The sequence below is a fragment of the uncultured Roseivirga sp. genome, from assembly GCF_963973945.1.
Lineage (GTDB): Bacteria > Bacteroidota > Bacteroidia > Cytophagales > Cyclobacteriaceae > Roseivirga.
This window is the reverse complement of record NZ_CAXBBV010000004.1, coordinates 1-230,686: the sequence shown is the minus strand read 5'-3', so window position 1 is coordinate 230,686 and position 230,686 is coordinate 1. Positions and strand designations below refer to the sequence as shown.

204 protein-coding genes and 2 tRNA genes (1 of these 206 cut by a window edge) are annotated in these 230,686 nt (G+C 38.8%); 84 read left to right on the top strand and 122 right to left on the bottom strand.

Annotation, left to right across the window (positions count from 1 at the left end; all coding sequences use genetic code 11):
* The 4 genes from AAC026_RS09355 to AAC026_RS09340 all read right to left on the bottom strand — a co-directional run.
* A protein-coding gene (locus tag AAC026_RS09355) for a hypothetical protein (RefSeq protein ID WP_339697268.1) crosses the window boundary here: on the bottom strand, positions 1 to 494 show its 5' portion. The gene continues 430 nt to the left of window position 1, outside the view; 494 of the gene's 924 nt are visible here — the first part of the coding sequence; it begins with the start codon at positions 492 to 494; its stop codon lies off the left edge, out of view.
* Between the two features lie 97 nt (positions 495 to 591).
* Positions 592 to 3,459, bottom strand: coding sequence for a CHAT domain-containing protein (locus tag AAC026_RS09350; protein WP_339697266.1), 2,868 nt, complete (start codon positions 3,457 to 3,459; stop codon positions 592 to 594).
* A gap of 38 nt (positions 3,460 to 3,497) precedes the next feature.
* Complete coding sequence (locus AAC026_RS09345; protein WP_339697264.1) at positions 3,498 to 4,226, bottom strand: hypothetical protein; 729 nt, start codon at positions 4,224 to 4,226, stop codon at positions 3,498 to 3,500.
* 1,225 nt (positions 4,227 to 5,451) lie between these two features.
* Positions 5,452 to 8,313: a gliding motility-associated C-terminal domain-containing protein gene (locus AAC026_RS09340; RefSeq protein ID WP_339697262.1), complete on the bottom strand. Its 2,862-nt coding sequence runs from the start codon at positions 8,311 to 8,313 to the stop codon at positions 5,452 to 5,454.
* 472 nt (positions 8,314 to 8,785) lie between these two features.
* Here AAC026_RS09340 and AAC026_RS09335 point away from each other — a divergent pair, with 472 nt between their 5' ends.
* On the top strand, positions 8,786 to 10,261 hold the full coding sequence (locus tag AAC026_RS09335) for a tyrosine-type recombinase/integrase (protein ID WP_339697260.1): 1,476 nt from the start codon (positions 8,786 to 8,788) through the stop codon (positions 10,259 to 10,261).
* A 23-nt stretch (positions 10,262 to 10,284) separates the two neighbouring features.
* On the opposite strand, the gene AAC026_RS09330 is transcribed toward AAC026_RS09335, so the two are convergent.
* Together AAC026_RS09330 and AAC026_RS09325 are read right to left on the bottom strand one after the other, a co-directional pair.
* Positions 10,285 to 10,521 carry a hypothetical protein gene (locus AAC026_RS09330; RefSeq protein ID WP_339697258.1) on the bottom strand — a complete coding sequence of 79 codons (237 nt, stop codon included), beginning with the start codon at positions 10,519 to 10,521 and terminating at the stop codon, positions 10,285 to 10,287.
* Positions 10,499 to 11,788: a hypothetical protein gene (locus AAC026_RS09325; RefSeq protein WP_339697256.1), complete on the bottom strand. Its 1,290-nt coding sequence runs from the start codon at positions 11,786 to 11,788 to the stop codon at positions 10,499 to 10,501. The genes AAC026_RS09330 and AAC026_RS09325 overlap by 23 nt, the downstream gene beginning before the upstream one ends.
* Before the next feature lie 106 nt (positions 11,789 to 11,894).
* Between AAC026_RS09325 and AAC026_RS09320 the strand changes: the two genes are divergently transcribed.
* The gene (locus AAC026_RS09320) at positions 11,895 to 12,164 is read left to right on the top strand and encodes a helix-turn-helix domain-containing protein (protein WP_339697254.1); all 270 of its coding nucleotides are present in this window, start codon (positions 11,895 to 11,897) and stop codon (positions 12,162 to 12,164) included.
* A gap of 12 nt (positions 12,165 to 12,176) precedes the next feature.
* Positions 12,177 to 12,440 carry a hypothetical protein gene (locus AAC026_RS09315; protein ID WP_339697252.1) on the top strand — a complete coding sequence of 88 codons (264 nt, stop codon included), beginning with the start codon at positions 12,177 to 12,179 and terminating at the stop codon, positions 12,438 to 12,440.
* Positions 12,441 to 12,592: 152 nt separating this feature from the next.
* Here AAC026_RS09315 and AAC026_RS09310 read toward each other — a convergent pair whose 3' ends face one another.
* Positions 12,593 to 12,901, bottom strand: a complete 309-nt coding sequence (locus tag AAC026_RS09310; RefSeq protein ID WP_339697251.1) for a hypothetical protein — start codon at positions 12,899 to 12,901, stop codon at positions 12,593 to 12,595.
* Positions 12,902 to 12,919: 18 nt separating this feature from the next.
* Between AAC026_RS09310 and AAC026_RS09305 the strand changes: the two genes are divergently transcribed.
* Positions 12,920 to 13,369, top strand: a complete 450-nt coding sequence (locus tag AAC026_RS09305; protein ID WP_339697249.1) for a hypothetical protein — start codon at positions 12,920 to 12,922, stop codon at positions 13,367 to 13,369.
* Positions 13,370 to 13,372: 3 nt separating this feature from the next.
* On the opposite strand, the gene AAC026_RS09300 is transcribed toward AAC026_RS09305, so the two are convergent.
* The 4 genes from AAC026_RS09300 to AAC026_RS09285 all read right to left on the bottom strand — a co-directional run bounded on the left by AAC026_RS09300 (position 13,373) and on the right by AAC026_RS09285 (position 16,951).
* Positions 13,373 to 14,191, bottom strand: a complete 819-nt coding sequence (locus AAC026_RS09300) for a hypothetical protein (protein WP_339697247.1) — start codon at positions 14,189 to 14,191, stop codon at positions 13,373 to 13,375.
* Between the two features lie 12 nt (positions 14,192 to 14,203).
* Positions 14,204 to 15,625, bottom strand: a complete 1,422-nt coding sequence (locus AAC026_RS09295; protein ID WP_339697245.1) for a TraM recognition domain-containing protein — start codon at positions 15,623 to 15,625, stop codon at positions 14,204 to 14,206.
* A gap of 271 nt (positions 15,626 to 15,896) precedes the next feature.
* Entirely contained in the window at positions 15,897 to 16,505 is a 609-nt protein-coding gene (locus AAC026_RS09290; protein ID WP_339697243.1) for a mobile mystery protein B, read from the bottom strand.
* Positions 16,490 to 16,951: a mobile mystery protein A gene (locus AAC026_RS09285; protein ID WP_339697241.1), complete on the bottom strand. Its 462-nt coding sequence runs from the start codon at positions 16,949 to 16,951 to the stop codon at positions 16,490 to 16,492. Before AAC026_RS09285 ends, AAC026_RS09290 begins: the two co-directional genes overlap by 16 nt.
* Before the next feature lie 140 nt (positions 16,952 to 17,091).
* Here AAC026_RS09285 and AAC026_RS09280 point away from each other — a divergent pair, with 140 nt between their 5' ends.
* Positions 17,092 to 17,361 carry a helix-turn-helix domain-containing protein gene (locus AAC026_RS09280; RefSeq protein ID WP_339697239.1) on the top strand — a complete coding sequence of 90 codons (270 nt, stop codon included), beginning with the start codon at positions 17,092 to 17,094 and terminating at the stop codon, positions 17,359 to 17,361.
* On the opposite strand, the gene AAC026_RS09275 is transcribed toward AAC026_RS09280, so the two are convergent.
* Entirely contained in the window at positions 17,358 to 17,633 is a 276-nt protein-coding gene (locus tag AAC026_RS09275; RefSeq protein WP_339697237.1) for a helix-turn-helix transcriptional regulator, read from the bottom strand. The genes AAC026_RS09280 and AAC026_RS09275 overlap by 4 nt on opposite strands.
* Positions 17,634 to 17,749: 116 nt before the next feature.
* On the opposite strand from AAC026_RS09275, the gene AAC026_RS09270 reads away from it, so the two are divergent.
* The 4 genes from AAC026_RS09270 to AAC026_RS09255 all read left to right on the top strand — a co-directional run bounded on the left by AAC026_RS09270 (position 17,750) and on the right by AAC026_RS09255 (position 22,285).
* Positions 17,750 to 18,256: a hypothetical protein gene (locus tag AAC026_RS09270; protein WP_339697236.1), complete on the top strand. Its 507-nt coding sequence runs from the start codon at positions 17,750 to 17,752 to the stop codon at positions 18,254 to 18,256.
* A 19-nt stretch (positions 18,257 to 18,275) separates the two neighbouring features.
* Positions 18,276 to 19,010, top strand: a complete 735-nt coding sequence (locus tag AAC026_RS09265) for a hypothetical protein (RefSeq protein ID WP_339697234.1) — start codon at positions 18,276 to 18,278, stop codon at positions 19,008 to 19,010.
* A 196-nt stretch (positions 19,011 to 19,206) separates the two neighbouring features.
* Entirely contained in the window at positions 19,207 to 21,894 is a 2,688-nt protein-coding gene (mobF, locus tag AAC026_RS09260; RefSeq protein ID WP_339697232.1) for a MobF family relaxase, read from the top strand.
* Positions 21,872 to 22,285 (top strand): hypothetical protein, encoded by a 414-nt coding sequence (locus AAC026_RS09255; protein ID WP_339697230.1) that lies wholly within the window; start codon positions 21,872 to 21,874, stop codon positions 22,283 to 22,285. Before mobF ends, AAC026_RS09255 begins: the two co-directional genes overlap by 23 nt.
* Positions 22,286 to 22,304: 19 nt before the next feature.
* Here the strand turns inward: AAC026_RS09255 and AAC026_RS09250 are convergent, their stop codons facing one another.
* From AAC026_RS09250 to AAC026_RS09195, 12 genes are all read right to left on the bottom strand, one after another.
* Positions 22,305 to 22,595, bottom strand: coding sequence for a hypothetical protein (locus tag AAC026_RS09250; protein WP_339697228.1), 291 nt, complete (start codon positions 22,593 to 22,595; stop codon positions 22,305 to 22,307).
* A gap of 141 nt (positions 22,596 to 22,736) precedes the next feature.
* On the bottom strand, positions 22,737 to 23,231 hold the full coding sequence (locus AAC026_RS09245) for a hypothetical protein (protein WP_339697226.1): 495 nt from the start codon (positions 23,229 to 23,231) through the stop codon (positions 22,737 to 22,739).
* Positions 23,207 to 23,785 carry a DUF6879 family protein gene (locus AAC026_RS09240; protein ID WP_339697224.1) on the bottom strand — a complete coding sequence of 193 codons (579 nt, stop codon included), beginning with the start codon at positions 23,783 to 23,785 and terminating at the stop codon, positions 23,207 to 23,209. Before AAC026_RS09240 ends, AAC026_RS09245 begins: the two co-directional genes overlap by 25 nt.
* Positions 23,782 to 24,003 carry a hypothetical protein gene (locus AAC026_RS09235; RefSeq protein ID WP_339697223.1) on the bottom strand — a complete coding sequence of 74 codons (222 nt, stop codon included), beginning with the start codon at positions 24,001 to 24,003 and terminating at the stop codon, positions 23,782 to 23,784. Before AAC026_RS09235 ends, AAC026_RS09240 begins: the two co-directional genes overlap by 4 nt.
* Positions 24,004 to 24,234: 231 nt before the next feature.
* Complete coding sequence (locus tag AAC026_RS09230) at positions 24,235 to 24,576, bottom strand: hypothetical protein (RefSeq protein ID WP_339697221.1); 342 nt, start codon at positions 24,574 to 24,576, stop codon at positions 24,235 to 24,237.
* On the bottom strand, positions 24,576 to 24,926 hold the full coding sequence (locus tag AAC026_RS09225) for a hypothetical protein (RefSeq protein ID WP_339697219.1): 351 nt from the start codon (positions 24,924 to 24,926) through the stop codon (positions 24,576 to 24,578). The genes AAC026_RS09230 and AAC026_RS09225 overlap by 1 nt, the downstream gene beginning before the upstream one ends.
* Before the next feature lie 24 nt (positions 24,927 to 24,950).
* Positions 24,951 to 25,121, bottom strand: a complete 171-nt coding sequence (locus AAC026_RS09220) for a hypothetical protein (protein ID WP_339697217.1) — start codon at positions 25,119 to 25,121, stop codon at positions 24,951 to 24,953.
* Between the two features lie 12 nt (positions 25,122 to 25,133).
* Positions 25,134 to 25,598 carry a JAB domain-containing protein gene (locus AAC026_RS09215; RefSeq protein WP_339697215.1) on the bottom strand — a complete coding sequence of 155 codons (465 nt, stop codon included), beginning with the start codon at positions 25,596 to 25,598 and terminating at the stop codon, positions 25,134 to 25,136.
* Between the two features lie 77 nt (positions 25,599 to 25,675).
* Positions 25,676 to 26,035 carry a DUF3768 domain-containing protein gene (locus AAC026_RS09210; protein ID WP_339697213.1) on the bottom strand — a complete coding sequence of 120 codons (360 nt, stop codon included), beginning with the start codon at positions 26,033 to 26,035 and terminating at the stop codon, positions 25,676 to 25,678.
* Between the two features lie 42 nt (positions 26,036 to 26,077).
* Entirely contained in the window at positions 26,078 to 26,281 is a 204-nt protein-coding gene (locus AAC026_RS09205) for a hypothetical protein (protein ID WP_339697212.1), read from the bottom strand.
* Positions 26,282 to 26,525: 244 nt separating this feature from the next.
* On the bottom strand, positions 26,526 to 26,957 hold the full coding sequence (locus AAC026_RS09200; protein ID WP_339697210.1) for a hypothetical protein: 432 nt from the start codon (positions 26,955 to 26,957) through the stop codon (positions 26,526 to 26,528).
* Between the two features lie 68 nt (positions 26,958 to 27,025).
* Positions 27,026 to 27,829 (bottom strand): hypothetical protein, encoded by an 804-nt coding sequence (locus tag AAC026_RS09195; RefSeq protein ID WP_339697208.1) that lies wholly within the window; start codon positions 27,827 to 27,829, stop codon positions 27,026 to 27,028.
* Positions 27,830 to 28,316: 487 nt separating this feature from the next.
* Here AAC026_RS09195 and AAC026_RS09190 point away from each other — a divergent pair, with 487 nt between their 5' ends.
* Positions 28,317 to 29,696: a tyrosine-type recombinase/integrase gene (locus AAC026_RS09190; RefSeq protein ID WP_339697206.1), complete on the top strand. Its 1,380-nt coding sequence runs from the start codon at positions 28,317 to 28,319 to the stop codon at positions 29,694 to 29,696.
* Between the two features lie 16 nt (positions 29,697 to 29,712).
* Here the strand turns inward: AAC026_RS09190 and AAC026_RS09185 are convergent, their stop codons facing one another.
* Complete coding sequence (locus tag AAC026_RS09185) at positions 29,713 to 29,979, bottom strand: hypothetical protein (protein WP_339697204.1); 267 nt, start codon at positions 29,977 to 29,979, stop codon at positions 29,713 to 29,715.
* Positions 29,980 to 30,239: 260 nt separating this feature from the next.
* On the opposite strand from AAC026_RS09185, the gene AAC026_RS09180 reads away from it, so the two are divergent.
* The gene (locus AAC026_RS09180; RefSeq protein ID WP_339697202.1) at positions 30,240 to 30,563 is read left to right on the top strand and encodes a helix-turn-helix transcriptional regulator; all 324 of its coding nucleotides are present in this window, start codon (positions 30,240 to 30,242) and stop codon (positions 30,561 to 30,563) included.
* A gap of 37 nt (positions 30,564 to 30,600) precedes the next feature.
* Here the strand turns inward: AAC026_RS09180 and AAC026_RS09175 are convergent, their stop codons facing one another.
* The 10 genes from AAC026_RS09175 to AAC026_RS09130 all read right to left on the bottom strand — a co-directional run bounded on the left by AAC026_RS09175 (position 30,601) and on the right by AAC026_RS09130 (position 44,237).
* The gene (locus AAC026_RS09175) at positions 30,601 to 31,839 is read right to left on the bottom strand and encodes a GIY-YIG nuclease family protein (RefSeq protein WP_339697200.1); all 1,239 of its coding nucleotides are present in this window, start codon (positions 31,837 to 31,839) and stop codon (positions 30,601 to 30,603) included.
* On the bottom strand, positions 31,832 to 33,766 hold the full coding sequence (locus AAC026_RS09170) for a DEAD/DEAH box helicase (RefSeq protein ID WP_339697198.1): 1,935 nt from the start codon (positions 33,764 to 33,766) through the stop codon (positions 31,832 to 31,834). Before AAC026_RS09170 ends, AAC026_RS09175 begins: the two co-directional genes overlap by 8 nt.
* A gap of 3 nt (positions 33,767 to 33,769) precedes the next feature.
* The gene (locus tag AAC026_RS09165; protein WP_339697196.1) at positions 33,770 to 36,445 is read right to left on the bottom strand and encodes a DNA methyltransferase; all 2,676 of its coding nucleotides are present in this window, start codon (positions 36,443 to 36,445) and stop codon (positions 33,770 to 33,772) included.
* 74 nt (positions 36,446 to 36,519) lie between these two features.
* Positions 36,520 to 37,404 (bottom strand): DNA adenine methylase, encoded by an 885-nt coding sequence (locus tag AAC026_RS09160; protein ID WP_339697194.1) that lies wholly within the window; start codon positions 37,402 to 37,404, stop codon positions 36,520 to 36,522.
* The gene (locus tag AAC026_RS09155; RefSeq protein WP_339697192.1) at positions 37,397 to 38,851 is read right to left on the bottom strand and encodes a hypothetical protein; all 1,455 of its coding nucleotides are present in this window, start codon (positions 38,849 to 38,851) and stop codon (positions 37,397 to 37,399) included. Before AAC026_RS09155 ends, AAC026_RS09160 begins: the two co-directional genes overlap by 8 nt.
* A 30-nt stretch (positions 38,852 to 38,881) precedes the next feature.
* On the bottom strand, positions 38,882 to 40,324 hold the full coding sequence (locus AAC026_RS09150; RefSeq protein WP_339697190.1) for a hypothetical protein: 1,443 nt from the start codon (positions 40,322 to 40,324) through the stop codon (positions 38,882 to 38,884).
* A 297-nt stretch (positions 40,325 to 40,621) separates the two neighbouring features.
* Positions 40,622 to 41,083: a tyrosine-type recombinase/integrase gene (locus AAC026_RS09145; RefSeq protein WP_339697189.1), complete on the bottom strand. Its 462-nt coding sequence runs from the start codon at positions 41,081 to 41,083 to the stop codon at positions 40,622 to 40,624.
* A 221-nt stretch (positions 41,084 to 41,304) separates the two neighbouring features.
* Positions 41,305 to 41,377 (bottom strand) — tRNA-Thr (locus AAC026_RS09140).
* Between the two features lie 157 nt (positions 41,378 to 41,534).
* Entirely contained in the window at positions 41,535 to 43,595 is a 2,061-nt protein-coding gene (locus AAC026_RS09135) for a DUF349 domain-containing protein (protein ID WP_339697187.1), read from the bottom strand.
* Positions 43,596 to 43,649: 54 nt separating this feature from the next.
* Entirely contained in the window at positions 43,650 to 44,237 is a 588-nt protein-coding gene (locus tag AAC026_RS09130) for a YqgE/AlgH family protein (RefSeq protein WP_339697185.1), read from the bottom strand.
* Positions 44,238 to 44,340: 103 nt separating this feature from the next.
* On the opposite strand from AAC026_RS09130, the gene pdxH reads away from it, so the two are divergent.
* Entirely contained in the window at positions 44,341 to 44,982 is a 642-nt protein-coding gene (gene pdxH, locus AAC026_RS09125) for a pyridoxamine 5'-phosphate oxidase (RefSeq protein WP_339697183.1), read from the top strand.
* Positions 44,983 to 45,116: 134 nt separating this feature from the next.
* Positions 45,117 to 45,587: a hypothetical protein gene (locus AAC026_RS09120; protein WP_339697181.1), complete on the top strand. Its 471-nt coding sequence runs from the start codon at positions 45,117 to 45,119 to the stop codon at positions 45,585 to 45,587.
* Between the two features lie 38 nt (positions 45,588 to 45,625).
* On the opposite strand, the gene bshB1 is transcribed toward AAC026_RS09120, so the two are convergent.
* The 7 genes from bshB1 to AAC026_RS09085 form a co-directional block, all read right to left on the bottom strand.
* Positions 45,626 to 46,342 (bottom strand): bacillithiol biosynthesis deacetylase BshB1, encoded by a 717-nt coding sequence (gene bshB1, locus AAC026_RS09115; protein WP_339697179.1) that lies wholly within the window; start codon positions 46,340 to 46,342, stop codon positions 45,626 to 45,628.
* Positions 46,343 to 46,400: 58 nt separating this feature from the next.
* The gene (gene trxB, locus AAC026_RS09110) at positions 46,401 to 47,363 is read right to left on the bottom strand and encodes a thioredoxin-disulfide reductase (RefSeq protein ID WP_062591748.1); all 963 of its coding nucleotides are present in this window, start codon (positions 47,361 to 47,363) and stop codon (positions 46,401 to 46,403) included.
* Positions 47,364 to 47,482: 119 nt separating this feature from the next.
* Positions 47,483 to 48,346 (bottom strand): RNA polymerase sigma factor RpoD/SigA, encoded by an 864-nt coding sequence (locus AAC026_RS09105; RefSeq protein WP_053224442.1) that lies wholly within the window; start codon positions 48,344 to 48,346, stop codon positions 47,483 to 47,485.
* Positions 48,347 to 48,444: 98 nt separating this feature from the next.
* Positions 48,445 to 50,571 (bottom strand): polyribonucleotide nucleotidyltransferase, encoded by a 2,127-nt coding sequence (pnp, locus tag AAC026_RS09100; RefSeq protein ID WP_339606246.1) that lies wholly within the window; start codon positions 50,569 to 50,571, stop codon positions 48,445 to 48,447.
* Between the two features lie 110 nt (positions 50,572 to 50,681).
* On the bottom strand, positions 50,682 to 50,957 hold the full coding sequence (rpsO, locus tag AAC026_RS09095) for a 30S ribosomal protein S15 (protein WP_339606245.1): 276 nt from the start codon (positions 50,955 to 50,957) through the stop codon (positions 50,682 to 50,684).
* Positions 50,958 to 51,029: 72 nt separating this feature from the next.
* Positions 51,030 to 52,697: an LptF/LptG family permease gene (locus tag AAC026_RS09090; protein ID WP_339697177.1), complete on the bottom strand. Its 1,668-nt coding sequence runs from the start codon at positions 52,695 to 52,697 to the stop codon at positions 51,030 to 51,032.
* A 78-nt stretch (positions 52,698 to 52,775) separates the two neighbouring features.
* Entirely contained in the window at positions 52,776 to 53,171 is a 396-nt protein-coding gene (locus tag AAC026_RS09085) for an START-like domain-containing protein (protein WP_339606243.1), read from the bottom strand.
* A gap of 225 nt (positions 53,172 to 53,396) precedes the next feature.
* Here AAC026_RS09085 and AAC026_RS09080 point away from each other — a divergent pair.
* Positions 53,397 to 53,470 (top strand) — tRNA-Met (locus AAC026_RS09080).
* Between the two features lie 135 nt (positions 53,471 to 53,605).
* Here AAC026_RS09080 and rplT read toward each other — a convergent pair.
* From rplT to AAC026_RS09030, 10 genes are all read right to left on the bottom strand, one after another.
* Positions 53,606 to 53,950 carry a 50S ribosomal protein L20 gene (gene rplT, locus AAC026_RS09075; protein ID WP_339606242.1) on the bottom strand — a complete coding sequence of 115 codons (345 nt, stop codon included), beginning with the start codon at positions 53,948 to 53,950 and terminating at the stop codon, positions 53,606 to 53,608.
* Between the two features lie 86 nt (positions 53,951 to 54,036).
* Positions 54,037 to 54,231 (bottom strand): 50S ribosomal protein L35, encoded by a 195-nt coding sequence (gene rpmI, locus AAC026_RS09070; RefSeq protein WP_339606241.1) that lies wholly within the window; start codon positions 54,229 to 54,231, stop codon positions 54,037 to 54,039.
* A gap of 27 nt (positions 54,232 to 54,258) precedes the next feature.
* On the bottom strand, positions 54,259 to 54,804 hold the full coding sequence (gene infC / locus AAC026_RS09065) for a translation initiation factor IF-3 (protein ID WP_339606240.1): 546 nt from the start codon (positions 54,802 to 54,804) through the stop codon (positions 54,259 to 54,261).
* 94 nt (positions 54,805 to 54,898) lie between these two features.
* Entirely contained in the window at positions 54,899 to 56,854 is a 1,956-nt protein-coding gene (thrS, locus tag AAC026_RS09060) for a threonine--tRNA ligase (RefSeq protein WP_339697176.1), read from the bottom strand.
* Between the two features lie 146 nt (positions 56,855 to 57,000).
* Positions 57,001 to 59,490: a DUF5686 family protein gene (locus AAC026_RS09055; protein ID WP_339697175.1), complete on the bottom strand. Its 2,490-nt coding sequence runs from the start codon at positions 59,488 to 59,490 to the stop codon at positions 57,001 to 57,003.
* Positions 59,491 to 59,566: 76 nt separating this feature from the next.
* A complete protein-coding gene (locus tag AAC026_RS09050) occupies positions 59,567 to 60,250 on the bottom strand; it encodes an RNA methyltransferase (RefSeq protein WP_339606237.1) in 684 nt (227 codons plus the stop codon).
* Between the two features lie 156 nt (positions 60,251 to 60,406).
* Positions 60,407 to 63,103, bottom strand: a complete 2,697-nt coding sequence (locus tag AAC026_RS09045) for a DNA gyrase/topoisomerase IV subunit A (protein ID WP_339697173.1) — start codon at positions 63,101 to 63,103, stop codon at positions 60,407 to 60,409.
* 63 nt (positions 63,104 to 63,166) lie between these two features.
* Positions 63,167 to 63,550, bottom strand: coding sequence for a GxxExxY protein (locus AAC026_RS09040; protein WP_339697171.1), 384 nt, complete (start codon positions 63,548 to 63,550; stop codon positions 63,167 to 63,169).
* Between the two features lie 43 nt (positions 63,551 to 63,593).
* Positions 63,594 to 65,459, bottom strand: a complete 1,866-nt coding sequence (locus AAC026_RS09035) for a DNA topoisomerase IV subunit B (RefSeq protein ID WP_339606234.1) — start codon at positions 65,457 to 65,459, stop codon at positions 63,594 to 63,596.
* A 175-nt stretch (positions 65,460 to 65,634) separates the two neighbouring features.
* Entirely contained in the window at positions 65,635 to 66,102 is a 468-nt protein-coding gene (locus tag AAC026_RS09030) for a hypothetical protein (protein ID WP_339606233.1), read from the bottom strand.
* Between the two features lie 151 nt (positions 66,103 to 66,253).
* On the opposite strand from AAC026_RS09030, the gene AAC026_RS09025 reads away from it, so the two are divergent.
* Together AAC026_RS09025 and AAC026_RS09020 are read left to right on the top strand one after the other, a co-directional pair.
* Entirely contained in the window at positions 66,254 to 67,267 is a 1,014-nt protein-coding gene (locus AAC026_RS09025) for a pirin family protein (protein ID WP_339697169.1), read from the top strand.
* Between the two features lie 239 nt (positions 67,268 to 67,506).
* Positions 67,507 to 68,433 (top strand): bile acid:sodium symporter family protein, encoded by a 927-nt coding sequence (locus tag AAC026_RS09020; RefSeq protein ID WP_339697167.1) that lies wholly within the window; start codon positions 67,507 to 67,509, stop codon positions 68,431 to 68,433.
* A gap of 33 nt (positions 68,434 to 68,466) precedes the next feature.
* Here the strand turns inward: AAC026_RS09020 and AAC026_RS09015 are convergent, their stop codons facing one another.
* Positions 68,467 to 69,054 (bottom strand): DUF922 domain-containing protein, encoded by a 588-nt coding sequence (locus tag AAC026_RS09015; protein ID WP_339697165.1) that lies wholly within the window; start codon positions 69,052 to 69,054, stop codon positions 68,467 to 68,469.
* 164 nt (positions 69,055 to 69,218) lie between these two features.
* Here AAC026_RS09015 and AAC026_RS09010 point away from each other — a divergent pair, with 164 nt between their 5' ends.
* Positions 69,219 to 70,571 (top strand): DEAD/DEAH box helicase, encoded by a 1,353-nt coding sequence (locus AAC026_RS09010; RefSeq protein ID WP_339697163.1) that lies wholly within the window; start codon positions 69,219 to 69,221, stop codon positions 70,569 to 70,571.
* A gap of 296 nt (positions 70,572 to 70,867) precedes the next feature.
* On the opposite strand, the gene AAC026_RS09005 is transcribed toward AAC026_RS09010, so the two are convergent.
* The 3 genes from AAC026_RS09005 to AAC026_RS08995 form a co-directional block, all read right to left on the bottom strand.
* A complete protein-coding gene (locus AAC026_RS09005) occupies positions 70,868 to 72,607 on the bottom strand; it encodes a M14 family metallopeptidase (protein ID WP_339697161.1) in 1,740 nt (579 codons plus the stop codon).
* An 8-nt stretch (positions 72,608 to 72,615) separates the two neighbouring features.
* Entirely contained in the window at positions 72,616 to 74,235 is a 1,620-nt protein-coding gene (locus AAC026_RS09000) for a M14 family metallopeptidase (RefSeq protein ID WP_339697159.1), read from the bottom strand.
* Between the two features lie 173 nt (positions 74,236 to 74,408).
* Positions 74,409 to 75,413 carry a zinc-binding dehydrogenase gene (locus AAC026_RS08995; RefSeq protein WP_339697157.1) on the bottom strand — a complete coding sequence of 335 codons (1,005 nt, stop codon included), beginning with the start codon at positions 75,411 to 75,413 and terminating at the stop codon, positions 74,409 to 74,411.
* A gap of 375 nt (positions 75,414 to 75,788) precedes the next feature.
* Here AAC026_RS08995 and AAC026_RS08990 point away from each other — a divergent pair, with 375 nt between their 5' ends.
* The gene (locus AAC026_RS08990; RefSeq protein ID WP_339697155.1) at positions 75,789 to 76,889 is read left to right on the top strand and encodes a hypothetical protein; all 1,101 of its coding nucleotides are present in this window, start codon (positions 75,789 to 75,791) and stop codon (positions 76,887 to 76,889) included.
* A gap of 86 nt (positions 76,890 to 76,975) precedes the next feature.
* Positions 76,976 to 77,557, top strand: coding sequence for a DUF3347 domain-containing protein (locus AAC026_RS08985; protein WP_339697153.1), 582 nt, complete (start codon positions 76,976 to 76,978; stop codon positions 77,555 to 77,557).
* Between the two features lie 125 nt (positions 77,558 to 77,682).
* On the opposite strand, the gene AAC026_RS08980 is transcribed toward AAC026_RS08985, so the two are convergent.
* Both AAC026_RS08980 and AAC026_RS08975 read right to left on the bottom strand, forming a co-directional pair.
* The gene (locus AAC026_RS08980) at positions 77,683 to 78,315 is read right to left on the bottom strand and encodes a hypothetical protein (RefSeq protein ID WP_339608838.1); all 633 of its coding nucleotides are present in this window, start codon (positions 78,313 to 78,315) and stop codon (positions 77,683 to 77,685) included.
* A gap of 345 nt (positions 78,316 to 78,660) precedes the next feature.
* On the bottom strand, positions 78,661 to 80,547 hold the full coding sequence (locus AAC026_RS08975; protein ID WP_339697151.1) for a von Willebrand factor type A domain-containing protein: 1,887 nt from the start codon (positions 80,545 to 80,547) through the stop codon (positions 78,661 to 78,663).
* Between the two features lie 95 nt (positions 80,548 to 80,642).
* Here AAC026_RS08975 and AAC026_RS08970 point away from each other — a divergent pair, with 95 nt between their 5' ends.
* Both AAC026_RS08970 and AAC026_RS08965 read left to right on the top strand, forming a co-directional pair.
* Positions 80,643 to 81,230 (top strand): sigma-70 family RNA polymerase sigma factor, encoded by a 588-nt coding sequence (locus tag AAC026_RS08970; protein ID WP_339697149.1) that lies wholly within the window; start codon positions 80,643 to 80,645, stop codon positions 81,228 to 81,230.
* On the top strand, positions 81,214 to 82,536 hold the full coding sequence (locus AAC026_RS08965; protein ID WP_339697147.1) for a TonB family protein: 1,323 nt from the start codon (positions 81,214 to 81,216) through the stop codon (positions 82,534 to 82,536). The genes AAC026_RS08970 and AAC026_RS08965 overlap by 17 nt, the downstream gene beginning before the upstream one ends.
* A gap of 94 nt (positions 82,537 to 82,630) precedes the next feature.
* Here AAC026_RS08965 and AAC026_RS08960 read toward each other — a convergent pair whose 3' ends face one another.
* Positions 82,631 to 83,575, bottom strand: a complete 945-nt coding sequence (locus AAC026_RS08960) for a hypothetical protein (RefSeq protein ID WP_339697145.1) — start codon at positions 83,573 to 83,575, stop codon at positions 82,631 to 82,633.
* A gap of 180 nt (positions 83,576 to 83,755) precedes the next feature.
* Here AAC026_RS08960 and AAC026_RS08955 point away from each other — a divergent pair, with 180 nt between their 5' ends.
* From AAC026_RS08955 to AAC026_RS08940, 4 genes are all read left to right on the top strand, one after another.
* Positions 83,756 to 86,851: a hypothetical protein gene (locus AAC026_RS08955; protein WP_339697143.1), complete on the top strand. Its 3,096-nt coding sequence runs from the start codon at positions 83,756 to 83,758 to the stop codon at positions 86,849 to 86,851.
* Positions 86,852 to 86,862: 11 nt separating this feature from the next.
* Positions 86,863 to 88,335, top strand: coding sequence for a carboxypeptidase (locus AAC026_RS08950; protein WP_339697141.1), 1,473 nt, complete (start codon positions 86,863 to 86,865; stop codon positions 88,333 to 88,335).
* Between the two features lie 221 nt (positions 88,336 to 88,556).
* A complete protein-coding gene (locus AAC026_RS08945) occupies positions 88,557 to 90,509 on the top strand; it encodes an ATP-binding protein (protein WP_339697139.1) in 1,953 nt (650 codons plus the stop codon).
* Entirely contained in the window at positions 90,502 to 90,918 is a 417-nt protein-coding gene (locus AAC026_RS08940) for a response regulator (protein WP_339697137.1), read from the top strand. Before AAC026_RS08945 ends, AAC026_RS08940 begins: the two co-directional genes overlap by 8 nt.
* Before the next feature lie 6 nt (positions 90,919 to 90,924).
* On the opposite strand, the gene AAC026_RS08935 is transcribed toward AAC026_RS08940, so the two are convergent.
* Positions 90,925 to 91,518, bottom strand: coding sequence for a hypothetical protein (locus tag AAC026_RS08935; protein WP_339697135.1), 594 nt, complete (start codon positions 91,516 to 91,518; stop codon positions 90,925 to 90,927).
* Positions 91,519 to 91,669: 151 nt separating this feature from the next.
* On the opposite strand from AAC026_RS08935, the gene AAC026_RS08930 reads away from it, so the two are divergent.
* A complete protein-coding gene (locus tag AAC026_RS08930) occupies positions 91,670 to 92,275 on the top strand; it encodes a type II secretion system protein GspG (RefSeq protein ID WP_339697133.1) in 606 nt (201 codons plus the stop codon).
* A 12-nt stretch (positions 92,276 to 92,287) separates the two neighbouring features.
* Positions 92,288 to 92,761, top strand: a complete 474-nt coding sequence (locus tag AAC026_RS08925) for a GNAT family N-acetyltransferase (protein ID WP_339697131.1) — start codon at positions 92,288 to 92,290, stop codon at positions 92,759 to 92,761.
* An 83-nt stretch (positions 92,762 to 92,844) separates the two neighbouring features.
* On the opposite strand, the gene AAC026_RS08920 is transcribed toward AAC026_RS08925, so the two are convergent.
* The 4 genes from AAC026_RS08920 to AAC026_RS08905 form a co-directional block, all read right to left on the bottom strand.
* Positions 92,845 to 93,918, bottom strand: coding sequence for a phytase (locus AAC026_RS08920; RefSeq protein WP_339697129.1), 1,074 nt, complete (start codon positions 93,916 to 93,918; stop codon positions 92,845 to 92,847).
* 3 nt (positions 93,919 to 93,921) lie between these two features.
* On the bottom strand, positions 93,922 to 96,693 hold the full coding sequence (locus tag AAC026_RS08915) for a TonB-dependent receptor (RefSeq protein WP_339697127.1): 2,772 nt from the start codon (positions 96,691 to 96,693) through the stop codon (positions 93,922 to 93,924).
* 305 nt (positions 96,694 to 96,998) lie between these two features.
* Positions 96,999 to 99,359, bottom strand: a complete 2,361-nt coding sequence (locus AAC026_RS08910; RefSeq protein WP_339697125.1) for an FtsX-like permease family protein — start codon at positions 99,357 to 99,359, stop codon at positions 96,999 to 97,001.
* Positions 99,360 to 99,446: 87 nt separating this feature from the next.
* On the bottom strand, positions 99,447 to 100,826 hold the full coding sequence (locus AAC026_RS08905; RefSeq protein ID WP_339697123.1) for a thioredoxin-like domain-containing protein: 1,380 nt from the start codon (positions 100,824 to 100,826) through the stop codon (positions 99,447 to 99,449).
* Between the two features lie 352 nt (positions 100,827 to 101,178).
* On the opposite strand from AAC026_RS08905, the gene AAC026_RS08900 reads away from it, so the two are divergent.
* Positions 101,179 to 101,754, top strand: a complete 576-nt coding sequence (locus AAC026_RS08900) for a hypothetical protein (RefSeq protein WP_339697121.1) — start codon at positions 101,179 to 101,181, stop codon at positions 101,752 to 101,754.
* A gap of 4 nt (positions 101,755 to 101,758) precedes the next feature.
* Here the strand turns inward: AAC026_RS08900 and AAC026_RS08895 are convergent, their stop codons facing one another.
* The 4 genes from AAC026_RS08895 to AAC026_RS08880 form a co-directional block, all read right to left on the bottom strand.
* On the bottom strand, positions 101,759 to 104,596 hold the full coding sequence (locus tag AAC026_RS08895) for a PD-(D/E)XK nuclease family protein (RefSeq protein WP_339697119.1): 2,838 nt from the start codon (positions 104,594 to 104,596) through the stop codon (positions 101,759 to 101,761).
* 300 nt (positions 104,597 to 104,896) lie between these two features.
* Complete coding sequence (locus AAC026_RS08890; RefSeq protein ID WP_339697117.1) at positions 104,897 to 108,037, bottom strand: UvrD-helicase domain-containing protein; 3,141 nt, start codon at positions 108,035 to 108,037, stop codon at positions 104,897 to 104,899.
* Between the two features lie 60 nt (positions 108,038 to 108,097).
* Positions 108,098 to 111,265, bottom strand: a complete 3,168-nt coding sequence (locus AAC026_RS08885; RefSeq protein WP_339697115.1) for a PKD domain-containing protein — start codon at positions 111,263 to 111,265, stop codon at positions 108,098 to 108,100.
* An 83-nt stretch (positions 111,266 to 111,348) separates the two neighbouring features.
* Positions 111,349 to 114,453, bottom strand: a complete 3,105-nt coding sequence (locus AAC026_RS08880) for a gliding motility-associated C-terminal domain-containing protein (protein WP_339697113.1) — start codon at positions 114,451 to 114,453, stop codon at positions 111,349 to 111,351.
* Positions 114,454 to 114,654: 201 nt separating this feature from the next.
* On the opposite strand from AAC026_RS08880, the gene AAC026_RS08875 reads away from it, so the two are divergent.
* From AAC026_RS08875 to AAC026_RS08855, 5 genes are all read left to right on the top strand, one after another.
* Positions 114,655 to 115,044 (top strand): DUF3127 domain-containing protein, encoded by a 390-nt coding sequence (locus AAC026_RS08875; protein WP_339607777.1) that lies wholly within the window; start codon positions 114,655 to 114,657, stop codon positions 115,042 to 115,044.
* Position 115,045: 1 nt separating this feature from the next.
* Complete coding sequence (lhgO, locus tag AAC026_RS08870) at positions 115,046 to 116,254, top strand: L-2-hydroxyglutarate oxidase (protein ID WP_339697418.1); 1,209 nt, start codon at positions 115,046 to 115,048, stop codon at positions 116,252 to 116,254.
* Between the two features lie 101 nt (positions 116,255 to 116,355).
* The gene (locus AAC026_RS08865; RefSeq protein ID WP_339697112.1) at positions 116,356 to 117,468 is read left to right on the top strand and encodes an acyl-CoA desaturase; all 1,113 of its coding nucleotides are present in this window, start codon (positions 116,356 to 116,358) and stop codon (positions 117,466 to 117,468) included.
* An 84-nt stretch (positions 117,469 to 117,552) separates the two neighbouring features.
* The gene (locus tag AAC026_RS08860) at positions 117,553 to 117,921 is read left to right on the top strand and encodes a DMT family protein (protein ID WP_339697110.1); all 369 of its coding nucleotides are present in this window, start codon (positions 117,553 to 117,555) and stop codon (positions 117,919 to 117,921) included.
* Between the two features lie 11 nt (positions 117,922 to 117,932).
* Positions 117,933 to 118,409 (top strand): SRPBCC family protein, encoded by a 477-nt coding sequence (locus tag AAC026_RS08855; protein ID WP_339697108.1) that lies wholly within the window; start codon positions 117,933 to 117,935, stop codon positions 118,407 to 118,409.
* On the opposite strand, the gene AAC026_RS08850 is transcribed toward AAC026_RS08855, so the two are convergent.
* A complete protein-coding gene (locus AAC026_RS08850) occupies positions 118,406 to 119,371 on the bottom strand; it encodes an alpha/beta fold hydrolase (RefSeq protein ID WP_339607782.1) in 966 nt (321 codons plus the stop codon). The two genes, AAC026_RS08855 and AAC026_RS08850, sit on opposite strands and share 4 nt — an antisense overlap.
* A gap of 290 nt (positions 119,372 to 119,661) precedes the next feature.
* Between AAC026_RS08850 and AAC026_RS08845 the strand changes: the two genes are divergently transcribed.
* On the top strand, positions 119,662 to 120,279 hold the full coding sequence (locus tag AAC026_RS08845) for a deoxynucleoside kinase (protein WP_339607783.1): 618 nt from the start codon (positions 119,662 to 119,664) through the stop codon (positions 120,277 to 120,279).
* A gap of 141 nt (positions 120,280 to 120,420) precedes the next feature.
* Here the strand turns inward: AAC026_RS08845 and AAC026_RS08840 are convergent, their stop codons facing one another.
* The gene (locus tag AAC026_RS08840; protein WP_339697106.1) at positions 120,421 to 121,908 is read right to left on the bottom strand and encodes a YfcC family protein; all 1,488 of its coding nucleotides are present in this window, start codon (positions 121,906 to 121,908) and stop codon (positions 120,421 to 120,423) included.
* Between the two features lie 132 nt (positions 121,909 to 122,040).
* Between AAC026_RS08840 and AAC026_RS08835 the strand changes: the two genes are divergently transcribed.
* The 11 genes from AAC026_RS08835 to AAC026_RS08785 all read left to right on the top strand — a co-directional run bounded on the left by AAC026_RS08835 (position 122,041) and on the right by AAC026_RS08785 (position 128,043).
* Positions 122,041 to 122,235 carry a YwbE family protein gene (locus AAC026_RS08835; protein ID WP_339697104.1) on the top strand — a complete coding sequence of 65 codons (195 nt, stop codon included), beginning with the start codon at positions 122,041 to 122,043 and terminating at the stop codon, positions 122,233 to 122,235.
* A complete protein-coding gene (locus AAC026_RS08830; RefSeq protein WP_339697102.1) occupies positions 122,232 to 122,765 on the top strand; it encodes a GNAT family N-acetyltransferase in 534 nt (177 codons plus the stop codon). The genes AAC026_RS08835 and AAC026_RS08830 overlap by 4 nt, the downstream gene beginning before the upstream one ends.
* Before the next feature lie 43 nt (positions 122,766 to 122,808).
* Positions 122,809 to 123,789, top strand: coding sequence for an NADPH:quinone oxidoreductase family protein (locus tag AAC026_RS08825; RefSeq protein ID WP_339697100.1), 981 nt, complete (start codon positions 122,809 to 122,811; stop codon positions 123,787 to 123,789).
* A 60-nt stretch (positions 123,790 to 123,849) separates the two neighbouring features.
* On the top strand, positions 123,850 to 124,368 hold the full coding sequence (locus AAC026_RS08820) for a GNAT family N-acetyltransferase (protein ID WP_339608318.1): 519 nt from the start codon (positions 123,850 to 123,852) through the stop codon (positions 124,366 to 124,368).
* A complete protein-coding gene (locus tag AAC026_RS08815; protein WP_339697098.1) occupies positions 124,355 to 124,810 on the top strand; it encodes a GNAT family N-acetyltransferase in 456 nt (151 codons plus the stop codon). The genes AAC026_RS08820 and AAC026_RS08815 overlap by 14 nt, the downstream gene beginning before the upstream one ends.
* An 80-nt stretch (positions 124,811 to 124,890) precedes the next feature.
* Positions 124,891 to 125,214: a metalloregulator ArsR/SmtB family transcription factor gene (locus AAC026_RS08810; RefSeq protein WP_062591718.1), complete on the top strand. Its 324-nt coding sequence runs from the start codon at positions 124,891 to 124,893 to the stop codon at positions 125,212 to 125,214.
* A gap of 5 nt (positions 125,215 to 125,219) precedes the next feature.
* Positions 125,220 to 125,684, top strand: a complete 465-nt coding sequence (locus AAC026_RS08805; protein ID WP_339697096.1) for an SRPBCC domain-containing protein — start codon at positions 125,220 to 125,222, stop codon at positions 125,682 to 125,684.
* 6 nt (positions 125,685 to 125,690) lie between these two features.
* Entirely contained in the window at positions 125,691 to 126,065 is a 375-nt protein-coding gene (locus tag AAC026_RS08800; protein WP_339697094.1) for a DoxX family protein, read from the top strand.
* Positions 126,066 to 126,081: 16 nt separating this feature from the next.
* Positions 126,082 to 126,663 carry a YdeI/OmpD-associated family protein gene (locus tag AAC026_RS08795; protein WP_339697092.1) on the top strand — a complete coding sequence of 194 codons (582 nt, stop codon included), beginning with the start codon at positions 126,082 to 126,084 and terminating at the stop codon, positions 126,661 to 126,663.
* A 27-nt stretch (positions 126,664 to 126,690) separates the two neighbouring features.
* Complete coding sequence (locus tag AAC026_RS08790) at positions 126,691 to 127,314, top strand: YdeI/OmpD-associated family protein (protein ID WP_339697416.1); 624 nt, start codon at positions 126,691 to 126,693, stop codon at positions 127,312 to 127,314.
* 66 nt (positions 127,315 to 127,380) lie between these two features.
* On the top strand, positions 127,381 to 128,043 hold the full coding sequence (locus AAC026_RS08785) for a hypothetical protein (protein WP_339697091.1): 663 nt from the start codon (positions 127,381 to 127,383) through the stop codon (positions 128,041 to 128,043).
* A 3-nt stretch (positions 128,044 to 128,046) separates the two neighbouring features.
* Here AAC026_RS08785 and lpxB read toward each other — a convergent pair whose 3' ends face one another.
* The 11 genes from lpxB to AAC026_RS08730 all read right to left on the bottom strand — a co-directional run bounded on the left by lpxB (position 128,047) and on the right by AAC026_RS08730 (position 144,417).
* Complete coding sequence (gene lpxB / locus AAC026_RS08780) at positions 128,047 to 129,192, bottom strand: lipid-A-disaccharide synthase (protein WP_339697089.1); 1,146 nt, start codon at positions 129,190 to 129,192, stop codon at positions 128,047 to 128,049.
* 138 nt (positions 129,193 to 129,330) lie between these two features.
* Positions 129,331 to 131,922 (bottom strand): pitrilysin family protein, encoded by a 2,592-nt coding sequence (locus tag AAC026_RS08775; protein WP_339697087.1) that lies wholly within the window; start codon positions 131,920 to 131,922, stop codon positions 129,331 to 129,333.
* On the bottom strand, positions 131,895 to 132,179 hold the full coding sequence (locus tag AAC026_RS08770; protein ID WP_339697085.1) for a hypothetical protein: 285 nt from the start codon (positions 132,177 to 132,179) through the stop codon (positions 131,895 to 131,897). Before AAC026_RS08770 ends, AAC026_RS08775 begins: the two co-directional genes overlap by 28 nt.
* A 167-nt stretch (positions 132,180 to 132,346) precedes the next feature.
* On the bottom strand, positions 132,347 to 132,682 hold the full coding sequence (locus AAC026_RS08765) for a hypothetical protein (protein WP_339697083.1): 336 nt from the start codon (positions 132,680 to 132,682) through the stop codon (positions 132,347 to 132,349).
* Positions 132,683 to 132,798: 116 nt separating this feature from the next.
* Positions 132,799 to 135,957, bottom strand: a complete 3,159-nt coding sequence (locus tag AAC026_RS08760) for a glycosyl hydrolase (protein WP_339697081.1) — start codon at positions 135,955 to 135,957, stop codon at positions 132,799 to 132,801.
* Between the two features lie 169 nt (positions 135,958 to 136,126).
* A complete protein-coding gene (locus tag AAC026_RS08755) occupies positions 136,127 to 136,465 on the bottom strand; it encodes a hypothetical protein (protein WP_339697079.1) in 339 nt (112 codons plus the stop codon).
* Positions 136,466 to 136,641: 176 nt separating this feature from the next.
* The gene (locus tag AAC026_RS08750) at positions 136,642 to 137,931 is read right to left on the bottom strand and encodes an OmpA family protein (RefSeq protein WP_339697077.1); all 1,290 of its coding nucleotides are present in this window, start codon (positions 137,929 to 137,931) and stop codon (positions 136,642 to 136,644) included.
* A gap of 380 nt (positions 137,932 to 138,311) precedes the next feature.
* Positions 138,312 to 138,743 carry a hypothetical protein gene (locus AAC026_RS08745; RefSeq protein ID WP_339697075.1) on the bottom strand — a complete coding sequence of 144 codons (432 nt, stop codon included), beginning with the start codon at positions 138,741 to 138,743 and terminating at the stop codon, positions 138,312 to 138,314.
* A gap of 238 nt (positions 138,744 to 138,981) precedes the next feature.
* A complete protein-coding gene (locus AAC026_RS08740) occupies positions 138,982 to 140,145 on the bottom strand; it encodes a cystathionine gamma-synthase (RefSeq protein WP_339697073.1) in 1,164 nt (387 codons plus the stop codon).
* Positions 140,129 to 141,748 (bottom strand): mechanosensitive ion channel family protein, encoded by a 1,620-nt coding sequence (locus AAC026_RS08735; RefSeq protein WP_339697071.1) that lies wholly within the window; start codon positions 141,746 to 141,748, stop codon positions 140,129 to 140,131. Before AAC026_RS08735 ends, AAC026_RS08740 begins: the two co-directional genes overlap by 17 nt.
* 11 nt (positions 141,749 to 141,759) lie before the next feature.
* Positions 141,760 to 144,417: a hypothetical protein gene (locus tag AAC026_RS08730; protein ID WP_339697069.1), complete on the bottom strand. Its 2,658-nt coding sequence runs from the start codon at positions 144,415 to 144,417 to the stop codon at positions 141,760 to 141,762.
* Between the two features lie 301 nt (positions 144,418 to 144,718).
* Here AAC026_RS08730 and AAC026_RS08725 point away from each other — a divergent pair, with 301 nt between their 5' ends.
* From AAC026_RS08725 to AAC026_RS08710, 4 genes are all read left to right on the top strand, one after another.
* Positions 144,719 to 145,276, top strand: coding sequence for a hypothetical protein (locus AAC026_RS08725; RefSeq protein ID WP_339697067.1), 558 nt, complete (start codon positions 144,719 to 144,721; stop codon positions 145,274 to 145,276).
* A gap of 228 nt (positions 145,277 to 145,504) precedes the next feature.
* Positions 145,505 to 146,950: a Gfo/Idh/MocA family oxidoreductase gene (locus AAC026_RS08720; RefSeq protein WP_339697065.1), complete on the top strand. Its 1,446-nt coding sequence runs from the start codon at positions 145,505 to 145,507 to the stop codon at positions 146,948 to 146,950.
* Positions 146,951 to 147,053: 103 nt separating this feature from the next.
* Positions 147,054 to 147,755, top strand: coding sequence for an HAD family hydrolase (locus AAC026_RS08715; RefSeq protein WP_339697063.1), 702 nt, complete (start codon positions 147,054 to 147,056; stop codon positions 147,753 to 147,755).
* 91 nt (positions 147,756 to 147,846) lie between these two features.
* Entirely contained in the window at positions 147,847 to 148,749 is a 903-nt protein-coding gene (locus AAC026_RS08710; RefSeq protein WP_339697061.1) for an EamA family transporter, read from the top strand.
* A gap of 16 nt (positions 148,750 to 148,765) precedes the next feature.
* Here the strand turns inward: AAC026_RS08710 and AAC026_RS08705 are convergent, their stop codons facing one another.
* The gene (locus AAC026_RS08705) at positions 148,766 to 149,143 is read right to left on the bottom strand and encodes a RidA family protein (protein WP_339697059.1); all 378 of its coding nucleotides are present in this window, start codon (positions 149,141 to 149,143) and stop codon (positions 148,766 to 148,768) included.
* Between the two features lie 15 nt (positions 149,144 to 149,158).
* The gene (locus tag AAC026_RS08700) at positions 149,159 to 149,770 is read right to left on the bottom strand and encodes a trimeric intracellular cation channel family protein (protein WP_339606599.1); all 612 of its coding nucleotides are present in this window, start codon (positions 149,768 to 149,770) and stop codon (positions 149,159 to 149,161) included.
* A gap of 128 nt (positions 149,771 to 149,898) precedes the next feature.
* Here AAC026_RS08700 and AAC026_RS08695 point away from each other — a divergent pair, with 128 nt between their 5' ends.
* Both AAC026_RS08695 and AAC026_RS08690 read left to right on the top strand, forming a co-directional pair.
* Positions 149,899 to 150,480 (top strand): uracil-DNA glycosylase family protein, encoded by a 582-nt coding sequence (locus AAC026_RS08695; RefSeq protein WP_339697057.1) that lies wholly within the window; start codon positions 149,899 to 149,901, stop codon positions 150,478 to 150,480.
* Between the two features lie 126 nt (positions 150,481 to 150,606).
* Positions 150,607 to 151,551, top strand: a complete 945-nt coding sequence (locus tag AAC026_RS08690; protein WP_339697055.1) for a ketoacyl-ACP synthase III — start codon at positions 150,607 to 150,609, stop codon at positions 151,549 to 151,551.
* Positions 151,552 to 151,595: 44 nt separating this feature from the next.
* Here AAC026_RS08690 and AAC026_RS08685 read toward each other — a convergent pair whose 3' ends face one another.
* Entirely contained in the window at positions 151,596 to 153,125 is a 1,530-nt protein-coding gene (locus AAC026_RS08685; protein WP_339697053.1) for an oligopeptide:H+ symporter, read from the bottom strand.
* 223 nt (positions 153,126 to 153,348) lie between these two features.
* On the opposite strand from AAC026_RS08685, the gene pckA reads away from it, so the two are divergent.
* Positions 153,349 to 154,962, top strand: a complete 1,614-nt coding sequence (gene pckA / locus AAC026_RS08680; RefSeq protein ID WP_339606603.1) for a phosphoenolpyruvate carboxykinase (ATP) — start codon at positions 153,349 to 153,351, stop codon at positions 154,960 to 154,962.
* A 116-nt stretch (positions 154,963 to 155,078) separates the two neighbouring features.
* On the opposite strand, the gene AAC026_RS08675 is transcribed toward pckA, so the two are convergent.
* Positions 155,079 to 155,696: a hypothetical protein gene (locus tag AAC026_RS08675; RefSeq protein WP_339697051.1), complete on the bottom strand. Its 618-nt coding sequence runs from the start codon at positions 155,694 to 155,696 to the stop codon at positions 155,079 to 155,081.
* A 271-nt stretch (positions 155,697 to 155,967) separates the two neighbouring features.
* Between AAC026_RS08675 and AAC026_RS08670 the strand changes: the two genes are divergently transcribed.
* Both AAC026_RS08670 and AAC026_RS08665 read left to right on the top strand, forming a co-directional pair.
* Positions 155,968 to 156,426, top strand: a complete 459-nt coding sequence (locus AAC026_RS08670) for a (2Fe-2S)-binding protein (RefSeq protein WP_339606606.1) — start codon at positions 155,968 to 155,970, stop codon at positions 156,424 to 156,426.
* Between the two features lie 18 nt (positions 156,427 to 156,444).
* Positions 156,445 to 158,565, top strand: a complete 2,121-nt coding sequence (locus AAC026_RS08665) for a molybdopterin cofactor-binding domain-containing protein (protein WP_339697049.1) — start codon at positions 156,445 to 156,447, stop codon at positions 158,563 to 158,565.
* Positions 158,566 to 158,594: 29 nt separating this feature from the next.
* Here the strand turns inward: AAC026_RS08665 and AAC026_RS08660 are convergent, their stop codons facing one another.
* From AAC026_RS08660 to AAC026_RS08640, 5 genes are all read right to left on the bottom strand, one after another.
* Positions 158,595 to 158,903: a hypothetical protein gene (locus tag AAC026_RS08660; protein ID WP_339697047.1), complete on the bottom strand. Its 309-nt coding sequence runs from the start codon at positions 158,901 to 158,903 to the stop codon at positions 158,595 to 158,597.
* A 108-nt stretch (positions 158,904 to 159,011) separates the two neighbouring features.
* A complete protein-coding gene (locus AAC026_RS08655) occupies positions 159,012 to 159,929 on the bottom strand; it encodes a metallophosphoesterase (protein ID WP_339697046.1) in 918 nt (305 codons plus the stop codon).
* 9 nt (positions 159,930 to 159,938) lie between these two features.
* Positions 159,939 to 161,162, bottom strand: a complete 1,224-nt coding sequence (locus AAC026_RS08650) for an alkaline phosphatase family protein (RefSeq protein ID WP_339697044.1) — start codon at positions 161,160 to 161,162, stop codon at positions 159,939 to 159,941.
* A gap of 141 nt (positions 161,163 to 161,303) precedes the next feature.
* The gene (locus tag AAC026_RS08645; RefSeq protein WP_339697042.1) at positions 161,304 to 163,091 is read right to left on the bottom strand and encodes a RagB/SusD family nutrient uptake outer membrane protein; all 1,788 of its coding nucleotides are present in this window, start codon (positions 163,089 to 163,091) and stop codon (positions 161,304 to 161,306) included.
* A 24-nt stretch (positions 163,092 to 163,115) separates the two neighbouring features.
* The gene (locus AAC026_RS08640; RefSeq protein WP_339697040.1) at positions 163,116 to 166,388 is read right to left on the bottom strand and encodes a TonB-dependent receptor; all 3,273 of its coding nucleotides are present in this window, start codon (positions 166,386 to 166,388) and stop codon (positions 163,116 to 163,118) included.
* 147 nt (positions 166,389 to 166,535) lie between these two features.
* Between AAC026_RS08640 and AAC026_RS08635 the strand changes: the two genes are divergently transcribed.
* From AAC026_RS08635 to AAC026_RS08610, 6 genes are all read left to right on the top strand, one after another.
* Entirely contained in the window at positions 166,536 to 167,129 is a 594-nt protein-coding gene (locus AAC026_RS08635) for a TetR family transcriptional regulator (RefSeq protein ID WP_339606613.1), read from the top strand.
* A gap of 76 nt (positions 167,130 to 167,205) precedes the next feature.
* Positions 167,206 to 167,700, top strand: a complete 495-nt coding sequence (locus tag AAC026_RS08630; RefSeq protein ID WP_339697038.1) for an SRPBCC domain-containing protein — start codon at positions 167,206 to 167,208, stop codon at positions 167,698 to 167,700.
* 18 nt (positions 167,701 to 167,718) lie between these two features.
* Positions 167,719 to 168,081 (top strand): DUF4180 domain-containing protein, encoded by a 363-nt coding sequence (locus tag AAC026_RS08625; RefSeq protein WP_339697036.1) that lies wholly within the window; start codon positions 167,719 to 167,721, stop codon positions 168,079 to 168,081.
* A 147-nt stretch (positions 168,082 to 168,228) separates the two neighbouring features.
* Positions 168,229 to 168,834, top strand: coding sequence for a TlpA disulfide reductase family protein (locus AAC026_RS08620; RefSeq protein ID WP_339697034.1), 606 nt, complete (start codon positions 168,229 to 168,231; stop codon positions 168,832 to 168,834).
* Positions 168,835 to 168,930: 96 nt separating this feature from the next.
* On the top strand, positions 168,931 to 169,725 hold the full coding sequence (locus AAC026_RS08615) for a glutaminyl-peptide cyclotransferase (RefSeq protein WP_339697032.1): 795 nt from the start codon (positions 168,931 to 168,933) through the stop codon (positions 169,723 to 169,725).
* Positions 169,726 to 169,743: 18 nt separating this feature from the next.
* On the top strand, positions 169,744 to 170,265 hold the full coding sequence (locus AAC026_RS08610) for a YdeI/OmpD-associated family protein (RefSeq protein WP_339697030.1): 522 nt from the start codon (positions 169,744 to 169,746) through the stop codon (positions 170,263 to 170,265).
* A gap of 95 nt (positions 170,266 to 170,360) precedes the next feature.
* Here AAC026_RS08610 and AAC026_RS08605 read toward each other — a convergent pair whose 3' ends face one another.
* From AAC026_RS08605 to AAC026_RS08570, 8 genes are all read right to left on the bottom strand, one after another.
* A complete protein-coding gene (locus AAC026_RS08605) occupies positions 170,361 to 170,693 on the bottom strand; it encodes a hypothetical protein (protein ID WP_339610025.1) in 333 nt (110 codons plus the stop codon).
* A gap of 389 nt (positions 170,694 to 171,082) precedes the next feature.
* Positions 171,083 to 171,928: a DUF4249 domain-containing protein gene (locus AAC026_RS08600; protein ID WP_339697028.1), complete on the bottom strand. Its 846-nt coding sequence runs from the start codon at positions 171,926 to 171,928 to the stop codon at positions 171,083 to 171,085.
* Positions 171,929 to 171,943: 15 nt separating this feature from the next.
* Positions 171,944 to 174,298 (bottom strand): TonB-dependent receptor, encoded by a 2,355-nt coding sequence (locus tag AAC026_RS08595; protein ID WP_339697026.1) that lies wholly within the window; start codon positions 174,296 to 174,298, stop codon positions 171,944 to 171,946.
* A gap of 264 nt (positions 174,299 to 174,562) precedes the next feature.
* Entirely contained in the window at positions 174,563 to 175,144 is a 582-nt protein-coding gene (locus AAC026_RS08590; RefSeq protein WP_339697024.1) for a superoxide dismutase family protein, read from the bottom strand.
* A 123-nt stretch (positions 175,145 to 175,267) separates the two neighbouring features.
* Complete coding sequence (locus AAC026_RS08585) at positions 175,268 to 177,682, bottom strand: outer membrane beta-barrel protein (RefSeq protein ID WP_339697022.1); 2,415 nt, start codon at positions 177,680 to 177,682, stop codon at positions 175,268 to 175,270.
* Between the two features lie 148 nt (positions 177,683 to 177,830).
* Positions 177,831 to 178,304, bottom strand: a complete 474-nt coding sequence (locus AAC026_RS08580; protein WP_339697020.1) for a PepSY-like domain-containing protein — start codon at positions 178,302 to 178,304, stop codon at positions 177,831 to 177,833.
* A gap of 62 nt (positions 178,305 to 178,366) precedes the next feature.
* Complete coding sequence (locus tag AAC026_RS08575) at positions 178,367 to 179,638, bottom strand: HAMP domain-containing sensor histidine kinase (RefSeq protein WP_339697018.1); 1,272 nt, start codon at positions 179,636 to 179,638, stop codon at positions 178,367 to 178,369.
* Positions 179,635 to 180,312, bottom strand: a complete 678-nt coding sequence (locus AAC026_RS08570; protein ID WP_339697016.1) for a response regulator transcription factor — start codon at positions 180,310 to 180,312, stop codon at positions 179,635 to 179,637. The genes AAC026_RS08575 and AAC026_RS08570 overlap by 4 nt, the downstream gene beginning before the upstream one ends.
* 181 nt (positions 180,313 to 180,493) lie before the next feature.
* Between AAC026_RS08570 and AAC026_RS08565 the strand changes: the two genes are divergently transcribed.
* Positions 180,494 to 181,360, top strand: coding sequence for a hypothetical protein (locus tag AAC026_RS08565; protein WP_339697014.1), 867 nt, complete (start codon positions 180,494 to 180,496; stop codon positions 181,358 to 181,360).
* Positions 181,361 to 181,522: 162 nt separating this feature from the next.
* Positions 181,523 to 183,535, top strand: coding sequence for a M13 family metallopeptidase (locus AAC026_RS08560; protein ID WP_339697012.1), 2,013 nt, complete (start codon positions 181,523 to 181,525; stop codon positions 183,533 to 183,535).
* Between the two features lie 381 nt (positions 183,536 to 183,916).
* On the opposite strand, the gene AAC026_RS08555 is transcribed toward AAC026_RS08560, so the two are convergent.
* The 3 genes from AAC026_RS08555 to AAC026_RS08545 form a co-directional block, all read right to left on the bottom strand.
* Positions 183,917 to 184,450: an AidA/PixA family protein gene (locus AAC026_RS08555; RefSeq protein WP_339608726.1), complete on the bottom strand. Its 534-nt coding sequence runs from the start codon at positions 184,448 to 184,450 to the stop codon at positions 183,917 to 183,919.
* 525 nt (positions 184,451 to 184,975) lie between these two features.
* Positions 184,976 to 185,674: a LytTR family DNA-binding domain-containing protein gene (locus tag AAC026_RS08550; protein WP_339697010.1), complete on the bottom strand. Its 699-nt coding sequence runs from the start codon at positions 185,672 to 185,674 to the stop codon at positions 184,976 to 184,978.
* Positions 185,671 to 186,480: a histidine kinase gene (locus AAC026_RS08545; RefSeq protein ID WP_339697008.1), complete on the bottom strand. Its 810-nt coding sequence runs from the start codon at positions 186,478 to 186,480 to the stop codon at positions 185,671 to 185,673. Before AAC026_RS08545 ends, AAC026_RS08550 begins: the two co-directional genes overlap by 4 nt.
* A 227-nt stretch (positions 186,481 to 186,707) precedes the next feature.
* Between AAC026_RS08545 and AAC026_RS08540 the strand changes: the two genes are divergently transcribed.
* The 3 genes from AAC026_RS08540 to AAC026_RS08530 are packed head-to-tail and all read left to right on the top strand — an operon-like array spanning position 186,708 to position 188,899.
* Entirely contained in the window at positions 186,708 to 187,880 is a 1,173-nt protein-coding gene (locus AAC026_RS08540) for a metallophosphoesterase (protein ID WP_339697006.1), read from the top strand.
* A 36-nt stretch (positions 187,881 to 187,916) separates the two neighbouring features.
* Entirely contained in the window at positions 187,917 to 188,285 is a 369-nt protein-coding gene (locus AAC026_RS08535; RefSeq protein WP_339697004.1) for a DUF1801 domain-containing protein, read from the top strand.
* Positions 188,282 to 188,899: a hypothetical protein gene (locus AAC026_RS08530; RefSeq protein ID WP_339697002.1), complete on the top strand. Its 618-nt coding sequence runs from the start codon at positions 188,282 to 188,284 to the stop codon at positions 188,897 to 188,899. Before AAC026_RS08535 ends, AAC026_RS08530 begins: the two co-directional genes overlap by 4 nt.
* Before the next feature lies 1 nt (position 188,900).
* Here the strand turns inward: AAC026_RS08530 and AAC026_RS08525 are convergent, their stop codons facing one another.
* Complete coding sequence (locus AAC026_RS08525) at positions 188,901 to 189,902, bottom strand: XdhC family protein (protein ID WP_339697000.1); 1,002 nt, start codon at positions 189,900 to 189,902, stop codon at positions 188,901 to 188,903.
* 36 nt (positions 189,903 to 189,938) lie between these two features.
* Between AAC026_RS08525 and moaA the strand changes: the two genes are divergently transcribed.
* From moaA to AAC026_RS08500, 5 genes are read left to right on the top strand one after another with little or no spacing between them, the layout of a single operon-like run.
* Complete coding sequence (moaA, locus tag AAC026_RS08520; RefSeq protein WP_339696998.1) at positions 189,939 to 190,919, top strand: GTP 3',8-cyclase MoaA; 981 nt, start codon at positions 189,939 to 189,941, stop codon at positions 190,917 to 190,919.
* 9 nt (positions 190,920 to 190,928) lie between these two features.
* Positions 190,929 to 192,137: a molybdopterin molybdotransferase MoeA gene (locus AAC026_RS08515; protein ID WP_339696996.1), complete on the top strand. Its 1,209-nt coding sequence runs from the start codon at positions 190,929 to 190,931 to the stop codon at positions 192,135 to 192,137.
* Positions 192,138 to 192,140: 3 nt separating this feature from the next.
* On the top strand, positions 192,141 to 192,617 hold the full coding sequence (gene moaC / locus AAC026_RS08510) for a cyclic pyranopterin monophosphate synthase MoaC (RefSeq protein WP_339696994.1): 477 nt from the start codon (positions 192,141 to 192,143) through the stop codon (positions 192,615 to 192,617).
* 53 nt (positions 192,618 to 192,670) lie between these two features.
* Entirely contained in the window at positions 192,671 to 192,925 is a 255-nt protein-coding gene (locus AAC026_RS08505; protein ID WP_339696992.1) for a hypothetical protein, read from the top strand.
* On the top strand, positions 192,925 to 193,986 hold the full coding sequence (locus AAC026_RS08500) for a glycosyl hydrolase (protein WP_339696990.1): 1,062 nt from the start codon (positions 192,925 to 192,927) through the stop codon (positions 193,984 to 193,986). Before AAC026_RS08505 ends, AAC026_RS08500 begins: the two co-directional genes overlap by 1 nt.
* 8 nt (positions 193,987 to 193,994) lie before the next feature.
* Here AAC026_RS08500 and AAC026_RS08495 read toward each other — a convergent pair whose 3' ends face one another.
* Positions 193,995 to 194,555 carry an acyl-CoA thioesterase gene (locus AAC026_RS08495; protein ID WP_339608565.1) on the bottom strand — a complete coding sequence of 187 codons (561 nt, stop codon included), beginning with the start codon at positions 194,553 to 194,555 and terminating at the stop codon, positions 193,995 to 193,997.
* A 303-nt stretch (positions 194,556 to 194,858) separates the two neighbouring features.
* Between AAC026_RS08495 and AAC026_RS08490 the strand changes: the two genes are divergently transcribed.
* Together AAC026_RS08490 and AAC026_RS08485 are read left to right on the top strand one after the other, a co-directional pair.
* A complete protein-coding gene (locus AAC026_RS08490; protein WP_339696988.1) occupies positions 194,859 to 195,359 on the top strand; it encodes a hypothetical protein in 501 nt (166 codons plus the stop codon).
* 107 nt (positions 195,360 to 195,466) lie between these two features.
* Positions 195,467 to 195,841, top strand: a complete 375-nt coding sequence (locus AAC026_RS08485) for a hypothetical protein (protein WP_339608563.1) — start codon at positions 195,467 to 195,469, stop codon at positions 195,839 to 195,841.
* Positions 195,842 to 195,912: 71 nt separating this feature from the next.
* On the opposite strand, the gene AAC026_RS08480 is transcribed toward AAC026_RS08485, so the two are convergent.
* Genes AAC026_RS08480 through AAC026_RS08470 form a run of 3 tightly spaced genes read right to left on the bottom strand, consistent with a single transcriptional unit; the run spans position 195,913 to position 200,096 of the window.
* The gene (locus AAC026_RS08480) at positions 195,913 to 197,127 is read right to left on the bottom strand and encodes an NAD(P)/FAD-dependent oxidoreductase (protein WP_339696986.1); all 1,215 of its coding nucleotides are present in this window, start codon (positions 197,125 to 197,127) and stop codon (positions 195,913 to 195,915) included.
* Positions 197,128 to 197,157: 30 nt separating this feature from the next.
* The gene (locus AAC026_RS08475; RefSeq protein ID WP_339696984.1) at positions 197,158 to 199,770 is read right to left on the bottom strand and encodes an ABC transporter permease; all 2,613 of its coding nucleotides are present in this window, start codon (positions 199,768 to 199,770) and stop codon (positions 197,158 to 197,160) included.
* Positions 199,767 to 200,096, bottom strand: a complete 330-nt coding sequence (locus AAC026_RS08470) for a PadR family transcriptional regulator (RefSeq protein WP_339608560.1) — start codon at positions 200,094 to 200,096, stop codon at positions 199,767 to 199,769. The genes AAC026_RS08475 and AAC026_RS08470 overlap by 4 nt, the downstream gene beginning before the upstream one ends.
* Positions 200,097 to 200,382: 286 nt before the next feature.
* Here AAC026_RS08470 and AAC026_RS08465 point away from each other — a divergent pair, with 286 nt between their 5' ends.
* Both AAC026_RS08465 and AAC026_RS08460 read left to right on the top strand, forming a co-directional pair.
* A complete protein-coding gene (locus AAC026_RS08465; protein WP_339608559.1) occupies positions 200,383 to 200,574 on the top strand; it encodes a CsbD family protein in 192 nt (63 codons plus the stop codon).
* A gap of 160 nt (positions 200,575 to 200,734) precedes the next feature.
* Positions 200,735 to 201,295, top strand: a complete 561-nt coding sequence (locus AAC026_RS08460) for a type 1 glutamine amidotransferase domain-containing protein (RefSeq protein WP_339696982.1) — start codon at positions 200,735 to 200,737, stop codon at positions 201,293 to 201,295.
* Between the two features lie 112 nt (positions 201,296 to 201,407).
* Here AAC026_RS08460 and AAC026_RS08455 read toward each other — a convergent pair whose 3' ends face one another.
* Positions 201,408 to 201,650, bottom strand: a complete 243-nt coding sequence (locus AAC026_RS08455) for a Rho termination factor N-terminal domain-containing protein (RefSeq protein WP_339696980.1) — start codon at positions 201,648 to 201,650, stop codon at positions 201,408 to 201,410.
* A gap of 215 nt (positions 201,651 to 201,865) precedes the next feature.
* On the opposite strand from AAC026_RS08455, the gene AAC026_RS08450 reads away from it, so the two are divergent.
* Complete coding sequence (locus AAC026_RS08450) at positions 201,866 to 202,576, top strand: flavodoxin family protein (protein WP_339696978.1); 711 nt, start codon at positions 201,866 to 201,868, stop codon at positions 202,574 to 202,576.
* Between the two features lie 9 nt (positions 202,577 to 202,585).
* Here AAC026_RS08450 and AAC026_RS08445 read toward each other — a convergent pair whose 3' ends face one another.
* Positions 202,586 to 202,999, bottom strand: a complete 414-nt coding sequence (locus AAC026_RS08445; protein WP_339608904.1) for an OmpA family protein — start codon at positions 202,997 to 202,999, stop codon at positions 202,586 to 202,588.
* A gap of 103 nt (positions 203,000 to 203,102) precedes the next feature.
* Between AAC026_RS08445 and AAC026_RS08440 the strand changes: the two genes are divergently transcribed.
* Genes AAC026_RS08440 through pgl form a run of 3 tightly spaced genes read left to right on the top strand, consistent with a single transcriptional unit; the run spans position 203,103 to position 205,251 of the window.
* Positions 203,103 to 203,609, top strand: coding sequence for a gluconokinase (locus tag AAC026_RS08440; RefSeq protein ID WP_339696976.1), 507 nt, complete (start codon positions 203,103 to 203,105; stop codon positions 203,607 to 203,609).
* A gap of 40 nt (positions 203,610 to 203,649) precedes the next feature.
* Entirely contained in the window at positions 203,650 to 204,531 is an 882-nt protein-coding gene (locus AAC026_RS08435; RefSeq protein WP_339608902.1) for a mechanosensitive ion channel family protein, read from the top strand.
* A gap of 12 nt (positions 204,532 to 204,543) precedes the next feature.
* Complete coding sequence (pgl, locus tag AAC026_RS08430; protein WP_339696974.1) at positions 204,544 to 205,251, top strand: 6-phosphogluconolactonase; 708 nt, start codon at positions 204,544 to 204,546, stop codon at positions 205,249 to 205,251.
* Between the two features lie 62 nt (positions 205,252 to 205,313).
* On the opposite strand, the gene AAC026_RS08425 is transcribed toward pgl, so the two are convergent.
* Genes AAC026_RS08425 through AAC026_RS08415 form a run of 3 tightly spaced genes read right to left on the bottom strand, consistent with a single transcriptional unit; the run spans position 205,314 to position 208,560 of the window.
* Complete coding sequence (locus AAC026_RS08425; RefSeq protein ID WP_339696972.1) at positions 205,314 to 206,228, bottom strand: TIM barrel protein; 915 nt, start codon at positions 206,226 to 206,228, stop codon at positions 205,314 to 205,316.
* A 9-nt stretch (positions 206,229 to 206,237) separates the two neighbouring features.
* The gene (locus tag AAC026_RS08420) at positions 206,238 to 207,575 is read right to left on the bottom strand and encodes a Gfo/Idh/MocA family oxidoreductase (protein WP_339696970.1); all 1,338 of its coding nucleotides are present in this window, start codon (positions 207,573 to 207,575) and stop codon (positions 206,238 to 206,240) included.
* Positions 207,576 to 207,585: 10 nt separating this feature from the next.
* The gene (locus AAC026_RS08415) at positions 207,586 to 208,560 is read right to left on the bottom strand and encodes an SUMF1/EgtB/PvdO family nonheme iron enzyme (protein ID WP_339696968.1); all 975 of its coding nucleotides are present in this window, start codon (positions 208,558 to 208,560) and stop codon (positions 207,586 to 207,588) included.
* A gap of 269 nt (positions 208,561 to 208,829) precedes the next feature.
* Between AAC026_RS08415 and AAC026_RS08410 the strand changes: the two genes are divergently transcribed.
* The gene (locus tag AAC026_RS08410) at positions 208,830 to 209,321 is read left to right on the top strand and encodes a hypothetical protein (protein WP_339696966.1); all 492 of its coding nucleotides are present in this window, start codon (positions 208,830 to 208,832) and stop codon (positions 209,319 to 209,321) included.
* Positions 209,322 to 209,424: 103 nt separating this feature from the next.
* On the opposite strand, the gene AAC026_RS08405 is transcribed toward AAC026_RS08410, so the two are convergent.
* Positions 209,425 to 212,157: an ABC transporter permease gene (locus AAC026_RS08405; protein WP_339696964.1), complete on the bottom strand. Its 2,733-nt coding sequence runs from the start codon at positions 212,155 to 212,157 to the stop codon at positions 209,425 to 209,427.
* On the bottom strand, positions 212,157 to 212,486 hold the full coding sequence (locus AAC026_RS08400) for a helix-turn-helix transcriptional regulator (RefSeq protein WP_339696962.1): 330 nt from the start codon (positions 212,484 to 212,486) through the stop codon (positions 212,157 to 212,159). The genes AAC026_RS08405 and AAC026_RS08400 overlap by 1 nt, the downstream gene beginning before the upstream one ends.
* A 320-nt stretch (positions 212,487 to 212,806) precedes the next feature.
* On the opposite strand from AAC026_RS08400, the gene AAC026_RS08395 reads away from it, so the two are divergent.
* On the top strand, positions 212,807 to 213,619 hold the full coding sequence (locus AAC026_RS08395) for a hypothetical protein (RefSeq protein WP_339696960.1): 813 nt from the start codon (positions 212,807 to 212,809) through the stop codon (positions 213,617 to 213,619).
* Positions 213,620 to 214,466: 847 nt separating this feature from the next.
* Entirely contained in the window at positions 214,467 to 215,750 is a 1,284-nt protein-coding gene (locus AAC026_RS08390) for an agmatine deiminase family protein (RefSeq protein WP_339696958.1), read from the top strand.
* Between the two features lie 360 nt (positions 215,751 to 216,110).
* Here the strand turns inward: AAC026_RS08390 and AAC026_RS08385 are convergent, their stop codons facing one another.
* The 4 genes from AAC026_RS08385 to AAC026_RS08370 form a co-directional block, all read right to left on the bottom strand.
* Entirely contained in the window at positions 216,111 to 216,668 is a 558-nt protein-coding gene (locus AAC026_RS08385; protein ID WP_339696956.1) for a hypothetical protein, read from the bottom strand.
* A 365-nt stretch (positions 216,669 to 217,033) separates the two neighbouring features.
* The gene (locus AAC026_RS08380) at positions 217,034 to 218,221 is read right to left on the bottom strand and encodes an aminotransferase class I/II-fold pyridoxal phosphate-dependent enzyme (RefSeq protein ID WP_339696954.1); all 1,188 of its coding nucleotides are present in this window, start codon (positions 218,219 to 218,221) and stop codon (positions 217,034 to 217,036) included.
* Entirely contained in the window at positions 218,211 to 219,665 is a 1,455-nt protein-coding gene (gene nhaC, locus AAC026_RS08375) for a Na+/H+ antiporter NhaC (protein WP_339696952.1), read from the bottom strand. Before nhaC ends, AAC026_RS08380 begins: the two co-directional genes overlap by 11 nt.
* Before the next feature lie 70 nt (positions 219,666 to 219,735).
* On the bottom strand, positions 219,736 to 220,410 hold the full coding sequence (locus tag AAC026_RS08370; protein WP_339696950.1) for a copper homeostasis protein CutC: 675 nt from the start codon (positions 220,408 to 220,410) through the stop codon (positions 219,736 to 219,738).
* A 104-nt stretch (positions 220,411 to 220,514) separates the two neighbouring features.
* Here AAC026_RS08370 and AAC026_RS08365 point away from each other — a divergent pair, with 104 nt between their 5' ends.
* A complete protein-coding gene (locus AAC026_RS08365) occupies positions 220,515 to 221,405 on the top strand; it encodes a 3-hydroxybutyryl-CoA dehydrogenase (RefSeq protein ID WP_339696948.1) in 891 nt (296 codons plus the stop codon).
* 213 nt (positions 221,406 to 221,618) lie between these two features.
* Here AAC026_RS08365 and AAC026_RS08360 read toward each other — a convergent pair whose 3' ends face one another.
* From AAC026_RS08360 to AAC026_RS08350, 3 genes are all read right to left on the bottom strand, one after another.
* The gene (locus tag AAC026_RS08360; RefSeq protein WP_339696946.1) at positions 221,619 to 221,921 is read right to left on the bottom strand and encodes a type II toxin-antitoxin system RelE/ParE family toxin; all 303 of its coding nucleotides are present in this window, start codon (positions 221,919 to 221,921) and stop codon (positions 221,619 to 221,621) included.
* On the bottom strand, positions 221,918 to 222,139 hold the full coding sequence (locus tag AAC026_RS08355; protein WP_339696944.1) for a hypothetical protein: 222 nt from the start codon (positions 222,137 to 222,139) through the stop codon (positions 221,918 to 221,920). The genes AAC026_RS08360 and AAC026_RS08355 overlap by 4 nt, the downstream gene beginning before the upstream one ends.
* A 184-nt stretch (positions 222,140 to 222,323) precedes the next feature.
* Positions 222,324 to 223,802 carry a hypothetical protein gene (locus tag AAC026_RS08350; protein ID WP_339696942.1) on the bottom strand — a complete coding sequence of 493 codons (1,479 nt, stop codon included), beginning with the start codon at positions 223,800 to 223,802 and terminating at the stop codon, positions 222,324 to 222,326.
* 60 nt (positions 223,803 to 223,862) lie between these two features.
* On the opposite strand from AAC026_RS08350, the gene AAC026_RS08345 reads away from it, so the two are divergent.
* Positions 223,863 to 224,555: a 16S rRNA (uracil(1498)-N(3))-methyltransferase gene (locus tag AAC026_RS08345; protein WP_339696940.1), complete on the top strand. Its 693-nt coding sequence runs from the start codon at positions 223,863 to 223,865 to the stop codon at positions 224,553 to 224,555.
* Positions 224,556 to 224,625: 70 nt separating this feature from the next.
* On the top strand, positions 224,626 to 225,858 hold the full coding sequence (locus tag AAC026_RS08340) for a nucleoside recognition domain-containing protein (protein WP_339696938.1): 1,233 nt from the start codon (positions 224,626 to 224,628) through the stop codon (positions 225,856 to 225,858).
* Positions 225,859 to 226,041: 183 nt separating this feature from the next.
* Here AAC026_RS08340 and AAC026_RS08335 read toward each other — a convergent pair whose 3' ends face one another.
* Positions 226,042 to 227,493 carry a hypothetical protein gene (locus tag AAC026_RS08335; protein WP_339696936.1) on the bottom strand — a complete coding sequence of 484 codons (1,452 nt, stop codon included), beginning with the start codon at positions 227,491 to 227,493 and terminating at the stop codon, positions 226,042 to 226,044.
* 153 nt (positions 227,494 to 227,646) lie between these two features.
* Entirely contained in the window at positions 227,647 to 230,268 is a 2,622-nt protein-coding gene (locus AAC026_RS08330) for an AAA family ATPase (RefSeq protein ID WP_339696934.1), read from the bottom strand.
* Positions 230,269 to 230,686: the final 418 nt, after the last annotated feature.

Sequence of the window (230,686 nt, the reverse complement as noted above, 5' to 3'; positions counted from 1 at the left end):
AACACCACAAAATGAAACCCTTCTTTATCAAAAGAATAATAACCCTTCGACTTATCAATGCCCGTATTCTCTATATGATTTAGAAACTGGCTTTTTCTAATGCTATCTACATCATGATTACCAACACAATGATATCGAGGGCCGTTAAATTTGGCGTATGCATTCTCTAGCGTTTCTAAATACCGAAGTGTATCGGCTTCTTTTTGATTCAGATCTTCATCTTTAAAATCACCCAAATGAGCTACAAAACCCACTTTTTCACGGTTCATTACCTCCACAAATTCATTCATTTTTTCGATGGAATCGCGGTAATAACGAGTACCAGCATGCTCTCGGTCGGCATAATGTGAATCGGTAGTAATACCAAATCTGATTTTAGAGGTTTTATCAGGTTGACAAGCATAAATTGAAAGTGGCAGAAAAGTAGATAAAGTAACTAAACCACTGTTTTTAAGAAACTTCCGCCTTGAGTTGTTCACTTCTCTACTATTCATCTTCTGTTACTTTAGATTTTATACCTAAAGTAACAAAAGCCTTAAGGAATTAGAAAGTCTTTTAAGTTAGCAATCTATTAACATACCTACTCTCCGATCAGTATCCTGTATAAATAAAAGGCGACCAGAAATATGGATGCGTTTGATCTCCGTATTTACCTGCAATAAAATTGCGTTTTACTTCAACCAAAGCAGCAGTAGTAGCCATTTTTTGATTGAACATTCTACGGTAAAGTTCTACACTTAAATACATGGTGCCCGTGTCACTTACACTCCATAAAGAAGTAAGACTGCTGTTTACACCCGCATTGAATAAGGCCTGATTTAAGCCTTTAATTCCATCCCCTGGCGACTCTACTCCTAGCGCAGTTTGGCAGGCGCTGAGCATTACAAAATCAACAGACAAATTCAGTTTTTCTAATTCACCCACCACGAGCATTCCGTCTTCACCATTTACGGGTGTTGGCTTTACTGTCATGGCAATGGAGCTTAAATCAAAAACATAAGGGTGTACGCTGGCATGACTCGACAAGTGCACAGCCTTGAACTTACCCAGTTCATTCGCTTTACTCATGCGTTTCAGCTCCTGCTCAGTCATCATATCGTCTAATCGGGTTTCACCATTTGGAATAAGGTCGTTAATCACCACTACCTCTTTTCTTCCGCCTTGCAAATAAGACATCGGATCTTTTCCTTGAAAAGTGGCAAAAGCATAATCAAGCGGTTGGTTCTTTTGCAAATCTTCGCGCACACGGTAGCGCAGCTTTTCTAAGTCGCCCAATGAGTTTAAAGGTGCTTTGGCTACGGTATAATTCTCATAAGTTGCACCTCCAAAACCCAATACGCTTTTCTCATAGGTCTTTTTTGGCTGACTTCTCAGAGTAGAAAGTAATGCGGCATTTGGAATGTAGCCGATTTCGAAGCGTTCCGCCAAATAGCGTCCGTTAATATCAATCAGAGCATCAAAAGGAATAGTACCGATTAAGCCTTCTGGGCTGATGGTGAGCTTGGTAATGCCTTGCAGTTTTTCTTCCAAGCCATCGATAAACGTAATGTGGAAGCGTTTTAATAAATCAGGTACTTTCTCTTTCTGGAAGAACACATACTGGCCATCCACCACTTTGGCTTCCATATGCTTGCGTAAATACTGGGTCATTAGTTTAAATTCGCCCGGAGCAAACATATTGGGTTTGCGGGTTTTTTCGCCCGTTAAATAATCTAGGTTCGGACTTCTAAACTCTTGCTGTGCTAGTTCCTTCTCTAAAACAATCAGTTCGGGGTCACCTTCTAGCAAATCCACAAAAGCACCAGCCGATCTGTTATATCGGGTAAATACTTCGTTTTTGGTCACCAAACACATTAAGTAGGTGCCTTCGTAGGTTGTACCTTTAGAAACATCGATAAAAGAAAGGTATGCCTCTTTTCCCCCCAGAATAGTCTGCAATTCCTTTAAGCTCAATTGTTTCTTCCCGCTCCTTTTGTCATTCAAAAGCGAATAAGATCGGTTGGATTCAATCACGTCATAGATTTTATCGAACTGCTTGGTTTCATAATAGGTGGAAGCCAAAAATCCGTTGATACGCTGAAATTTATCGAGATAACCACGCTGCGCCAAAGGATCTAACTTTTCTAAAGCAGCAATTTCTTCTGTTCTGGCCTTTTCAAACTGCACAACTGCTTCGGCATATTGTTTAGCATCCATCAAGCGAACACCATCATTATAAGGATTTCCAGTGAGTTCCACGGCTCCTTCACCTCCAAGAATATTGGCCGTGGTAGAAATTCCGTTTTTCGCAAAGTTGACATAATCGTATTTGTCGACTCCTGGAATTTTAAGGAAGTTTTCGACACGCTGAACTATGGCCTTACCCTTTTCCACTTCCTTATTGAAAGCATAGGCTCTTAAGATTATATAATAAGCCTCGGCCAAATACTCTGGCGATTTTATCTTCGGTAAAATATTCACATAGGCATCGGCCATTCCCGAAGCGTCTGCAAGTTTTCGCTGCTCTGTAAGCGACATAGTAAGGTAAAAGTAAATTTTGGCCAATACAGCGTTTGAAGGAATGTTGCCTTTCAAGTCGGTCAACATCAGGTTGCTGGCAGACTCTACTTTATCCCAACGCTTTAAAGATGCTTGAAGACTGGCTAATTTTACATATGCACGATAGCGCGAAGCAATACTATAATTGGCCTGATCGAAAACGATCTTCTCTAAATGCGGTTCTAACTTTTGCCCGAAAGTAAAGTTCACTTTTTCGGCCATACCGACAATACTCACAAAGGCATCTGCATATAATGACCTGGAAATCAATCCCTCTTTAACTGCGGCTTCAGCAGCTACCCAATCGGCTAAAATCTTATCGGCAGTGGTGTTACTTGCTACACCCTCATAAGTTGCTCCAAGGCTTGAAGCTAAATTTTCGAAAGTAGCTTTGGCCCTTGCCACACTTTCTTGGCTAAAGTTTGTCAGTGCAGCTCTAGCCCTTTGTACCGAATTGGTTAATTGAGGATAATTGGAAAGGGAGTTTACATAAGCACTTAGGTTTTCATAATTCCTTTGCATGGTGGTGGCATCTGCCCCCATGGTTTGCATATTTCTTAAAAACCGTTCTGCCTCTATTGGCCGATTTGCAAAAACCGCGTAAATAAACCCATAATAGCTATTTGGAATATCGTAGCTGTTATAGGCCACCGACCATTGGGCCAAATCGACCGCATTGGTGGGCTTACTATTATCATAAAGGGCTGTAGAAGCCAAAATAAAGGCTTGAGAGTTTTCTGGATAAACCTCTAACAGATCGATTGCAGCATTGAGTTTAGCACTGATATTTTTTGACTGCTTGGCTTGTTGATAGGCCGCGTAACTTGGGTGAGCTTCTATCTGCGCTGGTGGAACACTTACCTGAGCAACAGCCAGTTGGTAAAATAAAATAAGAGCGATGGATGTGAAATATCTTTTCATAGTGAGTGAATTTTAAGCTTTGTGAATGACGCGAGGCCTTAGAATGACTTTAATTGAGCACCGTCCATGTAGGTTGCAGCCTCATGCTTGTTGTCCGAATTTCTTTTTAAGAAATTTCCGTGCTTCCGACCGTTCTTCATCTGAGCTATTTCAGCGGTTTTATCGAAATACCAAGTCATTTGAAGTCCATTTGCAATTCCCTCAGTGTATTCCGCAAAAATGATTTTACTTTCAGACATTAGAAATTGCATGGTCATTCCATCCATTTTCCCGTTCTTCCAGGTGCTATACACTGCGTCATTTCCGTTGATAGAAACTCCTTTTCCGTTGTCGCAATTACCCATAACACAAGGTGCGGTGCCAGTTGTAGGCAAAGGGCTGTTACTCACGTGAACATCGTTTTTATAGTCTTTAAACTCATAGCCCGCCTTAGTTCTGACAACATGCAGACCTTCCTTCTTCCCTTCTATATATTGGCCAAAGGCATACAGGTTGCCATCACTTTCATAACTGAAGAACCCGTGCCTTTTTCCATCTTTAAAAGTGCCCCAAAACTTACCAAAATCACCTGTTTGATTAGCGATACCATTGAGTTTGCCGTTTTCGTAAAAACCTACCTGATAGCCATAATCTTTGCCATCGGATCCTAAAAGCTTGGCAAATGAATAACCATTCTGGCAGTCGCCTTTCACGCACTCAATACTGTTTTGAGCGAAAAGGTTAAAGTGAATGAAAGCAATAATAATTGTGAGCTGCAATCTTTTCATGGTGAGCCTTATGTTGTTTGTTGGATTCAACAAAGCTATTCAGCTACAAAGGCAGGTTCAATAGGGCAATTGACGTAATTCAACAGAAGATTTGGAGAATCAATTAACGGAGAAATAGGCTTGACCTTAATCGGCTATCCCCCTAGTGGGTTGGTTGATCTTAGTGAAGTAATTTAAGAAACACCTGTATTTGGTGGGCTCGAATTAATAAGTCTGTAGTTCAGCAAAAAGCAATTCATGCTCCGACCTTTTTTTAGCTTTACCGAGAGTTTATACATCATGCTTTCATTTTGTACATCCTCAATTTTGAAGTCCGTATCATTTAGAATTGGAAATCTATTTTTGAGCATTACTCTTTGCTCTCTCCAACTTCTTGTTATTTGTATTTGATAGGGTTCTCAGTAAATATTTAAAGCTACTGTTACTGTAAACGTAGGACACTACCTAAGGACTATTAGTTTAGCATCCGCCCTGCTTCATTTACAGTTAAGTCATTAAGAGAAAAATTTTAAGTGAAAACGGAGTTCTACATTTTAATCCACTTTACAGTTATACCTCAATCTCCATATAAAGCTTTACATCAAGTACATGATCAGCCCACGTTGCAAATTACTTGTGAATACAGAATTAGAGAGCCTCCGCCAGAAAAAATCACTTGTAGAGCTGGGTATGGTCGAACTTTTTTGACGAGTTCAGAAGGCAGGACATTGAATTACTCAAAGCCAATTTACTGAGATCTGGTCTGGAGCTTCTAGATGACAAGAGAAACATCTTAGAAGAAAAGATCAAAAGTACTTTCACAGAGATGATTTACCACACAAATGAACTTCCAAAGGCCAATTATTCAGACTACATCAGCCATAAGCTAAATTAAGACTATACTTGCTTTGCTAATAAGTTATCTGAAGTAAAACGCATTACGATTCAGCATTACATTATCATGCACACAATTGAAAGGGTCATAAAATTGATTCTTTACGATGAGTTCTCCCTATCCTATATCGCATATAAAATGTATTACAGCAGTTCGGCACATTTGTCGAACCAATTCAAAAAAGGAACCAGCCTCACTCCCTAATTCTTTAAGCAACTTAAGCGAAAAAGGAATCTGAATTTAGCATATTTGCAACTTAGGTAGTTAACAAAAAATGAAAGTCTATAAATACTGACTAAATTAAACATTTAAGTTGTCAGCTTCATTACTCTCTTGGAAAATCTTAAACGATTATCTAATAAGCGCCACAGTTCCTGTCTGAGTAAATTGTAAAATCTGACCATTTATTTCTCCTGAATAAACCACATTATAGCTGTACGTTCCAGAGGAGACTGGCTTACCACTAACAGTTCCATCCCAAAAGGAATCAAGTGCTTTAGTATGATAAACTTGATTACCCCAACGATTAAAAATACTCAGTTCAAATAATAACACTCTGGATCCCATGATTTCAAAAGTATCATTAACACCGTCACCATTAGGTGAAAAAGCATTGGGAAGAAATATTTTCGGATAGCAGGCTTCGGTTACCTCTATATAAACACGAGGTTTCTCACAAGTCCCATTTGAAACCTCTAACCAATAAATACCTGCACTATCTACAATTAAAGAAGGCAAACTACTCCCATCAGACCACAGGTAATCTATATTATTTGATTCCAACTCGGGCATGATCTCTAACTGCTCAATCCCCTCACAAACCACTGTATCTGAAATCATCTTGAAAGAGAAATTTTCATCAACTTTGATGTTAATAGGGTCTGACATTTGGCTTATGCACCCATTATTTTCAACATACAAGGTATACATACCAGATTCTGTCACCTCTAAAGTAGGATTTGTAGAACCATTACTCCACGAGATATTACCAGTTGCAGTTGTGCTTAAGTTTACCGAGCCCCCTTCGCAAAATTGCGTTGCACCCATAACCTCAATTATTGGTTGTTCAGGAATTGGATTGACTATTACCTCAATTTCTCTAGAAGGAATCCCATCCTCACAAATTTCAGATTTTTGCCAAACCGTATAAATTCCAGATTGACTAACCGAAATAGTCTGAGAGGTTTCACCAGTAGACCAAATAATATTATCGCTAAGGTCGGAAGTCAATTCAACACGACCACCTTCACAGAATTCTATAGGCCCCGTTACCGTAACAGTTGGCTGGATTGGTGGAGGGGCAAAATTAATTGTAACAGTATCTGAATTTATACTTTCACAACCAGATTGATTAACAGATTTCACCCAATATTCACCCGATGTAAAAACTGTTATTTTGGTTGTTGTTTCTCCGGTAGACCACAATATGTTGCTATCCACAGATGACTCCAATTCGTATGACGAACCCGAACAAATATCTATATCTGTCGAGTTTATTCCTAGTATTTGAGGCACTGGAAGGTTATCTAACACTTTTAAATTGACAGTTGCCACATCTATTTTGCCAAACTCGTCCGTAACACTGATAGTTACTTCAGTCTCCCCAAAACTTTCAAACCTAATAATATCCAAAACATATCCTGATGATGACCTTGTAATAGAGGCATTCTCATCAATCAGAACACTCTGGTTTGAAGAGTTAAGTGATATGGCAAGTCCATCATAATTATCATCTGATAAATCAATATCAAAATGAAACTCTTCTAAAGAGCACACCATCAATTCTTCTTGAGTTATGTTTATGCTAGGCGGGGCATTTGAATACCTTGCAATAAAAGCACTCTTTTTACCCATGCCAACAATCACAGGCTGTACTCCTTGGTTCAAATCAGCATCAAAATCGTAACTTCCTCCCACCAAAAGAAATGAAGTATCAGTGTCAAAAATAACATCTTCAATACGAGCAGATCCCGCTCCACTTGGCAACGACTCATATGCTCCAGAGTACATTATTTTACCGTTTGGGCTATACTTAACTACATAGGAATCATAACCCCCATTGTAGTTGTAAATGGTATCTCTTATTGCTTCCGACTCCGTCACTATTAAATCTTGTGTTCTGATTCCAGTTATAAGAATCTCATCATTTGAATTAATTGCCAAGCCCTGAATTTTATCCTCTTGTTTACCTCCTAAATGGCTATACCAAATCAAACTTCCAGACTGGTCAAGCTTCATTAGTACGGCATCACTCCCACCTCGCCCTACTAATTCATCCGTATAACCATCCAAGTATGTCCTTAGGTATACATCATAAAACAATATTAAATTTCCTTCAGAATCGATTTTCAATATACCTGACTCTTCATTACCCGGTTCGGGGTTCTTAAAACCTGTGGCCCTCACAAAATCTCCATTCTGTGTAAATTCAGAAATATACAAAACCGCATAATTAGAAACATTGGTATAATATTCTGCTGAGAAGTTAAAAATCCCAGGACCAAAGTCAAGGTCAGTTCCTTCTTCCTTTCCCGTGATCAAAATATTATTGTTGGGTAAAATAGCTATATCAGAAACCAATGATCTCTCAGGAGATTCGGATGCCTTAGCCCAGATTAAAGTTCCTTCTGAAGAGTACTTGGCCAAAAAAACAGAAGGTCTACTCGTAGGATTAGTTAGAACAAATTTTGAAGATGATGGATCAAAATCTAATTCCAAGCCCATTATCCCCGTAATAACAATATCTCCGTTATTATCAATTTCTGCATCAGAGAAAGAACTGAACCCAGTTTCTCCAATAACTTCTGCCCAAATTAAAATACCTTCTGAGGAATATTTAGCAATAAAAGGAGCTCTGTCCACATCAAAACTCCCCCTTTTATATTCAGCACTTGTTGGATCAAAATCTGTTGGCCCACCAACGTTCCCAAAAACCAGAATATTATCATCTTCATCTACCAATATCTCATTAACTCCGATCTCATCATTTATACTAGAAATGCGAAAAGCCCATAAATAATTACCCAATCGATCGTATTTGGCAAAAAAAGAATCTTGGTAACTCAACGAGGGTGGTATTTCTACTCCAATTTTCGGATCAAAATCAACGCTCCTATTTGCATAGCCACCAACAATGATATTCCCATAACTATCTGTGGTTACAGTTTTTATTACCGACTCTCTTTCTGATTCCAGTGCAAAAACCCATTGCAAGTTTTGACCATATAGATGCTTACCGCAATGAATAAGTATTAATAAATATATTAGCCTTTTAGCCCGTACTTTCATTTATAGTAGCCAGAGTAAGAAGATGAGTTCAATGAAGTTACTCAATATATAGGAAATATTACTCAAGTAAAGGTTCATGCAATGAATAAATTATCCATACAATATCTCCTAATATGGGTTAAGCAAGTTTTCCTTTAAATGGATTATCAGAATGCTAGATAATCAAGGCTGTTAGTGAAAACCCGATTGAAGTATAACACTGGAAGTCTTCCCAATACAATTGTTCTAAAATTTCAACTGTAAAGACCTCTTTCATTACTTTCTTGCCATCTATCGGCTCCGAAGCTTCGAGGGAACCAATGACAATAAAACAAAAAAGGACAAACACAAATGTTTGTCCTTTTTGAGCCTCCTATCGGGATCGAACCAATGACCTACTGATTACAAGTCCGAATCAATGACATTGATAGTTATTAATAGTGCCTCAAATGGGCTTTATTGTGCGTTTTTTCCTATTTTCACTTCCAATAAACTCCTGTCAAAACCAAAAAAGCACGCAAAAAGCACGCAAGTAATAGGAGACACACGCATGGCAACAATCAAGCTTACACTCGACACAAGGGCAAATTGCCGTACAAATGAAGGAAAATATCCTCTTGTTTTACGCATAGGACATAAAAGTAAGACAAGAGATATTGGCTTGGACATACAGGTCTTTGAAGATCAAATTGAAATTAGCCCTTTAAAAATAACAGGCATAACAAATGCTGTTCGGCACACCAAGCGCATTGATCAAAAATACAAGGATATTGATCTATGGCTGGATGAGAACAAAGCCATGATTAAACTCTGGTCTATTGCTCAACTCAAAGATGAGATAGAAAAGAAATTCTTCAACAAACAACCTGATCTAAGCCTCCTCTCCCACTCGGCAAAGCTTCTCTATCGCTTTCATGTTGAAAAGCGATTTTCAACAGCATCTTCCTATGAAGACTCATTGAAGCTGGTTATCAAATACCAGATGAAACAAGCTCGTCAAGATGACAAGGTGATGATCAAAACACTCTTCAATAAGAATATGGATGATTGTTTTACGGTCAAAGAACAATACAAACAGTATGACCTACCCATTAAGAGTATCACCGTGTCTTTTGTCCAAGAGCTAAAGACTTACGTTGATAGTCGTTCCAATTCAAAAAACACTGTGGCTATATTTTTAAGAAGCCTACAGGCTGTCTTGAATGATGCCGAACGCACACATCCTGAACTCAAAGGACACAAGCCATTAGAGGGCATTAAAAAATCAAGTAGTAAGAATGCCACAGTCGTCCTAACCTATGACGAAATTGATCTTTATCGGAATACTGATTACCCAACTGACTCTGGGCAATTTCATGTGCGTAATTACTTCTTGTTCATGTTTAACAACATGGGTATGAATTTTTATGATCTGGCTCTTTTAAAGGTTCATCAATTTGACGGTGAACGGATCAACTACACCCGAAAGAAAAATGAGAATAGTGACGGTGACTTTTTCTCCATCAAGCAAACCGATGAAGCTAGACACATCATTGCTCACTACAGCTATGGTAAAAATCAGGATGATTACCTCTTCCCTATTCTATCTTCAGACACGCCCGAAAGTCGGATATTTCGGGTTAAGAATGATAAGGTGAAATGGTTCAACAAACACATGAAGAAAATGACGAAGGAATTAGGCATTGACAAGAATGTGACCACCTATACTGCTAGGGACACATGGACAAACTTAGGCTTAGAAATGGGTATTGATATTAGAAAGATATCCTCTGGTTTAGGTCATGCCAGTGTAAAAACCACCGAAAAACACTATAGCCAAACGGTTCAGGAACGGATTTTGGATGAGATTAATAGTCAAATCACCTTGAGACCGTTAAAAATTAATTCTCCATAAATAAAACCTAAAGGGGTCTTTGGTTATTTCAAAACACATTTCATGTTTGATCCTGAAGAGTAATGTAGTTTTCTCCGATACTCTTCAAAAATATGGTCATTATTATACTCTGGTAAGGGCAAATCGTTTTGAAGTGCTTTAGTATAAAGCAAATTGTATTCATCTGTATATTCTCTTAGTTTCCTCAGAGTTTCAGATGTTAAACTTTCTCTATTACTTTTATTGACCTTAGTCAAATCAAGCTCCTGTATTGCTTCCATATTTTTTCAATTTAGCAAACTCTTCTTTTAATTCAAGTGTTTTTATTCTACTTAGTTCATAGAGTATATATTCTGTATACGAAACAACGTTACTAAAAAGTTTAAAAAACTTATCTTTAGGAGCACTCTCTCTACCGATTATATCTATTTTCGAGGAATCAACATTTATCACCCCTACTAAATCGCCATCCCAACTCACCTTCTTAGAAAAGAAACTTTTAAAGCCTGTAATTTCATTCAAAATATAGTTATTTAATCTCTTAATCACTTCACCATCAACGCCATCTTTAGCCATAATTTGAGGTAACATATCTACATCATAAATAATCTGATACCCATTAAAACTAAAACATGCAGTTGGAGCACCTGGCAAAGCCCTTTTAACCCCATTCTCACTCATCATTTGTCTAGGAACGGGTAAAACCACATTTTCGTACTCACATTTGATGCTTCCATTGGTGCGATTCATAATCGAGCTATCTGTTTCTAAAAAAAGATATCCCAAAAACATTTCCTCACTCCATTCTTTAAAGAATTCCGTTTTCTTTCTTAGAAATTTCAGATATTCAACCTCACCATCAGCTTCAACAAACAACATTGCATTAATTCCAAAATCTTCCTCTTGAGAGTCTGATGCGTAATTTGTCATTTCTATAATCGACTGAAAGACATCTCTCAAGATTTCATTCAAATGTGCTTTATGCAAATCTCTGTCTGTCTTATTAAGCACATTGACATCAACTTTGTTTAAATTTGAAGCTTGTATTCTCACCACTTCAAGTATACTTGGATACTCCGTAATTAAATATGGATTATTTACTCCATATAATGTCCCTGTAAGGGTTACTAATGTCTTTTCTTGTTCTTCAAAAGATTTTGTTTGGTTCTTGAGCGTTTCTTCTTGACGAACAAGCATTTCACCCAAACTATCAATTCTTTGCTTACTCTCAATGTGCTCATCCCAGACTAATAAGTACATTACAATGGCCCAAATAACCAAAAGTATCCAAAAAACTAATGTCGAAACATCAATATCTGAAAACAGGCAACTTCCGAAAATACTATTAAAAAAACACCTTGTTGAACTCTGAATTTTATCAGAGTCAATTGCTATCCAAATACCAATAATAATTGGGTAAAGTCGTGCCAAAAACTGCACCCAACTTCTATTATTATTAATCCAAACTCTTAGTTTCAGTTTCAAAAATTCAAAGAGCGTATTTATAAATCCTTGAAAGGATACTCTAAACTTCTTAATCTTACCCATATTCTGAATATGAAATAGTATTAGTAGGAAGCACAAAAGAAATCATTGGATTATCATTTATTGTTCTTCTTTAAAAAATAAATGACTAAAATAGTAAAAAACTAGAATGGAAATTATCTGTCTTGAAGAAAAAGCGTTTTATGCTCTTGTTGAAAGAGTCGTGGATCATCTCAAGCAAACGCATTCAGTTGAACGTGATAAATGGATATCGGCTGATGATGCTTTAAAACTCTTAGACGTTAAGTCTAAGACAACACTCCAACGGATGCGTGATGATGGACGCATACGCTTTTCTCAACCACAAAAGAAAATCATTCTTTATGACCGTGACTCCATCATTGAATATTTAGAAGAAAACGCACAAGACCGATTTTAAAAGAAAAGTGATATGAATGAAGATCGCTATATAAAAGGATTTAATGCTGGATACCTTATGCAAGAAAAAGACCCTGAGCTTTTCAAAAGCTTGAGTGATAATCTAACCATCAAAAGTGAATTCCTCGAGGGAATGAAAGATGGTGGTGAGCAATATGTTCATGATCAAGTCGACCAACTTAAAGACCAACACAAAGATGATCTTGATCCTGACAAAATGCTTCTTGATAACATTCCCAGTAAGGAAAAAGACCGTTCAAAAGACCTTGAAAAGTAAACCCCTAAATCCATCTCCTTCCTCTCAACTGTTAGATGCCCTTTAAACGCTCAAACAGGTTCGGTCAAGGGCGGTGGAGGCACGAACACCGTTTATATACCCTTGACGGGTTCTGATTGAGCTTTACCTTCGCATCTCAGATGAAAGGAAGGCTAGTCCTCCTTATCAATATCCTTGTCTTTATCTTTTGATTTGTCTTTGGAATAATCATCCTTGTCCCTAGAAGGTTCATCAGGATCATATCCTTGATGCTTATCAAAGAAGTCTTTCATTTCCTCAGCATGTTTTTCATTCATTTTGCCTATTTCCTGCTGGATTCTATCTGCTGTCTCAGGTGGTAAATTTTCCTTACTTCCGTGCGCTCCTATAACGTCATCATGTTTAGATGCCATTACCCCTCTCTCCTTTAAATGCTTCTCATAAAGGGCAACTTTTTTCTTCTCAAAATCTGAATTACTCATTGTTTTTACTGTTTACATATGGTACAATTTTGTATGGATTGGAATATCATTTATACATATGGCGACATGCGCTGGACGATCTATTTCGACAAGTATATCGGTCCAGGGAAAACAAATGTCTTCACAACTGCATGGTGTGACTTTAAGGATTTGATTGCACACAACACGCCTATGTCGGAACGGATCATTTCCAACTATTACGGCATTCCGATTGATAAACTGAAGAGTGAAATCTACGACTATGAAGATCAGCTTCTTAAGTACGTCAACAACACTTTGGCCAAACATCAACTGGGTCGAATGACAAAAGAAGAAATGGAAGAAAACCTTGAAATTCTTCTGAGTAGTTATGTTGAAATGTATATGCATGAATTCTATTACCTAGCCCAAGAAATGCGTATGGCGAAAACCAAACGCCTCTTTGAAGAAAGACATCAGGCTATTAGCCAAAACAATTCGGCTCAATAGCCTCTACTCCGTCCAAGTATCTTTTGATAAATTCTCTGTATTGGTCTCATCAAACAAAAGTTGTCTAACATTTTCATCGGTTGGCAATGCCACAGGCAATCGGATGCCGTGCACTTCTTCCATCGGCTTTTCTTCCATCAGAATCCCTGCTTTATCTTGTGAAATAATATTTTGATCAATAATATCGAGCACCGCATTCCTTCCTTGCATAGCACGTCCAAACTGCCTGATTACCATGATCACGCCACAGAATAAAAGGATCGCTCCCAGCACCTGAAAGTAAGGAATCAGAAGAAAAACAATCCCAACAATAATCGGCACACTTGGCTCAAAGAGAATCTGAATGGTTTTACTATTGACAGGGATACCATAAAGTTTTTGACCAAACCGATCATTGAAAAATTTGTGATACTCCCCTTGGGACAAACTGAAGCGATCTAACTTGTAGGTTACACCATATTTTGAAATCTCTTGTCTCTGCTTAATCGACTTGAATAAAAACGCACAAGCAAAAAGAAAAAGCACAACATCAAACCCATTATCAAAATTGGGCTGCATGTTAAGAAGCATAAAAATGAACGCAACAATTTTTGGTGCCAAACTTATCAGCAACAATAACAAAAAAATGAAGACCGAAGAAGCCAGTGTAAAATACCGTTCCCCAAACTTCTTTCGATAAAATACCTCAATGATAATACTTGGGTATTTTGCCAAAGCAAAACCCAAACCCACCAAGGCTGTCAGGATAATATTATCTCTACGTTCAAACCCAGACCAAAACAGCTTAATCTCATTTTCTTCACGTCTTGTATATGCTTTCATAAGGAGTGTTGTTTATATGTTTTGTGAAAAATATTTACGGACATAGTTTGTCTTCGAAAATTTAAAAGGTGCACCTTGACGGTGAATAATGGCTTCTGTGATAAAGTTATTCATCTCCCCTCCTGTCTTTAAGGTTGCAAACTCTGAGGGTTGAATCACATATTCAACCGTCTCAGAAATCCCCTGATTATGCGATACCTGCTCCCCATAACTTGACCCTTGATTGGCTTGCCATGTTCTGATTTTACCGACTGTATCAGCCGCATATTGATTGGTCTGAATACAGCTATTGGCATGAAATATTTTAGTCCCCATATTCCCCAACAAAGCTTCAATTCTGTTTCTACCCTGCTGACCAGCCCCAGCATGGATATAATAATTGGGTAGGTTCTGACTGATATAGATAGTGCTTGCCCGAAACGATCTCGCTGTTGATTGATGGTCAACATCATGTTCGTGTAAAAATAGATGGGCTTCATCTGCCCATAGAAAAACGGGTCTTGAAGTTTCATCTATCTTTCGTCTTTGCATGGCTCGTTGCCAGATATATTTGAAAAGGATCTGACCATCTCTTCCTGCCTGTTCATAGATCAGGTAAGGTAAGTCCAATACGATCACCTTGCCTTGTTGAGTGTCCTCTGGTCTAATCGTTGTGCCACTACAAAAAATTCTATTTAAAGGCTCAGATAAAAAGCGATGAGAGAAATTCAAAAATATCTGTTCAACAATTGATCTGGTCTTTGGAGATAGGTTGACCCAAGTGGTTAAAAAGAAATCTTCGACCTTTCTAAGTTTCAAATACATCTGATCCGATACATTAGAAACAATTAAAGAGTTAATGATATCTGATGCCTTTTTCATCATCTTGAAACACAAAGATTGTGACCGCCATTGAATGTCTTTTACTTCGTCCAAACTTGTCGGTGCACTCTTAATAACAGCTGATATATCTTTAAATAAAAGCTCCTTCTTATTCAGGTTACATAAGTCAATGGCATGGATTAAAAGTGATCGCATTGTCCCATCCCAAAAGGACTTATCTTTCTCATCTCCTTCAGGTTCTCCCGCCTTCATAACGGTCATTAAAGTCGAGGCAATATTGTGCGTTATACCTGCTCCTGAATCCTTCCTTTTACTCTCATAATCTAGGAAGTTGAAAGTTTCATTTGAACCTGCACCAATACGGTAAAGGTCTTTTGCTCTTCCTGTTTTTTCACAGTATTCTTGCCACTGGGCATACTCTTCTTCTTTGGCGCACATCACCACACCACCAAAACCAGATCGCAAATAATTAAGAGCTAAATTTTTACCAGACCCAGAAGTTTTACCCGACCCAATACTGCCAAAAATCGCCACTCCTTCAAAGGCATGTCGAGGCGTGAAACTATCCTGCTCTGTTAAATGTAAAATCGGGCGATCAATAAAAGAAGGCATACTCTATTGTGTGTGTGCTTACCGATTAGCTTTCAGTAATAAGTTATTGCGTACCAAAAGATGTCAATTTTCTTTTTTAAAAACAATAAGATTAACACTTATTCACAATAGATAATGACAGATAGATGCCATTTAAAGACGGTTTATCCTCTATTATTCCAGTCCTAAGCTGTGCTTAGGGAAGATGTCTGATACTTTTTTTAGTACGTAATTGGTATCTTCTTAATGATGATAGAACTCACCAAAGGCTGAACGATTAAATAGACAATTTCTATTTAGATGTTGTATGTAGAAAAGCCAATAGATCACTGTAATCGTGATGATCTGCTTTTCTTAATGCACTGATATATCTTGTACGAATATCGCTTTTCTGATTGATATTTTCATTGCCCCATGCAAAGGGTTCTAGTCCAAAAACATCCATCAACAGTCGGTCAGTCGCAAGGCGGGCATGACGACCATTCCCGTTCGGGAAAAGATGTATTTGTACGAGCCGATGATGAAACCGAGCAGCGATTTCTTGAGGTGGATATGTAGTGTGGTCAATCCAGTATTGGGTATCATTTAAAAGCTGGCGAAGGGCGATTGGAATTTGCTCCCAATCAACACCTATATTCTTACCACTTCTTCTAAAAGCCCCTGCCCATTGCCATACCTTTTCAAACATTTTTTGATGAAGTGTGATCAAGAAGTCTTCCGTCAAAACATTCTTTTTCTGGCGTCTTTTTTCACACCAACGATAGGCCTCTGCAATATTTTCTTGCTCCCAGCGATTGAGTTCTTCACGGGTGGTTATATGCTTTATTTTCAGCCCCTCAATATCGTCTGGGTCAAGAGGTGTTGCGCCTTCTGGTTCTTCAAACATCATATGACTTCCCATAGTTGTTTATCCCCCTCGATCAGAATACGATCAACCATGTCCTCAATGGCTTTTTCTTTTTCGGAAGGCGACAAGTTTTGAAGCTCTAATCGCATCGTATGGTCTAATGTTTTCATACGCTGTAAGGCAAGTTTCTTGGCTTGGGTTCTAATAATATCCTCTAGCCCCTCTTGAGAGACAAAGCCATAGACAAACTTCATCCCTAGCCCATCAGCAATTTTTTCCATGGTGGCTAATTTCAGGTTGCCCTCAATTTCAGATTTTTCTATTTGAGTAATGCGTGATTGACGCACGCCAATACGCTTTCCGAATTGAACGGCAGTCATGCCAAGAGCCTCACGTAAGGTTTTAATCCAACCAACGGAGGGTTTTTCAGGCAAAGCTTTCAGTCTTAGAAGCTTTTTATCTACTTGTTCGCGAACGAGTTTTTTATCCCAATAGCTCATATCATCACCTTTAGGTGGTTAATTTAAGTTAAATATATAACATATATATTATATATATAAAATTAAAAAATCACTTATGTATGATATCCAGTGAAGATTAGGTCGCAACAACTCTTGTACTATTATAAACCAGAAAAACGATGAACGTTATTTTAATTGAAGAACAAGCCTATTATCAGCTCTTGGACAAAGTGATCACTTATACCAAAGAGAACATTCAGCACCAAAACAAATGGGTCACACCAACTGAAGCCATGAAGCTGTTAAACATCAAATCTCCTACGACACTTCAGGAATACCGTGATAATGGTGAAGTCCGCTATAGTCAGCCTCGCAAGAGGGTCATTCTTTATGATCGAAAATCAATAGATGAATTTCTAGAACGACACGCCAAAGAACCATTCTATTAATCATCAAATCCTTCCGAAAAGAATTCTTGCAAGGTCATGTCAAAGCCTTTTAGAACTTTCATCAGGCTACTAAATTTTAAATCCTCCCCTCGCTCATAACGTCCGTATTGTGGGCGTGGGATATTATGCTCGTAGGCGAAATTCTCATAATTCGTGTAGCCTTTAGCAATTCGAATTTCTCGCATCCGCTTACCGAGTTGTTCAATTCTCTTTTTTGTGGTCTCGTCTTTTACCCTCGTCATGGGTATAAAAATCCAAAATAGCCTATCCATAAGTTACTACTTTAAAATATGAACTTTAAAGTTCGTAAATTCAGAATCATTTCCTACTTTAGACTCCCTCTTTAATCAGAGGCCTAAATTATTATTCAATTAACCCCCTTATTAAAATGAAAAAACTAACAATGCTTTTATCAATCGTCCTTATGAGTGCCTGTGGTGGTGGGACTGTTAACGACAACTCCACGGCAGAAAAACTTGCCCAAACCGTCCTGTCGGCAATTAAAGAAAATGATCCCGATAGACTGTCGGATAAATACTTTACCAATGCAAGCAACCTTAAAGAGCATTACAAAACTCTCCTTGAATTGGATGCTGATACGGATCGACAATTAGAAAGGATGATCGAAAACCTCATGGATATGCCAGTTCATATTGAAGATGTTCGTAAGAGGTTTTCACAAAAAGGATTGTCGGATTGGTCGGATGTTGAATTCTCAAAAATCAACTTTGAGGACGTATCTAGAAACAATGTCAAAGTCTATTCACGCACAATGGTTGAATTTACCAATGGTGAGTTTGGCGGTGTTATTGGCATTGGTGAAATGACTGAAACAGAAGACGGCTGGAAATTAACGACTGCTCCTCGCTATAGCCAATACGGAAGAAATTTTTAACCCCTCTAAAAACAAGAACATGAATTCTTTAACACGTCTTAGACGATCCATCGTGATTGGATGTCTAAGCATCCTATTCTTTTTCAAAGTATCAGCCCAAGAAAATGTGGAAACATTTTTAAAAATGACCCGTCCACAGGCTGAAAAATTTAACAGAAAAAATGTGATTTCTGCATTTTTACAAAGCTGTGCCAAATTCGATGAAAACACAACCGAAACCCCTTATCCCGATGCATGCAATAAACTAGAATACTTGCATAACTACGCCAAGAGTTTCACGGAAGTGTATTACACTGTTTTAAAGGATGATAAGTCCTTTGATGAAGCAGGCTTTAATGATTTCAAGCGCAATCAGGTACGGGAAAAATTTAAAGCCAGAACAGAAGAAGCGCGAGCTGACATCTTGGGTTTGCCTGATGAATTTACCCAAGTCATTCCATACACCTTTCAAGGTGGTCAATATGACTTTGAGAATGAAATTCTTCCCTTTGGATTGAGTGCTTCTTGGCAGAGGCTTGAAATCAAGTTGACCGATGGAAAAACCAACAGACATGTGAGGGTACAGATCAAAGTTCCCATGGCGAAGGCAGAAAAACTCTTTGCTAATGATAAGGCGCGATTTGATGCTGTTTTAATCATCACCTATGGCGATCTTTTTGAGGATCAAAGCCAACGCCAGCTTACGGGTGTCGTAAAAGACGTCAAAGTTTATCAAAAAGAGACAGGTGAACTTCTTTGGCAAAAGAAATACTAACTTTGTCTATATAAAACTTGTGTATGTGTGGGGCGATTTCCAGTACTGGAGTCGCCTTTCCTTTTTTTATCCCTACCCTTTCTGACTAATCAAAGAATTTATTAGCTTTATCTAGCACACAATATTTTTCGATGTGCGTGGTCTGGTTTTATTCAGAACTTATTTTCTCTGAAAACACCAACAACAGACAACGCTTATGATTCGCATGATCCAGTCAAAAACTGCAACGCAAGCCAAAGATTACTTTGATGCTGCCCTTGCAAAATCTGACTACTACACAGAAGATCAAGAGTTAGAGGGATATTTCCATGGAAAGATCGCGACACGTCTTGGCATGTCTGGGCTTCAAGCGGATCGCAGAATGTTTCATGCGCTTTGCGACAATATTAATCCGCAAACGGGGCGACAGCTTAACCCAAGAAACAAGAGCGATAAAACCGTTGGGTACGACATTAATTTCCATTGCCCAAAGTCTGTTTCCTTGCTTCATGTCCTGAGTGGTGATGATCGCATTCTTGAGGTCTTTCGCAATTCGGTCAATGCCACCATGTTTGAGATTGAAAAGGATATAAAAACCCGTGTGCGTATTTCGAACAAACAAGAAAACAGACACACAGGCGAATTGATCTATGCGGAATTTGTGCATCAAACGGCTCGTCCTGTTGATGGGCAACTCCCCGACCCTCACCTTCACGCACATTGTTTTGTTTTTAACACCACCTATGACCCTGTTGAACAGCGGTTCAAAGCAGGGCAATTCAGGGATGTCAAAAGAGACATGCCCTATTATCAGGCTTTGTTTCAAAAAATGTTAGCCGATAACATTTCACAACTTGGCTATGACATTGAAAAAACACCCAAAGCTTTTGAGGTAAAGCAGATCAACAAAGACGTGGTGAGACTGTTTTCCAAACGCACGAATGAGATTGGTCAATTTGCCAAAGAAAAAGGCATTACCGACCCAAAGGCATTGGATCAGCTTGGCGCACGTACCAGGGCGAAAAAGGTCAAAGGCCATTCCATGATTGAGTTAATTGAGGATTGGAAGCATCAGGTTAAAAACCAAGGGCATGAGGTATTGGAAAATATCAGCCGACAACGTATCGAGCCTCAAAGCATTGATCAGTGTCTTGATCAAGCCATTGAGCATAGTTTTGAAAGGGCTTCTGTGGTGGCTGAAAGAAGGTTACTGGCTAAGGCCTATCATCAGGCCATAGATCGCCCTGCCCTATCGATTGGGGGAATTGATCAAGCTTATCGAGAAGATCAGCGACTATTTAAGGTCAATGATGGGTATCAAACCTTAGTGACAACGCGAAGCGTGCAATGGGAAGAAAAGCGGATGTTAGAGCTTGCCAAAGAGGGTCGGGGAAAACTCACTCCGCTAAAAATATTTGACGACAACGCCATTTATGACGGATTGAACCGTGAGCAATCAAATGCTGTCAAGCACGTCCTGTCTTCCCCTGATCGGGTCACATTTATCAGAGGTGGTGCAGGAACAGGCAAGACAACTTTGACCAAGACAGCGGTGAAAGAGTTTAACAATGTTGGGCGTAATGTCTTTTTGTTTGCTCCAACGGCAGAAGCCTCAAGAGGTGTCCTTCGAGCAGAAGGGTTTGACAATGCCGATACGGTGAAAAAGCTCTTGAGTGATAAACCTCTTCAGCAAGAGATAAAAGGACAAGTACTTTGGATTGACGAAGCGGGACTGTTAGGCACAAAGGATATGGCCGATATTCTGTCCTTGGCCAAAGATCAAAACGCGCGTGTTGTATTGTCTGGTGATAGCCGACAACATACGGCTGTTCAACGGGGTGATGCTTTACGCATTTTGCAGAAAATGGGCGGCATCTCCCCTGCTTCTGTTAATCGGATTTATCGTCAAAAGGGCATTGAGTATCGTAAAGCTGTGGACGATATCAGTCAGGGAAATATTGAAACTGGTTTTGATCGCCTTGATAAGATGGGCGCGATTGAAGAGTTAGAGGGTGATCAAATGACCGATCAATTGGTCAAAGATTATCTGCAATGCTTAAAGGATAGAAAATCGGCTTTGGTGATTTCTCCGACCAATGAACAATCGGGCATTGTCACGGATAAAATCAGACAAGCCTTAAAAGAAAATGGCCTGATTGCAAAAAGAGATAAACAATTTAAGACTTATCGAAACCTGTATTTAACCGAAGCGGAAAAATCAGATCCTCGCAATTTTGAGGAAGGCCATGTCATTCAATTTCATCAGAACACCAAGGGCATTCAACGAGGGGCAAAATGCCATGTGCATTCCGTCAAAGACGATAAGATTTCGATCAAAGATCGTGAGGGCAAAATCCATTCTCTTGATACCACCAAAACAAGTCGCTTTGATGTTTATCGGGAACAAGAAACCTTGGTCAGCAAGGGCGATTTGATCTCCATTACCAAGAACGGTTTTGATGTCAATCGAGGGCGGTTAAATAACGGTGCATTGTTTGAAGTCAAATCCATTGATAAACAAGGCACCATGACCGTGATGAACCCTAGCGGAAAAGGCCGTGAATATATGATTGATCAAGAATTTGGCAATTTCAGACATGCTTATTGTATGACCTCTTATAGCTCACAGGGCAAAACCGTTGATCGTGTGTTTATCTCACAGCCTGCGGGTACGTTCCCTGCCACAAGCCAGAAACAATTTTATGTTTCGGTTTCAAGAGGTCGGGAATCCGTCAAGATTTACACAGATGACAAGAATGAGCTGCTTGATCATGCTCGCTATCATGGAGATCGATTATCGGCCTCTGAATTAGCACAAATTGATCATAGAATGAACAGGATTGCTCCTGAACAAGATAGAACCATAAAACCAGACAAAGACCATGGAATCGAACCGACATTATAAGTTTAGGGTGGACAACTACCCTTTAATGAAACAACCGAATGAGGGACAAGAATTGTATTTTGGTGAAGGACTAAATTATAAGACCGGAAAGGGACTGGCTTTGGATTTATATCTCAAAGATGGTTCTCGACATCTCATTCATTATAGCTATTTGATATATGCCGAGTTTGAAACAAAAAACAATCTGCAACTGGTCAAGATGTTTCAAACCACGCACATGATTATCATCAAGGGCTATCGACTAGAAGTCCTCTATGAAAAGATCAAAGGGCATAATCTTGAATACATTAAAGAGAGTAACCCAACGGAAATTGCCATAGCCGATGATAATGAACCTTTTATTTCCGAAATTGAATTAGATTGGCGGTCTAAAAGTGGCACAGAAAAGTAAGACTACACTATATCAACAATTATTTTATAATTGGAGTTGACGCTGACTGAGCAGAAGATTTGTTTGCAGGTTTAATGTTTCTTCCTAGCAAAGGCCCATATCCAGCTTCTTTAAGCTCTTCTATTTCCTTATATAGCGCATCAATGGCACCCACAGTCCAATTGCAGTCTTTAAACGTCTTAAGTTTTTTTCTATTAAGCTCATCCGCCATGGCTACCCTGTTGAGGCTGAATCGATCCCCTTTTAAATCAATTGCGTTTTCTCTAATATCCTTGAGAACAGCGTACATCTTAATGGCAAATAGCTGCATGGGCTTGAGGCCTTGTCCTGACAATTGATACTCTCCATTTGTAAATTTTATTCTGAAACAGTATCACAAAAAAACATTATGTCTACCATTAAAACGCATGTTCAAATTATCGCTGTAGTTAATGGAATAAATCTGAAACATTCAGCGTAGAATAGTCGCTACAAAATCTCTAAAATCTGCGGGATGAAAATCTCTGACTTCCATCCACCTATTACGAATGAAAGGAAGCCTTAGAAGGTCTGAAAAATCGCTTTCAAAACTATCCATGTATTCTCTATTAGCAACATCATTGTTGTAATCTATAAAAATGCTATGAGCATGATTAATCAGAATTGATGCTAATATTGCCCTTTTTGAATTAGATTGAGAATTGTTACTCTCTTCAGCAAAAATTTTAAGTAATTCTTTGTTTCTAATAATCTCAAAAAAAATCTCTTTATGACGATTTATTATGTAGTGCGTAGAAAGGCTATGATTAGAATTTATCTGGTTTTGAATTTGGGCACTCATGAGTTTAGTCGTCTTCTTAGTACTAACCCATAATAAAATTGTCCCAACCGTATAAACTACTGTAGCAATCGCGATTACTAGTGTAGATATACTATCTAAACTTATTGGAGTAGCTCCGCTTTCCATACTTTAGTTTCTGTAATATCGTGCGCCCTTAGTTTGACTTTTTCTTTTAGTTGAATGTATCGGTCAATATATTTTTTATCGAGTTGCTTTACTCCAAGAAAATTTCCTAAGAGGTCATAATCCATAATTAGACAATATTCTTCATCAAAAAGCCAATAATCCTGAAGAAGAGGAATATCCTTTAAACATGGCTGTAGCTCTTCCTTAGTCATTAAAGATATATTCTCTCCTGCCTGAATATTTTTTGTATATGCCCAGTTAAGCTCAAATAAAAAATAATCAGAATAAGGCTCCGAAACCACCCTAACTCTATTAAACCGCTTTCCATTTCTCAAGGCTTCTTCAATAAATTCACACCATCCTTGATTATAACCTACAGGAGGTTTCTTTTGTCCTTTCCTAAAATCTTCAAAAGCCTGACTTTCCTCATCCACTAGATATTGATCAAGCATTTCAAGCCTAAAAGCCTCTTTTTTGAAAGTTGAAAATGCTTTGAAGAAATCCTCAATGGATATCTGAGTTAGAGATTGATAAACTTCTTGGCTAATTGTCATTTACTAAGGTTCCTAACTATATTTCTGAGTAACTCTTCATTAACTTCAACAAGCGTTTCATCATTGTCAAGATTTACTTGATTAGAAATATCCTTGTTGACAAAATATCCCTGAATATATACTCGACCATTCTCGTCTTGATATAAGGTGGGACAAGGTCCACCTCCACATCCATCATCTGCCAAAACTTTTAAAGTAGAATTTTCTTTTGTCTTCATAACCTTTTGCATTAGTACATCCATAAATTACGATATTTTCAATATATAGTTTTGATTATAATTCATTCTTCCAAACGAAGAGTATAAAAATTTGGTAAAAACCCTTGATAGGTCTATCAAGGGTTTAATTCAAGTTGGTATTTGTAAGAGAATACAAAGGTCGGAATCCATTTTGTTTTCGTGATATCCACAGGGATTTACTGCCGAATTGAAGGTTTGGATCGTAACCCATTAAAATAGACTGAGTTGCAGACTAAACAGTTTAGGATGCAACTTTTTGAGTTCACTATGAAGGTGAGCTGATAATTGACTGGCAAATTTAAAGGGACAATCGACATTAACCAAAGGCGTAAAATAGCTCTTATATCCTGTCTCACTTATCGCCTTGCTAAAAAATTCAAAATGGACTTGGTGATGATTTTCACCAAGCTCGTATAATTTCAAATACTCAGGATTAGAGATTGAACCGAAGGGCGTAAAACGATAAGTCACTTTGACCGCCTGCCCTTCAACATCAAGAATGAATGAATAATTTCCAATGCGTGGGAATAGGTGAAATTCAGATGTAGTCATTACAGTACCTCCAATTCATTTGCTAAGTCGAAAGCTGTTTGTTCAAAGGCAAACCATGCAAGGTGATTTTTGAGGTCATGGCCTAAGCTCATCGGTTGACCAATCTGCTCTTCAAAACGACATCTGAGTTCATTGATTTCATCAAAAAAATCATCAAAGAATTGGTGTGTTTGGTAGTAATAAATCAAAGATGAAACCATCCCAGAAACACAGCCATATTGTGATAGGTCTTGAAAAAAGCTTTGAATGCTCTCTTGCTCTATGGCTTCTTTGGCAACATAGCTTTTTAAGGAATGAGGCTCATTTTCAATGATTTTCTCAAGGGATGATTTCAAAATTTTCTCTGACATGAATTGCTCCTTTGTTGGGGTTTATCAGGATGGTTTTGACAAAGCCGAACGAAAAAGCCTATCTGTCATAGACAACACGGTTTGGTGCGGGCCGTCTATTGACCGATAGGCGAGTTTGGCTAAAACCATCCAATCTTGATAAACCGACAAAGGAGCTAGATCAGAGATTTGAAATCCTGTTGTTGCTAAAAGCATAAAATAGCATGATCAGGACAAGCAGGGTTCGCCATTGTCTGCAAAAGAGTAATAGCTCTCCCCTGTCATAATCAGATGGTCTAAGATTGGTAAATCAAAGATTTTACCAGCCGATGCCAGTTTCTCAGTGAGTTTGATGTCTGCATGACTTGGCTTGAGGTTTCCTGAAGGGTGATTGTGTGCCAGAATGATCCCACATGCCACAGCCTTTAAAGCAAGGCCATAGACAATCTTGGGATCAACGACTGTTCCTGTCACTCCCCCTTTAGAAATTGCTGATATTCCGAGTACACGGTTTGCCCTGTTCAACAGCATGACTTTAAACTCTTCGACAAAGCCGATTTGTGCATCATCCCAATTCTCGCGGAAAAGTCTTTCTGCATCTTTAGATGATGAGACTTTTTCACAGTCATTCAGTTTGATGTTGGGATAATATGAAAGCGTGATTTCTGCAACGCGTGATTGAGGTAATGCCATTAAAACCCTCCTTTATCTGACATGAAAGAAGGGTTTTATAATGAATGATATTTCGAGAACACGCACAAGGCATGACCCTAATATTCAAAGGCCAGCATGACGGTTAATACTCTGCGCGTTTTCTCAGGATCAGATGGATCAGGACTACCATACTCATAGTTGGTATCGTAACAATCGATCTTCCAAAGAATATCGTGAACGCAATCTGAAAACTTGCCAAAGTCGTGTTCACCATAAGGGTCATTGCTTTCATTGAAATCTTTAAAGCTTCGGACTTTGGCAACGATGGTGTCAAGTTCTTCAAACGGTAAACAGCTCAATCCCTGTGATAGCATGTATTTACCAATTATGAGATCATCACCTCTTGGCAGAATGCCGAAGTTCGAACGGAAGCGATCATTTTGTTGAGCGATAAGCTTTGATGTATCATCAGACATGTATTTTCTCCTTGAAAAGAGAGGGGCATAAAGCCCCTCTGATTAATTGGTTTCAGATTGTTCATCGTCTTGCTTGTTGGCAAAGGCAACGAGGTTATCAATGGATACATTGAAGCCATCACCTTTCTTGTGTTTCCAAGCAACGCCAACGCGAACTCTAGTTGTTTTCCCATTGACTGTTTGAGTAGCAAACAATGTATGAGTAGGTCTTTTGTCTTCAGTTGATTGATGAGTTTCTGTGTTCATGGTTAATCTCCTTTCGTTATGTTTTCCATGATGGATTAAGCCAGAACAGGGGCATCAGCAGGAAAAGTCACGACCCACACGGTTTCGGTGCGGGCAGTGTCATTGACTTTTACTGCGACCCTGTTAGGCCTAAATATCCAGCGGAGAACTTTTAACGGAAGGTCGGATTAGAAAAAACGCACAGGAAATAATCAATACCTAGAATATTGAAAGAACAGGAAATTATTAGCTTTTGAAATAGGCCTTAAAAGGAAATAGTTGAACTCTGGGTTGCAGTTGTTTTCAAAACTTGATATTGCCCTGTTTCAAGCATTGTTAAAGTATCTCTGTTGCAAATAAAGTATGTATCAACAATTCCGGTCTTAGAAACTCTTAGCATATTGGACGAACTTAGAATATCAATTTTAATTGACGTGTACTCATCATAAGGAATATTAGCTTTTAATATTGAATCAAGATGATGCTCAAGTTCAATTTCATCCGTTACTAACGAAGCAGGCTTAAATTCAGAAATTGACGCATACGTACTTAGCCATTCACCTAATTGACTTGCCCTAGCTTTAAGACTTAATATTTGCTTTTTATCTTGAGTCCTTTTTACACTATCGGAGTCCTTACACCCAATGACACCACTGGACAACATCATGACAATTAATGCTATAGTTTTCTTTTTCATCATCTTACCCCGCACATCAACTCATAGGATCACTAGCACAAAATATGGCTTATGTCAAGCATTTTAGATCACAAATCCTTGTTATTCAATCCAGTTAGGTCACTTACGTTGCTATCGTCCATAAATTCTTTCCAATCCTTAAGTAGTTGATCGCTTTTAGACCGATCAGTTATTATTCCAGGCTCCTGAATCTTATAAAGAGGTTCTTCAGATATTATGTAAGCAGATATCAGGTATTTGTCATTCCAGCCTTCATGTAGTTGTATTCCATAGTATTTGTTACTGTGATTTTTGACGAAAGGAAAAATCGTGACACTCGTAAGTTCAGAACTAGGAACACTATCTCGGGTATTCATTACTAAAGGGCTATTATTATCTAACCTATACGCTTCCTGATGATATATCATCTGCTTTTTACTTGATGGCTGAATTATCGTGACAGGGCATTCTAAGACACCAGGAGTAATTGAAGTTGAGAAATCTAAAATATGGTATTGCCAAAGTATTCCTGACTTTTTGTCTTGAGACTGATAGTAGCCATGATATTTCTTTTTAAACTGCCTAATTTGTGTGTCAGTTGATTTAAAACCAGATTTCGCATATTTTGAAAGAACAAGTCTTGCCCTGCCTTCAAGCCCTTTCATCATATCTTTAGTTTCAACCATTGCATTACTCGTGGTTTTGACTTCAGCTTGTATCTTCTCAAAGACGTAATCCTGATAATTTCTCATTCTTACAAGTTGAATTATTGACGACACCCCAATGCCCATAAATACACCTCCAATACTAGAGGCGATATTTCCCAAATGCTCAATCTTGGTTGTCTCTTCGAAGAACTTGGCTAAGATTATCAGGAGGAAACCGATAATCATTAACATTATTTGATAAAGGAAGCTCTCTGCTTTGCTTTTATTACCCGACATGTTTTCTGAGGTGTTATTTTCATACTAGTTATCGTTTAAATCTACAAATAGATCCATAAAATGAAAAAGTTGAAGACTATATTAAACACTATTTTTTTAAGTGAATTTCATGATTTTTAAAAAGATTCATATAGAAGAGATGAGTAATTCATCCACTCTATTCCTTAAAATAAACACAAGAATCATTTTAGTTCTTGGCGGTGATTCGTGTCTGTGATAAAGTGTGTCTTAGCCCGATCCTTAGCCCGAGCATTTTAGGGGATATTATGGAATTGGTCGGTGTAGGTTTTACTGGTGCTGACGAGGAGATTTGAACTCCCGACCTCTCCCTTACCAATCCGATCTTTGTGCGTTTTATGCATTCCTATGATCTCCTAATAATGATCTACAGCCCGCAAGGATTGTGGCCTAACAGAGATCAGGAGAATGTATAGTGTTGCAGAAGAATTCAGGAAAAATTGTCGAAATCCTTAGCCAGAATCTTAGCCCGACCAATGGGGATAAAAAGGAAATTAAATTTAATGAAGCGATAATCAAAAAATTATACACCCGAAAAGCAAGAGAAATTTTCTGGTTTCAAGGATTTAAAGGCTTCGGAATCCGTGTTTCAAACACAGGACACAAAACCTTTACTTATGTCTATTCAGCCCTCGGCAGGACAAGATGGATGACCATCGGTAGATACCCAGAAGTCAGCTTAACAAAAGCACTCAAACAATATGCAGAAGCTGTAGAAAAAAGAGACTATGGAGAAGACCCTGCATACGACAGAAAAACGGACAATATTGATTTCAGAGAAACCCCTACCGTCAATCAAGTCATCAAAAACTATATCGACTATTCTATAAAAACAGGCAAGAAAAGCTGGAAAAAAGAGGCCAGATATCTTCAGCGTGATGCAGCACCTTATATTGGACATCATAAAATTGACAAAGTTAAACGCAAAGAAATTGCCCAGATCGTCAACAAAATCATCTATGAGCGTGGTTCAAAACATGCGGCTTGCGAACTCCTTCAATACCTCAAAAGGCTCTACAACGTATCAATTGGCTGGGGTTTGTGTGAACACAATCCTTGCTATCACATTCAAAAGCCTGCAAAAACGACTAGGCGTGATCGAGTCCTCTACCCAGAGGAAATTCACCGCTTTTGGAACAATCTTGAACAAGCCAACATTGTCCCTATTGTTAAGCTCGCGCTGAGATTTACACTTCTTACAATGGCGAGAAAAAGTGAAGTTCGGTTTTGCGAATGGTCACACATAAACATAAGTAATCGAACATGGCTTCTCCCCTCAACCCATAGCAAAAATGGTCGATCTCACATGATACCATTGAATGATATGGCATTAGATATTTTAAAAGAGGCTTATAAATATACTGGTCATAGTCAGTTTGTTTTTGGTTCTACGAGGCTACCGCCTAATTCAAACAAAAAGCCTACAGACTTAAGGGCGTTGAATAAGACCGCTATGAGCCATGCGCTTCGTAAGAACATCCATTTATTCAATGTTGTTGAGAAATTCACAGTACACGATTTAAGACGGACAGGTGCGACACTTGTAACGAGTTTAGGATGCCCCAGATATTGGGCTTCCCTCCTTCTCAACCATACTGACAGCTCAGTAACGAGCATTTATGATCGGTATTCTTATGATTGGGAAAAGAAGTGCGGTATGGATGTTTTGGGGTATTCGGTGAAAAGGATTTCAGAATGCCCCGATCAAGAGCTTGTTCCCTCAATTAGTCAATTGCGTTTTGAGATTGAAGAAAAGGGCATTCTGAAATTTAGGTACAATCGAGACAGTTTAGAATAACATACGCTGATATTAATTACTGTCTGTAAGCTCTAGGGTTTTCCATCCATTGCCTCAAATCCTGAAGACGATAACCTTTTCTTCTTCCTTGACTTGTTAATGGAATTAGCTTTGGAAATCTACCTTTCATTCGTTCTCTATATTGGGTCGTCTTATCTAGGGTTGTAATAATTTCTGCCATATCAATTGATATGAATGGATTAGTATCAATTAAGAGCTTCAGTTTCTCCTTATTATCCAATCTGTCAGACTCACTATTGGTTTCTATCAAACGATTTAACATGCAGACCTCCTTAGTTGATGTTGGTCTTGAAGATTAGCCAATGCTTTAAGTCAAAAACACGCACAGGGATTTGGAAAGCCTAGCCCCCTTAAAGAATATCAAAGTATGTTTTGCATTCCCCCACTTGACAATTAAGAAAAATCGCTTGAGTTGGTTTCCATAATATGAGATTGAAAGCATGCACACTCTGTGCGTACCACTAACCAAAACGGGCAAGTATGCTCAAACCCTGTTCATCAGAAACGAAAGGAGATTGAACAATGAAAAACAATGTTATCTATCCATTTAAAGAGCGTGATGATTTTTTAAGAGATGTTGTCAAAGAACTTGTACGACTTCGGAAACAACGAAAGTACACCCAAGAAGAATTAAACTACAGGCTTGGTGTTGCGGATAGATTGATAAGCAAATGGGAATGTGGTCTTCGCACCCCTACTTCCTTTAATCTATACTGCTGGGCCGATGCCCTAGATGCAAAGCTGAAAGTGGTTGCTAATGACAACAATAGGCCATCAACTTCCATTGAGCAAAAGGTAGTTATCCCAATTAATGACAATCAAAAATTCTGCTCTAGAGTAGCCTAAAATCAAAAAAGACCCGATTTGATCCATCGGGTCTTTTTTATTTAGGAATGATAGTTTCATTTTGAGCATCATATAAGTACTCAACAACCTTACCTGAAATAATCAATGCTATAGCCTGTTCAACTATAGGCAATGGCGCAAGAAACCACTCTCTAGGTCTGTGTATTCTTCCTTTTTCATCGGTGATTTCTATATCGAGACATGATGAGCCAAAGAAGTTGTGTAAGAGTAATTCTAGTTTTTGAGGGTTCATATTGAAACCCTTCCATCCTGCAACATATTCAACCTCATCCATCAAATAGGTGGGTTCTTTGTGCGCGTTCCTTATACGATCTTCTACATCAGTTCTTGAAAATCCGATTTTGTATAAATGCTTATATGATTGGATTTCTGGTCGCTTGCTTTTGGATTTAAGAACATAGATAAAGCCTGCTTCTTCATCTTCTTCGGTGATCACGCCAAAGTTCTCTAAAAAGCCCTCGTTTAATTCTTCAAAGTTGTCCGTGACTACCCGTCCATTAGCATAGAGGATTTTTTCAACTGACCTTTTGAGCATGTTAGACTCAGTACCATTTTCGAAAATGCAACGTGTTCTACCATCTTCTCTTACTCGTGTCCCGTCAGATTTATAGTGTTCTGTCTGCTCAATTTTTATTTCTTCAAGATAAAAGAGAATGCCGTTGTGAATGTAGTAGCTAGACTCTCTGAGGTTACCTCTATTAAAGTCGATAAGCTTTCGCTTACCTTGAGATAAATCTCTTTGAACAGACTTGAATAAAGGCTCATAATCCTCAAAATTCTTGCACGGCTTACGTCTGGCAACAAAATCAGCTTCAGCACGCTCTACCTCTCTTGGTGTGTGCTTGAAGTCGAATAAACCTTCATCATCACCCCCTAAAATATCAAGGCTCTCAGCACTGCTTAAAAGATCATCAATTGAATTAATCTCTTTCTTTTTAACTCGGTATTCACCTTCAGGCTCATTGATTTCATTCGAAGATGGTAAGAGGTTATGAGTGTCAAATTGCTTTAATGAGGATGCTTTCGATTCATCTTCACGAATATTTTTTAGCCTTGAGTAAAGCTGAAATTCGCTGACATTTGAAATATTTGGCTCAGGCTCTTTGCCTTGTTCAGATACGAACTTGTTGATCTCATCAAATGAACTGACCAAACGATCATCTGCGGTTTGTGCATTTGATTTTTTAGCCTTAATTACCAAAAGGCCTAAAGGGTCATTCTCAAAGATGTCATCAAGTATTTTGTCCTTATCCATTTGCAGAAGCTCGTTTACGTTTTTCTTCTTTCAAATAAATAATGCACTCTGCCATACGCACTTCCAAAGGATCATTTGATGCTATGCTCGGCTCTCGGCTATACATTTTCACGAACTCCTGAACCTTAGGCCAAAGAATTTTTGCTTCCTCAAAATCCATTTTAATGCGTGTTGCTTGAATGGTGTCTTGGATCACTCTCAATACTTTGGTTGTTACCGATTTTGACAATATCTCAAACGCCTTTTGAAATGGGTTGACCTTGTCAATCAAATCAATATGAATGTCATCAATATTGATAAAAGTATCAGCCATTCTAATAAAACGCTTGTCACCAGTTTCTTTGATCTCTCCGTTTTTGATCACGGAATCAACAACTACGTGCTGTCTTATTTCCTCAATCTCTTCTTCTGAAAGTTCAGGGTATTTCACTCGAATGATTTTAGGGATCATCACCTTGTTGATCACTTCAGGGTCAACATTTCCTGGGATGGCCTTCATCATTTGGTCATCTTGAAGAATATTGGCCTTTAGGTCATTCAAATCTGTTTCGAGAATATCTTTAACACGCTTAGAGCTTGGCTCTTTCAACCCTCTGATTTTCATTTCGCCAGGCTTAGCAACATCATCATCAGATTTCTTTGTTTTGAATTTCCAATTCGGTGCTAAAACTTGCTCCATTAAAAGCGAAGCTGTTATTGCTTTCAACATATTGTTGACTGAAAGTTTTACCAGATCATCTGCTGCATCGGGTTGGGCAATCAAGTTTGTAAATTGGGCATGGCTCTTATTGCTACTGTCCCTTGTAGCCCTTCCAATAATTTGAATAATTTCTGTCAATGAGCCTCTATAACCTACCGTTAGGGCGTGTTCACAGAAAGGCCAATCAAAGCCTTCTTTTGCCATACCTAGGGCAATAATCAAATCCATATCATCTATGGACTTAGCTTTTCTTAGGTACTCAACAATCTTATCTCGTTCCCTCGGGTTGTCTTCAACCAAATCTGCCACTTTCAATATTTTACCATCTGAGGCTCTTTTGAGAAAAATGACTCCTGTATCAGGGTCTTGTTTTACTACTGAGCCGATGGCATCTAAAATGAAATCTACTTCATTGTGCTTGTCTTTGGTGGACTCACCTGAATTGACATTTGGAATATGCAGGATAGTCTTTTTGTCTGTATCGAGTACCTCTAAAATAGCACTCATATAACGACCTTGGTAAAAGTGATAGCCAATACCTAGCGACTTTAAAAAGGTGTACCCATTGAGTTGCTCATAGTAGTTATAAGTTACTTTAGTGAATTTAGCCTCGTTTTCAGGAGTAAGCACCGGCACACTATCACCTCTGAAATATGAGCCTGTCATGGCAACAATATGAGCAGATGACTTCTGCATGATGTTTCTTAGAATGTCTCCCAATCTGTTTTCTGCATCGGCAGAAACATGGTGAAATTCATCAATGGCTAAAAGCGTATTGTTGAAAACCTTCTCCTCTAATTCTTCACAGGCGAAGCGTAAAGTAGCATGAGTACAAATAAGAATGCGTTCTTCATTTGCCATGAAGTTTTTAAAAGCCTGCACTTTGCTTTTACTCCCATCACTTCCAGGAGTGCAAAGGTTGTATTCGTCATTTGGCTCCCAATCCGCAAAAAAACCATGAGACTTTAAATCTGTTCTGGCAAAAGAGCTTCCGATTGAACGCTCAGGAACAGCAACAATGACTTTTTTAATTCCTTGATTTTTGAGTTTATCTAAGCCCAAAAACATTAAAGCTCGTGACTTACCTGAGGCAGGGGGCGCTTTAAGCAAAAGATATTGGGCATCTCTGGCCTCAAAAGCCTTTGCCTGCATATCTCGCATGCCCATTGGGTTTGTTTGTGTGCTTTGTCCTGTTTGGTGGTATGGAACTTCTACTATATTAGGCATGGTTTATTGCTTTCTGGTCTTCTTCTGTTTCTCAAACAAAGTATTCTTCTCTTTTTCTTCTTCAATCATCTTTTCATAGAGCTTAAACAAATACTCCAATCGCTCTTCGTCACTCTCGAAGGGTCTACTACGGTAACAGCGTTCAATTGCTTCATCATTTAGTCTGTGAGCCTCTCGAAGTCCATCAGGCATCTTATCTGGATCGTACATTTGAGCTAATGATTTCTCAGAGTGCTTTTCTCTCTCCTCGAGAATCCTAAACACGCATTGTGTGATTTCTTCTTTACGTTGATTTGAGACAGAAGGAAATGGAAAAGTGTTATAAACCAAATCTTTCGCATAACGATATCGGGTTTCAAGTTTCCCTCCAACATTTTCAAGCCATAGCATGTGCATCTTGGATGTAAGCGTACCAAACATCCATGCGTCTGCATCATAAATCACGAATGCAGAATTCGTCACAATTGTATCTGGGCCATAAAAGCCAATTGGTACATACCTGCGATTTTCTGATGACACCCCAGGTATTACAATGGAAGTTGTTTTAGTTTGATGACAATCTCTAAAACGATAAGAATGATTGGCCAATTCTTGAGTCGCTTTATCTGGACTTGATAATCGAGATTGTCTTGTAACTTCTAGTCTTTTGAGAATAAATGGATATTTAGAAAATTCTTCTTTGTCTTTTTCTTCTAACCATAAGCAAAACCTTGAAATTCCTTTTATCAACTCTTGAGAGCCAATAAGACTTTTAACAAAAACGCTACATTCTGGGTGATTTTCTATAAACCAATCTCTCTCTTTTTCAGATAGAATTAATCCACCGCCATCAGTTGCTTGATTACCTTTATAAGCCTCTAAATAAAAAGATAATGGTTTACTTCTAGTTTGAATAATAACGGATGCTCCATCACTGAGATAAGCATTTATGGAATTAACAGTCTTACTTATGCCTTGACTAAATATTTTTTTATGATTTTGATTCTTATTCGCAATGCCTATAATCGCAACTACAACAGCTGCATTTGATTTTGCATTATTTTTCCACTGAAACGATGTGTGAGCAAAATTTATTTCTAATCCATAATTGAAAATTGAAGGCCAAAAGAGTGCCACCTGCTGTCCTTGGTTAATTGAATTAGTCGTAACAAAAGCAAGCCGAGCATTATAGTCTCTAATATATTTTGCCCCTTTAAAAAACCAACAAGCTATATAGTCTAAGTCTCGATATTTTTTTAAGTCTGATGAAAAAACATGGTCCATATCATTCTTTTGATCTAGTCCTTGCATCCTTGCTCCCAGATACGGTGGATTACCTAAAATAAAAATCTCATCGTCATCCTTTTTTGGACAAACATTGTCCCAATCTAATCTACAAGCATTACCGTGAACAATTCTACCAGCTTGCTTTAAAGGTAGAGTTGGGTTAGTTCTTCCGAACTCTCTAAAAAATTCAACATTCATTTGGTGTTCTGCCAGCCAAAGCGAAAGCTGAGCTATCTCATGTGCAAAATCATCGAGTTCTATACCGTAAAACTGTGATAGAGAAATGCCCGAAAGAGCCATTAAACCACCCTCTTTGAAGATTTTCATTTCGAGCCTTCTTAGTTCTTTATAGGCAATGATTAGAAAGTTACCACTTCCACAAGCAGGATCGAATATCTTGATTTTAGCAATTCGGTTAAGCAGTTCGCTCAGCTTCTTTTTATTGCCCTTGGCCTTTTCAAAATCTTCATAGAGATCATTCAAAAACAAAGGCTCAATCACCTTCATAATGTTCGGCACTGAGGTATAGTGCATCCCCAAACCACCTCTATGTTCAGGGGTGATCACTGCCTGAATCATTGATCCAAAAATATCAGGGTTGATCTCAGACCATTGCAATTCGCCACTCTCAATGATAGCTTGGCGTGATCTTCTGGTAAAGATTGGACATTGTATTTTCTGTCTGAAAAGCCCCCCATTTACGTAGGGGAATTCCATCAAGTGAGCAGGAATGTCTTTTCGATCTTTCTTGTCAGTGTTCAGAACTTCAAACAGTCGGTCAAGGTATTCGCCTAGGTCACCGCCATCGGCTTGCGTGTGCGAACTGATAGAATTGGTAAAAAGGCTGTCATCAAAAATATCCGTGTCTTCCGCAAAGAAGCAGAAAAGCAGTCTTGAGAGAAATACGTTTAATCCATGAATAAACTCAGGCGAAGTATCAGGGTTATCCTTTTTGATTTCATCAAAAAGCTTCGCCATTTTCTCTGCAGCTTTTACATCAGCAGGATTCTCATTCTTATGTTGAGCTTTTTCCATTCCTGCCCAAGGCAAGAAGAAAGCATAATGCTTATTCAGTTCATCTAATTTAATATCAAGCTTGTCCTGAGTTTTGATATCAATTGCCAAAAGAGCTTTGTAATCTGTTACAATAATAAAGCGTTGATCGTGTTTGGCTTCTTTGGTCAGTTCTGTAATGGCTAGGTGTAAATCTTGATCATAAACCTCTCTGAACAGAAGCTTCTTTTTCCACGAAATCTCACTCTCTCTTTTAGAAAGGTTCAGGTTGCCTTTCTGGAGTCTTGTAATAGAAGACTTGGGTAAATTATAAGCCAATAGGAGATCATAGATGAAAGTCTCCTTATCAATGGCTTCTACTAGCTTTATAAGATTGGTTTCTATTTGAGTGATGTTCATTATGCGATTCTACAAACAATCTGGTTAAGTTAATACTTATACAGGACTGATTGAGTTTATTAAGTCTTAGCGCTTTAAATACACTCTTTTAACAATTCTAGTTCTTCTTTTTTAGAAGTGAAAACTCTATCAGGCCTCTTTGTCCCATCTTTAAAAAACATTACTTCCGAACCCTTATAGTGCGAATCCGCACTATAGTTAATTCCAAATATTTCGTAATCAACGCCTTTATAAAGGTCTAAAATTGGTGCAACATTATCATAAGAAACAACCCAGTCATGATCTACAATTGATCGAATCTGTAGTGAAAGAGATTCATGATCCTGATGCTTAAAATGATTTTGATATAACCCATCCGCCTTTTCATAATATGGTGGATCGAAGTATATAAAACAGTGTTGAGAAAGCTTTGGAACTTCTTCTGTCAAGAACTCATCAATATGAAGGTTGTAAACATTAATCCTAGAAGAATACAGTCCAATTTTTCGAATTCTCTTAATAAGATTATCTTTTTTGAACCTAGCATCTATCTTGTAGTTTCCATCTTGATTTATACCTCCAATGACCCCGGCCTTTAATATCCCTGAACGATTAGTTCGATTCAGGTAAAACGCTCTAAAACCCAGCTCTAATTCAGATAATCCTTCAGGATTAGAATACTCTTCTCTAAACCTAAGCCATGTTTCAATGTTAACCGGTGTCTTCTGTATTAATTCACATAGTTGATCATTGCTACATTTAACAGAGTTCCAAAATGAATAGACACCAATATCCAGATCATTGATGTGTATGTCTCTAACATATTCAGAAAGTAACAATGATAAAGCGACACCTGATCCTCCAGCAAAAGGCTCAATGTAATCTGACCCGATCAGCTCGTTTTGCTCAATTACTTTTTTTAAATACCTAGAGAGTTTATTTTTCCCTCCGGGATATCTTAAAGGTGAAAAATTATCCATTTACACCTCGATTTGGAGAACTAAGGCGGTCGCACATTGCCTTGAAAAAAGGATGAAGCCTGTCCCATGTGGTAATAACCTCTGACGAAGAAGGTAATTCATTGGCTTCATGAATATAGCTATGCAAGGCATCGGTGGTATGAATTCTATCCTTTACGCCATTCCCTAACTCTCTAGCATATTTCAATCCGCTTATGCGGTTATTAGGATCGATATAATTCACTGCCGTCTTCACCTTCTCTTGAAGCTTAACATCAAAATCTTTCCAATCTCTGCTTCTTGATGGGTTAGGACTGGGACATGGGATAGACATCTCTTCAAGAAAAATCATCGTTAATTTTTCCAAAAATACCCTAATCATAACAGAAGAGCAATGCTTATATGTTTCAACAGGTAGTTTGGCCAATTCTACATAAAAGTTATGCATTTGATTATGAGCGATTTTCAGCCCCTTATCTGCTAATTTTTTCCTTTGCCTTTTTCTAGGAGCGGTCGGTTGAGTTGAGGTAGAATTTCCACCATTGTTTCCTTGACTTGAATTATTTGTTTGATCGTTGTTAGATGAGTTCGATGTTTCACCACTTTCATTTGTGCCAGAACTACTGTTTTGTTGTTCATCTTTTTGTGTTTCAGCTTTCGCACCTAAATCTAAAAAAGATTCTAAGAACGCTTTTCTATCAGAATCCAATTCAACGGTTGTGGTATTGAATTGAGAATCAATGATGGCCTCAAATATTGCTACTAATAAAGTAGCACCTACTTCTAAGTCATCATTCTCAAAATTTACAGAGCCATCTCGATTAATATTAACTCCTAGAAGCTCTTTGATATACTTTGAACCGAAAACCCTTTCAGCAACTGAGGACTTATCTTCCAATCCCGACAATATATAACCACAGTCATACCCGTGATTTGATAAGAATGAAACAGCCGCATACCAGCGATCATAAATCCCTTCTTCTGCATCGCTTCTAGACCTGGCAATTGGATCCCATTCTTTGGTGCCAGCCCCTCCCATTCCCCTATAATGCTTTCTCTTAATCCAAATTTGAGCATCCTCTGGAGTTAGTTCTACACACTCAACCTGCTTCAAGGGATTTTGTAAAAACTTCTCACTCAATTTTTTAAACCCATTGGCCTCTGGTAAGCCTTCTGCTAACTGTGGGTTCATTAATGTTTTAAGAGCCGTTATCCTTCTGTTTCCTTCAAAGACTATGTACCGATTACCCTGCCTATTATCTTTGTATATTATCAATTTAGATGAGGGGTCTAGTCTATTGCCTAAGTTGACAATATCCTTGGCTAAATCAAATACTTCGTGTTTGGGATGAAGCATTTCTCTAATAGCTAATAGCTCTCCACTAACTACATTATGACGTTTATTTTTGGGGTCTAAAAATATTGAAGCAATATCATAATACCCAGAGGTAAGACTGTTTAATTCCATGTGGTGTCCTTAATCAAAATTTCAGGTCATTTAAATTTTAGAAAGATCGAGGCCACTTACCAAATCGGTTTCTTCTTGAAGCATAAACTCCAAAAGGTCGATTAAGTTATCACAAATAGCCTTAGCATCCGAGGGTACAGCTCCAACTCTATAGTTATGAATAACCTGATGTTGGCGTTGCAAGTCAAAATTCTCAAACGCCTTCTTGATCCCTGTGTTCACTATTAACTCAGTAAAACACTTTTTTAACTCGTCAAAATCGGTATATGCCCTACGATTACCCTTCTTATCAAAAAAGGCAAGCCTAAAATAATTATGGTTAGATAAAGGTTTACCATTTGTCTGATGAGTGTTTTCAATAATATACTTCAAACAACACTCAAAAGTAACCCTGGTCAAGGCAACTTTGGCATTAGCAAAATTATCTTGGCTCAGATCATAACACTCCTTTATCAACCGTTCGAGTGATGAAGGAATACCTTTTCTAGTGTAACTTGGGCGATGCTTAACACTTTTCCTTTTAGGGGTAGGTGGGGCAGGTGGCTGACTTGGCGGTGAAGGCTGCCCTGAAGCTGGATTTTTGGGGTTATTGTCCTCTCTTGGTTTGCTGTCCCGCTGTTCACCACCATCTTCATCCTCATCTTCATCCCCTTGCGTAGGAGGAAAACCATAAGGAGAAAGTTTATTTAAAAATGCCTCTTGTTGAGTATCAATATCTCGAGAAGTCGTTTCCGGATGATCATTTAGGTAGGCAACCATCGCCTTAATATAGGAGGTAAAAAGGTCTCCATCTTTTATTATTACCTCATTCGTTGATTTACTCTTGAAGCTATAACCACAACGATTTTTATATCTGAACAGTCTTTCAAAGATAATCGTTTTACCGCCAGATTTCCCCTTGCCACTTCGCAGTAGCTTTTTAAAATCTTCTGAGCTTATATTGACCGCCTCATAATAGAAACTTGCAAGCTTGATCAAGTCCCGAGGAGTTGAGTCATACTCAACCATAGACTCCAAAGAGGTGCCAGATGAAAAGAGCCTATGGATTTCTATAGCTTTGGCAATTCTTCCCCATTGACGAAAAAGGTTACTAGTATGTTCCTGCCTTATACGCTCATTTAAATCACTCTCATTGTGATAAACCAGCACAGGAAGCTTCTCTAACTTTATCTTCTTTATATCTCCCAATCCATATTTCGATGGGTACTGCAAAGCTTTAACCGCGGCACATCTCCTGTTTCCGTCCTTGACTATATAGTTCTTGCCTTCTTTTAGAACCCAAAGAGGTCTATCAGGATAAAATTCATTGGCCTTGGATATTGCTTTTGCAATGTCCTCAGCAGATTCATTATAAAGCAAATAGTCAATAACATCTTCTTCTTTCTCGCTACCACTATAAAGCTCGGCAAATCGTGGATTTTCTTTATCAAGAATCAAATTATCAAGATGTATGGTCTTTGGGGTTGATTTCATACTACTACCTCTTGTCTACTTAAAATTTGAATTGTAAAACCGAATACTAGAAGAACCTACCACCCAACAACTACCCACTAAGCTTAGCTAATTTTAAAATAAAATCAATGGCGTGATAACCTTGTGTGCTACAATCAAAAAGTATCTTAAATCAATAAAACTGATTTTAAAACTACAACTTTTTTTCTGAAAATTCATGCCTGACCTAGAGGCTGTTCAGCTTTAGTTTAAGTGATTTTGATAAGAGAAATTTACTCTTTGCTCAATTCCGAATATAATCAAGAGATTTTAATTTGGTCACGATAGTGAAGGTGCTTTGGTAATCTGAGCATTAATCTCATCTAGTATTTTTTCTTGGATCATCTGACTATAATGCTTTTCTGTGATCTCAACACTTGAGTGACCAAGACCTGATGATATTTTCCGAATATCAATCCCCATTTTTAACCCAAGATTTGTCCAAGTATCTCGGGGTGTATAGGTGGATAGGTTTTTCTCTATCCCTAAATCAACAGCAATGCGCTTGATATTATCATTGAACCATGACAGCTTGCCTTTTTTTGTTTTGAAGATAGCTTCTCCTACTCGGTCTTCGGAAATGATTGGAAAGATATAGTTATCAGGTTTTTTATCTTGAGCATAATACTCAATGATTTTCAAATTTTCAGGGCTTTGCTTGATAGAGAAATTATCTTCCCGCTCTGTTTTCTTTCTTGTATAGCTAAAGCGTTTGCCGTCAAACTGATTGACCTTTGCCAATACCACGTCATATATCTAGTATGTCCGCCAACCAAATGACCTTCAATATATTTCAAATAGAAATAATATCAACCAAATCTGTTAAATCAAATATAGCTCATTAAAAAAGTATCTTATTTGATTGATTTATTGGGTTGTGAAAAGCACCTTTTTTTACACGCAAAAAGCACGCAAAAGGTCATAAAAAAAGAGAGCTACTTTCGTAACTCTCTGATTTTCAGAGCCTCCTATCGGGATCGAACCAATGACCTACTGATTACAAGTCAGTTGCTCTACCAGCTGAGCTAAGGAGGCAATACTATTTTCGGTTACTCAATGGCTAGTAAACTAGCGATTTCTAAGGAGGTTCCGAGGTGCTTTTCGTTCAAAGCGAGTGCAAATATAGGCCTCTGTTTTTATAATGCAAAAGCGTTCTAAACTTTTTTGATAAAAAAATCAGATTGCCTTAAAATCACATGCTACGCACCATTTTAAGTTGTTTTTTCAAGTGATCTATTTCTTCTTTTGCCTTCTCTATTTTCTCATCAAACTCAGCTTTCAGCTTATCGGCAGTTTTAGAATTAGCAAAGAATGAAAGATTGTTATTCCAAAGTGAAATGTTGTCTTCAATCTCTTGAATTTGTCTACGCAGCTCCCCTTCTTTCTTGTTTAATTTTCGGTCTGCATTCGGCCCATTTTGTAAGCCGCCAAGCTCCACCTTAATCATCAACTGCTCTTCTTCCTGTCCTTCTACGTCAAGCCCCTTCACATACTTGGCAAGTGCCTCAGAATACTTATGTTCAATAGACTTCATTGCTCCTCTTGGCACAAAGCCTACCGCCTGCCACATGGCCAAGAATTCATCCATTTCCTTTTCAGAACCTGTACCTTTATCGGCAGCATCTAGAATTGATTGAATGATGGCTTCTTTTTTCTTAAGGTTTTCTGCGTATTCAGAGTCTGCCTTGCTCAAGTTTGCTCTTCTGTTATTAAAGAATGCATCGCAAGCGGCTTTAAATTTCTCGTAAATTGAGTTTCTCACCTTCTCAGGCACAGGCCCAATATCTCTCCACTGTTGCTGCAGCGTCTTTAATTTATTTGCAGTCGAATCCCAATCCGTACTTTCTTGCAACTCAATGGCTTTTTGAATCAAGGCTTCTTTCTTTTCTAAGTTCTCTTGGCGCATGCCTTCCAACTTCTTAAAGAAATCATTCTTGTTACTAAAGAATTTCTTGAAATCGCCCCAGAAGATTTTGTTCACTTCTTTGGCATGCTCTCTTGGCAAACCACCAATGGCATCCCATTTTTTCTGTAAGGCCAAAATCTCTTTGGTCTTGGCATTCCATTTATTGATGCGATCTGAATCAAACTCTGTAAAGGCTTTTAGTTCAGCAGCAAGTACTTTTTTCTTTTCAAGGTTTTCGTTCAGCTCACCTTTAAGGCTATCCAAATATTCCTTTCGCTTATGGTAAACCTTATCCGAAGCGGCTTTAAAACGCTGCCAAAGCTCTTCTTGTACTTCTTTTGGCACAGGGCCAATATTTTTATACTCCTCATGGAATTCATTCAACTGAATGATGGCATCCTTGAGGTTATCCATTTGGTCAAGTGCTTCAGCTTTTACACAAAGCTCTGTTTTGGCCTCTTGGTTTTTCTTTCTATCTAGTTCTTTAAGTTCAAAAAGGATGTGGCGGTTATTGTAGAACCTATCGATAAGGGCATTGTAATTGGCCCAAAGTGTTCTGTTATGTTGGTTTGGTACCTGCCCTACCTTTTTCCATTCTTCCTGGATTTCTTTAATTGGGTTTAAGCTAGTGGTTGCTTCTTCATCCACCAACTCTCTCAATTTGTCCAGAAGCTCAGTTTTCTTCTGTAAGTTCTTTTCTTTGTTCGCCTCGCGTTCTTTATAGTAAGTATGCTTTTTGTCCTTGATCAGGCGCAAAGAAGCATCAAAGCGATTGTATAATCTATCGTGACGATACTCAAAGTCGGCCTCTTCACCTCCATCGGCAATGAATTTATCTAAAGCTTCCTGACGAGCTGCATCTTCGGTTTCTTGAAATAACGGCTCAATTTGGGCAAGAATAGCGTCTATTTTTTTAAAGTTATTCTCAGAAGTTAATTCTTCAATTACTTCTGTGAGCTGCTCTCTGGTATGATTTGAATAATCGATAACTTGATGATCTTCCTCATCATCGTGATCATGTTCCTCTTCCGTATCAACATCTTCTGCTTCTTCCGAAGTAACAGCAACATCTGAAGCATGAGCTTCCTCAGTCTCAGCAATTACTGGTTCTTCAGCCTGACCTGGAGCCTCTTCTACTGGTGTAGTTTCCTCAACCGTAGCTTCTTGTGGAACATCAACTTCGGGCTTAACTTCTTCAACGGGCGTTACCACCTCTTCAACAGCTTTATTTTCAACTGTTTCAGATACTGATTCCGTTTGAGGTGTTTCTAAATTTTCGGTATTCTTATCAGCATTCGAATTTTCGATATTCTGATCACCTGACTGCATACTCTTTTCTTCACTCATAAATTCTAATCGACCTAGAGGTCGCTCCGTAACAAACCAAAGTTAACAAAACTATTAATTCAAACGCGGGTCTGCGGGGTAATTTGAGAACACTTTATACTTTCCGCCCATTTCATTCAAGATAGACTTCCACAATTCGTCTTCATTTAGGTCAAAAATCTGGCGGGTAGTGGCTTTGGGCTTTACAAACCACGATTGACTATCCAACTCTTTTCTCAGTTGTCCTTTGGACCAGCCTGAATAACCTAAAAAGAATTTGATTTCATTCTCACCTACCTGACCATTGGTAATCATGGATTTTATTTGCTCATAGTTTCCAGACCAAAACAATCCGTCCCCTATTTCTATTGCTCCTTCTACTGGAGTTTGAATTCTATGGACATAATGAAGTGTATTTTGTTCAACAGGCCCTCCAAGGTTCAAACGGCCATTAAAGCCATTCAAATGAAAACTGTCATTCATTACTTCATCCAAAAGTAAGTCCGTCATTTTATTCACCACTAAGCCAAAAGTGCCCTCTTCTCCATTTTCGCAAACTAAAATTACCGTGCGATCAAAATTGGGGTCATGCAGAAAAGGTTCGGAGATCAGAAGATCTCCGTTTTGTGGGTCGGGAATATTTTTATCGTATTCTAATCGCATTGCTGTGAGTTTTGAATTTATAGAACGAATTTTGGAATGCCTAATTTAGAAAACAAAGATTCGTCCTTAGGCTGTTATATTTGCAAGAACAGAAGTTTTCTCTATGACCAACATTGCCGATTTAAGACAGGAGTATACCAAAGCTAGTTTGGATTTGGATACTATTGCCCCTTCTCCGTTTACTCAATTCAGAAAGTGGTTTGATGAAGCGGTTAAAAGTGAAGTTTTAGAGCCTAACGCTTTTGTATTGAGCACTGTAGCTGAAGGCGGAAAGCCCTTTCAGCGTACGGTTTTAATGAAAGCTTTGGATGATACTGGAGTGGTTTTTTATACCAATTACAAGAGTAGAAAGGCGCAACAGATTGATGCTAACCCTTATGTATCGGTTCTTTTTCCTTGGTATGCGCTAGAAAGACAGGTGGCGATCACGGGAAGAATTGAGAAAGTAACCAAAATGGAGTCTTTGGCTTACTTTACCTCTCGGCCTTTCGGCAGCCAACTGGGTGCTTGGGTTTCGCACCAAAGCCAAGTGATTAAGTCGAGAAGTATTTTGGAAATGAAGCTTCAGGAAATGAAAGCCAAATTTATGGACGGAAAAGTGCCTCTTCCCGATTTCTGGGGTGGCTACCGTATTATTCCAGAAACTTTCGAGTTTTGGCAAGGACGCCAAAGCAGGCTGCACGATAGAATCATGTATCAGAAATTAGACAACGAAAACTGGTCCACTTTTAGAATGGCGCCTTGATTTAAAATAATTTTAGTCGCTCCTATTATTATTCAACAGTTTATACTCACCTTTATTTGAAAGATTAGCACCGCTATTCAATAGCGCATTTGGGAGGTTTCCTGCATCAATCAATTACACTTAACCTAATGATTATGAGCCGAAACATCCTTTGTCTATTCTGTGTTCTTCTTTTTTCTTTTAGCACAGTAGCTCCAGCACAATCAAACAGCTATCCTCAAATCCAAAAGCTCTTAAATCAAACTAAGGGTCAGCGGCTTATAAAGGATATGTTTGAAAATGAGAGTTTAGTAAGTCAGTCCATCACTGTCAACTCTTTTACTATTGTAAAAAAAGACAAAGATTTAGGCCAATTAGAAACCCGATACTATGATGTGCCGTGGGAAGATAAATTTCGCGTTGGATGCGCTGATGTGAAGCACAACAAAAAATTAATCGAATGTGATTTCTATTTTGAAAAGGACTTTAAATATACATTAAAGTGGCTCAATGATAATGATGAAGCCACGGAACATAAGACATCTATCATTAGTGTTTACTTGATAAAAAAAGACAAGAACAGAGATGAGTTCTTTGACCAAATAAGGCCGTTTCGATCAAATTAACAGCATTTCATTGGGTAATGAGGTTGTTTTAGTACTTCCTAAAGTAAGTCAAAAACATCTCCTACTCCTGTCATTCGCTCGACATTAAAACCTTCACCGTATTGCACTCCAATTTCATGACCGTAATGGATGGCTCTGGCTTCTACCATTTTCATAAATTCGGGAGAAGAAATGTAGGTATTAGTTTCGTTGCTATTCGGATCGAAGAACTGTGAAGTAAAGGCCCTGATAGAAGCAATCTTCTTTTCCCAAACTTCAGAAACATCCACCACAAAATTTGGCTGTGACGGAATGCTTTGGATATAATGATATACTACTTTCGGTCGCCAAGCGGCTTGCTCAACACCGTCAATTTCTGTCTTAACATTCTTTAAACCAGCAAGAAAGCAAGCTTCTTTAGACAATTGAGATGCTCTTCCGTGATCTGAATGTCTATCATCAAAAGCATTGGCCAAAACGATTTCTGGTTGATACTTCCTGATCATTTTAATCACTTCTAGCTGGTGTTCTTCATCATTTTTAAAGAAACCATCGCGAAAGCCTAAATTTTCTCTTGCGCTCAAACCTAAAATCTCAGCCGATTTATTTGCCTCTTGTTGCCTTATTTCTGGTGTACCACGTGTTCCCAATTCACCTCTTGTAAAATCTACAATGCCTGCTTTTTTACCGTTAAGAATTGCTTTAAGTAATGTGCCAGAACATGAAAGTTCAACATCATCAGGGTGGGCAGCGAGGGCAAGAATATCTAACTTCATAATCTTTAAAATAATAAGAGGGATTGACCAAACTCAAACCCTCTTTATCAATTCATTTTTATCCTTTTGCCTCTTCTAGCTCTTCTTCTTTCGCAGTCAAGAATCGCTCCGCATCTAAAGCTCCCATACAACCAGTACCAGCAGCGGTTACAGCTTGACGATACACTCTGTCCGCAGCATCGCCAGTAGCAAACACTCCTTCAATATTGGTTTTAGACGTTCCAGGAATCACTTTCAAGTAACCTGTTTCGTCCATATCAAGGAAGCCTTTAAAAATATCGGTGTTTGGCTTATGACCAATGGCCACAAAGAAACCTTTGATATCAATCTCTTTCTTTTCTCCAGTTTGGTTATTTACTACCCTTACACCTGTTACACCAGTATCATCGCCCAAAACTTCTTCTGCTTCGGTATTCCAGTGTACTTCAATGTTTTTAGTATTTAATACACGCTTCTGCATGATTTTAGACGCTCTCATTTCGTCTCTTCTTACAAAAAGGTGCACTTTCGGGCAAATATTGGCCAAGTAAGTAGCTTCTTCGGCAGCAGTATCACCCGCTCCAACAACCGCTACATCCATTCCTTTGTAGAAAAATCCATCGCATACTGCGCAGGCAGACACACCTTTATTTGCATAAGTTTTTTCTGATTCTAAACCTAAGTATTTTGCAGTAGCACCTGTAGCTATAATTACAGCATCAGCAGTTATCAAATGTTTGCCTTCATCGATCCAAACTTTATGAGGGTAGCCAGAAAAATCAACTTTTGTAGCTAAACCATAACGGACATCGGTATTGAATCTTTCTGCCTGTTTTTGAAAATCGATCATCATTTGAGGTCCATTCACTCCTTCTGGGTAACCAGGATAATTCTCCACATCGTTTGTAGTGGTAAGTTGGCCGCCCGGTTCGCCACCCGTGTATAAAACTGGGTTTAAACCTGCTCTAGAAGCATAAATGGCTGCAGTATAACCTGCAGGACCCGAACCAATGATTAATACTTTTACTTTTTCTTCAGTCATTTTTTTGTTGCTTGATTTTCAAAACTAAACGATTAACAGCACTTGGGCAATCCTTGTTCCCTAGTCCAAATAAAAAAGGTCTCCTTCTCAAGAGACCTTTAAAATAATGTATGTTCTACTTAACCCAAATAAGGTTTCAAAGCTTTACTTCGCGATGTATGTCTCAATCTTCTGATTGCCTTCTCTTTGATCTGACGAACTCTTTCTCTAGTCAAATTGAATTTCTCACCAATTTCCTCTAGGGTCATTGAGTGCTCTCCATTCAATCCAAAATAAAGTGAAATCACGTCCGCCTCTCTTTGAGTAAGTGTTGAAAGTGCTCTTTGAACTTCTCTTCTCAATGAATCATTCATCAAACCAGTATCTGGCTTTTCATCCATGTCATTTTCGAGAACGTCCAAAAGACTGTTTTCTTCACCTTGAACAAATGGAGCATCCATTGATACGTGACGACCTGAAATTTTCATGGTGTCAACGATTTCATTGGTAGTTACCTCCAATACTTCTGCAAGTTCATCTGGAGATGGCTCACGTTCGAATTTTTGTTCTAACTCAGAAAAAGTTTTTGAGATTTTATTTAATGAACCTACTCTGTTCAATGGCAACCTTACAATTCTAGATTGTTCGGCAAGTGCCTGAAGAATAGATTGACGAATCCACCAAACGGCATAAGAAATAAACTTAAAACCTCTAGTTTCATCAAACCTTTGTGCTGCTTTAATCAAGCCAAGGTTACCCTCGTTAATTAAATCGCCCAAAGAAAGTCCTTGGTTCTGATATTGTTTAGCTACCGAAACCACAAACCTCAAGTTTGCTTTAGTAAGCTTCTCCAACGCCAACTGATCTCCTTCACGTATTCTCTGAGCAAGCGTTACTTCCTCATCGGGAGTCAAAAGATCTACCTTACCGATTTCCTGTAAGTATTTGTCTAGAGATTGAGACTCTCTATTCGTTATCTGCTTACTAATCTTAAGCTGTCTCATTCAATTAATTGTGATTTAAAACTGTGACAAGAAACTAAACATCATGGAATCTATGAAAAGTTCCTCTATTAATAACACCTTTATACTGCTTTAGTTAATTAATCTTTTGCAGGTTTTGGTAGAAGTGCCTTTCTAGACAATCTAAATTTCCCTGTTTTCTTATCAACTTCAACAAGCTTAACGGTAATCTCTTCTCCTACTTCCATCAAACCGTCCATTTTTTCAACGCGCTCCCATTTGATTTCAGAAATATGAAGTAAACCGTCTTTACCAGGCATAAACTCAACAAATGCACCAAATGGCATAATTGATTTTACTTTACCTTCGTAAGTCTCGCCAACTTCAGGAATAGCCACTATGGCTTTAATTCTAGCTAAAGCAGCGTTCATAACTTCTTTGTTTTCAGCAAAAACTGTAACAACTCCGTTATTAGCTTCTTCTTCAATAATAACAGTTGCTCCTGTTTCTTTCTGGATTTCTTGAACTACTTTTCCACCAGGTCCGATTACCGCACCGATTTGGTCTTTACCAATGATCACCTTCTCACTTCTAGGAACATGAGGCTTGTAATCTTCTCTTGATGTGGCAAGGGTTTTCTTCATTTCGTTAAGAATATGAAGTCTACCTTCTCTTGCTTGGTTCAAAGCTTTTTCAAGTACTTCGTAAGAAAGGCCATCTACTTTAATGTCCATTTGACAAGCAGTGATTCCTTTTTCAGTACCTGTTACTTTAAAGTCCATATCTCCTAAGTGATCTTCATCACCCAAAATATCAGAAAGGATAGCGTATTTTCCACTTTCAGCATCAGAGATCATCCCCATTGCTATACCTGAAACTGGGCCAGAAATCTGAACACCTGTATCCATTAAGGATAATGATCCAGCACAAACTGTTGCCATTGATGACGAACCGTTTGACTCAAGGATGTCAGACACTAAACGAATAGTATATGGGTTTTTGTCAGAAGAAGGCAATACTTTTTTCAATGCACGCATTGCTAAGTTACCATGTCCTACTTCTCTTCTACCTGGACCTCTATTTGGCCTTACTTCACCCGTTGAAAAACCAGGGAAGTTATAGTGTAGAATGAATTTGTTTGTGCCATGTTCTGTAGCACCATCAATCATTTGCTCATCAAGCTTAGTACCTAATGTACAAGAAGTTAATGATTGTGTTTCACCTCTAGTGAATACTGCAGAACCGTGGGCAGAAGGTAAGTAATCAACCTCAGACCAAATTTGTCTGATTTCATTGAATTCTCTACCGTCAAGTCTTTTGCTTGAATCTAAAACGAAGTTTCTAGCAGCGGCTTTGTGTATTTTCTTAAAGTATTGGCTAATCAAGAAAGAATCATATTCGTGATCTTCAGGAAGTGCATCTACCCATTCTGTTTTGATGTCTTTTACATCACTGCTTCGAATTGATTTATCAGCAGTTTGTTTTGCTACTGAGGCATAAAGCTTATCATAAAGATCAGACTTCATTTTTTCATAAAGCAATTCATCATTGTTTTCATGAGAATATTCGCGCTTTTCAGTTTTACCTGCTTCAACAGCTAATTCTATCTGTGCTTGGCACTGGATTTTAATGGCATCATGAGCAATTTTCATTGCTTCAAGCATGTCGGCTTCAGAGACTTCGCTCATTTCACCTTCTACCATCATAATATTATTGATATCGGCAGCTACAATAATCTCAAGTTCAGATGCTTCAGCAACTTCCTTACTTGGGTTTAATTTGAACTGACCTTCGTGTTTTACTACTCTTATTTCTGAAATAGGCCCATTAAAAGGAATGTCAGAAACAGAAAGTGCGGCAGAAGCAGCAAGCGCAGCAAGTGCATCTGGTTGTACGTCTTTATCGTATGAAATCATCGAGATCATTACCTGCGTATCGGCATGGTAATCATCTGGAAAAAGAGGACGAAGGGCTCTGTCTACCAAACGGCAAATCAATACTTCGTGATCAGAAAGCCTACCTTCTCTTTTCAAAAATCCACCAGGGATTTTACCAGCAGCGGCAAATTTTTCTTGATAGTCGACAGAGAGAGGAAGAAAGTCGACATTTTCTTTAGCATCTTGAGCAGATACTACTGTGGCGAGCAACATGGTGTCACCCATTCTTACTACAGCCGAACCATCGGCTTGTTTCGCTAGCTTACCCGTTTCAATCGTTATGATTTGACCATCAGGCATTTTGATGGTTTTAGTTATTACATTCAGCATAAAATATTTTTTGTGTAGTACAGCGCGGGGAGATCAAAAACAACCAGCAGTATGCGAAATAAGTAAAGAAGGGAATCCACAATGAACTCCCTTCTTTTTAATTAGTTGTATTACTTACGTAAGTTCAATTCAGCGATGATTGCTCTATATCTTTCAATGTCAATCTTGATAAGATAATCTAGTAATCTTCTTCTTTTACCTACTAACTTAAGTAATCCAGTTCTTGAAGAGTGATCTTTTCTATTACTCTTTAAGTGCTCTGTAAGGTGGTTGATACGGTAGGTAAAAAGAGCAATTTGAGACTCAGGAGAACCTGTATCTTTTTTTGCCTTTAACCGACCATGATTCTCAAACAACTCAACTTTCTTTTCGCTTGATAAATACATGCTTAGCTAAAATTTGATAATTAAAATTTAAAAACAGCCGCAAAGATAATTTATACCCGACTAGTAAACAAGTTAGGCCGTTTTTAATTGCTTCTTCTTTGTGAAGTACTTTTTTATTTTCTCCAACCAAACGGCATAAAAATCAGCTTCAAACAAACGAGCGTCTTTACTGGCCTGACGCAAAAAGAAAAGACCGAATGGCAACAGTATGAGATTGGCCATCCACATAGCAAATAGAGGGTCTACCACTCCTTGCTTCCCCCATTTATCGCCCATGGTATTTAAGGTATAATAGATTAAAAAGAAGATTACCGATATGATAACTGGCAGCCCAAGCCCTCCTTTTTTAATAATGGCTCCAATGGGAGCGCCAATTAAAAACATTACTAGGCATGCAAAAGATCTTGAAATTTGTTGCGCTCTGGTAACCTTAAATTTATTTTTATCTCTTTGAACAGTAGCTAGAGTACTAATGTTCGCTTTAATGGTGGCGTTACTTGATCGGGCACTATTTAGAGCCGTAGCATAAATATTCATTTTCTTTGCTCTAGTGTTGTAAAATGCTTCTATTTCATCAACGAGTTCATCATCTGTCATTACAACACCTTTCACCTTAGTTTCGGTTGTTACGCTAGGAGCAACTGGCGTTTGCATAAAAGCAACCTCTGGAAGTTCATCTACAGGAAGGTCTCTTGACTCTAAAGTTATCTCTTCCACTCCGTGATTGACTAAACTCTCAAGCTCAGCAGCTTTCGGCTTTTTCCTTGTTGTTCTAAGTGAATCATAAAAGCTGAGCTCTTTTTCTACTTGTTCAGGAATATCCACTTCTCTCAACATATGGTAGCTAAACTTCCCTCCTATCTGTCTGAAAAGTGTTTTCTTACTTCTCAAAATATCCAAACTCATAGAGTCTACCCCAACTTTTAAATCTCCTCTGGTTTGCACTAACCTACTTCTACTAAAGGCATTTTGATCTGTTTCGCCCATATCAAATGAAGAAAGATCAAATCTTATTATGCTTTTACTAAAGCGGTTTCTTACAAACTGTCCTCCATCAATTTTTTGATCATACTTCTCGTTACTCCCTTCGTCATACTTAATTCCACTATAAAGCTCTAAAGCCAAATACCTCTGGTTCATAAAGGTGTACATACGACCAGAGTCTGCCAGAATCACTTCTTTATTACCTCTTTTACTTCGATTAGTATGGTCATATATGATGATGTCGAGAAGTCGTTCATCGTCAATTTTTTTATTCACCTTAATGCTGTAGCCCGGAATTCCATTGTAAAAAACCCCCTCTCTTATATCTAAAGCAGGCTTTTTAGATCGCATATCCCAAAGAAGGCTATAAGTTTTGAGGTTGGTCTTAGGTACCAATTCAGTGTTGAAATAGTATGTAAACCCTGTAAGAAAAAGGACAAAGACAAAAATGGGAGCTAAAGATCGCACCAAGGATATGCCAGAACTCTTAACCGCAGTAAGTTCTGAGTGCTCTCCTAAATTACCAAAGGTCATAATTGCACTAAGAAGAACTGCTAAAGGAAAAGCATCAGGGGAAGCAGATATTGAAAAATAGGTGATCAGTTCAGCAAACACCGAAAACTCTAGCCCCTTGCCCATAATTTGATCAAAGTACTTTAGTAAAGTGACCAAAAGCAGTATGAAATCTACAACGATTAGGGTAAGTAAAAATGGCCCAATGAAAGAGCCAAACACCAATTTATCAATCTTCTTCATTCCTCGCAATCTCAGGCCTTGTTCACAAAGATCATGCCTTGCAGGACTAAAACCAAATATAGAACCAATACTAAGGGATTAACCTCCAATAATCTCCTTCAGGTTATGGACAGTATTCTCCCAAAGGTCTTGTTGTTCTTCTGGATCGTCTATATCAGAGTAGTCTGTGATTTGAATAAATACTGATTGTGTTAGTTCTCCTATCATTAACCTTAGCTCGATGTAAGAAGGATCTTCTTCGTCTTCTTCCGTTTCTGGAACAAATTCGAATTTCACAAAATGATTGGTTTTTTGAGAAGCCTTTGTTGCCTTATGCTCCTCTCCATCCCACAGAAAACTGTAAACTTTATCTTCATTAATATTCACATCTTCAGCAAACCATTGCGCCAGCCCACTTGCGGTACTCAAATACGGGAAAAGTATTTTTTGAGACGCATTCACTTCAAACTCTGTTACAAACTTATTCTTTGGCATATTGAAAAACTTATTTCGATAATATAGAACTAATATGGGAATACCACAAACTAAAAAGTTGACAAAGGAAATTAAGCTGGTTCAGCATTAATTAGCTTCACTTCTGGGTGGTAAAAATACCCGTTTTTAGGTTATCGAAAATCATTGATAAAAGTTGTGCAAAATTCTTCAATTCCTATTGCATTTTCTTTGCTCTAATTCGTATGTTTGCACTCCAATTTTGAAGGCGAGGTAGCTCAGTTGGTTAGAGCGCAGGATTCATAACCCTGAGGTCACGGGTTCAACTCCCGTCCTCGCTACAAAAAAGCCCAGTTCATTTATGAGCTGGGCTTTATTTTTTTCATGTCCGCAATGGCAATTCTTAATAAAAATTGGGCAATAAAAAACCCCAGCCTTAGCTGAGGTCTCTCACTCTATATATTTTACGGAGTTTACTATTTTACTTTTTCCACAATCGCTTTGAAAGCTTCTGGGTGATTCATAGCCAAATCGGCTAAAACTTTACGGTTAAGCTCAATGCCTGACTTACCAATAGCTCCCATTAATTGAGAGTATGACATTCCGTGCAATCTTGCACCTGCATTGATTCTTTGAATCCAAAGTTTTCTAAACTCTCTTTTCTTTGCTTTTCTGTCTCTGTATGCATACTGAAGACCTTTCTCAATTTGGTTCTTCGCTACTGTCCATACATTCTTTTTTCTACCAAAATAACCCTTGGCTAATTTTAGTATTCTTTTTCTTTTTGCTCTTGACGCTACCGCGTTTACTGATCTTGGCATAATTTTGATTTTTTTGATCCTTGGCGCCTCATTTAACTGAGTACTTAAAACCAAACATCTGGTGAAACAATAACCTTAATGGTTTCTTAAATGTTGAGCATCGCTTTAACGTTTTTCTCATCAGACTTGTGCACTAGTGCCATGTCAGTAAGATTACGTTTTTGCTTCGTTTCTTTCTTGGTTAGGATGTGGCTTTTGAAAGCATGCTTTCTTTTGATCTTACCAGTCCCAGTCAATTTGAAACGCTTTTTAGCTCCTGATTTAGTTTTTGCTTTAGGCATTTTAAATTTATTTAATAAATATTGGTTCTACTTTTTTATTGCTTTAGGAGTAAGGTAAAGAAACATTCTTTTTCCTTCCAACTTAGGCAGTTGCTCAACCTTTGCATATTCTTCTAAGGCCTGGGCAAACTTTAATAATAAAATCTCTCCTCTTTCCTTATATACAATAGTTCTTCCTCTAAAGTGAACATAGGCTTTTACCTTTGACCCATCTTTTAGAAAACCTATAGCATGGTTAAGCTTAAAGTTAAAATCATGATCATCCGTATTAGGGCCGAATCTGATTTCTTTGATCACAGTTTTTGAAGCTTTGGCTTTTATTTCCTTTTGCTTCTTCTTCTGATCATACTTAAACTTTGAGTAGTCAACAATCTTGCAAACAGGCGGATCTGCCTTGGGAGAAATCTCTACCAGATCAAGTCCTTGATCTCTAGCCATTTGAAGCGCTTTATCTATATCATAGACGTCTACTTCAACGTTCTCGCCAACGACTCGCACCTTAGATGCTAGAATCTTAAGATTGACTTTGTATGGCTCTTCTACCCTACCTCTCGGGGGGTACTTTCTCCTCATTTTTGCGATGTTAACCTCCTTCTTTTGTTAAAAATGACTGCAAATATCGGCATAATTTTCTAATTACCAATACTCCGATATTACGCAGATTAAATTATTGAATATTCAGCGATTTAGCTTTCTCTTTAGCAAAGTAATCAACAAATGATTCTATGCTCATGGTACCTACATCGCCTTGACCGTGTCGTCTTACGGCCACTTCATTATTGTCTCTTTCCTTTTCGCCAACAATAAGCATCAAAGGTATCTTTTTCACTTCAGCATCACGGATTTTTCTTCCAATCTTTTCATCACGATGGTCAACAAAACCTGTAATATCTTCTGACTGAAGCATTTTGTATAAATCTTGTGCGTAATCGGCATATTTTTCTGAAATCGGTAGAATAGCCACTTGGTCTGGTGTTAGCCAAAGTGGAAACTCTCCAGCACAGTGCTCGATCAATACTGCAACGAATCTTTCTAATGAACCAAAAGGTGCCCTGTGAATCATCACTGGTCTATGTTTTTGGTTGTCAGAACCTGTATATTCTAATTCGAAACGCTCAGGAAGGTTATAATCTACTTGGATTGTTCCCAATTGCCATTTTCTACCTAAAGCGTCTTTCACCATGAAATCTAGCTTAGGACCATAAAAAGCGGCTTCTCCTAATTCTGTTACCGTATTCAGATTCTTTTCTGCTGCTGCCTCAATAATAGCCGACTCTGCTTTATGCCAAGCTTCATCACTGCCAATATACTTCTGCTTATTTTCAGGATCTCTTAAAGAAATTTGAGCCGTGAAATTCTCGAATCCAAGTGATTCAAAGACATAAAGCACTAAGTCTATTACCTTAACAAACTCTTCTTTTACCTGATCTTCAGTACAGAAAATATGGGCATCGTCTTGTGTAAAGCCTCTTACACGAGTCAAACCATGCAACTCGCCACTTTGTTCATAGCGATACACCGTTCCAAATTCGGCCAAGCGTACAGGCAATTCTTTGTATGAACGTGGTTTTGATTTGTATATCTCACAATGATGAGGGCAATTCATTGGCTTTAGCAAGAATTCCTCCCCTTCATTTGGTGTTTTTATCGGCTGAAATGAATCGGCTCCATATTTTTCATAATGACCAGAGGTTACATATAAGTTTTTATGGCCTATATGCGGAGTAACTACAGGGTCATAACCAGCTTTTACTTGTGCTTTACGCATAAAGGTTTCGAGTCTTTCGCGAAGCTTAGCTCCTTTTGGCAACCAAAGCGGAAGCCCCATTCCTACCTTTTGAGAAAAAGTAAATAGCTCTAATTCCTGACCCAGTTTTCTGTGATCACGTTTTTTTGCTTCCTCCAACATATGAAGGTACTCTGTTAATTCTTTTTGCTTCGGAAAAGTAATTCCGTAAAGGCGGGTAAGCTGCTTGTTCTTTTCATCGCCTCTCCAATAGGCTCCAGCAATACTCAATACTTTTGCAGCTTTAATAAAGCCTGTATTTGGTATATGCGGCCCACGACATAAGTCGGTGAAATTTCCTTGCTGGTAAAATGTAATTGAACCGTCTTCTAAACCTTCTAAAAGGTCTAGTTTATATTCATCATTTTTCTCCTTAAAATAAGCAATGGCATCGGCCTTGCTTACTTCTGATCTTTTGTATTCGTTCTTTTCACGAGCCAATTCTAACATTTTGGCTTCGATTTTCTCTAAGTGAGAATGGTCAAAATTCTGATGCTCACCAAAGTCTACATCATAATAGAAGCCATGCTCAATAGATGGCCCAATTCCGAATTTAGTACCTGGATAAAGTGCTTCAAGCGCTTCTGCCATTAAGTGTGCGGATGAGTGCCAAAATGTGGCTTTTCCTTCATCATTATTCCAGGTAAGAAGTTTCACCTCTGAATCTTCATTAATAGGCCGGTTGGCATCTCTTACTTCTCCATTTACCTCAGCGGCCAATACATTTCTGGCTAACCCCTCACTAATACTCAAGGCTACGTCCATTGCTGAACTTCCTTTGGCAAATTCTTTTACAGTTCCGTCTGGAAGGGTGATTTTTATACTTTCTGCACTCATAATTTATTTCACCAAATGCTACAAACCATTTGGATTTGCTTCATAGTTCTTTCGAATCGCAAATATGCAATATTATTTAGGTTAATCCTTTGTGAAAAGTGGCAAATCTTAATCTATTCTAAGTAAACTCTTCTTGTAAGCTTAGATTAAAGCGAAAGGTTAAAACTCACCTTAATTTGTCTTTTCTTTATGTCTGGGTTATCGAGGTAAGTAAGTCGTTGAAAAAAATCGACTCTAAAGAACTTAAATACATTCTCTACACCAACCCCTACCTCTGAATATGGTTTGTTCGGGTCTAAACTCAAAAAGTCAACAGTAGGTTGGGCAGCTAAAGCTTTATCACTGATATCGCCATAAAGCACATTACCACTGGCTACGAGTCTCCATTTCAGCTTTTTGAGTAGCGGAATTCTATTCAGAATAAAGCCTTCAAAGAAATGTTGGTAGCGTAACGACACATATTGTTCACTTACAAACTCATAGAAATTCATAGTATTGAATGCAAAGCTCGCATAAACAGGTTGTTCATTACCAATGTGGGCGGTTAACAAAGGGTAAGGTACCTCATCGAAAACGCGACTGGCAGTGATTTGATAATGAGAAATACCCCAGAAACCCATTTTCAATCGCTGAGATATTCCAAAATCAAGTTTATTATAGTCAAAATCACCGCCTAATGAGCCTTTAAAACCACGGGTATAGCCTAAGATAAAGGTTGGCCAACGGATGGTACCTAAACTGATTCGGCTATTATCATTTATGATAAAGGTTTCATCTTTGGCATATTTTAATTTTAATGTGGCTTCGGTTGTGGTAAAGTTTGTGCCCGTTGGTGAATTAATGTCACTGGGGTCGGTATAGTAACTAAAGCCATCATACAATGGAGTGAAATCTTGATTTTTTAATCTCAGACTAAAAGAAAAGGGTTTAGATACCTGACTGGTTAAATCCACCTGAATACTTTCATAGGCAAAAGGTCGAATGAGGTTCCCCAACTGACTGAGGGCCACAAAGGCATTTGCATTGTCAAAATCTGTAATTCCATCGGGCTGTAAGCCTAATTGATCAATATCGTTTCTATAATTGGCCGAGATTGTAGTCCACTTTTTCCTTGATATGAAGTGAGTTGCTCCTAATCCGTATTTAAAATTTCTGTCTTTAAAACCATAGGCCAAATAGCCATTGAATTGCCATTTTAAACTAAAGTGCTCATTCGTTCTACCTCCAATTCTAGTTCGGAACCCTTCCACATCGTTTGAAGAAACCAACACTGGCCAAGGCCCTAAGTCTAACTGCCCTACTTCTACATAACCTCTAGCGAATGTTTTGAGCAACTCCGTCCATGTTTTTACAATAGGAATTTGCTTTAAGGAGTCGATCATTGCTATTACACTGATTTCGGTTGTGGTAAGCGAATCGTGTCTGTTTTCTATCCAAAATTGTTCATCAGAAATGCGTGCATCTTCTTCTAACTCTATTGTTCGTTCAAAGAATTTATTAGGCTTAGGCTGGGTCAATTCAATGTTTTTATTGGAGGTGTAGAATTTCGCTAAAAAGCCAGCAGACTTTTTGGTGATTTCTGATACATCGATCAAAATTCTTGACTTTACCGGAAGCCATGCTCCTCCTTCCATTCGCTGGAGTTCTTGTTGAATTTTTATTTTTTCAATGAAATTCAAATTGGCGGTTGGCTGCATGGTTGCATCCATACGTTTAATGCCAAAGTCTTCTTTTGCTATCCACATGGTGCCTATAAAGGCCAATTCTTGATCGTTTTTTGGTTTGAAGTCTAATACATAACAAAACTCTCCGTCTATACTTACACTATCGGTAAGCTCATAATTGTAAATCAAACGCCAGCCATCTCCTATTGGCGATGCAAACTCCTTTTCTACAATGTTCATGCGATTTTGGTAGAAATTGTATTCTTGAAAAGAAGAACCAATTACTTGAGAAATAAGAGATCCATCTTCGATTCCTATTCCTGTGATTTTCGTTTTTATGATTTGCTCTTTCTGTAGTCTAGGGTTAGATCTAAAATAGAATTTGGAAAGTGATTCAGAAATAAAAAGCGGCAAAATGGGCTTTCCATCTTCCCCAGCAATGATATCAATACTGTCCAATACCGAAGTTACCTTTTGCATGTACTTCTTCTTTCTAAATTCTTCAGAGATGTTATCTACATCAATTTCTATCTTGTTGTAAGAGTCGTACTCATAGGCATCAAGTCTTCTTTTGTCATTCTTATTCTTGTTGTCAATCACGCTTCGCATAACAGCAAAGGCTGGATTTTCGGCCCTGTCGGACAACACTACAAAGTCGCCTAGATTTGTTGCCTTTGGTTGCAACTGTACATTGATTACTTGGGTAATTCCTTTTTGGTAGAATTTTTTTCGTGTTTCATAACCTACGTAGGAAAACAAAACGGTATCTGATTCTGCTTGTCCTTTTAGTTCATAATTGCCATCAAAATCGGTGGCAATACCCACCTGACTACCTTGAATTACCACAGTAGCGAAAGGAACTGGATCGCCCGATTCTGCATCAGTAACCTTACCTCTTATGATTGTTTCTTGCGCAAACACCAAGCTTGTGGCGAATAGAAGCAGCAATGTAAAAATATGTTTTGATTTCAAACTCTTGGGTTTCTGAAGTTATTAATGCTAAACGCTAATGGTTCTAAAAAGTATGCCTGCCAATCACATTCTGTTGTCAACCTTTATGACCCACAGATTGTTCCTTTATATAGTTTTTTATATGAAGGTCTGATCTCTTCACAATTCGCTGATACCACTCAAATTTCAAGTCTTCTTTTTCTTGCTCTGTCAATTGCCATTGTACATCGCTTTGCCGAAGCCTTCTTACTAAATCTTGCAATACCATGGCTGCACTTACCGAAATATTAAATGATTCTGTGAAGCCATACATTGGAATATGAACTAGTTCGTCTACTTCGTTTTTAGTATTGTCAGAAATCCCTTCTAATTCAGTTCCAAAAATGATGGCTGTTTTTTCAGTAATGTCCAACTCATGTATAGATGTAGAATTCTGGTCTGGGGTTGTACCGACTAGTCGGTATTTTTTTTTGCGTAAGTGGCTTAAGCAATTTGAACTACTCTGATCTCCCCTTTCATATTTATGAAGTGTGACCCAATTGGAAGCGCCTCTTACAATATTGGGGTTAATATGATAATCGTGCAGTTTTTGGCTGATATGTAAATCTTGTACGCCAAAACAATCACAAGTTCTTAATACGGCACTTGCATTATGAGAATGATAGACATCTTCCAATACTACAGTTAAATGTCTTGTTCGTTCCGAAAGCACTTTATTGATAAGCTGCACTTTGTTTTCGGTAACAAACTCTTCTAAAATATTAACCAGTTCAGATTGCAATGCTCTTTGATTTTGGAAGCAAAAGTAATGAAAAACAAAAGCTACCAGCGTTTTGCTGATAGCTTTTAATTTGAACAAACAACTTCATTCAACCTTTGGCCTATTTATGTGTGGCCTCAGTTAAAAAACAGTTGATGAATGTTTTACCCCTAGTATTTAGAATAGGTCTATGGTTTCTCCTACATTAAAACCACCACCTTCTTTACCTTTTGGCTTTTCATCGGTTGGTTTTTCAGGAGCAGGCTTAGGTGCTTCTGGCTTAGTTTCAACTGGGTTCTGGCCTTTAGGAGTAGTTTCTTCATCTACGCTCTCTTCCGCAACATTAACCTCTTTTTTACTCGGTTTAGATTTGGCCTCATTATTCAATAAGGTTACTTTCTTTACGGAATGTTGTGAAATTTTATTCCCCATTGCCTTCCAGCCTTTTACATCGATTACCATGTCTAGGTCTACAGAAACTGTTTGGCGATCGCGCGATCCTTTTACTGTATACGCTACCTCTACTTGCGGTTGGGCAACGGTAGTGGCTAGTAAAAGCTTGGCTCCTTTTTCTTCGCTAATAAAGCCGAACTTCTTATCCATTGTGCTGGTTTCGACCTGAAATCTTTTTACTAGATAGTATTGAGAGTCTGGATCGTAATGAATGGCAGAGATAATTCCTTTTGGATCAAACTTCTCGATTAATACGATTTTAGCTGCTTCATATCGGTTGGTGAGTTCAAAAGAGGTTAGCTCGTATTCTCCAGAGTCATATATTACCAAAATTTTATCTTCGCTTTGGAAGTTGCCCAAATGCTCTCCGCGTTCATCTCGATTAATCCTTCCGATTGAATCATCGTACCAGATATCAACGCCTCCCAAAGTGGACTTGCCTTCCATCTTGAGTTGAATTTTGCGTACAGGGTATCTCGTAGCAATGTTACCGCCTGCTCCTCTTCCTTTGATCTCAATTTCTGAAAAATCAAAATCAAAAACCTTCACTCTAGCTTTACAGCCTGATGTCAAATAAATGGTGACCAGCTCTGCCTCTCCATTTGGATTGGCGGTGAAGTACAGCACTCTTGATCCACGCTCGCCTTTGGTAAGGTCATATTCTTTGTCGCGGGTAACACCCAAAACCTGAAAACGCTTAACCATACTTCGGCCAGTTTTTCCGTCAAGGTAAATCATGTTATACACCATACGCTCGTCATTCTTATTGAACACAGCCACATGGATGATATCTTTACCAACAAATATTTTATCGGAAATTCTAACTACTTGGAATTTCCCATCCTTACGGAAAACAATAACATCATCAATATCGGAGCAGTCGCAGACAAACTCGTCCTTCTTCATTCCGTAACCGATAAATCCTTCAGCACGGTTTACATAGAGTTTGGCATTATTTGCTGCTACAACTGTGGCTGCAATGCTTTCAAAAGACTTAATTTCTGTTTTACGCTCTCTCCCTTTTCCGAATTTCTCTAATAATTTTTCATGGTAGGCTATAGCGTATTCTACCAAATTGGCTAGGTTATGTTCTACTTCGGCCAATTCATCCTGCAAACGTCTCATTAGTTCATCTGCCTTAAAGGCATCGAACCTAGAAATTCTCTTTATCTTAATTTCCGTAAGCCTTACAATATCTTCTTCGGTAATTTCGCGATAGAAATCTGGCTTGAAAGGGTCTAACCCTTTATCTATTGTTGCAATTACGGCTTCCCATGTTTCGCATTCTTCTATATTTCTATAGATTCTGTTCTCAATAAAAATCTTCTCTAAAGACGAGAATAGCAGTTTTTCAAGCAACTCTCCTTTTCTGATCTCAAGCTCTCGTTTGAGTAAGTCTACTGTTTGGTTAGTACAAATCTGTAGAACTTCTGAAACCCCAATAAAATGAGGTTTGTCTTCAATAATCACACAGCAGTTTGGTGAAATGCTCACTTCACAATCGGTGAAGGCATAAAGTGCATCAATAGTGATGTTAGGCGATTGGCCTGGAGCCAATTCAATGTAAATCTCTACATCTTCGGCAGTGTTATCTACTACCTTTTTAATCTTAATTTTCCCTTTGTCATTGGCCTTGATAATGGAGTCAATCACACTGGTAGTTGTAGTTCCAAAAGGGATGTCTTTAATAATTAAGCTCTTTTTATCTTCTTCATGAATCTTAGCACGGACCTTGATTTTACCTCCTCGTAAGCCGTCATTGTATTCAGAGAAATCGGCCATTCCTCCAGTAGGAAAATCAGGGTAAACCTTGGCTTTCTTTCCTTGCAGCACCTTAATGGTGGCTTGTATTAACTCAATAAAGTTATGTGGAAGAATTTTGGTAGAAAGACCAACGGCAATACCCTCTACTCCTTGGGCCAAAAGCATCGGAAACTTAACTGGCAACGTTACTGGCTCCTTTTTACGGCCGTCATAAGAAAGCTGCCAGTTTGTAGTTTGGGGATTAAAAACAACTTCTAAAGCAAACTTAGAGAGTCTTGCTTCTATATAACGAGCAGCAGCGGCACTATCGCCTGTACGGATATCGCCCCAGTTTCCTTGGGTTTCAATCAATAAATCTTTCTGACCAATGTTTACAATTGCATCACCTATTGAAGCATCACCATGTGGGTGATACTGCATGGTCTGTCCAATAACATTGGCTACTTTGTTGAAACGACCATCGTCCATTTCCTTCATGGCATGGAGAATCCTGCGTTGCACAGGCTTATATCCATCCTCAATGGCCGGAACAGCTCTTTCTAAAATTACATAAGAAGCGTAATCGAGAAACCAGTTTTCGTACATGCCAGAAACTGGTCTTACTTCCTGTAGCCCTCTGTCTTCTCCGTTGTTCAAGTCTTCAGTATTCTCAGTCATATTCATCTTTGATCAGAATTATACAGAATCTGAGAATTCTCAAGATTCATTGCCACCCAGTCGCTATTTCTGATCTTGGTATTTTGGGTTAAATAATAATTTGTATTCAAGACTCTTTCCACCAAAGTTTATCAGCAGTCCTTTTGGAAAATCATAGGCTACAGTATAGTTTTTGGCTTGTGCCAAATGAGCATCTTCCAATCTCACCAAAGCTTTCAATTCAACCACCACTTTATCTTCAACAATAAAATCAGCCCTACGAAGACCTACTTCTATTCCATCATAAAACACCGCTTGCTCTTGCTCTCTTTGATAACCAATGCTTGCTCGTTCAAATTCAATAGCTAAACATCGCTGATAAATGACTTCTTGAAAACCAGGCCCTAAAGTGTTATGAACTTTCATAGCGCAACCTATAACTGCATATGTAAGCTCATCTTTCTCCATTCGGCAATTTTATAATTCTACTAATTCTGATCCAGACAATTACTTAAACAGTTTCCGTCACCAAGTCTTTTTCTACTTTTAGCCGGTCGATGATAAAGTTTTGACGATCTGGGGTGTTTTTGCCCATATAGAACTTCAGTAATTCTTCAATACTAGTATCTTTTCTTAAAATGATTGGTTCTAAACGCATTTCAGCATTAATAAAGCCCTTAAATTCTTCCGGAGAAATTTCTCCCAAGCCTTTGAATCGCGTAATCTCAGGCTTGTTACCAAGCTTTGCTACAGCCGCTTGCTTTTCTTCTTCGCTGTAGCAATAAATTGTTTCTTTTTTATTCCGAACTCTAAATAATGGGGTTTCTAGAATGTAGACGTGTCCTCTACGTACTAAATCAGGGAAAAACTGAAGGAAATATGTCAAGAGTAGCAAACGGATATGCATTCCGTCTACATCGGCATCGGTAGCAATAACGATTTTATCATACCGTAAACCCTCTAGTCCATCTTCAATATTCAAAGCATGTTGTAGCAGGTTAAACTCTTCATTTTCATATACTACCTTTTTGGAATAACCGTAGCAATTCAACGGTTTTCCTCTTAAACTAAAAACCGCCTGAGTTTGAACATTTCTAGACTTTGTAATTGAACCACTTGCAGAATCACCTTCGGTAATAAACAGTGTAGTGGCATTTCTCAAGTCGTCATCCCCTTTCTTATCATCGAGATGAATGCGACAATCCCTTAGTTTTTTATTATGAAGATTGGCCTTTTTGGCTCTTTCGTTCGCTAGCTTTTTAATTCCAGCAATCTCCTTTCTTTCTCGCTCCGACTGAAGAATTCTTTTTAAAAGCAGGTTGGCGGTATCAGGGTTCTTATGTAAAAAATCATCTAGCGCCTTCTTTACAAAGTCGTTTACGAAAGTCCTCATGGTTGGTCCATCAGGCGCCACGTTTTGAGAACCCAGCTTAGTTTTGGTTTGCGACTCGAAAACGGGTTCTTGTACTCTAACTGCAATCGCACCGACAATAGAAGCACGAACATCAGTAGCTTCAAAGTTTTTGTTATAGAATTCTCTAACCGTTTTCACAACGGCTTCTCTAAAGGCAGCCTGGTGCGTTCCACCTTGGGTGGTGTATTGTCCGTTTACGAATGAATAGTAATCCTCTCCATATTGATTACTGTGCGACATAGCTATTTCAATGTCTTCACCCTTTAGGTGAATGACTGGATATCTTAAACTGTCGGCATTGGTTTTTCTTAATAACAGATCGTAAAGACCTTTTTCGGAATGATATTTTGTACCGTTAAAGTTTATTGTCAGACCAGCATTTAAGAAGCTATAGTTCCAAATAAGGTCGTCAAGGTATTCTGGAATGAAATGGTAATTTTTGAAAATGGTATCATCAGGCCTGAAAACGATAAGTGTTCCGTTACGACCGCTGCTTGTAGTTTCGGCTTCATCATTTCTGATTTCACCCCTTTCAAACTCGGCTACTTTTGTGCGACCATCACGATAAGATTGTACTTTAAAAAAGCTAGAAAGAGCATTGACGGCTTTTGTACCTACTCCGTTCAACCCCACTGACTTTTGGAAAGCACCACTATCGTATTTACCTCCAGTATTGATTTTAGACACGCAATCGACCACTTTACCTAAAGGAATACCACGACCATAGTCGCGTACTTCTACCTTAAGTTCAGATACTTTCACATCGATGGTCTTACCAAACCCCATCATGTGTTCGTCAATACTATTATCGATTACTTCTTTTACAAGTACATAGATGCCATCGTCATGAGCGGTTCCATCACCCAATTTACCGATGTACATTCCTGGTCTAAGTCTAATATGTTCTTTCCAATCGAGGGACCGAATACTGTCTTCGGTATAATTTGCTACTTCATTCGCCATTCAAAAACTCCAATAAGATTCAAGTAGAAATAATGTGCTGTCCCGCACAAATCAAGGCGGAAGTTAGAATATAAAAACTAAAAAGTCACTATTGACTTTACCCAATAAAAACCTTAAAAAGACTCGATTATTTGTAAATCGAGCAGAAATGAAAGCAACCTGATTAATTTTTAGCTTATGATCTGCGTACAGAAAGGATTTTGACCAAATAGAAAAACCAGAAGATCAATAGTACGGGGCCTATGTAAATATAAATACTGAGTGCGTCTAACTTAAGTTCGTTCATATTCATAAAACCTAAAAAGAACACAATTGTAGTGAACATAATATTTAGGATTCCTGCAAAACCTTTGATCCAAGTGATTACATCAAGCTTTAAAGCTCTGTTTCGAATACCAACGCCATCTTCTGACGACTTAATTTTTTTAAGCACTTTAATGAATGATACACAGATTACATTGGCGACTAGAAAGATTATTACGCTTGCAAAAAAGAAAGTATTCTTATCTACGATTTCCACAGCAGTACCATCTCCATCAAATTTATAAGAAACTTGACCTGCTAAAGACGCATAAGCCCAAATAAGGGCGGCCAAAAAGATGAGATAACTTGACGTTCTTATAAACCCAACTAACTTGTCCATTCGATTTTAATTTGGCGCGAAGATAACAATTGTAATCATTTAAGGCATGGATATCATTGTATATTGACTCCATTTACCACTAATTTAATTGAAGGGAGCAAAAGGAAACCTTCTGAAATATTTATATGTTGGTACATCTAAAAATGACATTATGACCAATTCTATATTATCTATACAGCCCCTTTCATTCCCTTGGCAAACAAGTGATCCGTTCCTATTCTGTGCTTTTCACCACGACAATTACCCAAAGGGAAATGGCCAAATGGGGCCAAAAGCAAATCTTTCAGGTCGAAACTTAGGTTCGGACTTTGCAGGAAAAGACGGCTGGAGCATGTATCACGGGCAAACTGTACCCGGTTTTCCTGCCCATCCACATCGAGGTTTTGAAACGGTAACCATTGCGGAAAAAGGACTTGTAGATCATTCTGACTCTTTAGGTGCTGCTGGCAGATTTGGTAATGGTGATGTACAATGGATGACGGCTGGCAAGGGCGTTCAGCATTCAGAAATGTTCCCCTTGCTGAATGAAACTGACGAAAACCCATTGGTCCTTTTTCAAATATGGCTAAATCTGCCAAAGGCGAGTAAAATGGTAGAACCACATTTTGCCATGCTTTGGAGTGAAGATATTCCTGTATATACTCATACTGATGAGCACGGAAACACTACTAGCGTGAATATAATCAATGGTGAAATTGAGAATTATAAATCGCCCTCTCCTGCCCCTGACTCTTGGGCTGCCAAGCCAGAAAATGAAGTTGCTATATGGACAGTGATTTTATCGCCCAATGCGGAATGGAAATTACCTACTGCTTCAGCAGGAATAAATAGAAGTTTGTACTTCTACGCAGGCGAGGACATGGAAATAGATGGGAGCCCCGTGAAAAAAGGAAACATGATTAAGGTGGATGCTACAAAAGCAACAATACTTAAAAATGGCAACGGAGAGTCTAAACTCTTAATGCTACAGGGAAAGCCGATTGGAGAGCCAGTAGCGCAATATGGCCCCTTTGTAATGAATAGTAATGCTGAAATTCAGCAAGCAATGAGCGAATACCAAAACACTCAATTTGGTGGCTGGCCTTGGCCCAAGCATGACTATACCCATGAGAACGGCAGAGGCCGCTTTGCCTTACACGCTGATGGAAGGGAGGAAATAAAGTAGAAAAGAGGTTTTAATTAAACCTCCCAATCTTTTTTATGATTACTAACTTTCTTGTTAGGAAGAATAGATGGAGAAATGATGGCAAATACGAACAAGGCCAATACAAAACCGATAATCATCATAGCTTTTAAATTTGATGCGAAATTGGCGAATTCTTCTTTATCAAGAAAGTAGAAATAAAGATTATTGACCTCAAAAGTCAAATTTGTTATGATCGGGTTCTTCTTTAGATTTGACGAATGTCTACACTAGAAGAAGTCAGGATCAATTTTACCAATGATAGCGTTGGCCTGCTAAATTTTTGTTTGGGGTTTATTATGTTCGGGGTTGCCCTTAACCTTAAAAAAAGCAACTTCAGTAACCTACTTAACAATAAGAAGGCCGTTTTAACAGGCCTTACCAGTCAGTTTATTTTGCTTCCAGCGTTTACCTTTTTGGTGGTTTTGATTATAAAGCCTCATCCAGGTTTGGCGCTAGGAATGATCTTGGTAGCAGCTTGCCCTGGCGGAAACGTGTCCAACTTCTATTCTATGGTAGGAAAAGGCAATGTTGCTCTTTCCGTTACGCTCACAGCCATTGCTACTGTTGTTGCTGCTTTTACTACTCCATTCAACTTTAGTTTTTGGGGTGGTTTATTACCAGAAACTTCTGAACTAATTCAGAGTATTGGCTTAAGCTTTACCCACATGTTCAAAACGGTATCTCTAATTTTAGTACTCCCACTATTCTTGGGCTTAATGGTAAGCAGCAAAATTCCTAGAATAGCAAGTCTAATAGAAAGGCCAGTCAAGGTGATTTCCTTTCTTATTCTAATGGCTTTTGTTGTCGTAGCCACAATTGATAACCTTGATGTTTTTAAAAACTACATCCATTATGTTGTTGCTCTCGTGTTGCTCCACAACCTAATGGCTTTGGGAATTGGTTACTTCACAGGCAAACTTTTCAGAAACAGCGAGCAAGATTGCCGAACCATTTCAATTGAAACTGGAATTCAGAATGGTGGGCTCGCTTTAGTATTGGTATTCAATTTTTTTGATGGAAACGGGCCAATGGCACTATTGGCTGCTTGGTGGGGTGTTTGGGATATTTTCTCTGGCTACATTATCGCCTCAGTTTTTGCCTATCGGTCAAAAAAATCAACGACCAAGTTGGAGATGATTAATTAATATTTAAATATAAACATAATAACATATGTTAATTTATTTTACCTTCTCTAAACTAGAGGCTACTTGCTCCTTCCATTTTGCCTGCTCAAGCTTATTCTTTCCATGATTACTCTCTCTATCATATCTTCTTGAATAAACATTAAATTCATCCAGAATACGTTTAATCTCAGCTTTATAAACACCAGCCTTTTTCTCCTTTTTCTGCTGAAGTTTGATAATTTCTGCTTCAATTTTCCTTCTATAAAGTTCGGCTATATCAAAATGGAGCTGTTCATGACCTAACAATTCTAAGTTGGTGGTGTCCGATGTCCATGAATTAGGCTTTCTAAAAAGTACCTTAATTTCAAATTCTGGTAGTCCGTTCCTTAAGTATCCTTTAACGGAATGCTTCACCATCGTTAATGCCATGCTGCCTTTGAGCCTGATGCGCCTGTAAGTGTAATCCTTCCATTCTAACGGACGCGATTCACTCCACTCAATCATTGCATCGGCCTCGATTGTTTCTTCTAACTGCCCAAAAGCTGGCATTGCAAAAACAATCAGGAAAACTACCCAGTACAACTTTGACAAACTGCCATTCATGTCGAAAACTACTTTAACGATTTCAAATCTCCAATTCATTAACGCACTGCCAGCAGTATTTAGACTTCCTTAAACTCTTTTTTGCACACCGAAATCTAGAATTGGGCTATCTATTGTTTGATATGAGGCTCGTGTTTAGAAGATTTCCTGACCTTACTAATTGCTAATTAAGATATCCCTATTTTTGCAAAAATATTTTCTTCATGGATAACTTTGAATCGCTCAACCTTTCTACTCCGCTTCGGAACGCCATTGATGATTTGAATTTTGAAAAGCCTACCCCTATTCAATCAGAAGCCTTTCCTGTAGTATTATCTGGAAAAGACCTGGTGGGAATTGCGCAAACAGGCACGGGAAAAACTTTTGCTTACATGCTTCCCTCCCTGCGCGACCTGAAGTTTTCTAAGCAAACTACTCCGCGTATTTTAGTGGTTGTTCCTACTCGCGAATTGGTATTACAGGTGGTGGAGCAAACCAAGCTATTGGCCAAATACATGAATGTTCGTGTTTTGGGAGTTTATGGTGGAGTGAATATCAAAACTCACATGGCTGAAGCCCTTGAGGGCTGCGACATTCTAGTAGCCACACCTGGCCGATTGTATGATTTGGTGCTTAGCAAAGCGCTTTCCTTAAAAAGCATTAACAAGTTAATTATAGATGAAGTGGATGTAATGCTCGATTTGGGCTTTAGATTTCAGCTTCAGAATATTTTCGACTTACTTCCAGAAAGAAGGCAGAACATTATGTTTTCGGCCACTATGACGGACGAAGTGGATGCGCTGATTAACGATTACTTTATTACTCCCGCTAAAATCTCTATTGCTGTAAGTGGAACTCCACTCGACAATATTGCGCAACAATGTTACCCCGTACTTAACTTTTATACCAAAGCCAATCTTCTTACCTACCTTTTAGAAAACAAAGATGAGTTTAAGAAGGTATTGGTTTTTGTGGCGAATAAGAAAGCAGCGGATAGACTGTATGAGCTATTAGAAGAAACCTTTATGTCGAAAGTTGGGGTAATTCACTCTAACAAATCGCAAAATTATAGAATCAGATCTATTGAAGACTTCGACCAAGGCAGCACCCGAATCTTAGTGGCTACCGATGTGATTGCTCGTGGATTGGATTTAGAGCAAATCACTCATGTAATCAACTTTGATACGCCTAATTTCCCTGAAAACTATATGCACCGAATTGGGCGAACTGGCCGTGCTGAGCATGAGGGCAAAAGCATTCTATTCTATACTGAAAAGGAAGAAGCGGATAAAGAGGCCATTGAGCTTTTAATGGGTTATGAAATCCCTACCCTTCCTTTTCCAGAAGAGGTAACAATCACTAGAAAACTAACTCCTGAGGAGCAGCCAGTGGTAATTGAAGTCCATAAAAACCACAAGCAATCGAAGCATATGCCTGGCCCAGCTTTTCATGAAAAGAAGGAGAAGAATCAAAAGGAAAATCAAGGTGGTTCATACAAAAGAACCATTGAGGCCAAGTATAAAAAACCTAGAACAAGGGGAGATAAAAATCAAGCGAAAAAGAACAAGAGAAGGTAGATTCTCCCTGTTATGCTTTGGCGTGTTATGAATTACTGAATTTAAAAATAGTACATTGAACAAATTTAGAAATCATGGCCAAATCTCAAGACGCAAAAAAGTCGACAAAAAAGGAGGCATTAAAAACCCCTAAAGAAAAGAAAGAAGCAAAAAGAGAAAAGAAGGGTAAAAAGAGCTACGATTAGATTGGTCTTAACCCCTCTATAAAAGCAGCACTTTCATTTGCTCTTATAAAACATAAAAAAACCGGAGTCTCCTCCGGTTTTTTTATTCATTCAATCTCTAGTTAAAATAGCTTAGTTGGTTACAACACCACCTTTTGCACTATCTATTGTAATTTTTGGAGTTCCTTTTCCTGATACAATCCAACGCAAAGTTATAGTACCGTTACCTGGAATATTCTCCAAAACCATTTTAGCTGGATCTACTTTTTGCTCTGTGCTAAGACCTAAGTCTAAATCCTGAACAACCATACCGGCTTGAACATCAACACCTGAAATGGTTACATAATCAGGTCTTTCGATTTTATATTTTAAATCTTGAGAAGCGTGAGTAGGCATCAACCTATCGTTTTTAATTACTACAGTAATTTCTCTAAGTCCTCCACCTAAATCTTTTTCCGTCACCTTATCCACACTAATTAAAGGCATGTGGTGTGCATGATAGAGTGCAAAGGCCATATTTCTGTGAAGCTCTTCTTCTAACAAGAATCCAGGGGTTGCTCTTCCAAAGTTTTTCTTAAAGCCACCAATCTCTACCTCACCATAAGTTGGGTGATTATAAGTAGCCCAAGGAGTAAAAGCATCACCTGCTAATAATTCTCTATCAAAGTCATAACTCTCATCTCTTCCACCTCGCTCATTTTTATAATATGCAAAGCTGGTGAAAATCTCATTGGTGAAAGTGTAAATACCTCTACTTCCGTAGAACCAATCTAACTCTCCACCAAATACAGAGTACAAATCTTTGTACACGGTTAAGTAGCGGTAACCTGGCAGCATTTTCTGTCCTTTCTGTCCAATAGCATCATAAATTCTAAGGTCAGCACGGTTGTAGGTAGCAAGATCTTCTTCAGCTCCAGGGCCTCTTAAAATCATACCTCCAGAATTATGGAAACTTTGTGCACCTGCAATATTTGGATGTGCCATAACGAAATCGGCTACAGCGCGATTTTCTGGTGCACTGAAAGGGTACATTAAAGCACCACGCTGAATATAATCAGGTTGCCATTTCCATGCCCAGTCTCTGTTTGGATCATATACCCCTGGTCGGTCTTCATTCACCCTTCCGTCACCGTCATTATCGATTCCTTCGGAACCTAACATTTCATAACGCTGTGCAGTAGTAATGTCATCTGGCCCAATTTGGATCATTTTTCGTGGATCAAGCGGATCTACAATGAAATCGCCATACTCACTTTTTCTACGCATACTGGTTACAGAACCGTCACCGTCTAGATCATCAAGTCCATCTTCGTCTACCAAACCGTCACGGTCATCATCCAAAGGCATCATGCCCGAACGAGGTGAACTCCCTGTATTCGCTTGTTGCATGTAATGATTCCTTGCATCAGGATTGATGGTTGGAACAATGTAAAAAATGCGATTATCAAGCATATCAGTAATGTAGTCTACATCACCAAAGTTTTCAGTTAAGTACCAAGCGGTATAAATAGAAATTTCTGCACCTTGAATTTCATTTGAGTGGATATTTCCATCGATATAAAAACCAGGCTTTCTATCTGCTGTTCCTTTTTTGAAATTAGTTACTTGAAGCATCCAAATATCACGTCCTTCATAAGATTTACCTATTGAAATACGCTTTACCAAATCAGGGTGTGCTGCGGCTATTTTCTTAGATATCTCAGCCAATCCTTCTGAAGTATAATAGCGATTAAAAGCTATGTTTACTTTAGGGTTGTGAGGAGAACCTGCTGCCCTAAAAACTTCATCGGCATTCTGTGCAAAACTGGTTACTGGTAGTGTTAAACCTACCATGATTAAACCAGCGAATAAGTTTGATATATATCTTTTCATCGGTTTTCTTATTTAAGGTTTACAGTAACATTGTCAACACCTGCATGTGGAGCACCAGCTTCGATTTGAACTGATCCTTTTCCTTTCACAAGCCAAGTAAATTGTTGCGATCCATCACCATCAAGGTTGTTAATAGTCATGATTTTTCTTCCAGAAATGGCTTCTTGATCCTTACCAAGCTTCAATTCAACTATTATAGGTCTTAACCAACGGGAACGAGTTCCCATTTGGGTATGAGTTGGTAAAGTACCGGCATTGTAAACGTCTACTGTTATTCTTGTCATTCCTTTTCCAACAGCTTCAGATTTAAGGTTCACCAATTTAACATCGGCTTGCATGCCTACTAGTTCAACAATAAAATCGTTGTTCTTTTTAGAAGCTTCTTCTACCATTGACATTGGAGGATTATTCATTTTAAATGGCGCAATACCACCTACTTCTACCTTTTGATTTGGGAAATCAGGGTGACTGATTTCTTTCCAATCGACAAAGTAATTGCTTAGGTTTTCTTGTGCTGCCCATCTTAAGAAGTTTACTTCTTGGTTTTTGTCTTTGTTGGCTACTGCTCCTTCTTCATCTTTTACTGTAGGTGTCCACCATCCTGGTGTTCCTAAGCTCAATCTTCCGAAGTGGAAATAAGCCCACTGTAAGAAGTCACCACCTTGTTCGCCAGAAGCTGGTGCGTTTTTCATACCTGTAGTTTTATTATAAGCATCTGAAATGAATTTATTCAAATCAGCATCTTCGCTTAAAATACTAGTCACTACTCTTTTAGATGCTCCAGCACGATTAAATTTCCAAGGGCTAGAAAGGTTATTACCTGGGCCAAATGTGAAAACCCCATACAGGTTCCACTTGGTGTAAAGTAAATCTAATAGGGCTCTGTTTTCTTTTTCAGAAACAGAGTGTTCGCCAGAACCGGCTACAAAGTACGGGTACTCATAGGTTAAATTTTTTCTAAAATGAACTCCACCTTCGCCATCTTCATTGAAGCTACCGTCTTTGTCATTATCCATTCCTTCGGTGAATATTTTATACTTACCTTTTTCACCTTCAGTTTTATTAGCTTTAATCATTACGCGGCTATCAGCAGGGTGCGTAATCCAGTCACCAGTAGCATCTTCAACACGCATCCAAGTAATAATACCGTCACCGTTTAAATCTTCAAATGGATCTTCGTTCAGCTTTCCATCACGGTCATCATCCGTTTGCTTTGCATTGCCACTTCTTTCGTACTTCAACTTTGCGAAATACTGCTCAGTAGCATCTGGGCTCATGTTTGGGAATACATAAAAAGTAGTATTCTCTAAAACACTCGCATTATCCTTCACAATACCTTCGGCAAAACGAACTGCCATTTCTACTCCAAGAACATGAGCACCTTCTACCCCACCGACAACGGCCATAGCTGGTTTGCTATCTACATCGCCTTTGCCAAGTGTCAGCATCCAAATATCCTTGCCTCCATCGGTTTTTGTGATTGATTCTAATTTTACATCGGGTGAAGACCCGGCCAACTGCTTCAGTCTTTGTGCAAGCTGATTAGCGTTGTTGTAGTCTTGGGCTTGTAGTGAAACACTAAATAAAAATAGCGCCCCTAATACCCATTTTTTGACTTTCTGGTTCATAGGCTAATTAAAAGTTTGTTCAATTAAACCATGAGTTTACGGAAAAAATAGGGTTCAAAAAATCGAGGATTAATAAATGCAATCAATTCCTCTGTTGAATGGTAGTTGATCGGGTTAGATGGAAGGAGCAACAACAAGCAAATTCAGAGAAAATAGGCTCGCAGTTTTTCAAGTCAGTCTTTCATGTTCACCACCAACTTCCCAAAAGTTCCACCATTTTTTATAGCATCAAATGCAGAAATGATTTCTGAAAATGGGCGGACTGAATCTAAAATAGGCTTGATTTTATGTTCATTGATGAAGGCAACCATCTGCTCAAATTCTTGATCGTTGCCCATGGTGGAACCTTGCAGGGTAATCTGATTCCAGAACATGCGGAACATGTCTAGTTTTTGTGGAGTGCCATTGGTAGCACCATAAAAAACAATTCTTCCAGAAGGTTTCATCATTTTAATAAAGTCGTTGAGCTGATCTCCGCCTGCGCTGTCGATGACTACATCGAAACCACCAGAAGATTGGAGCGCTTCTTTCTGCCAGCCTTCGGCTTTGTAATTAAACCCAGCCTTTGTGCCTAAATCTATACAAGTTCTGATCTTATCTGCACTTCCTGAAGTAACATACACATTGGCTTGAGCCGCCAAAGCGTACAACATAGCAAACTGCGCTACGCCTCCTCCAGCTCCCGAAATCAACACATTTTGACCTGCCGACACCTGACCTTGAGTAAACACAGCCCTAAAAGCTGTAAGTCCGCCCAAAGGAATAGAAGCCGCTTCTTCCCAGCTTAAATACGTTGGTTTTTTATAAATTTTTGAAGCCTCAACTTCTACATATTCAGCAAAGGTGCCATTAGTCGGCATTCCTAATATGTGGTATGCTTTCGACTGTACCTTTGGGTTTTCTCCCCAATCTATATTTGGATTGATGATGACTTCATTCCCAATTAAATCAGATGAAACACCAGCACTAACTTCTTCTACAATTCCAGCGCCATCAGAACCTAAAATCGTGTTCATCTGAATATTTGGGTATTTTCCTTCCCTTATCCATTGATCACGTCTGTTTAAGGCAGCTGCCTTTAGCTTAATCAAAACCTTTCCTTCGGTAGGGACAGGTTTTTCCACTTCTAACAATTGAATTTTGTTTTCTGGATGATCTACTAATACAAGTGCCTTCATTTTAACTTCTCTGTATATTTAGATTATGCTTTCAAAGCTATGCTTGTTTTTGCAAGTCGCAAAACATGAAGCTATAGAAATCAGGAACTGTAAGTAATTTTCAGTTCTATTCATACAAGCCTGTCAACATTCCATTACAGCGTTTTTTAACATTTTAAATATCTCCAAGTAGAGAATACTTTACAAGTATATTGTTTTAACAAAAATTGGCATACGAGTTGTAGACGAGAAATCAGTTGGACGTTTGGCGGCATGCTCACTTTTATTTAATACAATCACAACCCTCTCAGGGAAGTAATTTTTAAAGAAGCATGCAAGCAAACAGAAGGCACAAAAACTCAAATTATCTCAATGTATAAAACTCTAAAATTGAGCATGGCTGTCATAGTGATGGCTGGATTGCTCGCCTGTGAAGAAGACGGAACTAACCCTAACAATGATTCTAATTCTACACCACCACCTTCTTCTTTGATTAAGGCTAATTTTGAAAATAGTATTGTCAACCTAAAGGAAAATGATGGTTCCTTGACCGTGCGAATTCAATTATCAGCCGAAGCTGAAGAAGATTATACCTTGGTATTAAATTTAAATGATGCCATTGGTCAAGGCAGCTTCTCTACAGAGCCAGCCTTGAAACAAAGTCAAATTGATTTAGAAATCCTCGCTGGCCAAACTGTGGCAGAATTTAAAGTGATTCCTCAAGACAACGATTTATTATCTGGTCATAGCACCCTTAAGTTTAGAATAGTTGATGGGATTTCTGCGGTTGGCGGTGATTCAGATAACATCGAGATCAATATTCTGGATGATGAACTTTTTGGCAAAGCGCAATCTTTTGAATCAGCGGCTAGCGGCTGGAAAACCAAAAGAACATTCGTGTATGATCAACAAGGTCGTGTGAGCAAAGTGAATTGGACATCTGAGACTCCTGGAGCTAGTGCAGGCACAGACACCTATTATTATGATGCGAATGGTATGATTGAAAGGATCAACTACTACCCTAGCCAAGACGAGTATTTTATTAAGCAGAATGGAAGAATAATTCGGTCTGAGAAAATTGAATACGGTGTCAAAAAATCTTATATAGAATATGATTATGATTTTATGGGTAATGTAGCTGGTAGAGCAGACTATTACCTTCAATCTAATGGTTCATATGAACTTAGCTTAATGTTTGTTTACCTATATTTTCAAGACGGTAACTTGTACAAGCAGCTCGCTTATTACCCAGCTCAGAACGGTGATTTGAAATTGACCTCTACTCGTACTTACGATCACTACTTAGACAAGGTAAACCCATTTCCTGTGAATGAAGTAATTCCTACTATTAAAACACAAACAAAGTTACCTGCTTCTTATCGAGTGGAAGAAAACGATGTAGATCTATTGTATCAATTCGATTACGAGTTTAACACGAATAGTGAAGTGACCAAAAGAACTACCAAAGGTGAATCAACACTATACTTTTACTATTAATTAACCATCAACGGAAAAGTATCAAGAGTAATTCAACCCATCATAAATTTGAAAAGTTCTTGGTACAAACTGTTTCTTATTAAACTATGGTAAATGTAAAAACTCAAAGGCCGGGCATATTATATGCTTTGGCCTTTTTACTCTTTGCTTGCCAGCCAGAAAAGAGTAATCAACTCCAAGAAAACAAACCCTCTGCGGTATATCCTTACTTTAAAGAGCCTAAAGTCAGCTTTATTTACGAGCGCTATTTAGATATTAAAGGAGCATTGGTGGCAGGAAATGCTGAAATGGCACAAAAAAGTGCTAATGTATTTCAGCTTTCAATTGGGTCATCTTCAAACCTATCAGACTTAGCAAAAAGCATAAAAAGGGAATCTGAGATAGATAAACAACGTAAACTGTTTACAACGTTAAGTATTGAAGTCTTAAAACTATTAGAAAAACACCCACTGGTAAATGGGAAGGTCTTTGCCTTTCGATCTATGAGTAACAGCAGCGAAGTTTGGCTAGCCAATGAAGCCCGTGTGAATAGCCCTTACGATGGAAGCATTTCTAACGGAAAGTTGTTCAAGGTTTTGGGTAAGGAAGAGCACGCTGCTCCTGTTAAAAACAGTCTAAGCGGCCTAGTTCAGAGAGGCTATAGTCTCTTTCCTACTAAGAAATTATAGCCATACCGCCCTTTCAGGGCTGAATTAACTTTTATACTGATATGGAATGGGCTGCGCCCATTCCTTTGTTATTTCGCCCCGATGGGGCTATAAAAAGCAAGTCTTATAACGGAAAAAGTTTTAAGTCAAAATCCAAGCTGTCTTTTCAATGGTAAGCCCTCAGGTAGAATAAAAAAAGCATCTTCCAATTCCATTCTTTCAATCCTACTTGCAATACTTATGACATTGTATTCGGCATTCTCAACAATCGTTTTTAAAGGTAAAGATTTAGTTTTTTCAACATAAAAACTCCAACCTCCAAACTTGTGATCTTTAAACAATTCAGCGTTTATTGAATACTTTGAGTTAAAATAATAAGTCGTTTTACCAGTTTCGGTAACCACCTCAAGCACATCACATTCAATACCTAATACTTCCTCCTTATTATCTAGAAATTTAAAACTTACCAATGGAGCTTCTTCAAAACCACCATCCACCCAGTATAATGTATCTGAAACAGTCATTTTACTATACAATCTATTTTGGTCTACATCGTATAATTGCCATTCAAAATACTGACCATTACTGACTGATTTATAATGATTGCTTTTAATAAAATAGTCCTGAGTTGAGCCCATTAGCATCCCTATCTGTTCATTACTGACATTTGGTATCTTACTCTCATAAGTCACTTTATAAGTTATCTTACCTTCAAAATCTTGAGCACACACAGTACTAAAAGAGACAGCAAGAAGCACCATAATTAATCTAAACTTCATCTTTATTCATTTAAAAGTTCAGTAAACATCCAGTGATCAAAAATACTAAGTCTATTCATAACTCAATACTCAATTATTTAAAAAGCGGCCAATTGGAAGCGTCATTCCGTAGGAATCTTTTCACGCTCCACAAGCAAGCTTTTCTATGTTTCTGAAAAGACCTCCGAAGCTTCGAAGCAGGATGACTTAGAGTAAACCATAGGTTCTCCCGTTTTAGACCTTTCTTGGTCAAGGGAAGAAAAAATAAGATATACTATTAGGTAAAGCACATTAAAGCCAGAACACCTGTCAGGTTTTGAAAACCTGACAGGTGTTTACTCAGTGAAACCTTTGGCGATGGACTATTTAAAACAACAGCTCTGTCATTTCAACTAGTCTGATGAATTCGGCTCTGTAACCTTCTTGGTCTAGGCCTTTTGCTCCTTTGGCCAAACGAATGACCGCATTAAAGGTCAGGTTGTTTTTGTATTCTGAATCGCGAAGCATCATTCCAAAACCAGCTACTGCAGCCGACCATCGGAAGTTTTTAGAGCTGTCGCTCAGTTTCACTGATTCATTCTTAATTACTTGTTGAAGCAAAATACTCGTTTCTCCATCAGGCTTTTTGTATCGAAGTTTCACCGTCATTAAATCGGTGGTGTTCCCTGTAGTTTTCTTCACTTCTGTATTTTGGTATTTCAAATCGTCCAAAGGTTTGAACTGGCTGTTTACCCCTACTGGAATGATTTCATATAAAGCGGTTACCGTATGACCAGCACCTAATTCACCCGCATCCTTTTTATCGTTGTTGAAGTCTTCATCATTCAGCTTTCTGTTTTCATAACCAATCAAACGATAAGCTTGTACGGTAGCAGGGTTAAACTCTACTTGAATTTTAACATCCTTGGCAATGGTAAAAAGCGTTCCCCCAAACTCGTTCACCAATACTTTTTTGGCTTCCAGAATATTGTCAATATAGGCATGGTTACCATTTCCTTTGTCGGCCAAAAGCTCCATTTTAGAGTCTTTGTAATTGCCCATTCCGTAGCCCAAAACGGTTAAGAAAACACCTTCATTACGCTTTTCTTCAATCAAGTCTTCCATGGCTTTATTGCTGGACGCACCTACGTTGAAGTCGCCATCGGTAGCCAAGATCAAGCGGTTGTTTCCTTCTTTTAAAAAATTCTGCTTCGCTATTTTGTAAGCCAACTCAATACCAGCACCGCCAGCCGTTGAACCTCCAGCGTTCAGCTTATCCAAGGCTTCAATAATCTTGTTTTTCTCTTTACCCGAAGTTGGAGGTAGCACCTCTCCTGCTGCGCCCGCATAGACCACAATGGCCACATGGTCTTCATCGCGCATTTGATTCACCAAAAGCTTCAATGATTTTTTGAGCAAAGGCAATTTATTATCCGCTCCCATAGAACCCGACACATCAACCAAGAAAACAAGGTTAGCAGGTGGTAATTTATCTACTTCAATCTTCTCGCCCTGAATTCCAATATGAACGAGTTTATGTTGGGTATTCCATGGTGCATCGGATACTTCATGCTGTACTGCAAACGGATGTTTGCCTTTAGGCCCCTCATAGTCATAATTGAAGTAATTGATCATTTCTTCAATTTTTACCGCATCCTTAGGAGGCATTTTACCATCATTAATAAACCTGCGCACATTGCTGTATGAAGCCGCATCTACATCAATAGAGAAAGTAGAAAAAGGGTTCTTCCATGGCGTATTGAAGCCATTTTCTTTTATTTCAGCATAATCTTCCTGACTCAATTCTTGAGGGTACTGGTAAGCAGTAGAAAAGTTATTCTCGGGTTGCATGTACATTTGGGATAAAATCTCAATCTTCATTTCTTCTTGGTCTGCTATACCCCTAATCATTATTTTGTTTTTCTGTTCTGCTTGCATTTGCCCTGTCACAATCATTTCCGACATGAGTTGCACATCCTGATCTAGGCTAACATTGATTACAGATTGCTTTCCTACTTTCACTTCTTGGGTGATGTAACCTAGGTATCTAAAAATCAATACCGTTTCGTTATTCGGTACGGTAATGCTGTACTTGCCATTAGCATCCGTAGAAACACCTTGGGTAGTCCCCTTAATCAATACAGACACTTGATATAGCGGAAGGTTATTATCAGCACTTTTCACAATGCCCGTAACTTCCTTTTGAAAATCTTTGGCTTGGCTGTTATGGAATATGCCAGTGAACAGCATCATTACTATTATTAAATTCTTCATCGCTAAAAGGTTTATGTAAAAATTTCTTTAACCTTGAGATGCACGGTTTTTGAAGATTCCATAAAAGCAGAGAAAAATAATTCATTTATAATCCGTTGTTCTCGAAAAAACGAACTGATATCGCCCAAAAAACTGACCTAGAGCTGATTTTCGCTTATCAAGAAAATCAGGACAATAGGTGGCTTGGTGAGCTGTATAAAAGATACATGAGCTTGGTATATGGGGTTTGTTTGAAATATTTGAAAGACCGCGATGCTGCCCAAGACATGGTGATGCAGGTTTTTGAAAAATTACTCTCGCAGTTGCAAAACCAAAAAGTAGAAAATTTCAAAAGTTGGCTCTATGTACTTACCAAAAATGAGTGCTTAATGCTCCTCAGAAAACAGAAGTCGCATGGGCATTCTGTAGAAAATCGAGAAGCCGTTATGGAAATTGCCTTGGCTGTGCATCATGATACCGAAGCGAATGCTTTGGAAAGTGATTTAACAAAATTAGAAGACTGCATTGGCAAACTGAATGAGGAACAAAAAGTCTGCGTACAGTTCTTCTATATTGAAAAGAAGAGTTACCTAGAGGTGGTAGAACTAACAGGTTTTGATTTGAAGAAAGTAAAAAGCTACATTCAGAACGGACGTAGAAATTTAAAAATATGTGTAGAAAACCTTCGTGAACAAGAAGCATAATCATATTGAACAATTGACTCCAGCAGTATTGGAAGCCTATAAAAAAGGGCTTTTGAATGCTGAGCAACAACATCAGGTTGAAAAACTGATGCTGGAGGACCCGTTCTATGCCGATGCATTAGTAGGCTGGGAAGAAATTGACGACTCGGAGCTAAGTGCGGACTTAGCCAAGCTTGAAAGCCGACTAGACGAACGACTAGAAGGAAATAATAAAATTGGCTTTTGGACAATTACCAGAAGATTGGCCGCTACTTTATTGATTTTAGTTACTGCTTCCTTTTTGTTTTTCTGGTTGCAGAATAAAGATGAAGCACCTGAAAAATTCACTGCGAAAAAAGAAGTTGAAACTGAGGCCAGACCAACTACAGACAGCCTTGAATTGATTAATCCAGACCAACTACAAAAGCCAAAGTTAACCGCTTCAAATAAGGAAGAAAAGCCAAAAAGCATGACCCTCAGTACCACTCCTAATGAAGGGGCATTGACCGAAGTGGCAATACAAACTGAAGAAGAAACAGAAATTGAAAATATTGATTTAAAAGCCCTTTCAGAAGCTACAGAAACCAATATAGCTCAAGCAAAAATGGAAGAGGCTGTTAGAATGGAAACGGCTAAAACGCTGATCGAAGAAAAAAATGAAGCTCAAATGGCCAGAACCATGGATGTTCAAAGCATGCTACAAAGCCGAGTGGCCGCGGTTAGGATTGATGAACCAAAAACCTCATTAACAGTTGTTGATGCTAGTGACCTCTCGCCCCTGCCTCAAGTCTCTATTTTTATCAAAAACACGACACAAGGAACAGCCACAAATATTGAAGGCAAAGCAGAAATTTCAGTCGATACTTCTGCAGCTTACTTGGTTCGCTATTTGGGTTATGTTAGTCAGGAATTTAGGATAAGTGACCTTTCCAAGATGAATGACACCATTAGAATGGAGGCTGATGAAACTTCTCTTGGTGAGATAGTGGTCAGTGGATTGGCCAAAGAAAATCAAAATAGACTGATAGTGCGTGCTAACCAAAAAGCAGCGCCTGTAATGGGAATGCCTGATTACAAGGATTACTTAGAGGAGAATTTCATTTACCCTGAAAATGAGTCAAAAACCAGAGGTACGGTTCGAGTGGAGTTCATCATTAATGCAGACGGCACATTGAGCAATTTCGAAATTAAGAAAAGCTTAGGTACGGCTTTCGATACAGAGGCTATTCGATTGATCAAAGAAGGACCCGTTTGGCAAGCAGCTACGGATGAAAATGGGGTTTCAAAAACATCGACTGAAATAATTCGAGTGGTTTTTAAACAATAAGCATTAGACCACTACAGAGATAACTCTGCTAAACTCAATAGCCTCTGATGAGATAAGTGTATCAACTTTTGGAGGGTTAAGTACGAGCTAAGCCTTAAAGCGAATCCCAAAGTTTTCTGGGTGGCACCATAAAAATTGAAAAGCGCAAATAGCTTGAGTCTTTAATATCATACTCACTTATCGCCTTCTTAATTCTATCACCAGGGTTCACAGTAAAATAAGTAAGATTATGTACATAGCCTACATCTACCCCCATCCAAAGCCAATCGTGAATTTCTTGCTCTAGCTTGAGTTTAAAGTAAATATCAGCCCGCTGTAGGGTAATTAAATGTGCTTCGTTTTCAAGGGCATCAGTAAGGTTGAATCTCCAATTGACCAACTCGGTTTGATATATAAAGTGCGTCCCCTTTTTCCAATGGTACCTCAAATTAATTGAGCTTGGTAAAATGGCTTCAAACAACATTTTTTCTGAAAGCTGCTTTTTATAACTGAAGGTTGGGTAAATATTTAAAAGCCCCAAAGCGTAATTTACTACACCGCCATAGCCAATAATTGTACTTTCGTTTAATTGCTTACTGTATTCTCCCATTGCTAAATATCGACTCGAAAATCGGTTGATGCTCCAAGTATCACTGGCCAATTCGGTTAAAACAATAAGTGAGAATCTCTTCTCTTTAGAAATGTTCCTTTGGTACAGAAAATTAAGTCCAGCGTTGTTGAGGTGATTGTTGTTTAAAAAATTGAATAATTCACCTTGTTGGCCTGCTCCAACACCATAGGATTGTTTATAATATTTGAACTGAAAACCGAAAAGCGTTTTTTCCTTTAGAATAAGGGGCACTCCCAGCCTAACCCTAAGCAGATTATCCTTTGCAATACTCGAAATAGAGTTATTCTCATCTGTAGGTTTCTCGTAGGCTCTATAGTTAGAAAGATATTCGGTAGTGAACTCAACTATTTTAGGTCGATAAGTGATAATGTCTTGGGCATTTACACTGATAGCAAGGAATAGGAAAAAGGAAGAAAGTAATAGTCGCATTAAAAGCTTAAGTCTAATGCGGAACTGACCAAGTTTCCGCCTTCATTCAACTCGCAAGTAAGAGAAAAGTTCTGAATAATTAATAACCGACAATCCCATCTCACCGCTCTTAAAAAATCAATCTTACCGTTTAATTCCTTTCCTTATCTTGATTTCCAAAATCAACCCAAATACTTAACTATGAAACGACTCCTATCTCTATCAGGACTGTTAATCATCTTATTTTCGACCCAAGTCATGGGGCAAATCAAGTCAGAAACCTACGCTGACTTAGACCTAAGGCACATTGGCCCTGCCAATATGAGCGGAAGAGTGGTGGATTTAGCAGTACAAGAAAGCGACCCTTATATTTTCTATGTAGCTACCTCTACAGGTGGAATCTGGAAAACCACCAATAACGGTGTAACCTTTCAGCCAGTTTTTGAAAATGAAGCCACCCACTCTATGGGTGCCATTGCTTTAAACCAAAACAACCCAAACATTATATGGGCTGGAACTGGAGAGCGTGCTAGTCGTCAAAGTTCCTCTTGGGGAGATGGTGTTTACAAATCTACAGATGCTGGTAAAACCTGGACGAACGTAGGTTTAAAAGACTCTCATCATATCGGCAGAATTGCATTACACCCAACCAACCCAGATATAGTTTATGTAGCAGCAATGGGACATTTGTGGGGGCCAAATAACGAAAGAGGTCTTTACAAAACCACTGATGGCGGTAAAACTTGGGAGCGTATTATTTATGTAAATGACGATACCGGAGTTGTAGATGTGGCCATGGATCCAAATAACCCTAATATTCTAATTGCAGCTACTTACCAAAGAAGAAGAAGACCTTACGGTTTTGATGGCGGTGGACCAGGAAGTGGTTTACACAAGTCTACCGATGGAGGTAAAACATGGAAAAAACTAACAAACGGACTACCTGAAGGTGAATATGGTCGTATTGGTATTTCCATTTACGGAAAAAATTCAAACATCATATATGCTTCTGTGGAGCAAGGCTTTCAATACAATGCATCTACAGCTTATAACGAGCGCAGGGCTGGTTTATACCGCTCTGACGATAAAGGAGAAACTTGGGCTTTCATGAGTGATTGGAACCCTAGGCCAATGTATGCCAGTCAGCCTTACGTAGACCCAAATGACGACAAACGTATTTACATGCAAAACCAGTTCAGTTACTCTACAGATAGCGGAAAAACGTTTACTGCCCCTCGTCAGTCGCTGCATGGCGATGATAGAATTGTTTGGGTAAACCCTAATGACTCTCGCCATGTGATTAAAGGGGATGATGGTGGAATTGGTATTTCTTACGACCAAACTAAAACTTGGCTTTTCCTTACCAACCTACCTGTAAGCCAGTTTTACAGAATTGCGGTTGACAATGCTGAACCTTATAACATATATGGCGGGCTACAAGATAATGGTAGCTGGGTAGGACCAAATGCTACTTATAAAAGTGACGGAATCCTTAACTCAGACTGGAGAAGAACTGGTGGTGGAGACGGTTTCTTAAGCTTACCACACCACACCCAAGAAGGTGTAATGTATGGTGAATCTCAGTATTTAGGCCTTTTCAAACTAGATTTAAACACTGGTCAAAGAAAATCGATCAGACCAGGCGATCCGAAAGGAGCTATTGGAGCCAGAAGAAACTGGGATTTCTGGGGACCAGGTTTGCCTGAGCCAGATTTGGAAAATGCCATGGCACCAGCCAACTGGGACGGACCTTTCTTCCTTTCTTACCATAACCCAAATACAATTTACGCAGGTACTAATGTGCTTTGGAAAAGTACAGATGGTGGAAACTCTTGGGAATCTTTGGGTGATTTAACTACCAAAGTAAACCGAAGAGATTTAAAAATCATGGGAAGAAGAGCCACTGAAGACACCCCTTCTTTAGATGATGGAATTCCGTACTACCCTACCCTTACGGCAATAGCCGAAGATCGCTTTACGCAAGGCTTGCTTTATGCAGGAACAGATGACGGCTTGCTTCAAGTATCGAGTGACGATGGGCAAAACTGGACGGATGTTACTTCAAAATTGAGTGGCTTACCTAAAGAAACGTGGATCAACACTATTGAAGTTTCTAGCCACAATGCTGGAACCGCCTATGTAGCCATTAACAATTACAGAAATAACGACTTCAAAAACTATGTATACAAAACTGTAGATGGTGGTAAAAACTGGACTTCAATTACTGGTAACTTACCAGCTGATCGCGTAGCGAGAACTTTAAGAGAAGACCCTAAAAATCCAAGTTTACTTTATTTGGGAACTGAGTTAGGTCTTTTCATCAGTAACAATGGTGGTAAAAACTGGATCGAGTTGAAGAACAACATGCCAACATTGCCTTTCAATGATTTAGTAATTCACCCAAGAGACAATGATTTGGTTTTGGCTACTCATGGGCGTGGTGTTTGGATTTTGGATAACCTCAATGCCATTCAAGAACTAACTACTTCTGTAGCCAACCAAGACGCAGCACTTTTCAGTATAGACAAGGGAGTGATGATTAATTATACAAGCGAAGGTGCCCATGTGGGTGATATGTTCTTCAGAGGTGAAAATCCTGTTCGCGGAGCAATCATTGATTACTATCTAAAAACGCCAGTAAAAGAGAGCGAAATTTCATTGACGATTCACGATACGCATGGCAATTTGATCAAAACTTTGGATCCTGACACTGTTGCGGGTATTCAGCGCGAAGTATGGGACATGAACTATGAGAGTTTTGCTCCTGCTTCATCAGGAAATGGCGGACGCAGAGGTTTTGGATTAAATGGGCCAAAAGTAAACCCTGGTAACTATGTAGCTAAGCTTACTGTTAAAGACAAATCCTATACTCAAACTTTTGTAGTAGAAGACGACCCAAGGTTGAATATTGATATTGCTGACAGAAAAGCATGGACAGCTAAATTAATGGAGATTGGAGAATTTTCTTTGAAAGCTACCGAAGCCATGAGCGACCTTGCTGAGCTACAGCGACACCTAAGCCAATTGGATAGAAAAAAAGTGAAATATGACGAAGCCGCAGCTAAAGAAATTAGAAATGTAGCAGGGCTTTATAGCGAGCTAATGAGCCGTGTGAGAGGCGTTTACTTTGGCGCTTCTGGTTGGATAGGCCAAATCACTGGCGATCAGCAGGCACAGTTCGACTACTTGCAAGAGATGCTTATCAAGTTGGAGCCAAAGAAAAAAGCGGTATTAAACGATTCGGTTAAAAAGCTAAACAAAAGTCTAAGCAAAGAGAACAGATATTCAGGTCAATAATTTTATAACGTATGAAAATTAAAGCTTTAGTAGTATTAATAGCCATTTCTACATCGGTAATGGCTCAGGATCGAAAAATCGATGTAGAATCAAAAGTGGTAACAACACATGAGGTTACCATTAAAGGGAAGCGTGTGCCCTACTCTGCAACAGTGGGTACTCAGCCCGTTTGGGACGGCAATGGCGATCCAATTGCCACATTATTTTATACTTATTATGAAAGAACGGATGTCAAAGATAAAGACAGCCGTCCACTAGTAATTTCATTTAACGGTGGTCCTGGTTCTGCTTCTGTTTGGATGCACTTGGCTTATACTGGCCCGCGTATTCTTAAAATTGATGATGAAGGTTATCCAATTCAGCCTTATGGTGTAAAGGACAATCCCAATTCTATTTTAGATGTAGCTGATATTGTATTTGTAAACCCCGTAAATACTGGTTATTCCAGAATCACGGACCCAAAAGCGAACAGATCAACTTTCTTTGGTGTAAGACAAGACATCACCTACTTATCTGAATGGGTAAACACTTTTGTAACACGCGCTAACCGTTGGAGTTCTCCTAAGTATTTAATTGGAGAAAGTTACGGAACTACCCGTGTTGGAGGAATGGCCTACGAGCTTCAAAACAATCAGTGGATGTACCTAAATGGCGTTATTTTGGTTTCTCCAACAGATATGGGAATCGACCGAAGTGGCCCAGTAGAAGCGGCCAATCGTTTGCCTTATTTTGCTGCTACTGCATGGCACCATAAGCAACTTCCTTCTGATTTGCAAAGCAAGGATTTACTGGAAGTGTTGGATGAAGTTGAAAACTACACCATTAATAAGTTTATACCTGTATTGGCCAAAGGCGCGTGGGCTACGGAATCTGAAAAGAATGAAGCCATTAGAATGTTTGCTCGTTATTCTGGTTTAGATGAAGAAATCATCAGACAGCACAACCTTGATGTGCCTTACAACTTTTTCTGGAAGGATTTACTCCGTCATGAAGGATACACTGTTGGTCGTTTAGATTCACGCTATAAAGGTATTGATAGAATGGATGCAGGTATGGGCCCAGATTTTAACTCAGAGCTTACTTCTTGGTTACATTCCTTTACTCCTGCCATCAATAAATATTTCATGAATGAGTTGGGCTACAAAACTGACATCAAATACAACATGTTTGGCCCAGTAAACCCTTGGGACCGTTCTGGCGATAACTCTGCAGAAAGCTTACGCAAAGCAATGGCCATGAACCCTTACTTAAAGGTAATGACCCAAAGCGGCTATTACGATGGTGCCACTACTTACTTCAATGCCAAGTACAATATGTGGCAAACCGACCCAAGTGGTAAACTAAAAGACAGAATGAGCTTCAAAGGCTACCGCAGTGGACATATGATGTACTTAAGGGCTGAAGATTTAGCAAAATCTAATGAGGACATTAGGGAGTTTATTAAAAACTCTATACCACCAGCGGGAACTCCAGCTAAGTATTAAAGACAGAATTAACTACATTGAACAGGTCGCCTAAAAGTGACCTGTTTTTTTATGCGCCATAAAGTCAAGCTAATTCAGCAGGTAATCTAAATTTTATAGGGTAATAGATTGAAGCTAAATTCAAAACAAAAATATATAGATATAATACAGGCCTTTGCTATATTATTTTTTGCTATTTTCAAAACATTCATAGCCTCATCTCCAGCAATCAAACAAAGCATATGTACTACGAAGCTCAAGTGAAAAAAATGAAGGTACTTGCTCTGATCATTATTTCAGTAGGACTCTTGGTAATATTGGGCTGGTATACACAAAACTCCACCCTTTTGAGAGTAATTGAACTGGGCCCTACAATGAAGTTCAATACAGCATTCTCATTTGTTCTATCTGGCATAGTAATTCTTCTTATTTCATCTTCTTCTATAAACAAGAAGGCCTATCTCCCATTTTCAATTGCTGTGTTTCTTATTAGTGGTTTCACCTTAACAGAGTATTTTTTCAGTAACCTAAACGTCATAGACTACATAGCTATTCAAGACAAACTTTCAACAAAATCTCCTGGCAGAATGTCGCTTGCCACCTGCCTAAATTTTCTACTTTTTAGTTTATCCACTTGGCTCATTTCTTCCTCAAAAAAGAAATCAAGAAAGGTAGGTGAGTACTTTATTGTTATCATTCTGATCTTATCTACCCTATCCATTATTTCGTTTCTACTGCAAGTCCCTATGAGTAACAGGCTCGCCATTATCGATACAATGGCGATTCATACCTCTGTCTTATTTATACTACTCGGAATTGCCACTTCATTAAAAAACCCAGAAACAGGTTTTATTGCTTTTAGAAATAGCCGTTCTGCTGGTGACAAAATGATCAGGATGGTTCTGCCTTTCATTTTAATCATCCCTGTTGGCCTGAGTATTATTTTTTCAATGCTCAACAATGCAGGCGTTATTGATGTTGACCTTGGTTTGGTCTTGTTTTCTGTGGTTCTCATTCTTATTGGCAGTATGCTCATTACTTTATATGGCAATAATCTTAATAGGCTTGAAAACCAAAAGAAGGCACTAGAGAAGTCCTTTGAAGCGGTAAATAAAGAGCTGCTGGACTATAAATACGCCATTGACCAAGTATTATCTGTTTCTATTATTTCTACTGAACAGAAGCTCATTTATGTTAACGATACCTTTTGTGAAACTTCAGAATACTCTCGAAACGAAATAATTGGAAAAGGCTACGAACTGATACGAACAGACCATCATCCTCCTGAATTTTATGATGACCTATGGGGTACGATTTCCAATGGGAACATTTGGCAAGGAGAAATTTTAAACATGTCTAAGTCGGGCAAAAAACACTGGTTTCATTTGACTATTGTACCTTTTAAAAACTCTGAGGGAATAATCTTTCAGTACCTTACACTGGCGAAGAACATTAGTTTAGAAAAGAAAGCTGAGCAGCTTAACAGTCAATACCTAAATGAATTAAAGAGTAAAAACACGGAGTTGGAAGAGTTCTCTTATATCACCTCTCATGACTTACAAGAACCACTAAGAACACTTACCAATTACTCAGGTTTGTTTGTGAAAAAATACCACGACATACTTGACAAACAGGGAATTGAACTACTTGAATTTATAAGCTCTGCAACTGAAAGAATGCAAACATTAATCCGTGACGTTTTAGACTATAGCAGAATTGGTAAAGAAAAATCAAAAGTAGAAATAGATGTCTTTAAAGTGGTGGAGCATGTTGCGCAAGACCTCTCCACACTTATAAACAATTCGAAAACTGAAATTAGGGTTAACAATGAGTTCCCCAAAATCTATGGTTACGAAACGGAAATAAGACTTGTCTTCCAAAACTTAATAACAAATGCTATTAAGTTCAAAAAAATAGACAAAAATCCATATATTGAAATTGGGTACAACGAAGAGCAGGGTAATCACAAGTTCTTTGTTGCCGATAATGGAATTGGCATTGATCCTAATTATAAGGATAAGGTCTTTCAGATTTTTCAAAGGCTACACAAACAATCAGCGTATTCAGGCACTGGTATTGGTTTGGCCCATTGTAAAAAAATTATTGAAAGACATCGAGGTCAAATCTGGTTTGAGCCAAATAATAATGAAGGCACTATTTTTTACTTTACTATTATGAAGAACAACAATGAATAAAAAACTCAACTCCATACTTTTAATTGACGACAATCCTGCCGACAACCTCTATCATAAAATGATTATTGAAGGTGAGGAAGTTACCGATTCTGTAAAAATTGCCGAAGATGGAGTTGAGGCGATAGACTATTTAAAATCTACTTTTGATGGAAAGTACCCCCAACCAGATTTGGTCTTTCTCGACATAAATATGCCCAGAATGAATGGATGGGAATTTTTAGAAGAATATAGCAGATTAAATGCTAGCCAAAAAGGTCGTAGTCTATTGATGATGTTGAGCACCTCTAACACCATAGAAGACAAACGAAAGTCTGAACAATATGATTTTATACTAGGCTATGGCTCTAAACCTCTCACTGTAACAATGCTTTGGGAAATTATCAAAGAGAGCTTTCCTGATTACATATAGCTCAAACTACCTTGCCACTCCATTCATAAAATCAACTTTGGAATTGATTGGGTTGCCGGCCATTCGCCTTAGTGTAACTACCTGACCAATATGCCATAATGCGTCTTCTAAGGGTCCGTTTAAACCGTTCCAAAAAGGTAGTTTTTGCCCACTCCCATTAGGGTTTTGAAAAACCAAATTATAGCGCTCAAAATCGGCATCATTACTTACTTTAAGCATTGCACTCGCGGTTTGTATAAATGCAAGAGTCTTCTCTCGTTTTTCATCAAAAGTTAAAGAGTCAGTTTTGATGGGAAAAACAGTAGGCTGCTGCATTGTAGCATTGGTAAACATCAAAACCAATGAATAAATGTGATCGATAGTTTCCCCAATGGTTCTAGACTCCTCTCCTGCTTTAAAGCTCAAATCGTCCTCGGTTAGGCCCTCTGTTGCCCAGTAAAATCTAAAACCAAGCCCGTCTGAAAGGCGCCCCATTAAAGTGCCCGATGTAAAAACCTTTGCTGCAGGAGGTATTTCTCTAAAAGGAAGACCTTGAGCATTTGACAGTCCAACAAATGATAATAAAAAAAGCAGAAATAAGATGCTCCTACGCTTGGCCATAATTCAATAAACATTCAATGATTTGCTAAGATAAGAAGATTGGATAATCATTGCTTTTCCTGAGCAGATAAGTAGGTTTAAAACCATAATTCTTTGAAATACTAAAATTGAACTATACATTTAATTTAAAGACAACCCTTTTCCATTTTCGATGAGAACCCTTATCATTTTCATTATTTCCATTTTTATACCTGGGGCAGGCCAAATACTATCGAAAGATTATTTCAAAGGTGCTATTATGATTTTGCTAGCTTTCTGTACTAGCATGGTTTTTAATCAACTATCACCCGAAATTCCTTTTTTCATTATAATGATCTGGTCACTGGTTGATCTTTATCTCAAAACCGAGAAAACAGAAGGAAAACAAAAAGCCATTAAATACCTGATATTTAGCATTATAGTAGTCGTAGTTCTAATCCCCGCTGTCTTCTATTTGTCTATTTTCTCCTTTGTTAAAGGGGGAAATTATTTAAAGGACGAGTTCTTTAATCAGAATAATACTGAGAATGAAATGAAGGAAATATCCATAGAACTTGATAAATACTTTCTTTTCAGAAAAGCCTACCCAATTCACTTTTCTGAATTTGTAAACTCAAAACCAATTTGGAAAAATTGGGAGCATGATAGTTGGGGAAACCCATATCATTATACTTTAACAGATTCTTCAAGTTATACATTGGTCTCTGCAGGGCATGATTTAGAAATTGGAACTGAGGATGACATTATAAAATCTTCTTTTAAAAAAAGCCCTGAATAGAGACTGGAACAAATGAAGATCATCCAAACTAACCAGCTGACAACACACCAAAAAGAAAGGATAACGGCCTTGTGGAATGCTGAATATCCAACTTCGTTAAGCTACAATTCCATAGCGGGATTTGATGAGTTTCTTGATAAAATAGAGCAACTGAAGCATTACATCCTTAGCGACAATGGTCAAAATATTGTTGGTTGGCTTTTCGTATTTATTCGGGACGAAGAAATCTGGTTTTCGGTAATACTAGATAGTAATTACCAAAAAATGGGGTTTGGAAAGCAGTTACTCAACTTAGCTAAACAAGACTTCAAAACCCTTAATGGATGGGTAATAGACAATGCCAGTAGTAAGAAATCAGATGGTTCTCTATATCCTGTTCCCTTACCCTTCTATCTTAAGAATGGCTTTAATGTGCTGAATGATGTTCGATTGGAAACGGAAAAGCTTTCTGCAGTAAAAATCAGATGGGAGCTCTCTGGTGAATAATTGTTTAAAGGTAAAAAAGGTCTAGATGCAACACTACTGTGGCACACCTAGACCTTAACTTAAAATGGTTAAATTATAGCGTTTTACTTCTTCAATAACTCACCTAAAATATCCTCTACCCTATAATACTGAAAAGTTCGGTTATCAGACATGGCAACAAAGATTCCATGCTTGAAGGTGTCGTTCAACAGTACATTGGTAATTTCAGAGCCATCGCTCTCATTGGTGGATACCTTTATGGTTTTCAACAATTCGTGCTGATGTGGATTGACGGAAGTACCTTCTCTAGAATAAATCTTGAACTGATTTGCTTGTTGGTCGGAAACGAGAATAAATCCTTTGCCATTTCCAGCATCATAAATAGAAATGCCTTCATTATCATCCAAAAAATCTGTTGTTCCAAACAATGCCAATTCTTCATTTCCCATTTCTGGATTTGCATGATATTTTCTTATCCCAACATTTTCATCTGAATAGTATACAAAGCCCAATTCATTGTCCACCGCAATGGCTTCTATCTCCTTTACTCCGCTAAACTCCCCAAACTTCCTTACTAAGGTAGCTTTAACAGTTCCTTCGGCAGTTCCTTCTAGCAAATATTGCCATAAATAAGTACCGTCTGTAGGGCCGGTTTTTCTTCCCATAATGGCGAAAATAGCCCCATCTGTTGGTCGCTTATAAAGGGCCACACCCATTAGGTCGCGATACTCCACTCCTTCTTCACCTTCAAAAACTGGAATTCCACCGTTGTCAATCACTTTCATTTCTGGCAAAGCAAATACACGCATATTATGAGTAAATCTTTCTCCAGTCACAGCAATGTCAATGGTGTCAGTACCTACTACCAAACCATATTCAATGTCTACATTATTCGGTCTTTTTAAGCCTCGAACGGTTCGCTCTTCTATTACCTTACCGTTTAGGTCGAAAGCGTAAAGTGCACCATCGATGTCTTTATCGGTGCCAATAATCATACTTTGAGCAGGATCGGTTGGATTGACCCAAATCGCAGGGTCATCGGTATCGTGTAAAGTAGTATCTGTTGTTATAGCTGGCTTAATAGCGTCTGCTACCGAAGTTGTTTTCTCTTTTGTCTCGCTACAAGAAATTGCCACAAAGGCAACTCCAAGTACAATATTCATTACTGATTTCTTCATGAATTAATTATTAAACAAATCGAATTTTAAGCCTGCATTGAATCTTACATTGTAATATTCAGCTTGCATGGTTCTGCTGCTAATTCCCTGATAATACCTCAAAGGCTGGTTAGTGAGATTGTTCACTTCAAAAAAGAATCTCCAGTTCTTATTAAAAGCATAAGAGCCATTAAGATCCAAGAAGGTTTGTTTGTCATAATACCTGTCTTCAAAACTTTCTCCGCCCAACTCATCAATATAGTCGCTAGCAAAATTCAACGAAGCTCTCAGTACTAACTTCTCGGTTTCATAAGAAAGTGAGGCGTTAAACATGTTTTCGGCAGTTCCTGGTAAGGCCAAATCATCTGATTCACGTCCTTGAATACCTGTAGTGCTCGATTGAGTCAATGTGTAGTTCAAGTACAAGCCCAGCCCCTTCCAAATTTGTCTTTGAAAAGAAACTTCAAGTCCGTAAATCTCAGCGGTTCCGCCATTTTGAAAAGTTGTATATTCTAAATCGCTACCAAACTGAGGATCATTATAACCTTCAGTTCTTTGAGAGTAAATGAAGTTATTTACATCCTTATAGAACACTCCTCCTGAAACTAAACCAATGCTCTGGAAGTAATTTTCATACATTAAATCGAAGTTGGTTGATGTAGTAGCTTTCAAGTTTGGGTTACCACGTGTCAACTCTTCATCATCTGGGCTGAATTCAGCGTAAGGCACCAAGTCATAATAATTTGGTCTTGCAATAGTGTTAGTATAGGCAAATCTCAAGATTGAATAATCTGAAAAATTGTAGTTTAGGTGTACACCAGGCATAAAGTTGGTGTAATCTTGAGAAGCTTGGGTTTGGCTGTAGGTGTCATTATCTACATCCAATATATATCCAGAATAATCAATGCTAGTTGATTCTAACCTAAGCCCAACAATACCAGAAAGCTCATCTGTTAAAGTCAGGTCAGCCATAGCATAACCTGCATATATACTTTCTGTTGCATTATAATTTCCTGGAAGATATTCTCCCAAAACATCTTCTTTATCAAATAAAGAAGCATTGTTCAGGTCAATAGCCCCTAGAAAACCCGGAGTACCAAAAACACCTGCTCTAAACTGACTGCCGGGCATGAAGTCTGAATCGGAATAATTCTCGTTTGGAATATCTCCTATTGTTGCTCCAAAAGCATCCTCGTCAGTTGGTTCATAAGCAAAGAAATTGTTTTTTCTTTCTTTAGTTTTTGTTCTTAAACGAGCTCCAAATTTAACAATTGACTTATCTGAAACAGGTAAAGTGAAATCTACCTTAGAGTTAAAGTCTTCATCTGAAGTATAACCGTTTTGCTCAGAAAGTTCATTGAATTCAATACCCAAGTTATCGGATGGATTGGCTAATATGGCCAAAGGAAACCTAGGATTTCGAAGGTCTACATTTACATTTTGATCCTTAGACCTGTAACTAACGTAACGCTCATTTGGCCTTTCTTCTGAGGCTTTAGCGTATGTTCCCGACCAAGTGATTTTCAATCTATCCAATTGGTGCTCACCTCTTAGGCTTAGGTTTCTGTTTCTCTGGTCTTCCAATCTTCGGTTATCAACCCTGTCGCTACCAATCCCACCTTTGGTCTGAAATTCTACACGCGCTTTTGTTGTATTATAGTTGTTGGCTCCAATTGTAGTGAAATCTCCATCGTTGAAGGCATCTTCTAACTGACTCACACGCATTCTAAAACGGTTTTCCCAATCATCTCTCCAGTTGTACACACCTGAAAGAAAGATTTTATTGTTCTTATTGATTTTATAATCTAAGGCTAGGTTAGCACTTCTTCTCACCCTCTGCACCCGATACTCTCTAATATCAAACTCATCAATATATGCCTTGCCATCGTCACCTTCGACCCAAACGGCTTCAATGTCATCTGACCCGAAATTATGGTTGTTGTATGAAAGTGATAGTACTGCACCTAGCTTCCCTTGGGCAAAACGATCAGAAGCAATCAATGACCCTGTCCAAATAGGTTTATCAGAAAGGAAGTTGTAACCAGAGGCCAATGTTCCAGACAAACGCTTTCCTGTTGGTTCAGAACGAGTTACTAAGTTTACAGAACCGCCAATAGCGTCAGCATCCATATCAGGTAATACAGCTTTGTTCACTTGTATGGTCTGGATCATATCTGCTGGAATTAAGTCCAACTGAACATTTCTGTTGTCGCCTTCAGCAGAAGGAATACGTTCTCCATTTAATGTTACTGAGTTTAACTGTGGTGCAAGGCCTCTAATAATAATATTTCTTGCTTCGCCTTGGTCATTCTGAATAGTAATACCCGGAATACGCTTTAAAGCATCTCCAATATTGGCATCAGGAAAACGACCTACTTGATCGGCAGACACTACATTAGTGATGTTGGCATTAGTACGTTGCTGGTTCAGTGCCTTAGCCTGACCTTTAAGTCTATCTCCAATTACCATTACTTCGCCTGTTTGGGTATAGCCCGGCTCCATGGCAACATTAACTACTGTGGTTTGTCCAACTACAACAGTCATTACTTGTTCTACTTTCTTGTAGCCTACATAAGATACCGTAACATTATGATCGCCTACTGGTATTTCGATTAAGGTATAGTTACCATTAACATCTGTAACTCCACCCTTATTAATGGCTGAAATAAAAACTGTGGCTCCCGGTAAACCAAGGCCAATTTCGTCAGTAATCTTTCCACTAATGATTCCATTTTGTGCCATGGCAACACTAGAAAACAAAAGCGCAATTACTAAAGTGTGTAAAATTCTTTTCATAGATAGATTAGGTTAAATTATTGCTGTGCCAAAACTCAGCAATGAAGAAAAACTAGTCGTTTCGAAAAGGTTAAGAAAAAGGCAAGAGGCCTAGGTTTAGTGTTAAGAATTTGAGCACAACATGCAGCAGGAAAGACAAAACAGCCCTTCTGATGACGTTTTATTAAGCTTTAGTGAGGAATTGGTTAACTAGTAATTAAACCAATATTATCCCTTTGTTACTCAATAAACCAAAAGGGATATAAAGGCAAAAACTGATTGTTTGAAGCCGCATTTTCTAAAAATTATAAACGCTTGATCTCACACTAATCCTGTCGAAGTGCTTCGACAGGATTAATTTTACTCGCTTTTACTCCTGGGTAAATCAATGCTAGTGCTGCCAGCGAAGCCATCAGAATTACAGTTAGGGCAATGTGTTCTACACCAAGTGTTATTCTATATTGATAGCCAGAAAGCCATTCACCCGAAAAATGAAAAGATAAGGGAATAGAAATTAAAATTGAAACGAGACAAACCCATCCAATTGGCTTTCCTATTTGTATTAAAATTTGTCTCATACCAGCTCCAATCGCCTTTCTTATCCCAATTTCTTTACGCTTCTGATCCGCATAAAAATAGGTTAATCCAAAAATGCCCATAGCCGAAACAAAGACCAAAAGCAAAGTAGCCCATTGATAAAATGCTCCTTTTTGATAATCCTGTCGGTAAGCATTGTCAATAGATTCTTCCATAAGATTATAACTCAGTAGGTAGCCTGGGAAGAACTCATCCCATTTCTTCTCCAATGCAGTAGTCAATTGATCATCGTTCGATTCGGTTCTTAAAGTGAGGCTGAAGTAACCGCCAAGTTCATTGGTCAAGAGCACCATTGGATCTATCATGTCGTGCATAGTTGCATAATGATAATCGGCTACAACTCCAGTAATTGTGTATTCCATAGTAGTATCGCGCATTGAATACATCATTTTTTGCCCCACTACCTCATCATTGGAAGAAAAACCCAATGCTTTTACTGCCTTCTCATTGAGTAGAAGTTTTCTCCCTTTTTCAACAACATTCTCTCCTACCAAAACAAGCATTTGATTTGTCTCAATAAAATCTGGGTCAATTAGATTTACGTTGAGCAAATGATTCTCCACTGCCGTATCCTTTCTTATGGAAAAGTTGGCTTTACTTTGCCAGCCAAAAATTGGTGCTGTTGAAATACTCGCTTTCTTCACTCCTGCTATGCCCTCAAAAGCTGTTTTTATTGTTCTTGCCTGATCGTAGCCAGAAACCTGATTCAGTGTAATGGTCATTAGATCATCTTGCTCATAACCTAAATCTATGGTTTCCATGTAAGTCAGTTGATTCGATATTACACTTGCACTGAAAATAAAGAAGCCAGCCAAAGTAAATTGTAGCCCAATCAAAAAAGTACGAATGCTACTTTGGCCTTTGGTTTTATAGTTTGAAATAATGGAGTGGCTATTCCAACGGCTCATTAGTAATGAGGCTCCAGCGGTAATAGTCCAGAAAACTAGAAATAACCCTCCCATCAACCACCATAAATTGTCAGCCGAAAGCCACCCACTTGCTAAAGTAAGGTTAGTGTATTGCTCTAGTTCATTTAAAGCCAATGAAATCATTATACCACTTAAAACGAATGCTGGTAAAAGCACAATCAGAGATTCGTTGGCCTGTTGTTTGATTTTCGAAGCCCATGTAATCCCCAACACCTGTTTGATCGAAAGCTCTTTTGACCTTTGGATGACCAACGCAGTTTGCATATTGAAAAAGTTAATAAGCGTTGAAATAACAATGAATACGGCCAAAATCACCATTATCCAAAGCGTATTCTTATCGTGTTTCTGACCCAAATCAAACTCTAACCCACGATGGTAATGCATTCCAGAATAAGCCTCAGCCTCATGTACTACTACATCAAGCAGGTCTCCTATATTTTCTTTATAGAATTCACCGAGCTTTTCATTCAGCTCTTCAGCATCAATGCTTCCATCTGTCACCAAAAAAGTGTTCAGGCCTGGTACAATAGAACCATAGTTCTTGTTGCTCAAAGGTTCTATAATTCTAAAATCAGCTAAAATATTAGGGTGAAAGGATACATTCGTAGGATAATCCTTAAAAACACCCACAACAGTTAATCCCTTGGTTCCATAAATTCCTTGGGAAGAAATCACCTGATTGATCGGATTGCTTGTACCAAATAACCTTTCGCGGGTGCTTTCATTGATCAATATATCAGTTTGTTCTTTCGGAAATTGGCCAGAAACAAGTTCGGTGGTAAAAGCGCTGTAGTAACCAGAATCTACAAAAGCAGTATTTTGATTACTAAAAATCTTATCTCCAAAAGTCAATGTTAAGGACTGATATCGTAATCTAACTCGGTCGGTGATTTCAGGAATTACGTCTGAAAGGTTATTACCACTTATTACTGAGGTTGAAGCAAAATGTCGTTTGCCATCTCGCAAATTCAAACTGGCCGATAGCCTATAAATTTGGTCTCCTTGCTGATGATAACCGTCATAGGTGGCGTCATGAAGTAAAATTGAAAAGAGTAAGATTGCTCCAGTGAGCCCGACAGTAAAACCTAAAAAATTAATTAAGCTTGGAATCTTAAATCGTGATACGGCCCTAAGGGCAAAGCGGAAATGGGTAGACATCATGGCAATCTGAATTTAAACTAAAGTATTAGGTTTAGTTTAAAAAACCAACTATCGACTTAGTTTATATAGAATAAGAAGACTCTACTACTAATTCAGGCTACTGAGATATTCAATGATTTGAGAAGCGCTCACCCTTTTGAGCACTATTCTCTTTTCCTTGTCGAGTAAATAAAGTGTTGGATAAGATTGAACATTATAGTCACGCAGTTCATTCAAACCATTGTTGCTGTTCATCAAATTGACCCAGTTCGATTTTGTTTTGCTCATTAAAACACCTTTCCAAACGGCTTGATCAGCTTGCTTATAAATTGTTACTACCTTATTTGAAGGCATTACTGCATCATCCATCTTAGAAAGTTCTTCCAAGGTTTTTTCGCAAGGAATACAATCAATTTTCATGAAAGCGAGTATTGTCCAATCTGCTGATTGGGCATAAAGCGACTGGTTCGCACCATTTACATCTGGAAGTTCAAAATTGACCGCTAGTCTGCCACAGAGGTTATTTCTTAGGTTATCGGCACTTACTCTTAGTCTTGAAAGCCCCTCTTCATCCATCCAAACTGCCTTTCCTTTCAAGTAATATTTGTCAATCATGTGTAAATAAACTTCGTCATGACAAATCATTTTTGCTTTGGCATACTTATTCAAAAGGGTAATTAGGGTATATTTAAAGTACTCATCATTTAAACTCGACTTATCTAGAACATAGTCTACAGCCGCAATTAAAGAATCTGGCTGCTGTAGTGTAAGTTGATCCATATAGGCCATCAATTTTGGATGATAGACAGGCGAATACAATAAATCACCCTTTGAAAAATCAATATTATCGAAGTAATGTTTTCTATAATCGTAAAATTTAAATGCATCAATTTCCTCAGCCGATAGCCCCGCAGGTGCTTCTTTAGCCTCATATTCAATTGAAGATTTAATCAATTGGGCAACAAAGCTTTTCGGGTATTTCATTATAATTTCCGTCCGTTTTGCCTGCCTCTGCGTTCCGATTTCATCTTGCTTTGCAAGCTTTCTAAAATCATCAAGGCTAGTATCTTCTTCAATTTTTTTAAACTCAATTTGGGTTTGATTATTGAATTTTAGGTATTCAAAAAGCTGCTTGTTTTCCTCTGAAGTAACCACCTGCATTCCGCCAATAACATCGTCCTTCATGGTTTTCATCACTATTTTAGGCTCTTTGGCTACAAACTCAAAGTAATTGTTGTCTGGAAAAACCAACATATACAAACCTATATGCACCGTATCCATCTGAAAGGTTACCAAGCCTCCCTCTTTTGATGTTGCCTCTTGTTTGATGTATTGCTTATCACCCAAATAATAGGCTAAGCGCATATTTTCACCAGCAGGTAAGCCTTCTATGGTAAAACTATAATCAGCATTATAAATCTCTTGGGCCGAAGCTTTAGAGGGAATTCCGAGTACAAAGACTAGAATGAGGAGTTTCAAAATACGCATACCGAAAGATAATTGATTTTAGGTTTTGAAGGGAATTGAACTGGAGATAATATGGGTCGCTCCTACGGAGCTTGGTGATCAATACCTATTTGTAATCCTACAAACAGGCCGTCCCTCTGGGACTTTTATTAAAGATTTTAACAATTGTAGTCTAACTCAGGCCATGCCGGTAAATAAGTCTTCTGAATCCAATTTTTCTTTTTGAATGTAACGAACCTCAGCGGGGTGCACTGATTGTAAAAGCTTGTTGCTAAGGTTAATCAAGCCCCAGCGGGGCGACCTGTTAATTTCTAAAATCATGCTCGTTAAACAAATCTTTAACAACTATCTTAATCCCTCAAATCGTAACTCTATGACACCAGAAGGCCTAATTCAAGTTTGGAATAATGATGAGCTCATACATGTATCTAATTCAACCTTATACAAACTACCCTTCTCAGAATTAACTAAAGAGTTCCTAAATAAAGGATTCATAGAAGTCTTTTGTGATCTTGCTTTCGATTATCTGAAAGGAGAAATCCAACTTGTTTCGGACATGTGGGATTTGGATCATGAAGAATACAAAGACGTTTATGCAATTGGATTCAATGGTTCAGGAGACCCAATTTGTATCGATGTCCTCGATGATGAAAAGCTTATTTACCTTAATCACGATAATGATTTCGAAGAGGTCTATATAAATAAGAATATCGAACGTTTTTCAGAAATGGTTGTCAGAGTAAGTCATTTTGACAAGACGAAAACAAAAGTATTAGAAAACTCTCTATGGACTCATGATTTTACAGACGAGAACTTTGACAAACTTAAAAATGACCTCAAGCTTATCGACCCTTTAGCTTTTGAAATCGAATCTTCTTTTTGGAGATACCATATCGAAAATGAATTGTGGTTTAGAGAAGATGAACGAAAAAAAGCCAGGCTCATATAATTCATCACCCTCCCCTTTTGCACAACTGCTGAAACTCGCAGTATTCACAACGTTTTAGGTCATCGGTTTGGGCGAATGGAATAGCTGGGCTGTAGATTTCGCGCACTAGGTTTTGAAGCTTTTCTTCAAACATAGCAATGGCATCAGCAGGAATGGCTTGGCCATCTCGGAGCCACTGCGTGCCTTCGCTCAACTTACGCATACTCGTAATGCCCACTTTTACAGGGAGATCAAAATGACCTTTGGTGAGTACTGCATAGAGGTAGCCTTGGAAGCCAGATTTGTATTTTGGATCATCGAAGTACTTATCGATATAAGCCTGCGGATCTTTAAACATCAGCGCCTTGCCTACAAATTCCACCTTCCCAGTTTTATAATCTGTAATGCGCAGCTCTTTGGCCTTTTCATCCATTCGGTCTATCGTACCGCTGACCCTGGCTTTGCCAATTCCATCAATGGCCACCAGCGTTTCAAATTCTTCTGCTTCCAAACCAATCACTTTGAAAGGAGCTTCTAGGGCATCTAAATCCAATACTTTTTGAATCATCTGCTCCATCACCTGTTTAGTGACCAAATCTCTGCCCGACAGTTGTTGGTTTTCCTGAATGATCTTGTTTCGTTCTAAAGAGTCAATCAGCTGCTTTTCGACCAAGCCCTTCAGCAAACGAATTTGCTCTGCACCAATTTCTCTGTTTAGCCAAGGTTTGTATAAAAACTCCAATACCTCATGCACTACAATTCCAAGATTTCGTGCATCAATGTCTTCATCCAAATCATCCAATTCTCTAAAACTGGCTACGTTTTTTAGGTAGAACTTTAGCGGACAGGTAATGTAATTGGTAAGCGAGGTGGGCGATAAGAACTTACCCTCCTCTGTGCCCTGCAAAAAACGACTCAGTAGTTTATTTACCTCTGGCCCTTTTGGAATCGAAATCTCATTCGAATTGATAGCTTTCGGAACAAGCCCTTCATATGATTTCTCTAGAATGGTATAATGCTCAAGCTTCTTATAGCGCTTTAGCTGCTGTAGAATAAAGCGGCTCCTCTCTCCTGTCGAATCGCCTTGCGTAGTGTTGTCATAAATAAAATGCACCTCTTCTGCCCGCTGTAACAATCTCTTGAAGTGATAAGCATAAATGGCATCTTGCTCCTCGAAAGTGGGTAACTGAAATACCTTTCTTAAACCATAAGGAATGTAAGAATTTGAGTTTCTGGCGGTCGGAAGTTTTCCTTCATTGGCCGAAACCACAATAATATGCTTGAAGTCCAAGGTTCTGGTTTCTAGGAAACCCATCACCTGAACACCTTGCACTGGCTCACCCTCAAAAGGTATTTTAACGGCCCTGAAATGCTCCTGAATGATTTTCTTGATCAACCTTAAGGAAAAGGCCTCTTTCTGCCTTAGGTAGTCGTTCAGCTGATTGAGCGACTTCAGGAAAAAATAGATAAACTCACGATCTGTCAGTCCGCTGTCTTTCTCTTTAAAATCATAGAATGCGGCTGTGAGGTAAGTCTTTAAGGCATTCGCAATGTTCTCCCATTCTTTACCCGCTTTGAGCAAGGTTTGCAACTGACTAGACTTCACTTTGTCCAGCAATTCGTTCAAGCCAATTTTAGTTTTCTTTTCCCGAACAAACCATTCGTTCAATTGCTGATAAATGCCTTCGTGAAAAAGCGCGGTATAGGCGTTGGAAAGAAAAGGTCGAAGGTCATAGGTATGAAAAACCAAACCTTGGTCGGTGGTTTGTGCCTTTCGCATCAATTCCAAATAGCACAGCACAAAATCGAAAACGATAGTTGACTTCATTGGGTAGCCCATCGTCACGTTCACCTTATGGTCGTGCAATGGCATGGCGTAAAGGAAGGGCACCAACAGCTTTTCATCGGCCAACACAATAGCAGTTTCTTCTGGCTTGACACCTTGGTGAATGAGTTCCCCGGCCAACTTTGCGGCCAAATGCGCCTGTGCCATATTTTGAGGCACGGCATGCACATGCACAGTTTTCGGTTCGCTTAAAGAATCGACATCGAACCAAATACTGTCGGGCCACTTGGTTCGGTATTCCCGCATAAAATCGCCCGCTTCTTCCTTCTTCTCGACCATGAAGTAGTTATCGGTATCCCAATAGAGTTGGGCGCGCTTGGCTTTTACCAAGGCATCAAAAATCACTTCTTCCGATTTGGAAAGGGCATTGAACCCACAAAAATGATAATAATCGAAAGGATGCTCAAAGTGGTCTTGACTGAGCACAGAAGCCAAATTGCGGTACAGCATACCGCCATAAGCTTTTTCTTCCTTCAGCAATTCACCTTGAAAATCTTCATACACCGCACCAACCTCTTTCCAGATTTTTAAAAACTCAGTGAGCAGTTTCGTCTTGTCTTGCTTCTCCGTCAGGGTTCTAAAACGGGCAATGATCTCTCTGAATTCGTCATTATAGCCGAAAACATGGTCAATTTCTTTAATGTTCTGTAGGTCCGAATAGATTTGTTTGGCGTTCGCCAAATAGCGGTCTATCTCATCATAATCTTTTAAAATCACTTTGCCCCAGGCATAGAAAGCATCGAATTCTAAATCTTGATCTCGTTTTTGGTAAATTTTGAAAAGGTGAAAAAGCAGCGTGAGTTCATCCGTAATCGACAAGCCCGTCATGCGCTGGACAAAATCTTCAATACTGAAAATGGTGGGCAGCATAAAGTGATGATGACCGTATTTTTGAAGTAAAGCGCGCTTAAAGAAAACGCCTCCACGTTTGGTAGGAAAAACAAAGCAATGGCCTTTCAACTGTTGCAAGTCGCTTTCCTGAATTTGCTCTACAATAAGGTGGTGGAAGGTTTTCATTATTGAACTATACTTTTACAGGTTACAAAAAGTCCCATCCAAGGTTCAGTATTATAAATTTTACACTTTTGTAATACCGAAGACCTGCTTAAAAGCCCCATCCAACCTTCCCCACGGGGGAAGGCTTTTGCTTCTGAGGTAGTTCTAGGTTGAAGTGGTTTTATTAAACTGTTAAAACACGCTACTAAATGTACAAATTGGGACAGTGCTCCAAACAAACGCTCAAAGGCTGAAAATGACCTCTGTCGTAGCCTTCCCCTTCGGGGAAGGTTGGATGGGGCCAAAAGAACTAGTCGGGGCTTAACCATTTACCACCTCCTTCACTATCACTGGTTCAACATAGATTAAATGACCGGAGACTTGTTCATAACCAAGGGCTTTCATGGCGTTCATATAGCGTTTTACTTGTTCTTGATGGGCTGAGCTTTCCTTTTCCTTTTTATAGTCGATAATCACTGCCTCTTTTCCTTTAATCAGTAGCCGGTCTGGTTTATGGGCTTTACCTTCGAACCAAATTTCTCTTTCATTGAAAACTTCATAGTCATCAGAAAACCAGACACTGATTTTTGGGTCATCAAAAAGCCTAAGGATTCGATCTTTCACCAACGCTATTGCATTATGGTCTAATTCTCCAGCTTGTAAAAACTGCCTTAAAACCATTTCTAAATCTTCCTTTACCCGAATGGCAGAAAGCACTTCGTGCACCTGATTTCCTAAACTAATATTCTGCGCTTCTTCGGTTTCTTGCAGCATGAAAAAGCGTTCTGAATCATTGCGGATGGTCAATTGATTGAGGAAGGAAACTTGCGGATAAATGCCAATAGCTACGGATGCATCTATTTCTTCTCCACTCCCTATTTTTTGACCATCTGTACCCAAACTGAACTGCGTGTAAGTTGATTCTTCTTGAGAAAGCAATCCAATTTCAGGAAGTAAATCCAGTAGAAACTCATGGATTCTAGAACTGCCAGCCTTCTTTGGCATTGGCGCTGCTAAATAAAGTTTCTCTCTGGGACGCGTAAAAGCCACATAGGTTTTATTGAGAATATCCAGCGCACTTTCTGTTGCTTCGGTATAATAGTCTTCTTGAAAATAAGATTTAAGCAATGTGCTTTTACTGAAATCTAGCGGAATGTACTGAAGCGATTGGTACTGCTCAGGTATATTCTTCGTCCAAAACTGATGTGTGTTAGCATTGGGCAAAATATCCCAATTGGCAAAGGGAATAAACACGATAGGAGATTCCAGTCCCTTAGATTTATGAATCGTCAGAATTCTTATGGCATTGGTTTTCTCACTTGTGGCTACCGTTTGATTATCTCCTTCCTTATCCCACCATTCTAAAAAAGTATTGATGGAATTGGCGCCTCGCTGTGACTGCTCAAGAATAACATCCAAAAGCTGTTGCAAGTACACATCTGCCTTCTTTTCGATGTCGAACATGAGCAATAACTCACTCACCAAGTCAAAAAGTGCAAACTGCTTTATTTCGTATTGTCTGGTTAGGAACTCTTGAGGAAAACCTGCTTCTTCCAAAGTCATTCGTTCTCCTTTTCCGCGCAGCATTACAGCTTGCTCTGGAATATCGTTCAACCTGAAGAAAAGACTGATGAGGTTGAGCATGAGCACTTCATCCTTACCTGATTGTAAATAGCGGAGTAATTCCAGCACAAATAAAACCGATTCGCTCTGTTGAAGCTTGAGCGATTCACCATTGATAAATGGAATTTTCTCGCTTAGAAAAGCAGTGGCAATATCTGAAATTTCCTTGTTACGATTCACCAAAATAAGCATATCGCTCAGTGAAAAGCCCTTTTCTTTGTTCTCTCTAATTTGAATTAGAAGGTCCTTAACAGATTGTGTCTGCCATTTTTCATCTTCTTCATCGGAAGAAGAATAATAACGCATTTGCACGTAGCCGCCTTCTCCTCCTTGAATTTGTTGCTCGTGGTTTTCATAGGCTTGGGTAAACAAAGATGTGTCATGCAGTACTTCGTTTTTACCGAAAGCTTCTGGCAGTTTTCCAAACAAGTTATTATTGAAGTTGACAATACTACTCAAACTTCGCCAGTTGTCATTCAGCACCTGATCGGCTTCTTTAGGATAAAAAGCACCTAGTTCTTCCTTCACCTGTGAAAGTAACAAACGCATATTACCGCCCCTGAAACGATAAATAGATTGCTTAACATCTCCAACTATCAGCACTTCATTATCTTCTGAAAGGGCGTTAATGATCAAAGGTTTTAAGTTGCTCCATTGAAAATTGGAAGTATCCTGAAACTCATCGATCATAATATGCTTGTAGAAGCTACCGAGCTTTTCGAAAATAAAAGGCGCATCGGCTTGCTCCAGAATATCTTTGAGAATGATATTCGTATCCGAAATAAGCATTACGTTGTGCTCATCGCGGTATTCTTTTAAATACTTATTCAGCTCTTCTAATAAACCAAAAGCATACACATTTTTTAGAATAGCTTTCGCGGAGTTGTAGTCACTTTCGTTGTCTTCAATAAAATCAACAATACCTTGACAAATCTCTCCAAACCTACCCGACACCAATTGATCTATTTCTGCTTTCTTATCTGACTTTTGAGCGTACCAATTGCTATCACCATTTACGGTTTTAATAAAAGTAGAAGTAAGTTTGTAATCCTTATTAGTAAGCTTCACAAATGTATTGGCCACACTTCGTGCTTGGCCGCCACTAAAATCTGCTACTTGTAACCCATGCTGAGAAATTAAATCTAAAGCTTCATTTCCATACTTTTTTAGTTGTACTTCAAAAGACTTAATATCTGACCTAAGTGATTCAATGATCGTTTTAAGTTCATCGAAACTAAGGTTTAGCCCGCTAAAACCGTCTTGGAAAGATTCTCTGAAGAGGTTACCACCAAGCTTTTCGATCTGCTGATCTACGTTCCACGATTTATCGCTTTCAATTTGCTCTTTCGCATATTGCGTAAGCCATTGCCGTACTTCTTTATTGTCGTCCAAGCTTTTGAAAAGCTCATTCATGGCTTCTTGCAAGGCCATGGAAGTATTCATTTCTACTTCGTAACTGAGTGGCAAATCCAATTCTCTAGCAAAAGACTTGAGCACCCTAGAAAAGAAACTGTCGATGGTGGACACTTCAAACCGACCATAATTATGAATAATCAGGTCATAGGCTTCTTCTGCCCTTTGTTGAATGTTAAGTGGAGTGAGTTCTGCGGCAAGTTCGGTCACTAATATTTTAAACAGCTGCGTTTCTTTGCCCGCTCCCATTTCTTCCAAAGCCTTGAGAATACGGGTTTTCATTTCTTCCGTAGCCTTGTTGGTGAAGGTAATGGCCAAGATATGCTTGAAGTCTTGTGGCCTTTTAATCAGCAACTTGACATATTCCTTTACGAGCGTAAAGGTTTTACCCGAACCTGCGGAAGATTTATAAACCGTTAATGCCAAAATAATAAGTTTTCAGTCCAATGCTGAAATTAAAGAAAGGCTTTGATTTGGTAAGGAAGTCTAGCGAAAAAGTTTCAGCGAACCTCTTCTGGTTTCTTCGAAACTCACACCATTTAAGACACCCGAATAGAAAATGATGTAGCTGTACTGCCCATCTTGAACTTCTTTCCCTTTGTAGGTGCCGTCCCAGCCTTCGGTAACATCTTCTTTAGAGAATATGATCTCTCCCCATTTATTAAAGATTTGCATGCTGTATTGAAGGTCACAGTCCGTCACTGGCTTAAACTCTTTGTTTATTTCAGTTTCACTATTAGGGCTAAAAATATTTGGAATGAAAATTTTAGGGGAGCGCTCTTTCACGTCAAAATCCATAACGGTCTCACAACCATTCGCATCTACAATGGTTAGAAAATAGGATCCTCTGGAGAAATCGCTTCCCTCCTGTGAATCCAATGTTGATTTATTGTTCCAATAGAATTGGTAGTCTGGCGTACCACCAATGGCTTCAATATAAGTTTTTCCATTGTTGGCTTGAGGGCAAATCGGTTGATTAATGAATGAGTCTAAAAATGGCGCTAAAGCCGGTGGTTCGGTTACCGTATAGGTTCTAGAAACCCCACAACCGTTGGCATCCGTCACTGTAACCTCATAATCACCTGCAGGTAAGTCCGTGATCATGGATGTATCATAAGTTCTGTCGAAATTATTTCCAACCACTTGAATAGAATACTCTCCTTGCGCATTGGGGGTTCCACCAGTAATATCCAGGTTAATTCCGCCATTAGACTCTTGGAAGCAACGTACAGGATCAATAGTCACATTAGCTTCTATTATTTCCAGCGCATTAGGTTGGGGCACAGTATAGCGCTCTACTTGCATGCAGCCAGCTTGATCAGTAATAGTAGCCTCATAATCGCCAGCCGCCAAGCCTGTTATGGTTAAGCCAGACATGCCGTTGTCCCATTCCGCAGTATAAGTACCCTCTTTTCCACCAGAAACGTTTAACTGAATCGTGCCATCTGAAAAACCATGACAAGACACGCTCGTAATTACAGGAATAGATTGAATGACAGGGTAAATGGTGACATTCAGGTAATCGGAGTAGCCATCACATTCTGGTATCAAAGGGTTGGATTCTAAATACCTTATACGGCCAGCGGCTACACTATTCCATCTCACCCGTACCTCATTTCCTGTATTAACATTGTTTATAAATTCACCTTCCCCATCTATTTCCCAAGTATATATAGACCCATTGGTTTGAGGGGTGAAATAGGTTACATCTTCAATGTCTGACAGGCAAACTCCATCGTCAAAAACTCCATTGGATTGTGGTAAGGCAGGTTCAAGTTCTTTGTTTATCACCACATTGTAAGTTATGGTGTCTCCGATACACCCTTTGTCGTTCGTTGGAATTACCTTGAGAAAAGCGTTTGGATTTGAAACTCCCCAGTCGACCAAAGCCTTATCCCCTGTATTGGTATTCAGCGTACCTCCTTCAACAATCCATTCGTAGCTGTTTCCTTCTGCCCCCTGAACGATGTATTCAATACCATTGACGTCTGGGCAAACCGACTGTGATCCAATAATCCCGTCTACTTCAACATTGAGGACTCTGATATCTCTTGTAAACGTTTCAAATTCTCCACACCTGAGATCACCATTAGAAGCAATCAAAGTAACCTCGTAATCACCTGCCACAGTATATATATGTTTGACCTTTTGACCAGAGGCAGTCTGGCCATCACCAAAATCCCAATCGAACACGGTGTAAGGCGGATCTTCATCTGGTGCGGTATCAAAATCTACTGCAAAATCAATTTCTGAATTTAAACAAGCTTCTCTTTGTATGCCATCAATGGTCTCATCATCCATCACGAGTTGTGCATTTAGGTTCTTCAAGCTCACACCAGCTGAATAGCCGATAGATTCTGTCCAAGTGGAAGGATCGAAGCCATTTAAATAAGCTATTACTCCATCTGGAGCAGTCAAACTATGACTGCCACGGTCAATAATGATTGAGGCATAAGCCGCATTTCCATGAACAATAAATTGATTGGTAATATCAACTCCATCCAAAATAATATCTCTTAGTGCATCTCTTGTGGTGATTAAAGTGAGGTAGTAATTCTTAAACTTTTCTGACCTTATAGCCCCAAATGTAATGGCTTTCAGTCTCTGCTCCAGGGGGCTTAGCATGATCATGAAAGTATTGTAACTTCTACTTTGACTTAATTGCGCCATGGAAACGGGTTTATTGGACACAATTGTCCTTACCCCTTTCAATGCTTCTAAGTTGACCACCTCACCCGATTGCATCTCGATATCTTCATCAAGCCCAGATATCGTTACCTTGGTACCATCCTCAGATGCCATGATTTTTACGTAATCCCCCAACTTTTGGCTTGATTCGTAGGGTATATACAAAAAGTTTTCCCCCCATGCAGAGAGTGGAAACATTTGCTCGTATAAATGAGACCATGAAATAGCCGTTGAATAGCCTACACTAGAGCCTTGGCTGCCCCCAAAAACAGCTATGTTCTTACACTCACTAGGCTCAGTTCCTATTGCTTTTATATAAGTCCCGCTTAAATCTTTATCCGATTGGACCTGAAAAATATCCCCTCTATTTAAAGTGATTTGCTTTGGTGTATTTGCAGAGAAACCACCATCAGCGTCTACAGATGTGGTTATTTCAATCCTCGTATTATCTTCTGAGGCCACTATCAGAAACTCCGACTTTGTTTTGGGGCCATTTAGAGGCCCTAGCTCTTCATGACCAATAACATAGTACTCATTCCCAAGGGTTGGGGTAGGGAGAATAACAGTTGCATCTTCGTGATGCGGATTCCTATTTAAAGCATACACACTTATATCCACATCAGAGGTGACATGGATGGCCTTGGTTTCTATTGAGCCAGAACCAATCGCAGCATATGGATTATACACCGATTTACTTATTAAGACACTAAGCGTAATACCGGGCTCAACCACAATATCCAAAGTACGGCCATCTGCAAAAACATGCACAGAAACTTGCGCTCTTTCTTTGCTAGTAAAAAAAACTTCTAGGTTGGAAGGTAGATGATCAATAATGCTAGGCCTCCTCACATCTTGGGTATTCTGCATAAACCCAAACCAAAAGTCTTTGCCTTCGGTGGTCAATTGGGCATTTGCAGAAAAGCCAAAGCTTAACAAAACAATAAATGATAGTAAAACGCTCCTCAATTCGCCTTATTCATAAGTGGTATACTAAAACAATTATTAATATACGTGTTTTATTTTAGCTTTATGAACGAATTACACTCCGTTTACCTGAACAGCTTTAGTGAACCTCTTCTGGTTTCTTCGAAGCTTACACCGTTTAAAGCACCCGCATAGAAAATAATGTAGCTGTACTGCCCGTCTTGAACCTTTGTTCCCTTATATCTTCCATCCCAGCCTTCGGTGATGTCTTCCGTAGAGAAAACTATTTCTCCCCACTTATTAAAAATTTGAATACTGTATTGAAGATTACAGTCTGTTACTGGTTTAAACTCATCGTTTACACCGTCATTATTAGGGCTAAATGCATTTGGAATGAATATTTTGGGAAAGCGCTCTTCCACATCAAAGTCCATTACTGTTTCACAACCACTGGCATCTCTAATCGTCAATGAATAAGCCCCTTGTGAAAAGTCACTTCCTTCTTGAGAGTCAATATTTGGTTTATTGCTCCAGTAAAATTGGTAGTCTGGAGTTCCTCCTTTGGCTTCAATATATGTTGTTCCGTTAGTAGCCTGTGGACAAATAGGAAGGTTTAGGAATGACTCCAAGAAAGGTTCTAAAGCGGGTGGCTCATTAATGGTATAGCTTCTGGAAACTTTACAGCCATTGGCATCGGTAACAGTAACGGCATAACCACCTGCTGGCAAATTGGTGATAACAGGTTCGCTGTAAGTCTTGTCAAAATTAACTCCTACTACTTTAATGGAGTACTTACCTTGCGCGTTCGGTGTTCCGCCTGTAATGTTTAATGCGATACTTCCGTTGGTTTCTGAAAAACACCTTACTGGTAAAATTGAGCCATCAGTAACCGTTAAAGGAGTAGGTTCTGTAATGGTATAAGTTTTAACAACTTCACAACCCGCAGCATCTGTGATGGTGGCCTCATAGTTACCAGCCTTTAGTCCTGAAATTGATAGGCCTACCATTCCATTGTCCCATGAAGCTGTATAATTTCCGGGTTTACCGCCTGTTACAGTGAGTTCAATTGCGCCATTGGTCAATCCAAAACATGAAATATTAGTAATATTCGCTGCAGGCTTAATCTCTGAATAGATAATCACCGACAAATACTCAGAGTATCCATCACAATCAGCTACTAAAGGGTTTGATTCCAAAAATCTAATTTTACCAGTTCCTACCCCATTCCATTTTACTTTTACTTCGTTTCCAGTGTTTACACCATTGACGAAGGTTCCACCAATTACTTCCCAAGTGTAAACTGAACCATTTGTTTGCAGAGTAGAATACGTCACCTCTTGATAATCATCGAAGCATACTTCAGCGGCACCTGTTGGTAATGGCGGAGTAAGCTCTTTATTAATCTTCACAGGAATTTCAAGTGTTTCGCCAATACAACCCAAGGTGTTTCTAGGTACTACTTTCAAAAATGCATTGTCATTTGGTGCTCCCCAAGCCACTTTAACTTGACTTGTTCCTTGACCACTGGTGATTTGTCCATCAGCCGAAATAATCCACTCATAAGTATTACCATCGGCACCTTCAATGGAGTAGTCAATGTTTTGAACATTAGGACACACAGATTGTGGCCCCATTATTTCTGAAGCCTCCACTTCTAAAATAGAAATCTGTTTGGTGAAAACTTCCGAATTACCACAACTGCCTTCTCCATTAGAAGCAATTACTCTGATCACATAATCACCAGGTGTGGTATAAGTATGGTTTACCTCCTCGCCAGTCGCCATTGCACCATCATCAAAATGCCAATCAAAAACTGTGTAAAGAGGGTCTTCGCCCGGTATAGTTTCAAACTGAATTTTAAAATCTATATCTGAATTCAAACATCCTTCATCAGCAATAATATTAAGGGTAGCGTCTGCTAATAAAAGTTGGGCATTCAGGTTTTCAAGGCTTGCTCCTGCAGAGTAACCGAATGACTCTGCATTTCCATAACCATACACATAGGCAATTACACCTTCTGGAGCAGTAAGTCTATGGTTTCCTTGGGCAATATTCAACGATGCATAGGCCGCATCTCCTTCTGTTTTAAATTGGTTTGTTATATCCACACCATCCAAAAACACATCTTTTACGGCATCGCTCGCTGTAATTAAGGTTAGGTAATATTTAGCAATATTTTGAACCACAAAAGCATTGAAGGTAACCGATTTAATCCTCTGTTCTAACGGACTCACAATGATCATAAACGGGTCGGAAGGTACTCCATCGCAATCTTGACTACGGCTAAACTGAGCCACCGTAATAGGTTTATCCGCTGAAATGGTTCTGACACCATCCAAAGCTTTATAGATCTTTACTTCGCCAGCATTCAAAATCAGTGTTTGTGACATTCTTGAGATTGAAATTCTGGTATCATTCTCAGCAGCAATAATTTTCACATAATCTCCTCCTTGTCTAGTTTCATACGGAACAAAGAGAAAGTTCTTTCCCCATGTAGAAACAGGAAACATTTGTTCTAACAAGTGATCTCTAGCTGGCCCACACCCCCCAACATTAGTAAACACATTCCCCCCAAAAACGGCTATATTCTTACACTCAGCACTGTTTTGGCTTACAGTACGAACATAGGAGCCACTTAAATCTTCATCAGATTTCACTAAATAAGTTTCTCCCGCATTCAGCTCTATGGTTTGAGGAATACCCTTCAGCCAGCCGTTATAGGTATTGCCAGTAGGCGTAATTTCAATTTGAGTTCCATCTTCCGAGGCTGCCACTAAAAACTCAGATTCCCTAGAACTTTCCACTATGTCCCCTGGGGGTTCCATATGTGCTACTACATAATATTCATTGCCCAAAGCAGGTGTAGGCAATATAACAGCCGCATCTGCACTAAACTGACGTTTATTTAAGGCATATAAAGAAATGGGGTTGTCGGAAGTAACATGAATACCGTAACCATGCTTACCTTCATCTGTAGGCATAAGGTTTAAGGGAAGTACTACTTTTTTAGAAACTCCTGGGTCAACGGTTACGGTTACATTAAAAGCATCCAACGGAGCCTGAATGGTCACCGATGTAGTTCTTTCAGCACTTATATAAATTTCTATAGACTCCGCACTCGCGTTGTCCATAAAGCCAAACCAGAAGTCTCTACCTTCGGTAGTGACCTGAGCGTTTGCTGATACAGCGATAAATAGTACCCCAAATAAAGTTAGAAATAGGCTCCTCAACGTAGTCTTGTCAATAATAGTAGTCAGTCAAATCAGGATCAATATGAGTATTTTCATCTATTAAAAGAAGAATTCTCTAAACCGATTGTTCGTGCCTTTGACTTATGTTTTGAAAAAAGGTTTTGAACCAAAGCAAATATAGTTTCAAATTGAATTTGCATCTTGGTCATTTAATCAATTGTTTTGAGCAAAATTTAGAAAATGGAACTCAAAGCTAAACTCCTCGAAATATTCCCTACCCAACAAGTATCTGCCTCTTTCAAAAAAAGAGAGTTTGTTGTAGAATACGCTGAAAACCCACAATACCCTGAGTATGTGAAATTTGAAGCCATCCAAGACAAGTGCGATTTACTAGATAGTTTTAAACCTAACCAGACTGTAAACGTGAGTTTCAACCTTAAAGGAAGAAAATGGACTGATGCTCAAGGTCAGGTAAAATATTTCAACTCTTTACAAGCTTGGAGAATTACTCCTGAATCTGCTGGGCAAAGTGCAGCACCACAAGCCAACGGAAATACGCCTCCCCCACCATCAGCCAACGATGAGCCAGATTGGTTAAACAGTGATAGTTCAGACGACTTACCTTTCTAAAATGAGGTACGATGTGATTGTTATTGGCGGTGGTATTGTAGGTTTAGCAACAGCCTGTCAAACCTTAAAGAAAAAGCCTAACCTTAAGCTCCTTCTTGTTGAAAAGGAAGGTGCCTTAGCAGCGCATCAAACTGGAAATAACAGTGGTGTAATTCACTCTGGCTTGTACTACAAACCCGGAAGTTTAAAAGCCACAAACTGCATTAATGGCTACCATATGCTGATTGATTTTTGCGATCAAGAAAGCATTCCTTACGAACTATGTGGGAAAATTGTGGTAGCCACTGATGACTTTCAAAAACCACTTTTAGAAAACTTATATCAGCGAGGTTTACAAAACGGCTTAGACAAAATTTCAAGAATTTCTATCGAAGAAATGAATGAAATTGAACCGCACGTAAAAGGGATTGCAGCCCTCAATGTTCCCTATACGGGCATTGTAGATTATAAACTGGTGGCCGAAAAGTACGGAGAGAAAATCAAGGAGTTGGGCGGTGAAATTCGATTGAACACCAAGGTAACCAGCATTTCCGATCAAGGTCAATATTCGAATGTTTCTACCGATGACAACTCATTTGAAGCCAAGCTTGTAATCAACTGTTGCGGTTTGTATTCCGATAAAATCGCGAGAAAAACCTCTCAAGATGTAGACTTGAAAATCATTCCTTTTAGGGGTGAGTATTTCAAACTGAAACCAGAAAAAGAGTATTTGGTAAAGCATTTGATATACCCCGTTCCCGATCCCAACTTCCCTTTCTTAGGCGTTCATTTCACAAGAATGATGAAAGGCGGAATTGAAGCGGGACCTAATGCTGTTTTGGCTTTCAGACGTGAAGGCTACAAAAAATCGCAGGTTCATTTGGGTGAATTGGCAGAGTCATTAATGTGGCCAGGCTTCCAAAAAGTTGCCATGAAATACTGGAAAACTGGTTTTGGCGAAATGTACCGTTCTTTCAGTAAAGCTGCATTCACCAAGGCTTTGCAAAAGTTGATTCCAGAAATTCAATCTGATGATTTGATTGATGGCGGTGCGGGTGTTCGTGCACAAGCCTGCGACAGAACTGGCGGTTTATTAGATGACTTCTCGATCATAGAAACTAAAAGTGCGATTAACGTATGTAATGCGCCTTCGCCAGCAGCTACCTCCTCTTTATCCATTGGTAATTCTATTTCAGACTTGGCTTTAAAGCGTTTTGACTCAGTGGATTGAAAACCAAAAATGAATTGGTTCACCGATAATCAAAACTTTGGCTGAACTTCACCAACTAAACTCAATTCGCATTACTTTTGTATCAAAGCAAAAAATCCGATATGAGTACTCCTGCTGTTAAATTCAATACCCAAGACAGACCCGAGTTTGTTACCGAACTTAGAAAAAACGTAAACGGATATTTTAAGGAAAATAACATTTCTAAGCAGGCTAATGCTACAATGAAAGTAAAAACTGCTTTCATGATTTGCTTATACTTCATTCCGCTAGCTATACTTTTATCAGGTACAGTAAACACCTTTTGGCCAATGATGGGCATTTGGTTTTTAATGAGTATGGGCATGTCGGGCATTGGTTTATCGGTAATGCACGATGCTAATCACGGAGCTTATTCTAACAAAAAAAACGTAAATCAATTTTTCGGATTCTTAGTCAACTTTTTGGGTGCGTACCATATCAACTGGAAAATTCAACACAACGTACTCCACCATTCTTTTACCAATGTAGAAGGTTTTGACGAAGACTTTGAAAATCCGGTCATGCGCTTATCACCAAGCCAGCCACGCAAAAAAGGCTATAAATTTCAGGCTTTTTACGCTCCATTTGTTTACGGATTGCTGACATTGAATTGGCTTTTCAGTAAAGATTTCAAACAGCTAATTGACTATAACAAAAAGAACTTACTAGTAGGCCAAGGCCTTACACTAAAAAAAGCCATTTGGCGCTTGAGCTTCTACAAAGTGGGATACATTGTACTTACAGTTGTTTTGCCCATCCTCATTGTAGATTTACCTTGGTGGCAAGTAATGCTCGGTTTCTTAATGATGCAGTTTATCTCTGGTCTTATTCTAGCACTTATCTTCCAGCCTGCCCATGTGATTGAAGAAACTGATTTCTTTACCCCAAATGCAGAAGGAAGTATGGAGAACAACTGGGCGATTCACCAGTTGAGAACTACTGCTAATTTTGCCAATGGCAGCCGCTGGTTTTCTTGGTATGTAGGCGGATTGAATTATCAAATCGAACATCACCTTTTCCCAAATATCTGTCACGTTCATTACCGAAACATCTCCAAAATAGTAAAGCAAACAGCCGAAAAATACGGCATTCCTTACTACCAACACAAGACTTTTTATGATGCCCTAAAGAGTCATTTCAGTCTGCTGCATGATTTAGGTACAGGAAAATACGACCAGAAATTAGCGAAGGCCTAAGTACCAAAAATAAATTTCGCTCGGGCCGTTTTTAAGCGAATAAATATTGAAGAACGATTTATACATTGAGTCAAAATTCAACTTATGAAATCGCTTCTAACAATTGGTTTATTAGTGCTCTCAAATGCATTTATGACGCTTGCTTGGTATGGTCATTTAAAATTCGCTGAATGGAAATGGTTTAGCAAACTCGGGTTGGTTTCCGTGGTTTTGATTAGCTGGGGCATAGCGCTTTTTGAATACAGTTTTCAAGTACCCGCAAACAAAATTGGATTTAAAGGAAACGGAGGTCCCTTCTCTTTAATAGAGTTGAAAGTCATTCAGGAGGTAATTACGTTAGTAGTCTTTACCGCTTTCGCTTTGGTTGTTTTTAAAACTGAAACTTTCAGGTGGAACCATGCTGTTGGCTTTGGTTTTTTAGTACTTGCAGTTTACTTTATTTTCAAAAAATAGGCTTGCTATATATGCCCGTTATTCGAATTGAAATGACAATTAACGCTCCTATTCAAAGATGTTTTGATTTATCAAGAAGTATCGACCTGCATCAGATTTCTACAAGTCAAACCAATGAAAAAGCAATTGCAGGCAAAACAGAAGGTCTAATTAACTTAAACGAAACAGTAACTTGGCAAGCGAAACACTTTGGCATCACTCAAAAACTTACCTCCCAAATTACAGTTTTCAATAGCCCACATTACTTTGTGGATGAGATGGTGAAAGGAGCTTTCAAATCATTTAAACATGAACACCATTTTGAAGAGTGCAATGGACAAACACTTGTTACAGATAAGTTTAATTATACTTCTCCATTGGGCATTCTTGGTTGGCTCTTCGACAAAATAGTTTTAGAAAAATACATGTTCAAGCTTCTCTATAAAAGAAACCAAGTCATTAAAGAATATGCCGAATCAGAAAAATGGAAGCAGGTACTTTCTGCTTAACCTTTCTCTTCATTCAAAAACTCAAGGGCTCTGAGTTCTGAATAAGTAAACTCGCTCTTAGCAAGGATGAACCCTACATGACCTCCCCTTTTTGGTGTTTCTAAATACAGGTTTGGCATTTTTTCCGCCAACTGATATGGATAGCAATCACCTTCCAATAATGGGTCGTTAAGTGCATTGATAAGCAAAATAGGCACTTCAATATTTTTAATGAAAGGGTAAGGGTCGCAGAACTCATAAAACTCCTTTGCATCCTTAAAACCATGAATGGGGCCAGAATAAAGGTTATCAAATTCCTTCAGCGTTTTTACTGTATCCATTTGGCTTACATCAATTTCAGGAAATTGTATGGCCTTCTTCTTTATCTTCTCTCTAAGTTTTACAAGGAATTTCTGTTCATACACCTTATTCACCCTAAGATTTAAAGTAGCCGCACTTTCAATCAGAGAACATGGTGCACTAATGGCCACAGCGCCTTTCACGTTTTTTGGTAACGGAAAATCCGACTCCCCCAAGTAACGTAAGGTCTGCCCACCTCCCATGCTTATTCCTACAAGGCCAATTTCTTTATAATCATACTTTTGATTTGCGTGGTCAATCACACTGCGTAAATCATAGCTGGCGGCATGATGATAAAGGATTTTCTGTCGGTTCATTTCACCACTACAGGTTCTGTTGTTCCAAGCCAAAACATCCCAACCATTTTGACCGAAAAGCTTTGCCAACCCTGTTACATAGTGTCTTCCCGAATCTCCTTCCAGTCCGTGACTCACTACTAATAAGCGGTTATTCCCTTTTCGTACCCAGTCTATATCGAGAAAGTCATCGTCAGGAGTTTCAATGCGTTCTCTTTCATAACTAACACCCGTCACCTTCCTTCTTATGCTCGGAATAATGGTTTCAAAATGACCATTGAAATAGAAAAATGGTGGACCCTGATATTGAGAAGGAAGTACAGGCATGAGGTTTTTATGAATATTTAATCGAAAAGGCAAATATCTATAATCTTGGAAGAAAAGCCCAGAATGAAAAATCTTATGGTCATAAACAATCTATAGAAAGAAGTAACACATTGTTAACCTTGCTTTTACGTCAAAGATATGTAACCATATTAACTTTAGAGAAATTAGTAATCTCTTCATATTTATTGGGTGTTTGTAAAAAAGGTCTGGTTTTCCACAGACTTTTTTTATGCGAAAAATTCTGTTCAAAAGAGGGCTAAGTCCTAACTTGCAATCATTAATTAGAATGTATGCACGTAGCAATAGCAGGAAACATTGGTTCTGGAAAAACTACATTAGCCAAGAAACTAGGTAGAGACTATAATTGGAATGTTGAACTGGAATCGGTTGAAGACAACCCCTATCTCAAGGATTTTTATGAAGATATGAGCCGATGGTCTTTTCACCTTCAGGTTTATTTTTTGAACAGTCGTTTTAAGCAAATTGCCGCTATTCAAGAATCGGTAAAAGGCACTATTCAAGACAGAACCATTTACGAAGACGCACATATTTTCGCTGCCAACCTTAAACAGTCGGGCTTTATAAGCGACAGAGATTATCAAAATTATTTGGAACTGTTCAAGTCTATGATCAAGTATGTGCAACCGCCAGACTTGTTGATTTACCTCAAAGCAGACATCCCAAAACTTGTAGGTAATATTCAAAAGCGAGGAAGAGATTATGAAGAATTGATTAGAATTGAGTATTTAAAAAACCTCAACTCTCATTATGAAAACTGGATTGGCAACTATGACATGGGCAAACTCCTGATTATTGATGTGAACAATCTTGACTTCGTTAACAAAGTAGAGGATTACTCTCTGATTGTAGAAAAAGTGAATTTAGAAATTAATGGGCTTTTTAGTTAATAGTATAGTAACACGGTGTATTGAAAAAATTACTATATTGGTGATGTAATCGCTAGAGAAACTCTACTTTTTAATTGAAACTTATTCAGTCCTGGTATTCTACCGGGACATTTTTTTTGTATCAAGCCCAAAACAGAAGGTTTAAATCAAGTAACCCACCGCCAGAATACCAATGCCGATAACGGCCATCATCAACATGGGACGCCATACAAATTTGAGCCAGATATTATAAGGCACATTTACCATACTTAATGAAGGGAGGATAATTCCAGCTGGAGTAATAAACATCATCAAGCCAAAACCGAATACATAGGCATTTACAATTTCTTCCGTAGGCACACCCACCACATTGGCCAAAGCGCCCATAATGGGCATACTTACCAAAGCCAAGCCTGATGAAGAAGAAATAAAGAAAGCCAATACAAAGAATACCAACATCAACACAGGCAAAAACACCAGCCCATCTACCCCACTCACCATATTGGAAGCATAATTCAGGATGGTACCTGAAATCTGTCCATCGTTCATCACAATGGTAATACCACGTGCCACACCAATAATTAAAGCAACTCCTAGCAAATCTTTCGCCCCAGCAATAAAGGCATTCACAAAAACATTTTCACCTAAACGAATGATGAGACCTAAAAACAAGGCACTGACCAAAAACAGAGCTGTCATTTCTTCGAACCACCAACCCAAGCTAGAAACACCATACACCATAACAATGAAGGTGAAGCCAAAAAGCACTAACAGCAGCTGAGTTTTAAAACTCAATTTTTCTACTTTATCTGTTTTCTTCAAAGTAGCAAAGGGCTGTTCAATTTCTAATTGAAACAAAAGCGACTGTTTGGGATCCTTCTTCACTTTTTCAGCATATCGCAACACATAAGTAATCACCACAATGCCTCCTAAGATGAGCATCGCCAGTCGGCTGTAAATACCCAATGTCCAACTTACACCTGCTGCATCGGAAGCAATTATGGTTTCAAATGGGTTGATCATTGCCCCCATTAAGCCAATACAAGAACCTCCATATAATGCTCCGACAGGCACAATAAGATCATAGCCAGCAGCTAAAAAAATGGGGACTAGAATTGGGTAAAAAGCGATCGTTTCTTCCTGCATTCCAAAGGTAGTTCCTCCTATCGCAACCAAAACCATCACCGCTACAATTAGCCACTTTTCTCTCCCTTTCATTTTTTCTGAAAGCGAGGCTAAGCCTCGATCAAAAGCACCAGAAGCGGTAAACACACCAATAAACCCTCCGATAATCAATACAAAAAGGATAATATCAATCGACTCGTAAATGCCTTTGATTGGGGCATACACAATGGCCATTAATCCCTGCGGACTCGATTCCATTTCGCTGTAAGTATTGGGAATGGAAACGGGCTTTCTGATTTTACCTTCCTCAAATTTAGCAAGCTCCATTTTAAGGTTTAGGCTGTCTAAAACCGATTGACTTGCTTTTAAAGAAATGGTGTTCTCTTTGCCTTCAATAATAAAGTTGCCTGCATCATAACTTAAGGTTGAAAAGCTTCCAGCTGGCATTAAAAAAGTGGCTATTGCACTTAGTACGATAATGATATAGAGTACTGTAAACGGATTGGGAAACTTGAATTTCTTCATAAAGCAAGATTAAAAGCATTAAGTTAAGGAATTTGAAGGATTGATTTTCATGCCAAAGAAATGAGGTCTGTCCAAGTTAAAATCTAAGCTACTTCGCGCTTTTCATTGTTTCGCTTTCGTTACATTTGCAAAATGGACGGAACCAACAGAGCGAACATAAAGCCAGGTATTGAGGTAAACATTGTGCTTAAACAAGACCAAAGAAGTGGGAAGTTAACCCAAGGTATTGTAAAAGATATTTTGACAAAATCTCCTAAACATACACATGGCATAAAAGTGCGTTTGGAAGACGGCCAAGTAGGGCGCGTTAAAGAAATACTCGAATGAAAACTGGAGCTGCAATTATTAGAAAGTGTGAAGCAAAAGACTTAACACAGCTAACCCAGTTTGCGCTCAAAACATTTAAAGACACATTTGAAAAAGACAACGACCCTAAAGATTTTAAAGCCTATATTGACAAGGCAATTACAGAAGAAAAATTAGGTCAAGAAATGACCCATAAAGGTTCTAGTTTTTACTTTTTAGAACTTGAGGGGCAAATAATTGGCTATATAAAGCTCAACCTCACTCCTTTCCAGTCTGACATTAACGACCCCAAAAGTTTAGAACTAGAACGAGCCTATGTGGATTTGAATTATCATGGTTTAGGTTATGGGAAAATGCTGTTCGACTTTATTATCGAACAGGCCAAATCTCATCAAATTGAATACATTTGGCTAGGAGTCTGGGAGCGAAATGCAAAAGCAATTGCCTTCTATAAACAATTAGGCTTTTATAAATTTTCAGAACACCCTTTTAAACTAGGTACTGCTCAACAGAAAGATCATTTAATGCGCTACGATTTGCCTTTGTCTTAAATCTTGGCTAATCTGAGTCAGCAAGTCTAAATTTAGAATTTGAATGATGAAAGCCCTACTCTGTCACGAATTTGGTTCTACAGAAAACCTCAAGTTAACTACCGCTGAAAGCCCAAAACCACAAAAAGGCCAACTGGTCATTTCTGTAAAAGCATGTGGAGTCAATTTTCCCGATAGTCTTATCATTCATAATAAATATCAGTTCAAACCCAATTTACCTTTTGCGCCAGGAGGCGAAGTAGCGGGCATTGTTAAAGAGATTGGTGAAGGAGTCGAACATTTGAAAGTGGGCGACCGTGTTTTCTCACTCACAGGCTGGGGAGGTTTTGCGGAAGAAGTTTTGGCTGATGGCTATAAAACCCTGCCCATTCCTGAAGGAATGGATTATATTACTGCGGCCACTACCATGTACACCTGTGGTACTTCGTTGCATGCCTTAAAACAAAGGGCTCAATTGAAAGAAGGCGAAACACTTTTAGTTTTGGGCGCAGCAGGCGGTGTAGGTTTGGCAGCCGTTCAAATAGGGAAGCTGATGGGCGCCAAAGTAATTGCTGCAGCTTCAACGGATGAAAAACTAGAACTGTGCAAAACCAAGGGAGCCGATGAAGTCATCAATTACAGTACTGAAGACCTTAGAGAAAGAATAAAAGCATTGACTGACAATCGAGGTGCAGACGTAGTTTACGACCCCGTGGGTGATCGTTTTTCAGAACCCGCAGTGCGTTCCTTGGCTTGGCAAGGGCGTTATTTGGTGGTAGGTTTTGCAGGAGGCACTCCAGCTTCCATCCCTTTAAATTTACCTCTGTTAAAAGGAGCATCTATTGTAGGAGTGTTTTGGGGAGCCTTTGCTCAGAAACAGCCAAAAGACAGCATGGCCAATTTTCAGCAGATTCTGGCATGGATCAAAAGTGGTCAGCTCAATCAGCATATTCACAAAGAATATCTTTTAAACGAAGGGGCACAAGCCATTCAAGATTTAATGGAAAGAAAAGTGATGGGTAAAAATGTGGTAGTAATTGAATAGTGCCTTTGGTATCTGAATTTAGGGATATATCCACTATCTTAAAACGATATTGTTTCGACCATGATTATTTTAGAAACCGAACGCTTGCGGCTAGAAGAAGGCACCCTCGATGATCAAGTATTTATATTCACTTTGCTGAATAGCCCCAATTGGGTCGAATTCATTGGTGATCGAGGAATTGAAACACTTCAGGATGCTGAAAACTATATTAAGAATACGTTAATCAAGAGCTATAATGAGCGTGGCTTTGGCCTTTATAAAATCATTTTAAAGCATAACGATTCCCCTATTGGGCTTTGTGGTTTTTTGCAACGTGATTATTTAGATCATCCCGACATTGGTTATGCCATTCTTCCTGAATATGAAGGAAATGGGTACACTTCTGAAGCAGCCCAAGCCGTATTAAATCATGGAAAAACTCAGCTTAAATTCAACACCATTTTAGCCATTACAAGCTCAAAGAATATTGTTTCCCAACATTTATTACAGAAAATCGGCCTGCAAAGACAGTACAACGAAAAGTATACTAAAGAAAGTGATGAACTCTTATTTTCGATAGCCAATCATGAACTCCGTTGAAATCATTAAAGCCCAAATCACGGATATTGATGATCTCAATCGAATCTCTTTCGTCTCCAAACAACATTGGGGCTACCCCCAAGAATGGATGAAGCTATGGAAAGAGGACATGCTGCTTACCAAAACTGATTTTAAAGTGCAGCACATTTATAAACTGGTATTAGAAAATAAGATCATTGGTTTTTGTGCCATTCAAGAATCAATCGAAGTTTATGATGTTACCAACCTTTGGGTTGAACCAATGTATATTGGCCATGGCTTTGGCAAACTACTCCTCTCCTTCTGTATCAAAAAAGTAGTACTCAATAACAAACCAATCGTGGTTGAAGCTGACCCTAATGCCGAAGCCTTTTATGCTAGCCAAGGTTTTACTACCTATGCTCAAAAAGAAAGCCTACCCAAAGGCAGGTTTTTACCGCTGATGAAAATGGAGCTCTCTTAATTTTCACCCTATCCATATTTTTCGTCAAAATTTGCGTAGCTAAATAACTACATATATATTTGTAGTCAAATAGCTACATAATGAATTTAAGACGAGATGTATTTCAGGCCATAGCCGACCCAACAAGAAGGGCCATTCTTGTTTTAGTGGCCTCACAGTCGATGACCGCAGGCGCCATCGCCTCAAATTTTGACACTGCTAGACCAACGGTTTCAAAGCATTTACAAATTCTAACTGAATGCGAACTTCTAGAGAAAGAGCAAATTGGACGAGAAATCAACTATCACTTGAACCCACAAAAGGTGAAAGAAATCGCAGATTTCATTGAGCCCTTCCGCAAACTTTGGGACGACCGATTCAATAAACTAGAAGCTATAATGAAACAGTATAAAACAGATAATTAAGAACCATGGAATTAAAGACAAAGATCAATGCCCAAGATGGCAAACAAGATTTAGTGATTACCCGAGAGTTTGATTTGCCTTTGGCCCTACTTTTTAAAGCTTATGAAATCCCTGAAATAGTCGAACAATGGATGGGCACAAAAGTACTGAAGCTTGAAAACAAGAACCATGGCAGTTATCAGTTTGAAACCACTGACCCTAAAGGCAATAAATACGGTTTCAATGGCACAATCCATGAATTTATTTCAAACCAAAAAATCACCCGAACATTTGAAATGGAAAGTGCCAATTTCGGAGTACAATTAGAGTTTCTGGAGTTTGAAGAGCTTACTAATAACACCAGCAAACTCACTATGCATGTGGTTTATAGATCTGTCGAAATTAGGGATCAAATACTCCAGTTGCCATTTGCTCAAGGGTTAAACATGGCCCATAATCGACTACAAGAAATTGCCAAAACTTTAAAATAAGCACACATGAAAAAAAGAAACAAAATCATTTTCTGGGTTTCTACCATTTGGCTTTCATTAGGAATGCTCTCTACAGGAATTGTACAGCTCATTAGAATGGAAGAAGAAGTAGATATGATGACTAACTTGGGTTATCCCATATACTTTTTAACCATACTCGGAATCTGGAAGATATTGGGAGTAACCGCTGTGCTTCTTCCCAAATTTCCATTAATTAAAGAATGGGCTTATGCAGGCTTTTTCTTTACCATGTCAGGTGCAGTAATTTCACATATCGCTGTCGGAGGTAGTGCTAAAGAGCTTTTTGGGCCTATATTACTCATAGTACTAACCGTAATTTCTTGGTATTTTAGGCCAGCAGAAAGAAAAATTGTTTCTTGAATTCTAAACTAAAATTATGAATCCCGAAGTCGATTGGTTTTTCGAAAAAGACACAAAATGGAAAGCTGAATACACCCACTTGAGATCCATCGCTCTCGATTGTGGCCTAACGGAAGAGTTGAAATGGGGATGTCCTTGTTATACATTTAAGGGTAACAACATTGTTTTGATCCATGGATTTAAAGAGTACTGTGCCTATTTATTTCACAAAGGAGTGTTACTAAAGGACACTGAGAATATTCTCATTCAACAAACAGAAAATGTTCAATCAGCACGCCAAATTCGTTTTACTACCCTTCAGGAAATAGCTACAATGGAAGCTATACTGAAAGCGTACATTTATGAGGCGATTGAAGTAGAAAAAGCTGGTTTGAAAGTGGAATTAAAGGAGACTTCTGAATTTAATATGCCAGAAGAGTTCAAAAGAGCATTAAATGAAAACTCCGATTTAAAAGCTGCTTTTGAGGCACTAACTCCAGGGCGTCAAAGAGGGTACCTCCTTCACTTTTCTCAACCCAAACAGTCTAAAACCCGCGAATCAAGAATTGAGAAAAGTATTCCATTGATTTTCGAAGGCAAAGGGCTCAATGATCATTAATTTCTAATGGCTCAACAGATGAACAGTATGACCACCGATGTTGATTTATATTTTACAGAAGGCTGTGGCCGTTGCCCACTAGGAGGCACTCCCGATTGCAAAGTCAATTTTTGGCCGCAAGAACTGAAACAGTTGAGAAGAATAATGATTGAATGTGGTCTAACGGAAGAATCGAAATGGGGTGTTCCGTGTTATACATTTCAGGGAAATAACATTGGAGTAGTGAGTGCATTTAAAGAATATGCTTCACTTAGCTTTTTTAAAGGGGCATTGCTCGAAGATGCGAATGGCATTTTAGATAAGCCCGGAGAAAATACCCAGGCTGCTCGTCTAATAAAATTCACCAATGCACGTCAAATCATGGAGATGGAGTCCGTTTTAAAGGCTTATATCTATGAAGCGATTGAAGTAGAAAATGCTGGACTGAAAGTTCCTCTAAAGGAGACCTCTGAATTTAACATACCTGAAGAATTTCAGAGGGCATTACATGAAAACCCTCAATTAAAAGCTGCCTTTGAGGCTTTAACTCCGGGCCGACAAAGAGGATATTTACTCCATTTCTCTCAACCCAAACAATCCAAAACCCGTGAGTCGAGAATAGAGAAATGTACTCCAAAAATACTCAAAGGAAGGGGATTGAATGATTGGTAAATTTCGGTTATTCATAAAATGAACACCCTTACCTCAAAACATTAATTCCAAAACATCTTTACTATTATGGCTGAATTTAGTACTAAAGTTGACTTCGATAGAGTCATCAAAAACATCTGGGAAGATGAAAGTTTTAAGGATATTGAGCTTTTAAAAAGAGGATTCGCAATTCAAGACATTATTCTAAAGGACGCTTTAATGTTCATTGGAATAAACCCCTCTTATGATGGTAATCCAGGTAACACCTACTATAACCACTCTCATGGTCAGGAGCACAGATATTTTAAAAAATTCGTCAATATAACCAAAGAAGTTAACTCTAAAAAAGACCTGTCGAAAGAAGCCAAACTGGATTGGACTCACCTTGATTTATTATTTATCAGGGAAACATCTCAAAGTCTAGTTCGCCAATTGTATGAAAAAGAAAAGCTTTTCTTGGATGAGCAGTTGAAAATTTCTAAACAAATATTAATTGAGGCTCAACCTAAAATCATTGTTGTCAACAATACTTTTGCCAGAGATTTACTTAAGTCTGAAAAACACTCAACCCCGAAGTTTGAATTTAATTTTGATCCTGAATTAGGAACAGAAAAAATTATCTCCCCAGTGCAACTAAAGGATTGCCCTGTTTTTTTCACAAGTATGCTAACAGGTCAAAGAGCTTTGGATTTGGGGTCGTATGCCAGATTAGTTTGGCATATCGAATATGTGCTGAAGAAAATATCGTAGCTATTAACTTTGTGGTTTAACGGTTTTCTTTCTTGAAACATCCTCCCACATCAGCTCAGCAGTTCGGGCTGAAGCTCCTGGGCCACCCATCTTGACTTCTAGCTCATTATAATCTTTTAGCATCTGCGCCCTCTTCTCCCCTTTTAAAATCAGGTTCAGCTCTTTGACCATTCGTTTTTCATTAAGGTCGCCTTCAATTAGCTCTTGCACGGCCATTCGGTCTAAAATCAAATTGACCATACAGATGTACTTGATCTTGACAATTCGTGACAACAACTTATAGGTCACGTAACCAGGTTTATAACACACCACCTGTGGCACACGGAATAAAGCTGTTTCTAAAGTGGCTGTTCCAGAAGTTACCAATGCAGCTGTTGCGTTATTTAGAATGTCATAAGTGCGATTGAAAATGATTGGCACATCAGTATCTAAATAGTTTTTGTAGAAACTCAAGTCAAGGGTTTCGGAGCCTGCTATAACAAACTGATAATCTGGAAAATGATTAATCACTTTCAGCATGGCTGGTAGCTTGGTCTTGATTTCCTGCTTTCTACTTCCGGGTAAAAGCGCAATCACTGGCTTTTCAGAAAGGTTGAATTCCTTTTTCAGTTCTTTAAAATTGACGAGACTAGGTTTACGCTGTTCCATGGCATCCAAAATCGGATGCCCAACATAATCTACTTCGTAACCATAGGATTTATAAAATTCCTTTTCAAACGGAAGTATGGCAAAAATTCGGTGACACCACTGATGAATGGTGTGTACACGTTTTTGTTTCCATGCCCAAGCCTGTGGTAGAATGTAATAATATATTCTAGTGTGGAGTTTAGATAATTTTACATACTTGGCTATCCGTAAATTGAAGCCCGAATTATCGATTAAAATCAATACATCGGGTTTAAAAGCCATAATATCATTTTCGCAGAGGGTGAAATTCTTCTTGATGGTTCTAATGTTCCAGAGCACATTAAATATTCCCATAAATGAAGAATCCTTAAAATGTCGAACCATTTCATTGGTTTCCGCCTGCATTTTATCACCACCCCAAACCCTAAAGAAAGCATCGGAATCGCGTTGTTTCAGCTGCTTCATTAAATTGGCAGCATGCATATCGCCCGAGGCCTCTCCTGCTATGATATAGTATTTCATATTTCGGTTCGAAGTTCTATGTTCTTAGGCAATTATCAAATGTTATTGTTGATAGGAACAAAGAAATCTGAAATAGTATTCAACAAAAAAGGGCTCACAAAATTAATTTGCGAGCCCTTTCCATTATGTTAATGAAGTTTACTTCTTCTTAAGTTCCAACTTTTCATCTTTCGGGTTTACTACAATTGGCTTCCCTAAACCTGTATTGTTCAAAAGGTTCAACTGTGTTTTACCATCACCTACAACCACATAGAACAGCTTGTCAGGGTCCATGTATTCTCCTATTATTTTTTGAGCATCTTCAGAGGTCATAGACTTCAATTTACTCTCATCTCTTTTTATATAATCCATTGGAAGGTCATAAGTTGAGATATTCTGAAGAATGCCTACCAAGCCTCCAAGGGTTTCATATGATTGAGTGTTGCTTCTTAAAATTGAAGTTCCGGTGTTTTCCATATCTTCTTGGGTGAAGTTCTTTCCGTAGTTATCAAGAATTTCCTTGAAAAGGTCAACTGACTCTTTTGTTACATTGCTTCTTACACTTGAAGAGGCAGTAAATGGAGCACCATTCATGTTTCTGCTGAAACCAGAGTAAGCTCCATAAGTATATCCTTTTTCTAGTCTTAGCTGCTTAAACAACATAGAGCCAGAGCCGTCTCCTAAACGGTAGTTGGCTACTTCTGCAGCAGCAAAGTCTTCATTATCGCCATTCATGCTAATAGAACCAATGTTAATTACAGATTGCTTAGCATCTGGATAATCTACAAAGTAGATTCTTGAGCCTTCATTTGCCGATTGAATTTCATATTCTGGGAAAGTAACTTCTTTAGCTTCCCATTTATCAAATCGATTTAAAGAAGTAGTTACGGTTGCTTTGTCTAAAGCTCCCACAAAATGGAAAGAGGCCAATGATGGAGAGAAGTTCTTGTTGTAATAGTCCTTCAAGTCATCCAAAGTAATATTATTTACAGTTTCTGCTGTTCCAGAGGTTGGGTAAGCGAAAATGTGATCTTTACCATATAGTACCTTGTTGAAAACATTAGAAGCAATCGCATTAGGGTTTGCTGCGCTCTGCTGAATTGAGTTCAAGGCTGAGCTTTTTACTCTGTCAAATTCTGCTTCGTCCCATCTAGGCTCGAAAAGGATTTCCTCCACTAGGTCTAATACTTTATCATAATTCTTGGCTAATGAGTTACCACTGATGGTAATATACTCTTTTGAAGCAAAAACACTGATTCTAGCACCTAACTGACCTATGGCCTCTTGTAATTCTTGAGGTGTTTTGTTAGCAGTTCCTTCCATCATCATGTTATCGAGCAAAGCTGCAGTTCCTATTTTACTAGGGTCATCTAAAAACATCCCTCCTTTTATTCTAAGGCTAAATTGTACCATTGGCAATTCATCTTGGAAAATATGGAACACCTTCATCCCGTTAGCTAGTTTATCACTATTAATCGCAGGTGGATCAAAACTAAGTGTACCTTTTAATGGAGGTGCAACGCTACGGTCGATTCTTGAAGCGGTTTTCTCAAATGTTACACCTTGGTCATAAGGATTAGCTTCAGCTCCTTGTACTATGGCTTCTTCCACTACAGATGCTTTTTCAGAACCTTCTAAAACCAATTCTTTTTGTCCTACTGGCACAAAACTGGTAGCTAGGTAATTCTTGTCTTTAATGTATTTGTTGTACACTCGCATAATATCCTCACGCGTGATATTTTGTGATTTCTCTAGGTCTTCAACAATAAAACCTGGATCGCCAGCAAAAGTATTGTAGTTGGCTAAAGAAGATGCCTTACCAAATACACTTGACATACCATTATAGAAACCTGTTTCTTGACCAATTTTAATTCGAGCCAAGTCTGCATCAGAAAATCCTTCTGATTCAAATCTTTCTAGGCCTTCAAAAATAGCAGCTCTTAAATCATTCAAATTCACACCGTCAAAAGCTCTTGAACCGATTGCAAAAGTTCCTGCGATTTCTGCAGATGAGTTATAAGCAAAAACTCTTGGAGCCAACTTCTTCTCTTCTACTATTACCTTATACAAGGCCGATTTTTTCCCGTCAGTTAACACTTGACCAAGCATGTTTAACGCCCAAGAATCTGGGTGATATTGCTCTACTGTTGGCCATGTCATTTCTAAGTCTGGAAGATTTGCAAATTTATCTTCGTGATAAAACAACTTGGTTTGATCAAGTACTGCTGGCTGTGGCTTAATGGTTTCTATTTCTTCTCTTGGCTCTAACTCACCAAAGTATTTTTCAACTAGCGTTTTAACCTCTGCTTCATCAACATCACCTGCGATTACAAGAGTGGCGTTATTTGGGCCATACCATTTATTATAGAATTCTTTAACATCTGCTACGGTGGCATTTTGTAAATCTTCTAAACTTCCAATCACGCTCCAGCTATATGGGTGGCCTTCAGGATAAAGGTTTTTAAGCTTGACATATGACTTATGGCCATAAGGGTTATTGTCAACACCTTGCCTTTTTTCATTCTTTACAACTTGTTTTTCGTTTTCAAGTCCCCAATCAGATATGGTATTGATAAAAAATCCCATCCTGTCTGATTCCATCCAAAGTACTTTTTCAAGGGCATCGCTCGGAACGGTTTCATAATAGATGGTACCATCCGTCCAAGTTCCTCCGTTAAAGGTTCCTCCTAAATCGTTAATGTTTTTAATGAAGTTTCCGGCTCCTACGTTTTCAGAGTTCTGAAAAAGCATGGCTCGAAAAAGTGAGCGAAACCTGTTTTACCCGGTTTTTCACGATTAGAACCTACATGGTACAATACGGCTACTGCTACTTTGGGGTCAGAGACATCTTTGTGAACCACTACCTCTAAACCATTGTCTAGGGTATATTTATCATAGTTCAATTTAAATTCCGCGCTCTCTTTTTCTTCTCCACCTCCTGTACATGAAGAGATGATGAATGCGAGCGACAAGAATGCTACAAGTCGATTTTTTAATAAGGCTTTCATAGAGTAAGTTAATTTCAGAAAATAAAGCTACTAATTTAAACTACCAGTAATCAAGTGATTTAACGGTGATCGGTAGTTTTGTATAAATATAAACATTAGATAGAACAAAAAAGACCAAGATTAAACTTGGCCTTTGGATAGTATAATTTCAGAAAGCGGAGACTTATTTACTTTACCGCAATAGTTTTAGCCCATACTATTGGAAGAGTTGGCCTATTTTTCTTCATCCACCAAACGGCATAATCTGCACCTGATTTTGAGTAATAGGTTTCGATGTATACATAATACTTCTTTTCAGCATCATCATAAAAAACGCCAGCATCCTTATAGTTTGGTTTCATCTTTTTAAGCAAATCATCTGCGTTGCTTTTAGCAGGGTACTGTCCAACTACAATTATAAAATTTTCAGCAACGGTTGTTTCTGTCGGTTGACCATCAGCAGCATTGGTGGCAAGAGGAGAAATTAGCCCCAAACACAGCATTAGCATTAATATCTTTTTCATAAGCATCGTTTTCTTTCGATAAAAATAATTATTTCAAAAATTAATAAAAAAACCCGTCAATAAATAACGGGTTAATTTTTTAATTATGGAATTGAGTAGTAAAACTACCTACTCCTTTACTTCTTTTTTATTACAATAGCATCTACAGATTTCTGTTTCACCAATTCATTAAATGCTGGTAAGTCGTTCTGCATAATGGTTTTTAGTTTTGCTAACTCGGCATCAATTTGCTTGGTGAGTTCAATTCGAACTGTCTCAGCCTGAGCTGTTGGTGCGTAATGGCCGCTCCCTACTACTCCATTTAATGCCGCAAGTTTGTTATTCAACCTAATTGGGAAGTTCAATGGATCTTGCCCTGACTCATTCTTAGTTTGATACAAAGCTTCTTCAATCACAGTCATTTTTTCCATCAAGGCTTTACCAGCATCTACCACTTCTTTGAAACGATCTTCGCCTTTGATTTTAGACATTAGGTCATTCATCTGTGATCTTGTTTCTCTAATATCTTTGATCGCTCTGTGCGTTTCGGTCAGTTTATCTCTAACAGTAATTAAGAAATCAAACTGGCGAACCAATTCTGCATCGGTTGACCCATAACGAGGGTCTGCCAAGAGTTTAAAGTTCTGTTCTTGGGTGTCATCTCCTACAATCAGTTTTGCAGTATATTCTCCTGGAGGCGCCATTGGACCACGAAGTGAGGCTGCCCACATAATGTTTCCATCAAAATTTTCTGCATTCTCAAACATCATGTTCCAGTTGTAAGAATTCAGACCTGCTTCTGGCTTAAGGACAGAGGTTTCTATTTTTTCACCGTTACGGTAAATCTCCATAGAAACTTTTGTGCCTTTTGCGGGAGCTTCTTTCATATTGTAATAAATTACTGCTCCACCTGGCTTGTTTTCGCCATACAGTAGATTGGCATCACCACCTGATCCGCCTCCTCTACCAAATCGGAAACCTCCACCAATTCTATAAGCATCCATTGGCTTAAACATATGAACTGATTTTGAAGCGACTTCATCAGAAAGCTGGTGAATAATGGTCAAATCATCGATCATCCAAAATGCTCTACCTTGGGTAGCAGCAATAAGGTTATCATCTTTAATGGTAAGGTCCGTTATAGGAACAATTGGCAAGTTCATTTGGAATGGTTTCCATGAGTTTCCATCATCAAATGAAATAAACATACCACGCTCTGTTCCTGCATAAAGTAACCCTGCTCGTTTAGGATCGGCTCTGACTACTCTTGTAAAGTAATCGTTTGGAATACCTGTGGTTATTTTCGTCCAAGTTTTACCGTAATCTTTTGTTCTGTATAGGTAAGGCTCATAATCACCTAATTTATATTGAGTTCCAGCCACATAAGCGCCACCTTTTACAAATGGGTCGGCATCAATGCTGTTGATCATTAAATACTTAGGCATATCTGGCGAAGTTACATTCTCCCAGTTTTTACCTCCATCTCTGGTTACGTGAATTAGTCCATCATCAGACCCCGTCCAAATCAAGTCGTTTTCGTATGGCGATTCTGTTACTGCAAATATGGTTGCGTAATACTCTACTGAAGTATCGTCATACGTAATAGGCCCACCTGATTTACCCAATTTATCTGGTTCAGCTCTAGTCAAGTCTGGGCTAATTAACTCCCAGCTCTGCCCCTCATTTGTAGAGGCATGTAAATGGTTAGAAGCCGTATAAAGCTTATTCGGGTTATTTGGAGAGAATACAATTGGGAAGTTCCACTGGAAACGGTATTTGTAATCTTCTGCACCGTGTCCCATTGGGTTATCTGGCCAAGCATTGATATTTCTACTAATTCCTTTGGCATGGTCTTGGCGAATTAAAAGTCCTCCATAACTACCTCCATAAACAATCTCTGGATTCTTTGGGTCTGGAGCCAAGTGCGCACTTTCTCCCCCCGCAGTGCTTTCCCAATCGTTGTCGGTAATTGCTCCTCCAAATGACCTATGATTAATCCTTACTGTAGAGTTATCTTGCTGTGCTCCATAAATTCTGTAAGGAAAATGATTATCGGTTACTACTCTATAAAATTGGGCTGTTGGCTGATTATTATCAGTAGACCAATCATCTCCTCCATTGAAAGAAACTTGCGCTCCTCCATCATCAGCAATGGCTAATCTTTGGTTGTCCTCAGGAGCAATCCATAAATCATGGTGATCACCATGCGGTGCGTTTCTACCTCTAAAAGTTCTTCCTCCATCCGTTGAAGTATGATAGGCTACGTTCAATACATATAGTTTATCAACATCCTTTGTATCAGCATAAATTCTAGTGTAATACCAAGCTCTCTGGCGTAAGCCTCTGTCTGAGTTTACTTTTCTCCATGTTTCGCCAGCGTCATCAGAGCGGTAGACTCCACCATCGTTAGCTTCAATCATTGCATACACACGACTTGGGTCTACTGGAGAAATAGCAACCCCACTAATTCCAATTGGGCCTTTTGGCATTCCTTGGTTTTCTATAATGTTTGTCCAAGTTTCACCACCATCGGTTGATTTAAAAATAGCAGATCCTTCTCCTCCTGAAGTTAGGCTGTATGGAGTTCTTCTTACTCTCCAAGTACTCGCCATCATAAAATCAGGATTGTTCGGGTCAAGACTAATGTCTACAGCACCTGCATCTTTGTTTGTAAATAAAACTCGCTTCCAGTTTTTACCACCATCGGTAGTTTTATAAACACCTCTGGTTTCAGAAGACTTAAACAAATCTCCCATAACAGCTACCCATACGATGTCCGCATTTTCTGGATGAATCTTGATTCGCCCAACGTGCATTCCGTCTTTTAAGCCTACATTCTGCCATGTCTTACCAGCATCTGTAGATTTCCACATTCCTTCAAAACCTGAAGAAACATTACCTCGAACTGTTTGTTCACCTTGGCCTACGTAAATCACCTTATTGTCTGATTCACTTACAGCCACAGCTCCGATTGAGCCTCCGAAATAACCATCGGAAATGTTAGCCCAAGTATCGCCACCATTCTCTGTTCTCCATACTCCACCTCCAGTGGCTCCCATATAATACAAGTTGGGTTTACCAGATACACCCGTAACAGTGGATGCTCTACCTCCTCGGAAGGGACCTATGGAGCGCCATTGAATGTCGTTGAAAATTTTTGCCTGAAGATCTTGTTTAGGCGGTGGTGGCGGGCTGTTCCTTCGGTTTCTTTGCGCTTGAGTATCAAAGGCAAAAAGTACCAAACCGATCAGAATCAACAAGCCAAAATGGTTGATAGTAGTTTTTAATCTGTTCATAGTTGTGGTTTTTGGTCTCCGTCAGATAATTTGACGGTTTACTCATGAGCAAAAGATAAAAACAACTAATGAAAAACGGGGGCGTAAATTCACATTTTATATGAATGGAGGTTTATTGGCACTTCTATTTCTATACGATTAAAACCACAAGAAAAAACAAAACCGAAGGTTACTCACTCAATTTATAGATTGCCAGATTGTTGAATTTTGAGAGGAAATCAGCCTTTCGATACAGTTTAAGAGTTTCATCACTAACAGGTTCTCCTTCGGTAAACTCTGCTATTAATGCATCATTATCATTAAAAATCTTGACTTGTTCTAACTGATTTGTTACCTCATCCGTCAAGCCATTCGTGCTAAATTGAATAATGTTCTCAGCCTCTATACTAGGGTTATTAGACTTAGTGTTTGTTCGATCACCGAAGTTATCAACTAAAACTGCTATTGAAGCCGTAAGCCCCACTATTGCTAAGGCCGACAGTACTTTATTATAGTTTCGTGCTTTCATGACATTAATTTTTAAGTTCAAAAATCAAATAGGGTAATTACCTCAGTCACACACTACTTGGGGCTATTGTGCTTACGTAAAAACTTGGTTCATTGTTTCTTAGTTAACAACAGAGCAAAGAAAAAGGCCAACTCATTTACATGAGTTGGCCTTTAAAACTTTAATACTTATAGTGACTAGTTGTTATTAATGATAAAGTCAATATCAACTCTTCTGTTCAAGGCTCTTTCTCCTGAAGTTGAATTACCTGTTCTAGGCGCTCTTTCTCCAAAACCTTCGGCCATTAACCTGTTAGAAGCAATTCCTTTTTCTATAAAGTAATTTCTAACTGTTTCAGCTCTCTTTTTAGACAATTGATAGTTGTAATCTTCAGACCCTGTACTATCAGCATGACCATTAATATCAATCTTCATATCAGGGTTATTTTGAAGTACTTTCAAAATATCATCTAGAGCATCATATGATCCTGCGGTTAAAGTTGCTTTATCAAGCTCGAAAAGAACATCTTCAGCAGCTTCAATTAATTGAACTTTAATGCTTTTTTCCGATTCTGGCATCATTGCTTCAATTGCTTGTTGTGTACATCCGTTTATTGTACCGTATGTGTTTGGACATGGATCTTGTGAGTCTACAACTCCATCATTATCTGAATCAGGGCATCCACCTAAAGCTGGGTCGCCTGCTACATCAGGACAAACATCATAAATGTCTGGTACTTTATCACCGTCACTGTCTGGACATCCGTTCATAGTTCCAGCTACATTAGGACAAGCATCATAAATGTTAGCAACACCATCATTATCATCATCTGCTAAAGGACAGCCTTGGTTAGATACTGGGCCTGGTGTTTCGGGACAAGCATCATCTCTATCAAAAACGCCATCAGCATCACTATCTTTATTCCCTTTCAAACTAAACTTTGCACCTACTGCAAACTGAATGTAGTTGTATGTATCATCAATGGTGTTATTATAAGTACCAGAGACTGTTAAGTCTGTTTTATTATTTACCTTAACGTCAAAACCTGCACCAAATGGCATCATAGCATGTACTCCGCCATCAAACTCATCGAAGAAAAATTTCTGTCTTTGCGTATTCGATATTCCAAATCCAGTATTTAAGAAGGGTTTAAAGCGCGAATCCTCTTTCAAAATATATCCGTTGTTAAACTTATAAATAAGGTTAGCTGTCAAGTCAGTAACTACGGCACTATACACCATCTCATGTCTCATTTTAGCTCTAGAAAGATTTAGAGATGTATTAAAACTCGGATTAATGTACAATTCACCTCCAACGCGGAAGCCTACGTCTTCGAGTTCGCTAAAATTAAAAAGTCCATCATAGTAAATAAGCTGCATTTTGTTATGAACAACTCCTAAGGAGACTCTAAGTGGGTCTTCTTTTGTTTGACCTATGACCAATGTTGTAAAAGAAAAGAAGAGAGCGAGTAATATTATCTTTTTCATAATGTTCGTTTTTTGGTTATACCTCCTTATTGGCTAAAACCTTGCCCTTACCTATTTTCAACAAAACAAATACTATAAACATATTTAATATATGAATAATTAAAATTAAAGAGAAAATCGTGTGCATTTATTTCTACACTACTGTGTAGTAAGATTCATCTGTAAATGCGTAAAGTCTGAATTACCTGCTCTATCACTTGACTTTTTATGAGCAAGTAAGTTCAAAGAAAAAAATTCAACTATTGATAACCGAATGAGCTTGAAAAAATGTACTCCACCTCCATGTATCGTGTGAAATTAAGTTTCTTAGGTAAATAGAAAAGCCGTCTCAGCAAAACTGAGACGGCTATCTTAATAGGTTCGAACAAAAACTTGTTACCTTATTCCGAAATTCTATAAATAGATGTATTGCCGTAGCTTGAAAGAAATTCTGAGCGATTGACAAGAACTTGCAATTTTTTATCTTCTATTACCTCATTACTTTTTAGCGATACCTCACCTAATAATTTATTATCGGCACCAAATACTTTAATATTCTTTACGGTTTCAGATTCCACATCAAAAGCCTCATCAACATTAAAAGTGTACAAATCTTTTTGGATCTCAGCCACCGCCTCAGCCAAAAGCTCCATTTCTACTCTTGCGTCAATATCAGTAATATCTTCATGAGAAGGAACTCCAAATGAATTTGAAGCTGCGAAAAGCGTAATCATTGCTGCTAAACTAAATGCCACTAAGGCCGACAGCGTTTTTTGTTTTTTCAATGTTTGTTTCATGACCTGTTTTTGTTGTTTTTCTGTTTTTTTATTCACTTTTCTACTCTTTTCTGATTAGGTGTCAGTTCGTAAGAAACTTCTGTTTGTTTGTTTAATTTTTCTTACTCTCCTTATGACGGCAAAGTTCAACAAAAGTTTATGATTAGTAGAAAAAAAAGTATAAAATTTTATTTACCCATATATTAACAAGTGTTAACAGAATAATATTTCGAAATAGCTCACCACAACAAAAAAGCCCACGTGAGGTGAGCTTCCAATTAGATATAATATTTGGCTATCCTAAGGCTTGATCTAAATCTTCTATCAAATCTTCTATGTCTTCAATTCCAACACTTAATCGAATTAAGGAATCCAACAGCCCAACTTTCATTCTTTCTTCTCTTGGAACAGCCCCGTGGGTCATGGTTGCAGGATGATTTGCTAAGGACTCCACCCCTCCTAAGGATTCTGCCAAAACAAAGAATTTCAATTTCTCCATTACTCTAAAAGCCTGTTGCTGATCATCTTCTTTAAACACGAAAGAAATCATTCCCCCAAAACCACGCATTTGATTTTTTGCTACTTCATAATTTGGGTGACTTTCAAAGCCAGGCCAATATACCTTACCAACTTTTGGGTGATTAGCTAAATACCTGGCTACCCTCTCTCCATTTTCGCAATGTCTTTGCATACGCAAATGCAAAGTTTTAATCCCTCTTAAAACCAAAAAGGAGTCCTGCGGACCACAGACCGCACCACACGACTTTTGGATAAAAGCTAAATCTGCAGCCAGCTTATCGTCATTCATTGCTAGTGCTCCCATAACTACATCAGAATGTCCTGATAAATATTTAGTTACCGAATGCATAACAAGATCAGCACCTAGATCTAATGGATTTTGGAGGTATGGCGTAGCAAAAGTGTTATCTACACCTAACATTACCTTATGTTTTTTAGCAATGGCAGCAGCAGTTTTAATGTCAATGATGTTCATCATTGGATTGGTAGGTGTTTCTACCCAAATTAATCTGGTATTGGGAGTAATGTGTTTTTCAATGTTTGTTACGTTCTCCATCGAAATGAAGTTGAACTTAATACCATATTTAGCAAACACTTTTGTGAAAATCCTATAGGTGCCACCGTAAAGATCGTCTCCTGCAATTACTTCATCTCCTGGGCTTAATAGTTTAATTACAGCATCTACTGCTGCCAAACCGGAGCCAAAGCACAAACCATGTTTCGCATTTTCAAGGGCTGCAATACTCTCTTGCAAAGCAGAACGGGTTGGGTTATGTGTTCTAGAGTATTCAAAACCTTTATGATCGCCTGGTGACCGCTGCGCATAGGTTGAGGTTTGATAAATAGGCGTCATGATTGCTCCAGTAGTAGGGTCTGGTGTTACGCCAGCATGTACCGCCTTGGTACCAAATTTTACATTGGTTTTATTTTTTGTTGCCATTTTCGTTTTTCGCCAAGAAGTCTTCCATTTCTTTATGCATTTCTTCTTTAGTTTGAGTATAGCTTGGTGTTAAAGACAGTTTGCCGGGAAATTGTTCTACCATTAAAGTTTGTGTTGGGAAGGCAAACCTTACACCGAGTTTCTCTGCCAAACGATTTACGCTCAGCATAATTTCTTGACGACACCTGAGCTCTTCATTCCATGTAGGTGCTTTGAAGAAAATATAGAGCATCACATCAAGTGAAGAAGCTCCATAATCATTTAAAAAAATATTATAAGAGTCTTTTCGTGTGTCAGGATGGTTCAAAACGATTTTCTCTACTCCTTTTACAAACACTTCGATCAAATCAGTTGGTGTATCGTAGGTAATTGCAAGCTTAGTAAAGTATCTTCTATATTGTCGCTTACCATGATTATCCACTGTTCTGTTTGAAATCACGCTATTTGGCACATACATTAATGAATCTCTGAATGTTCTGATTCGGGTAGAACGAAAACCTACTTCCTCTACCGTTCCATCCACATCGTCAGAAGTAATCCAGTCTCCAATTTGAAAGGGCCGGTCCACGAAGATCATTACGGAACCAAAGAAGTTTTTGAGGGTATCTTGTGCGGCTAATGCTACCGCCAAACCGCCTATTGATAAACCTGTAATTAAAGGCCATATATCAAACTTAAGCCCATCCAAAATGGCCATAATACCAACCAAAATAACGAATGTCTTTAGGATTTTTCGTACTAATGGCACCAACTGATCATCTAGCGTATTCTGGGTTCTTTCAGCCACTTTTTTCATGTAAGCTCCCAAAACATCTACCATTTTATAGAAGAACATGGTAGCAAACAGCGGAAGCAATGCTCCCACTCCTAAAATCAGGTATTTAGAGATCGCAATTGGTAATTGAAGCGTTGGGATAAGCAGACTTACAAATGCAAAGACTATGACTAAGCTAAATGGTCTGGCTACTGGCAATATGAGGTTGTTAGCCAAATCAACCTTTCCGTACTTATGTAGTAGTCTAAAAATAACAACCCGCAAAAGAAGCGTAAGCACCAAATGGAGTATATAAGCAACTGTTATTATAATAAGCCCACCTATTAGTTGCCACATGTGAAGCCCAATATACTTTTTTGAGCCTAATTTGGGCAATAGGTTCAAAAGTCGATCGGTACCAAAAGGATAAACAGATTTGTGAATCAGGTCTATACTTTGAACGGTTTTACCTGAATAAAACCATCCATCAGCTTCTTTCTGAACATAGATTTCGGGGAATTCACTAAAGAGCACGTAGCGCTTTTTAAGCGAAACACTGTCATAGTAATCTGGGCTTTTTGGTACTTCATCCAGATAAACATAATTTCCAGACCCATCAAAAATCTGTTTTAGTTCAATCGCAACTTTTTCAATTTCTTCTTGAGATAAATCTCCTTGGCGTAAGGACTTCGCAGCTTGCGCAGGGTTATAATTATCTTCTTGTAAGTAATTAAGGTGGTTGATTATAACCTCATATGGCGAATTGAATCGCTCAGGCAAACTATCATTTTGCGCAATAGAAATATTGGCAGAGAGTATGAATAAAGAAAACGAAAAAAGTAATTTCATTGTATTTTAACCTATTTGGCAAATTTATAAATAGCCATTTGATTATCGAAATTTACAAAGAGCTCATATTCTCTTTTGTTTTGATAATAAAGAATGCCAACTGGATTTGTAGAAAAACTTGTCTTCGAGAATTTCTCTTTCCCTTGATCATCTAGAATAACTAAATCTCCTGAAGTCAAATTCTGAGCAACATATAACTCACTATCGTTTCTAAAGTTATAGTATTCTAAATTCCACTCTCCTTGCCCTGAAAAGTTGTAATCAAATTTACGTTGGCCCTTTTCATCAAAAACAGTAAACTGATTATTGTCTCTTCTCACCGTTAAAAGACCAGTATTCAGCTTATCGCGTACAGCTATAAATCGGCTAGTAACCGATGGTTTCACCAATTGATTTCGTGTTTTTACATTTCCATTAAAATCAATAGAAAGCTGTTCTCCATCTTCACCTAATACTTTAATATATGATTCATTGAAAGAAGGCCCTTGCTGAATAAAATAATCTCCTGAAATTCGCTTTTTAGTATCATACGGAAATCCAGAATATTCTTCTCCTTTTCTATTTAAAAGGTGTACCACACCACTTGCCTCTACAATCACAAAGCAGTCTCGACCTCTGATTCTAACATGTTCTGGCGCAGCCCTTAAAGCAGAGCCTATGGCCTTTGGTGCCCAGCCCTCAAGCAACTCACCTTCTTTACCCAATAAATAAACATTACCTCGTCTGTCTGTTGTAGCATATCTATAGTTTTTACTATTATCATAATCTACCACTGTATATTGAGTTATTGGTAATTCTGTTTTAAATGAAGTTGGAAACCCTTCTACATCATCGCCATTTCTATCAATTAGATGAACCGCAGAATCGGTAAACATTAGGTACTGAAGTTTTCTATTTGAGTAAAAATCGATCTGTTCAATTCCACCATTAATACTGCCATCTAGTTGTTTCTTCCACAAGATATTGCCTGTTCTATCTACCAAGTAAAGTTGGTAGAGTTCATCTTGAAAAATAATCTCTTGCGCATTACTATCATGATTTTTAACTACGAATGGTTTGGTTGTCAACTTCCCATTTCCAAAAGCATTGGTTACTAACTCCAAACCTATTTCTGTTGTGTTTTGAGCCGTTGTAGTTCTCGATATCTGATTTTGAACTGATTCATTAAAGGTTAGCTCTGCACTAACAATCAGTCTATTTGAAGCTTCATTGACTTGAAAATTAAAATTATTGAATGAAGAAAAAAGTTGGATATGTTCTTTAAAAAACGCTTTCCATTTTGGGTTGAAGGAATTGATCAAAGGGTCTAAATAGAACTCAAAGTTATTGAGCTGAGTAATGTTCGCTTCCCGAACAAGATTATCTAAATACCTCCTCTTTTCAGGTATCCTCCCCCAAGTGTTCTCCGCATCGTAATCTACCAAAACCGTTTTTAGCGCATCAATATTATCGCTTATAAGCATCACATTATTAAAGAAAGCATAATAGGGCTTTCCCGATTTCTTATACCTATCACCATATGCCTTAGCCAAAAATTCCGCTTCATTTACAAACCTGATTTCATTGTTTATAAAGCGTTCTGTAAAGAGAGTATCTCCCTCTGCCCTACTAGCTTTTGAAATATCCTCGAGCATTTGCGAAATTTTGGTGACATCAGAGACCTCAGATAAAATGACCTTCGACATTGCATTAGTACCAAAGTCAATGTTAACCTCACATATCTCTGAATTTTGAAGCGATTGAAATAAAGGAATATCAAACCCTTTCAATTCTCTATTTTCGACCCCTTCAATACCAAACCAACGAACAAGGCTTACTGAGCTCGGAATAAAATTTTCTACATTAATTACCGCATTTGAAGGCAAACTCTGTTCTATTACTTGATTTGAAACACTAATGCCATTAAAGGCCAAACCAGCATTTGACGGCTCAATCTTAATATTAAGGAGTCCCGAAATTTGAGTTTTAGAAAGCTCGTTATTACCAGTAAACACATTCCTCAGTCTGCCAACTCTATCAGTATTCAATAGCAAATTCAATCCTTTAAGATTGTCGTCAATTTTCATTTCTGACTTGATCAGTCGGTTTTCTTCACCCTCTTCAGCGCGAATGACATCTTCTAGTAAAACCGAATTTGTAGAAATAACGAGGTAATTCCCCAAGCTAATAAAACCCCACTTCGACTCTTGAACATCGGCTTCGTAAATAAGATTTTCATTAAAAACCCTACTTTGGAAAAGCAGTTCTTTATTGAACCATAAGCTAGCTAACTTCTTAATGTTTGTGGGCAGCCACTCAAAGCCTTGAGAACCAATAAAAAAAAGAGGCTCAATACTGTTGTTTGAGGTTAAATGAAAGGAAACATAAACTGGGTTTTGGTTGATTTTCGATTGTAATACCCCAGCTTTTACCAATGAGTCTATCTTAGTATTTGCTTTTGTAAGTCCGTTAACGAAGGGCAGCGAAGAGGCCTCATCCCACCATGGGAAATCAGAATATTCCTTAATAGTTTCAGATACATTATTAATAGTTATTAATCCAAGACTATTGGCTGGAATCAGTTTTTGTATCTCTGCATCATCATTCTTCTTAAAAAAGAAGTAATAACCAAGCCCAGCGGCCAGCACTAAAAGGAATAAAGTAACAACAAGTAAGGTTTTTGTTTTCAAGAAGAGTAATGTTTGAATTTGAGAAATCAGGCGAAAATACACATTTCCAAGGTCACTCAAACTGCCATTGAGACAGAATAAGAAAACTAAGGTTATCTGCTCTATAATCCTAACTCAATTCCAACCCTTTCATTTTAAATCATGTCTAGCTTTTGTAAGACTCCTTAATGGGCAGAATGTTGAAATACGCTTTATTGAAAAAAATATTAAAAATTTCACAAAAGAGCTATTAAAAATTTGGCTTGATTTTTATAGTAAAGTATCTTTGAAATTGTTTTGAAACAGACTAACTAAAAACTACATGAAAATAACCGCTTTACTTTTTACTTTTCTAATGTCATTTATTCCTTTTGACACTAAGAAAACTGCTGATTCCGTGCGAATTAACGATATTCAGTACAAGGATGGCGTCTATTACTTTAATGACAAAATATTCAATGGAGACATTGTTGATTACTACGAAAACGAAAAATTAAAATTCCGTTATGGTGTGCTCGATGGTAGATTGAATGGTATTGCTAAAGAGTATTTTCCTGAAGGAGAGATTAAAAGCGAACGAACATACTATATGAGTAAGCTCTATGGCAGCTTTACTGAGTACTTTCCTAATGGAGAAGTTAGAGCAAAGTTTGATGTAAAGCTTAATGCATATGGTCAAGGCGAGATCGTAGAAAAAATCACCGTTGGTGAATTAAAGAAGGGTAAATACAAATCAAAAAACTTTGACAAAGGCATTATCTATTTTATTAATAGTTCTGGCAACGTGTTTGAGACGAGTGAAAATATTTCAATCTTAAACCAAACCAAATATAAAATAGTGGATGAGGATAAAAAGCACACTTTAGTAGAAGTACTATAAAAATCAATCTTCATAAATAGAATCAAACAAAAGAGGCAGCTATAAAGGCTGTCTCTTTTAGTGTAAGGTTATCCCTAGACTTACCCAGCCCTTCCTATTTTATTAAGCCATTATACCTAACTAGTATCGAGTCTATTCGAACATTGTTCCGCTATGATATAGTCAATTTGAAATCGATTTCATAAATTCAAGGGTATCAAATCTATTTTTTAGAAACAACTCTTAACTATGTCAACCAACGAAGAGAATAAAACCAACTCAACTACCCGTAGAAACTTTATAAAAACACTGGGCTTTGCAGGAGCTGCATTTACAATTGTTCCCCGACACGTGCTGGGCAAAGGCTTTGTAGCCCCTTCCGACACGCTATACGTTGCTGGAATTGGAGCTGGAGGAAAAGGAACCAGTGATTTAGCTTCATTCGCCAAGAGTCCGAATGTGAAAATAGCTTACCTCTGCGATGTAGATGAGAGAAGTCCTAAGGAGTCTGTAAAGAATTTCCCTGACGCACCAATGTACAAAGACTACCGCAAGATGCTTGAAGAAAACAAAAACAGCATCGATGCTGTATCTGTATCTACCCCAGACCATATGCATGCAGTACAGGCTATGGCGGCTATGGAATTAGGGAAACATGTGTATGTTCAAAAACCCCTTACCCATGATATCGCAGAAGCTAGACAGTTGACGGAAGCAGCTAAAAAGTATAAGGTAGTTACTCAAATGGGAAACCAAGGAGCTTCGGGAGATGGTGTTCGGAAAATGAAAGAGTATTATGATGCTGGATTAATTGGTGAAGTTCATACTGTACAGTGCTGGACAAACCGAGCTATTTGGCCTATGGCACTAGAAACCCCTACCAGAAAAGATAATATTCCGAAAGAATTAGATTGGGATTTATGGCTAGGTACTGCGGCAAAACGTGATTACAATGATGCATACTTGCCTTTTAACTGGAGAGGCTGGTCAGATTTTGGAACTGGTGCATTAGGAGATATGGCTTGCCATATTATGGATCCTGTGTATAGAATTCTACCCATCCTATATCCAGACCAGGTAGAGTGCAGTGCCGTTGACGCTTTCAGGGCCAATTTTGAAACAATCGATTTTCCAAAGAGCTTCCCCACAGCGAGTAAAATTCACTTAAACTACCCAAGAACAGATGGTAATGGGAATATTAAAGTTACTTGGATGGATGGAGGCATAATGCCTGAAAGACCAGAAGAACTGGGTGATGATGAAGCATTTGGGAATTGGGATGGTGGAGTACTTTTTATTGGTACCAAAGGAAAGCTTTTAGCAGACTGTTATGGAGCTAATCCAAGATTACTTCCTTTATCATTGAATGAGCAGGTATCGGTAAAAGAAACTATCGCTAGAGTTCCAGAAGGACACTATTTACAGTGGGTAAACGCCTGTATAGCTGGATACGGAAAGGCTGAAACAAGTTCTTCTTTTGACTATGCTGGTCCATTCACAGAAAGTATTCTCATAGGAAACCTTGCCTTGAAAGCTTATTTTGAAGTAGATCCAAACGCAAAAAATCAAGGGTTCTGGGGTGGCACAAAATACCATGGTAGAAAGAGATTGCATTGGGATGCTAAAAACATGAAGGTAACCAACTTTGATGAAGCCAATCAATATGTAAAACGAGAGTATAGAACTGGTTGGTAAAACCTATCATTAATCTTATGGAATGTCTCCATTGATTTGCTTTTAGCATTCTATGGAGACATTTTTCATTTCAGGCTGTATATTGACGCGAGAACAAATTCGAATGAAAAAAATAACTACCATTGCTTTTGATGCTGATGACACACTATGGGTAAACGAACCCATTTTTACCAAAACCAGACTTCAGTATGAAAGTATTCTTTCTTCTTACTTTAAAATAGATGACACTTTAGAGCATAAACTCTATGAGGTAGAACTGAAAAACCTAAAGCTTTTTGGCTATGGAATTAAGGGCTTTATGCTTTCTATGATCGAATCAGCCATAGAGCTAACGCAACAAAAAATATCAGGAAAAGACATTCAAAGAATTATCAACTTAGGGAAAGATATGCTCACCCACCCTGTCGAAATTCTTCCTGGAATTGAAGAAACAGTTGAAAAGTTAAAAACAGAGTACCAGTTAATTATTATTACGAAAGGAGACCTTTGGGATCAAGAAACAAAAATTGCTCGCTCAGGTCTTGCAGAACATTTTGAGCATATCGAGATTGTGAGTGAGAAAAACACTTCAACCTATACAGGGATTTTAAATCGATACCAGATTAAACCTTCGAATTTCCTCATGATTGGCAACTCTTTAAAATCAGATATTCTTCCCGTTTGTGAAATTGGTGGGCAGGCCATTCATATTCCCTTTCATGATACTTGGGTACACGAAAAAATGGATAAACACACTATTGGAGAGTATACGTTTCAAGAATTTCAAAGCATTATGGAATTGGAAGATTATCTGAGTTCCTACTGAGTAAAAAATAACAGTACTCCACTTAAAAAATATTGCCCCATCCAGCAGCCAATGATTGAACTCTCTGGGTAATTTCGCGCTTTGTGATTTTATGAAAGAATCGAACAACCTTTTCCTTTTTGCAATTCCTGCTCTGATATGGGGCTCTACTTGGTATGTTATTACTTTTCAATTGGGAAGTGTAGACCCTATTATGTCGGTAACATATAGATTTGCCTTAGCTGGTTTGTTGTTTTTAGCCTATTGTAAAATTAGATCCAAAAACCTCAGCTTCTCTTGGCAAATTCATTTGAGAATTGCCTTGCAAGGCATTTTGCTTCATGGTTTCAATTATTGGTTAGTTTATCAATCCGAACAATACCTTACAAGCGGACTGGTGGCTGTTGGGTTTTCATTAATCATCTTTTTCAATATGGTTTTTGGTGCCATATTTTTGAAACAACCTATTGTACCAAAAGTATTCATCGGTGCATTGTTTGGCGTATTCGGTACTATGGTGATTTTTAAACGCGAACTAATGGCGTTTACTGTAGCAGACGAATCGTTTACTGGGTTAATCCTCTGCATTGCCTCTGTAATGATTGCCAGCCTAGGCAATGTAACTTCGGGTTATAACTCAAAATTGAAAATTCCTGTCATGCAATCTACGGCCTTCGCTATGTTATATGGCGCTATTGCCATGTTCATTGTAGCAGTGGTACTCGACAGACCTTTTACTATTGATTGGTCAGCACCTTATGTATTCTCTCTTATCTATCTGGTTATTTTTGGGTCGATTATCGCTTTCAATATGTACCTAACGCTCATCAGTAAAATTGGAGCAGGGAAAGCAGCCTATACTATTGTTGTAGTTCCTGTTGTGGCAGTGATCATTTCTACAATTTTTGAGGGTTTTGTGATTACAGAGTATACCATCATTGGAATGTTAATGCTAATTGTAGGTAACGTTTTCGCACTATATAAAAAGAAACAACCAAAAGCAGTAGCCGCTTAATTAAAGGGTAGCCCCGTTATTTAAATTCTGCTATACATTCAATTTCTACAAGGGCATTTAAGGGAAGTCCCGCTACGGCTACTGTAGTTCTAGCGGGAGTATGTCCTTCAAAAAATTCACCATACACACCGTTCATTGTTTCGAAGTGCTGCATATCGCTAAGGTAAACATTACATTTTACCACATTGCTTACACTAAGTCCTTCAGAAGTCAAAACAGCTTTAAGGTTTTCCAACACCTGTTTTGTTTGTCCTTCAACTGTTGTTGATTCTATTTTATTAGTCAAAGGGTCAATTCCAGTTTGACCTGAGCAAAAAAGTAAGTTACCAGTACGAATAGCAGAGCAGTATGGGCCTAATGCTTTTGGGGCGTTTGCAGAATTAACAATTTTCATGACAAGGCTTACTATTTATTTAATTGTAGGGAATGACCATTTATATTTCACAGATACAATTCTTAGAGCAATTATATACACTACAGTAAGAATAATTCTGACATCAACATTAACATTGAAATAGCCCAGAATTAGAAACAGAATACCTCCTGTTAAACAGGCAGTAGCATAAATTTCTTGTCTAAAAATTAGTGGTACTTCATTCGCTAAAGTATCACGCAGAACCCCTCCAAACACAGCCGAAACGGTACCCATCATTACTGCAATTACAGGGGTTAGACCAAAAGAAAGTGTCTTTTCAATTCCCAAAATAGTAAACAAACCAATCCCTATGGAATCAAACAGAAACATGGTTTTGCGCAGTTTTTCTAAGTATCGTTTAAACAAATAACCGAGCCCAATTCCGCAACCAATCATTAATAAATAATTCTGATCTACCATCCACCCTACTGGCTGACTACCAATGAGTAAATCACGCAAAGTCCCACCACCAACGGCAGTGATAAACGCAATTACGGAAGCACCAAACGGATCCATTTGTTTTTTAGATGCGGCCAACCAACCACTAATAGCAAACACAAGTGTTCCGCCTAAATCAATAACATATACCAATTCTTGGGTGCTCATTCAAATAAACTTTGCGCGAAGATAAGTGAATGCCCTTAATTCAGCTTCATTATACATTTGTCATTTCACCTACAGTCTATCGCCTTATTCTAACTCTCTTTGAGGTTTTTCTTTTAAATTGAAGCTCAATGGCAAGTTTTGAAAACTTACTGCACGAAATTAAAGACTGTAAAGTATGCTCCGAGCATTTAGTCCTTGGACCAAGGCCCGTTGTGTCAGTTAGTCCCAACTCAAAAATACTAGTAATTGGGCAAGCTCCTGGCACTAAAGTTCATACATCGGGTATTCCGTGGGACGATGCTTCAGGTAAAAACCTTAGAAAATGGCTAGGCGTAACCAATGAACAGTTTTACGACACCAACCTATTTGGGATTGTACCCATGGGTTTTTGTTATCCGGGCAAAGGAAAGTCTGGTGATTTACCTCCACGACCAGAATGTGCCCCATTATGGCATAACCAAATCCTCGGTCGGCTTAAGGAGGTAAAATTAACACTTTTAATAGGTCAGTATGCTCAAGCATATTATCTGGAAAAAGGCAGAGAAAAAACCCTTACCGAAACTGTAGAAAACTTTAAAGCCTATTTGCCAAAATTTCTACCATTAGTTCATCCTTCACCTCGAAATGGAATATGGATGAGGAAAAATCCATGGTTTGAAGCAGAGGTTGTACCTTATTTACAAAATAGGGTTCAAGAGATTTTAAGCTGAAAACTGATGGAAAACGCAAGCAATTGAATTCGTCTAATTGCAGTTGTTTATAAGAGATTCCCAAAATATGTACTAGTTTCGAGGCTCAAATTCAAATATTAAAGCAACAGCCCGTAACAGGATTTCATGTATATTAATTTAGCTTCACATTATATTCCTTCGAATATAGTCCCCAATAGTTACTTCCTCGATAAAAATGGAATGGATGATGAAACCATCATTCGTAAATCAGGAATAAAAAATCGTAGAAAAGCCTCTTCAAACGAAAATGTAAACACTATGGCCATTTCCGCCATAGAAGAAGGTATTTCTAAACTACCTTATAATATATCGGAAGTCGATCTTATTATTGGTGCTACCTACTCTCCTTACGATACCGTGGGTACTCTTGCTCATGTAGTTCAACAGAAATATGGCATCAATAAGGCCATCGTATTCTCTGTCTCTTCAGCATGTAGTTCTTTCATCAACGCCATTGAAATTGTCGAGGGCTATTTTGCCATGGGCAAAGCAAAAAAGGCATTGGTTGTAACTTCTGAGCATAACTGGGCTTATTTAAATGAATCAGATCCTATTTCTGCACACCTTTGGGGCGATGGTGCTTCTGCCGTATTCTTATCAAATGAAAGAGTTACAGAAAAAGATCATGAAGTTCTTGGGGTGAATACCGAAGGCCATGCCACTATTGGTAGGGGGCCAAACGGTGTATGCTTAAAACCTTTTGATGGCGGTATTTCTATGCCCGATGGCAGAGATGTTTTTTACAATGCCATTAAATACATGTCGGAAAAAACAGAGGCCATACTTAAAAAAGGTGGCTGTTCTTTAAGCCAACTTAACTACCTCATTCCACATCAAGCCAATATGAGGATTATTAATAAAGTGGCTGAAACCCTGAGCTTTCCCATTGAAAAGGTGGTCATCAATATGATTGAATTTGGCAATACAGGTTCTGCTAGTTCTTCTATTGGCTACTCTCAGATTTTTCATTCAATGCAAAAGAATGAGTTGGCTGTAGTTACTGTATTTGGCGGTGGCTACTCTAGTGGTGCCATGTTAATTAGGGCATAAAAAAAGCCGCTCTCCGAGCGGCTTTCAATTTCATACCAAGATTTTCAGTGAACGTCTTGCATCCATCTTTTCATTATTGGGCCTAATATAAATACTATAATAGCGGCTCCAATTGCGTACTTAGCAATCAGTTCAAAACCTCCAATGTAAGTATCGAGCGACTCAAAACCTCTCACATCTTTATCAGTACTTTCTACCGCCAATTGCTTACCTATAAAGCCTACAATTTGAAAGGCATAAGCAGAAGACAAGAACCAAACCCCCATCATAAAAGCTACAATTCGTTGAGGTGATAGATCAGTGATTTTTGAAAGTCCAACAGGCGACATAAACAGCTCCCCTACAGAAATCAAGAAGTACATTACCATTAGATAGAAAAACGGCACCATTCCTTCGGAATCTGCTGCACTCCCACTTAAAGAAAGTACAAAGAAACTAATGGCGGCTAAAGATAGACCCAAAGCAAATTTATATGGAGTTCTTGGGTTCAGCTTCTTTTTAGCTAAAAAGCCCCATAGCAATGAGATTGGAATCGAAAGAATAATAATCCACATCGAGTTTAACGCATTCGTTTGCGCAGCATCAATCAACCATAGGTTCACGTTTCTACTTGCAAAAAGCGTGATTACAGATCCTGAAAGCTCATGGAAGCCCCAAAAAATACTCATGAAAACGGTAATCATTAATGCTACCGCTAATTTCTTCCTTTCAGAGGCAGTAGCCTGATACATAATTACCGCCATGTATATAAGAATAGCGAAGCCTAACAATTTAAAAATCAATGTCACCACATTCTGGTCACCTAAAAAGGTATCTCCACCACCAATTGCTCCGTAAGAAGACAACATCATTGCAATTACTGGGGCAGCCAAAAAGGCTAAAATTGGTACAAATACTTTCTTTTTAATACCTAAAACTCTTGTCTCAAGCTTTTCGATACTAGGTGGCATTCCTTTATCTAAGAATACACCTTCTTTAATTCCTCTCCAAAAAACAATAAGGCCAGCAAGCATACCAATTCCTGCTAAACCAAAGCCATAGTGCCAACCGTATTCGCGACCTAACCAACCACACAAAAGTGGTGCGGCAAAACCACCAATATTAATACCCATATAGAAAATGGTAAACCCAGAATCTTTTCGAGTATCGCCATCTTTATAGAGTGAACCTACAAAAGTTGAAATGTTTGGTTTAAAGAAACCATTACCTACCACAATCAAGGCAAGTGCTAAATAAAAAGTGTATTCGTTTTCTACCGCAAGAACAAAATGCCCAAGTGACATTAAAATACCACCAAGCATAATTGACCTTCTGAAGCCTAAAAGAGTATCTGAAACTCTTCCTCCTACAACAGTAGAAGCATACACCAAAGATCCGTAGGAAGCATAAACTGCAGCTGCAGCTAAATCTCGTGAGACAAGGGCCTCAAAAATTTCGTTGACCATGTAGAGGGTCAACAATGCCCTCATGCCATAAAAGCTAAACCTTTCCCAAAGTTCAGCGAAAAAAAGATAGAACAGACCTTTGGGGTGACCCATCATCTGCGGACCTTCAATAGTTCCTTTATCTAGCATAGATTCTGATTTTTGTTTAGTTCAATACCGATAAAACTACTACCGTAAAAGGGTATTTACAAATGTGTTTATGTTAAAGACCATCGAACAGAGTTTTTCAACCATTCGTAAGAGTGTTTTTATTATTAACGTCTTGAATTCTAATCAAAAGTTTTTTTCCCTATTTTTGTGCCCCTAAATAGATTGCAATCGTTTGCAAAACAGAGTATTAAAAACTAAGAAAATGCAAGAAAACGGGCTTAAATCCAACGAAGCGAGTGTGAAAGAATTGGGCATCAAAGATGCCATAGTACATTGGAACCTATCGGCAGATGAACTGGCGAAAATTTCTGTCGAAAAAGGAATGGCGCAAGAAACAAGCACTGGTGCCATCAACGTGAACACAGGTGAATTCACTGGTCGTTCGCCAAAAGACAGGTTTATCGTTAAAGATGAAATCACCGAAGATTCTGTTTGGTGGGGCAATATTAACATCCCCTTTGAGCCAGCTAAATTCGATGCGCTTTATGATAGAGTAACGGATTATCTTTCTGGTAAAGAAATTTATGCGCGCGATTCATACGTTTGTGCAGATCCAAAATACAGAACCAATGTAAGAGTAGTAACCGAATACCCTTCGTCTAACCTATTCTGCTTTAATATGTTTTTACGTCCTACTTTGGAAGAGTTTAAAGACTTTACTCCTGAATGGACAGTAATGTGTGCTCCTGGTTTCAAGGCTGTTCCAGAAAGAGATGGAACAAGACAACACAACTTTGCAATACTCAACTTTAAAAGAAAAATCGCTTTAGTAGGTGGAACTGGTTATACTGGTGAAATGAAAAAAGGCATTTTCTCTGCATTGAACTTTATCCTCCCTCATCAAAAAGATACTTTAGCAATGCACTGCTCTGCTAACGTAGGTGAAGATGGTGATACTGCAATTTTCTTCGGTCTTTCAGGAACAGGTAAAACCACCCTTTCTGCCGACCCTAACAGAAAGTTGATTGGTGACGATGAGCACGGATGGACAAGCGAAAACACTGTATTCAACTTTGAAGGAGGTTGTTACGCCAAAGTGATTGACCTTACCGAAGAAAAAGAGCCAGACATTTGGAAAGCTATTAAACCAGGTGCCCTTTTAGAAAATGTTACCTTTAAAGAAGGTACTAACGAGCCTGATTATACTAGTGGTAAAATCACAGAGAACACAAGGGTTTCTTACCCAATTTATCATATTGATAACATTCAAGAGCCATCTGTTGGAGCCAATCCTAAAAACATCTTCTTCCTTACTTGTGATGCTTCAGGTGTATTGCCTCCAATCTCTAAATTGACTCCTGGCCAAGCCATGTTCCACTTTATTTCTGGTTATACTGCAAAAGTAGCGGGTACAGAAGCGGGAATTACAGAGCCAGTTTCAGCTTTCTCTGCTTGTTTCGGAGCTCCTTTCATGCCTTTACACCCAACTAAATATGCTGAAATGTTAGGACAAAAAATGTCTGATGCTGGCGTAAATGTTTGGTTAGTGAACACTGGTTGGTCTGGTGGTGCTTATGGTACTGGTAGCCGAATGAAGTTGAAATACACAAGAGCTATGATTACTGCTGCGCTTGAAGGAAAGCTTGAGAATGTAGGATATACAACTCATAATGTATTCGGTTTGGCAATGCCAAATGAGTGCCCTAATGTACCTACAGAAATATTGAGCCCTAAAAACACTTGGGCAGATAAGGCGGCTTACGATGCGGAAGCAAACAAATTAGCCATTAAATTCAACGAGAATTTTGAGAAATTCAAAGAGAATGCGAGCGAGGAAATCCTAGCTGGTGCTCCTAAAGTGAATGCCAACGCATAAAGAATAAAATACTACTTACTAACAGAAAAGGCTGCCTCATATGAGACAGCCTTTTCTATTTAAATGAGCATTTTCTTAAGATATATAAAAATGACAGTGATGGTTCTTCTGTCGAATTATCTATTCAGTTCCAGTTTGTTTAAAGCGGTCTGAAGTTCACGTTTCAACTTAATTTGATTCTCTTTGGCTTCAAACTGATAAGCCCTAAAATCTTCACTTACTTGAGTAAAAGAAGCTTTAACTCGTTTTGTAGATTGAGCTACTTTCTTCACTCTGCCATACATGAGCATTATTACTACAACCAGAAGGGCTACAATTGACCAAACAATAATACTATAAACCGACTTACTAAGAAGAATGCCAAAGAATGACATATTATCATTCAGCTTTTCGCTTGCAGCCAGTTCTGCCTTTACTGTTTCTAATTCCGATTTTAAGGCACTTGTCTCTAGTTCAATCTTACTTTTCTCAGCTTTCAGGCTTTCTATACTATTTGTATAACTAGTCAAACTATCGCCTAAAACATTTCGGTATTCACTTAAGCTAGTGATCCTAATTATTTTCTTATCTAAATAAGTTTCTGAAGACTTAAGTAATTCTGCCCATTGACTTCTCAAATCATTTTTGGGTTCCTCTTCCTTTGCTATCTCTTGTTCTTGTCCGAACGACCGAGGCATTGTGGTTATAATTAGTGCAACCACCAGCACTAACATCGTTAAAATTCTGTGTTTCATTAGTTTGTAATTATGGGTGAAAACGCTCTGAAAAAGTAACGGCATAAATGCGATAATCGCATTCACGAATACCATATTCCGCTACATTTAATTTTGGCACAAAACTAACCCCTATTCTGTATAAAAGGGAATTGAAAGCTCTAAGTTGAAAGAAAAAACAGAATTTGACCAACTTCTTTAAATTTGAATACTGCCCATCAACAATAATAGCTATGATTTTGAAGTCAGAAATTATATATTCATCAATTCAAATCACTCAAAATCATCCGTTATGGCAACTTACCAACTTACAATCAATGGCAAGCAACAAACCGTTGAGGCTGACGCAGACACTCCAATGCTATGGGTTTTGCGTGACCACCTAGACCTTAAGGGCACCAAGTTTGGCTGTGGAATTGCACAATGCGGAGCCTGTACTATCCATATGGATGGCAATGCCGTTCGTTCATGCTCCATTCCAGTTTCAGCAGTATCAAATGCTAAAATCACAACCATCGAAGGCCTTTCAGAAAAAGCTGACCATGTTTTGCAAAAAGCTTGGATAGAACACGATGTACCGCAGTGTGGCTATTGTCAAGCAGGTCAGATTATGAATGCAGCGGCCTTACTTCAACGCAACAGTTCTCCTTCAATGGATGATATTGAAAACAGCATGAACGGAAATCTTTGCCGCTGTGGTACCTACAATAAAATCAAAGCCGCTATTTCTACAGCAGCATCTAATCTATAACCTCCAAATCAAGGAAAAATGACAGTTATAAAAACAAAAGTAGACAGGAGATCATTCCTAAAAACTTCTGCTCTTGCTGGAGGAGGATTAATGATCGGTTTCAATTGGGCTTGTTCGCCTTCGGCAGAAGTAAAAGACCCAGCCTCAGCTTGGTTCGACATTAACGCATACCTCACCATTGCCGACAATGGTGAAATCACAATCATGTCGCCAAACCCAGAAATTGGGCAGAATGTAAAAACTTCTATGCCAATGCTGGTGGCCGAAGAGTTAGATGTAGACTGGAAAGATGTAATCGTAAAGCAAGCACCCCTTGATAATGCATTTCCACGTCAGGTAGCAGGCGGAAGTCAGTCAATTAGGGCCAGCTGGAAAGGCATGCGGATGGCGGGGGCCACTGCTAGAAGGCTGATGATAGAAACAGCCGCCAAAGAATGGGCAGTTGACGCCAGCAGCCTTACCACCAAAGGTGGTTATGTGCTAAATGGTAGTAAAAAATTGAGCTATGGCGAATTGGCCTCAAAAGCCGTGGGTATTGAAATTCCTGAAGAAGTTGCTTTAAAAGATCCGAAAGACTTCACCATTATTGGTAAGAGCCAAAAAAATGTTGACTTGGATGAAATCATCACAGGAAAACCGGTATTCGGAATTGACTACAAACAAGAAGGAATGCAGTATGCCGTAGTGCTTAGACCTCCTGCTTTTGGTGCTAAACTAAAATCCTTTGACGACACAGAAGCTAGAAAAGTCAGTGGCGTAAATGATGTAATCCAATTTGGTGATAAAGTAGCGGTTTTAGGCAACAACACTTGGGCAGCCATGAAAGGTAAAAAAGCGCTAGTGGCCGATTGGGATATGAGCGGACAACTTGAAGACACACCTTATCACGATCGTGAAATGAACAATCTGCTCAATAAAAGAGCTGAAAGACCAAGTCGTAGTGATGGAGATGCTCTAAAGGCAATTGCCTCGGCAGATAAGGTGTTTGAAAAAACATATGAAGCTCCTTATTTACCGCACAACACCATGGAGCCAATGAATTTCTTTGCTGATGTTACGGGTGATAAGGTGAAACTAATCGGCCCAATTCAAACACCAGCTGGTACACGTGGGCAAATTGCTCGACTACTTGGAAAAAGCCCTGACGATATTACGCTTGAAATGACCCGAATGGGTGGAGGTTTTGGACGAAGACTTTATGGAGACTTTGCCTTAGAAGCTGCTGAAATTTCTCAGAAAGCTAACAAAGCTGTTCAGGTAGTTTTTTCAAGGGAAGACGATATGACCGCGGGCACTTACCGCCCAGCGTCTAAATATAAGTTCAGAGCTGCCATTAAAGACGGAAAGCTCACAGGTTATCATTTGTCTGGCGCAGGTATGGGCCGCAATAACTGGGTTCGTCCAGATTGGTTTCCAGCAGGTGGAATTGAAAACTACTTAATTGAATCAAGCTATGTAGATAGCAATATTACTACAGGCGCATGGAGAGCTCCGATCACTAACTTCTTAGCCGTAGCCGAGCAGTGTTTCTTTGACGAACTGGCGGCAGAAATGGGGCAAGATGCGGTTCAGTTGAGATTAGACATTCTTGAGCGAGCGAAAACCAACCCAGTTGGGGAGATTGATTACGAACCAGCTAAGATGATTGGAGTAATTAAACTCGCTGCCGAAAAAGGAAATTGGGACAAAGCCGAAAGTGGTGTTAGCAAAGGCTTTAGTGCATACTATTCGCACAACACCTATGTGGCTGAAGTGGCGGATGTGATTATGAAGGATGGCAATCCGATCGTGAAAAACGTGACGGTTGCTGTAGATTGTGGAATTGTAGTAAACCCTGATGCGGCCATTAACCAAATTCAAGGTGGTGTAGTAGATGGAATGGGGCATGCGCTTTATGGAGATTTCTCCTTTGTAAATGGAACACCTCAGGCTTCTAACTTTAATAATTATCGTTTGATAAGAACTAAAGAGGCACCAACAGTGGATGTGCATTTTGTAGAAAGCTTAAACGACCCTACTGGTTTAGGTGAACCATCTTTACCACCAGCAGGAGGCGCATTGGCCAACGCTATAGCCAAAGCTACTGGAAGCAGACTTTATAAAATTCCTTTTGTAAAAGATCAAATGGTTTTTGGATAGGAACTGGAAACAGAAAATGAAGCCCAACTTCAGACGAGGTTGGGCTTTTTGCTTTCTATTAATCCTTCTCTTGATTTTCTACCTTCATTTCTGAATTTGACCAAACCGTAACAAGCCACAATACCCCAAAATAGATTAGCGGCTGCCGCTGCATAGGAGAAATCATAAACGGTGTCGATCACCAGAAATATACTTCCTAAGATATTGTAAACATGAAATTTGGTATCGTGGAGTGTCCAAACACCGCGATTAAGCTGAATATAACTTATAATGAAAAGCACAGTGCCCAACCAACCTAAGGTAAGAACACTGTAACTTATTATAGTATTAGAAATCATATAAACCGATCTATTTAAAGCTAGCCATTGCAATAGTCTTTAAAAAAGCTCAGTTATAGAAGTGCTTAACCGTTTCACCTATAAAGCTTAATTTCTGGTTAATATCGATTAACTCCAGCTGTAAGTATGGTATTGTACATCAAATGCTCCGCTTTCATATAAATCAATGGTTGCGAAACCTGCTTGAGTTTCGTAGTACATTTCGTTACCCCACCAGCCACCGCTTACTGCGCCATTGCAGCAATAGGTTACACCATTGTATTCTACTTTATCCAATAAATGCATATGACCACTTACACAAAGTTTTACATTGGCATGCTGCATAAATAGCTTTTTGATTCTGTTGAAGTCAATATGCATCCATCCGCCAGGCACGGTCCAATTGCCATTCTTCTCATTACCTTCATAAAAGCCAGTAGCTGTAAGAATAGGAATGTGCGACATAATCATTACTGGTGTGGTAGAAGGTGTTGTCTGCAATTCCTTTTCAAACCAATCGAATTGTTCGTCATCTAGTTTTGCAGTGTACCAGCCCTCTCCCACAGGATGTGTGCTATCCAGAATAATGAATTTCCAGCCCGCCTTTTCAAAGGAATGATAAGGCTTATTTAAACCCATTTTATCTAGGGCGTACTTCTTACCATAAAGTGGGTCAGTTTTATCGCCAGCACCCCAAACATCATGATTACCGATACAGTGTACAATTGGCAAATCGTTTTCTGCTTTAATTACTTTATCCCAAAGCTGCCATTGGTTTTCAACACTCGTTTTATCAGTACCCAAAGCATCAAAAATAGTATCACCTCCATTAAAAATCATGTCGGGTTTATCTTTCAACGACTGCATAATGTGTAAGCACTTGATAAATTTCTCAGGTGCATTATCGGCATCACGCAAGTGCACATCCGTTAGATGTGCAAGTCTCAAAACTCGTTTGTCTTTTGGCTGAAGTGGCATTAAACCGTTGCTCATTAAAGCACCAGTTCCGGCCAAAGCCATTGTTTTCAGAATATTCCGTCTGTTCATGGCTTTAACTTATTCAACAATTACCCAAACATTTGTCCAGTTATGTGGCGCTTTCAATAAAAGCTTGGTAGTTCCTGTCGGAAAAGTAAAAGCAGTTTTAAACTGACCCTCCTTTACCTCTGCCTTACCTAAAAGTGAATACTCATCCTTTTCGCCTTTGGCAAAGTTGTTTGTGGAAGATTGATAGATTTCTACGCTACCCGATTTATCGGCTACATCCCAAGAAACGACAAGCTCATTTCCTTCTACTCTGGCTTTGGCGTTCATTATTGAAATATCTCCAATAAACGGAATGCCATCCATTTCTTCTTTGATTTCTGTTGGTGCTTCAATATTCAAAAACCTTAAAGCGCTGGCCGCAACATCTACTACCGGAGGGTTATTTTCGAACCTTTCGTTAAGGCTGTTCTGGTCGGTTACAATCCAAGTGGTTCGCTCTCTCTCCGACTGACCACCATGGCCTTTGCCAGTGTCTTCACTCCTACCATGATCGGTTGTAATCACAATCATCCAGTCTTCATCAAATTCTCTTTCACGCTGTTGAATGGCAGCCCAAATTCTTCCCACTTGGTTATCCATTCCTTTTACCGCTTCAATCATTTGTGGACTGTCGCCATACATATGCCCCATATCATCGGTAAACTCTAAATATACCCACGACAAGTTAGGTGCATCGGTACGCACATAATCAGCTGCTCCTTTTGATACGTTTTCGTCAATATTGAACATAAAGCTACGGTCGGTAGTATGAGGAAAAGCTATTGTGTCTAACTCAAAACCGTCAAAAGAATGATCGAACATAAAGTTACCTGCGTCTGGTTTTCCTTCACCTACCAGCTTTGTACGGTTATCTTCCCAACTTGAAAAAATGGCCGTGGTCATTTCAGGGTTAACCGTTTTAACTGTTCGGAAAATACTCCAGTAATTGTAATTTGGGTTTCTTACACTATTGCCCCAAACATTGTGTTTGTTTCCCCAAACCCCTGTAATCATATTCATATAACCTGGGGCCGAAATGGTAGGCGTTTGTGTGTATTCATCTTTTCCCCCACCCTGATAAGCGCGAGTATAACCACCTTGCGCAGCGATTTGATCTAAAATCGGGGTGTCTATACTTTCGAGCACGTCAGCAGGAACGCCATCAACTAAGATGATCATTACTTTTTTTTCTGGTGTGGTACTACAAGCCGCCATAATTATGGCTAAGAAAAGTATGCTTATTGATTTCAACATGATGTGAGTCTTTTTCTGAGGTTATTAAGTAAAGTTGAGATTGTAAGTGTTTGGTGAATGAAAAGTTAAGTTAATCAGAAATGGCAAATACCGGAAGAGGCAAAAGCCTCAACCGGTCTATCTGCATTAATGTAACCTAATCTAATTCCATCCAAAAATTTGTTCTAAGCTAGGGTTAAGCGCTACTTGAGCTGCTGGTACGGGACGGTAGTAGAACTTCGGGTCATCAAATATTCCTCTTTCAATTACCGTTAAAATATGACCGCTATTTCCTTCTGACAAAAACACGCCTACGTTTTCACCAAAGCTACCTACCCTGTAATAAGCAAAAGGTACATCCAATGCATTTCGCTCTTTGGTATCGGGAATGGAAGCTGAAGCATCTAATAAAATAATATCCTCGATTCCATCGCCAGTCACATCATGCTTACCTAAACCACTGAAATACAAACCTTTTGGTTCTTCTTCTAAAAGTTTACCCGCTTTCCAGCGCATCAGATCATCGAACCTATACCCTTCTAAAGCCAACTCTACTCTTCTTTCTCTTCTGATTTCAAGTAAAACTGGATCTGTTACAGTAGGATATTTTGCCTGCAACACTGGGTCTACAGCAACGCCCATGGTCAAGTCTGGCATACCAGCTCTGTTTCGCAAGAGGTTTACTGTTTGATTTAAAACCGCTTGATTCATCTCGTTCAATTCAGCCTTGGCTTCGGCATAAATCAAAAGTGTTTCTGCAAACCTTAACACCGGGAAGTCTAGGTTATTGATAGTAGCTTGATCTGTTACATTCACGAAACCTTTTAATTGATGATAACCCGAGAAGTTCTTAGCCAATTGCTGAACATACATTCCTGCACCTTGGCTGTACGTTCTTGAGTTTACCAAAACAAAACCTGGGTAGGCATAAGTTTGCGATAACCTTGAATCTCTGTTTTGGAATTCTTGAACAAAGCTGAACTCGTCATAATTGGCTTGATTTGAGTAAAACGACCCATCAGCCATTAGGTAAGACTGCAATAAGTCTTTTGCTGGGCTGGTTTCGTAGTTACCAAAAACGGTTTCTGACCAACCACTGTTTTTCACTTGATCTAAGCTGTACACTGCTAAGATCACTTCAGGGTTAGACTCTAAATCGGTACTATTAAACAAGCTACTATAATCGGTTGCGCTGTTGCCCGTATTCTTAATGCTGAAAGGCCCGTTAACCATAATATCTTCAGCAATATCTCTAGCCAATTTCAAATACTTATCGGCAGAAGCCGCAAGATTTAACTCACTGTGATACTTTCTGAAAGTACCTTCATGTAGGGCGTTTCTGGCCATAAAAGCTTTTGCCACCCATCTGTTTACTGCGCCATCAGGTTGGTTCTCGAAAATATTCTCAATAGCAAATTGGTAGTCTTCAAAGATTTTATCCACTACCATTTCACGAGAATCGCGTGGTTTATTCAACGCTTCGGTATCGCCAGTTTCAATTACAAAATCGTAATAAGGAACATCTGAATACCTTTTCACTTTATCGTAGTAAAACTGAGCTCTGAAAAAGCGACCCAAACCTTCGAAGTGATTCAGCTTTTCTTGAGTAATGCTCGCTTTGTTAAAGTTTTCTAAGAACAAGTTAATTGACCTTAACGCACCCCAGTTCCAACCTGAAGTAATGGTTGATGAGGATGCAGTACTTACCATCATGGTTTTAATTTCAGTATTACCTGTGGTAGCGGCATTATCTGTTCCACCATCACCATAATAAATTCCAGATCCTGGGAAATTGTAAAGGCTATTCACGTAGATGTTAAGGTCTTCTTCAGTATTGAAGAAGTTTTCTACACCAATTGAAGTTTCTGGCACTACATCTAAAAAGTTGTCGTTACAAGCCGCAACAGTACAAACCAAGAAGAGCGCAATGAGTATTTTAGAATTTTTCATTTTGAATTCGTTTTAATCAGATGATTACAAAGTGACATTGATACCTAATACATAGCGTCTTTGGAAAGGGTAAGTGTAACCTTTACCTACTCCTCTTCCACCGCTTACTGCTGGGTTATATTGAATAGCATTGTTTACTGCTTCTGGGTCGAAGAACCCTTTCAAAGCAGACCATTCGAATAGGTTTTCGCCACTGGCGTAGAACCTTACATTCGATAGTCCAATTCTGGAGCTAACCGCTAAAGGCAGCGTATAGCCAATTGTTAGGTTCTTGAACCTGAGGTATGCGGCACTTAACAAGTAGTCTGTTTGAGGAATTGCTAAACCTTGTGCTTGGTCAATTCTTTCACCCAAGTTTCTATCTGCCAACCAAGATTGTAAATGAGGATATTTAGCATTCAAGTTTTGATCGGCTAAACCTGCATTCAAATAAGACTGAGAATGCCTGTCCCTATCGGCACCGGTTTCTGATTCAGCTCTGTAGAAATCGTTTAGGTGTGGGTAACCACCTGCATAAGGCTGCTGATAAAAACCCCAGTATAGATAATCTAAAGGATAATAATCTCTTTGCCCTACTCCTTGAAAGAGCGCACTTACATCAAAGCCATTCCAATTGGCAGAAAGGTTCATTCCATAGCGGTAACGCGGAGATTGATTCCCAATGATTGACAAATCCTTAGTATCGTCTAAAGTATAGCCTTTGGTAATTTTATTGTCGCCATTTAGGTCTTTGTATTTTGGCCATCCTTCAACAATTGAAATAGCTCCCCAAGGCACAATCGCGTTCTGATCTAAAGCATCAATTTCTTCGGCAGACCTAAAGAAGCCATCGTTCTGTAAGCCCCAGATTTGACCAAGTTCCATTCCTTCATAGAATTGTGTAATGCTTCCGTTAGGGTTATCAAATTTGGTGATGAAAGAACGGCTATCTGACAGGTTAAAGCTGGCTTGGAAGTTCAAAGGCTTTCCAGAAAGGCTTACTTCGTTTTGGTAACCCAAAGAAAATTCCCAACCATTGGTTTTCAAATCGGCCGCATTTTCTTTTGGCTCAGTAGCGCCTAAAACGTCTGGCAGCTCCCTACCTAAAGTCAGCATTCCTTTGGTGTCTCTTCTGTAAACATCGAATGAAGCAGTTACTTTGTTTTCAAGGAATCCTAAGTCAACACCAAAGTTTTTAGTCACTACTTCTTCCCAAGAAAAGTTATTTGAAACCAATTGAGGAGAAGATATTTCTAAAGGAAGTTTTCCGTCAATCAGGTAATTTCCTTGGTAGGCATCCATTGTAGAAATGTATTCATATGGCCCAATGGCTTGATTACCCAAAGACCCGATTGAACCTCTAAGTTTAAACTGGCTCACCCAACCTCTCATTCCTGCCATAAAGTTTTCTTCGTCAACTCTCCATGCTACTGAAGCGGAAGGGAAAAATCCATAACGGTTGTTGGAAGGAAATTTAGAAGCGCCATCGTATCGACCGTTGAATTCAACAATGTATCTATCGTTGTAGATATAGTTAAGACGATAAAAAACACCCCTTACAGCCCATTCTGACACATTTTCATCTACAAATTGATCGCCAGTGGCAAGTGCAATGGTAGGTAGTGAAGCAGAAATAACATTGTTACGCTGTGCGCTAAATGAATTCCAACGGTTATGTTCTTGGTTGAAACCTAAAGTTGCGCTCAAGGCATGATCTCCAAATTGTTGTCTATAGCTTAAGTAGCTATTCAGAACATAATAATTTTCAACAGAGCTCGATCTATATGCCGAGTTGTTACCTTGTTCTCTAATATCGCTTGGTCCAAAACCAATGTTGTATTTTGTTTGAAACCAATTTCTGTCCTGTCTTCCTCTTCTGAAAGTGAAATCGGTATTGAAACTTAAAATATCATCCAATAGCTCGGCCTGAACTCCAAACTGTGATTGAACACTGGTAAACTCGGTAATGTCTTCGCCTCCATCAGTTAATTGAGCAGAAATTACTCCCGCTTCAGAATTGGCCCAGCTACCGTCAGGGTTAACATTCCAAGAAGTTGGGGCAATATTATAGATGGAAGTAATATCGAAATAAGAAGGTTCTTTCCTTTCCGTAGTGGTTAAGTAAGTATTGTTACTTAAGGTTAGCCAATCATTGGCTTTATACGAAACTTTACTTCTAACTGTATACCTATCAAAGTAATCATCTGCAATGGCCAAAACACCATCTTGATGGCTGTATGAACCTGAAAGCAAATAGTTAACACGGTCATCCCCCCCACTGATAGAAAGTTGATGATTGCTAGATGTAGTTTTGTCTTTCATAAAGTGACGCGACCAATCTTGACCACCCATATATTCCCATGCAGATTCGTTTGTTGGGTTTATTCTTACCCCTGGCAGTGACGGATCGTTTGATCGATCTCTGGCCCATGCGTAATACTGATCGCTGAAGTTGATATTGTCCCAAGGCGTGTTATCTGTTGACGTTTCCAATAACCTTGAGTAGATATACGGATCGGTAATTTTGTTTGGCAACACTGTGGCTTGGTTCATTGAGGTATAGCCAGTATAGCTGATCTTCATTTTGTCAGCACCACTTTTTGTGGTAAGAATTACCACACCAAAAGCTGCTCTTGCACCATAAATAGCGGCAGCAGAGGCATCTTTAATCACAGAAATACTTTCAATATCCTGTGGAGCAATACGATTCAGTTCGACCGCATCGGAAGGAACTCCATCAATCAAAATCAATGGATTTCCGCCATTGATTGAAGTAATACCTCTAATGTTAATATTAGGTGTAGCACCCGGAGCACCAGAGTTACTATCAATGTTTAGGTTGGGAATAACTCCTTGAAGCCCTTCCGTTACATTGCTGATTGGTCGTTTTGCCAATTGCTCAGCATCTACCTGATCTACAGCGCCAGAAAGGTTCACCTTCTTTTCTACACCGTAGCCAACTACTACAACTTCTTGAAGTTCCTTAATATCTTCTTCGAGCGTAATATCAATTGTTGATTGGTTGTTAACCTTTACTTCCTGAGAAATGAAACCAACGAATGAGAATACAATCACTGATTCTTCATTTTTCACCTTAATGGAATACTTTCCATCAGCACCAGTAATCATTCCGTTGGTGGTTCCCTTTTCAAAAACCGTAACACCAAAAATTGGCTCACCTTCAACGTCTGATATCAGACCTTTTACATTTACTTCTTGGGCAAAGCCAAGCACAGAGACACATATACACATCAACATTAGGCAGGTTCTGCGCAGTTGCCTGTGTTGGGTTGAAATTGTGGATGTTAATCCTTTCATAAGTTTTGTTTTAGTTAAGAGCAGATTTTAGACTGTCAAATGTAGGCTTGGCATGTTACCTCATCATTAACCGCGATTTAATTTTAATTGAATAGTCGTTCAATTTATTTTCCACATATTTGGGTCACAGAATCACACTAAAAATCGATGGGAAGAAAGAACATTAAAGACCTCAGAAGGCAAGAAATAGTCAAAGCATTCTATAAAACGGCAAAGGCAGAAGGGCTTCACAATGCCTCTATTGCTAAGATTGCGGAAGCCATGAATGTTAACCCTAGCTTAATCTTGCACAACTTTAAAAACAAAGACGAACTCGTACTTGCCCTTATCGATTACATTTTGAGTCGTTATCAAAAAATCTACACCACCCAAAAAGATGGTTCATCTATAGACCACCTAAGAGAAGTGTTGAACAACCTGTTTTCAAGAAAATGGAATGTGTTAATTAGTGATGATGTGTATTACAGTTGCTACAGTTTGATTTTTAGAAACAACGTGATTCGTTCTAAATACAAAGACTTACACGACTCTTTAAGGGTTTGGTTAGAATCTCATTTGGTAGAATGTATAGAAGAGGGATCTTTAAAACTAGAAGATCCTAAACGAACAGCTAATCTTATTTATACCATTTTAGAAGGCGCCTACTATTATTTATGCATGGAAAGAAATGCAGCCAAAAAAGATGAAATAATGGAGCAATACAAACACCATGCTTATGATATTCTGAAACTAAAGGCTTAACATTTTGCGCTAGTTTTGCATTTTTGTTTGTTCAATATATTTGATCAAATTCACTTTAAGGATCAAAAATACAATCATGGAAAACTTTAATTGGGAATCGTTTACAAAGAAAATTGCAATAAAATCAAGTGTAGCTGAACTGTATGACGCTTGGACAACTTCAGGAAAAATAGAAAGTTGGTTTTTAAGTGAGGCTACTTTTTACAATGCCAATGGAGACTCTTTAGCGCCCAACCAATCAGTACATCAAGGAGGCACCTATAAATGGGAATGGTTTCTATATGATGACATAGAACGAGGTAGAATTACACAAGCCAACGGTACTGACTTTTTACAGTTCACCTTTGCTGGAGAATGCTTGGTTGATATTCAACTCACCCAAGTTGATGATTTTGTGATAGTTGAGCTCACTCAAAAAAACATTCCAACAGACGATAAATCAAAACAAGGTATAAGGTTGGGCTGTGCTTCGGGCTGGTCATTCTTTCTGCTCAACCTAAAATCTGTTTATGAAGGCGGACTAGACCTAAGAAATAAAAATGAATCGCTTAAAGGCATGCTCAACAATTAGTTCAAAACCGCATTTAGAATGAACATTGAAACACATGAGATCGAAGGAAAGCAAATAGCTGAAGTCACTTCTGACACTTTGATTATCAATGAAAAAGAAGATGGTTTAGACTTGCTTGGCAATCTCTATTTTCAAGGTTTTGATCACGTAATTATTTATAAGAGAAACATAGCACCAGATTTCTTTAACCTTAAAACAGGAATTGCGGGAGAGATTCTTCAAAAATTTTCCACTTACAGGGTTAAGTTGGCCATTGTTGGAGATTTTGCTGAACACCAAAGTAAGAGCCTTCGAGATTTCATTTTTGAAAGTAATAACATGGGGCAAATCAATTTCTGTGAATCATTGGCAGAAGCTCTGGTAAAGTTTTCTAACAAGTAAAGCATTGAGCTGGTCATCAAAGTTACCATTTCAGAAAATACATCTGAACCTTTTATGCAGCCTAGTCATTCTACTTACAGTTGCTTAAGCGAAAAATATAATCCCTTATTGTAAGTTTAATTATCTTGAAGCCCAAAGTATTCAGTAATGGAGGAAAAAAGTAAGAAAAAGAAACGTATTACCAAGCGCGACATCATTGAACTGTCTGTAGTTGTGGCGGTTTTCTTAGTGATTTATATAACGGGTTCTCAAGCCGAAGTTTTCGGAAAAGTTCAGCAAGCCGTATTAAGTACTGGAGTTGCAAATGTGGGTATTCTCGATGAAGAAGATTTCTCTAATGCAGACTATAATTTCCGACTTGTAAATGAGGAAGGCAACAAAATCGATGTGCGTGATTTAAAAGGAAAAACCCTTTTTATTAACATATGGGCTACTTGGTGTCCGCCATGCGTTGCAGAAATGCCCAATATTAATTCACTCTATAATAAGATTGAAAATAAAGATGACATTGTTTTCTTAATGATTTCGCACGATGACGAAATGAAAACTGCTCGCACTTGGGTAAAGCGGAAAGGTTTTGATTTCCCTATTTACAAACTAGCTTCTCCTCTACCCGATGTTTTCGAAACAGGGGTAGTACCTTCTACCTTTGTGGTTTCGCCAGAGGGTAAAATTGTCGTAAGTAAAACCGGAATGGCCAATTATGACACCAAGCGTTTCAAGAAATATTTGTTAAAGCTGGCTGAAAAATAAGGCGATGTTCCTTAAGTTTATGAACTAAAGTGTAAAACCAAGGGTAAATACACCATTGGGTTTGTTCTTTATACTAAATAAACTTTAAAATTATCCATGAAGCTCATACAACTCTCTATCTTATCATTTGTTCTGGGTGTTATTTCTTGTACGCCTTCTAAAGAGAAATTTTCTCTGGCCAACCCTGAGTTAATTAGCTATAAAATAGAGCAAACCACGCCACACGATTCCTCTGCCTATACGCAGGGTTTACTAGTGCATAAAGGAAAGATATTTGAAAGTACAGGCCGAGAGGCATCTTGGATTGGAATTGTTGATCCAAAAACTGGAAAGCCAGACAAAAAGGTAATTCTAGATGATAAGTACTTTGGCGAGGGAATCACCATTCTGAATAATAAAATCTACCAGCTTACTTGGCAGCAAAAAGTTGGGTTTGTATACGATTTAGAAACTTTTGAACAGCTAAGAGAATTCAAGTACAATAACGAAGGTTGGGGTTTGACCAACGATGGCAAAAACTTGATTATGTCAGATGGATCGAATTCACTTTCGTTCCTCGATACTGCCAGCCTCGCTCCTGTTAGTAAGTTGAATGTAACCTACAAAGGAGTAGCTGTAAGCAGTTTGAATGAGCTTGAATATGTAAATGGTTTTATCTGGGCTAACATTTACCAGAAAGACCAAATTGCCAAAATTGATGCTAAAACAGGCGAAGTACAAGGCTTCTTGGACCTTTCAGATTTAACCTACCGCACCCGATTACTTAATCCAGATGCTGACGTTCTAAACGGAATTGCTTGGCATGAATCTACTCAATCGCTATTGGTTACTGGTAAGCTTTGGCCACTAATTTATGTACTGAAACTTACAGGCAGTAATCCTGAAAAATAAGGCATTAATTTACAACCCTTGGTCAGCTTTACCTCCACATTAGAGCAGTTTCATTATAGCCACTGGAGCTATCATTTCCCTGTTAGTCCGGAAATAACCGCTCAGTTTACAGATGGTAACAACAGACGAGTTAACTGTACTATCAATAATAAAATCACCTTTAACACCGCTTTAATGCCAATTGATAACGCCAGCTACATTCTGGTCAATCAAAAGGTAAGAACTGAACTTAATTTAAATGATGGCGATAAGGTGCTGATAACGCTAGAGAAAGACACCTCTGAATATGGCATACCAATGCCTGAGTCCTTTCGGGTGTTGCTTGATCAAGACGAGGTTGGTTCTCAGTTCTTCCATTCGCTTACCCCTGGAAAGCAGCGTAGCCTTATTTACATTGTTGGAAAAGTAAAAAATGTAGACAGTCAGTTGAATAAAGGATTGGCTATTCTAGATCACCTTACCGAGGTAAAAGGCAAGCTAGACTTCAAAGCTTTAAATGTGAAAATAAAAGAATATAATCAACGCAGTAAAATGCGTTAAAGTTGGGCACAAAAATAAGAAGGTTATCCCGTCCGGATAACCTTCTCTACTAACACAAAGGGTCACTTATGTGAATACTCAACCAAAACTGATTACTATTTTCCGTCAATAGCTATCTCTCTCAGTAATGTTCCATCTAGGCCAAAGTGAACGGCCATTTTACCTGTCTCTTTTTTCACGATGAATTCAATGTACTCTTCGCTATCTGGCTCTGGAGTCACTACTTTGTAGATTTTCTCTACATTCTCATCTTTATATTCTGTTTCTTCCCATCCTTTTTTCACTTCTTCAGAAAGGTCTTTCATCAGAATTTCAGTTTTCTTTTCTTGTTGAACAAGTACTGTAGAAGCTTCTCCTACACTGGTGAATGCAACAGATGTGAAACTTAATGTACCTATTGCTAATAAACTTAAAATTGCCTTTTTCATAACTCTTAAATTTTGTTGTTTAAATTAATTTACTCTCCTTATTGAAAAAGACATGCCATTAACCAAATAAAATATAACCAACTGACAAATAGATAATTACTGAAAATCAAGATTAGAAATCAATGGTGAAACACACTTCAAAGTGTAGGACAATCCAACACTTTGAAGAAAACTGTAAGATGCCTAAATCCACCTTTGATGGTTTATCCGTATGTGAATCTGTTGGGGTACAAGATTACAGAGCGAGACTCCCTAATTGAATTCACCTAAAAAGCTTACTTGATTTATTTGTTTTTTGTTTGGTTCGAACTTTCACCTAATAGTATTGAACTAAAAAGCGGGACTTCCAATGAGGAAGTCCCGCTTTATTTAATATTGATGTTGACTTTCTAATTGGGTTCCTTTACTTCAATTTCCATTATATCTACAGCACTGACCTGAAAATACCCAAATGCTCCGTTCGACAAATTGGTTCTAGGGTTTGCTGGTGGTGGTGAAAACATTCCCCCATCACTATTAATGAGGTTCGATAAGTCGTTGTAAAAAATAAAAGCTTCTCGTGTAATACTATACATTTCTACTTTAGCATACTCTCCTAATTTATAGTAGCTGGCGGTAGGTACTCCACTGATTGCTTCTCCCAAAAAGTCATCTTCAGAAAAATAAATATCTCCTTCAAAATCTCTGATGGTCTTCCCGTTTCGGTAAAATTTAAAGAGGTAATGATCTACCCTATCTTGAGGCTCTCTGGCATAAAAAAGTATTTCATAAAAGCGTCCCTCTTCTTCAGGGTCTTCCATTTCCTCTTGGTCAATAGTAACTACAAGCGAATCGATTTTTGTAACAGGCAACAGCGTTTCAGATGCGGTGTAATCTACACCATCCACGGTAACTTTAAGGTGGTAAGTTGTCCAAATACTCCCCGCATATGGTGTTTCAGGAAAGTAAACTCCCCGCTTCGAAGGGTCATTATTGGGATTGTGAACGTAGTTAACCACATTGTTAGCATCGTCCGTAACTGTTACTACAGCGTCTATAATTGCAGGGTTTGGGTCTTTGGAATAAAAGCCTCTTGTGTAGCTTAATTTAATAAAGTTCAGGTCTGCATTATTAGTAATTACCCCATCTATAATCACTTTAGTTTCAGAGGTTATGGTGTCAATGTTAATGGTTTCTTCGCACGAAAAGAAAAACATTGATAGGGTAAACAGAATATATTTATATAGATTTTTCATCTTAAATGGCCTAGATTAAAATTTGATATTATAAGTAACTGAAGGTAGAATTGGGAATAGTGAAACCATTCTTGCTTCTTTTTCATTTCCATCGCCAACTACATTTCCGTCTTTGTCTTCTTTAATTCGGGTGTATAGCAAGAATGGGTTTTTACGACTGTAAGTATTATATAGAGAGAATACCCATGATGTTTTCCACTTCTTATGTGCGTTGGATTTTGGTGTTAAAGTAGCACTCAAATCTAATCTGTGAAATGCTGGTAAATTATAGCCATTTCTTTCTGTGATTACATCTACAGAGTATCCGTCACCCCATTCATAAGTACCTGAAGGAATGGTAGTAGGTCGCCCTGTTCCGTATGTAAAACCACCACCAAACGACCACTTATCGCTATAATCATAAGTTGCCAAAATGTTAAGGCTATGTCGTCTGTCATAGTTGGCTAAAAAGGTTCTACTCAAATTAACACCATCTATGGTACGCTCAGACTTCGATAATGTATAAGCAATAAAACCAGTAAGAGCACCTTCTTTCTTCTGTAAGAATAGCTCCAAGCCATAGGCTTGTGCCTCTCCTTGACGATACTCGGTACTCAAATCAGTATTAAAGAAAACTTGAGCGTTGTCAGCAAAGTCGGTTACGTTATTCATTTTCTTGTAATAGGCCTCTACCGAAAACTCATACATGTTATCATTTAAGTTTTTAAAGTAGCCTAACGCTACCTGATCGGCAACTTGTGGCTTAAGGTAATAGCTGCTTGGTGCCCAAGTATTAAAAGGTAATGGCACTGTACCGCTCGATACTAAATGGGTATTCTGAACCATTCGATTATAACTCATCTTCATCGAGCTAGATTCATTGAGCATATAACGCATTGAAAAACGGGGCTCAATATTCACATATGTTTTTATTGGCTCGAAACTCTTGAAAGTAAGTGTATCGGTTCTTACGGGATCAATGTTATCCTTTGGGTCTTCATATAAATACACATTGCCCTCTCCTATGCTCTGAAAAATAGAAAGCCTTGCCCCATAAGTCATGGTGAGCTTTTTCGATACTTCATGTTGAGCACCCAGATAAAAGGCATGGTCTAAGGCATATTCACGTTGTAGCTCAGTTTCTTTAAAAATAGACTCATCGCTTGAGGGTGTAATTTTACCTGGAGCAAAACGCTTATAAGTCAGATGATAACCAAAGTCTAATTCGAATTGCGGATTGGCAAAATAGTTAAAGTCATTTTTGAAGCTGTATTCCTGTAAATTGGAGTCCCAGTCAATTCCTTGTATTGGGTCTTCAATTCCAAGCCCGTAATCAAAGCTAGACGCAATAAGGGAAGTGTTTGAAAAAAGCCTGTCGCTAAAAAGGTGGTTCCAGCGAAAAGTGGCTGTCTTATTTCCCCAGTCAAAGCCGAAATCGTCACCAAAACTAAAGTTGTCGCGTCCTGAATAAACGGATAAAAAGAAGCGGTTTTTATTATTCGCTCTCCAGTTTACCTTGGCATTGATATCGTAAAAGTAAACCAAGTTCTTTTCGTTGGCTGCTTTTAAAAATAAATCCACATATGACCTCCGGGCCGAAATTATATAAGAGCTTTCGTCTTTCTTAATTGGGCCTTCTACAGAAATACTACTCGCCAAAAGGCCGATTCCTGCTTCACCTTCAAATTCTTTGTTGTTTCCATCTCTGGTTCTTACATCTAAAATAGAAGATAGTCTTCCCCCAAAACGAGATGGAATTCCGCCTTTATAAAGCTCAGAGTCTTTAATGATATCGGCATTAAACACCGAAAACAAACCAAACAAATGTGAAGGATCGTACACTGGAGCTTCATCTATAAGAATCAAATTTTGATCTGCACTTCCTCCTCGAACAAAAAAGCTAGAAGTACCTTCTCCTGCAGAAATTACTCCTGGAAGCATCTGAATGGTTTTAATAATATCAGGTTCGCCAAAAAGTGCTGGTAGTTTTTTCACCTGCTTTATGTCTAAATCATTCCTACTCATTTGAATGCTTGACACATTTGCAATTGGGCTTTCGCCTGTAACTACTACCTCTTCAAGTTCTGTTAGCTCTTCAGAAAGCGCTATATTCATAGCAACATCCTTGTCTAAGGTGATCTTCTTTTCTATGGTTTTATAACCAATAAAACTATACTTAACAGTATAATTACCGGGTGCGAGGGTAATAGAATAGAATCCGTAATCATTGGAAATGACCCCATTTCCAATTTCGACTACTAAAACTGTGACCCCCAGCAGTTCTTCTCCATTGGAGGCGTCTCTTACATAACCGTTCAAAGTGACCTTTTCTTGAGCGGATGCTAAGACCGTACACAATACGACACATGTCGTAAGTAAAAATTTACGCATAATTAAATTAGAGTTTTGACCTATTGTTCATTAAAAAAATTGAGACCTTCGGTGGCTCAATCATCTTAATGACGATCCAAATAACGAATACACTTAGGCATTTCTGAAAAAAAATTATTTATAAGTCGTAATGACTGAACGAAAGGTTGTAAACAGGTTGAACTAAGTGGGTATTTGTAAGAAAAAATCTCTCTTAGTATAAGAAGCAAAAAAAAGAGCCTAGATAAAATCTAAGCTCTTTCAATATTAAAATGCTTTGTACTTCTAGTTCATTGCAATTACTCCGCAGCCAATTCTTGGTCCTGCAGCTCCTGCTGGTTGAGATGTAAAATCATCTGGGCCAGCATGTACAATTAACGCTTTGTTTAAGATGTTGGTACTGTCGTCTCCTCCAATCGTCCAACCTTCTACATCCATAGAAAGTGAGCCATTCCCGTCTTCTCTAACATTTAGGTTTCCAATATCACCTTGGTGAAAATCGCCACCCTCAGCTCTGTTACCATGAGCTACATTCATTGGATTCCAGTGACCGCCAGCCGAAGTACCGTCTGCAGCCGAACAGTCACCTACAGCATGAATATGAACAGCATGATCGCCTGGTTCAATATTCATTAAATTTACATCTATATTAATCTTTCCGTTGGCCAGTTCTTTAAATATAACTGTTCCTTTCAGTTTGCTATCGCTCTTACTTGCTAAGTCTACCGTTACTGTTTTCAACGATTCAGCCACCTTTTCAGAAGCTGGTTCCGACTGCTGTTCTGACTTCTCTTTACTTTGAGAACATCCAAAAGTCATGGCTGCAACTGCACAAATTAGGAGCATTCCATTGATCTGTTTTTTCATAATATCCATTTCGTTTAATTCGAGTTCAAAGGTTCAAATTATATAACAGAACTACAATGAGAAGTGTTTGAATTATGTTCAGAAAATGCCCTAGAATGGTAATTTATATACGAATGGTAAACCCTAAAATTTGTACTTGAAGCCTACTCTGAGCACTTGGGTTTCATAATAGTTTTCATAAAGTGCTCTAAAGGTATTCTCCCTAAATTCTTGTTTCAAACCAAAACGGTTGAAAACATCTGAAAACGAAAGAGTTATCTCTCCCTTTCCTGCGAACACTACCCGCTTTGCTCCAATATCCATAGAAGAGCGTTCGAACTGACGACCCTGAGGTATATTTTTGGGTGCAAAGTACAAGTAACTAAGCTGTAGCTCCGTGTTTTTCGATACCGTAAATTGATTGTTAATTTTAGTGTCCCAGGTGTTATCCTTTGTATTGTCAATAGTAAAGGGACGCTCATAAGGAAAAAGGATGGTTCCAGAATAAGCGTCTACGGTATTTACGTACCAGTTAAAACTTCCAGAAGCTTTCCACCAATCGGTAAGGCTTTGCGATAACAAGAGTTCAATACCAAGGTTAGAACCACTACCAACATTCTGATAGATTTTGTTTACGATATTATAATTAGGGTCGGAATTATCCACCGAATACACTCGCATAAACGGATCGGTAATTTGGCGATAATACACTGACATAAAGATGGAGCCCGAACTCCAATCATGATTAAAAGCTGTTTCAACAGTTTGAGTGAATTGGGGACGCAGATATGGATTACCTACTTTCAACAATTCTGGATCGTCATATTTGGCAAACACTCGAAGCTCAGGTTCTCCAGGTCTGTCTACCCTTCTGTTATAAAAGACAGAAAGAATATTATTCTCATTCAGCCTTAAACTAAAGCGCACATTTGGGTAAAACTCAAAGTAGTTATAGGCATCATTCTGATCGTAGTAAATATTCGCTGGGTCTAAATCATAGAACACGTCTACATATTCGGCACGAAGTCCTGCTTCGATATCGAATTTCTTTTGCTCATAAACGTAATTGAAGTAACCTGCGTAAAGGTTTTCTCCCCAATCTGATTTGTCGCCCAAGCCTTCATAAATAACTGACTGGTTACCTCGGCTTACATCATAGGTAATCGGAAGTCTTCTTATCTGGAGCTTCCCTCCTGTTTCAAACCTTCCCTGCCTTAAAGGCTTAACATAATCCAACGTAACCGGAATGGTATGCTCAATAGCGATCAGGTGAGTTCTGTCTGTTGAAATTCTGATATCTGAACTATCGTTCAAGAAGTACTCTTCGTCCTCCCAGCCTCGTGTATATTGAATACTCGCTTTTAACTCACGACCCGGCTCACTGAATTTATGCTTGAAATCGGCAGAGACATTAAAATGACCCGTGATTTCTTCTTCGCGCCACGACCAATACCGTTGACGCCTTTCAATCTGCTGATCGATATAAGGCACTTGGGCCGTGTCGGTATGATGTTCTCTATCAAAAATGGTGGAAATACTGAGTGTATTGCTTTCATCTAGAAAAAGATCGATTCCTGTTTTTAATACATACTGCGTTTGCTTTCTGTTTTCGGGAACCTGCGAAGCAATGACATCACCGTTGTCGTAATAACGGGTGGTAAACTCATTGTTTGGCAATTTCTTCTGTGAAAGCACTTCTGATTGAAAATAGAAATTCGATTTGTCTGACCTTCTATTTAGGCTCAAGCTAGGCGTAATTTTCTTGTTGTTATCAAAACTTGGCCAATCGGTAGGTAAATCTGCTCTTCTCTTTCCGAGGGCACCAATACCTAAAGCCAAACCTACATCGCCATTCCAACCTTTTTCACTCTCCTTTTTGTAAATAATATTCAGGATTCCGGCCATTCCTGTGGCATCATATTTTGCCGATGGATTATTGATGATCTCAATCCTTTCAATATTCGACATTGGAATAGTGGCCAAGCCTTTCTGATTGCCATAGCCCGTCAATCCAGTTTGTTTGCCATCAATAAGCACTGCCACCTTGTCGCTGCCGCGTAAAAGTATTTTTCCTTCTTGGTCTATGGTCACCCCTGGCAGGTTCTTCATGGCATCTAACACCGACCCTCCTACTTGAGTAAGGTTATCATCAAGTGTGAATACTTTTTTAGATAAATCACCAGCTACCGCTTCTCTTTCACCAGCAACAGTCACTGATTCTAAGTTGGTGAGGCTCGGCTCCAAGGTGATTTTACCTAAATCGAAAAAGTTGTTTTTACCATTTACAATAAGCTCAATGCTTGAAGAGATATAACCTATAAAGGAGAAGTTAACGCTGTAATTACCAACCTTAAGACCTTCAATCGTAAACTGTCCATTATCGTTTGTCAGCGCTCCAGTTACCAAAACACTATCCTTTTCAGTTTTAATGGCTACACTGGCAAAGGGAATGGGTTCGGAGGTTTCTTTATCAATCAAGCGTCCAGAAACTGTAGCGGTATTTTGGGCAATAGTAAAGAGTGGTATTAATAGAAAGGCAATAACAATTAGCTGCTTCATATTGGTGAAATCAATATTGGAATTTCGAGAAATATTCTTTGAAGATAGAGAGATATATAATAACTATTGACGCAAAATACATCGAAGGTTTTACCGACATTTTCTACTATACACCTCTCTATTAAACTAGGTAAATAAAGCCAAGGAATTAACCTTCATCTCCTTCCTCACCTTCTTCATCGTCTTCATTCACTACTTTTGAACTGACGACAGTACCATTGGCATTAAAAATAACCTCCAAAGTCTCTTCGTCTTTCTCAATCTCAGCTTCATACTGAACCACACCGTTTGGCTTTTCGATTTTAGTAGTTTCTTCTACTTCATAGCCATCGTACTTGGCTTTTAAAGTCGCTTTTACAGCATCAGGCAAATTCTTCTCTTTGATTTCAGTTTCGGTTTCTAACCATGTACCATCAGATTTAAAATTGGCCGACATCTCCACCTTATTCATTTTGAAGTTGGCTTCGTACTCACCTTCTTCTTCCATTTCCCACTCTACCGATTTGGCGTTGGTGAATTTGGCTTTAAAGGCATCTTGCACTGCTTTAGGGGCTTCAACTTGGGCACATGCTAAATTGGCCAATAGTAAGGCCAGAACGATCATTGTTTGTTTCATTTTCATCTTTAGTTTTTTTCTTGAAGTAACTACTCGATTCTGTAGAAAAACTGGAAAACCTAAGGCTGTTATTCTTTTTTTAGGGAAGAAAGGTTGACAACGATCTGATGTTCGTCATTTCTGTTGGTGTATCGGATTTGGAGCCCTTGGCTATCGCAAGCCGTTTTTACTATGGCCAAACCCAAACCAATGGAATTGCTCGTGGACTTCCCTTTCTTAAATCGTTCAAAAAGGCTTTCGGCAGGCACCGTCAAAGGCTGGCCAGAATTGGTAATTGTTAATAAATCACCAATCAGCTCTATGCGTAAAAAGCCATTTTGGATATTGTGTTTAATGGCGTTACCAATCAGGTTTTGCAAAAGAATATCAACAATACTCTTATTAATGAAATAACGCTGGCTTGTTTCCGAAATCAAAACTTCCTCCTTCAGCATCAAAGCATCAGAGAAATCTTTAAAATCTTCCAACATCGCATTTATTTCCTTTTTTAAATCCACCAGTTCAACACTTGAAAATTGATGGTTTTCAAGCTTAGAAAGTAGCAACAGATTTTTATTGATTAGAGAAACACGTTGAAGCGCACTGCTCATTTTCTCAAGCCTCTGCTGTGCATCACCCTTTATGGTTTCATTTTCCGTTAGGATGTCCAAATTGCTTTTAATAATCGCAATTGGGTTTTGAGTTTCGTGGGCCGCGTTTTCGGTAAACTCCTTTAAACTGATAAAATCAGCGGCTATTTTATCCGTCACTTTTACTAATGTTTTGTTAAGAGTATCGAACTCTTCAATATCGGATTCGATTGGCTGAAAATGGTTTGAATGATTTAAGTCGTAACCTTGAAAGAGTTTGAGGTTTTGATAAAAGCTACCCCACAATTTCTTCGAAACAAAACGATTTACCCAAAACAAAGCCAGCAGAATAAGCACAAAGAGAACAGCCAAACTAAACATTCCCATGTACAAAATGTCCTCCTTTTCGATCAATGATCTTCTCACAGTAATTTTGTAACTCTGCCCATTAATCATTGCATAGTTGGTTAACTGCTTAAATGGCATAGGTTCCTCTTCAAGAGCATTATAAAGTAAGGTATCTGTATACACCAAGGTTGGCAAATAGCTTTCAGAAGGCTCAATTTTCAATTCATCGTTTACAGGAGGCAAAACAAGCACCTCGGCCAACTCTAGTTGTTTAACCCACTGATCTGACTCATACTGAAGTAACTCTGAAATTTCATGGTCAATAATCCGCTCATAGGTAAAGTAAAAAACGATACCTCCAACCAAAAAAATCGCCAAGGCCGAACCGATAAAGTATCTTCCAGATTTAACGAGTAACTTCACTGTTTTACAAATTTATAGCCCATACCATATACCGCATGAATGTATTTATAATCGCTGTGCTCGTTCAGTTTCTTCTTCAGGTTTTTGATTTGCGAATAAATGAAATCATAAGATTCAGCCATGTCCATAAAATCACCCCAAAGATGTTCAGCCAGTGCATTTTTTGAAATCACCCTTTTAGCATTAGTAATAAAGTATAGCAACAATTGATACTCCTTTTTGGTGAGAGTGACATGTTGAAGATTGACCGTAACTTCCTGACTTTCTGTATCAATACTAATATCTTGAAACTGAATTTCATTCTTCCCTTCAAAATTTCGTCTACGCAGTACTGACTTAATTCGTGCATTTAATTCAGGCAGATGGAATGGTTTGGTAAGGTAGTCATCTGCTCCTATATGCAATCCTTCCACTTTATCTTCCAGTGAATCTTTCGCAGAAATAATCACTACACCAGAAGTAAGATTGGCCTGTTTGAGTAATCGAATGACATCCAGTCCGCTACCATCGGGAAGTGTAATGTCTACCACTACGCAATCATATTCATACAACTCAATTTTTTCAGAGGCCTGCATAAAATCGGCAGCAATTTCACATACATTCCCCTCCTGTAAAAGGTAATGCTGAATGTTATCCGCTAACATGGTTTCATCTTCGACCAAAAGTATTTTCATATCAAAGGTAATGTGAGCAAGTTTAGTAGAACAAACGATATAATTTTGGCAAATCTAGGATTAGATTCTGTAGATATTTTGGCTTTCAGCATTGCTTCTTTCATATCGAGGTAGAACTACCTCCATAATTTTTGCATTACCGCAAGGTGCTTTACTATATTTGCAAGCTTAAATTAAGACAATGCGCCTCAGACAATTAGCCCGTAAACTCCAAGTCCAGCCCAAACATTTGATCAGTGTTTTATCAAAAAACGGACATGAGATTGAAAACGACCCTAATTTTAAACTGACCGAAGAACAGGAAAGTCTTATTCTTTCAATCGTTCCTGTACCTGCCGAAGAGAATATTACCGAAGACAAACCGACTCAAAAAGAAGAAATTGAAGCTGTTGAAGTCGTAGAGGAAATTATTGAAGAGGTAGAAACACCTACGGAAAAAATTATTACGCCTGAGGTAGTTAAAGAAGCACCAAAAGAAAAGCAACCCAAAGCAATAACACCTAAAGTAGAGGCGCCAAAAGTATATAGTTTAGAAAAAGAGGAGCAAGAAAAACACAAGGATATTGAATTAATAAAGGCACCTAAGCTAAAACTAGAGGGTTTAAAAGTTTTGGGTAAAATTGATTTACCTGAACCTAAAGTAAAAGAAAAGGCCAAAACAGAAGAGGCAGAAGAAACTACTGAAAAGCCAAGCCAGCGCAAACCTAGACAAAACAGAAATACTCCTACGCACGATCGTAAAAGACAAAATCAGCGCAGCAGACCCAACTCAGTTGAATTAGAAAGAAGAAAGGCCGAACAAGAAGCCAAGCGTAAAAAATTGGCTGAAGAAAAGCGTATTAAAGCGCTAAAAGAAAAGCACTACAAAGAAAAAGTTCAGGCCAAACTAAAAGCCACCGCACCAAAGAAAAAGAAGTCAAAGCCAGCAACTGCCCAAGCTACAGAACAACCTAAAAAAATCGCCAAAGCACCTGTTAAAAAGCAAACCCCTAAAAAAGGATTGCGCAGATTATGGGCGTGGCTCAATGGCGAATTGGATAAGTATTAGGTCTGTTCTGCCTTCCTTAATTACTTTTTAGTTTTAGAAGACCATCTGTCCCCTATTACACAGTAGGTTACTCCAATTGAATTAAAACGATTAGATTCACTGATCAATTTAATGATGGAGTGCGGTATCGTATTTATCCTCATTAGAAACCATAATAGACCTATGAAAAAACTACTTTACTTCTCGTTAGCTCTGATTACCCTTTCTTCTTGCAACAAGGAAAAAGAAGCAGAGACCAATAAATTCGATTTCGATGGAATCGATGAAAGCATCAAACCAGGAGATAACTTTTTCCTCCACGTCAACAAAACTTGGTACGATAACGCTGTAATTGCAGACGATCAATCAGGCGTTGGCTCTTATAGCTTTTTAAATATTCCTCAGAAAAAGCTCTTAGAAAACATATTAGAAGAAGTTTCTAGCGGAACCCACGAAAAAGGCAGTGCCGATCAAATGGTGGGTGACTTTTACAATTCTGGAATGAACACCACGCTGATCAACGAACGTGGCTTTGAACCTATTCAACCTTTGCTTGATCAAATCAACGCCATTAACTCCATTCCAGCAATGATGCAGTTTGTGGCCAATGAGTTTAAGTCAGGAAACGGTTCATTGATCAGTATGGGAGTTTCACCAGACGATGAAAACAGTAGCGTCAACATGTTGCATTTTGGTCAGACAGGTCTTGGTCTGCCCGACCGTGATTATTATTTTAAAACGGACGAACCTACCCTTGAAATCCAACAGGCCTATCAAGCGTATTTGACCAAGCTGTTTGAGTTAATAGGAAATGAGAATCCAGCTCAAAGCACCGCCACTGCTTATGACATAGAAAAGCAATTGGCGGAAGCGCATAAAACGCGTATCGAGCGTAGAAATGTAAAAGCCAACTATAACAAACTGGCTGTGGCAGATCTGAATAAGAATCAACCCAATATCGGTTGGTCCAAATTGTTAAATCATTTCGGTGCAGAAGCCGATTCTGTCGATATCGCTCAACCTGCCTATTATGCAAAACTGAACACCATGCTTCCTTCCGTTCCTTTAGAGGATTGGAAAACCTATTTAAAAGCGAATGTATTGACCAATTATGCTGATATCTTAAGTGAGCCTTTTGAAACCGCAGCTTTCGAATACTCAAAAACCATCTCTGGGCAAGCGGTTAAACAATCGCGCGCTCAAATCATGGTGAATAAAGTGGACAGACAACTGGGTTTTGCGCTGGGGCAATTGTACGTAGCACGATATTTCAATGAAGATGCGAAAACTAGGGTTGCTGATTTGGTCAACAATCTGCAGAAAGCCTTTGAAACTAGAATCAATCAACTGGACTGGATGAGTGATGTCACAAAGGTTCAGGCGAAAGAGAAATTATACGCGATTACTAAGAAGGTAGGATACCCAGATGTTTGGAGAGACTACGGGAATGTAAACATAGATAAGGACAAGTACTTTGAGAATGTAGTGGCGTTGAGACAAAACGACTATCAATATGGATTAGATAAGTTGCATAAAGCTCCCAACAAAGATGAATGGGGTACAACGCCATCAACGGTAACCGCCTACTATAACCCTTCTCAGAATGAGATTGTGTTTCCGGCAGGCATTTTACAGTTCCCTTACTTTGACTTACAAGCCGATGACGCCATTAATTATGGTGGAATTGGAATGGTCATCGGCCACGAATTGACCCACGCCTTTGACGATCAAGGCGCTCAATTTGATAAAGATGGAAATGTAAAAAACTGGTGGACGGACGAAGATTATGAGAAATTCCAAGCTAAAACACAGCAGGTGATTGACCGATACAGCTCCTATACTGTGTTGGACAGTTTGCATTTAAAAGGCGCATTGTCGGTTGGGGAAAACACGGCTGATAATGGTGGGATTTCAATTGCTTATGAAGCCTTTAAGTTAACCAAGCAAGGACAAGACACAGTAAAGATTGGCGGATATACACCCGACCAACGTTTCTTTATGTCCATTGCCCGTATTTGGCGTGTTAAAACCCGAGACGAGTACTTACGCAATTATGTAAAAACCAATTCCCATTCTCCACCAATGTGGCGTGTAAACGGCCCATTAATGAACTTCACTCCTTTTTACGAAGCATTTGATGTTCAGCCTGGTGATGCCAATTACAAACCTGTAGAAGAAAGAATCAAGATTTGGTAAAAGACTTAATGTACTAATTAGAAGAGCTGTGCACTGTAAGTTCACGGCTCTTTTTACCTTACTTTCTCGTCCTGACTTGAGTTTCTCTCTTATTTTGCCGCACCAACAAATCTACTTTTAGCTTATTCTTTAGCGGTTTAAGAAATCATCCCTCTGAAAATCCTGCGAAGGGTAAATGGATGTTTGCTAACGTTTTCATCCGATACTGTTAGCAACTTTTTTCACTACCTGAAGAAGGAAACCTCTAATTCAAATTCTCAAAACATATTTAGCCTCCCTTTTGAAATAGATAACAGTCTGTCAATTACAATTCCAATACATGCAGAAATTATCATTTTTCACAAAATGGCACACGCTAAAAACGTGTGCCATTAAGTTAGATTAATTTACATTGATGAACGGATCCCACATAAAATACCCAATGGTATTACCTGTGCTATTGTCAACCAATACAAATGAAAGCGTATACTGGATCTTAAGACCAATTTTCAAAATTGTCCCGGTAACTGTACTTACTTGATTAACAAACTTTGTAGGTGTAGTTGAAGCAGGGTTCCCGGTCCCCAAATAGGCGTAAGCTTCACCGGAAGCATAGCTCAAGGGTGTGTTTATAGCATTTGCTGGGTTAAACGATGCTGCATATAAAAATGGAGTTTGATCAAAGTTATTGTCAAACGTTGTTATAGCCCATTCTACGCTATCACCTCCATTTGCACTAATTTGCAACTCAGAATCTCCTTGAGTACCGTTACTCACCATACTGTTAGGCGCTATCATAGATACATAGACATCTGATGTACCATAAGAACCTAAATTTGTTGGTGAATTTGCTGAGCCAGGCTTGATTGAACCATCGGCTACCTGCTGTGCTAGTTTAGCACCATCTACTGCGATTAAAACATTAATTGTTGACATACGATTTTTGTTTAATATGACTTTCCTACTTTTAAAATAGGCTTTCGGAAAACGCCTTTGTAATCAAAAACCAATCGTAGCTACTTAATCGAATAAGTTTGTCTTTAATTACATTACAAATATTCAAATAGTATATCATTTATAGATACCACTAAATAGGTATTATTAATAACAGTTAATTATTTGCTTAAAAAATATTAAATATTGTTTTATACTGTTTTTAATAAAAGCAGATTGACTATACTTCAAGGCGTGCGTCACTCTTTTATTCTTACAAGCCATCGGTTACGACAAAGCGTTGGAGATAAATCTGATGAAGCTAAAACGGATGTTAGCTGATGGTTATGTTCAACTCCATTACTCATCAGTCGTATTCTACTGAGAAGATAGCAGCGAGTTGAAATTCTTGAAACACTACATGGAGCTGTTTGAATAACTATGATAGCTTGTTGATACAACTCTAAGAAAGGACAAAAATGACCATCACAGTTTGTGACAATACCAACAAAGGCAAAAAGATGCTTATCACTCCAACAACTTAAGCACATTTGCGCGGTATAATTTGCCAATTGGTACAGTATGTCCAGCCAATTGAATTCTGTTGCCTTCCACACTAACAATATGGAGCTTGGCAACAACAAAAGATTTATGCACCTGAATAAAATCAGAGGAAGCAAGTCGCGCTAATAAATCTGAGATTTTCTCTCTGACCAATAGCGTGTTATCTCTTAAAACTACCTTGGCATAATTGCCTGCGGCTTCAATATAGAGCACATCTGTCACCTTCACTTGAACATGTTTCTTATCACTGTAAAGAAAGATATGTTCGGGCTGGATGTTTTCTGCTTGTAGGTTGACTGGAGGAACAGTTGTTTTCACCTGAGTAGCTTTGTTTACTGCCTTTAAAAAGCGTTCAAAACCAAAAGGCTTTAAGAGGTAATCAGCAATTTCTAACTCATAACCTTCGAGTGCATATTCCCTATAAGCAGTCGTAACAATCACTTTGGGTGGATGGGTAAGCGTTTTCAGAAAATCGAAGCCCTTCAATTTGGGCATATTCAAATCCAGAAAAATTAAGTCGACTGTGTTTTCCCTCATGCAGTCGAGGGCTTCTAAAGCATCATAGCAATGTTTGACCAGTGACATATTCGGTAGCATATCACAATAGCCCTTGATAATCTCATGGGCCATGTGTTCATCGTCTATGATCAGGTATTTAATCATTTTCGCAATTGCAGTTGAGCCTTGAAGACTGAGTTTTCATTAGTAAATATGAGCTCATGCTTTTTAACATAAGCCAATTCTAGCCTACGTTTTAGGTTTTTCAAACCAATTCCGCTTTGCTCTGGAAGTTCATCGGCATCAAAATTATTTTCAATTTCAAAATCCACCACGTCCCTTTTTGAGTTTAACCGAATCTTGATAAAGGCATTCTCTCTGAGGTTTTCTACCCCATGTTTGAACGCGTTCTCTAATAAAATAATGAAGATTAAAGGCATTACTTTAGTCTCTTCATCATCAATATCGGTATTGAATTCTATGTCAATGCTTTTATGATAACGCATTTTATGAAGTTCAATATAGTTCTTTAAATAAGCGACTTCCTCTTTCAGTGACACTAGGCGCTTCTCCCCTTCATAAATACTGTAGCGCATCAAGTCGGATAGTTTTAGAATCAGCTGTTTAGATTTATCGATATCCTTGTCCACCATGCCGTACAGATTATTCAGCATGTTAAAAAAGAAGTGTGGGTTTACTTGACTCTGCAAATGGAGTAACTCGTTCTTTGTGTTTTCATGCTTCAACTTCAACACAGATTTCACCTGCATAATGATCCAGATGATTCCAGCCACGAGCAGAATGGCATAGTAGATAATCACGATAATGCTCAAAGCAGGTGGGTAATCACCCAGAAAAATTACAGACTCTTTCCCACCTATCGTCAATTCATAGGCAGTAATTCCCAAAGGAATGGCCACCGTAATAAAGATTACAATTTTAGCTAAGAGCCAATTATTTCGTTTCAGCATTGAAATCATTTTGAAAAATAAGAAGCTTGAAATGAAACACAGTCAAAATGTGATGAACATTCATTTTTCAGGGGCATACAACCAGCTAAACACAGAGAACACCTTCGTAGCCACTCCAGAATATTACGTCCCCAAACTCACTACACTTGTCACATAAATTTAAGTAGCATTTCCCTTTAGTAGATATTTACCGACCAGAAACCGAATATCCATTAAAGTTTATCAAGATGAAAAAAAGAATTTTCCGCTACTTAAAACACGTATCCCTCACCTTTTTAGTCCTCGCATTGCTCGCTATTGCATTTGGTTTATACCATGGCGCAAGTGCAAGTTATGGGCACAATCCATTGAGCATGTCTTTTGATGGCGAAGGCCCTTACGTTTTTTACAAAAACGATAGTACCCTGAATGTTAACTATATAAAAGGAAATAAAGACGATGGTTTCTATTTGGACCAAGCAGATTATTCTACCACAGAAGCAATCCCTGTCAGTTCCTTTTTCGCCTTGGACGCTACAACATTCAATTTTACGGTCAAGGCCGATTTTGAAACCCCGAAAAGCACTTATAACGATGGCAGTCCTATCCTCGCCATTTCTGATCTAGAGAGTGGCTATAAAACCTTTCGTGATTTTCTCATTAACAACAAGGTGATCGATCAAAACCTCAACTGGACATTTGGGAAAGGGCATTTAGTATTGGTAGGCGATTTTGTAGACAGAGGTTTTTCTACCACGCAACTGCTTTGGTTCATCTATAAACTAGAGCAAGACGCAGAAAAACAGGGTGGCAATGTGCATTTCATTATTGGCAACCATGAGTTAAAAAACATGCATGGCGACTATGAGGCCACAGAGCTTAAATACACCTATGTAGCGGCTATGCTAGGGAAAACACAAGCCAATTTATATGATTCCAATTCGGTTTTGGGGAAATGGATGGCCAGTAAAAATGTGATCGAATCCATTAACGGAAACCTCTTTGCCCATGGTGGCTTGCATCCAGACATCGTCAACCTCGGTATGTCATTGGATGAAATCAATGACTTTCTAAGGGCTAATTACCATACCGCCCCTTACCCGAAAGCCATCAAAAGTAAAACTGACCTTTTGCTCTCTACAAAAACAGGAATTTGCTGGTACCGTGGTTATTTCAAAGAAGACTTAACACAAGAAGATGTCGAAAAACCTTTGACTCAATTCAATGCCAAAGCCATTATCGTTGGCCATACGCTTCAGTCGAAAGTAAAAAGCTTTTACAAAGGGAAAGTGATTGGAATTGATGTGAAGCACCCAAAAGACTACCATAAAAACTGGCCTAGCAAAGACTCTGAAGGATTGCTTATAGAGGGTAATCAGTATTACCGAGTTTTTGATAATGGTGAAAAGGAAGGCCTATAGAATGTAGAAATTTAAAAAGTATTTTTACCTTAAAACATGATCAGTGATTTTGATAGTTATTATTTAAACAAAGAAGAGCCAAACAAAAGTTGTTTATTGGCTCTAAGAAGCCTTATTCTTAATCAGGGAAATGAAGTTACCGAAACTAAAAAGTACGGAATGCCTTGCTTCTGTTTTAAGAAGAAGATGTTTTGCTATCTGTGGACTGATAAAAAAACGGACGAACCCTATATTCTTTTTGTGGAAGGAAAACTATTAGATCACCCAAAGTTAGAAACCGGCACACGTTCTAGGATGAAAATTTTCAGAGTGAACCCCAATAAAGATTTGCCTAAAGACACCATAGAAATGCTTCTGAACTCTGCATTGGGTATATATAGAAAGGGAATAATTAAGACCAAATGAAGTTTAATCAGCCAGCCTACCCTACTGTCTATTTCAGTGAAAACATTTGGGTAAAGTGTCCAAAGTGTTCCGAACCTGCTTTGGTGCATTCCGAACCAAGAAAGTACAGCATCCCTTTCCCTTCAAATCATCAATCGAAATGCACTTGTAGTTCTTGTGGATTTCATCAATCTGGAAATGACCAATGGGCTGGTTATTTACAAGGTTTTGTAAATCAAAGCTGTGGCCATTGTGGTACGAAAGTTTGCCATCCCACAGAACCCACAAAAAAACCTTTTCCAAACACAAAGGTAACTTGCGAAATCTGTCAGCAAACGAGAGAATATGAGCTTGCATGGTACCGGTACAGGTCCGATAAACCTACCGACCCCTATTTTGGCTTCGACCTTTGGCTGCAAGTTGATATTAAACAAAATGTACTGTGGTTTTATAACCTCAAACACCTTAACTACTTAAGGGACTATGTAAGCGCAAAACTAAGAGAAGACAACGGTCGACATAAATACTCCATGATTACCAACCTTCCGCAATGGGTCAAGTCCTCTAAAAACCGTGATTTGATTGTAAAAAAGCTAAATAAATTGGAAGAAGACTTTATAAAGAAAACGGCTTAGCTTACTTCCCATTCTTCACCTTAATCACCTCTGCCATTACACTAAGAGCGATTTCTCTAGGTAATTTAGAGCCAATATCGATTCCAATTGGGGCATGAATGCTATCTACTTCTTCGGAACTAAACCCATATTCTTTTAACCTTTCTACACGCTTGGCATGGGTCTTTCTGCTGCCCAAAGCACCAATATAAGCCACATCAGACTTTAGTAGAATTTTCAAAGCCTCGTCATCTATTTTCGGGTCGTGAGAAAGAATTACGGCATAAGTATTTTTATCCAATTTTAAGTGAGGCAATACTTCCTGAGGCCATTGTACATGGATGGTTTGCGGTTTTACCTTATACTGGGTTTTGCTTGCAAAAGTAGCTCTAGGGTCAATTAACAGGGTTTCGAAACCAAACATATGCGCCAGCTCTGTCAGCTCTACGGTAATATGTGCAGAACCGATCAGTAACATGACAGGCTTTTTCGGAAACACCTGAACGAAATGATTCCCTGAACTTAACGCTTTGCTGTCTCCTTCATGGAAGGCCTGCTCCAGTTCAGGCAAAAGGGATTTTTCAAAAGTGGCTCCAGTGTTTTCTCCGTTGGCTTTGATGATGGAATACTGAGGGTTTTCTTCCAAAGTAGACAAAAGCATAAAGCCTTCGTCTTGATTTAAAAGTTCATCTATAATAGTCCAAATGGCTTCGGGATAAAAAGGTTGAACAAACACATCCAATGCTCCACCGCAGCTCAAACCTACTTCCCAAGCGTCAGCATCGGAAATACCAAAATGAAGCACTTCAGCCTTCTGGCTTTTAATAATTTCGACTGCCTTTTTCACTACAGCGCCCTCCACACAACCACCGCTCACCGAGCCCGTCATTTCTCCATTTTCAGAAATAATCAATGCAGAGCCCACTAGCCTTGGTGAACTTTTCCATGTATTGATTACCGAAGCTATGGCAAGAGTTTGCCCTTCTCTGTTTAATTTGCGTATACTTGAAATTATATCAATCATTGCTGGCCATTATTCACCCTAAAAACGAAGATACACTTGCTTTACGATAATCACGGCAGACAACTCAGATATTTGAGATTAGGAGTAACTGAAAGGTGCAACCTGCGCTGCTTTTATTGTATGCCCGAAGAAGGACTGAATTTCAGCCATCGAAGCCAAATTCTTTCTTTCGAAGAAATGGAAAGGCTGACGCGCATTCTGGCAGAAATGGGCATCAATAAGGTAAGGATTACGGGTGGTGAACCTTTCGTTCGTAAGGACATAATGGAATTGATTGAAACCATCAGCACCATTGAGGGCATTGATTCCGTAAACATTACTACCAACGGAACCAGCTTAACTGAGCATTTACCCAAACTCAAAGCGATTGGGATTGATGCGATCAACCTTAGCCTTGATTGCTTGGATAAAGAGCGGTTTCTAAAAATCACAAGAAGAGACGAATTTGATCAGGTAATGGATTCGTTTCATGCGCTGATGGACTCAGGAATTACAACCAAAATCAATATGGTGGTAATGGAAGAGCACAATATTAATGACATCATTCCTATGTGCGAACTCACTTTACAGCACAAGGTAAGCGTTCGTTTTATTGAAGAAATGCCTTTCAACGGAGGTGGAAAGAAGTTCACGTCAATCACCTGGAATGCCCGTCAAATTCTCGCGCATATTCAAGGCCATTACCCTAATGTTGAAAAACTTCCTGATCCAGAAAGTTCCACTTCACTCAATTATCAATTACCGAATGCCAAAGGAAGTTTCGGAATTATTCCAGCCTATACACGTACCATTTGCCATTCCTGCGACAGAATAAGGTTAACGCCAAAAGGTGAACTAAAAACCTGTCTTTACGATGGTGGTAGCTTCAGTTTTAGAGATTTTATGCGGGCTGGTGCTACGGATGAAGAAATTAGAAATCAATTCAGAACGCTGTTCAATAACAGAGCAAAAGACGGGTTCGAAGCCCAACAAAAATCATCAAATCCTTTTGAATCAATGGCCACCATTGGCGGATAAAATCACCTTATGGAATTCATTCAGTTTACAGAAGCACTTAATATTGTTAAAAGTCACCCTTTCGTTCCTTTGGTTAAACAAAGAGAATTGAAGGACTGTGTAGGTCTAATTTTAAACGAAGACCTCAAAGCCGATCGTCCCTTCCCTCCTTTTGACCGAGTAACAATGGACGGAATTGCCATTGCCTTTTCCGAGTTTGAAAAAGGGCAACGTAGCTTTAAAATCGAAAAAACTATTCCGGCAGGCACACCAGAATACACCGTCAAGAATACAGCTAAATGTGTCCAGATTATGACGGGTGCTATGATGCCCATCGGTCTCGATACCGTTATTCGTTATGAAGACATAACGATTACAGATGATACGGCAACCGTTAATATTGAAACGGTTAAGCCTCAACAAAACGTCCATTTCAAGGGAATGGATAAACAATCGGGTGATATCCTTCTTAAAAAAGGAATTCGATTAGGTGCTCCTGAAATGAATATTTCAGCAGCCATTGGAAAGGCTGAACTTTCGGTACTTATTCTACCCAAAGCTGTAATCATCACCACTGGCGATGAATTAGTGCCTATAGAAACCACACCTGAAGCGCATCAAATTAGAAGGTCTGGCAATTACGGAGTTCAGGCCTTACTCAATCAATATGGCATAGAAACCTCCATGCATCATATGAATGACAACAAGGCTGTGATGAAAGAAGATTTGGCAGCCTTGATCGAAACCTATCAATGCATTGTTTTATCGGGTGGTGTGTCGAAGGGAAAGTTTGACTATCTGCCTGAAATTTTAGAGGAACTGGGAGTTCAGAAGCATTTTCACAAAGTAAATCAGCGACCAGGAAAGCCTTTTTGGTTTGGTACTGCACCCAATGGAACCACCATTTTTGCCTTGCCAGGCAATCCAGTTTCTTCATTTATGTGCACCTCGGTATATATTCAAGCCTGGGTAAATGCTTCGCTGAAAGTTGAATCAAAAAACATTAAAGTTAAACTCAATAAAGAAGTCAATTTCCCTCCCCCACTTACCTACTTTTTAGAATGCGCCATTGCCATTGATGAAAACGGAACCTTAACGGCTTCACCATTTATCGGACATGGATCGGGAGATTTCGCTAATCTTGCTGTGGCCGATGGTTTTGTAATTCTTCCTGCTGAAAAGTCGGTTTTCAAAGCAGGAGAAGTCTATGATTTTGTACCTTTTAGAAATCTGTTTTAAATCATGAGCAAAGAATTCACCCATATAGATCGGAATAAGCCCACCATGGTAGATGTTGGCGATAAAGCGGAGACCAAACGTACCGCCATTGCTCAAAGCATTGTCCAACTGCCAGAAGAAATGAAGGCTCATATTGCTGAAGGTGAAATCAAAACTTTAAAAGGCCCTGTTTTTCAAACCGCTATTATTGCCGGCATTCAAGGAGCAAAGAGAACTTCAGAATTGATTCCACTTTGCCATAATCTGCCCTTGAGCAAAGTTGAAATTGACATTAAACTGTTAGAAAATCTTCAGGTTGAAATTACCTGTGAAGCCAGAACCTTTGGGAAAACTGGGGTTGAAATGGAGGCTTTGACAGGCGCTTCAGTGGCTGCCTTAACGGTTTATGATATGTGCAAAGCATTTTCTCATAATATCGAAATTGAAAACACCCGTTTGATCAAAAAGACAGGCGGGAAAAGTGATTTTGGTCAAGCTTAACTTTGAATTGAATTCTTACAGATTTTAATAGCTTTGAGCTTATGCCTCATGTAATGTTTACATCTACCCTCAAAACCTTCTTCCCTAACTTAAAGGAAGAATACATTGAAGCGGACAGCATTGAAACACTTCTTTCGGAACTAGAGAAAAAACACCAAGGAATACAAGGTTATTTGGTTGACGAAAAAGGTCAGATCAGAGAACACGTTAAGTTCTATATTGACGATGAACCTTATGATGAGAAGGCACATTCAGCACTACCAAAATCGGCTCAGATTCACATAATACAAGCCATATCAGGAGGATAATGAAGTTAGCAGTAGGCACAGACAAGGGCTTGCTTATTTTCAAGCAAGCAGTAAACAGCGAATGGGTTTTGGCCGACATTCACTTTATAGGAATGCCTATTGGTGCTTTTCATACCGATAAAAATCAACATTGGTGGGTAGCGATCAACCACAAACACTGGGGGCCAAAGGTTTATGTTTCAGCAAACATGGGTGAAACCTTTACTGAAGTGAGCAGCCCCAAATTTTCAACAGAAAGCCCCTTTACACTCAAATCCATTTGGACGATTGAATCTCAAAATATTGGCAATATTCAACGTCTCTATCTTGGTGCTGAACCCGCTGCCTTATTTTATTCTGATGATTTAGGCAAAAGTTGGAACGAAATGAATGGCCTCAGCAACCACCCTTCTCGCGCCAGTTGGCAAGGCGGTGGAAAAGGAAGCAACTCCCCATTTTTACATACCGTTCTTTCCAGCTTAGAAAATAAAGACCATTTAATCGTAGGCATTAGCTGTGCTGGCGTTTTTCAAACTTTTAATGACGGCATTACTTGGCAACCGACCAATACGGGACTCAAAGCTTTCTTTTTACCCAATACAGAAAGCGTAGTAGGCCACGATCCGCATACGATTTGTCAATCAAAAACAAACCCCAATGTGCTTTGGCAACAAAACCATTGTGGAATCTATCGCTCTGAAGACCTCGGGAAAACTTGGCAAGACATTACTGACCAGAATGAGAAAGCAGTGTATGGTTTTGCGATGGTCATTGCGGAAGACAATGATTATGAAGCTTGGGTAATTCCAGCACAAAGCGATCATTTAAGGATTCCACATGAGCAAAAACTAGCCGTTTATTATACAAAAGATGCTGGGAAAAACTGGGAGTCGCTCGAAAATGGACTTCCTAACCCCGCTTTTGATTTGGTTTTGCGCGATGCAATGGACGTTAAGGGTGATGCTTTGGCTTTCGGCACCAATAATGGCAACCTCTATACCTCAATGGACAAAGGCCAGCATTGGACAACCATAAGTCAGAACTTGAGTGCGGTACGGTGTGTAGCTTTTATTTCTGAATAGAATCGAGCTTAAGTCCCTTGTATCTGGCAGTTCTGGTCCTTTAACAATTCTTCGATACGATTCAAGTCTAAGCTATCCACAGTGTTTTTGAAGTTGGCCTTGTATTCTTGTACTAACTCCTTTCTTTTCATGGCCTCTAAAAAGCGTCTCATGTCCTCTCTGGTTTCTAAAATTAATCCTGGGACTGGTATAGCCTTTTTAGAAGTTGCATCTAACCGTACCATGGTAAAATAAGAAGAATTGGTATGTCTCACTTCTCCTGTAATAATACTCTCCGCTTCAACCCTTATTCCTACAGTAACAGAAGATGTACCGACATGATTTACAGAAGCATGTAAATGCACCAAATCGCCCACCTCAACAGGTGCTAAAAAATCAACTACATTCATCGAAGCAGTAACACAATATCCACCTGCATGTTTAGCAGAACAAGCATAAGCTACCTTATCCATCAAAGACAGAATGGTACCTCCATGTATCTTGCCTCCAAAATTGGCATAAGATGGAATCATTAATTCCGTAATGAGGGTCTTTGAATAGTTAACGGTGCGATAGATTGATTTTTCCATATAAGCAGTATACTGAGTTAGGCTAAAGATGACAAAAGTTTTTATATCAGGTAGTATCTATTTTGGCTTTTCGAAACGAAATTCGATAACAGAGGCTTAAGTTTTTGGGTAAAACCCTCTAAAATAACAATTTATTTACTGTTATTTAATTCAAACCTATTGCAGATTCTGTAAAATGCGAGACTATTCGTATATTGCGGCATATCTGCGCAAATGAGACTCCTGAAATTTATTCCTTTTTGTTTTTTTATAATCCTGTGTGTTAGCTGTAATGCTCAAGACAATAGGGCCGATCAAATTAAAATGGCGTTGTTGGCAGCTCCTGTTGAAGTGAGAGATGGTGCTCATGTTTATGGATTTGACAATGACGGAAAGTTCATCACATTGCGTGAAGGAACCAATGGTTTCATTGTTCGTTCTGACGATCCCAATCAAGAAGGCTTTGAAGTAGTATGTTATGGAGTTGATGCCGAACCTTTTATGGCCCGTGGGCGTGATTTAAAATCGAAAGGAAAAGGCCGAGGAGAAATACTGAATATAAGAGAAGAAGAAGCAGAGGCCGGCACCTTAAAAATGCCTAATTACGGTTCTGTGCTTCATATTTATTATGGCAAAGATGCCAAATACAATCCTGAAACGGAAGAAATTGAAGGCGCAAGTTATAGATATGTGATCTATACACCGAATGCCACTCAGGCCTCTACAGGCTTACCTCTAAGACCTAATGGCCCAGGCCATCCGTGGTTGATGTTTCCTGGAACACACCGGGCTCATATAATGATTACCCCTCCTGAGGGAAACTAAAATCTATAGAATTTACATAAAGTAGGGCTCGATGAGCATGATTCAACACCCTGCTTTTTTGAAATATTTTGTTTAATTGAACGGATTTCTAATCCAAAAAAGAAGTTATGACAGCAGAATCTAAAGGTTCAAAGTACGATGAGAAAATTGAAGAAGTAATTAGCAAGCTTTTGCGCAGAGGTTACACTGACATAAAAGCTACTATTGAACCTTATGAAGTACCTGCAAGTATCGTAGGCCAAAATCACGAGTCTGAATTGATTCCAGATATTACTGGTGAAAAATGGGGTGGAAAAGGATACTTCGAAATTTCTAAAAAAGATGTTGACCCAAGCGAATTGGCCAGTAAATGGAAGGTGCTTGAGTTATTGGCTAAAATGAAAAGTGGTGAATTCCAGATTTATGTTCCTCACGGTAGCATGCAGTTTACACAACGAATTATAGACAAGTATAACATTCAAGCCGAGCTTGTGAAAATCTAAATTGACTTTGAGTAGATCAACTCGAAAGAGCTTCTGAGTATTCAGGAGCTCTTTTTTTGTGTCTAATAAAATTATTCTGAAGTTTTGCCTGCAACAAAACCAGTACTCCAAGCAGCTTGAAAATTAAAGCCTCCCGTTACTCCATCTACATCTATCACTTCGCCTGCAAAGAATAAACCGGGACATTTTCTACTTTCCATGGTGTTGAAATCCACATCAGAAAGGGCTACGCCTCCAGAAGTAACAAACTCCTCTTTAAAGGTGGTTTTTCCTTTCACCTCATAAGTATCATTGAGCAGTAGATTAATTAACCTATTGAGGTTTTTCTTACCAAGTTCCGCCCAAATGCCCTCTCCATCTATTTCTACTTTCTCTAAAAAGAAATCCCAAAGTCGATTAGGTAAATCCAACGGATTCTTATTCCTAATTTTCCTTTTCCCTATCGTTTGAAGTGAATTAACAAACCAAGTTCGCAACTCTTCTTCATTCATTGTTCCCAACCAGTTGACCTGAATTTTAAAATCATAATTAAGATCTGAAAGCACACGGGCACCCCATGCAGAAGTCTTTAATATGGCTGGCCCGCTCATTCCCCAATGGGTAATCAGCAATGGCCCCGATTGCTGCAATTTAGTGCCCTGAACACGCACCGTAGCACTTGGAACAGATAGTCCCATTAAGTTCTTAATGGATTCTTTGGGCATATTGAAAGTAAACAATGACGGAACTGGAGTAATTATTTCATGCCCTAAAGCTTTCAACCAGTCAAAGCCTTGTGCTTTTGGGCTTCCGCCAGAAGCAACTATTACCTTATCGAAATACTGAGTCTTGTCTCCAATTTTTAAATCAAAGCCAGGGTTTTTAGACTGAATAGAATTGACATTGGCATTAACTACTACTTGAATACCAAGCTTATTCGCTTCCTTTAAAAAACAATCGATAATCGTTTGCGAGTTATCTGTAATCGGAAACATTCGGTTATCAGCTTCAGCCTTTAGCTGTACTCCTCTTTCTTCAAACCACGCCACTGTGTCGGTTGTGGTAAACTGTCCAAACACTTTCTTAAGCTGCTTGCCGCCTCTTGGATAGAATCTAACTAAGTCATTATTATTGAAACAGGCATGCGTTACATTACAGCGCCCACCTCCAGAAACCTTTACTTTAGAGAGCAACTTCCCTGTTTTCTCAAAAATGACCACCCTAGCATTGGGTGAATGGGTTTTACAAGAAAAGGCGGCAAAAAATCCTGCCGCCCCTCCTCCAATAACTGCTATATTTTGGGGCATGCCCAAAGATATAAAGACTAATTCAATGCCTTACTCTATCCTTAAAGTTTCAACAGGGTTTGAACTGGCCACACGATAAGACTGAAAACTGACAGTAAGCAAGGCAATGAACCAAGAGCCTACACCTACAATCAAGAAAATACCGACTCCAATACTTACGCTATAGGCGTAACCTGCTAACCATCCCTCCATTAAGTAGTAAGTAATTGGTGCAGAAATAAGAAATGCGATCAAAACCAGGGCTGTGAATTTCTTTGAAAGAATCATTACTATTTCGCTTACAGAAGCACCTAAAACTTTTCTAATTCCCATTTCTTTTAGTCTTTGCTTTACAGTGAATGAAGCCAAACCGAAAAGCCCTAAAGAAGCAATAATAATGGCCAAGACAGACAAAATGCTGATTACTTTGGTAAGCTGCTGCTCAGACCTGTACATTTTATCAATGTGGTCGTCTAAAAATTGATATTCGAATGGACGCTGAGGGAAAAGTGTAGACCATACCGACTCTATTTCAGCAAGCCCTTCTTGGATATTATCTGCTTTGAGCTTTACATTCACCTCACTCCAACCCCATTCTTGATAGGAAAGAAAGAGCGGATCGACTTTCAGATTTAATTTATTGTAATTGAAGTTTTTTACCACTCCCACAATCGCCCCTAAAGTATCCATGCCATCGTAATGAAAGGCCATACCCAATACCTCTTTACCGCCAGCTCCCAGTTCTTTTGCTAATGATTCATTTACAACAAAACTTAAACCTGCTTTATCATTGGCGTACTCTTCACTCAAAGCCCTTCCTTCTACTACTTCCATCTCATAGAAATCCATAAAGTTATGATCTACTACTACAGAAGAAGTAACTCCCGTTATTAATGCTGTATCCGACCTATACTGCATTCCATTTTGATGTAGGTTATTGCCCAAGCGCTGTTTAGTAGCCGTTACATTGGTAATGTTTTTCTGGCTCATTAGCTCGGTTTTCAACAAATCATATTTGGTATTTGTATCGCTATACATATTTACAGCAACAACTAAATCCTTTTTAAAACCTAAATCGAGATTTTGCATATAATTGAGCTGTTCAGTGGCCAAAACGGTACCAATGATAATTGTAATGGCAATAGCATATTGAAACACTACCAATGCATTCCTAAAAAACGACTTTCCTGATTTCATTCCACTTCCCTTTAGAGCCATCACCGTATTGAAGCCAGACATTACCAAAGCAGGATAAACACCTGACAGCAACCCTATGGTCGTAGTTACAATCAAAACAAGGGCTAGGTTAATGGGTTGGAAAAAGAGACTCAGGTCAAGATTTCTATCAATAATTCCGTTGAGTGGAGCTATTGCCGCCCAGCTCAATAAAAAGGCAATACCCAATGCGATGAAAGATAACATGATGGACTCCATCATAAACTGCCCAGTAATTTGACCTTTGAATGCACCTATGGATTTTCTAACACCTACTTCTCTAGATCGGGTAGCCGCTCTGGCTGTAGACAGATTCATAAAATTGATACTGGCAATGAGCAAAACGAAAAATGCCAGAATCAGAAAAATATTCACTGAGCTACGGTCGAATTTCTTATGGTTATAATAATCGTGGGTTATGTCCATTGAACCTAAATGAACATCAGATAGAGGTTGAAGGAATAAAGAGTATGAATTCAAAATATCCTCTCCCAAATACTTCACTAAGAAATCGTCAAGCTTGGCTTCCAGTTTCTCAGCGTCAGCATTATCTGCCAACTGAATGTAGGTATTTAAAAAATTCCATCCCCAGTTCCCTCTATTTTCCTCCTCCCAAAGTTTTGTACTGACCAAGGCATCAAATTGTAAATGAGAGTTATCAGGAGTATCGGCAAAAACACCAGCAACTTTCATCTGATTTTCTCTGTCATCATCCACATCAATCAGTTGGCCCATAGGGTTTTCATTACCAAAAATCACTTTAGCCAGTGATTCGCTTATGATGATATTATTGGGTTCTTCAAAAACAGTTGCCTTATTCCCTTCAACAAGTTTGAAGTCAAACATTTTCAAAAACGAAGTATCAACACGAGCTAAATTTTCAGCATAATAGGGTTGATTATTATGTTTCAACAAAGTTCTATTCGTTCCCCAAAATCTGGCAAAATCAATCACTTCTGGGTAATCCAGCAGCAGGCTTGACCCCATTGGATACATTGAAAGCGCTACTTTCTGTTCTGAAACGGCTCCAAAACTTTGCACCTCGTCTAGTCGATAGATATTGGCCTTCTTTTCATGAAAGCCATCGAAGCTGAGCTCGTTGTTTACAAAAAGAAGAATGAGAAGGCAGGAAGCCATACCTAAAGCAAGCCCAAAAATATTAATGAATGAATAGCCCTTGTATTTGAGCAAATTTCGGAAGGTAATTTTTAAATAGTTTTTGTACATGACCAGTGGATTATAAAATGTGAGTTTTCGTTTTAAGTTGAAGTTGCGAAGCGAGCAAAGCACATCAATGAAGTATAGCCACTTGGCTTTCGCTGTGCTCATTTCATTCAATCGCTCATGAAAAAGTTCGGCTAAATCACCTTCTACCTCATCGTAGATTTCATAGGCAATAATCCGTTTCAGTAGTTTCCTTAGTAGTAAAGGAGGTGCTTGTTGTTTCATTCTTGAGTTGATAGTTGCGGAATAACACTCCAAAAAGACTGACGCAGCGATTGGGCTTCTCTCAAAGATTTAAAGCCGTAAGCGGTAACCTTAAAAAAACGCTTGCTTTTTCCTCCCCTAGTTTTAGTTGCCCCTCCTACACTGGATTCTAAAAAGCCCTTTTCTTCTAACCGATAAAGAGCGGTGTGGATGGCGCTAATATTTACTTTTCGATCGGCCTTCTCTTCAATTTCGCTTTTTACTACCACAGCGTAAGCGTTATCATTGAGTGCGGCAACTGCCAAAAGCACTAGTTCTTCGAATTCTCCTAGGTGTGTTCCTCTCATTGGAATAACATTATCATCACTTTTGTAAACAATATACTCATGTAATTTGGAAAAGGTTGCCAAACATCTTGATTTATTTAAAAAGATATTGAACCACATAGTGTGCAACTAGTTCCATAGCATGTAGAAAAAGCCTCACAGTAATTCAGAACACTATATTTTTAGACCCGAGCACATCTTTATTTAACACACTAAATCACAAACACTTACAATCATTCCGTTTCCAGGTTTCCTTCTATGGTATGGCTGTTGCAACTATAATGGCACAACACTAAATCAAAAAATTATGAGCGCAACAACAGATAAAATCAGAGGAAATTGGAATCAACTTAAAGGTAAAGTGAAACAAAAGTATGGTGAGCTTACCGATGATGATTTAACATATGCTGAAGGACAGGAAGACGAATTGCTGGGTAAAATTCAAAAGAGAACTGGCAAGACTAAAGAAGAAGTGAAAGACTTCATCGACTCCCTTTAGTATGAAGTAGCCCAGTAGAAAACCTACTGGGCTCACCAATGATGAATTCTAAGCATTCACTAAAACAGTCTACACTAAACAGATGTAGGCTATAATGATGTTGCACTTTATGTCTATGTCTGGACAGAATCATTCTTACAAAAAATCAAAGCAAACAGAAATGGAAAACTTAAAAGGAAAAAGAGTAGCCATTTTAGCTACAAATGGCTTTGAAGAATCAGAGCTAACATCTCCTAAACAAGCTTTAGAGAAAGCTGGAGCTACCGCCCATGTTGTCGCTCCTAAGAGCGGAACGATTAAGGGCTGGAACAATGGAAACTGGAGTAAGGAAATTAATGTAGATGCAATTCTGGATGAGGTAAAATCATCCGACTACCATGCCTTGGTGTTACCGGGTGGGGTTATTAACCCAGATTTTTTAAGACGGGATGACAAGGCAATTGAGTTTATCAGGAGTTTTTTTAAGGCCCACAAACCAGTTGCTGCTATTTGCCATGGCCCTCAAATGCTAATCGAGGCAGAAGTAGTAGAAGGCCGTAAAATGACATCCTTCCCCTCTATTCGAAAAGACCTTGAAAATGCTGGTGCACATTGGGTTGATATGGAAGTAGTAGTGGATGAAGGATTAGTAACATCCCGTAGTCCAGAAGATCTAAATGCCTTCAACGCCAAAGTAATTGAAGAAGTGGCCGAAGGTAAGCACAAGGAGCAAACAGTATAAACACCGTTTGAATCTTGATACTCAAAAGAATATAGGTTGCCTTGAAAGTAGATAGAAGTTTGCGTTGTAAGCAAGTTTTTGGTTTGATAATCTACTTCTAGGCGGCCTTTTTTTAGTCTTCACGAAGGGCATTAATCAATTCTTGTTTATTCATCTTAGAACGCCCCTCAATTCCTACTTGCTTCGCTTTATCATAAAGATCAGCTTTGGTACGTTCTTCATAAGGTTTAGCCTTTCCTCCCCTTACCCCGCTATCGGGCGTATTGGCAATTCTAGCAGCCTTTTCTTTACTCATCCCTTGGTCTCTCAGGGCTTCGTATTGTTTTTCATTTTTAATTCTTGGCATCTTTTTCATGATTATAAAATTTGGTCCAATTCATCTTATACTATCCCTATACCAAAAATACATCCTCCTGAAAATTAAATACTTAAGATATCTGATCGTGGTAATCATTACGCAATGTGTAGAACAGAACAAGCAAACACAGCGGCATTATGATCTCCCCCTGATAAACAATTCAACATATTCAAGTTAACCTAGTTATACTCTTTAAAGAAAACCTTATGATTATGAATGACATAGATTTTACAGCCCTAAAAGCACTATATATTAATTGCACACTTAAGAAATCGCCCGAAGAAAGTCATACTGATGGACTTATGAAGGTTTCGATGGACATAATGGAAAAGGAAGGCGTGACTGTTGATCACATGCGCTTGGTAGATCATGAAGTAGCCTTTGGTGTTTACCCCGATATGACCGAGCATTGCTGGGAAAAAGACGAATGGCCAGAACTGGTAAAGCGTGTTTTAGAAGCTGACATCCTCATTGTAGGTACGCCTATTTGGTTAGGTGAAAAATCATCGGTAGCTCAAAAACTGATTGAGCGTCTTTATGCCATGAGTGGCATGCAAAACGATAAAGGACAATACCTTTTTTATGGCAAAGTGGGTGGCTGCGTAATTACAGGCAATGAAGACGGTGTAAAACATAATGCCATGTCCATTCTGTACGCACTACAGCATATTGGTTATTCTGTTGCTCCGCAATCTGATTGTGGCTGGATAGGAGAAATTGGTCCAGGCCCTAGTTATTTAGATAAAGAAGCCAATGCCAGCCAAAACGACTTCACCAACCGAAATACTACTTTTATGACCTACAACCTTTTGCACTTGGGTAAAATGCTAAAAGAAGCAGGTGGCTATTCTGCCTACGGAAATTCTAGAAAAGATTGGGATAACGGCAACAGATGGAGTTTCGAGAATCCAGAATACAGGTAGTGCGTTTAGCTAAATGGTGAGCCAAAAGATGATGTCCACTCTCCTATTCATTCGTCTTCCATAATTGGTAGAGTTATCATAAGTAGGGTTAAAAAGACCAAAGTCTTTAATTTCTATCGACTCTTTTTTAATGCCTTTATTTTCTAAAAGCAGTTTTATAACCGATTGACTTCGTGCTTCAGAAAGTATCTCATTGTATTCACTTCCGCCTACATTATCAGTGTGGCTATGTACAGTAATCAAAAAATTATGAATACTCGGAATAGAGTCAAGGAAAGCCAGTAACTGTTTAGATTGCTGTGAATTAACATAAGAACTTCCTCCTCCAAAGTAAACACTTCGGATATACGAGGGTTCTCCTGTATTCTGCCCCTTTGTAGAAAAGCAAACGAAAACCAATATGATGACAATGAGGCTCTTCACTCCCCTTAATTTATGGCATAAAAACGATTTATGCATGTTTAATAAAACCAAAGGTAAAGAGCAACCCATATTTTTCTGATATTCGGTAATTTTAACGGTTTATATGAAGAAGCTTATCGTAATAATGGGCATTTCAGGCTCAGGAAAAAGCACAGTAAGTGAGGCTTTGTCTAAATCCTTACACCTTCCTTATTTGGATGCAGATGATTTTCATTCGAAGGCCAACTTGATGAAAATGAGCAGCGGAATTCCATTAACGGATGAAGACAGGTGGCCTTGGCTAGCCTCTATTGTAGAACACATTCTAAATGCACACCGATCGGAATTCATTTTGGCTTGTTCGGCATTAAAGCAATCTTATAGAGATTACCTTTCTCAAAGGTTAGCGATTACATGGGTGTTTTTGGAAGTAACTGAAGACGAAGCTTTATCTAGGTTAGCAAATAGAAAGCCTCACTACATGCAGGCTAGTTTAATTCAATCGCAATTGGCTACGTTGGAAACTCCAAAAACCGCTATAACTATAAATGCTAAAAACAAAATTTCAGTAATCATCAATGAAATAGAAGTCCATATTCAAAAGGATTGGGATCATTTTCTTCAAAATTGAATTACATTAAGTATTTTCACAAAGCGCTTACTCCTGCCCTATGGAAACTAAAATCAAAGATCTTCTATACGACCCCACCATCAGTAAATTGGTTATGCTCTTTCTTGGCATCACCATTATTTGGATCCTTATCAAATTTATCCAGAGCAGGTTTATTGGAAAAATAAAGGCAGCCGACAATCGACACAGGACTAAAAAACTTGCAAGCTTCATTGGCTATTTTCTTACCATCATTTTAATCACAACTATTTATAGCGACCGTCTGGGCGGTTTTGGGGTTGCATTGGGAGTTGCAGGTGCTGGAATTGCTTTTGCCTTGCAAGAGGTAATTACCAGTGTAGCTGGCTGGTTGGCAATTGTATTTGGTAACTTTTATAAAACTGGCGACCGTGTTCAGTTGGGCGGAATCAAGGGTGACGTGATGGACATTGGTGTTTTGCGCACCACCCTTATGGAAGTTGGGCAATGGGTAAATGGCGACCTATATAATGGTAGAATTGTAAGGATTTCAAACAGTTTTGTGTTTAAAGAGCCTGTTTTTAATTACTCGGCAGACTTCCCTTTTTTATGGGACGAAATACAAATCCCACTTAAAACTGAATCTGATTACAAATATGCAAAGGACACTTTTCTTGCTATTATGGAAGAATCCTTAGGTGATTTTGCGAAGAATTCTCAAGCAGCTTGGAATCAAATGACGCAAAATCTATATGTCGAAAACGCACAAATTACCCCAATGGTAAGTATGTCATTTGATGAAAATTATATGGCCTTTACGCTGAGGTATATTGTAAACTATAAAATGAGAAGAAGCACAAAAGACATGCTGTACATTAAAATTTTAGAAGCCATTAGGGCAAGTAATGAAAAAATAAAAATAGCTTCTGCCTCTATAGAAGTAACCACCGTTAAAAACGATTAGAGCTTTCTCCTAATGGAAATTAAGACCTATAAAAACCCAGAAACCACAGCAAAAGCCTTTGCTGATTATTTGTGTGAAAAACAGGCGACCGCAAACCGAATTAATATTGCTCTTTCGGGTGGTTCTACCCCAAAACTCTTGTTTGAGCTTTTGGCTAAAAAGTATTGTGAGAACATAGAATGGAACAAATTTCACTTTTACTGGGGTGATGAACGATGTGTACCTCCTACTTCTGGCGAAAGTAACTATGGTATGACACACGAGTTTCTTTTTCAGCATATTAAAATAGAGGAAGAAAATATTCACAGGGTTTTCGGTGAAAATATACCGAACGAAGAGGCCCTTCGATACGGTCAATTGATTACAGAAAATTTACCTTCAATCAATGGACTTCCACAGTTTGATTTGATCATACTCGGTTTGGGAGAAGATGGCCATACAGCTTCAATTTTTCCTCATCAAATGGAATTGCTTACTTCAAAAGAAGTGTGTGAAGTAGCGGAGCACCCAACATCTGGTCAAAAGAGAATTACACTTACAGGATCAGTAATTAGTAATGCCAAAGAAGTTTGCTTTTTGGTAACTGGCCAAGCCAAAGCTGAAAAAGTGAATGAGATTTTAAACATCACGGGTGATTGCCAACTTTATCCAGCATCTTACATCAAGCCTACTCATGGTGAATTGGTTTGGTATTTAGATAAGGCAGCTTCAGGAAAGTAAGAGATCATAACTTCAATCTTTCACTCTCCAATATACCCAAAGTAGTTTTGTTCTAAAGCCAATTAAAAACTATCACTCTGACGGTAAGCTTCAATCACCGCTTCTTCGCCCTTTCTTCCAGACATAGAGTTGCCATGCTCCATTCCTACTACTCCTTTAAATCCTTTGGAATGAATATGCTTAAACACATTCTTGTAGTTGATTTCACCTGTGGTTGGCTCTTTTCTTCCGGGGTTATCTCCTACTTGGAAATAAGCAATCTCGTCCCAACTCAAATCTATATTGGGAATAAGATTTCCTTCTTGAATTTGCTGATGATAGATATCGAAAAGAATTTTGCACGAAGGGCTATTAACCGCTTTGCAAACTTCAAAAGCCTGAGCAGATTTCGTAAGAAAAAGCCCCGGGTGATCTCTGAAATTGAGCGGTTCAAGCACCATGGTTAAACCGTGCGGCTCCAAAATAGCTGCCGCTTGCTTTAATGACTCAATCACATTGGCAGTTTGATAACCCATGTCTTTCCGCAAATCTACATGCCCGGGAACCACAGTCATCCATTTGGCATTCACCCTTTTGGCTACTTCTACAGATTCTTTGATTTCCTTCAGAAATTGATCTCTCCAATCTTGTTTACCAGAAGTCAAATTTGGTTCCGTCCAAAAAATGGTGTGCGCTACAAAAACTCCCATGGTCATTCCATGTTTTTCCATTTTACTGGCAATTTGCTTTTGTTCATCTACGCTTCGGCCTTTCATTCCATTGTCTTCCATGGACCTAAAACCCGATTCGTGCATAAAGTCCAATTCGTTCAAAACACCACCAGAGGCCGAACTTCTGAACATTCCAAAATGTGGCGCATAGTTCAGTTTAAACGTTCCGCTTTGGGTTGTTGCATCGGCAAAGGCACTATATGGATTTGCAACCAAAGCGGCTGATGCGCCAAATAAGCCTGTCTTAAAAAAGTTTCTGCGTTTCATGTTTTGGATTTAAAAGAATCTTGTTTTGCCCGGAACAGCAGCAGGATAAACTCCATTGGCATCAGGTAAAATTGGGGCTTCATCATTAAATGAATTGAGATCTGGAACTAACTTTAAATCGCTAGCCATGGCTTCATCCCAAGTAATCACTTGCCCAGAGTAAGTTGCCATTCTGCCCATGATGGCGGTCATGGTACTTTCAGCTCCATAATCAACATCATCTAAACGATGCTCTCCTGCCTTTATAGCCGCAAATAACTCATTATGCTCTTGCTGATATGGATTAATATCGTTCTCTCCATTGTAGTTTAAAATAGACTGACCATTTCTTCCTTTTACAATTCCAATATTTCCACCGTTCACAGTAATATTCCCTTTAGTGCCTTGGAAAACCTCTTCCACTCTATTCATACATCCTCGCTGATGTCTACATTGGCTAGAGATTACTTGACCTTCTGGGTATACAAATTCTACAAAATGGTGGTCGAAAATATGGCCGGTATCTTTTCCAATTCGAGTTTCTCGCCCTCCCATACCTTGCGCGGAAATTGGGCTTGCACCGATGTACCAGTTGGCCACATCTATATTATGGATGTGTTGTTCTAAAATATGATCGCCACAAATCCAAGTGAAGTAATACCAATTTAGCATTTGGTATTCAAGCTCGGTTTGTCCTGCTACGCGTGGCCTTGTCCAAACACCAGCGCCATTCCAATACACCTGCCCCGATACAATATCGCCTACACTGCCACTTTTTATTAGTTTTTCTACTTCTCTATAGTTCTTCTGATAGTGTCTTTGCAGTCCTACTACTACGTTCAACTTCTTTTGGCGGGCTAGCTTGCCTGCTTCCAGTACTCGCTTAATTCCTACCACATCAGTTGCAACGGGCTTTTCCATAAACACATGCTTGCCTTGCTGTACTGCATATTCAAAATGTTGAGGGCGAAAGCCCGGAGGAGTAGTCAAAATAACTACGTCAGCCATATCAATGGCTTTTTTATACCCATCAAAACTGGTAAACTTAGAGGCTTCCGTTACTTTCACCTTTCCTTGCTCTCCGTATTTTGCCGATAAGCCTTTAAAGCTTTCTTCCAGCCTATCCGCAAATACATCGGCCATAGCCACCAACCTCACATCAGCATCGGCCTCAATGGCTTGGGAGGCAGCACCCGTTCCACGTCCGCCACAACCTACAAGTGCTACTTTAATTTCTGCTGCTCCGCCCACAAAGGCACTCATTGAAATGGGCAGTGCGCTTAACAAGGCACCCGTTCCTGCCACTCGTGCGGTAGTTTCAAGAAATTTCCTTCTGGTAGTAAAGTTTGTTTCAGTAAAGTCTTTCATAACATTTCGATTAATATTCTTTAATAGGTTTACCCCAATATTTTTCCCACTCAGCTTTAGGAGGGGCTACTTTTGGTCTTACAATGCGAAATCCAACATGGGTGGCATCAGTTAACCACCAAAGGCTTTTAGGAATTTGTGGATCTCTTTTCTTCCAGCTTTTGTCAGAAAAATCACGTGCTGCTGGTCTTAGTTTATCGATACCATCTTTAAAAGAGCCCCCTTTCACTACCCTTGGGTATAATTCATCAGTAAATAGAACTGGGTTTTTAGCTCCTTCAATTTCTTTATAATAGTTGGGGTCGTAACTATCCAAAACCCATTCGGATGCATTTCCATACATATCATACAAACCCCATGTATTTGGAGATTTCAGGCCTCCTTTTTGTAGATTTTCACCACTATTACCTTTGTACCAAGCGTAATCATCAATGGCATTTGCTTCAAAGGGAAATGCCTTTTCATTATTCGTCCTAGCTGCATATTCCCACTCTGCTTCAGTAGGTAGCCTGTAGAAATGTCCAGTTTTGGCACTGAGCCATTTACAAAAAGTGGCTGCAGCGTATTGGGTCACATTTATTAATGGATAACCCGGCTTATTGAAGTTTACATAGGGCATGGTGGCTCCAGAAACTCCATCAATCTGAATATCAACTTCTCTTGCACCTTCAGAAAGTTCATGGTCGGTTTCACGGTACAAAAAGAGTTCGAACAGGTCCCAGGTTACCTCATAGCTTCCCATCCAAAAATCATCTACCGAAACTTGATGAACAGGCCCTTCATCTTCTTTTCTTCCCTTTTCACTCAATGGACTCCCAGCCTTAAATTGGCCTCCGGTAATCGGTACCATTGGAATAACTAAATCGGAGCCCGCAATTTTTTGACTGTATTTAGAAAATTGATTTTGCTCCAATTGTTCAGCGTCAGTCCACTGAACAGAGAAGCAACAAACTAGGATTAGGCTTATGCGTAAAAAAAATCTCATTCTATAAGGTTATGAAAAGCTAGTATGAGTCAAAAAATGAACTCTCTCACCTTACAAGATAAGACCTCCGTAATGAAAATAAAAGTGCAGATAAAAAGAGAAGTGCACAGCCCTATAGATTGACAACTCTGACCTAAAAAAATTTCTCAACCTATCAATCACACTTAACCTACTAAAGCCTACTTAGAAAAAAATCAAAAACCAATCTATTCAAACTACCATAAATAGAAATACAATAATTACATTTACCACCGAAATAACTACATTCAATGAAAAAGATAATCTCATTTGCCCTTCCACTGTTTCTCTTTAGCGCCTGCACAGAAACGTCCCCTGACATACTTTATACCGATCAAACCGCATATATTCAAAATGAGAGTCCAAACACTATTCACATCTCATATAGTACTGAAAATCAAATTTTTGAAAACGAAGACAATAGTGACTTAAAGATTCTAAGTACTGTAAAGACAGACTCTGTTTTACTGGAAAAACAATATGATAATGAGTATGGTGGTGGGTCTAAACATAAGATTCTAGAGCATATTTCTCTTGGTAGTCAAACTGCAATGACGCCCGATGAACTCAACTCAAAAATTCACTATTTGAGAATTTACAAGATAGTAAATGGGGATACTCTCAAAGCCAAAATCGATTTATCTGCCTACAAGGCTTGGAACAAATTTAGACCTTGGGATGACAATAAATCGGCTCGTACTCGAGAGTTTTATTTTTATGTAACGGATGAGCTCTTTGAATAAAGCAATTGAACAAACCGCTCTCCACTAGAAATAATCCCCCATTAATAATATGATTTTGTATCTCAGATCTTAGAAAAATAAGACCTGAGATACCAATTATCCGCTACTCACTCCTCAGCGTATCAACAGGGTTTTTATGGGCTGCCCTAAGCGACTGATAACTGATGGTTGCAATGGCGATGGCCAAGGTACCAACTGTAGATACAGCAAACACCCAAATATGAATAGGCGTACGATTGGCAAAATCACTCAACCACTGATCGACTAAGAAGTAAGCTATAGGCGATGCCAATAACATGGCAATTAAAAATAGCTTGGTGAATTCAGAAGAGAACAACATCACCAATTCCGAGATTCTTGCTCCCAACACTTTACGAATACCCAATTCTTTCAACCTTTGTTCAGCAGAAAAAGCCGCCAAACCGAATAGCCCCAAACAGGCAATAATTAAGGCCAATACTGTAAAAATATTGAGCACTAAGCTCATTCGGCTTTCTTCTTGAAATGTACTCTCAAATTCTTGGTCCAGAAAACTGTATTCGAAAGGAATGGTAGCATCCACCGCCTTAATACTTGCTTCAACTCGATCGAGTACAGCCTGTAAATCTTCAGGACTGGCGACAACTTGAGGATTCAAACGCATGGAATAGAAAGACAGGCCAGCGCCATAATCCCACACCTTGTTGTTATCAATGTTGATGAAAATTAGGGGTGCAATTTCTTGACGTACACTGGCAAAATTAAAATCCTTCACCACGCCAATCACTTCGAATTTATCCTCGCTGCCCGATGCCAAAGCCACAAATTCACCTACGGCACTAGTCGGATCATCTCCTCTCCAACCCAATACTTTCACAGCTTCTTCATTTAGAATCACTTTGTATTGATCGGTAGTCAGTGCTTGATCAAAGTTACGGCCTGCCAAAAACTCCAAACCTAGCACATCCAGGTAATCCGCTTCTACACGTAAGTTGCTCAAAGCCACCACTGGCGCTTCTGGTTCTGTAGATTTATACCGATCACCCGAATCAACATAAGGCGGTACACCAAAGGATTTTCCTACTTTGGTAAAGGCTGGCATGGCTGCCAATTCAGTTTTGAGGCGCTCGGTATCGAAGCCTATTTGTTCAATATTGCCGATTTGTAAAACATTCTCTTTGGCAAAGCCCAAGTCTAAATTGGAAGTATAGTTCAGCTGTTTCTGGACGAAGAAAGTACAAATAATCAGCGTCATGGAAATGGTGAATTGAAAAACCACCAAACCATTTCGTATGCCTTTCCCTTTAAAGCCTGCACTCATTTTGCCTTTTAATACCTGAATCGGTTTGAAGGAAGACAGGTAGAAAGCTGGATAACTTCCTGAGATAAAACCCAAAAGTAAAACGAAAACCAGTAACACCGCAATAAAAACAGGTTGACTCAAATAAGGTGTAAGCAGTAATTCTTTCCCCGAAATAGCATTGAACCAGCCTAAAGATGAATTGACAATAAAGAGTGCCGCCACTGTGCTTACCGCCACAAACAAGGTAGACTCAAAGATGAATTGCTTAATCAAAGTACCTCTTTCGGAACCCAGCACTTTTCTGATGCCTACCTCCTTGGCGCGATTGGAAGAGCGAGCTGTAGAAAGGTTCATAAAGTTGATGCAGGAAAGCACCAAGACCAGAATCCCAATGGCCATAAACACTTTAACGAACTGCGGATTGCCGACTGGGCCAAAAGCATTATAAGGAGGTTCTTCCGACAAATAAATCTCTTTCACAGGCTGTAAGGTCAATTTCCAAGGATTACCAGCCGTAAACTCTTCAAAACTCTGGTTGAAAATTCGTTCCGTGGTTGCAGGGGCATATTTAGGGGGAATCGCCTGAATCTTATCGCTCAAGGCAGCCATATTCGTACCGTCATTTACCTTTGCATAAGTACCAAAAGCTGTCCAGATCCATTTCCAACCGTCACGGTCCATTTGGGATTGGTAGCTGTTCAGCGATACCAAAACATCAAACTGTAGGTGAGATTTACTTGGTACATCCACCAAAACACCTGTTACCACAAAGCTTTGCCAGGTATTGTCCCATTGTTTTACTTCAAGCGTTTTTCCTATGGCGCTTTCATAACCAAAATAGCGCTCGGCAGTGCTTTGAGTCAGCACTATACTATTGGGTGCTTCAATGGCCGTTTTTGGGTTTCCTTCTGAAAACTCAAAAGGAAAAACTTCGAAAAAGTTGTTTTCCACAGCGAAGAAGGCACTTTCTTCAAAAGACTTGTCCTTTTTAGCCTCGGCTTTATAGTTGGTGATTTGTGAGCCCAAGGACATGATTCGTGTGACTTCCTCGAATTCTGGCACTTCTTCTCGCAAAGCCACCGCCACATTGGGCCCTGTGTTCGACATTTGTGAGGTCCAATCAGTCCATATATTGGGTTGGTTAACACGGTACACCCGTTCTATCTCGGGTAGAAATGTGTCGTAGGTAGTTTCATAGTGAATGAAAAGGCCAATCGTAAGCGAAATGCTGATTCCGATCATTAAACCGAGCAGATTAAGCACGGTAAATTGCTTTTGCCTGATGGCATTCCGCCAGGCAATTTTAAACATGTTTTTGATCATCATGGTGTTGTTACTTTGAGTTTTGAAAAGTGAAAAAGAAGAGAATCCTATAAGCAAATGGAGGGCATCGATCCAATACATGAACCGCGCATACCGCTTGCCTTTGACCAGCATTCTGTCTTCGTAAATTTCTTGTAAGTCTCCTAGAAACTCTTCCAAGTACATTTTATTGATGCACTTAGCCGCCAACCAATTGGCGAGTTTAGGCGTATTGAATTTCTTCTTAGGCATTAGTGACCTGCATTAAGTTGCGGAATCAACTGCCACATTTTTTGGCGAACATCTTGAGCGGCCTCTAATTGGCGCATGCCCGAAGGGGTAATTTCAAAAAGACGTTTGCGTCTGTCGCCTCGTTTTTCAGTGTTGCCGCCCATTTCAGATTTGAGCAAACCTTTGTCTTGCAAACGATAGAGGGTAATGTGCACCGCCCCCAAAAGTATGGAGCGACCGCTGTGCTTTTCTACTTCCTGTTTTACATTAATGCCGTAAGCCTCCCCTTTTAAAATACAGACTGCCAAAAGCACCAACTCTTCGAACTCACCTAGCCCCTTGTTTTTCATTAGTTATACATTGTATGTTATACAAAGTTATAAGTAATAGATTGATTTTGCAATGGAGAGAATCAGATTGCTCTAAGCTTTTACCGCAAAGGTCCATTCGCAGCGTCATTGCAAACCTGTAAAAGTTTATCGAAGTGTAAGCGCCTACGTGAAGCAATCTCACAGATTATTTAACCACAAAGGGCACGGAGTTTCGCAAAGGCTTGGTATTAAGTACCATTCTAAGCTTAAACCAATGAGATAGGTTATTTAGTAAGTTTTAAGCAACTTTCTAAAATAAACATACTACTCAAACTCTTCGAACCAAAAATGACTAATCAATGCTAGAAAAACTAGAGACAATGGAGGTAGTGCAATTACTTGGAGGTATGAGCATCATTTTAGGTGCAGTTTTAACAATATTCTATAAAATATTTATCGTAAGAATTAAGTCCACATGGGACAAAAAAACTAAAAAAGAAATTGAAGAATTGAGAAAAGACTTAATGAGAAGTAACAATACTTTAAGTAACCTCCAAAACAACTACTTATCACAGATTCAAGTGGTCAATGTAAAAAAGCTAGAGGCTATGGAGCAATTATGGAAAGCTTGTTTACTAGTAAGAGAATCAATACCATCTTCTCTTTATCCAGTCTTATCGATTCTTCCAGAAGAATATGTAAATATGGAGTACCTTAACACTCCAAACCCAAAGGGGCTCGAAATAGGTAAAGAAATAAAGAAACTAGACATTCGAATAATCGCACCTATAATAGATATTAATAAGCCTATCGAAAAACTTCGCCCCTTCATACCAATGGATTTGTATGCTCTTCATAAAACACATACGTCAATAGTTACTGGTGCAGTTTTCAACGCGATTACTAAATTCGAAAAGGGAAACATTACACATTGGAAGAATGAAGAGTCAATTAAGAAATTATTATGTGAGACATTAACTGATAGGGAGATAAACCATATTTATAGCTTGACATATCAATCATTTCAGTCTCTTATGGAACTCATGGAACTTAAAATCATAGAGTGTATTAATAAAAATATTACCGGTGAAGGGACAACTGTTGATTCTATTGAACAGTTAAAAAGGATGGAATCAATTATAAGCTTTAACAAAGAAACTAAGAAAGCTTAGTCTTCTGCTCCCTACCAACTCGTCTTAATTTTTTGATTAAAGAAAGGTTGTGGATTTTCGATACCATAACTAGAGAATTGTATATAACAACTAAAAAACTGAGCAAGAACAAGAACTTTCGATCGAGGTTTAAACCTCTGTTGAGTCCTAATAACAAACGGATCCTGAAACGAGTTCAGGACGACTGTCCAAAAAAGCTTATTCGGAGAGTCATGCCGAACTGATTTCAGTATCCCTCAAATCACCTCTACGAAACTTTATGCAATTTACTGTGAGGGCATAAGCTCATTTAGCAAGTCATTCCGTAGGAATCTTTTCACGTTATTTAAGTCAATCACTTCTGTGTTTCTAAAGTCAAGATTTAGCACAAGTCCCCCACCTACCGCCCCCGAGGGCGGACATCCGTGCGAGTTTTAGAGTTCTGATGTCTTCATTAGTAGCAAACGGACTCTGAAACGAGTTCAGAGTGACTGTCAAATAAAGCTTATTCAGAACGTCATGCCGCCCGCATAACTTCGGGGTGTTTCGGTGTACCTCAAATTAGCTCTGCGTCACTTAGCGTTCTTTGCGGTTAAACATAACCCGTTTTGCAAGTCATTCCGTAGGTTCCGAGGCTTCGGAATTTCACGACTCACAAGCCTTTGTGTTTCTGAAAAAGACCTTTACAAGGTGACTGTTCTGGGCAATGGCTCACACAACGAGAGGCATATGTAATTTATAGTTTATAACAACTTCCTCAAGGCCAATATTATTTGTGTACTGACTATAAGGACTTTTTAATAAATTACGTGGAATATGCGTGCCATAAACTTGCTAGCACTTAGCGTTGCTCCCTAACCCCAACCCTATGAAATCACTTTTCACCAGCCTCCTGATTGTCTTATTGATGATTTCATGTGCTTCGCCAAAGCAAGAGGATGAGTTATTTGTTGTCAATCAACCAGCAGAGTTTGAAAGTCAGGAAGCCATTTGGTTGATATGGCCAGCCACCGATCATAAAGAAGGGGAATCTGTTGAAAAAGTCACGCTTTCAATTATTGAAGCGCTTATTGGAGATGTAAACATTGTGGTGACTTGTAAGGACAAAACACTTCTGAACCATGCCAGTGAAGTATTAAAAAACCATTTTGGATCGCTGAAAAACATCACTCTTTTAGAAATTCCTTCGTTTGAAATTTGGGCAAGAGACATGGGGCCAATCTTCGTAGAAACGAACCAAAACACCATGGCCATTGCCGACTTTAACTTCAATGCTTGGGGTTATTCGGACACTTTAGACCTTGATACCAAAGCCGAAGAGATGTATGATGTAAGGGTCGCTGAGCACTTTAATTTACCCGTCATTTCCAGCGCAATGATTAGTGAAGGCGGAAATAGAGAAGTGAATGGAAAAGGGACAATGATCACCACAGCCTCAGTGGAAGAAGGTAGAAACCCAGGCATGACCAAGCAGGAAATGGAAGCTGAATACAAAAGGCTTTTGGGCGTTAAAAAAATCATCTGGCTTAATCAAGGTTTGGTGGAAGACAATCACACATTCCTTGGGCCCGTCACCACCTCGGACGGCACAAAGGCTTATACCGTAGTGACTACCAATGGTCATATCGATGAATTCGCCCGTTTTGTAAATGACTCCACCATTCTTTTGGCAGAAATAGACAGCGCTGAATTTGACGATCCAATTGCTTTTGAAAACCACAAACGCATTGAGGAGAATTACCAGATACTGTCTTCTGCCACTGACCAAGACGGCAAAGCATTTACTATTGTACGCCTGCCGCTTCCGGGTACTATTTTCTCGACCATGAGCCCTGGAGATTATGTGTATGAATACATCAAAACACTCGATTATCAAGATGGAAGTACTTTTCCTGAAGGGGAAACCGTAAAAGTGATGGCTGCACTCAGTTACCTCAATTTCATTATTACCGACAAGGTAATTGTGGGTCAATCTTGCTGGAGAGCAGGAATGCCTGAGGAATTGAAGTTAAAAGATGAAAAGGCTGCCCAAGTCTTGCAGTCTGTTTTCCCTAACCGAAAAGTAGTGATGATCGATGCCCTTGCTGTCAATTTGGGCGGTGGTGGAATTCATTGTATTAGTATGAATCAGCCTGCGTTTATGAATGATTAGGGTTAAGGGTTGTAAGAATTGATGAGGTATAACATAGCAATGGTTTACAAAACTATATCGGTAGCTGCTGCCTGTTTTCATGTGAGATTGCTTCTGAATTCTTGCCTAGCGGCTTCCAATTCATCGCAATGACAGTGACCGAGGCTCACCACAAAACCCAAACATTTATACCTCAAAGGCCTGCTCCACCGTCATTGCGAACCTGAGAATGTATAATGAAGTGAATGAGCCTACGTGAAGCAATCTCACTGATTACTTAACCGCAATCTCGTACAGACGCTCTTCAAGCTCAACCTCAGAGTGACGGTAAGTTGTGCGCCTCTGCGTTACTTAGCGTTCTTTGCGGTTTAATAAAAGTCGTTAATATCCCCAAGGTGCGCTTGGGGTACTCACCTCTTTGGTAAGGTCAAATTTCACTGAGAACAGGCGATCACTTCCAATTCTTTTTAGGTTGTAGGTAAAGCTTTTGTCATCTACTGTCACCCACCAAACATTGTTAGAGGCATAAGGTATTAGGTCTGAAGTTTCTTGATCTGCAGGGAAAAACTGAATATTGGCCAAGCCTGTATTGGAGCTTAAGCCACCATATTGTGTGACTTTATCTTCAGTACCATCTTCATGTCTATGGTCGTGTTTTAAACGAATGAGCTTATCTTCTGTCATTGTAAAAACCCAAGTACGAGACTTATCTTCACCCACAAAAAATGGAATTCTGATTGTGTTTTCTTCGCAAGAACGAACATGCATCACGAGTTTCTCTCCCATAAAACCATCTCCCTCTACTCCTCCGGCCGTGATTTCTCCTTCATAAGACTTTCCACAATGCGTTTGTAATGTATTCCAAAACTTTACCGAACCGGGAAGATCTTGCGCCATCATCTGGATAGGAAACAAGATTAAAATCAACAACTTTTTCATGCAATACAGTTTATATATTAAACAATGATATGGGTATTATTTGAATTTAGGGCATGTGTTCTTTTTAAATAAGTCATGAGAGCATTGTGTGTCTTATGAAATCTGGAGTCATTCCGTAGGTTTCGAGGCTGTGGAATTTCACGCTTCAACAGTCAATCACTTCTGTGTTTCTGAAAAGGATCCTTACAGGATGACTCTACTGGACGATAGTTCACACAACGAGTAGCTTATGTGTCTTATGGCTTGGAACAAATCTGCCACTACTGTCGTAGGTTCGGAGAACCTACGACAATTATACCCTAGGACTCTGTTCTATAAATTCAACTCTACGCTACTTAGCGTTCTTTGCGGTTTAATAACGGTTACTAAATCCCATCCAAAGCCTGATTCAAATCATCAATGAGGTCTTGAGCGTTTTCGAGGCCTACGGAAATGCGCATATCGCCCAAAGAGATCCCAAGGGCATCAAATTGATCGGGGCTTAGTTCTTTTAAATAACTGATGGCAGGCGCATAAATCAAGCTCTCATGTCCGCCCCAGCTTACCCCTATCTGAAACAGCTGAAGTGAATTCACGAACTTTTTAATGCTCGGCAGATTGGTAGTTTTCAACTGAAAGCCCATTAATCCTGTAAAACCCGTCATTTGCTGATGCGCCAATTCCTTCTGATCGAAATGATCGAGCCCAGGATACCGCACCAATTCTATTTTTGGATGCTGATCCAAGAATTTCGCTACCACTTTTGCGTTGGTTTGGTGCTGCTTTACTCTAACTGTGAACGTGCGTAAACTGCGCAAAAGCAACCATGCTTCGAAAGGCGCCATTTTAGCCCCAATCCATTCGTATTCTCGCAGTGAAATGGAATCAATCAACTTGGCCTTGCCTATTAATACACCAGCCACCACATCGCTATGACCGCCAATGTATTTAGAGCAAGAGTGCATTTCCAGGTCGACACCCATGGCCAGAGGTTTCTGGAACAATGGCGTGGCCCAAGTATTGTCGATAATGGTTTTAATACCTTTGGACTTGGCCAATGCTGTGACTCCTGAAATATTCTGCAATGAAAAAACTGCAGAAGAAGGGCTTTCTAGAAAAATGAGACTGGTATTGCTTTGAATTGCGTTTTCAAACTCAGCCACTTCCTTGCCTTCAACAAAAGTGATTTCAAGATTAAACTTGGGTTTCAGATAAGCCGTGAGGAAGTTATTGGCTGGACCGTATAAATTCTTCACCGCCACCACATGATCTCCAGCCTTGATGCAGTGCATTACCGCAGCAGAAATGGCACCCATTCCCGAAGGAAACAGTTGCGCCTTCTCCCCTCCTGCCAATGCGGCCAGTTTCTCCTCCACCATTTTCACCGTTGGGTTTTTACCCCGCGTATAGATAAAACTGTCCAATCGATGATCGAAGGCATGATCGATATCGTCCCAGCTTTCGAAAGTAAAAAGTGAGTTTTGAAAAATTGGAGGCACAACAGCTCCATTGGGATGCCTTTCCGTATCGTGTGCCAATAATGTTTCGGGTTGAATGGGTTGTTTATTTTTCATCTGATTTCGCTTCTTTCACTTCGTTATAAAAGCATCCTTTTCCTGTAATGGCGAGCAATGGTGCTATGATTAAATTGATTAGTGTAATGAGTTGCCAATGCCAATAATCGCCCACAGCCACACCTAAGGTAGCGGCTAAAAACACGCCCGTGGTCGTCCAAGGAATAATATTTTCGATCATAGTGCCGTAATCTTCAATCGAACGTGAAAGCACTTTTCTTGGGATTTTGTACTGATCGTATTTCTTGCCAAAAGCATCGCCAATAATAAAGCTGGTCGCGCTTTGGTTGGAGGTGGTCGCGTTCGTAAAACCAGCCGCAAATAAGGACGAAATAATCACCGAAGACCTTGTTTTAGCAAAGGAGAAAATACGGTTGACCAGTCGTGGCATGGCATCAATCATATCGATAGAGCCCACATAAGTAAAAATTACAAAAGAGAGCATAATGGCAAAACTCAATTCATACAGTCCGCCACGAGTAAAGAGCGTCACAATATTTTCGGGCACTGTGGTCATCCAAGTCGCCATCGAAGTATCAAAACCCTTGTTGAGTGTATTGATCACATCGTCCATGGTATATTGTTGGAAGATAAGTGCCAGAATTGCGGCCACCATAGAAGAAGCCAATAGCGTGGGCAAAGTGCCCTTTTTGGTGATAGAACCGTAAAGCACAATCAACGGAGGAATAAACAAGAACACATTAAAATTGAACATGGATTCAATCGCAGTAAGCGTTGTTGTAATTTGCTCTGTATCTATTTGACCATCACCCACAGGCTTCACAAAACCCATAACAAAGTAGATGATGGCGGCAATAAGTGCTGAGGGCAGTGTGGTGTACATCATAGATCGGATGTGATCGTACAAATCCGTTTCTGCTGCCATGGCCGCCAAATTAGTGGTATCGGAAAGCGGAGAGATTTTATCACCAAAATAAGCACCCCCTACTATCGCGCCAGCCGTAATGGCTAAATCGGCATTGACAGCGCCTGCCATTCCAATTAGTACCACACCAATTGTACCCACCGAGCCCCAAGAGGTTCCCGTAAGGGTGGAGAAAATAATAGGAATTAGAAAGGACAGCACATAGATGTAATCGGTATTGATCATTTTAATGCCGTAATAAATCAGCATTGGAATAGTGCCGCTAATTATCCAAGAACCTATAATCACTCCAATGGCAAAAAGGATCAGGATGGCGGGTAAGCCTTTGGCCAATTTCTTGACAATGGCCTTGAGAATATCGTCCCAAGCAAAACCCATAATAAGCAATTGGGAAATCGAAAACACCGAAGCCAATAGAAAAACAATTTCAAGTGGAAAAGCTTCTTGATTTAGGAATTGTGGCCGAAGAATCAAGCCATAGCCAATCATGATGGATAGAAAGGCAACAGGCAATACGGCATGATAAAATTTTACTTCAACTTTTTTAACTTCCTTCATTTTTAAAAAATATGCATAAGATAAGGAGGCTCATTTGATGCACAATGATCAATACATAGAAATCCTCTTACTACTTTTGAGCAAGTTGTAGAATCCGCTTTAATTCCCTCACCATTTCTATACTGGTGGTGTTCTCATTTTTCGGAATGGCCGCACTGTGATATTCCGTAGCGCCAGTCTCAAATAAGCGTTCCAAATTGTTAGGCCTTACGCCCCCACCCGGCATAATAATCATTTCGCCTTCGGCTTCTTCAATCAACTCGCCTATGGTGTCTAAACCTTCCAAAGCCGTTGGGGCGGTGCCCGAAGTAAGTATACGCTGAACCCCGATTTCCTTCAATGTTTCCAGTGCTTCGTATGGATTGGGCACTTGGTCGAAAGCCTTGTGGAAAGTAACGTCTAGAAAACTGGCGCATTCCAGCAGTTCTGCCGTTTGATATTCGTTAATGGTTCTGTCTTCATTAAGGCAACCAATCACCACGCCATCGCAGCGCATTTCGGCACAATGGCAAATATCTTCTTTCATGAGTTCCATTTCCATTTTGGAATACACAAAATTACCCGCTCGTGGCCGGATCAACACATACACAGGAATCTGAAGTAGTTCTCTAGTCAGTTTAATCAAACCGTGGCTGGGCGTGAGTCCATCGGCTTCAAGGTGCGAACAGAGTTCGATTCTATCGGCTCCACCGTTTTGGGCGTTGAGGGCAGATTCTATGGAGTTGGCACAAATTTCAAGTAGCATAGGGCAAATATGGAAATAGCTTTGGCAATAAACCCGCTGATGAAACAATTTTCTTAATCACCCTTTTATATTTGTGCTTAGGATAGAAAAATCAAACATAGGTTATGAAAAATATATCAGTAATTGGTTCGGGTACAATGGGCAACGGAATCGCTCATGTTTATGCGCAAAGCGGCTTTGCTGTAAATTTGGTAGATATCTCTGCTGACGCTTTGGCGAAAGCCGTAAAGACCATTGAAAAGAATTTAGATCGAATGGTGGCCAAAGAAAGAATTGACGAAGCCACTAAAAATTCGACTTTAGCAAATATTACTACCCACACCGACCTTAAAACTGGCGTAGCCAATGCCGATTTGGTGATTGAAGCGGCTACCGAAAACGTAGACATCAAACTTAAAATCTTCCGTGATTTAGATGCCTTCACCAAGCCTGAATGTATTTTGGCTTCCAACACCTCTTCTATTCCAATTACTAAAATTGGTGCCGCCACCAACCGACCTGACAAGGTGATTGGGATGCACTTTATGAACCCTGTTCCGGTCATGAAACTGATAGAGGTGATCAACGGCTATGCGACTTCGGCTGAAGTAACGGCTTTGGTGATGGAAACTTCAAAGAAATTGGGCAAAGTACCTGTAGAAGTAAATGATTACCCTGGCTTTGTGGCCAACCGTATTTTGATGCCAATGATCAATGAAGCCATCATTTCTTTGTTTGAAGGCGTGGCGGGTGTTGAAGAAATTGACACGGTAATGAAACTAGGCATGGCGCATCCGATGGGGCCATTGCAACTGGCTGACTTTATTGGGCTAGACGTTTGCCTTTCTATTATGAATGTGCTTTACGAAGGCTTCGGGAACCCGAAATACGCACCTTGTCCGCTATTGGTGAACATGGTCACCGCTGGTTATTTAGGCGTGAAATCTGGCGAAGGTTTCTATTCTTGGAACCACGGCACCAAAGACTTGATTGTTTCAAAGCAGTTTAAGAGATAAGGAAATCACTTTCCAAATTAGAAATTAAGAGTGTCTGAAAAGGCACTCTTTTTTTGTTTTAATAGTGCTGGTTGCCTCTAGGCAGGCAAGCACCAGTTACCGCAGTGGGCTAGTGAACGCTAGGGTCAACCCAAAAACCGATTCAAAGAACAAAGGATTAGAAATTAGCGGCTAATGCTATAAAATTTCATCCTCCCCTTTTCCTCAATTAAATCAGACCCTTAGTGATTTTGGGTCTTGGTGAGTATTCCAAAAAGTGATTAAATCAATTCTATTGGCTGACTTTGACACTCTATAAAACAAAGTAATGTGCTTATTTATAACGCATTTATAAACCTGATCAGACTTTCTATAGACAGGGTACAACTTAGGGTTTTGTCGAATTGAATTTACTACTTCATCAATTCGATCAAGGAAATTATTGATGGTTAATACATCCCATTCTTTGCTCAAATAGTCAAGGTTTTCGTTCAAGGTGAACTTGGCTTCAGTTGTCCATTTAACAACGAAATTCATGAGCCATACTTGGCCCTCATATCGGACATTACATTCTCGTGGTCATGGACTTCATTGGACTTGGATTGTTCAACCCCTTTATCAATAGAGTTTTCCAATAATTCGTCCCTCTCCTCCAGTGCACTTTGTAGAAAAGCATTTACACGAGAAACAATAGTAGCATCCTGCAATTGTATCAGTCGCTCTATTAAATGAAGTTTCTCTGTTTTAATATCCATAGTACAAAGTAACGAATTATAGCAATAAAATTATAACCCTTACTTAGTAGGTAAATGGTTGTTGCTTTATTCCCCAAGCTTTGAATCAATCCAAGACCGAACTGAAGAATAAAGCGCTGGAGATTAGAGGGTGAACTAGAGTTTTTCGAAACAGACCTGACAGGTTCTTGAAACCTGTCAGGTTTTAAAGAGATTTCTTAATTCTATAAAACCTCACTCTTCCCTTTTCCTCAATTAAATCGAGATACCATTGCCTTTCGGAAACTGCATTTTTAAAGGCGGTAAAATTGGCGGTGTCATTATACTCTTCATTGAAGTAAGCTTCATTGAGCAGAACATAATCACCAATTTCGATTTGAGAAAAATCCATTTCTGAGAACCAGAAATACTTATCCTCTACTTTGTTGAAATTGTAGAAGTAAGGATAACCATAAGAATTGAGTCCATCAGTAATGACGGTTTGGGCTGCTTTATCTTCCACCAAATACTGCTGTACAATGCTTTGCTCTGCTTTAAAGCCTCTGTTGCCCGATTTGTAAATGGTGTAAGCGGGAATCATTAAAAAGCCAAACACAGCTGCAATCAGTATGGCTTTGTTTTTCAATAATTCGAACCACTTATGCTGAGGCCAAAAAGTAACGGCTGTCATAATAAAAGCAGGAATGAAAAAAGCGATATGTCGTGTTTCTAACGGTAGCGGACTGTAATACCGCCAGTTAGTGGAAAAGAACCAATAGCTCAGCATTAAGATCAGGCTGGCAATGGGCCAAAATTTATCCGCTTGTTTTAGGCTGAAATCCTTTCGCTTTAAGCCAATCATGGCAGGCAAAGCCAATAGCAGCGGAATAAAATAACCGCCCTTGGTGAAGGTAATTAACGGCAAATAAGTCAGGCGCTTCCAAAGTAGAGATTCCTTATCGAAAAAGGTTTTTACGGTGGCCACATGGTTGTTGGCAATATTTTCGAACCGATACATAAAGCTGCCTTTGGTTTCTAAATACCAAAAACCGTGGAGCAGAAAATAGAAAACACCTAAACTGATGAAGATGCGCCAAAAGCCTTTATTCCTTCTATTAATTCTATCAGTAATAAAGAGATAGGCCAGCAGCGGCAACAATAGAAATACCGTGGTTTTGATCAAAAATGCACCCAATAAGGCTGTGGCCGTAATAAACCCTGTCAACCGATAATCCGCTTCATTTTTCAGCACTAAATAATAGCCCACCAGAAATATAAAAATACAGAGTGTTAATGGCAGTTCTGGAAAAAGGTGAATGGCGAAATTGATCATGTGGTAATCACAGAGAATGAGCATTCCGCCCAAAAGCCCAATCCAGTAATTCACCCTATTCGCCAAAAAGAAAAAGAGGTTGATCAGCCCCAAACCGCAAAGCAGAGGAAAAATTACCATGCTGTATTCGTTAATCCCAAAGAGGTCAATAAACCAAGCGGTGGGGTAAATAAGGACTAACCTACTTGTAAAATGATTGGTGGTTACTTCAAAAGTGCCTTGATTGATTTCATTGGCAAAATTGAGGTAAGTGTAGTCATCCCAAAACGAAAGGCCTTCGTTGGCGAAGCACCAAACGGCTATAAAAAGCAGGTTGATGGCCAACTGAATCCAGCGGTATTGTTGGGGTGAAAAAATTCTCTCTGCCTTCATTCGCAACGAATATAATTGAAATCAAGGCATCTATTCCTATTTTAGTGACCAAACCCGCTTATGCACTTATTCTATCAACCCGATATTCCCGCAGGCACTTTGCATTTAGATGACGAAGAGTCGAGGCATGCCGTTAAAGTTATGCGCTTAAAATCAGGCGATAGCATTCAACTTACCGATGGCAAAGGCAGCTTTTATACCGCCAACATTACAGAGGCCAACCATAAAAAATGCGCTTTCGAAATCATAAGCAAAGAAGAGGTCAACCCACATTCCACTTTCAGGCATTTGGCCATTGCACCTACCAAAAACCTGGACCGCACCGAGTGGTTCGTGGAAAAAGCAGTGGAGTTGGGTGTAGACCGAATCTCATTCCTCTTGGGCGATCATTCCGAAAGGAAAGTATTGAAGCTGGATAGAATTATAAAAAAAGCCATTGGTGCCATGAAGCAATCGGGACAGGCTTTTATGCCTCAACTCGATGAACTGACTTCCATCAAAAACTTCATCAAAGAGGTTCAAGCCGACTATAAGTTTATCGCTTATGTGGATTTTGAAAACGAAGCTTTATTGAAAGACAAGCTGGTCGGTTCGACTTCAAACTTAGTGATGATTGGCCCTGAAGGAGATTTTAGCGAACGCGAAGTGGAAATGGCCTTGGCCGCGGGTTTTATAAAAGTAAGCCTAGGCGCCAATCGTTTGCGTACCGAAACGGCTGGTATGGCTGCAGTGCATTTGATGAATTTGGTTTAAAACACCTTATTCAAAATAGCATCTCGACCAACAAAATTGTAAATCGTCAATCTTAATTCTAAATTCACCCATGGCTTTAAATTACATCTGGGTTGCCTTTTTCCTAATCGCCTTTGTGGTCGCGCTCATCAAACTGATCTTCTTTGGTGATACCGAAGTTTTTCCGGCCATGATCCAAAGTACTTTCGACATGGCGAAAACAGGTTTTGAGCTTTCATTGGCCTTAACTGGAGTTTTAACTTTGTGGATGGGCATAATGCGCGTGGGTGAAAAAGGTGGAGTTGTAGCCATTATTGCCCGATTTATCAGTCCGCTGTTCACCAAAATCTTCCCGGACATCCCAAAGGACCATCCTGTTTTTGGCCCCATGGTCATGAATTTCTCGATGAACTTTTTAGGGCTCGATAATGCCGCCACTCCCCTAGGTTTAAAGGCCATGAGTGGTTTGCAAGAACTCAATACCAATAAAGACACTGCCTCCAATGCCCAGATTATGTTCTTGGTATTGAACACTTCGGGCTTAACACTAATCCCTGTTTCCATTATGGCATATAGGGCCACGGAAGGTGCAGCCAACCCAGCAGATATCTTCATCCCTATTTTATTGGCTACCTTCTTTTCTACTTTGGCAGGATTGGTTACGGTTGCACTTTACCAAAGGATTAATCTGCTGAACAAAACCATTCTGCTTTATTTAGGCTCGCTTACCGCCTTTATCGTTTTAGCGATTTATTACTTCCAAAGTATTCCGCAAGAGCAAGTTCAGGTCATTTCTTCGGTGGCCAGTAGTCTTATTTTATTTACGGTGATCGCCTCTTTTATTGGGCTCGCACTCAAAAATAAGATCAATGTTTACGAGGCATTTATTGAAGGCGCGAAAGACGGTTTCAATGTAGCCATTAAGATCATCCCTTATTTAGTGGCCATTTTGGTGGCCATTGGTGTTTTCCGACAATCGGGCACTTTAGATATTCTTGTAAATGGGCTTCGCGAAGTGTTTGCCCTTACTGGCATGAATACCGATTTTGCGGATGCCCTCCCAACCGCCTTAATGAAACCGCTAAGTGGTGGCGGTGCCAGAGGAATGATGGTAGAATCAATGCGCACCTTTGGAGCCGATTCATTTGTAGGCCGCCTATCAAGTGTCTTCCAAGGTTCTACCGAAACCACCTTCTATGTACTGGCCGTGTACTTCGGTTCGGTGAATATTAAAAACTCTAGGTATGCGGTTACCGCTGGCTTAATAGCCGACCTTGTGGGGGTAATTGCCGCTGTATTTATCGCTTATCTGTTTTTCTATTAAGGCTGGCACGAACTTAACTAAGAATTGAAAGGCACCGAGAGGTGCTTTTTTTTTGGTTTTTAACGCTCTGGCTATGATGAGTATGCGTTCCAGTTGCTAGATGCATTGCAGTTTGCAGTTTGCAATATCTTATCAAAAGGCTCAGTTGCATATTCATTTTTAGCATTTGTTATGCATCTTTATTTATATGAATTTAAGAGGTTGTTTGAACCTAGAATCTCCTGCAACTTTACTTAGACTCCTTGTAGAAAAGTTAATAATTACATCCAAAGCCTTGTTGATATGAACATCCGTAGTGGTGTCTTTAAGAGTCTTAGCGATATCTCTAATTCGTTGATCTGGCAGTGTTCTATTAAGATCAATTGTAAATTCTGAATCAGAGAACAACTTCAAGAAATCGGTTGTTTCTTGGACCTTAAACATTTTAATGAATTTTACATAATAAGGAAGTGCTCTTTCATCCACTCCTTGCTTATATCCAAGCCCATTTCCTGCATAGCAAACGCATATGACCTTTACAAACATTTTACGAGCAGCGGTGGGAATTCCTCGATTCGATAATGAATTATCTATTGATTTGGCATGCGAATATTCGTTATAAAAGTTGTTTCCGGAAAAATGAACACTCTTAAGATTTTCTAATTTATCCAGTAATTCTGCTGCTAGACTATCTTCATCTTTGTAGCCTAGTCCATCGACAACTTCTAGGAACTTTTGTGTTGAGTCTTTCCTTTGAACATCCCCGTTTACGCGGTAAAGTCCAAACTTGGCTCCAACCTTGTATTTAGCTGCTTCAGAAGCTGCGTTCCAAATATATGGAGCGAGCCCTTCAATATTATCCGAAACCTTTTGTTCAATGTCTGGAGCACAGAAATTACCAAATAGTGTGAGGAGTAAGTCATCAATTCGTTCTTGAGGTTGTTTGGCGATATCTCTACCAATATGTTGGTAATCATCAGCAGGAATTTCATTTTTACGAACATTATCCAAAAACCTTTTGATGTTCACTACTGAGATATCAGGTTCAGCAGTTATTGCATATTTCAGACAGTTTTCAAGGAAACTTAACATATCCATTCCTGACAAATCATTGTCGTTGGGATGTGCAGAACTTGCATGATTTCGGAAATAATTTACATGCTCAAGACGCTTAAAGTTGACATCATTAATTAGTCCAATCCTTCTACATATATCAAGTAAGTCATAATCGGAGATTGCTTCCATATCCTCCTCACCACTCAGCTTTTTATATCTTGAAGCGAGTTCACCAGCAACATTGAAGAAGTAGTCTAAATCGAATTTTATTATCAGCTGTCTCAGAGACTTAACTGTTTCATCCCATAAGAAGGCGAGAGCTCCGTCAAAAAGTCCCACTGTTATCGCAACTGTAAGTTTCGATAAGTAAAATGCTTTTTGCCTTTGGTCATACGGTAATACTTCCAACGCACTCTCTAAGGAAAATATCACTTTTCTTCGTTCTTCGATTGGCATAAGAACGTTCTCTGTGGGCAATCCTATGTGCGTTAATAAGTTACTCAACGGCTCATTAAATGCTGCTATTGATGTCTCAACCTGCTGCGGTGAGCTGCCAGAGGGTATGAGTTCAATTTTGTTGTTTTCTGGTGATTCTTCCATGAGTAAGAGTATGAAGTACAACGGTTAGTATATGAAAAGTAGGCGATTTCGAAGCACGAAACTTTAGGTTAACTACAAAGTTTAATAAGAGGTAAGTTCCTTGATTTCACTACTGTTTCGCCTATTTTTTATATACATTGTTATGGGCTGGCTTTATTTATTTATTTCCTTTCGTTTTTCTTTAACTTCTTTATTAATCTCATCGAATCTACGAATTTCTTCATTTAGATTCTCCAAACTTGGTTTTTTGAAAGAGTATTTATCGCTATGAGAATGTCCTTCCATATATCTACAGCACTGATAGAAACTGTCAAGAACTTTCTCTCTTAACTCGTCATTAAAAATAACAGCACCTAAACTATCTACACTTACTCTTTCTTCAAATCTTTGGACAACACCATTGAATAGCCCAAAAACAACAAGAGTCTCGTAACTCGTTCTTAATGCCGCAAAACCATTTTTTATTTTATCCTCTCTAATTTCAGGTGGAGATTTCTTCGCTTCAGTGTAGTATTCTTGAGCTTTACCTGATGTTTTGTATCCTTTTTCAAATGAAGGAGTGTTATTTAACCAAATTGTACCTGGTTGATTGCCGTCTACGTTTTCAATCCAATGACATTGGTTGACAATGTTTAAATCCTTACAATGGCCGATTAAGGATGAAACGAACACCAAATCGTGTGTGAAAACGACAACTTGTTTTTGTGAAGATTCAATTACAAGTCGTTCTGCAATTTCACTTTTTCTTTTTTCATCCAATGAAGTAACAGGGTCGTCAAAAACTATCCCTTTGTTTATTTCCGATAACTGCATTTCTGCAAGAAAATCTGCAATTGCAATTACCTTTTGCTCTCCCTCACTTAAAACAGCATTTGGGTTTGTTCCTTTTAATTTAAGCTGCCTGTATGATTTACCTGCCGAACCTGTATGATTGATGTCAATCCCGAAATTTCCATTGAGTTTTTGACATTCTTCATTAAAAACATCAATGTATTTTTGATTGAAGTACTTGTCAGATAAAGCTTTTTCAGTGTCTGTAATTTTACGTTTTGCAAAGTTGGCTTTCGCTGCTTTTTTAAGCCAAACCTGATTATTGACGTAAGTTTCAAACTTTGAAAAATGGGTATTGAATTTCTCTTTGTGTTCCAAAAGCGTTTTTGCTTTCAGCAAATTAGCCAACTGCTTTGCCTGTTCATCTTCCTTAATAACCTTGATGGATTCGTCAATAGCCGTTTCAATATTGGTGTGTTGTACTGTACTGATTTTTATTTCCTCTATTTCGTTTGCTGTTTTGTTTTGAATGTCGGAAATAATGTTTTGAGCAAGCGTTTTCTGTTCCGAAAGTTTTTTCTTTAACACCTCTAACTCATATGGATATTTTTCGGTCAGCCAAACTGTAAGAGTGTTGTCTTTCGGAAACAAGTCAAAGTTTAGTTTCTCAAATGCTTGTTTTACTTTTTCAAGTGCTTCTTGTGCTTTCTTTGCGTTTTCTTCTGCTACACTCTTAATGAATTGCCAATAATTGATAATCAGATTTTCGGCTTCTCCTGAAAGTGATTGCTGACAAAGTATGCAGTTGTCTCCATTTTCGGGATAACCTACATTTTCTGTTTTCTGTTTTTTAGCAAACGCTTCGGCAGCTACAATAAAATTTTTCCATTCTTCTGTTCCTATTCCTTCAATTTTATCGGTTTTAAAGTTTTCAATTCCTTCGGCTTTTGCTGATGCCGTTTTTGTGATGCAGTCTGTAATTGCATCTTTGATTTTTGTTAGATAGTCTCGTTCAAAATATTTATTTAGGATTTCAATTGAAGTTTTGTTTTCGCCTAATTGTTTTTTAATTGCTTCAAGGTTCTTTAATTCTTTCTCTTTTCCTTTTGAAGCTAAAAAAAGCTCATCATATTCTTTCTGAATTTTCTTTTTTTCAACTTTATCTTCATCAGAAAAAGGAGTGTGCTTTTTCAGGTCGTCAATGTTAGTTTGAGCATTTAGGTTCTGAACAATGGTTTTAATTTCTGATTCCCCATCAAATAAAGCAGAAAGATCATCTGCTGTGTTTCCTGAATTTTTGGTAGCAATGTCAGAATTTAGTTTTTGTTCAACTCGAATGACTGCATTTGTGTATTCGGCAAAGAAACATAGCCCTGCTGGACGGAATTCAAATTCATTCCTATCTGAAAGTTGTTTGAATACACCTTTTCCGTCAAAAATCGCAAACTGTTCAAACTCTGCATTGTCCTTCTGCGAGTATAATAAAGGAATATCCGTTTTGTTGGATTTAAAGGTAAATTTTGCATCTACTATTTTATGTCCACTTTCAAGGTGAACATTTGGTAAAATATCTTCTTCTACTTTAGAGTAGAAAGCCTTTTTTAACAACCTTACATAGCCTGACTTGCCTGAACCATTAGCACCATAAATAATCGTAAGGTTTGAACTAAAATCAATAGTTTGATTTTCGCTTAAGGCATTTACGCCTTCAACATTTTCAAGTTTGGTTAAAAGCAAATCAGACTTGTGATTTGCTGTACTTGCTGAATGATAGTTAATCTCAATTTCAGGTTTTTCTGTTTCCTCTTTGAGTTTCAGTTCTTCGAGCAAAAAAGAATATGAAGTATCAATATCGTTATCTGAAATAGCATTTCCCGATAAAATATTTTCAGCAAGATATTTTGCCCAATAGGGAAGTCCGTTAGCGAATTTCTTCACTTCCGTTTCAAGTGTCTCCATTTGCTGTTCTGCTTCGACTATTTTGTTTAACTCTTCAGATTCCATATTAAGATTAGGTTGCTGTTTTTACCTTGCCTATAACGTTCTATAACGCGCACTTTAGTGCTCGATATATTTCAAATAATTAGCAAAAAGTTCACGTTAGCTACGGAAATAGCTATGCTATACGCACCTTTTAACAAGTGCTATTTTAGTGAAATTAATTGATTAAACAGTAATATCCATTGGGCTTATAATCTTTACCCCTTCTCTTCTTCTGTAATTATTAAACTACAAAATATTATTCTGTCCTCCTTTCTACATCCAAACATAGGATGACGAAGTATTTGGTCTTTGCGGTCTTTACGGTTAGGTCATCATTGAGATTGCTTCACGTAATCAGCTCTACTTCGAAAAACTTTGGCAGGTTCGCAATGAACTGTGTTAAAAGTCAATGTTAATTTCTGTTTAGAACAAAATTATA

Bases quoted from the DNA above. Each gene is read 5' to 3' on its own strand.
- AAC026_RS09350 (WP_339697266.1), bottom strand. From the start codon at position 3,459: ATGAAAAGATATTTCACATCCATCGCTCTTATTTTATTTTACCAACTG.
- AAC026_RS09345 (WP_339697264.1), bottom strand. From the start codon at position 4,226: ATGAAAAGATTGCAGCTCACAATTATTATTGCTTTCATTCACTTTAAC.
- AAC026_RS09335 (WP_339697260.1), top strand. From the start codon at position 8,786: ATGACATTGATAGTTATTAATAGTGCCTCAAATGGGCTTTATTGTGCG.
- AAC026_RS09330 (WP_339697258.1), bottom strand. From the start codon at position 10,521: ATGGAAGCAATACAGGAGCTTGATTTGACTAAGGTCAATAAAAGTAAT.
- AAC026_RS09325 (WP_339697256.1), bottom strand. From the start codon at position 11,788: ATGGGTAAGATTAAGAAGTTTAGAGTATCCTTTCAAGGATTTATAAAT.
- AAC026_RS09320 (WP_339697254.1), top strand. From the start codon at position 11,895: ATGGAAATTATCTGTCTTGAAGAAAAAGCGTTTTATGCTCTTGTTGAA.
- AAC026_RS09315 (WP_339697252.1), top strand. From the start codon at position 12,177: ATGAATGAAGATCGCTATATAAAAGGATTTAATGCTGGATACCTTATG.
- AAC026_RS09310 (WP_339697251.1), bottom strand. From the start codon at position 12,901: ATGAGTAATTCAGATTTTGAGAAGAAAAAAGTTGCCCTTTATGAGAAG.
- AAC026_RS09305 (WP_339697249.1), top strand. From the start codon at position 12,920: ATGGTACAATTTTGTATGGATTGGAATATCATTTATACATATGGCGAC.
- AAC026_RS09300 (WP_339697247.1), bottom strand. From the start codon at position 14,191: ATGAAAGCATATACAAGACGTGAAGAAAATGAGATTAAGCTGTTTTGG.
- AAC026_RS09295 (WP_339697245.1), bottom strand. From the start codon at position 15,625: ATGCCTTCTTTTATTGATCGCCCGATTTTACATTTAACAGAGCAGGAT.
- AAC026_RS09290 (WP_339697243.1), bottom strand. From the start codon at position 16,505: ATGGGAAGTCATATGATGTTTGAAGAACCAGAAGGCGCAACACCTCTT.
- AAC026_RS09285 (WP_339697241.1), bottom strand. From the start codon at position 16,951: ATGAGCTATTGGGATAAAAAACTCGTTCGCGAACAAGTAGATAAAAAG.
- AAC026_RS09280 (WP_339697239.1), top strand. From the start codon at position 17,092: ATGAACGTTATTTTAATTGAAGAACAAGCCTATTATCAGCTCTTGGAC.
- AAC026_RS09275 (WP_339697237.1), bottom strand. From the start codon at position 17,633: ATGGATAGGCTATTTTGGATTTTTATACCCATGACGAGGGTAAAAGAC.
- AAC026_RS09270 (WP_339697236.1), top strand. From the start codon at position 17,750: ATGAAAAAACTAACAATGCTTTTATCAATCGTCCTTATGAGTGCCTGT.
- AAC026_RS09265 (WP_339697234.1), top strand. From the start codon at position 18,276: ATGAATTCTTTAACACGTCTTAGACGATCCATCGTGATTGGATGTCTA.
- mobF (WP_339697232.1), top strand. From the start codon at position 19,207: ATGATTCGCATGATCCAGTCAAAAACTGCAACGCAAGCCAAAGATTAC.
- AAC026_RS09255 (WP_339697230.1), top strand. From the start codon at position 21,872: ATGGAATCGAACCGACATTATAAGTTTAGGGTGGACAACTACCCTTTA.
- AAC026_RS09250 (WP_339697228.1), bottom strand. From the start codon at position 22,595: ATGCAGCTATTTGCCATTAAGATGTACGCTGTTCTCAAGGATATTAGA.
- AAC026_RS09245 (WP_339697226.1), bottom strand. From the start codon at position 23,231: ATGGAAAGCGGAGCTACTCCAATAAGTTTAGATAGTATATCTACACTA.
- AAC026_RS09240 (WP_339697224.1), bottom strand. From the start codon at position 23,785: ATGACAATTAGCCAAGAAGTTTATCAATCTCTAACTCAGATATCCATT.
- AAC026_RS09235 (WP_339697223.1), bottom strand. From the start codon at position 24,003: ATGAAGACAAAAGAAAATTCTACTTTAAAAGTTTTGGCAGATGATGGA.
- AAC026_RS09230 (WP_339697221.1), bottom strand. From the start codon at position 24,576: ATGACTACATCTGAATTTCACCTATTCCCACGCATTGGAAATTATTCA.
- AAC026_RS09225 (WP_339697219.1), bottom strand. From the start codon at position 24,926: ATGTCAGAGAAAATTTTGAAATCATCCCTTGAGAAAATCATTGAAAAT.
- AAC026_RS09220 (WP_339697217.1), bottom strand. From the start codon at position 25,121: ATGCTTTTAGCAACAACAGGATTTCAAATCTCTGATCTAGCTCCTTTG.
- AAC026_RS09215 (WP_339697215.1), bottom strand. From the start codon at position 25,598: ATGGCATTACCTCAATCACGCGTTGCAGAAATCACGCTTTCATATTAT.
- AAC026_RS09210 (WP_339697213.1), bottom strand. From the start codon at position 26,035: ATGTCTGATGATACATCAAAGCTTATCGCTCAACAAAATGATCGCTTC.
- AAC026_RS09205 (WP_339697212.1), bottom strand. From the start codon at position 26,281: ATGAACACAGAAACTCATCAATCAACTGAAGACAAAAGACCTACTCAT.
- AAC026_RS09200 (WP_339697210.1), bottom strand. From the start codon at position 26,957: ATGAAAAAGAAAACTATAGCATTAATTGTCATGATGTTGTCCAGTGGT.
- AAC026_RS09195 (WP_339697208.1), bottom strand. From the start codon at position 27,829: ATGATTATCGGTTTCCTCCTGATAATCTTAGCCAAGTTCTTCGAAGAG.
- AAC026_RS09185 (WP_339697204.1), bottom strand. From the start codon at position 29,979: ATGTTAAATCGTTTGATAGAAACCAATAGTGAGTCTGACAGATTGGAT.
- AAC026_RS09180 (WP_339697202.1), top strand. From the start codon at position 30,240: ATGAAAAACAATGTTATCTATCCATTTAAAGAGCGTGATGATTTTTTA.
- AAC026_RS09175 (WP_339697200.1), bottom strand. From the start codon at position 31,839: ATGGATAAGGACAAAATACTTGATGACATCTTTGAGAATGACCCTTTA.
- AAC026_RS09170 (WP_339697198.1), bottom strand. From the start codon at position 33,766: ATGCCTAATATAGTAGAAGTTCCATACCACCAAACAGGACAAAGCACA.
- AAC026_RS09165 (WP_339697196.1), bottom strand. From the start codon at position 36,445: ATGAACATCACTCAAATAGAAACCAATCTTATAAAGCTAGTAGAAGCC.
- AAC026_RS09160 (WP_339697194.1), bottom strand. From the start codon at position 37,404: ATGGATAATTTTTCACCTTTAAGATATCCCGGAGGGAAAAATAAACTC.
- AAC026_RS09155 (WP_339697192.1), bottom strand. From the start codon at position 38,851: ATGGAATTAAACAGTCTTACCTCTGGGTATTATGATATTGCTTCAATA.
- AAC026_RS09150 (WP_339697190.1), bottom strand. From the start codon at position 40,324: ATGAAATCAACCCCAAAGACCATACATCTTGATAATTTGATTCTTGAT.
- AAC026_RS09135 (WP_339697187.1), bottom strand. From the start codon at position 43,595: ATGAGTGAAGAAAAGAGTATGCAGTCAGGTGATCAGAATATCGAAAAT.
- AAC026_RS09130 (WP_339697185.1), bottom strand. From the start codon at position 44,237: ATGCGATTAGAATACGATAAAAATATTCCCGACCCACAAAACGGAGAT.
- pdxH (WP_339697183.1), top strand. From the start codon at position 44,341: ATGACCAACATTGCCGATTTAAGACAGGAGTATACCAAAGCTAGTTTG.
- AAC026_RS09120 (WP_339697181.1), top strand. From the start codon at position 45,117: ATGAGCCGAAACATCCTTTGTCTATTCTGTGTTCTTCTTTTTTCTTTT.
- bshB1 (WP_339697179.1), bottom strand. From the start codon at position 46,342: ATGAAGTTAGATATTCTTGCCCTCGCTGCCCACCCTGATGATGTTGAA.
- trxB (WP_062591748.1), bottom strand. From the start codon at position 47,363: ATGACTGAAGAAAAAGTAAAAGTATTAATCATTGGTTCGGGTCCTGCA.
- AAC026_RS09105 (WP_053224442.1), bottom strand. From the start codon at position 48,346: ATGAGACAGCTTAAGATTAGTAAGCAGATAACGAATAGAGAGTCTCAA.
- pnp (WP_339606246.1), bottom strand. From the start codon at position 50,571: ATGCTGAATGTAATAACTAAAACCATCAAAATGCCTGATGGTCAAATC.
- rpsO (WP_339606245.1), bottom strand. From the start codon at position 50,957: ATGTATTTATCAAGCGAAAAGAAAGTTGAGTTGTTTGAGAATCATGGT.
- AAC026_RS09090 (WP_339697177.1), bottom strand. From the start codon at position 52,697: ATGAAGAAGATTGATAAATTGGTGTTTGGCTCTTTCATTGGGCCATTT.
- AAC026_RS09085 (WP_339606243.1), bottom strand. From the start codon at position 53,171: ATGCCAAAGAATAAGTTTGTAACAGAGTTTGAAGTGAATGCGTCTCAA.
- rplT (WP_339606242.1), bottom strand. From the start codon at position 53,950: ATGCCAAGATCAGTAAACGCGGTAGCGTCAAGAGCAAAAAGAAAAAGA.
- rpmI (WP_339606241.1), bottom strand. From the start codon at position 54,231: ATGCCTAAAGCAAAAACTAAATCAGGAGCTAAAAAGCGTTTCAAATTG.
- infC (WP_339606240.1), bottom strand. From the start codon at position 54,804: ATGAGGAGAAAGTACCCCCCGAGAGGTAGGGTAGAAGAGCCATACAAA.
- thrS (WP_339697176.1), bottom strand. From the start codon at position 56,854: ATGAGTGCAGAAAGTATAAAAATCACCCTTCCAGACGGAACTGTAAAA.
- AAC026_RS09045 (WP_339697173.1), bottom strand. From the start codon at position 63,103: ATGACTGAGAATACTGAAGACTTGAACAACGGAGAAGACAGAGGGCTA.
- AAC026_RS09040 (WP_339697171.1), bottom strand. From the start codon at position 63,550: ATGGAGAAAGATGAGCTTACATATGCAGTTATAGGTTGCGCTATGAAA.
- AAC026_RS09035 (WP_339606234.1), bottom strand. From the start codon at position 65,459: ATGGCGAATGAAGTAGCAAATTATACCGAAGACAGTATTCGGTCCCTC.
- AAC026_RS09030 (WP_339606233.1), bottom strand. From the start codon at position 66,102: ATGGACAAGTTAGTTGGGTTTATAAGAACGTCAAGTTATCTCATCTTT.
- AAC026_RS09025 (WP_339697169.1), top strand. From the start codon at position 66,254: ATGACCAATTCTATATTATCTATACAGCCCCTTTCATTCCCTTGGCAA.
- AAC026_RS09020 (WP_339697167.1), top strand. From the start codon at position 67,507: ATGTCTACACTAGAAGAAGTCAGGATCAATTTTACCAATGATAGCGTT.
- AAC026_RS09015 (WP_339697165.1), bottom strand. From the start codon at position 69,054: ATGAATTGGAGATTTGAAATCGTTAAAGTAGTTTTCGACATGAATGGC.
- AAC026_RS09010 (WP_339697163.1), top strand. From the start codon at position 69,219: ATGGATAACTTTGAATCGCTCAACCTTTCTACTCCGCTTCGGAACGCC.
- AAC026_RS09005 (WP_339697161.1), bottom strand. From the start codon at position 72,607: ATGAAAAGATATATATCAAACTTATTCGCTGGTTTAATCATGGTAGGT.
- AAC026_RS09000 (WP_339697159.1), bottom strand. From the start codon at position 74,235: ATGAACCAGAAAGTCAAAAAATGGGTATTAGGGGCGCTATTTTTATTT.
- AAC026_RS08995 (WP_339697157.1), bottom strand. From the start codon at position 75,413: ATGAAGGCACTTGTATTAGTAGATCATCCAGAAAACAAAATTCAATTG.
- AAC026_RS08990 (WP_339697155.1), top strand. From the start codon at position 75,789: ATGGCTGTCATAGTGATGGCTGGATTGCTCGCCTGTGAAGAAGACGGA.
- AAC026_RS08985 (WP_339697153.1), top strand. From the start codon at position 76,976: ATGGTAAATGTAAAAACTCAAAGGCCGGGCATATTATATGCTTTGGCC.
- AAC026_RS08980 (WP_339608838.1), bottom strand. From the start codon at position 78,315: ATGAAGTTTAGATTAATTATGGTGCTTCTTGCTGTCTCTTTTAGTACT.
- AAC026_RS08975 (WP_339697151.1), bottom strand. From the start codon at position 80,547: ATGAAGAATTTAATAATAGTAATGATGCTGTTCACTGGCATATTCCAT.
- AAC026_RS08960 (WP_339697145.1), bottom strand. From the start codon at position 83,575: ATGCGACTATTACTTTCTTCCTTTTTCCTATTCCTTGCTATCAGTGTA.
- AAC026_RS08955 (WP_339697143.1), top strand. From the start codon at position 83,756: ATGAAACGACTCCTATCTCTATCAGGACTGTTAATCATCTTATTTTCG.
- AAC026_RS08950 (WP_339697141.1), top strand. From the start codon at position 86,863: ATGAAAATTAAAGCTTTAGTAGTATTAATAGCCATTTCTACATCGGTA.
- AAC026_RS08945 (WP_339697139.1), top strand. From the start codon at position 88,557: ATGTACTACGAAGCTCAAGTGAAAAAAATGAAGGTACTTGCTCTGATC.
- AAC026_RS08940 (WP_339697137.1), top strand. From the start codon at position 90,502: ATGAATAAAAAACTCAACTCCATACTTTTAATTGACGACAATCCTGCC.
- AAC026_RS08935 (WP_339697135.1), bottom strand. From the start codon at position 91,518: ATGGCCAAGCGTAGGAGCATCTTATTTCTGCTTTTTTTATTATCATTT.
- AAC026_RS08930 (WP_339697133.1), top strand. From the start codon at position 91,670: ATGAGAACCCTTATCATTTTCATTATTTCCATTTTTATACCTGGGGCA.
- AAC026_RS08925 (WP_339697131.1), top strand. From the start codon at position 92,288: ATGAAGATCATCCAAACTAACCAGCTGACAACACACCAAAAAGAAAGG.
- AAC026_RS08920 (WP_339697129.1), bottom strand. From the start codon at position 93,918: ATGAAGAAATCAGTAATGAATATTGTACTTGGAGTTGCCTTTGTGGCA.
- AAC026_RS08915 (WP_339697127.1), bottom strand. From the start codon at position 96,693: ATGAAAAGAATTTTACACACTTTAGTAATTGCGCTTTTGTTTTCTAGT.
- AAC026_RS08910 (WP_339697125.1), bottom strand. From the start codon at position 99,359: ATGATGTCTACCCATTTCCGCTTTGCCCTTAGGGCCGTATCACGATTT.
- AAC026_RS08905 (WP_339697123.1), bottom strand. From the start codon at position 100,826: ATGCGTATTTTGAAACTCCTCATTCTAGTCTTTGTACTCGGAATTCCC.
- AAC026_RS08900 (WP_339697121.1), top strand. From the start codon at position 101,179: ATGACACCAGAAGGCCTAATTCAAGTTTGGAATAATGATGAGCTCATA.
- AAC026_RS08895 (WP_339697119.1), bottom strand. From the start codon at position 104,596: ATGAAAACCTTCCACCACCTTATTGTAGAGCAAATTCAGGAAAGCGAC.
- AAC026_RS08875 (WP_339607777.1), top strand. From the start codon at position 114,655: ATGGAACTCAAAGCTAAACTCCTCGAAATATTCCCTACCCAACAAGTA.
- lhgO (WP_339697418.1), top strand. From the start codon at position 115,046: ATGAGGTACGATGTGATTGTTATTGGCGGTGGTATTGTAGGTTTAGCA.
- AAC026_RS08865 (WP_339697112.1), top strand. From the start codon at position 116,356: ATGAGTACTCCTGCTGTTAAATTCAATACCCAAGACAGACCCGAGTTT.
- AAC026_RS08860 (WP_339697110.1), top strand. From the start codon at position 117,553: ATGAAATCGCTTCTAACAATTGGTTTATTAGTGCTCTCAAATGCATTT.
- AAC026_RS08855 (WP_339697108.1), top strand. From the start codon at position 117,933: ATGCCCGTTATTCGAATTGAAATGACAATTAACGCTCCTATTCAAAGA.
- AAC026_RS08850 (WP_339607782.1), bottom strand. From the start codon at position 119,371: ATGCCTGTACTTCCTTCTCAATATCAGGGTCCACCATTTTTCTATTTC.
- AAC026_RS08845 (WP_339607783.1), top strand. From the start codon at position 119,662: ATGCACGTAGCAATAGCAGGAAACATTGGTTCTGGAAAAACTACATTA.
- AAC026_RS08840 (WP_339697106.1), bottom strand. From the start codon at position 121,908: ATGAAGAAATTCAAGTTTCCCAATCCGTTTACAGTACTCTATATCATT.
- AAC026_RS08835 (WP_339697104.1), top strand. From the start codon at position 122,041: ATGGACGGAACCAACAGAGCGAACATAAAGCCAGGTATTGAGGTAAAC.
- AAC026_RS08830 (WP_339697102.1), top strand. From the start codon at position 122,232: ATGAAAACTGGAGCTGCAATTATTAGAAAGTGTGAAGCAAAAGACTTA.
- AAC026_RS08825 (WP_339697100.1), top strand. From the start codon at position 122,809: ATGATGAAAGCCCTACTCTGTCACGAATTTGGTTCTACAGAAAACCTC.
- AAC026_RS08820 (WP_339608318.1), top strand. From the start codon at position 123,850: ATGATTATTTTAGAAACCGAACGCTTGCGGCTAGAAGAAGGCACCCTC.
- AAC026_RS08815 (WP_339697098.1), top strand. From the start codon at position 124,355: ATGAACTCCGTTGAAATCATTAAAGCCCAAATCACGGATATTGATGAT.
- AAC026_RS08810 (WP_062591718.1), top strand. From the start codon at position 124,891: ATGAATTTAAGACGAGATGTATTTCAGGCCATAGCCGACCCAACAAGA.
- AAC026_RS08805 (WP_339697096.1), top strand. From the start codon at position 125,220: ATGGAATTAAAGACAAAGATCAATGCCCAAGATGGCAAACAAGATTTA.
- AAC026_RS08800 (WP_339697094.1), top strand. From the start codon at position 125,691: ATGAAAAAAAGAAACAAAATCATTTTCTGGGTTTCTACCATTTGGCTT.
- AAC026_RS08795 (WP_339697092.1), top strand. From the start codon at position 126,082: ATGAATCCCGAAGTCGATTGGTTTTTCGAAAAAGACACAAAATGGAAA.
- AAC026_RS08790 (WP_339697416.1), top strand. From the start codon at position 126,691: ATGACCACCGATGTTGATTTATATTTTACAGAAGGCTGTGGCCGTTGC.
- AAC026_RS08785 (WP_339697091.1), top strand. From the start codon at position 127,381: ATGGCTGAATTTAGTACTAAAGTTGACTTCGATAGAGTCATCAAAAAC.
- lpxB (WP_339697089.1), bottom strand. From the start codon at position 129,192: ATGAAATACTATATCATAGCAGGAGAGGCCTCGGGCGATATGCATGCT.
- AAC026_RS08775 (WP_339697087.1), bottom strand. From the start codon at position 131,922: ATGCTTTTTCAGAACTCTGAAAACGTAGGAGCCGGAAACTTCATTAAA.
- AAC026_RS08770 (WP_339697085.1), bottom strand. From the start codon at position 132,179: ATGAAAGCCTTATTAAAAAATCGACTTGTAGCATTCTTGTCGCTCGCA.
- AAC026_RS08765 (WP_339697083.1), bottom strand. From the start codon at position 132,682: ATGAAAAAGATATTAATGCTAATGCTGTGTTTGGGGCTAATTTCTCCT.
- AAC026_RS08760 (WP_339697081.1), bottom strand. From the start codon at position 135,957: ATGAACAGATTAAAAACTACTATCAACCATTTTGGCTTGTTGATTCTG.
- AAC026_RS08755 (WP_339697079.1), bottom strand. From the start codon at position 136,465: ATGAAAGCACGAAACTATAATAAAGTACTGTCGGCCTTAGCAATAGTG.
- AAC026_RS08750 (WP_339697077.1), bottom strand. From the start codon at position 137,931: ATGAAAAAGATAATATTACTCGCTCTCTTCTTTTCTTTTACAACATTG.
- AAC026_RS08740 (WP_339697073.1), bottom strand. From the start codon at position 140,145: ATGGCAACAAAAAATAAAACCAATGTAAAATTTGGTACCAAGGCGGTA.
- AAC026_RS08735 (WP_339697071.1), bottom strand. From the start codon at position 141,748: ATGAAATTACTTTTTTCGTTTTCTTTATTCATACTCTCTGCCAATATT.
- AAC026_RS08725 (WP_339697067.1), top strand. From the start codon at position 144,719: ATGAAAATAACCGCTTTACTTTTTACTTTTCTAATGTCATTTATTCCT.
- AAC026_RS08720 (WP_339697065.1), top strand. From the start codon at position 145,505: ATGTCAACCAACGAAGAGAATAAAACCAACTCAACTACCCGTAGAAAC.
- AAC026_RS08715 (WP_339697063.1), top strand. From the start codon at position 147,054: ATGAAAAAAATAACTACCATTGCTTTTGATGCTGATGACACACTATGG.
- AAC026_RS08710 (WP_339697061.1), top strand. From the start codon at position 147,847: ATGAAAGAATCGAACAACCTTTTCCTTTTTGCAATTCCTGCTCTGATA.
- AAC026_RS08705 (WP_339697059.1), bottom strand. From the start codon at position 149,143: ATGAAAATTGTTAATTCTGCAAACGCCCCAAAAGCATTAGGCCCATAC.
- AAC026_RS08700 (WP_339606599.1), bottom strand. From the start codon at position 149,770: ATGAGCACCCAAGAATTGGTATATGTTATTGATTTAGGCGGAACACTT.
- AAC026_RS08695 (WP_339697057.1), top strand. From the start codon at position 149,899: ATGGCAAGTTTTGAAAACTTACTGCACGAAATTAAAGACTGTAAAGTA.
- AAC026_RS08690 (WP_339697055.1), top strand. From the start codon at position 150,607: ATGTATATTAATTTAGCTTCACATTATATTCCTTCGAATATAGTCCCC.
- AAC026_RS08685 (WP_339697053.1), bottom strand. From the start codon at position 153,125: ATGCTAGATAAAGGAACTATTGAAGGTCCGCAGATGATGGGTCACCCC.
- pckA (WP_339606603.1), top strand. From the start codon at position 153,349: ATGCAAGAAAACGGGCTTAAATCCAACGAAGCGAGTGTGAAAGAATTG.
- AAC026_RS08675 (WP_339697051.1), bottom strand. From the start codon at position 155,696: ATGAAACACAGAATTTTAACGATGTTAGTGCTGGTGGTTGCACTAATT.
- AAC026_RS08670 (WP_339606606.1), top strand. From the start codon at position 155,968: ATGGCAACTTACCAACTTACAATCAATGGCAAGCAACAAACCGTTGAG.
- AAC026_RS08665 (WP_339697049.1), top strand. From the start codon at position 156,445: ATGACAGTTATAAAAACAAAAGTAGACAGGAGATCATTCCTAAAAACT.
- AAC026_RS08660 (WP_339697047.1), bottom strand. From the start codon at position 158,903: ATGATTTCTAATACTATAATAAGTTACAGTGTTCTTACCTTAGGTTGG.
- AAC026_RS08655 (WP_339697046.1), bottom strand. From the start codon at position 159,929: ATGAACAGACGGAATATTCTGAAAACAATGGCTTTGGCCGGAACTGGT.
- AAC026_RS08650 (WP_339697044.1), bottom strand. From the start codon at position 161,162: ATGTTGAAATCAATAAGCATACTTTTCTTAGCCATAATTATGGCGGCT.
- AAC026_RS08645 (WP_339697042.1), bottom strand. From the start codon at position 163,091: ATGAAAAATTCTAAAATACTCATTGCGCTCTTCTTGGTTTGTACTGTT.
- AAC026_RS08640 (WP_339697040.1), bottom strand. From the start codon at position 166,388: ATGAAAGGATTAACATCCACAATTTCAACCCAACACAGGCAACTGCGC.
- AAC026_RS08635 (WP_339606613.1), top strand. From the start codon at position 166,536: ATGGGAAGAAAGAACATTAAAGACCTCAGAAGGCAAGAAATAGTCAAA.
- AAC026_RS08630 (WP_339697038.1), top strand. From the start codon at position 167,206: ATGGAAAACTTTAATTGGGAATCGTTTACAAAGAAAATTGCAATAAAA.
- AAC026_RS08625 (WP_339697036.1), top strand. From the start codon at position 167,719: ATGAACATTGAAACACATGAGATCGAAGGAAAGCAAATAGCTGAAGTC.
- AAC026_RS08620 (WP_339697034.1), top strand. From the start codon at position 168,229: ATGGAGGAAAAAAGTAAGAAAAAGAAACGTATTACCAAGCGCGACATC.
- AAC026_RS08615 (WP_339697032.1), top strand. From the start codon at position 168,931: ATGAAGCTCATACAACTCTCTATCTTATCATTTGTTCTGGGTGTTATT.
- AAC026_RS08605 (WP_339610025.1), bottom strand. From the start codon at position 170,693: ATGAAAAAGGCAATTTTAAGTTTATTAGCAATAGGTACATTAAGTTTC.
- AAC026_RS08600 (WP_339697028.1), bottom strand. From the start codon at position 171,928: ATGAAAAATCTATATAAATATATTCTGTTTACCCTATCAATGTTTTTC.
- AAC026_RS08595 (WP_339697026.1), bottom strand. From the start codon at position 174,298: ATGCGTAAATTTTTACTTACGACATGTGTCGTATTGTGTACGGTCTTA.
- AAC026_RS08590 (WP_339697024.1), bottom strand. From the start codon at position 175,144: ATGAAAAAACAGATCAATGGAATGCTCCTAATTTGTGCAGTTGCAGCC.
- AAC026_RS08585 (WP_339697022.1), bottom strand. From the start codon at position 177,682: ATGAAGCAGCTAATTGTTATTGCCTTTCTATTAATACCACTCTTTACT.
- AAC026_RS08580 (WP_339697020.1), bottom strand. From the start codon at position 178,304: ATGAAAATGAAACAAACAATGATCGTTCTGGCCTTACTATTGGCCAAT.
- AAC026_RS08570 (WP_339697016.1), bottom strand. From the start codon at position 180,312: ATGAAAATACTTTTGGTCGAAGATGAAACCATGTTAGCGGATAACATT.
- AAC026_RS08565 (WP_339697014.1), top strand. From the start codon at position 180,494: ATGCGCCTCAGACAATTAGCCCGTAAACTCCAAGTCCAGCCCAAACAT.
- AAC026_RS08560 (WP_339697012.1), top strand. From the start codon at position 181,523: ATGAAAAAACTACTTTACTTCTCGTTAGCTCTGATTACCCTTTCTTCT.
- AAC026_RS08555 (WP_339608726.1), bottom strand. From the start codon at position 184,450: ATGTCAACAATTAATGTTTTAATCGCAGTAGATGGTGCTAAACTAGCA.
- AAC026_RS08550 (WP_339697010.1), bottom strand. From the start codon at position 185,674: ATGATTAAATACCTGATCATAGACGATGAACACATGGCCCATGAGATT.
- AAC026_RS08545 (WP_339697008.1), bottom strand. From the start codon at position 186,480: ATGCTGAAACGAAATAATTGGCTCTTAGCTAAAATTGTAATCTTTATT.
- AAC026_RS08540 (WP_339697006.1), top strand. From the start codon at position 186,708: ATGAAAAAAAGAATTTTCCGCTACTTAAAACACGTATCCCTCACCTTT.
- AAC026_RS08535 (WP_339697004.1), top strand. From the start codon at position 187,917: ATGATCAGTGATTTTGATAGTTATTATTTAAACAAAGAAGAGCCAAAC.
- AAC026_RS08530 (WP_339697002.1), top strand. From the start codon at position 188,282: ATGAAGTTTAATCAGCCAGCCTACCCTACTGTCTATTTCAGTGAAAAC.
- AAC026_RS08525 (WP_339697000.1), bottom strand. From the start codon at position 189,902: ATGATTGATATAATTTCAAGTATACGCAAATTAAACAGAGAAGGGCAA.
- AAC026_RS08515 (WP_339696996.1), top strand. From the start codon at position 190,929: ATGGAATTCATTCAGTTTACAGAAGCACTTAATATTGTTAAAAGTCAC.
- moaC (WP_339696994.1), top strand. From the start codon at position 192,141: ATGAGCAAAGAATTCACCCATATAGATCGGAATAAGCCCACCATGGTA.
- AAC026_RS08505 (WP_339696992.1), top strand. From the start codon at position 192,671: ATGTTTACATCTACCCTCAAAACCTTCTTCCCTAACTTAAAGGAAGAA.
- AAC026_RS08500 (WP_339696990.1), top strand. From the start codon at position 192,925: ATGAAGTTAGCAGTAGGCACAGACAAGGGCTTGCTTATTTTCAAGCAA.
- AAC026_RS08495 (WP_339608565.1), bottom strand. From the start codon at position 194,555: ATGGAAAAATCAATCTATCGCACCGTTAACTATTCAAAGACCCTCATT.
- AAC026_RS08490 (WP_339696988.1), top strand. From the start codon at position 194,859: ATGGCGTTGTTGGCAGCTCCTGTTGAAGTGAGAGATGGTGCTCATGTT.
- AAC026_RS08485 (WP_339608563.1), top strand. From the start codon at position 195,467: ATGACAGCAGAATCTAAAGGTTCAAAGTACGATGAGAAAATTGAAGAA.
- AAC026_RS08480 (WP_339696986.1), bottom strand. From the start codon at position 197,127: ATGCCCCAAAATATAGCAGTTATTGGAGGAGGGGCGGCAGGATTTTTT.
- AAC026_RS08475 (WP_339696984.1), bottom strand. From the start codon at position 199,770: ATGAAACAACAAGCACCTCCTTTACTACTAAGGAAACTACTGAAACGG.
- AAC026_RS08470 (WP_339608560.1), bottom strand. From the start codon at position 200,096: ATGAGAGGAACACACCTAGGAGAATTCGAAGAACTAGTGCTTTTGGCA.
- AAC026_RS08465 (WP_339608559.1), top strand. From the start codon at position 200,383: ATGAGCGCAACAACAGATAAAATCAGAGGAAATTGGAATCAACTTAAA.
- AAC026_RS08460 (WP_339696982.1), top strand. From the start codon at position 200,735: ATGGAAAACTTAAAAGGAAAAAGAGTAGCCATTTTAGCTACAAATGGC.
- AAC026_RS08455 (WP_339696980.1), bottom strand. From the start codon at position 201,650: ATGAAAAAGATGCCAAGAATTAAAAATGAAAAACAATACGAAGCCCTG.
- AAC026_RS08450 (WP_339696978.1), top strand. From the start codon at position 201,866: ATGAATGACATAGATTTTACAGCCCTAAAAGCACTATATATTAATTGC.
- AAC026_RS08440 (WP_339696976.1), top strand. From the start codon at position 203,103: ATGAAGAAGCTTATCGTAATAATGGGCATTTCAGGCTCAGGAAAAAGC.
- AAC026_RS08435 (WP_339608902.1), top strand. From the start codon at position 203,650: ATGGAAACTAAAATCAAAGATCTTCTATACGACCCCACCATCAGTAAA.
- pgl (WP_339696974.1), top strand. From the start codon at position 204,544: ATGGAAATTAAGACCTATAAAAACCCAGAAACCACAGCAAAAGCCTTT.
- AAC026_RS08425 (WP_339696972.1), bottom strand. From the start codon at position 206,228: ATGAAACGCAGAAACTTTTTTAAGACAGGCTTATTTGGCGCATCAGCC.
- AAC026_RS08420 (WP_339696970.1), bottom strand. From the start codon at position 207,575: ATGAAAGACTTTACTGAAACAAACTTTACTACCAGAAGGAAATTTCTT.
- AAC026_RS08415 (WP_339696968.1), bottom strand. From the start codon at position 208,560: ATGAGATTTTTTTTACGCATAAGCCTAATCCTAGTTTGTTGCTTCTCT.
- AAC026_RS08410 (WP_339696966.1), top strand. From the start codon at position 208,830: ATGAAAAAGATAATCTCATTTGCCCTTCCACTGTTTCTCTTTAGCGCC.
- AAC026_RS08405 (WP_339696964.1), bottom strand. From the start codon at position 212,157: ATGCCTAAGAAGAAATTCAATACGCCTAAACTCGCCAATTGGTTGGCG.
- AAC026_RS08400 (WP_339696962.1), bottom strand. From the start codon at position 212,486: ATGAAAAACAAGGGGCTAGGTGAGTTCGAAGAGTTGGTGCTTTTGGCA.
- AAC026_RS08395 (WP_339696960.1), top strand. From the start codon at position 212,807: ATGCTAGAAAAACTAGAGACAATGGAGGTAGTGCAATTACTTGGAGGT.
- AAC026_RS08390 (WP_339696958.1), top strand. From the start codon at position 214,467: ATGAAATCACTTTTCACCAGCCTCCTGATTGTCTTATTGATGATTTCA.
- AAC026_RS08385 (WP_339696956.1), bottom strand. From the start codon at position 216,668: ATGAAAAAGTTGTTGATTTTAATCTTGTTTCCTATCCAGATGATGGCG.
- AAC026_RS08380 (WP_339696954.1), bottom strand. From the start codon at position 218,221: ATGAAAAATAAACAACCCATTCAACCCGAAACATTATTGGCACACGAT.
- nhaC (WP_339696952.1), bottom strand. From the start codon at position 219,665: ATGAAGGAAGTTAAAAAAGTTGAAGTAAAATTTTATCATGCCGTATTG.
- AAC026_RS08370 (WP_339696950.1), bottom strand. From the start codon at position 220,410: ATGCTACTTGAAATTTGTGCCAACTCCATAGAATCTGCCCTCAACGCC.
- AAC026_RS08365 (WP_339696948.1), top strand. From the start codon at position 220,515: ATGAAAAATATATCAGTAATTGGTTCGGGTACAATGGGCAACGGAATC.
- AAC026_RS08360 (WP_339696946.1), bottom strand. From the start codon at position 221,921: ATGAATTTCGTTGTTAAATGGACAACTGAAGCCAAGTTCACCTTGAAC.
- AAC026_RS08355 (WP_339696944.1), bottom strand. From the start codon at position 222,139: ATGGATATTAAAACAGAGAAACTTCATTTAATAGAGCGACTGATACAA.
- AAC026_RS08350 (WP_339696942.1), bottom strand. From the start codon at position 223,802: ATGAAGGCAGAGAGAATTTTTTCACCCCAACAATACCGCTGGATTCAG.
- AAC026_RS08345 (WP_339696940.1), top strand. From the start codon at position 223,863: ATGCACTTATTCTATCAACCCGATATTCCCGCAGGCACTTTGCATTTA.
- AAC026_RS08340 (WP_339696938.1), top strand. From the start codon at position 224,626: ATGGCTTTAAATTACATCTGGGTTGCCTTTTTCCTAATCGCCTTTGTG.
- AAC026_RS08335 (WP_339696936.1), bottom strand. From the start codon at position 227,493: ATGGAAGAATCACCAGAAAACAACAAAATTGAACTCATACCCTCTGGC.
- AAC026_RS08330 (WP_339696934.1), bottom strand. From the start codon at position 230,268: ATGGAATCTGAAGAGTTAAACAAAATAGTCGAAGCAGAACAGCAAATG.